211 protein-coding genes, 1 tRNA gene, 6 pseudogenes and 1 riboswitch are annotated in these 225,823 nt (G+C 73.3%); of the genes and pseudogenes, 102 read left to right on the forward strand and 116 right to left on the reverse strand.

The genetic code is table 11. From position 1 onward, the window contains the following. A partial coding sequence (locus IH54_RS0105010; protein ID WP_031513133.1) for a phage integrase N-terminal SAM-like domain-containing protein occupies positions 1-251 on the reverse strand: 251 nt, incomplete at its 3' end. Between the two features lie 321 nt (positions 252-572). Then, positions 573-1,007, reverse strand: coding sequence for a hypothetical protein (locus tag IH54_RS0105015; RefSeq protein ID WP_159011645.1), 435 nt, complete (start codon positions 1,005-1,007; stop codon positions 573-575). A 779-nt stretch (positions 1,008-1,786) separates the two neighbouring features. Between IH54_RS0105015 and IH54_RS0105025 the strand changes: the two genes are divergently transcribed. Next, positions 1,787-2,179, forward strand: a complete 393-nt coding sequence (locus IH54_RS0105025) for an SMI1/KNR4 family protein (RefSeq protein ID WP_031513137.1) — start codon at positions 1,787-1,789, stop codon at positions 2,177-2,179. A gap of 144 nt (positions 2,180-2,323) precedes the next feature. Here the strand turns inward: IH54_RS0105025 and IH54_RS0105030 are convergent, their stop codons facing one another. Further along, positions 2,324-3,031 carry a hypothetical protein gene (locus tag IH54_RS0105030; protein ID WP_234343372.1) on the reverse strand — a complete coding sequence of 236 codons (708 nt, stop codon included), beginning with the start codon at positions 3,029-3,031 and terminating at the stop codon, positions 2,324-2,326. A 220-nt stretch (positions 3,032-3,251) separates the two neighbouring features. Here IH54_RS0105030 and IH54_RS47565 point away from each other — a divergent pair, with 220 nt between their 5' ends. Both IH54_RS47565 and IH54_RS0105040 read left to right on the forward strand, forming a co-directional pair. Beyond that, complete coding sequence (locus IH54_RS47565) at positions 3,252-3,374, forward strand: hypothetical protein (protein ID WP_267965166.1); 123 nt, start codon at positions 3,252-3,254, stop codon at positions 3,372-3,374. Between the two features lie 72 nt (positions 3,375-3,446). Continuing rightward, positions 3,447-3,917: a hypothetical protein gene (locus IH54_RS0105040; protein ID WP_031513141.1), complete on the forward strand. Its 471-nt coding sequence runs from the start codon at positions 3,447-3,449 to the stop codon at positions 3,915-3,917. A gap of 370 nt (positions 3,918-4,287) precedes the next feature. On the opposite strand, the gene IH54_RS0105050 is transcribed toward IH54_RS0105040, so the two are convergent. From IH54_RS0105050 to IH54_RS0105070, 6 genes are all read right to left on the reverse strand, one after another. Next, positions 4,288-5,508: an MFS transporter gene (locus IH54_RS0105050; protein WP_052397092.1), complete on the reverse strand. Its 1,221-nt coding sequence runs from the start codon at positions 5,506-5,508 to the stop codon at positions 4,288-4,290. 220 nt (positions 5,509-5,728) lie between these two features. Then, a complete protein-coding gene (locus tag IH54_RS47570) occupies positions 5,729-6,184 on the reverse strand; it encodes a hypothetical protein (protein WP_267965167.1) in 456 nt (151 codons plus the stop codon). Further along, entirely contained in the window at positions 6,181-6,708 is a 528-nt protein-coding gene (locus IH54_RS47575) for a nitrilase-related carbon-nitrogen hydrolase (protein WP_267965168.1), read from the reverse strand. Before IH54_RS47575 ends, IH54_RS47570 begins: the two co-directional genes overlap by 4 nt. 271 nt (positions 6,709-6,979) lie before the next feature. Continuing rightward, complete coding sequence (locus IH54_RS0105060) at positions 6,980-7,858, reverse strand: AraC family transcriptional regulator (RefSeq protein WP_052397093.1); 879 nt, start codon at positions 7,856-7,858, stop codon at positions 6,980-6,982. Positions 7,859-7,880: 22 nt separating this feature from the next. After that, positions 7,881-8,792: an MBL fold metallo-hydrolase gene (locus IH54_RS0105065; protein WP_031513147.1), complete on the reverse strand. Its 912-nt coding sequence runs from the start codon at positions 8,790-8,792 to the stop codon at positions 7,881-7,883. A gap of 205 nt (positions 8,793-8,997) precedes the next feature. Continuing rightward, positions 8,998-9,360, reverse strand: a complete 363-nt coding sequence (locus tag IH54_RS0105070; protein WP_031513148.1) for a hypothetical protein — start codon at positions 9,358-9,360, stop codon at positions 8,998-9,000. Positions 9,361-9,684: 324 nt separating this feature from the next. Between IH54_RS0105070 and IH54_RS0105075 the strand changes: the two genes are divergently transcribed. Continuing rightward, on the forward strand, positions 9,685-10,074 hold the full coding sequence (locus tag IH54_RS0105075; RefSeq protein WP_031513150.1) for a hypothetical protein: 390 nt from the start codon (positions 9,685-9,687) through the stop codon (positions 10,072-10,074). 237 nt (positions 10,075-10,311) lie between these two features. On the opposite strand, the gene IH54_RS45295 is transcribed toward IH54_RS0105075, so the two are convergent. Further along, on the reverse strand, positions 10,312-10,467 hold the full coding sequence (locus tag IH54_RS45295; protein WP_159011647.1) for a hypothetical protein: 156 nt from the start codon (positions 10,465-10,467) through the stop codon (positions 10,312-10,314). 1,084 nt (positions 10,468-11,551) lie between these two features. Here IH54_RS45295 and IH54_RS0105080 point away from each other — a divergent pair. Beyond that, complete coding sequence (locus IH54_RS0105080; protein ID WP_031513152.1) at positions 11,552-12,151, forward strand: hypothetical protein; 600 nt, start codon at positions 11,552-11,554, stop codon at positions 12,149-12,151. Positions 12,152-12,689: 538 nt separating this feature from the next. Here IH54_RS0105080 and IH54_RS0105085 read toward each other — a convergent pair. Continuing rightward, positions 12,690-13,223, reverse strand: a complete 534-nt coding sequence (locus tag IH54_RS0105085; RefSeq protein ID WP_031513154.1) for a hypothetical protein — start codon at positions 13,221-13,223, stop codon at positions 12,690-12,692. A gap of 607 nt (positions 13,224-13,830) precedes the next feature. Here IH54_RS0105085 and IH54_RS45300 point away from each other — a divergent pair. Beyond that, complete coding sequence (locus IH54_RS45300) at positions 13,831-14,001, forward strand: hypothetical protein (protein ID WP_159011649.1); 171 nt, start codon at positions 13,831-13,833, stop codon at positions 13,999-14,001. Between the two features lie 661 nt (positions 14,002-14,662). Here IH54_RS45300 and IH54_RS0105095 read toward each other — a convergent pair. From IH54_RS0105095 to IH54_RS47880, 5 genes are all read right to left on the reverse strand, one after another. Further along, entirely contained in the window at positions 14,663-15,319 is a 657-nt protein-coding gene (locus IH54_RS0105095; RefSeq protein ID WP_031513156.1) for a class I SAM-dependent methyltransferase, read from the reverse strand. 507 nt (positions 15,320-15,826) lie between these two features. Continuing rightward, positions 15,827-16,222 carry an SSI family serine proteinase inhibitor gene (locus IH54_RS0105100; RefSeq protein WP_043179871.1) on the reverse strand — a complete coding sequence of 132 codons (396 nt, stop codon included), beginning with the start codon at positions 16,220-16,222 and terminating at the stop codon, positions 15,827-15,829. 502 nt (positions 16,223-16,724) lie between these two features. After that, complete coding sequence (gene tpg / locus IH54_RS0105105) at positions 16,725-17,282, reverse strand: telomere-protecting terminal protein Tpg (RefSeq protein ID WP_031513159.1); 558 nt, start codon at positions 17,280-17,282, stop codon at positions 16,725-16,727. 68 nt (positions 17,283-17,350) lie between these two features. Then, positions 17,351-19,576 carry a telomere-associated protein Tap gene (tap, locus tag IH54_RS0105110; RefSeq protein WP_031513161.1) on the reverse strand — a complete coding sequence of 742 codons (2,226 nt, stop codon included), beginning with the start codon at positions 19,574-19,576 and terminating at the stop codon, positions 17,351-17,353. A 206-nt stretch (positions 19,577-19,782) separates the two neighbouring features. Beyond that, complete coding sequence (locus IH54_RS47880) at positions 19,783-20,073, reverse strand: hypothetical protein (RefSeq protein ID WP_031513163.1); 291 nt, start codon at positions 20,071-20,073, stop codon at positions 19,783-19,785. 274 nt (positions 20,074-20,347) lie between these two features. Here IH54_RS47880 and IH54_RS0105120 point away from each other — a divergent pair, with 274 nt between their 5' ends. Then, a complete protein-coding gene (locus IH54_RS0105120; protein ID WP_078861959.1) occupies positions 20,348-20,914 on the forward strand; it encodes a DUF3291 domain-containing protein in 567 nt (188 codons plus the stop codon). Between the two features lie 115 nt (positions 20,915-21,029). Here IH54_RS0105120 and IH54_RS0105125 read toward each other — a convergent pair whose 3' ends face one another. Beyond that, entirely contained in the window at positions 21,030-21,755 is a 726-nt protein-coding gene (locus IH54_RS0105125) for a dienelactone hydrolase family protein (protein WP_031513167.1), read from the reverse strand. 172 nt (positions 21,756-21,927) lie between these two features. Here IH54_RS0105125 and IH54_RS0105130 point away from each other — a divergent pair, with 172 nt between their 5' ends. From IH54_RS0105130 to IH54_RS0105140, 3 genes are all read left to right on the forward strand, one after another. After that, positions 21,928-22,863 (forward strand): aldo/keto reductase, encoded by a 936-nt coding sequence (locus IH54_RS0105130; protein WP_031513169.1) that lies wholly within the window; start codon positions 21,928-21,930, stop codon positions 22,861-22,863. Between the two features lie 470 nt (positions 22,864-23,333). Continuing rightward, positions 23,334-26,810, forward strand: a complete 3,477-nt coding sequence (locus IH54_RS39325; RefSeq protein WP_043179874.1) for a ricin-type beta-trefoil lectin domain protein — start codon at positions 23,334-23,336, stop codon at positions 26,808-26,810. Positions 26,811-26,914: 104 nt separating this feature from the next. After that, entirely contained in the window at positions 26,915-27,829 is a 915-nt protein-coding gene (locus tag IH54_RS0105140; RefSeq protein WP_031513174.1) for a hypothetical protein, read from the forward strand. 79 nt (positions 27,830-27,908) lie between these two features. Here IH54_RS0105140 and IH54_RS0105145 read toward each other — a convergent pair whose 3' ends face one another. The 5 genes from IH54_RS0105145 to IH54_RS0105165 form a co-directional block, all read right to left on the reverse strand. Further along, entirely contained in the window at positions 27,909-28,091 is a 183-nt protein-coding gene (locus tag IH54_RS0105145) for a hypothetical protein (protein WP_159011651.1), read from the reverse strand. A gap of 589 nt (positions 28,092-28,680) precedes the next feature. Beyond that, the gene (locus tag IH54_RS0105150) at positions 28,681-30,012 is read right to left on the reverse strand and encodes a glycoside hydrolase family 125 protein (RefSeq protein ID WP_031513177.1); all 1,332 of its coding nucleotides are present in this window, start codon (positions 30,010-30,012) and stop codon (positions 28,681-28,683) included. Beyond that, positions 30,009-31,040 (reverse strand): LacI family DNA-binding transcriptional regulator, encoded by a 1,032-nt coding sequence (locus IH54_RS0105155; protein WP_031513179.1) that lies wholly within the window; start codon positions 31,038-31,040, stop codon positions 30,009-30,011. The genes IH54_RS0105150 and IH54_RS0105155 overlap by 4 nt, the downstream gene beginning before the upstream one ends. 44 nt (positions 31,041-31,084) lie before the next feature. Further along, positions 31,085-32,017, reverse strand: a complete 933-nt coding sequence (locus tag IH54_RS0105160; protein WP_031513181.1) for an ROK family protein — start codon at positions 32,015-32,017, stop codon at positions 31,085-31,087. Beyond that, complete coding sequence (locus tag IH54_RS0105165) at positions 32,014-33,735, reverse strand: class I mannose-6-phosphate isomerase (protein ID WP_031513183.1); 1,722 nt, start codon at positions 33,733-33,735, stop codon at positions 32,014-32,016. Before IH54_RS0105165 ends, IH54_RS0105160 begins: the two co-directional genes overlap by 4 nt. Positions 33,736-34,035: 300 nt before the next feature. Between IH54_RS0105165 and IH54_RS0105170 the strand changes: the two genes are divergently transcribed. The 5 genes from IH54_RS0105170 to IH54_RS0105190 all read left to right on the forward strand — a co-directional run bounded on the left by IH54_RS0105170 (position 34,036) and on the right by IH54_RS0105190 (position 41,664). Then, positions 34,036-35,349, forward strand: coding sequence for an ABC transporter substrate-binding protein (locus IH54_RS0105170; protein ID WP_031513185.1), 1,314 nt, complete (start codon positions 34,036-34,038; stop codon positions 35,347-35,349). Further along, positions 35,346-36,308, forward strand: a complete 963-nt coding sequence (locus IH54_RS0105175) for a carbohydrate ABC transporter permease (RefSeq protein WP_031513187.1) — start codon at positions 35,346-35,348, stop codon at positions 36,306-36,308. Before IH54_RS0105170 ends, IH54_RS0105175 begins: the two co-directional genes overlap by 4 nt. Continuing rightward, positions 36,305-37,126, forward strand: coding sequence for a carbohydrate ABC transporter permease (locus IH54_RS0105180; protein WP_031513190.1), 822 nt, complete (start codon positions 36,305-36,307; stop codon positions 37,124-37,126). The genes IH54_RS0105175 and IH54_RS0105180 overlap by 4 nt, the downstream gene beginning before the upstream one ends. Before the next feature lie 33 nt (positions 37,127-37,159). Continuing rightward, complete coding sequence (locus tag IH54_RS0105185; protein WP_031513192.1) at positions 37,160-38,389, forward strand: glycoside hydrolase family 76 protein; 1,230 nt, start codon at positions 37,160-37,162, stop codon at positions 38,387-38,389. A 92-nt stretch (positions 38,390-38,481) separates the two neighbouring features. Next, entirely contained in the window at positions 38,482-41,664 is a 3,183-nt protein-coding gene (locus tag IH54_RS0105190; protein ID WP_031513194.1) for an alpha-mannosidase, read from the forward strand. A gap of 140 nt (positions 41,665-41,804) precedes the next feature. Here the strand turns inward: IH54_RS0105190 and IH54_RS45305 are convergent, their stop codons facing one another. Continuing rightward, positions 41,805-42,023 carry a hypothetical protein gene (locus tag IH54_RS45305; protein ID WP_159011654.1) on the reverse strand — a complete coding sequence of 73 codons (219 nt, stop codon included), beginning with the start codon at positions 42,021-42,023 and terminating at the stop codon, positions 41,805-41,807. 140 nt (positions 42,024-42,163) lie between these two features. After that, a complete protein-coding gene (locus tag IH54_RS0105195; protein ID WP_031513196.1) occupies positions 42,164-43,015 on the reverse strand; it encodes a class I SAM-dependent methyltransferase in 852 nt (283 codons plus the stop codon). Positions 43,016-43,207: 192 nt separating this feature from the next. On the opposite strand from IH54_RS0105195, the gene IH54_RS0105205 reads away from it, so the two are divergent. Further along, entirely contained in the window at positions 43,208-43,561 is a 354-nt protein-coding gene (locus IH54_RS0105205; protein ID WP_031513198.1) for a VOC family protein, read from the forward strand. A 134-nt stretch (positions 43,562-43,695) separates the two neighbouring features. Here the strand turns inward: IH54_RS0105205 and IH54_RS45310 are convergent. Further along, positions 43,696-43,813, reverse strand: a tRNA-OTHER gene (locus IH54_RS45310). Positions 43,814-44,109: 296 nt separating this feature from the next. Beyond that, positions 44,110-44,493, reverse strand: coding sequence for a hypothetical protein (locus IH54_RS0105210; RefSeq protein ID WP_031513199.1), 384 nt, complete (start codon positions 44,491-44,493; stop codon positions 44,110-44,112). A gap of 435 nt (positions 44,494-44,928) precedes the next feature. On the opposite strand from IH54_RS0105210, the pseudogene IH54_RS42855 reads away from it, so the two are divergent. Then, positions 44,929-45,195 (forward strand): annotated as a pseudogene (locus tag IH54_RS42855) (TetR/AcrR family transcriptional regulator); the annotation flags it as partial. 125 nt (positions 45,196-45,320) lie between these two features. Here the strand turns inward: IH54_RS42855 and IH54_RS0105220 are convergent. The 3 genes from IH54_RS0105220 to IH54_RS0105230 form a co-directional block, all read right to left on the reverse strand. Then, complete coding sequence (locus IH54_RS0105220) at positions 45,321-46,055, reverse strand: DUF3152 domain-containing protein (RefSeq protein WP_078861960.1); 735 nt, start codon at positions 46,053-46,055, stop codon at positions 45,321-45,323. 540 nt (positions 46,056-46,595) lie between these two features. Then, complete coding sequence (locus IH54_RS41375) at positions 46,596-47,912, reverse strand: hypothetical protein (RefSeq protein WP_159011656.1); 1,317 nt, start codon at positions 47,910-47,912, stop codon at positions 46,596-46,598. 261 nt (positions 47,913-48,173) lie between these two features. Beyond that, positions 48,174-48,758, reverse strand: a complete 585-nt coding sequence (locus IH54_RS0105230) for a TetR/AcrR family transcriptional regulator (RefSeq protein WP_031513207.1) — start codon at positions 48,756-48,758, stop codon at positions 48,174-48,176. 101 nt (positions 48,759-48,859) lie between these two features. Here IH54_RS0105230 and IH54_RS0105235 point away from each other — a divergent pair, with 101 nt between their 5' ends. Continuing rightward, the gene (locus tag IH54_RS0105235) at positions 48,860-49,285 is read left to right on the forward strand and encodes a nuclear transport factor 2 family protein (RefSeq protein WP_234343374.1); all 426 of its coding nucleotides are present in this window, start codon (positions 48,860-48,862) and stop codon (positions 49,283-49,285) included. A gap of 557 nt (positions 49,286-49,842) precedes the next feature. On the opposite strand, the gene IH54_RS0105240 is transcribed toward IH54_RS0105235, so the two are convergent. After that, positions 49,843-51,201, reverse strand: coding sequence for a bifunctional folylpolyglutamate synthase/dihydrofolate synthase (locus IH54_RS0105240; RefSeq protein ID WP_234343375.1), 1,359 nt, complete (start codon positions 51,199-51,201; stop codon positions 49,843-49,845). A gap of 169 nt (positions 51,202-51,370) precedes the next feature. Here IH54_RS0105240 and IH54_RS0105245 point away from each other — a divergent pair, with 169 nt between their 5' ends. Beyond that, the gene (locus IH54_RS0105245) at positions 51,371-51,688 is read left to right on the forward strand and encodes a hypothetical protein (RefSeq protein WP_031513214.1); all 318 of its coding nucleotides are present in this window, start codon (positions 51,371-51,373) and stop codon (positions 51,686-51,688) included. A gap of 73 nt (positions 51,689-51,761) precedes the next feature. On the opposite strand, the gene IH54_RS0105250 is transcribed toward IH54_RS0105245, so the two are convergent. Both IH54_RS0105250 and IH54_RS0105255 read right to left on the reverse strand, forming a co-directional pair. Then, positions 51,762-53,294, reverse strand: a complete 1,533-nt coding sequence (locus IH54_RS0105250; RefSeq protein ID WP_031513216.1) for a cellulase family glycosylhydrolase — start codon at positions 53,292-53,294, stop codon at positions 51,762-51,764. Between the two features lie 104 nt (positions 53,295-53,398). Continuing rightward, positions 53,399-55,330: a glycoside hydrolase 5 family protein gene (locus IH54_RS0105255; RefSeq protein WP_031513218.1), complete on the reverse strand. Its 1,932-nt coding sequence runs from the start codon at positions 55,328-55,330 to the stop codon at positions 53,399-53,401. Between the two features lie 784 nt (positions 55,331-56,114). On the opposite strand from IH54_RS0105255, the gene IH54_RS0105260 reads away from it, so the two are divergent. Genes IH54_RS0105260 through IH54_RS0105280 form a run of 5 tightly spaced genes read left to right on the forward strand, consistent with a single transcriptional unit; the run spans position 56,115 to position 61,876 of the window. Continuing rightward, the gene (locus IH54_RS0105260; RefSeq protein ID WP_031513220.1) at positions 56,115-57,794 is read left to right on the forward strand and encodes an ABC transporter substrate-binding protein; all 1,680 of its coding nucleotides are present in this window, start codon (positions 56,115-56,117) and stop codon (positions 57,792-57,794) included. A gap of 8 nt (positions 57,795-57,802) precedes the next feature. Further along, positions 57,803-58,786, forward strand: coding sequence for an ABC transporter permease (locus tag IH54_RS0105265; RefSeq protein WP_031513222.1), 984 nt, complete (start codon positions 57,803-57,805; stop codon positions 58,784-58,786). Continuing rightward, the gene (locus IH54_RS44315) at positions 58,783-59,757 is read left to right on the forward strand and encodes an ABC transporter permease (RefSeq protein WP_107060101.1); all 975 of its coding nucleotides are present in this window, start codon (positions 58,783-58,785) and stop codon (positions 59,755-59,757) included. The genes IH54_RS0105265 and IH54_RS44315 overlap by 4 nt, the downstream gene beginning before the upstream one ends. Beyond that, positions 59,754-60,887, forward strand: a complete 1,134-nt coding sequence (locus IH54_RS44320; RefSeq protein WP_107060102.1) for an ABC transporter ATP-binding protein — start codon at positions 59,754-59,756, stop codon at positions 60,885-60,887. The genes IH54_RS44315 and IH54_RS44320 overlap by 4 nt, the downstream gene beginning before the upstream one ends. Beyond that, positions 60,884-61,876, forward strand: coding sequence for an ABC transporter ATP-binding protein (locus tag IH54_RS0105280; protein WP_031513228.1), 993 nt, complete (start codon positions 60,884-60,886; stop codon positions 61,874-61,876). Before IH54_RS44320 ends, IH54_RS0105280 begins: the two co-directional genes overlap by 4 nt. A 138-nt stretch (positions 61,877-62,014) precedes the next feature. Here the strand turns inward: IH54_RS0105280 and IH54_RS0105285 are convergent, their stop codons facing one another. Together IH54_RS0105285 and IH54_RS0105290 are read right to left on the reverse strand one after the other, a co-directional pair. Next, positions 62,015-62,527: an AAA family ATPase gene (locus tag IH54_RS0105285; protein WP_031513230.1), complete on the reverse strand. Its 513-nt coding sequence runs from the start codon at positions 62,525-62,527 to the stop codon at positions 62,015-62,017. A gap of 1,160 nt (positions 62,528-63,687) precedes the next feature. Continuing rightward, on the reverse strand, positions 63,688-64,068 hold the full coding sequence (locus IH54_RS0105290) for an arsenate reductase family protein (protein ID WP_031513232.1): 381 nt from the start codon (positions 64,066-64,068) through the stop codon (positions 63,688-63,690). Positions 64,069-64,311: 243 nt separating this feature from the next. Here IH54_RS0105290 and IH54_RS0105295 point away from each other — a divergent pair, with 243 nt between their 5' ends. The 3 genes from IH54_RS0105295 to IH54_RS0105305 are packed head-to-tail and all read left to right on the forward strand — an operon-like array spanning position 64,312 to position 66,845. After that, entirely contained in the window at positions 64,312-65,004 is a 693-nt protein-coding gene (locus IH54_RS0105295) for a TetR family transcriptional regulator (RefSeq protein ID WP_043179885.1), read from the forward strand. A 7-nt stretch (positions 65,005-65,011) separates the two neighbouring features. Continuing rightward, entirely contained in the window at positions 65,012-65,782 is a 771-nt protein-coding gene (locus IH54_RS0105300) for an SDR family NAD(P)-dependent oxidoreductase (RefSeq protein WP_031513236.1), read from the forward strand. A gap of 22 nt (positions 65,783-65,804) precedes the next feature. Further along, positions 65,805-66,845, forward strand: coding sequence for an NAD(P)-dependent alcohol dehydrogenase (locus tag IH54_RS0105305; RefSeq protein ID WP_031513242.1), 1,041 nt, complete (start codon positions 65,805-65,807; stop codon positions 66,843-66,845). A gap of 171 nt (positions 66,846-67,016) precedes the next feature. On the opposite strand, the gene IH54_RS48050 is transcribed toward IH54_RS0105305, so the two are convergent. Then, a complete protein-coding gene (locus tag IH54_RS48050; protein ID WP_107060103.1) occupies positions 67,017-67,178 on the reverse strand; it encodes a chaplin family protein in 162 nt (53 codons plus the stop codon). 21 nt (positions 67,179-67,199) lie between these two features. On the opposite strand from IH54_RS48050, the gene IH54_RS0105310 reads away from it, so the two are divergent. Beyond that, positions 67,200-67,868 carry a Type 1 glutamine amidotransferase-like domain-containing protein gene (locus IH54_RS0105310; RefSeq protein WP_031513244.1) on the forward strand — a complete coding sequence of 223 codons (669 nt, stop codon included), beginning with the start codon at positions 67,200-67,202 and terminating at the stop codon, positions 67,866-67,868. A 31-nt stretch (positions 67,869-67,899) separates the two neighbouring features. On the opposite strand, the gene IH54_RS0105315 is transcribed toward IH54_RS0105310, so the two are convergent. Further along, the gene (locus IH54_RS0105315) at positions 67,900-69,723 is read right to left on the reverse strand and encodes an RNA polymerase sigma factor (RefSeq protein WP_031513246.1); all 1,824 of its coding nucleotides are present in this window, start codon (positions 69,721-69,723) and stop codon (positions 67,900-67,902) included. Between the two features lie 104 nt (positions 69,724-69,827). Here IH54_RS0105315 and IH54_RS45315 point away from each other — a divergent pair, with 104 nt between their 5' ends. Next, positions 69,828-70,325 carry a hypothetical protein gene (locus tag IH54_RS45315; RefSeq protein ID WP_031513248.1) on the forward strand — a complete coding sequence of 166 codons (498 nt, stop codon included), beginning with the start codon at positions 69,828-69,830 and terminating at the stop codon, positions 70,323-70,325. A 205-nt stretch (positions 70,326-70,530) separates the two neighbouring features. Here IH54_RS45315 and IH54_RS46585 read toward each other — a convergent pair. Next, positions 70,531-70,818: pseudogene (locus IH54_RS46585) on the reverse strand (dienelactone hydrolase family protein); the annotation flags it as partial. A gap of 933 nt (positions 70,819-71,751) precedes the next feature. Further along, entirely contained in the window at positions 71,752-72,414 is a 663-nt protein-coding gene (locus IH54_RS0105335) for a hypothetical protein (protein ID WP_031513252.1), read from the reverse strand. 322 nt (positions 72,415-72,736) lie between these two features. Between IH54_RS0105335 and IH54_RS0105340 the strand changes: the two genes are divergently transcribed. Continuing rightward, on the forward strand, positions 72,737-73,111 hold the full coding sequence (locus tag IH54_RS0105340) for a YybH family protein (protein ID WP_052397095.1): 375 nt from the start codon (positions 72,737-72,739) through the stop codon (positions 73,109-73,111). Between the two features lie 30 nt (positions 73,112-73,141). Here IH54_RS0105340 and IH54_RS0105345 read toward each other — a convergent pair whose 3' ends face one another. The 3 genes from IH54_RS0105345 to aepY form a co-directional block, all read right to left on the reverse strand. Continuing rightward, positions 73,142-73,993, reverse strand: a complete 852-nt coding sequence (locus IH54_RS0105345; protein ID WP_031513257.1) for a TauD/TfdA family dioxygenase — start codon at positions 73,991-73,993, stop codon at positions 73,142-73,144. 655 nt (positions 73,994-74,648) lie between these two features. Further along, on the reverse strand, positions 74,649-75,818 hold the full coding sequence (locus IH54_RS0105350; RefSeq protein ID WP_052397096.1) for an iron-containing alcohol dehydrogenase: 1,170 nt from the start codon (positions 75,816-75,818) through the stop codon (positions 74,649-74,651). After that, complete coding sequence (gene aepY, locus IH54_RS0105355; RefSeq protein WP_031513261.1) at positions 75,815-76,951, reverse strand: phosphonopyruvate decarboxylase; 1,137 nt, start codon at positions 76,949-76,951, stop codon at positions 75,815-75,817. The genes IH54_RS0105350 and aepY overlap by 4 nt, the downstream gene beginning before the upstream one ends. A gap of 714 nt (positions 76,952-77,665) precedes the next feature. On the opposite strand from aepY, the gene IH54_RS0105360 reads away from it, so the two are divergent. Both IH54_RS0105360 and IH54_RS0105365 read left to right on the forward strand, forming a co-directional pair. Then, positions 77,666-78,400: a hypothetical protein gene (locus tag IH54_RS0105360; RefSeq protein ID WP_031513263.1), complete on the forward strand. Its 735-nt coding sequence runs from the start codon at positions 77,666-77,668 to the stop codon at positions 78,398-78,400. A gap of 212 nt (positions 78,401-78,612) precedes the next feature. Then, positions 78,613-79,503 (forward strand): isocitrate lyase/phosphoenolpyruvate mutase family protein, encoded by an 891-nt coding sequence (locus tag IH54_RS0105365; protein ID WP_031513265.1) that lies wholly within the window; start codon positions 78,613-78,615, stop codon positions 79,501-79,503. Positions 79,504-79,571: 68 nt separating this feature from the next. Here IH54_RS0105365 and IH54_RS0105370 read toward each other — a convergent pair whose 3' ends face one another. Next, positions 79,572-80,486 (reverse strand): hypothetical protein, encoded by a 915-nt coding sequence (locus tag IH54_RS0105370; RefSeq protein WP_031513267.1) that lies wholly within the window; start codon positions 80,484-80,486, stop codon positions 79,572-79,574. Positions 80,487-80,507: 21 nt separating this feature from the next. Then, complete coding sequence (locus IH54_RS0105375; RefSeq protein ID WP_031513269.1) at positions 80,508-81,350, reverse strand: dTMP kinase; 843 nt, start codon at positions 81,348-81,350, stop codon at positions 80,508-80,510. A gap of 319 nt (positions 81,351-81,669) precedes the next feature. Here IH54_RS0105375 and IH54_RS45320 point away from each other — a divergent pair, with 319 nt between their 5' ends. The 4 genes from IH54_RS45320 (at position 81,670) to IH54_RS0105395 (ending at position 85,219) form a co-directional block, all read left to right on the forward strand. Next, complete coding sequence (locus tag IH54_RS45320; protein WP_159011658.1) at positions 81,670-81,834, forward strand: hypothetical protein; 165 nt, start codon at positions 81,670-81,672, stop codon at positions 81,832-81,834. Between the two features lie 89 nt (positions 81,835-81,923). After that, positions 81,924-83,132 (forward strand): hypothetical protein, encoded by a 1,209-nt coding sequence (locus IH54_RS0105385; RefSeq protein WP_031513272.1) that lies wholly within the window; start codon positions 81,924-81,926, stop codon positions 83,130-83,132. 30 nt (positions 83,133-83,162) lie between these two features. Beyond that, a complete protein-coding gene (locus tag IH54_RS0105390; RefSeq protein ID WP_031513274.1) occupies positions 83,163-83,972 on the forward strand; it encodes a sugar phosphate isomerase/epimerase family protein in 810 nt (269 codons plus the stop codon). Beyond that, positions 83,969-85,219: a DegT/DnrJ/EryC1/StrS family aminotransferase gene (locus tag IH54_RS0105395; protein ID WP_031513276.1), complete on the forward strand. Its 1,251-nt coding sequence runs from the start codon at positions 83,969-83,971 to the stop codon at positions 85,217-85,219. The genes IH54_RS0105390 and IH54_RS0105395 overlap by 4 nt, the downstream gene beginning before the upstream one ends. 18 nt (positions 85,220-85,237) lie before the next feature. On the opposite strand, the gene IH54_RS0105400 is transcribed toward IH54_RS0105395, so the two are convergent. Then, on the reverse strand, positions 85,238-86,506 hold the full coding sequence (locus tag IH54_RS0105400; RefSeq protein WP_052397097.1) for a lysine N(6)-hydroxylase/L-ornithine N(5)-oxygenase family protein: 1,269 nt from the start codon (positions 86,504-86,506) through the stop codon (positions 85,238-85,240). 435 nt (positions 86,507-86,941) lie between these two features. Here IH54_RS0105400 and IH54_RS41380 point away from each other — a divergent pair, with 435 nt between their 5' ends. The 5 genes from IH54_RS41380 to IH54_RS0105425 are packed head-to-tail and all read left to right on the forward strand — an operon-like array spanning position 86,942 to position 92,351. Further along, on the forward strand, positions 86,942-88,117 hold the full coding sequence (locus IH54_RS41380; RefSeq protein ID WP_052397098.1) for a hypothetical protein: 1,176 nt from the start codon (positions 86,942-86,944) through the stop codon (positions 88,115-88,117). Then, entirely contained in the window at positions 88,114-88,860 is a 747-nt protein-coding gene (locus IH54_RS0105410; RefSeq protein WP_159011660.1) for a hypothetical protein, read from the forward strand. Before IH54_RS41380 ends, IH54_RS0105410 begins: the two co-directional genes overlap by 4 nt. Beyond that, positions 88,857-90,074, forward strand: coding sequence for an ATP-grasp domain-containing protein (locus tag IH54_RS41385; RefSeq protein ID WP_052397099.1), 1,218 nt, complete (start codon positions 88,857-88,859; stop codon positions 90,072-90,074). Before IH54_RS0105410 ends, IH54_RS41385 begins: the two co-directional genes overlap by 4 nt. A gap of 3 nt (positions 90,075-90,077) precedes the next feature. Further along, a complete protein-coding gene (locus tag IH54_RS0105420) occupies positions 90,078-91,316 on the forward strand; it encodes an MFS transporter (RefSeq protein WP_031513286.1) in 1,239 nt (412 codons plus the stop codon). Between the two features lie 51 nt (positions 91,317-91,367). Then, positions 91,368-92,351 carry a GNAT family N-acetyltransferase gene (locus tag IH54_RS0105425; protein WP_052397100.1) on the forward strand — a complete coding sequence of 328 codons (984 nt, stop codon included), beginning with the start codon at positions 91,368-91,370 and terminating at the stop codon, positions 92,349-92,351. Positions 92,352-92,586: 235 nt separating this feature from the next. Here IH54_RS0105425 and IH54_RS0105430 read toward each other — a convergent pair whose 3' ends face one another. Beyond that, positions 92,587-93,063 (reverse strand): MarR family winged helix-turn-helix transcriptional regulator, encoded by a 477-nt coding sequence (locus IH54_RS0105430; protein WP_031513291.1) that lies wholly within the window; start codon positions 93,061-93,063, stop codon positions 92,587-92,589. A gap of 67 nt (positions 93,064-93,130) precedes the next feature. On the opposite strand from IH54_RS0105430, the gene IH54_RS0105435 reads away from it, so the two are divergent. From IH54_RS0105435 to IH54_RS0105450, 4 genes are all read left to right on the forward strand, one after another. Then, complete coding sequence (locus IH54_RS0105435) at positions 93,131-94,054, forward strand: alpha/beta hydrolase (protein ID WP_031513293.1); 924 nt, start codon at positions 93,131-93,133, stop codon at positions 94,052-94,054. A 219-nt stretch (positions 94,055-94,273) separates the two neighbouring features. Continuing rightward, a complete protein-coding gene (locus IH54_RS0105440; protein WP_052397101.1) occupies positions 94,274-94,831 on the forward strand; it encodes a TetR/AcrR family transcriptional regulator in 558 nt (185 codons plus the stop codon). After that, entirely contained in the window at positions 94,828-95,721 is an 894-nt protein-coding gene (locus tag IH54_RS0105445; RefSeq protein ID WP_031513297.1) for an aldo/keto reductase, read from the forward strand. Before IH54_RS0105440 ends, IH54_RS0105445 begins: the two co-directional genes overlap by 4 nt. 24 nt (positions 95,722-95,745) lie before the next feature. Next, the gene (locus tag IH54_RS0105450; RefSeq protein WP_031513300.1) at positions 95,746-96,765 is read left to right on the forward strand and encodes an NADPH:quinone reductase; all 1,020 of its coding nucleotides are present in this window, start codon (positions 95,746-95,748) and stop codon (positions 96,763-96,765) included. Between the two features lie 56 nt (positions 96,766-96,821). On the opposite strand, the gene IH54_RS0105455 is transcribed toward IH54_RS0105450, so the two are convergent. From IH54_RS0105455 to IH54_RS0105465, 3 genes are all read right to left on the reverse strand, one after another. Further along, positions 96,822-97,013 carry a hypothetical protein gene (locus tag IH54_RS0105455; protein WP_031513302.1) on the reverse strand — a complete coding sequence of 64 codons (192 nt, stop codon included), beginning with the start codon at positions 97,011-97,013 and terminating at the stop codon, positions 96,822-96,824. A gap of 18 nt (positions 97,014-97,031) precedes the next feature. Next, positions 97,032-97,742 carry a B3/4 domain-containing protein gene (locus IH54_RS0105460; protein WP_031513304.1) on the reverse strand — a complete coding sequence of 237 codons (711 nt, stop codon included), beginning with the start codon at positions 97,740-97,742 and terminating at the stop codon, positions 97,032-97,034. Between the two features lie 71 nt (positions 97,743-97,813). Continuing rightward, the gene (locus IH54_RS0105465; protein WP_031513307.1) at positions 97,814-99,079 is read right to left on the reverse strand and encodes a DegT/DnrJ/EryC1/StrS family aminotransferase; all 1,266 of its coding nucleotides are present in this window, start codon (positions 99,077-99,079) and stop codon (positions 97,814-97,816) included. A 344-nt stretch (positions 99,080-99,423) separates the two neighbouring features. On the opposite strand from IH54_RS0105465, the gene IH54_RS0105470 reads away from it, so the two are divergent. Next, positions 99,424-100,491 carry a fatty acid desaturase family protein gene (locus IH54_RS0105470; RefSeq protein ID WP_159011662.1) on the forward strand — a complete coding sequence of 356 codons (1,068 nt, stop codon included), beginning with the start codon at positions 99,424-99,426 and terminating at the stop codon, positions 100,489-100,491. On the opposite strand, the gene IH54_RS0105475 is transcribed toward IH54_RS0105470, so the two are convergent. The 13 genes from IH54_RS0105475 to IH54_RS0105535 form a co-directional block, all read right to left on the reverse strand. Further along, positions 100,466-101,632 carry a nucleotidyltransferase family protein gene (locus IH54_RS0105475; protein WP_031513311.1) on the reverse strand — a complete coding sequence of 389 codons (1,167 nt, stop codon included), beginning with the start codon at positions 101,630-101,632 and terminating at the stop codon, positions 100,466-100,468. The two genes, IH54_RS0105470 and IH54_RS0105475, sit on opposite strands and share 26 nt — an antisense overlap. A 24-nt stretch (positions 101,633-101,656) precedes the next feature. Further along, on the reverse strand, positions 101,657-102,451 hold the full coding sequence (locus IH54_RS41390) for a class I SAM-dependent methyltransferase (protein ID WP_052397104.1): 795 nt from the start codon (positions 102,449-102,451) through the stop codon (positions 101,657-101,659). Beyond that, a complete protein-coding gene (locus IH54_RS0105485) occupies positions 102,448-104,352 on the reverse strand; it encodes a KedN5 family methylcobalamin-dependent radical SAM C-methyltransferase (protein ID WP_234343381.1) in 1,905 nt (634 codons plus the stop codon). Before IH54_RS0105485 ends, IH54_RS41390 begins: the two co-directional genes overlap by 4 nt. 140 nt (positions 104,353-104,492) lie before the next feature. Then, positions 104,493-105,272, reverse strand: a complete 780-nt coding sequence (locus tag IH54_RS0105490; protein WP_031513317.1) for a hypothetical protein — start codon at positions 105,270-105,272, stop codon at positions 104,493-104,495. 205 nt (positions 105,273-105,477) lie between these two features. Beyond that, the gene (locus IH54_RS0105495; RefSeq protein ID WP_159011666.1) at positions 105,478-106,686 is read right to left on the reverse strand and encodes an aromatic ring-hydroxylating oxygenase subunit alpha; all 1,209 of its coding nucleotides are present in this window, start codon (positions 106,684-106,686) and stop codon (positions 105,478-105,480) included. Continuing rightward, complete coding sequence (locus tag IH54_RS41395; protein WP_078861970.1) at positions 106,683-107,369, reverse strand: flavin reductase family protein; 687 nt, start codon at positions 107,367-107,369, stop codon at positions 106,683-106,685. Before IH54_RS41395 ends, IH54_RS0105495 begins: the two co-directional genes overlap by 4 nt. A gap of 95 nt (positions 107,370-107,464) precedes the next feature. Next, complete coding sequence (locus tag IH54_RS0105505; RefSeq protein ID WP_052397105.1) at positions 107,465-109,210, reverse strand: adenosylcobalamin-dependent ribonucleoside-diphosphate reductase; 1,746 nt, start codon at positions 109,208-109,210, stop codon at positions 107,465-107,467. Continuing rightward, the gene (locus tag IH54_RS0105510; RefSeq protein WP_159011668.1) at positions 109,207-110,091 is read right to left on the reverse strand and encodes a hypothetical protein; all 885 of its coding nucleotides are present in this window, start codon (positions 110,089-110,091) and stop codon (positions 109,207-109,209) included. The genes IH54_RS0105505 and IH54_RS0105510 overlap by 4 nt, the downstream gene beginning before the upstream one ends. A 60-nt stretch (positions 110,092-110,151) precedes the next feature. Next, on the reverse strand, positions 110,152-111,168 hold the full coding sequence (locus IH54_RS0105515; RefSeq protein WP_052397106.1) for a polyprenyl synthetase family protein: 1,017 nt from the start codon (positions 111,166-111,168) through the stop codon (positions 110,152-110,154). 84 nt (positions 111,169-111,252) lie between these two features. Then, on the reverse strand, positions 111,253-112,443 hold the full coding sequence (locus IH54_RS0105520) for an argininosuccinate synthase-related protein (protein WP_031513330.1): 1,191 nt from the start codon (positions 112,441-112,443) through the stop codon (positions 111,253-111,255). A gap of 660 nt (positions 112,444-113,103) precedes the next feature. Beyond that, positions 113,104-113,751, reverse strand: coding sequence for a hypothetical protein (locus IH54_RS0105525; protein ID WP_031513332.1), 648 nt, complete (start codon positions 113,749-113,751; stop codon positions 113,104-113,106). Positions 113,752-113,908: 157 nt separating this feature from the next. Further along, positions 113,909-115,987 (reverse strand): NAD-dependent DNA ligase LigA, encoded by a 2,079-nt coding sequence (gene ligA / locus IH54_RS0105530; RefSeq protein ID WP_031513334.1) that lies wholly within the window; start codon positions 115,985-115,987, stop codon positions 113,909-113,911. A gap of 64 nt (positions 115,988-116,051) precedes the next feature. Beyond that, on the reverse strand, positions 116,052-116,660 hold the full coding sequence (locus IH54_RS0105535) for a CGNR zinc finger domain-containing protein (RefSeq protein WP_063762212.1): 609 nt from the start codon (positions 116,658-116,660) through the stop codon (positions 116,052-116,054). A 27-nt stretch (positions 116,661-116,687) separates the two neighbouring features. Between IH54_RS0105535 and IH54_RS46590 the strand changes: the two genes are divergently transcribed. The 3 genes and pseudogenes from IH54_RS46590 (at position 116,688) to IH54_RS39345 (ending at position 118,595) form a co-directional block, all read left to right on the forward strand. Then, the gene (locus tag IH54_RS46590) at positions 116,688-117,680 is read left to right on the forward strand and encodes a VOC family protein (RefSeq protein ID WP_107060109.1); all 993 of its coding nucleotides are present in this window, start codon (positions 116,688-116,690) and stop codon (positions 117,678-117,680) included. Between the two features lie 97 nt (positions 117,681-117,777). Beyond that, positions 117,778-118,002, forward strand: a complete 225-nt coding sequence (locus IH54_RS0105550) for a cold-shock protein (RefSeq protein ID WP_031513337.1) — start codon at positions 117,778-117,780, stop codon at positions 118,000-118,002. 90 nt (positions 118,003-118,092) lie between these two features. Beyond that, positions 118,093-118,595: pseudogene (locus IH54_RS39345) on the forward strand (phosphotransferase). Positions 118,596-118,612: 17 nt separating this feature from the next. On the opposite strand, the gene IH54_RS0105560 reads toward IH54_RS39345, so the two are convergent. The 3 genes from IH54_RS0105560 to IH54_RS0105570 all read right to left on the reverse strand — a co-directional run bounded on the left by IH54_RS0105560 (position 118,613) and on the right by IH54_RS0105570 (position 120,226). Next, complete coding sequence (locus IH54_RS0105560) at positions 118,613-119,014, reverse strand: DUF3592 domain-containing protein (protein WP_031513339.1); 402 nt, start codon at positions 119,012-119,014, stop codon at positions 118,613-118,615. Positions 119,015-119,371: 357 nt separating this feature from the next. After that, complete coding sequence (locus tag IH54_RS39350; RefSeq protein ID WP_043179893.1) at positions 119,372-119,581, reverse strand: hypothetical protein; 210 nt, start codon at positions 119,579-119,581, stop codon at positions 119,372-119,374. A gap of 102 nt (positions 119,582-119,683) precedes the next feature. Then, on the reverse strand, positions 119,684-120,226 hold the full coding sequence (locus tag IH54_RS0105570; RefSeq protein ID WP_031513341.1) for an MOSC domain-containing protein: 543 nt from the start codon (positions 120,224-120,226) through the stop codon (positions 119,684-119,686). A gap of 112 nt (positions 120,227-120,338) precedes the next feature. Between IH54_RS0105570 and IH54_RS0105575 the strand changes: the two genes are divergently transcribed. Further along, entirely contained in the window at positions 120,339-120,839 is a 501-nt protein-coding gene (locus IH54_RS0105575; RefSeq protein WP_031513343.1) for an NUDIX domain-containing protein, read from the forward strand. Positions 120,840-121,324: 485 nt separating this feature from the next. Here IH54_RS0105575 and IH54_RS0105580 read toward each other — a convergent pair whose 3' ends face one another. Together IH54_RS0105580 and IH54_RS0105585 are read right to left on the reverse strand one after the other, a co-directional pair. Beyond that, positions 121,325-121,834 (reverse strand): FBP domain-containing protein, encoded by a 510-nt coding sequence (locus IH54_RS0105580; protein ID WP_031513345.1) that lies wholly within the window; start codon positions 121,832-121,834, stop codon positions 121,325-121,327. Positions 121,835-121,949: 115 nt separating this feature from the next. Further along, positions 121,950-122,828: an NmrA family NAD(P)-binding protein gene (locus IH54_RS0105585; protein WP_031513346.1), complete on the reverse strand. Its 879-nt coding sequence runs from the start codon at positions 122,826-122,828 to the stop codon at positions 121,950-121,952. Between the two features lie 68 nt (positions 122,829-122,896). Between IH54_RS0105585 and IH54_RS0105590 the strand changes: the two genes are divergently transcribed. After that, entirely contained in the window at positions 122,897-123,511 is a 615-nt protein-coding gene (locus IH54_RS0105590; protein WP_031513348.1) for a TetR/AcrR family transcriptional regulator, read from the forward strand. Between the two features lie 79 nt (positions 123,512-123,590). Here the strand turns inward: IH54_RS0105590 and IH54_RS0105595 are convergent, their stop codons facing one another. Further along, positions 123,591-124,019 (reverse strand): Asp23/Gls24 family envelope stress response protein, encoded by a 429-nt coding sequence (locus IH54_RS0105595; protein WP_031513350.1) that lies wholly within the window; start codon positions 124,017-124,019, stop codon positions 123,591-123,593. A 178-nt stretch (positions 124,020-124,197) separates the two neighbouring features. Next, a complete protein-coding gene (locus tag IH54_RS0105600) occupies positions 124,198-125,928 on the reverse strand; it encodes a hypothetical protein (RefSeq protein ID WP_031513352.1) in 1,731 nt (576 codons plus the stop codon). A gap of 178 nt (positions 125,929-126,106) precedes the next feature. Between IH54_RS0105600 and IH54_RS0105605 the strand changes: the two genes are divergently transcribed. Further along, positions 126,107-126,337, forward strand: coding sequence for a DUF6296 family protein (locus IH54_RS0105605; RefSeq protein WP_031513354.1), 231 nt, complete (start codon positions 126,107-126,109; stop codon positions 126,335-126,337). A gap of 31 nt (positions 126,338-126,368) precedes the next feature. On the opposite strand, the gene nhaA is transcribed toward IH54_RS0105605, so the two are convergent. After that, positions 126,369-128,276 carry a Na+/H+ antiporter NhaA gene (nhaA, locus tag IH54_RS0105610; protein WP_031513355.1) on the reverse strand — a complete coding sequence of 636 codons (1,908 nt, stop codon included), beginning with the start codon at positions 128,274-128,276 and terminating at the stop codon, positions 126,369-126,371. A 156-nt stretch (positions 128,277-128,432) separates the two neighbouring features. Between nhaA and IH54_RS0105615 the strand changes: the two genes are divergently transcribed. Together IH54_RS0105615 and IH54_RS0105620 are read left to right on the forward strand one after the other, a co-directional pair. Further along, positions 128,433-128,666 (forward strand): hypothetical protein, encoded by a 234-nt coding sequence (locus IH54_RS0105615; protein ID WP_031513357.1) that lies wholly within the window; start codon positions 128,433-128,435, stop codon positions 128,664-128,666. Positions 128,667-128,693: 27 nt separating this feature from the next. Beyond that, positions 128,694-129,863 carry an SPFH domain-containing protein gene (locus IH54_RS0105620; RefSeq protein WP_031513359.1) on the forward strand — a complete coding sequence of 390 codons (1,170 nt, stop codon included), beginning with the start codon at positions 128,694-128,696 and terminating at the stop codon, positions 129,861-129,863. Positions 129,864-129,928: 65 nt separating this feature from the next. On the opposite strand, the gene IH54_RS0105625 is transcribed toward IH54_RS0105620, so the two are convergent. The 6 genes and pseudogenes from IH54_RS0105625 to IH54_RS0105650 form a co-directional block, all read right to left on the reverse strand. After that, positions 129,929-132,394, reverse strand: a complete 2,466-nt coding sequence (locus IH54_RS0105625; RefSeq protein ID WP_031513361.1) for an NB-ARC domain-containing protein — start codon at positions 132,392-132,394, stop codon at positions 129,929-129,931. Positions 132,395-132,508: 114 nt separating this feature from the next. Next, the gene (locus IH54_RS0105630; RefSeq protein ID WP_031513363.1) at positions 132,509-133,234 is read right to left on the reverse strand and encodes a cobalt-precorrin-6A reductase; all 726 of its coding nucleotides are present in this window, start codon (positions 133,232-133,234) and stop codon (positions 132,509-132,511) included. Between the two features lie 173 nt (positions 133,235-133,407). Then, positions 133,408-134,166, reverse strand: a pseudogene (cobF, locus tag IH54_RS0105635) (precorrin-6A synthase (deacetylating)); the annotation flags it as partial. Then, positions 134,163-135,107 carry a (2Fe-2S)-binding protein gene (locus IH54_RS0105640; RefSeq protein ID WP_159011670.1) on the reverse strand — a complete coding sequence of 315 codons (945 nt, stop codon included), beginning with the start codon at positions 135,105-135,107 and terminating at the stop codon, positions 134,163-134,165. The pseudogene cobF and the gene IH54_RS0105640, both read right to left, overlap by 4 nt. Next, positions 135,104-135,964, reverse strand: coding sequence for a CbtA family protein (locus IH54_RS0105645; protein ID WP_031513369.1), 861 nt, complete (start codon positions 135,962-135,964; stop codon positions 135,104-135,106). Before IH54_RS0105645 ends, IH54_RS0105640 begins: the two co-directional genes overlap by 4 nt. A 110-nt stretch (positions 135,965-136,074) precedes the next feature. Next, complete coding sequence (locus IH54_RS0105650; RefSeq protein ID WP_043179896.1) at positions 136,075-136,290, reverse strand: CbtB domain-containing protein; 216 nt, start codon at positions 136,288-136,290, stop codon at positions 136,075-136,077. A gap of 35 nt (positions 136,291-136,325) precedes the next feature. Further along, positions 136,326-136,475: riboswitch (cobalamin riboswitch) on the reverse strand. Positions 136,476-136,617: 142 nt separating this feature from the next. Between IH54_RS0105650 and IH54_RS0105655 the strand changes: the two genes are divergently transcribed. After that, positions 136,618-137,751: a HoxN/HupN/NixA family nickel/cobalt transporter gene (locus tag IH54_RS0105655; RefSeq protein ID WP_234343377.1), complete on the forward strand. Its 1,134-nt coding sequence runs from the start codon at positions 136,618-136,620 to the stop codon at positions 137,749-137,751. 72 nt (positions 137,752-137,823) lie between these two features. Here IH54_RS0105655 and IH54_RS0105660 read toward each other — a convergent pair whose 3' ends face one another. Next, on the reverse strand, positions 137,824-138,675 hold the full coding sequence (locus tag IH54_RS0105660; protein ID WP_031513375.1) for a putative protein N(5)-glutamine methyltransferase: 852 nt from the start codon (positions 138,673-138,675) through the stop codon (positions 137,824-137,826). A 349-nt stretch (positions 138,676-139,024) separates the two neighbouring features. Here IH54_RS0105660 and IH54_RS0105665 point away from each other — a divergent pair, with 349 nt between their 5' ends. The 3 genes from IH54_RS0105665 (at position 139,025) to IH54_RS0105675 (ending at position 142,112) form a co-directional block, all read left to right on the forward strand. Continuing rightward, positions 139,025-140,347 carry an ABC transporter substrate-binding protein gene (locus tag IH54_RS0105665; RefSeq protein WP_031513377.1) on the forward strand — a complete coding sequence of 441 codons (1,323 nt, stop codon included), beginning with the start codon at positions 139,025-139,027 and terminating at the stop codon, positions 140,345-140,347. Beyond that, positions 140,314-141,219: a carbohydrate ABC transporter permease gene (locus tag IH54_RS0105670; protein ID WP_107060106.1), complete on the forward strand. Its 906-nt coding sequence runs from the start codon at positions 140,314-140,316 to the stop codon at positions 141,217-141,219. The genes IH54_RS0105665 and IH54_RS0105670 overlap by 34 nt, the downstream gene beginning before the upstream one ends. A 92-nt stretch (positions 141,220-141,311) precedes the next feature. Continuing rightward, positions 141,312-142,112, forward strand: coding sequence for a carbohydrate ABC transporter permease (locus IH54_RS0105675; protein WP_031513381.1), 801 nt, complete (start codon positions 141,312-141,314; stop codon positions 142,110-142,112). Here the strand turns inward: IH54_RS0105675 and IH54_RS0105680 are convergent. The 8 genes from IH54_RS0105680 to IH54_RS0105715 form a co-directional block, all read right to left on the reverse strand. Further along, complete coding sequence (locus IH54_RS0105680) at positions 142,090-143,163, reverse strand: LacI family DNA-binding transcriptional regulator (protein WP_043179899.1); 1,074 nt, start codon at positions 143,161-143,163, stop codon at positions 142,090-142,092. The genes IH54_RS0105675 and IH54_RS0105680 overlap by 23 nt on opposite strands. After that, positions 143,160-145,706 (reverse strand): glycoside hydrolase family 2 protein, encoded by a 2,547-nt coding sequence (locus IH54_RS0105685; protein ID WP_107060107.1) that lies wholly within the window; start codon positions 145,704-145,706, stop codon positions 143,160-143,162. Before IH54_RS0105685 ends, IH54_RS0105680 begins: the two co-directional genes overlap by 4 nt. Positions 145,707-146,081: 375 nt before the next feature. Beyond that, positions 146,082-146,606, reverse strand: coding sequence for a hypothetical protein (locus tag IH54_RS39355; protein ID WP_052397108.1), 525 nt, complete (start codon positions 146,604-146,606; stop codon positions 146,082-146,084). Further along, positions 146,603-147,949, reverse strand: coding sequence for a DUF58 domain-containing protein (locus tag IH54_RS0105695; protein WP_031513389.1), 1,347 nt, complete (start codon positions 147,947-147,949; stop codon positions 146,603-146,605). The genes IH54_RS39355 and IH54_RS0105695 overlap by 4 nt, the downstream gene beginning before the upstream one ends. Further along, entirely contained in the window at positions 147,946-148,917 is a 972-nt protein-coding gene (locus tag IH54_RS0105700) for an AAA family ATPase (RefSeq protein ID WP_031513391.1), read from the reverse strand. The genes IH54_RS0105695 and IH54_RS0105700 overlap by 4 nt, the downstream gene beginning before the upstream one ends. A 96-nt stretch (positions 148,918-149,013) precedes the next feature. Further along, positions 149,014-149,529 carry a hypothetical protein gene (locus IH54_RS0105705; protein WP_031513393.1) on the reverse strand — a complete coding sequence of 172 codons (516 nt, stop codon included), beginning with the start codon at positions 149,527-149,529 and terminating at the stop codon, positions 149,014-149,016. Continuing rightward, a complete protein-coding gene (locus IH54_RS0105710) occupies positions 149,526-150,626 on the reverse strand; it encodes a DUF4129 domain-containing protein (RefSeq protein ID WP_052397109.1) in 1,101 nt (366 codons plus the stop codon). Before IH54_RS0105710 ends, IH54_RS0105705 begins: the two co-directional genes overlap by 4 nt. A gap of 173 nt (positions 150,627-150,799) precedes the next feature. Next, positions 150,800-151,387: a hypothetical protein gene (locus IH54_RS0105715; protein ID WP_031513398.1), complete on the reverse strand. Its 588-nt coding sequence runs from the start codon at positions 151,385-151,387 to the stop codon at positions 150,800-150,802. A 247-nt stretch (positions 151,388-151,634) separates the two neighbouring features. On the opposite strand from IH54_RS0105715, the gene IH54_RS0105720 reads away from it, so the two are divergent. Further along, on the forward strand, positions 151,635-152,732 hold the full coding sequence (locus tag IH54_RS0105720; RefSeq protein WP_031513400.1) for a hypothetical protein: 1,098 nt from the start codon (positions 151,635-151,637) through the stop codon (positions 152,730-152,732). Between the two features lie 48 nt (positions 152,733-152,780). On the opposite strand, the gene IH54_RS0105725 is transcribed toward IH54_RS0105720, so the two are convergent. Then, the gene (locus tag IH54_RS0105725) at positions 152,781-153,407 is read right to left on the reverse strand and encodes a hemerythrin domain-containing protein (RefSeq protein ID WP_031513402.1); all 627 of its coding nucleotides are present in this window, start codon (positions 153,405-153,407) and stop codon (positions 152,781-152,783) included. Between the two features lie 356 nt (positions 153,408-153,763). Between IH54_RS0105725 and sigJ the strand changes: the two genes are divergently transcribed. Beyond that, positions 153,764-154,669, forward strand: a complete 906-nt coding sequence (gene sigJ / locus IH54_RS0105730; protein ID WP_052397127.1) for an RNA polymerase sigma factor SigJ — start codon at positions 153,764-153,766, stop codon at positions 154,667-154,669. A gap of 105 nt (positions 154,670-154,774) precedes the next feature. Here the strand turns inward: sigJ and IH54_RS0105735 are convergent, their stop codons facing one another. After that, entirely contained in the window at positions 154,775-155,344 is a 570-nt protein-coding gene (locus tag IH54_RS0105735; protein ID WP_159011672.1) for an SRPBCC family protein, read from the reverse strand. A gap of 224 nt (positions 155,345-155,568) precedes the next feature. Between IH54_RS0105735 and IH54_RS0105740 the strand changes: the two genes are divergently transcribed. Beyond that, complete coding sequence (locus IH54_RS0105740) at positions 155,569-156,033, forward strand: universal stress protein (protein ID WP_031513409.1); 465 nt, start codon at positions 155,569-155,571, stop codon at positions 156,031-156,033. A gap of 74 nt (positions 156,034-156,107) precedes the next feature. On the opposite strand, the gene IH54_RS0105745 is transcribed toward IH54_RS0105740, so the two are convergent. Continuing rightward, positions 156,108-156,725 carry a winged helix-turn-helix domain-containing protein gene (locus IH54_RS0105745; RefSeq protein ID WP_031513411.1) on the reverse strand — a complete coding sequence of 206 codons (618 nt, stop codon included), beginning with the start codon at positions 156,723-156,725 and terminating at the stop codon, positions 156,108-156,110. A 470-nt stretch (positions 156,726-157,195) separates the two neighbouring features. Between IH54_RS0105745 and IH54_RS0105750 the strand changes: the two genes are divergently transcribed. Together IH54_RS0105750 and IH54_RS46070 are read left to right on the forward strand one after the other, a co-directional pair. Next, positions 157,196-159,298, forward strand: a complete 2,103-nt coding sequence (locus tag IH54_RS0105750) for an FUSC family protein (RefSeq protein WP_052397110.1) — start codon at positions 157,196-157,198, stop codon at positions 159,296-159,298. 51 nt (positions 159,299-159,349) lie between these two features. Next, positions 159,350-159,502 (forward strand): hypothetical protein, encoded by a 153-nt coding sequence (locus IH54_RS46070; RefSeq protein ID WP_199923334.1) that lies wholly within the window; start codon positions 159,350-159,352, stop codon positions 159,500-159,502. A 22-nt stretch (positions 159,503-159,524) separates the two neighbouring features. Here the strand turns inward: IH54_RS46070 and IH54_RS0105760 are convergent, their stop codons facing one another. Beyond that, positions 159,525-160,754, reverse strand: coding sequence for an acyl-CoA dehydrogenase family protein (locus tag IH54_RS0105760; protein WP_031513415.1), 1,230 nt, complete (start codon positions 160,752-160,754; stop codon positions 159,525-159,527). A 148-nt stretch (positions 160,755-160,902) separates the two neighbouring features. Here IH54_RS0105760 and IH54_RS0105765 point away from each other — a divergent pair, with 148 nt between their 5' ends. From IH54_RS0105765 to IH54_RS0105785, 5 genes are all read left to right on the forward strand, one after another. Further along, a complete protein-coding gene (locus IH54_RS0105765) occupies positions 160,903-161,544 on the forward strand; it encodes a TetR family transcriptional regulator (protein WP_031513417.1) in 642 nt (213 codons plus the stop codon). Positions 161,545-161,732: 188 nt separating this feature from the next. Further along, on the forward strand, positions 161,733-162,971 hold the full coding sequence (locus IH54_RS0105770) for a MurT ligase domain-containing protein (RefSeq protein WP_031513419.1): 1,239 nt from the start codon (positions 161,733-161,735) through the stop codon (positions 162,969-162,971). A gap of 35 nt (positions 162,972-163,006) precedes the next feature. Next, a complete protein-coding gene (locus tag IH54_RS0105775; RefSeq protein WP_031513421.1) occupies positions 163,007-163,738 on the forward strand; it encodes a type 1 glutamine amidotransferase in 732 nt (243 codons plus the stop codon). Between the two features lie 201 nt (positions 163,739-163,939). After that, positions 163,940-164,965, forward strand: a complete 1,026-nt coding sequence (locus IH54_RS0105780; RefSeq protein ID WP_031513423.1) for a 6-phosphofructokinase — start codon at positions 163,940-163,942, stop codon at positions 164,963-164,965. 128 nt (positions 164,966-165,093) lie between these two features. Next, positions 165,094-166,050: a cytochrome c oxidase assembly protein gene (locus IH54_RS0105785; RefSeq protein WP_031513425.1), complete on the forward strand. Its 957-nt coding sequence runs from the start codon at positions 165,094-165,096 to the stop codon at positions 166,048-166,050. 226 nt (positions 166,051-166,276) lie between these two features. On the opposite strand, the pseudogene IH54_RS48055 reads toward IH54_RS0105785, so the two are convergent. Further along, positions 166,277-166,594, reverse strand: a pseudogene (locus IH54_RS48055) (TetR/AcrR family transcriptional regulator C-terminal domain-containing protein); the annotation flags it as partial. Between the two features lie 77 nt (positions 166,595-166,671). Between IH54_RS48055 and IH54_RS0105790 the strand changes: the two are divergent. From IH54_RS0105790 to IH54_RS0105800, 3 genes are all read left to right on the forward strand, one after another. Then, positions 166,672-167,394 carry a lysophospholipid acyltransferase family protein gene (locus tag IH54_RS0105790; protein ID WP_031513428.1) on the forward strand — a complete coding sequence of 241 codons (723 nt, stop codon included), beginning with the start codon at positions 166,672-166,674 and terminating at the stop codon, positions 167,392-167,394. Between the two features lie 120 nt (positions 167,395-167,514). Then, entirely contained in the window at positions 167,515-168,345 is an 831-nt protein-coding gene (locus IH54_RS0105795; RefSeq protein ID WP_031513430.1) for a TIGR02452 family protein, read from the forward strand. 49 nt (positions 168,346-168,394) lie between these two features. Then, positions 168,395-168,928, forward strand: coding sequence for a YbaK/EbsC family protein (locus tag IH54_RS0105800; protein ID WP_052397111.1), 534 nt, complete (start codon positions 168,395-168,397; stop codon positions 168,926-168,928). 91 nt (positions 168,929-169,019) lie between these two features. Here IH54_RS0105800 and IH54_RS0105805 read toward each other — a convergent pair whose 3' ends face one another. From IH54_RS0105805 to IH54_RS0105840, 8 genes are all read right to left on the reverse strand, one after another. Continuing rightward, on the reverse strand, positions 169,020-170,606 hold the full coding sequence (locus IH54_RS0105805) for an alpha/beta hydrolase (protein ID WP_031513433.1): 1,587 nt from the start codon (positions 170,604-170,606) through the stop codon (positions 169,020-169,022). 190 nt (positions 170,607-170,796) lie between these two features. Next, a complete protein-coding gene (locus IH54_RS0105810; protein WP_063762220.1) occupies positions 170,797-171,753 on the reverse strand; it encodes an urease accessory protein UreD in 957 nt (318 codons plus the stop codon). Next, entirely contained in the window at positions 171,750-172,433 is a 684-nt protein-coding gene (gene ureG, locus IH54_RS0105815; RefSeq protein ID WP_031513438.1) for an urease accessory protein UreG, read from the reverse strand. Before ureG ends, IH54_RS0105810 begins: the two co-directional genes overlap by 4 nt. Before the next feature lie 16 nt (positions 172,434-172,449). After that, the gene (locus tag IH54_RS0105820; RefSeq protein ID WP_052397112.1) at positions 172,450-173,157 is read right to left on the reverse strand and encodes an urease accessory protein UreF; all 708 of its coding nucleotides are present in this window, start codon (positions 173,155-173,157) and stop codon (positions 172,450-172,452) included. A gap of 2 nt (positions 173,158-173,159) precedes the next feature. Beyond that, positions 173,160-174,881 (reverse strand): urease subunit alpha, encoded by a 1,722-nt coding sequence (locus tag IH54_RS0105825; RefSeq protein WP_031513442.1) that lies wholly within the window; start codon positions 174,879-174,881, stop codon positions 173,160-173,162. Continuing rightward, on the reverse strand, positions 174,874-175,185 hold the full coding sequence (locus IH54_RS0105830) for an urease subunit beta (RefSeq protein WP_031513445.1): 312 nt from the start codon (positions 175,183-175,185) through the stop codon (positions 174,874-174,876). The genes IH54_RS0105825 and IH54_RS0105830 overlap by 8 nt, the downstream gene beginning before the upstream one ends. Positions 175,186-175,194: 9 nt before the next feature. Continuing rightward, positions 175,195-175,497, reverse strand: coding sequence for an urease subunit gamma (locus IH54_RS0105835; RefSeq protein WP_031513448.1), 303 nt, complete (start codon positions 175,495-175,497; stop codon positions 175,195-175,197). A gap of 93 nt (positions 175,498-175,590) precedes the next feature. Next, positions 175,591-175,881 (reverse strand): type II toxin-antitoxin system Phd/YefM family antitoxin, encoded by a 291-nt coding sequence (locus IH54_RS0105840; protein WP_031513450.1) that lies wholly within the window; start codon positions 175,879-175,881, stop codon positions 175,591-175,593. A gap of 58 nt (positions 175,882-175,939) precedes the next feature. Here IH54_RS0105840 and IH54_RS0105845 point away from each other — a divergent pair, with 58 nt between their 5' ends. From IH54_RS0105845 to IH54_RS0105855, 3 genes are all read left to right on the forward strand, one after another. Then, entirely contained in the window at positions 175,940-176,575 is a 636-nt protein-coding gene (locus IH54_RS0105845) for an ATP-dependent Clp protease proteolytic subunit (RefSeq protein WP_031513453.1), read from the forward strand. Positions 176,576-176,580: 5 nt separating this feature from the next. Further along, entirely contained in the window at positions 176,581-176,895 is a 315-nt protein-coding gene (locus IH54_RS0105850) for a hypothetical protein (protein ID WP_031513455.1), read from the forward strand. Between the two features lie 515 nt (positions 176,896-177,410). Then, the gene (locus IH54_RS0105855; protein WP_031513457.1) at positions 177,411-177,896 is read left to right on the forward strand and encodes a C40 family peptidase; all 486 of its coding nucleotides are present in this window, start codon (positions 177,411-177,413) and stop codon (positions 177,894-177,896) included. 39 nt (positions 177,897-177,935) lie between these two features. Here the strand turns inward: IH54_RS0105855 and IH54_RS0105860 are convergent, their stop codons facing one another. After that, the gene (locus tag IH54_RS0105860) at positions 177,936-178,367 is read right to left on the reverse strand and encodes an ATP-binding protein (RefSeq protein WP_031513459.1); all 432 of its coding nucleotides are present in this window, start codon (positions 178,365-178,367) and stop codon (positions 177,936-177,938) included. A gap of 295 nt (positions 178,368-178,662) precedes the next feature. Between IH54_RS0105860 and IH54_RS0105865 the strand changes: the two genes are divergently transcribed. Then, positions 178,663-179,556: a helix-turn-helix domain-containing protein gene (locus IH54_RS0105865; protein WP_052397113.1), complete on the forward strand. Its 894-nt coding sequence runs from the start codon at positions 178,663-178,665 to the stop codon at positions 179,554-179,556. Beyond that, positions 179,553-179,804, forward strand: a complete 252-nt coding sequence (locus IH54_RS0105870; protein ID WP_031513463.1) for a DUF397 domain-containing protein — start codon at positions 179,553-179,555, stop codon at positions 179,802-179,804. Before IH54_RS0105865 ends, IH54_RS0105870 begins: the two co-directional genes overlap by 4 nt. A gap of 24 nt (positions 179,805-179,828) precedes the next feature. Here IH54_RS0105870 and IH54_RS0105875 read toward each other — a convergent pair whose 3' ends face one another. Further along, positions 179,829-181,007 (reverse strand): aminotransferase class I/II-fold pyridoxal phosphate-dependent enzyme, encoded by a 1,179-nt coding sequence (locus IH54_RS0105875; protein ID WP_031513465.1) that lies wholly within the window; start codon positions 181,005-181,007, stop codon positions 179,829-179,831. A gap of 195 nt (positions 181,008-181,202) precedes the next feature. On the opposite strand from IH54_RS0105875, the gene bioB reads away from it, so the two are divergent. The 3 genes from bioB to bioD all read left to right on the forward strand — a co-directional run bounded on the left by bioB (position 181,203) and on the right by bioD (position 184,631). Next, complete coding sequence (bioB, locus tag IH54_RS0105880; protein WP_031513467.1) at positions 181,203-182,390, forward strand: biotin synthase BioB; 1,188 nt, start codon at positions 181,203-181,205, stop codon at positions 182,388-182,390. Continuing rightward, complete coding sequence (locus tag IH54_RS0105885; RefSeq protein WP_031513469.1) at positions 182,383-183,726, forward strand: adenosylmethionine--8-amino-7-oxononanoate transaminase; 1,344 nt, start codon at positions 182,383-182,385, stop codon at positions 183,724-183,726. Before bioB ends, IH54_RS0105885 begins: the two co-directional genes overlap by 8 nt. A gap of 173 nt (positions 183,727-183,899) precedes the next feature. Next, the gene (gene bioD, locus IH54_RS0105890; protein ID WP_031513471.1) at positions 183,900-184,631 is read left to right on the forward strand and encodes a dethiobiotin synthase; all 732 of its coding nucleotides are present in this window, start codon (positions 183,900-183,902) and stop codon (positions 184,629-184,631) included. Here bioD and IH54_RS0105895 read toward each other — a convergent pair. The 3 genes from IH54_RS0105895 to IH54_RS0105905 form a co-directional block, all read right to left on the reverse strand. Beyond that, positions 184,604-185,902: an MFS transporter gene (locus IH54_RS0105895; protein WP_063762223.1), complete on the reverse strand. Its 1,299-nt coding sequence runs from the start codon at positions 185,900-185,902 to the stop codon at positions 184,604-184,606. The genes bioD and IH54_RS0105895 overlap by 28 nt on opposite strands. 342 nt (positions 185,903-186,244) lie before the next feature. Further along, positions 186,245-186,622 carry a hypothetical protein gene (locus IH54_RS0105900; protein ID WP_031513475.1) on the reverse strand — a complete coding sequence of 126 codons (378 nt, stop codon included), beginning with the start codon at positions 186,620-186,622 and terminating at the stop codon, positions 186,245-186,247. Next, positions 186,619-186,846 carry a hypothetical protein gene (locus tag IH54_RS0105905; RefSeq protein WP_031513477.1) on the reverse strand — a complete coding sequence of 76 codons (228 nt, stop codon included), beginning with the start codon at positions 186,844-186,846 and terminating at the stop codon, positions 186,619-186,621. The genes IH54_RS0105900 and IH54_RS0105905 overlap by 4 nt, the downstream gene beginning before the upstream one ends. 137 nt (positions 186,847-186,983) lie before the next feature. Here IH54_RS0105905 and IH54_RS0105910 point away from each other — a divergent pair, with 137 nt between their 5' ends. The 3 genes from IH54_RS0105910 (at position 186,984) to IH54_RS0105920 (ending at position 189,852) form a co-directional block, all read left to right on the forward strand. After that, entirely contained in the window at positions 186,984-187,421 is a 438-nt protein-coding gene (locus IH54_RS0105910) for a GNAT family N-acetyltransferase (RefSeq protein ID WP_063762225.1), read from the forward strand. An 86-nt stretch (positions 187,422-187,507) separates the two neighbouring features. Continuing rightward, complete coding sequence (locus IH54_RS0105915) at positions 187,508-188,839, forward strand: hemolysin family protein (protein ID WP_031513481.1); 1,332 nt, start codon at positions 187,508-187,510, stop codon at positions 188,837-188,839. Further along, entirely contained in the window at positions 188,836-189,852 is a 1,017-nt protein-coding gene (locus IH54_RS0105920) for a hemolysin family protein (protein WP_031513483.1), read from the forward strand. The genes IH54_RS0105915 and IH54_RS0105920 overlap by 4 nt, the downstream gene beginning before the upstream one ends. Before the next feature lie 18 nt (positions 189,853-189,870). Here IH54_RS0105920 and IH54_RS0105925 read toward each other — a convergent pair whose 3' ends face one another. Next, positions 189,871-190,581, reverse strand: a complete 711-nt coding sequence (locus IH54_RS0105925) for an SDR family NAD(P)-dependent oxidoreductase (RefSeq protein ID WP_031513485.1) — start codon at positions 190,579-190,581, stop codon at positions 189,871-189,873. Between the two features lie 103 nt (positions 190,582-190,684). Between IH54_RS0105925 and IH54_RS0105930 the strand changes: the two genes are divergently transcribed. From IH54_RS0105930 to IH54_RS0105950, 5 genes are all read left to right on the forward strand, one after another. Continuing rightward, positions 190,685-191,524: a helix-turn-helix transcriptional regulator gene (locus tag IH54_RS0105930; protein ID WP_031513487.1), complete on the forward strand. Its 840-nt coding sequence runs from the start codon at positions 190,685-190,687 to the stop codon at positions 191,522-191,524. Positions 191,525-191,594: 70 nt separating this feature from the next. Next, on the forward strand, positions 191,595-192,551 hold the full coding sequence (locus IH54_RS0105935) for an SGNH/GDSL hydrolase family protein (protein ID WP_078861976.1): 957 nt from the start codon (positions 191,595-191,597) through the stop codon (positions 192,549-192,551). Between the two features lie 44 nt (positions 192,552-192,595). Further along, the gene (gene purB / locus IH54_RS0105940) at positions 192,596-194,029 is read left to right on the forward strand and encodes an adenylosuccinate lyase (protein WP_031513490.1); all 1,434 of its coding nucleotides are present in this window, start codon (positions 192,596-192,598) and stop codon (positions 194,027-194,029) included. After that, positions 194,026-194,628: a G/U mismatch-specific DNA glycosylase gene (gene mug, locus IH54_RS0105945; RefSeq protein ID WP_078861977.1), complete on the forward strand. Its 603-nt coding sequence runs from the start codon at positions 194,026-194,028 to the stop codon at positions 194,626-194,628. Before purB ends, mug begins: the two co-directional genes overlap by 4 nt. A 128-nt stretch (positions 194,629-194,756) precedes the next feature. Beyond that, on the forward strand, positions 194,757-195,914 hold the full coding sequence (locus IH54_RS0105950) for an ROK family protein (protein ID WP_031513495.1): 1,158 nt from the start codon (positions 194,757-194,759) through the stop codon (positions 195,912-195,914). Positions 195,915-195,984: 70 nt separating this feature from the next. On the opposite strand, the gene IH54_RS0105955 is transcribed toward IH54_RS0105950, so the two are convergent. Next, entirely contained in the window at positions 195,985-196,746 is a 762-nt protein-coding gene (locus tag IH54_RS0105955; protein ID WP_031513497.1) for a GntR family transcriptional regulator, read from the reverse strand. A 258-nt stretch (positions 196,747-197,004) separates the two neighbouring features. Between IH54_RS0105955 and IH54_RS0105960 the strand changes: the two genes are divergently transcribed. The 6 genes from IH54_RS0105960 to IH54_RS0105985 all read left to right on the forward strand — a co-directional run bounded on the left by IH54_RS0105960 (position 197,005) and on the right by IH54_RS0105985 (position 204,249). Next, a complete protein-coding gene (locus IH54_RS0105960; protein WP_031513500.1) occupies positions 197,005-197,751 on the forward strand; it encodes an SDR family oxidoreductase in 747 nt (248 codons plus the stop codon). 251 nt (positions 197,752-198,002) lie between these two features. Next, positions 198,003-199,466: an NCS2 family permease gene (locus IH54_RS0105965; RefSeq protein ID WP_031513502.1), complete on the forward strand. Its 1,464-nt coding sequence runs from the start codon at positions 198,003-198,005 to the stop codon at positions 199,464-199,466. 311 nt (positions 199,467-199,777) lie between these two features. After that, positions 199,778-200,338 carry a GNAT family N-acetyltransferase gene (locus IH54_RS0105970; protein ID WP_052397114.1) on the forward strand — a complete coding sequence of 187 codons (561 nt, stop codon included), beginning with the start codon at positions 199,778-199,780 and terminating at the stop codon, positions 200,336-200,338. A gap of 57 nt (positions 200,339-200,395) precedes the next feature. Then, positions 200,396-201,736 carry a GNAT family N-acetyltransferase gene (locus tag IH54_RS0105975; RefSeq protein ID WP_420711710.1) on the forward strand — a complete coding sequence of 447 codons (1,341 nt, stop codon included), beginning with the start codon at positions 200,396-200,398 and terminating at the stop codon, positions 201,734-201,736. Positions 201,737-201,940: 204 nt separating this feature from the next. Continuing rightward, complete coding sequence (locus IH54_RS0105980; RefSeq protein ID WP_031513509.1) at positions 201,941-203,632, forward strand: DUF885 domain-containing protein; 1,692 nt, start codon at positions 201,941-201,943, stop codon at positions 203,630-203,632. A gap of 92 nt (positions 203,633-203,724) precedes the next feature. Beyond that, positions 203,725-204,249 carry a GNAT family N-acetyltransferase gene (locus IH54_RS0105985; RefSeq protein WP_031513510.1) on the forward strand — a complete coding sequence of 175 codons (525 nt, stop codon included), beginning with the start codon at positions 203,725-203,727 and terminating at the stop codon, positions 204,247-204,249. Positions 204,250-204,272: 23 nt separating this feature from the next. Here IH54_RS0105985 and IH54_RS0105990 read toward each other — a convergent pair whose 3' ends face one another. Continuing rightward, the gene (locus tag IH54_RS0105990; RefSeq protein ID WP_043179903.1) at positions 204,273-204,797 is read right to left on the reverse strand and encodes a rhodanese-like domain-containing protein; all 525 of its coding nucleotides are present in this window, start codon (positions 204,795-204,797) and stop codon (positions 204,273-204,275) included. 94 nt (positions 204,798-204,891) lie between these two features. Between IH54_RS0105990 and IH54_RS0105995 the strand changes: the two genes are divergently transcribed. Then, positions 204,892-205,338 carry an Lrp/AsnC family transcriptional regulator gene (locus tag IH54_RS0105995; RefSeq protein WP_031513514.1) on the forward strand — a complete coding sequence of 149 codons (447 nt, stop codon included), beginning with the start codon at positions 204,892-204,894 and terminating at the stop codon, positions 205,336-205,338. Positions 205,339-205,377: 39 nt separating this feature from the next. On the opposite strand, the gene IH54_RS0106000 is transcribed toward IH54_RS0105995, so the two are convergent. Together IH54_RS0106000 and IH54_RS0106005 are read right to left on the reverse strand one after the other, a co-directional pair. Further along, positions 205,378-208,821, reverse strand: coding sequence for an AAA family ATPase (locus tag IH54_RS0106000; RefSeq protein WP_031513516.1), 3,444 nt, complete (start codon positions 208,819-208,821; stop codon positions 205,378-205,380). Further along, the gene (locus IH54_RS0106005; RefSeq protein WP_031513518.1) at positions 208,821-209,981 is read right to left on the reverse strand and encodes an exonuclease SbcCD subunit D; all 1,161 of its coding nucleotides are present in this window, start codon (positions 209,979-209,981) and stop codon (positions 208,821-208,823) included. Before IH54_RS0106005 ends, IH54_RS0106000 begins: the two co-directional genes overlap by 1 nt. A gap of 450 nt (positions 209,982-210,431) precedes the next feature. Here IH54_RS0106005 and IH54_RS0106010 point away from each other — a divergent pair, with 450 nt between their 5' ends. Both IH54_RS0106010 and IH54_RS0106015 read left to right on the forward strand, forming a co-directional pair. After that, positions 210,432-211,355 carry a 5-dehydro-4-deoxyglucarate dehydratase gene (locus tag IH54_RS0106010; RefSeq protein WP_031513520.1) on the forward strand — a complete coding sequence of 308 codons (924 nt, stop codon included), beginning with the start codon at positions 210,432-210,434 and terminating at the stop codon, positions 211,353-211,355. After that, a complete protein-coding gene (locus IH54_RS0106015; RefSeq protein ID WP_031513522.1) occupies positions 211,352-212,620 on the forward strand; it encodes a glucarate dehydratase family protein in 1,269 nt (422 codons plus the stop codon). Before IH54_RS0106010 ends, IH54_RS0106015 begins: the two co-directional genes overlap by 4 nt. Before the next feature lie 178 nt (positions 212,621-212,798). Here IH54_RS0106015 and IH54_RS0106020 read toward each other — a convergent pair whose 3' ends face one another. Continuing rightward, positions 212,799-213,428 (reverse strand): YigZ family protein, encoded by a 630-nt coding sequence (locus IH54_RS0106020; RefSeq protein ID WP_031513524.1) that lies wholly within the window; start codon positions 213,426-213,428, stop codon positions 212,799-212,801. A 132-nt stretch (positions 213,429-213,560) separates the two neighbouring features. Here IH54_RS0106020 and IH54_RS0106025 point away from each other — a divergent pair, with 132 nt between their 5' ends. Continuing rightward, positions 213,561-213,968 carry a CoA-binding protein gene (locus IH54_RS0106025; protein WP_031513526.1) on the forward strand — a complete coding sequence of 136 codons (408 nt, stop codon included), beginning with the start codon at positions 213,561-213,563 and terminating at the stop codon, positions 213,966-213,968. A 26-nt stretch (positions 213,969-213,994) separates the two neighbouring features. Here the strand turns inward: IH54_RS0106025 and IH54_RS0106030 are convergent, their stop codons facing one another. Next, the gene (locus tag IH54_RS0106030) at positions 213,995-214,525 is read right to left on the reverse strand and encodes a YbaK/EbsC family protein (protein ID WP_031513527.1); all 531 of its coding nucleotides are present in this window, start codon (positions 214,523-214,525) and stop codon (positions 213,995-213,997) included. A gap of 34 nt (positions 214,526-214,559) precedes the next feature. After that, positions 214,560-215,288, reverse strand: coding sequence for an acyltransferase (locus IH54_RS0106035; RefSeq protein ID WP_052397130.1), 729 nt, complete (start codon positions 215,286-215,288; stop codon positions 214,560-214,562). A 198-nt stretch (positions 215,289-215,486) separates the two neighbouring features. Between IH54_RS0106035 and IH54_RS0106040 the strand changes: the two genes are divergently transcribed. Next, positions 215,487-216,053, forward strand: a complete 567-nt coding sequence (locus IH54_RS0106040) for a gamma carbonic anhydrase family protein (RefSeq protein WP_052397116.1) — start codon at positions 215,487-215,489, stop codon at positions 216,051-216,053. Positions 216,054-216,104: 51 nt separating this feature from the next. Here the strand turns inward: IH54_RS0106040 and IH54_RS0106045 are convergent, their stop codons facing one another. Further along, on the reverse strand, positions 216,105-216,764 hold the full coding sequence (locus tag IH54_RS0106045; RefSeq protein WP_052397117.1) for a DedA family protein: 660 nt from the start codon (positions 216,762-216,764) through the stop codon (positions 216,105-216,107). Positions 216,765-216,959: 195 nt separating this feature from the next. Continuing rightward, positions 216,960-217,421: a DUF4442 domain-containing protein gene (locus tag IH54_RS0106050; protein ID WP_031513535.1), complete on the reverse strand. Its 462-nt coding sequence runs from the start codon at positions 217,419-217,421 to the stop codon at positions 216,960-216,962. 72 nt (positions 217,422-217,493) lie between these two features. On the opposite strand from IH54_RS0106050, the gene IH54_RS0106055 reads away from it, so the two are divergent. Together IH54_RS0106055 and IH54_RS0106060 are read left to right on the forward strand one after the other, a co-directional pair. Then, positions 217,494-218,696: a hypothetical protein gene (locus tag IH54_RS0106055; RefSeq protein ID WP_063762227.1), complete on the forward strand. Its 1,203-nt coding sequence runs from the start codon at positions 217,494-217,496 to the stop codon at positions 218,694-218,696. A gap of 120 nt (positions 218,697-218,816) precedes the next feature. Then, positions 218,817-220,097 (forward strand): MFS transporter, encoded by a 1,281-nt coding sequence (locus IH54_RS0106060; RefSeq protein ID WP_043179908.1) that lies wholly within the window; start codon positions 218,817-218,819, stop codon positions 220,095-220,097. A 31-nt stretch (positions 220,098-220,128) separates the two neighbouring features. Here IH54_RS0106060 and IH54_RS46600 read toward each other — a convergent pair whose 3' ends face one another. The 4 genes and pseudogenes from IH54_RS46600 to IH54_RS0106075 all read right to left on the reverse strand — a co-directional run bounded on the left by IH54_RS46600 (position 220,129) and on the right by IH54_RS0106075 (position 223,245). Beyond that, a complete protein-coding gene (locus IH54_RS46600) occupies positions 220,129-221,022 on the reverse strand; it encodes a fused MFS/spermidine synthase (protein WP_324607746.1) in 894 nt (297 codons plus the stop codon). 312 nt (positions 221,023-221,334) lie between these two features. Beyond that, positions 221,335-222,390: pseudogene (locus IH54_RS46605) on the reverse strand (elongation factor Tu); the annotation flags it as partial. 97 nt (positions 222,391-222,487) lie between these two features. Next, positions 222,488-222,625 (reverse strand): hypothetical protein, encoded by a 138-nt coding sequence (locus tag IH54_RS45325; RefSeq protein WP_159011677.1) that lies wholly within the window; start codon positions 222,623-222,625, stop codon positions 222,488-222,490. Positions 222,626-222,699: 74 nt separating this feature from the next. Next, a complete protein-coding gene (locus IH54_RS0106075; protein ID WP_234343379.1) occupies positions 222,700-223,245 on the reverse strand; it encodes a flavin reductase family protein in 546 nt (181 codons plus the stop codon). Positions 223,246-223,283: 38 nt separating this feature from the next. Between IH54_RS0106075 and IH54_RS41400 the strand changes: the two genes are divergently transcribed. Next, entirely contained in the window at positions 223,284-224,897 is a 1,614-nt protein-coding gene (locus tag IH54_RS41400) for a recombinase family protein (RefSeq protein WP_052397120.1), read from the forward strand. Between the two features lie 696 nt (positions 224,898-225,593). Beyond that, a partial coding sequence (locus tag IH54_RS47580) for a KUP/HAK/KT family potassium transporter (protein WP_267965169.1) occupies positions 225,594-225,823 on the forward strand: 230 nt, incomplete at its 3' end.

Consider the following 225,823-nt stretch of genomic DNA (forward strand, 5'->3'; position numbering starts at 1 on the left):
ACCATCCAGGCCTGGAAGGCCTCGCAGTGCGCCCGGCTCACCTCGGCCGGGTCCTCCGCGGCGCGGTCCGCGTCCGGATCGGGGGAGTACTCCCCCAGGTACCGGCCCAGCTGGGCGGCGGCCAGCAGGTAGTTGTAGCGGGTCGTCTCCGGGTAGTTGCCCGCGCGCAGGCTGCGGTCCCAGTCGCGCAGGAAGCCCGACCAGGTCTTCGGCAGACCAGCGGTGATCTTGTCCAGGTCCAGCAGCGGCATGACGGAAATCCTCCGGGTCAAGGTGTCGACGAGCGGCATGCTCGACCTCGGAGCTGGAACACGGGCAGAACACTCCGCCCCTACACAAAGGGGCCGGGTGCACCCTTGGGCGCAGGCTCGGGGACACCCCCGGGACACCAGCCGTACCCGGCCCCGCAGACCCGCTCCGGGAACCGGCCGACAGCACACCCGAACCCCACCGGCGACCGTACGCCCGGCAGCCGTGCACTGCGCCCAACCCGCTGACCCGCACCAACCCCGCCCCGCGCCGCGCCCGTGTACTTCGCCGCGCCGCAAAGGGGGCTGCCCTGCCCGGCTCAACTACGGCTGGTACTTCGGCTGGAAGGGCCATACCGGATAGCCCTCGTAGCACGTGCCGTCCGGCTGGACGACCGGCGACTGCATCCCGGTGCGATAGACGGCGGTGAAGAGCACGACAGCAGCCACCGGCAGCAGCCACTGGACACACCGCACGGCAGGAACAGGGAGCGCGACAGCCCACACTGACAACTGGATCAACAGCATCGCCGCTGTCATCACCACCCAAACCACCGGCATCGTTCCCATCACGAGCCCGATGCCGTTGGACGCGGATACCCCGAGCGGACAGTCGGCCCAGGCCCGCTCGGTCAGCACGGTGCCGATGTACGTCCCCACGGCCGCGAACACCGGCGCGCGAGCCAGTAACTGCCAGGGCGGGAGAGTCACGCGCGGCTGCCGGCCGCTGCCGAAGGAACGGGGCGGCCAGAACGGCATCGGCGGCCACGCAGGCGGTGGCGGACAAGCCGGCGGCAGAAAGTCCACAGCCAGAACCACGCACACCCGGGCGAAAACGGTTCCACCCCGGCCACCGGAGAACGAGCCCACCGGTCCGCGGCCACCACCCCACCCGACACCACGCAGTCAGACGACCCAGGCCCCTTACCAGCAAAAAAACCGGACAACACCCCCAGCACTCCAGCGCGGGTCGCGGGCACATCCCGGCCCTGACCGATCCGCAGCAGCACCCCAACGCCGCTGCCACTCGTCGCCAACCTCGAATACCTACCTGTCCAGCGGCCCGAACCCCGCGATCCCAACCCACGGCTCGTGATGGCGTCCCGCCGAGTGGTGTAGCCGATCAAGCTGACGGAATCTCCAGGTCGTGGCCCGAATCGCTCTCACCGGAGGCCCTGTTGAGGCTCGCCGGGCCGGGACCGGCGCTGATCGCACGACGGCCGGTAGCCGCACGTGCCGGACGGGTCCGAAGTGGAGGCGACGGACCGTGATCGGCTACACCACGACGTGGGACACGACCCGGCTCGTCTCAGCAGTCGAGCACGCTTCGGCCCTGCTGGAGAAGAACTGGAACGCCGTCGTCCACAACCTGAGCACCCGCCGAACCTCCCGCCGCCGAAGACCGGGTCAACCACATCAAAATGATCAAACGCCAGATGTTCGGACGAGCCAAGCTCCCCCTACTCCGCAAACGTGTCCTCCTCACCGCGGCACAAGGCAGCCACCGTCACCCGCTCTGCCATTGATATAACCGCCTCATGAGTTCGCACGACGACCAGATCGCGCAGGTCGAGCACACCTTCAAAGTCCGGTTTCCCCAGGACTACCGGGACTTCCTGGGCACCACAGGGAGTCTGAGCCAGTTCGTTCCTCCCGCTGACGACTTCCTCATGGTCTACGCGCTGGACGAGCTCATCGGCATCAACGAGGCCGGTGAATTCCAGAAACGCTTCCCCGGCGCCCTCGTCATCGGAGGGGATGGAAGCCGCGAACTACTTGCCTACGACTTCCGCCAGAACACCCCGCCCCTGGTGACCCTCGACGTCTCCGCGGAAGACTGGTCATCAGCCATCCACCAGGCAGCGACCCTCTCCGCCCTGCTGGATCAGTTCCCCGAAACCGGGTGGAAATGGGACGACGCCGATCATTGAACACTCCCGTTCGGCTCGCGCCCGGGGTGCCGGCCGGCTCCGCCGCTGCGAGGCGTACGGCCTCTTCCAGGCGCGGAAGACTTCAGGCGGCAGAAAGCGAGGTAGTTACTTCTCGTCCACCGCCCCCGCGAAGGCGTCTTACTGTCATGGGCCGGCCTGGATCTCGACGCGATGGCGGAGGTAGTCGTCGGGGTGGTTCCGGGCGATCGCCACGGCTTGGTCCACGAGTTCGTGCAGCCCCGGGGGGTACGACGAATGCCGCAGGCGGAGCAGAGGGAGGATGCACCGGCGGACGTCCAGGTGCTCGTTGCGCACAAACTCACGCAAGGCCAGCTCGTTCCACTCGCGTGCGAGCGCGGAGGGATCGTCGGGCCCGGGAGCGCCTTCGGGCCCTTCGGCCACCACCCCCGGCATACGCAACGGCAGGGCCGACCAATACCAGGCGCGGGCGGCACCGGCCCGTTCCGGGTCCGGGCCGGTCGTCAGGACATCGAGGAGCGCCGCCCGCAGACGCCGCCGCCCAAAGGCGTTGAGCGCGGGTTCGACAAACCCCCGGTTGAAGCTCGGGTTCGGGTCCCGCACGGCCGCCGCGACCAGTACGTCGAAGGCCCCCGCGGGAAGGACCACGCCCCCACGGCACAGCTCGCGCAGCGCTCTCCGAGCCCCCAGTACCTGCGAGTTGCCATCCGGCGCGAGGGCGGAGTCGACATCGAGCCCGATCACCCGGACGACATCCGCCACGGAGCGAACGAACCCCGCGGTCCCGTCCTCGTCCGGCCCCGGCAGCGCCACGAACAACCGCGGACCACCGTCCCGCGGGCCACCCGCATCCTTACCGCCCACATCCGCCACGGCCCACCTCCCTTGTCTGCCAGCCTGCGTACCGGCGCCCTTCGGCGCAAAGCCCGCAGGCCTGCCGGAAGCCGGAGCACGGCCCAGGACACGCATGAACTGGCGTTCGAGGAAGCCGGCGAGGCCCCGTCCGATGACCCACACCGCGGCCTTGCCCGCTACGAGGGCCGACCGAGGACGGCCGGGCACCTGACCGACCGTGCAGAAAGGGATTTCGGCCATGTGCCTGCCCATCCAGCGTGCCGCCCGGACGGTGGCGGCCACCGGGGCCGCGCTGCTCGCACTCACCGGCCTCACGGCCGGCCCGGCCTCCGCGACCGTCTCCCACGCCGTGGTCAGCTAGGCCGCCCTGAACGGCGCCTTCTCGGCCTCCACGGGCAACGCAGCCCTCACCGACTCCGTCACGGGCTTCGCGATGCCCAGCTACTTCTCCACCAGCCCGGAATACACCGGCCAGACGCTCGCCAACGGCACCAACACCTCCTCCCCACCGCTCCCCCGGGGAGCAACCATCACCTCAGCCTCGCTGATGTGCGCGGTCTCGTACCCCTTCCACGGCACCCCCCAAGCCCTCCCCTGGCATCTCAACCTCACCCGACCGATTACTGCCGCAGGCCGGACCCCCGCCACCGCCAGCAGGCTCCGCATCTCGCTGTCCGGCCTGCCCGCGCCGCGCAGTCCGACCCTCACCGGAACATCGGCCACCACCGGCACGACGACCGGCGGCTACCACACCAACCCAGGCAGCCTGAAACTGGACCGCAGCGGCGATCTCCACACCTGGAACACCAACAACTGCGGCATCTCGTTCAACTCCGCCGACACGGCCGCACTCACCGGAAACTTCACCCTCAACCCGAACTCACTGACATTCACCACCTCCTGAACAACCCCCACACAGAAACCGGCCAACTCCGCAGCAGCAAAACCTCCCTCACCCCCAAATCACTCGATCCACCCGCCGTAGGACGTCGCACGGTTGTAGCCGGTGCGGTCCTCGGCCGCGACCGGCAGCGCCGCAACAGCCTGGTGACCGCCCGCCATGCGCGGGGAAAATTCATGCCCCAGAAGCTGTCCCGGCGAAACGGTTCCGCATGCGCAGGTCGTCGGGACATCACCGGGATCGCCCCCGTGGGCGAGCAGGTGCCGCGTACAGTCCGGTCCACGAAGGCGGAGCCGGAGCCGGCCGACGATGAGCACCCCGCCGAGAGATCGAGAACCGCGGCGGGACGTGCACAGCGATCGGCCGACTCGGGTCACCGCGAAGGGCGGGGCCCCGAAAACGACGAGACCAGCAGGTCCTCGGCCAGGAGGGCGGCGAGACCTGCCGCGGCCAGGCAAGCGCCGACCAGGGCGGCGCTGCGCGGGCCGTGGGCGTTCAGGAGTTGCCCGCCCAGTAGGGAGCCGGCGGCGATGCCCGCGTTGAAGGCTGCGGAACCGCCGGCGGAGGCGATGTCGACACTGCCCGGGGCGATGCGCAGAATCCGGCTGGTCAGAGCCGTGATCATGGCCGCCATGGCGAGCGACAGCAGAGCCACCGCCGCCACGGCGACGACGGCCCGGGATCCCGCGGCCGCCAGCAGCGCCAGGGCCGCGGTCACCAGCGCCACCGACCCGGTCATGGTGGCCCGGGCGCTACGGTCCGACAGAACCCCGGAAGCGGTCGTGCCGAGCAGGCCCGCCACTCCGCCCACGGCCAGTACCGCGCTGACGGAGTGCGGGGACATGCCGGAGACGCGGGTGAGGAAGACCGTGACGTACGTGTAGAACGCGAAGAAGCCGGCGATGACAACGGCGATCACCGACACAAGCAGGCCGAAACGCAGGCGGCTCGGCTCGGGCGCGGTGGCGGCCGGGTTGACCTCAACAGGCGCCGACGGCAGGAGGGCCACCACGGTGGACCCGGCGGCCAGGCCGAGGACGCCGGCCACCAGGAACGGGATCCGCCAGCCGGTCTGCTGCCCCAGCCACGTCCCCGCCGGCACGCCCGCCACCTGCGCCAGCGACGACCCGGTGAACAGAGCGGCCACCACCTTCGCCCGGACCCGCTCGGGGAACATCCCGGCGGCGGTCGCCGCGACCACCGACCATATGACCGCGTGGGTCAGCGCGATCACGACGCGCGCCGAGAACAGGAAGGCGTATCCGGGCGCGGCGGCGCACAGCAGGGTTCCTGTGGTGTAGACGCCCAGAGTGACGGCCAGCAGCCGCCGGCGGGGCACCCGCCGCGTCGCCGCGGTCAGCGGCACGGCAGCCGTGGTGACCACGAGCGAGTACCCCGTCACCAGCAGGCCCGCCGAGGACAGCGAAACGCCCAGCCCGTGCGCGATCTGCGGCAGCAGCCCCACCGGCAGACTCTCCACCGTGGTGCACACGAACAGCGCGACGGACAGCGCCGCCACCGCGATGACCGCCCGCGCACCGATGACGTCGACACGCGCCCCCGTCCCCGTCGCCCGGGTCACGTCGACCGTCATGACAAGTCCCCTCCATGCCGACGCAATCCGTACCGTGAGAGCTCACGCCGCCGTTCGCAGCCGCAGCCGCAGCCGCAGCCGCCGACCCTACCCGGTGCCTTCCGGAGGGTGCCTGAGTGGTCCCCGTGGGCGGTCGGGTGACTGCCCACGGTGGAGGCGCGAGCCGGAGCGCCATGGGGCCGGCGCCGGTTGGCGGGGGCCTGCCCCGCCGGCGGCGACATCACCTCCGAGCGGAGCCGCGGAACGGGCGACCTGCGGAGTCGACGCGGACGAAAGGCTCGCTCACCGTCGTGTCCGTCAGGGATCCGTACACGCTCGGGCGACGGAAGGCATTGGCCCCATGTCTCCATGCGGGCGGTAGTCGCGCAGAGCGCCGAGGTCGCACACCGCTGGGTAGACGCCGGGTAGACGCCGGGGAGTTCGCCTGCCTCGACGACGAGCGTGTCGTGGCAGTGCCCGTCGGCAAATGCGATCCCGTCGAACGCCGACGAGTGCCCGAAGCCGGGCCCGGCGTAGTTGGCCAGGGCGACGGCGGTAATGTCTCGTAGGCGCGCGCCCGCATCTGGGGAAGCCGGTTGGACTCCATCTCGCACGCGTTCGGGACCAGGACGACTTCCGCTCCGGCCGGCATCAGCGCACGGGCGCTCTCCGGAAACTCCCGGTCGTAGCAGATCATCGCGCCGATGCACACCGTGCCCGCGGCGGTGTCCAGTTCGCACCTGCCGAAGGGGTCCCCGGGGTGAGAAGGGCTTCCGGCAGGCCGAACGCGCACGTGTGCACCTTCGCCTGGTGCAGGACTGTCCGCCCGTGCCGGTCGATCAGCGAGACGGAGTTGCGCGGCGGCCCGTCCCACCGTTCGGGGTAGGTCAGCGCTGTCGCCATGTCCAGCTCCGCCAGCGCCTGGAAGTGGCGGACGAACGGTGAGTCCCGGTCGACCGACTCCCCCAGCCACACGGCTTCGGGCATGGGCACGGGGGGCAGCGCGGCACCGTCCCAGCGCTGCGGATGCCGGTACAGGCCGCCCCGCGATTCCTCGACAACGGCGGAGGCGTAGCTGTTGCTCCGCACCTCCGGGAACACCGCGATGTCGGCGCCCACCGCCCGGGCGCGGCGGCAAGCGGCCTCACCCACGGTGAGGCCGCCCTCAAGATCGGGACCGGCCGGGGCGAGCTGCAGCAGGGCAACGGTCGAAGTACGCACAGGGAACTCCTTCGTAGTGGCGACACGCGTAGCAGTCGGATGGACGGCGAACGGCATCGGCCACGGAGCAGCCCGGTCAGGTGTCTGACGTCAAGGCATGCCGTCACATCACCAGGAGGGGCAGCTACCCCGGCCAGGCCCACGGGCAGGGGGGCGTAGGAGGTGTGGCCCCTGGAAGGGCGGCGCCCCCTGCGCCCCTCGGGCGGACTTTCGTAGTCGTCCGGGCCGACGGTCACCCTCCGTCAGCCCCGACGACATCACGCTTCGAAGGTCAGTAGCGCTGGGTACTCGGCTTCTCATGCTGGTGGTCGGTGCGGTGCTGCTGCCGGTAACGGCCGGCTGAGATCCCGTACTCGCGTTTGAAAGCGTTGGCGAAGGCATAGGCGGAGCCGTAGCCGCTGCGCTGCGCGACCGTGGTCAGCGGGACGTCGGTCGTCTGGAGCAGGCGTGCCGCCATGGTGAGCCGCCACCACGTCAGATAGGTGAGCGGTGGCTGCCCCACCATGGCCGTGAACCTGCGGGCGAAGGCGGCACGGGACAGGCCCGCGTGCGCGCCCAGCGACTCCACGGTCCAGGGATCGGCGGGGCGTTCGTGCACGGCACGCAGTGATCGCGCGATCACCTCGTCGTCGAGGGCGACGCACCAGCCGGTGGTCCGCACTCCCGCACGTCCGATCAGGCAGGCCCGGATCAGGTGCACGAGGAGCACTTCGAGCAGCGCCGGCAGCACCACGTCCCTGCCGTGCATCTGTTCGCCCAGTTCGCTGAGCAACAGGTCGATCGACGCCTGGAGACCCGCGTAGCGTTCCGGCCTCGCCGGAAGACTCACCAGACCGGCGAGGTCCTGGAACAGCGGGTGCGGGCGGGCCCGCTCAAGCCGGTAGGCGCCGGACAAGAACCGGGCAGTGCTGTCGGTGGCGTTCACGAGCGTGTGCGCAGTCCCGTGCGGAAGCAGAACGGCGTCGCCCGGTTGCAAGGTGATGACCGCTCCGTCCGGTGCCGCTACCCGGATGCGTCCTGTGGTGCCCACGTAGAACCGGGCACCCTCGAAGGGCTGGACCTCCTTCTCCCGCGAGGGGTCCGCCGCCTCCAGCGACAGGGAGGGGCGCCCCACTCGCATGGTGCCGATCGCGTCGCTGAGCACGTCCATGGCCGAATCTTCCCTTACTGGGTCAGGCGTCCGAGAACGGCGCCCATCGCTTGATCGAGACGGCCCCGTTCGACCGCACGACTTCGGCGGCACCCGCTCCGCCCAGGTGCGCCGGCACGACCAGGCTGTTCGTCGCGGCTGCCCGCTCCAGGACGCGACGCCGGGACCGGGTGGCCTCGGTCTGGTCCTCGCTCAGGCAGGTGTCGTGATCGGGTTCGATCATCTGCAGTGGGGTGTGGACCAGGTCGCCGGCGAATACTGCTCGGTCGGTGCCGGACTCCAGCCACAGCACCGTCGAACCGGGCGTGTGACCGGGGGCCGGTTCCAGGACCAGGTCTTCGTCGATGCGGTGGCTGTCGCCCTCCCACAGCACCGTCTGACCGGCCTGATGAACGGGCAGGACGCTGTCGTTGAACGTGACCGCGGTGTCCGAGGCGGACTGGAACGCAGACTTCGGGACATGTCCGTTGGCGGGGTTCCAGAAGTCGAAGTCGGCCCGGCTGATCAGGTATCGCGCGTTGGGGAACGTCGGCACCCACTCGCCGTCGACCAGCCGGGTGTTCCACCCCACGTGGTCGTTGTGCAGGTGGGTGTTGACGACGAGATCCACGTCCTGCGGCCGCACCCCGGCCGCCGCCAGTCGATCGAGGAAATCGCCGTCGCGCTTGTCGAACACCTCGACTTCGCGTTGCTTGTCATTGCCGAGACCGGTATCGACCAGAATGGTGCGGCCCGCGCTCCGCAGCACCCAGGTCTGCACGTTCGCCTGCCACGCACCCGTCCTGGAGTTCAGGAAGTCGGGCGCGAGCCAGGATTCGTGCCGGCGCCACAGTTCGCCGGGCACGGACGGGAACAGGACATCGGTGGTGGCGAAAGCACCCTGCCACTCGACCACCCGCGAGACCTCGACATCACCGAGAATGATTTTCTTCACCCCGTCACCGTAGGAAGGGATGGTGAGACGCGAAATGCTCCGACGTCTCTCCTTGTTAAGACAGCGTCTCGCGGGAGTGCCCGTACGCCACCGGCGGCCGCGTGCGACCACCCTGGTGGTCCGTTCCTGCTGAAGTTGAACTCGTGACGTCGGTCGGATCGCGGCGGCGTCGCGGTCCGAGACCGCTGGAGACTGCCGACGGGATTCACGAAGGTGGCCGCAGCCAGCGCAGCGCCGAGGCCGGATTCACCTCGATGTCATCGCTCCATGAGCAGATCTCCAGCCATGAGAGGTAGCCGCCTCGCGCGAAGACCAGGACCTCGCCAGGGCACTCGCCAGTCTCGGTGAGGAGCTGTACGTCGGCAGCCACGACGGTGCCTGGGCCGGTCGGCGCGGGCTCCACCTTGTCGGTGCCGAGTTCGAAATAGGCGGTCCCGCACCCACACTCACAGCGCGATTGCACCCTGAGTTGGGGCATCTGCCGTCGGAGGGCGACGTGAACAGGCTCATCCGGGTCCAGGACGAGGTCAAGCACGTCGGCTACGTCATCGGGCAGGCTGTCAATCACGCCGCCACCGTAACTGACCAGCAGCTTTGCGCCCTGACCAATTCTGGGGCGGATAACCAAAGGCAGTCGGGACGCCCACAGGTCCAGGGTTGAGTCGGTACCCGCGAGGCAGCAGTCCGCGCCCGACACCCGCACGGAACGGGCACCGGCCGCCGGGCACCGCCGCGGCGTGGGGGCAGCCGGGTCGGCTCCTTTTTGTGGGAGGGAGGGGGAATCGGACGTTCCCCGACGTCGAACCGGCCAAGTCCGTGTTTCCCGCCTGAGATTCTCCGGCCCACCGCTGTCGTCATGATGAACGGTCGACCGAACGAGAAGGAGTGGCACATGGCACCCAAGATGTACCGGGCGCGCGTCGGGGTCCTCGCGGCAGCACTGGGGATCGTGCTCACCGGGGTCACGTCCGCGGCAGCGGCCGCCCAGCCCACCTCGCACGCCGGCCCGGCCCTGTCGGCCCGGGTCTCGCCGGCGGCCCTACCCTGCTGGACCTCGTTCAACCCTACGGCCCCGCACGGCGGAGCGCTGGACCAGTATTTCGTGAACTGCAACAGCTACCCGGTAACGGTGTGCCCGGCCCTCGAAACCAGCTCAGGTACTACCGTCTGGGCAAGTTCGGCGGTGAGTCTGACGGCTTACGGAGCTGGCTCCGACACCGCGTCCTGGCACTACGACTCAACCGTCCAGAGCGGCCAGTACACGACCGTGTACTGCTACTAGGCCTCGGCGGGCCCTGCTCGTCAGACCGTGCTGCACGGTGCGCGCGACAGGCACATCGGCCGGGGTATCAGCGGCGCCGCCGATACCCCGGCCACCACACCGGCGACCACGCGGCCCGGTCGCGCCGCTTCTTCTCCTTCGGGGCGCCCTGCGCGAGCTCTCCGACACGGCGCTGCAGCACCTAGAGCCAGGAACCGGCTGAAGGCCGTCGCCCGCCCACCGTCGGCCCGGGCTACTTCAGGCGGATCTGCGCGACGTCCTCGATCCGGCTGCTGTCACCAGGGCCGGAGCCGGCTTGGCGGCCAGCACGACCAGGTCGTCAACGATCCCCCCGTCCACGAGGTGTTGCCGCACCCCGTAGGCGGCACTGGCGTGGCCGCTGCTGGCGGCCATGCCAGTCGCCGGGGCCGCGTGCAGCCGTGCACTGCGGCAGATCCGTGTACGGCAACGACTCGGTGGCCATCAGGGAGATGCCGTCACGGGCCGGGCACGGTGCGTTGCCCGGTGCGGGGTGGGGGTAGCGGGCGAGGTAGATGCGGGGGCACGAATCCGACCGGAACGACCACGCTCCCGGCCCTACCAGCACATCGGACACGGGCACGTACCCCTGCCGGGTACAGCTCCCCCAGCCGGTCGCTCATCACGTCGACAGCCATGCCCAACCCCTCTGTTCGGATCAGATGTCTTCCCCGACGACGTCGGCCAGGGCCTCCAGCCGCCGCCTGCGCTCTGCCCGGCGCAGGACCTCTCCCCGGCCGGCGATCGGAACCGAGGGTGCCGTCCGCGTCCTGGAGGTGATGCTCCAGCATCTCCAGCGCGGCCGTCCGGACAGCCTCGAACTCCGGGGCGCCGTACGCCGCCATGAGCAGGCCGACCTCTTCGGCGCCCGCTCCGGCCGGTGCGCCGCATCCTTCCAGGGCGGTGGCGTGCGTGCAGCTGCACGCACGCCACCGCGGCGTCCCGGTCTCGGCCGGGCCCGCCGTCCCGCGTATGCGTGCGGTGCCGGCGACCGCAGTGGCCACCAGCACCACCGTCCGGGTCCGCAGCGGCTCGCGGAGCACGTCCGCAGTGGTGCCGGTGTGCCACAGCATCAGTTGGCCGGCGGCGGAGACGGCGTACTCCCACGTCGTCGCCGGGGCACGGTGGCTACCTGCGCACTCGCTCACGGCACCTCCCTGCCAGGCGGCCCCGCCCGATGAACGACCGATCCGCCCGGTTCACCGCCCGGGGCCACCGGTCGTGGTGACGCACGCGCGCGTCTCCCGCTGGGCCATCCCGTCCGTGCCCGGTCTGCCGACCCGACCGGCCGCTGAACACCACTGCGTAGGCCCCCTGCGGGCCGTAGTGTGATCACTCACCTTGCCGGCTCCCACGTGGAGGAGCACATGCACGCACGCCGTGGTCCGCGGCCGCCTGGTCGTGACAGCCGCGCCCGATCCGGATCGAGCACCCGGGCCGAGCAGTTACCGGAGGCGCGATGACCGACATCAGCCAATGGGGCCACTGGCGCCCCCACTTCCGCTCCGGCGAGGCATCGGAGCGCATCAGGGCCTGGTATCGGCGCGTGCCCTGCCCCCGCTGCGGCTCTCCTGCCGACCGGTCCTGCCGCACGGCAGCCGGTCACCCGACCGAACACCACCTCGCGAGGCGCAACGCCGCCGGCGATCCGCCGTATGAGGAATGGAGGAAGGACGGGCTGCTGCCGCCCGCCCGGAAAGTTCTCCCGCCGATCCTCACCGAGAGCAGAGCAGCACAGGGCCAGTACACAATCGACCGCCCGTTGGGCGACGCCGTAGCGATGACCTCCCATGTCATAACCAACTGGCTCGGCATCGCCCTGGGTGACGAAGCCGCCCTCGACCAGTTCGATCAGACAGCCCTGGACCTGGTCCTCGCCCGTGGTCCCGAAGGGACGGCCGAGGTCATGACCGTCCTGGCCGTTCAGCTGGCCGCCACCATCAGCGCGCTCGCCGGTCCGGGCTCCGACCCGGGAGAATACCTTGCCACCCTCATCCACACCCAGGTCGAACTGTCCCGCCAGCGGCAACGCATCCAAAGGACGATCCCTCCCGAGTAGACGAGCCGCGGCGGGCGTACCGGGCGGCGTGGGCGAGGTCTCCGGCGGCTCAGCCGACCAGCTCACCAACCTCGCCGCCCAGGGAGGCGACTGGGCAGGCGCGGCGCCGGCAGTCCCGGCGACCGCCGCCCCGGCCCGGGGCGGCCGGCCCCTGACCGCTCCCGGGCCATCGTCACGGCCGCAGTTCCCGCGCCTGCGGGTCGAAGCATTTGAGGCCCATCGACGAAGCAACCCCCGCCGCGTAGGAAGATGCCTCCGCGGCCGTGCTCCAGCGCAGGGGGAAGTAGATCAGCGGCCCCCGGGGCTTCCCTGATCAGCGGACCGGTCGACCAAGGCGAAGTCTCGCCCTCGTCCTCGGTGAGATCGGGTCTCCCGCTCCAAAAGGGGCGGGAGACGAAGGCCGCTATTCGCTCCACCGGGGGAACGGCAGGCTCCTCCACCCCTCGCGATCGCCTGGACTCCAGCAACTCGACTCCAAACAAGCCGGGGCACATCACCCAGATCGCCGCCCGGCGTGGACGTAGAACCGGCCCCGGGGCTACGCGGTCTCGACCTCCAGGGCCTCACGCGCGAGGGCGATGAGCGTGAGGTACGCGTCCCGGAACTCCCGGTAGGCGTCGTCGTAGGCACTCCGGCGCTCGGGACCGTCGTCACCGACGAGCGGCCCGAGCATCCGCTGCACGCGCCGCGCCGCGTCCCGCACGCGGTCTGCTGCGTCGGACACCCCGGCCGGGCCGTCGAGCCGGACCTCGTGCATCGCCTTGTTCATGTCCCCGATGGCCGGCCCGATGCGTTCGTGCATCTGCGCCAGCAGCCGGTCCCTGCTCCCGCGGTCGGACGCCGCATCCACGTCGTCGATCTGCCACGTGATCACGTTGAAGGCGTGCACGCGGTCGAGCATCCCCCGATAGGCGACCCGGCGGCGATCACGTTGCTCACGCAGAGCCTCCGCCCGTGCGGTCGTCTCGACCTGGACCCGGGCCGCACGCAAGGTCGCCCGCGCCGTGACGGAGCTGGCCCCGACCGCCGTCACCGCGGTGACGACGCCGATCCACAGTCCGCTGTCCGCCATGGACGGGAAGTCTGCCAGCCGGGGCACCGGGCGGACAGAGGACCGCCCGGGCCGTGCGCGGCCCGGCCCCCAACTGCCCCCTGCAAAACTGGATCAGCCGTCTGCTGGACACACCCGCGGCGAGTGCTTCGGGGTCCCAGCCGCGGTCGCCGCCGGAGCCGAGATGTCCGATGGTCCAGGTGCGTAGCGCGAAGTTCTGGCAGGCCCTTTCGGGTGTCATTCCAGGGGGTGCCACCGGGGAGCCGTTCGTTGGCGGCCAGTGACAGCTTGGCCCAGCGCAACCGGACGCTTCGCGACTCGTCCGACTGACAGGCATGTGACTGGACGACGGCTCTGATGGCCTCCAGCCCAGGGCCTTGCTGGGTGGTGGTGAGTGCTTCGAGGCGGTCGACGGTCCCCGTGCTGAGGTCGTGGGGCGGCTGCTCGCGCTCGCTGTCGTCGCTCAACATCCCCTCACTTCGGACGGTGGGCAGACCGAGATCGACGGTAGTCGTGTGTCCAGGGCCAGTTCCACAGCCGCCCCCCAGCCGTCCCAGAAGGCCAGCGACTCGAAGAAGGGCGCAGCGATGTGGGTCAGTTCCCATGTCGCGTCCCACAATTCCCGCGCGTGCCCGATCCGTACGCACGCCACGACATCGTGCTGCTGGGCGACGAACCAGGCGATCGGGTCGCGCAGCGGCTCGTCGCGGTGCTCGGCCGCGACTTCGTGGCGCGGGTGGGCACCGGTCTTGCGCTGCTCGCCGGGCTGGAACCGGTCCTCCGCGACGGCCGCGGGTGAGATGTACGCGCCCAGGAGCCGGCCGACCGCCGCCGCGGCGTCGGGTTCGGGCTGCTCACGGGTCAGCGCGCGCAGCAGATCGTGGAGGCGGTGGCGGGCAGAGCCCGTCTCGTCGCTTCAGGCCGCGGGTGTCGTGGGGCGGCCGTCGTTGGTCCGGGCGGAGCCCGCTTCGGGGTGGCTGCGGGTCTGGACGAGTTCGCCCCAGGCCTGCGCTGACACGAGGTGGCACAATCGCGTACAGCGGCCCTGCCGAGTCGGTTGTGGTCGTAGCGCTGGACCGCGTCATCTGCGGGTCTGGACGGGCCTTGGCACCCGCACTGCGCCCAGGAGCCGGTTCGCCTTGCGGGCGACCTCGGCTTCGGCGGCTCCTTGCGGGGGTTGCCGACCGCGTCGTCCAGCGGCTGGAAGCCGGGGCGGCCGAAGCGCCCGAAGGCCGGCCCCGTAGGGCCGTGCTCGCGCAAGCGCTCCAACGTACGTGGTCGCCACGATCGGGAGGCACCCGTCGTAGGTGGTGTGGTCCCTGTGGGCCGCACCCTGCCAGTGCCCGCCCGTAGGGCCGGCGAACCGGCGCATCGTCGCGGGGGGCCGATGGGGTTGAAGACCAGCAGCACCGGCGGGTGCGGCGTACCGCGACAAGGGACTCTCAAGCGGCGCGCAGGGATCAGGCCAGGTCGGCGGGAGCGTCATAGACCAGGCTGTACCGCCAGAACAGGCGACGGCGGATCCGGGCACCGGGCAGCTCTTGCGCGGCCGCAGCCCGGATAACGCCCAGGGTCTCCTGCGGATCGGCGGTAGGCGCGGTCATCTGCAAGGGCAACGTGGTGGCGCGCTTTGGATGTTTGACCAGCCCCATGACCGGGTTCAAGAACACGGACAGGAGCGAGACGAGCAGATCGACACGCCCCGCCTCCCGGTAGCAGCCCACGACCACCAGGCGCCCGCCCGGAGCGAGACACCCGCGCAGCTCCCGCAGGGTAGGCAGCAGCGGCAGGTGGTGCAGGACAGCAACCAAGGTGATTGCGTCGAAGCGCCGCTGCGGGTCGCGCCCGGCGAAACCGGCTTCGACGATGGTGACCGACGCGTCGTCGGCGAAACGCGCCGCTGCGGCACGGGCCATCCCAGGGTCGGGTTCGAGCCCGGTAACGGTGACCGCCCGGCGGCGCAGAAGCGCGACGAGGTTCCCCGCACCGCACCCGACGTCCAGGACGTGGTGAGCCCCCGACCCGGCCACCCGGCCCCCTGTCCAGGGGCCGTAGTGATCGTTGTGACTCCACGGGTGCCGCTGGTTGACACGGTGGAGGTAAGCACGCAGCGTCATGCGGTGACGGTACGCAGGAGCGGCATCTCACCGGCGCACGGGCACCGCCGCGGCCCCCGAGCCGGCAGCCATGGGCAAGATCCGCCTGCGGCGCGCACGATGCAACGCCACTTCCACCGGTGCAGATCTCGAGCCGATGGTCGCCTGGGTGACGGCCGGGTTGACCGCGCCCGGATGGCACGAGTGGTTCTCCAACGGCTCGCCGTGCTCGTACCGGTGACGACAGCTGCCTGGGGCCGGCTGCGGCTGCACCGCGTAGTGGTCCTGCGGGCCCGGCCCCAGCTCCGGCCGGCACGAAGACCCCCACGGGGCGGCAACGGCAGCAGCGGCAGCGCGCAGCCGTCGGATCCCCCTTGATGCAGTGGAGCACGCACGGCGAGGTCACCCACGCCCGCGGCCGGCCCGACGGGCAGGAGGCGTTGTTTCCCCCCACGAGCGGCCACGGCCTGACCGCGCCGGCCGGGGTTGCATGCCCGCGTCCCCGGCCGGCGCGGGCTCGGGGCCGGGTCAGAAGTGGAAGACGAAGTTGCTGCCGACGGACGCCTCGCAGTCGTTGCTGTATGTCTTGGTGAAGTACACCGGCTTATTGCGCCAGGTGCCGGTCACCGTGACAGTGGTGGGCCAGTAATCCGCCCCGCAGCCGTAGCCCTCGGCACGCGGGAGCAAGGAGAACTGACCCCCCACCGCGATGAGTGCGGTGCACGCGGCCTCGGCCGTGGGGTGGGTCCCGCCGATGGGCGCGCACTGCAGGGTCACCTGCTTGTCCACCGGGCCGGCCGGCGAGGTTCCGACCTTGGCGAACGTGAGGTTCGCCAGCGGCGCGGGTGCGGCCGTGGCCGGAAGGACGGACACGACCGTCGCGGCAAGGCCCGCGACCAGGACGACTCCGAGTCTCTTCCTCATACTTCCTCCGGTTGATCGAATGGATCGCATGGACGTGCCATTAACCGCGTAAGGGGAAGCGCACGGCAAGAGGAACGTCGGCCACCGTTCACGCGCCGGCGCACGCCTGCGAGCGGGCGTCCAGGGGTCCCGGGACGGGCCGAGACAGGCCGGTCTCCGCTTCGCGAACGCCGAGATGGCATTGCCCCGCCCTCGTGATCATGGCGCGATCCCGTGTATCCGGGTACGGGCACCGTCGTGTCGGGGCTGCCGGTGCGGCCGGAGGCGCGGGCGTCGAGCGCCTCGGCGCGCTGATGCCTGGGCCCAGTGCACCGGCTGGGCCCCCGGCCCCAGCGACGCCTGAACCTGCCTCCGGATCACAGCTGAAGCCTGGAGTGTCGGAGCTGTGGGACGGGCCTTGGTGATCCCTCGCAGATCTGTCACACGCGCAGGTGAACCGGAGATCACCGGTCCTGCTTCGGCTCAACCACCCCCGATTCGGGTGGGGACGGTCCGCCCGTGCTCAGAAGTCGAGCTCGATGTAGTCGATGTCGGTGAACTCGACTTCGAGGTCAGCCGCACGGCGGCCGCGGTCCTTGAAGTAGATCTCCTGCAGTCCCTCCGCCGCGATGCGCTGGAGTTGCTGCTCGGTGGCGTCGGCGGACTGTGCGTCGAACAGGCGGGCGGCGTAGGCCGGGGGGAGGTGCTGGGTGATCCGGCGGATCCGCCCGTCGTCCGTGGATCCGGGCGCGGCGGTGAACCCGAACCGGGCGCGCGTCTCCACCGTGATGCCGCCGCGCGAGGCGGCGTGCTTCTTCGCCCGCTGTTTCACACGGGGCTGCCAGTCCTTGCGGACCTCGCGCTCCAGGCGGGCAGCCAACTCCGCACGGGGACGGCGCAGGGTGCCCTTGAGGTAGCGCTCCACCGTGCGCTGGGTGACCCCGAGCCGTGCGGCCGCGGCCCGGGTGGAGCCCTTCTCCGTCTTGACCAGGAACCGCATCTGGGCCTGCGCGGACTTCGGGATGGGGCGGGTCGCGGTGTTCGCCGCCGCCCGGCGGAGTGCGTCGTCGATCGCGCCCACGGTTCAGGCTCCTTGGTGGAGGGTAGGGCCTGCGGCGGCGACCGGGATGACGGTGTCGCCCATCGGGTTCACTCTCCTTCGTCGGCGGCGTCGTGGCCGTCGCCCTTGATGTGGCGTGCCGGGTTGTAGTCCTGCTCGAGCAGCTCCACGGCCCAGATCAGCGGCTGGGTGCCTTCGTGCTTGACCATCCCGGGCGAGACGCCGAGCCGGAACGTGCCCGGGGCGGGCTTACCGTCCGGTCCGTAGGGCAGGACGTCCAGCGGCGAGGGCCCGGCCGAGGGGAACACCGCGCAGTCCGACAGCAGCGCGACCGGCATCAGCGCCTGGTCGCCGAACCGGGCCGTCCACGCACCCTGTTCCTGGGCCGCGGGCAGGACACCGCCGGTCGCGGCCGCGGTCTTCAGCAGTTTGCGGTGCATGTTGACCCGGGCCGCCGAGATGACCGCGGCCCGGATGTCGGGGCGCCAGGTCGGGCGCTCCAGGGCAGGCCACCGCTCCCCCGGCCGGTAGGACGCGCCCTGGGGGCGTTCGCGGAGCTTGCCGATGCCGCCCTTGACCGTCGACTTGATCGCGGACAGCACCATCGCCGTGCCGGGGTCGGCCGCCTTGTGCTGCTCCATCGCAGCGAGAAACTGCTGCGGGGTGAGGTCGGCGGTGACACCCAGGTCGGCCATCGTCTGCTTGTAGGCGTCGGCGAGGTGCTTGTACCAGGGGTCCAGGTACGGGCCGCTCTCCCGCCGCAGGTACGCCTCCAGCGGGCGGAGCTCCACCGGCAGCCGGTACGTCTCGATCAGCTCGAGCGCATACGCAACGGTCGGGGTGGCGTACCAGGCCGGGCCCGTCGGACGCTCACCGTGCGGCGTGAACGGGCTGGGCAGGCGCGGATCGAGGCCGATTCCGGACAGGTCCACCAGCCACGCGCCCGGCACCGTCTTGTCGAACCGCGGCCCGCGCACGTGCTCCGGCGCGCCGAGACCGACGACCAGTCTGTTGGCGGCGGCGAGGAAAGCGGTGTTCACGTCGACGCCGACCGCGAAGGGCTTCGCGCACTCGGCGTCCGTGAGCTGCTGCGGGTCACGGATCCAGTCGAACGCCTCCTCGTCGAGGACCTGGTCCGGTGTGCGCTGGTGGCCGCGGGGGAAGAGCGCGGCCACGGCAGGGTGTTCGTCCGGGGCCTCCGGCGGGGCGGGGTCCACCGCAGTGGTGAGCGAGCCGGGGACCGGCCCGGACACCCACGTGCCCGTCACATCGTCCTTCACCGCACGGGTCGGCGGCCGCAGCGCGGTCATCAGCTCCAGGCCCGCCACCGCGGTGCTTCCGCGCGGGGTCAGCACCCGTGCGGCGTACACCGACAGCACTCGCGCCAGCTCCGCCGGCGGCAGCTGGTCGGCGTCGCCCCAGGAGCGGGAGTCCAGGGCGTCCCAGGGCAGCACGGCCAGCTGCACGCACCGCCGCTCACCGCCCTGCGCGGACCGGTAGATCCGCGCCCACGGGCCGAAACCGCGTTTGGTGAGCTGCCACTTGGCCTTCGCGATCTGCTTGACCACCGGGTGCCCCTCCGGTAGCCGCATGGAGCGCCGGTCCTCCAGGCGCTCCGGCAGCCCCAGCCGCTCGGCGGCCGCGGCGGTCAGCACGATCAGCGGATCGGAGTCCTTGCCCGAGCGGTGAAGCCGGGCCGCGCCGAGCCCGGCCTGGGCGAGCGTCCACTCCACGAGCTCCGGCACCGTGCCGGCCGGACAGTCCAGGACCAGGCCCCCGGCGCAGTACAGCTGCCCGTCGCCGTCCAGCACCCCGAGCGGACCGTGCGCGAACCGCGGATCCGTCACGGCGGGGGCGGGCGCGGGCCTCGCGGTGGCGTTGCGGCCGGCCTGCCGGTGCGACGTCGGCGTGCTCCCGGCCGTGGCCGCCGACGGCGTGCTCCTGGTCGACGCTGCCGCCCGGTCCGCAGCCGCGGGAGGGGTCGGCGGCCCGGCACACGGCTCGGGCGCCGCAGGCGCCGGCAGTTGAGGGACGGGCGAGGTCGTCGCGTCCGGCGTCGCCGGGGGGAAGCGGGCGGCGAGGCCCTCGAGCAGCCGGGCGTAGGCGGCGCGCTGCGGCGGCCGCGGCTCGCGCAGCCCGGCCTCCCAGCTCCCGACCGTCTCGCGCCGGGTACCGAGCGCGGTGGCTACCTGAGTCTGACTCAGCCCTGCGGCCTCCCGCAGCCGCTTGCGCTCCGCGGACGGCGGCAGGTCATCGGACGGGACCTGCTCCAGCAGCGCGTCGACCGCGCTGAACAGCTCGTTCTCCGTGCGCACAAGGCTCACCTCCGCGAGCCACCCTATCGCAGGTCACGCATTCAATCTAACGTGAATCACACATTTGCCGTCGTCCTGGTGAAGGGGTTTCAGCCGGGTCGGAGTGGCGCGGGGCGCAGCAGCGGGCGCTCGCCGAGGCGGGCTGCCCCCGGCGGGGGATGTGTGCCTGTCCTTGCGGTCTTGCGCCGTTCGTCGCTCGTGAGCCGTCAGATCGGCCTGCCCGGTGCGACGGTGATCGAGCTCGCGGGATCCGGGCCGGGGACGGTGGCCAGGGCGCGAAGCACCGGCTGTCCGTCGTCACGGACCCGGAGGACAGGGACGTCGACGATGTCCTGATGCCGGTCTGCGACAGGCTCATGGGCCTGCTGGAGGCCGTGGAAACCGTCGAGGTCACCTGCTCGACGAACGCTGTCGAGTCCGTCTATGCCCGCATCCGCAAGGCCGTTGGCGCCGCGGAGCTTCCCCAACGAGGGCGCGGCCATGAAGTGCGTCCGCATGGCGCCGATGAGCCTGGACCCCGACCGGCAAGGGCCCGCACGCGGTGGACCGTATGCGGGAAGACGCCCCTGAACGCCTTCCGGATCGCCTTCGAAGGCCACCTCACCCCGGCCGCCAACTGCCCCCCGCACACGCTGGATCAGCCGTCCACCGGACACGCCCGTACCGGTATCGGCCGGCGGGAACCGGTCCGGACAGTGCTGCGTCATCGCCGAACGACACTAAAAACAACGACCATTGACATAGAATTACGGGACGTGCTGGGATGAGGCCATGACCTCACCCCGGGCCTCGACCCGCTCCGCCGACCCCTCCGCAGTCGAAGTCGAAGTCGACCCCACGCCGCGCGTCCACCTCGCCGAACTCAACGTCGCCACCCTCCGGCACCCCCTGGACGACCCGCGCATGCAGGACTTCGTCGACCTGCTCGACCCCGTCAACACCGCCGCCGACCAGGCGCCCGGCTTCGTATGGCGGCTGGTCGAGGAAGGACAGCCCGACGCCACCGGGATGCGGCCCGCGGGCGACGACGTCATCGTGAACCTGTCCGTATGGGAGACCATGGGCGCACTGTGGGACTTCGCCTACCGCAGCGGCCACCTGGACGCGATGCGCCGCCGCCGCGAATGGTTCGAACGCCACGTCGAGGCACACCTCGTCATGTGGTGGATCCCCGCCGGACACCTGCCGACCGTCGCCGAAGCCCTCGAACGGCTCGCCGACCTCCGCGACAACGGGCCGTCACCCCGCGCCTTCACCTTCGCCTCCTCCTTCACCCCCGCCGGTACCCCCACCCCCACCGGCTCCGCCCACGCCCACGCCCAACCCGACCTGTTCTGACGCATGAGCGAGAGGGCCCGTGCCGCCGCCGTGCGGCCGGCCCTCGGGGGTCGTCGGGACCGGCGTCCTGAACGGGAGCACGCATCAGGACGGGGCCGGATCAGGACGGGCCGGATCAGCCGGCCGCGGGCAGGCATTCGGCGAGCAGGTCCAGGACGTCGCGCCAGGCCCGCCGCGCATGCCGCGGGTGGTGGCCGACCCCGGGGGGCGTGGGGTGGTCGACCGGCGGGTGGTGGAAGGCGTGCAGGGCCCCGCCGTAGACCACCAGGCGCCAGTCGACGCCCGCGGCCTGCATCTCGGCGGCGAACGCGTCGCGCTGCGCGGCCGGCATGATCGGGTCCTGCGATCCGACCCCGGCCCACACCGGGCAGCCGATGCGCGCCGCCTCGCCGGGGCGGCCCGTCGTCAGGGCGTTGACCGTCGCGATCGCGCGCAGGTCGGCGCCGAGGCGGCCGAGCTCGAGGGCGATCGCGCCGCCGGTGCCGTAGCCGACGGCGGCGATCCGGTCGGGGTCCGCGCGCGGTTCGGCGCGCAGCACGTCGAGGGCGGCTCGGCCGATGTCGCGCATCCGGTCGGGGTCGGCGAGCAGCGGCATGCAGCGGTCCAGCATCTCCCCGGGGTCGTCGAGGTAGCGCCCGCCGTGGAGGTCGAAGGCCAGCGCCACGTAGCCCAGCTCGGCCAGGGCGTCGGCCCGGCCGCGCTCGACGTCGCTGAGCCCCATCCCCTCGGGCCCGATCAGGACGGCGGGCCGGCGGCCGGCGCCGGAGGGGAGCGCGAGGTGTCCGACCATCGTGAGGCCGTCGGCCGGGTAGGCGACCGTACGCGTGGTGACTGCTGTCATGCGTCGGACCGTAACGGCTGCTGCGCCCTGCCCGGACGGTGTTCACCGCCGGCGGACAACGGGGCCGGGGCGGCGGCGCGGGCTTTCCACCGATGGACGCCGAGCCCTCCCGGCATTCGGGGAAGGTCCGCTTGTACTGTGCAGACCTGTACATCTGAAAGGGAAATCCCTCGTGAAGAGCTTCACCCTGCCCGGTACCGACATTGTCGCCCCGAACGTCGTGCTCGGCCTGATGCGTATCGCCGACAAGAGCGACGAGGAGGTCCGCGAGCTCGTCCGCACCGGCCGCGACGCGGGCATCGACTTCGTCGACCATGCCGACATCTACGGCGGCGAGCTGCACGCCTGCGAACGCCGCTTCGCCGAGGCGATGGCGCTGAGCCCGTCGCAGCGCGACGAGATCACGATCCAGACCAAGACGGGGATCGTGACGGACGGGTGGTACTACGACTTCTCCTACGAGCACATCGTCGAATCGGTCGAGGGCTCCCTCAAGGCCCTGGGCACCGACCGCATCGACATCCTGCTGCTGCACCGCCCGGACCCGCTCGTCGAGCCCGAGGAGGTGGCCCGCGCCTTCGACGCGCTCGAGTCCTCGGGCAAGGTGCGCGCGTTCGGTGTCTCGAACCACACGCCGCGTCAGATCGACCTGCTGCGCAGGTACGTGCGCCAGCCCATCGTGGCCAACCAGCTCCAGCTGTCGATCACCCACGCGCCGATCGTCGCCCAGGGCGTCGCCGCGAACATGCTCGCGGAGCAGCAGGCGGCCACCCTCGACGGCGGCGGGATCGTCGACTACTGCCGTCTGAACGACATCACCGTCCAGGCGTGGTCCCCCTTCCAGGCCGGCTTCTTCACGGGTGTCTTCCTCGGCTCGCCGGACCATCCCGAACTCAACGCCGTCATCGACCGTCTCGCCGCCCAGTACGACGTCCCCGCCATCGCGATCGCGACCGCGTGGATCACCCGCCACCCCGCTCAGATGCAGGTCGTACTCGGCACCACCAGCCCCGAGCGTGTCGCGGGCGCCGCGCAGGGCTCCGACCTGCGGCTCACCCGGGCCGAGTGGTACGAGCTGTTCCGCACCGCGGGCCACATCGTTCCCTGAGGCGGTGCCGGCCTCACGCCGGACGCGGCGCCGGGGCCGCGCGCCGAGGGCACGCGCCCGGGGGCGGTGCGGCGGCCGGCGTCGGCCGCGGCACACGCGCCGCCGGCCGCATCGCCGGAGGCACGGCGGCCCCCTCCTCGGTGTCTTTTCGGCGGCGCCGGAACCTCGCGGGCGGGCAGGCACTGGGGAGGCGTTCCGCCGAAGGCTCTCCGGCCGGCCGTGTCCCGCGGTCCGCCCGCGCGCATTATTGACATGTCCGCGCCTGGCGTTGACACTCGGACCACCGGTCGGCCGCCCGTGGCACCCGCGCGACTCCGGACCGGTCGGCGGCCCCTGCCCCGGCCGGGTTTCCCGCGCTTGCCCGACAGTCCTGATAACGATGTCAGCGACCCTCCCGGGAGGTCCCCGTGCGTCCTCGCCCTTCACGAGCACCGCGCCCACATCCGCACGCGTACCGGGCGGGCGCGCTCGTGGCCGCCTGCCTGGCGCTGCTGGCCGCGATACCGGCGGCCGCCGCCGGGGGCGCGCAAGCGGCCGGTGCGGCGACGGGGGCCGTCGTCGACGGCGACGCGCGTTTCGAGGTGCTGACGCCGACGCTGGTGCGGCTGGAGTACGCCGGTGACGGGGCCTTCCAGGACGGCGCCACGTTCAACGCGGTCAACCGCTCCTTCAGCCCGCCCGCGTACACCACCGACGTGACCTCCGACGGCTACCGGGAGATCAGGACCGGCGCACTGACGCTGCGCTGGAAGGAGGGCAGCGGGCCGTTCACCGCGGCCAACACCACCGTCACGCTGGCCGCCACGGGCACCCAGGCCAAGCCCGCCTTCCCGTCCTACTGCGCGTTCGGCGCCGCCTGCGAGGGGGAGGACGCGCTGTTCAGCGGACGGGCTGCGGCCGCGTACGACCACACCGGATACACCGGCAGCGCGTTCGTGGCCGGTTACGAGGCCGCGGGCAGCGGCATCGGCCAGGACGTCTCGCAGGTCCCGGCCTCGGGCGACTACCGGCTCCAGGTCCGCTACTCCAACGCGGCGGGCGGCACCGGCACGCTGTCCACCCGGGTGAACGGCGCCGCGGGGCCCGCGCTGAGCCTGCCCGCGACGTCCTCGTGGAACGCCTGGTCCACGGCATCGGCCACCGTGCACCTGACCGCGGGCACGGACGCGGTGTCCGTGGTGCAGAACGCCGGGGACACCGGCCGGGTCAACATCGACGGCATCGCCGTCACCCCGCTCGCCGCCACGGCCTACCCCGCCGCGCAGACCGACCTGGTCACCACCGGCTACGGCGCGGGGCCCGCGGACACGCTCGGCGGCTGGTCGCGGACACTGGACAACCCGCGGACCCTCCCCGTACCCGAGCACCCCGGAATCCTCGACCGGCACGGCTGGTACCTGCTCGACGACAGCCGCAGCGCGCTGCTCGGCTCCGCGCACGCCGTCACCGACCGCCCCTCCCACGGCAGTTCGCCCTACCAGGACGGCTACTTCTTCGGCTACGGCCAGGACTACAAGCAGGGCCTGTCCGACCTCAACGCCCTGACAGGCAGCACCGCGCTGCTGCCGCGGTCGGCGTACGGGGTCTGGTACTCGCGCTACTACGCCTACACCGCGGCCGACTACGAGAACACGCTGCTGCCCGCCCTCCGCACGAACGACGTGCCCGTCGACTGGCTGGTGGTGGACACCGACTGGAAGTCGCCGAGCCAGTGGAACGGCTGGAACTGGAACTCCGCGCTCTTCCCCGATCCGCAGGCCTTCCTGGACTGGACGAAGCAACAGGGCCTGTCGGTCGCGATGAACATCCATCCCAGCATCAACGGCGACGACCCGCGGTTCGCCGCAGCCAACAGCGCGGCCGGCGGGCTGACCGTCGACAGCGGGAACACCTACCGCTTCGACTGGTCGAGCAGTTCCCAGCTCGGCGCGTACCTGGGTCTGCACCAGCCGTTCGAGCAGCAGGGCGTGCGGGAGTGGTGGCTGGACTACTGCGGTGGGTGCGGGGGTTCGACGGCGAGCGACCCGCACGTCGCACCGGACAACCTGATCAATCAGGCCTACGCCGACGACGCGGCCGCCAGGGGCCTGCGCGGCTTCTCCTTCGCCCGGATCGGCGGCTCCGAGCAGGGCGGTGACGACAGCAACTACGCGCTGGGACCGTGGTCGGAGCGGCGCACCAGCATGCAGTTCACCGGGGACACCCCGGCGACGTGGGACATGCTGGGCTTCGAGGTGCGCTTCACCGCCGACGAGGCGGCTGCGGGACTGTCGAACGTCAGCCACGACATCGGCAGCTTCCACGGCGGGCACCTGGCCGACGACCTGTACGTGCGCTGGCTGCAGTTCGGCGCCTTCCAGCCGGTCGACCGGCTGCACTCCGACCACGGCGACCGGCTGCCGTGGAACTACACGGGGGCGGCCGCGACCGCCGCGGCGCAGGCGCTGCGGCTGCGCGAGGCGCTGGTGCCCTACACGTACACCCTCGCCCGTCAGGCGAGCACCACCGGCGTGCCGATCGTCCGCCCGATGTACCTCGACTACCCCGCGCAGGAGGACGCCTACCGCGCTCAGGGCGAGTACCTGTACGGCGACGACGTGCTGGTCGCGCCGATCACCACGCCCGACGACAGCTCCGGGAACGGGTCGGTGCCGGTGTGGGTCCCGCCGGGCAGCTGGACGGACTACTTCACCGGGCGCACCTGGACCGGCCCGGCCACGGTGACGATGACCGCTCCGCTCGGGCAGTTCCCGGTGCTGATCAGGGGCGGCGGGATGATGACGACCCGCACCGACTACGCGGGCAACGCGCAGCAGCAGCTGACCGCGCTGACCGTCAACGTGGCCGCGGGCGCCGACGGTTCGTCGTCGGTGTACACCGACGCGGGCGAGGGCACCGGCTACACGGCGGGCCAGTCGGCGACGACGCCGCTGACCTGGAAGGAGGCCACGCGGACCCTCACCGTCGGGGCGCAGAGCGGCAGTTGGCCCGGCGCGCCGGCCTCCCGGGCGTACACGCTGCGGCTGTCGAACTCCGCGGCGCCGACCGCCGTGCGGGTCGACGGCGTGCAGGTGCCCGAAACGGACTGGTCGTGGAACCCGCAGCGCCGCACCGTCACCGTCACCACGGCGGCGCTGCCGGTGGGCAGCGCGCACACGGTGGCGCTGGAAGGCAGCGCGACGGCCAACCCGGCCGCCGGGGAGGTCATCGGGGCGGGGGGCAACTGCCTGGACGCGGCCGGCGGGGCCGCCGCGGACGGCACCGCGCTCCAGCTGTGGGGCTGCAACCACACCGCGGGCCAGCAGTTCACGCTCGCGTCCGACAACACACTGCGCACGCTGGGCAGTTGCGCCACCGCCGGCGGCGGAACGGCGAACCGCACACCCGTCGCGCTCGCGGCGTGCACCGCTTCGGCGTCCCAGGCCTGGACCCACCGCACCGACGGCAGCCTGCTCAACCCCGCGTCCGGGCGCTGCCTCGACGTGCCCGACAGCAACTCCGCGCCCGGGGCCGTCCAGCTCCAGCTGTACGACTGCAACGGCACCGGCGCGCAGGTGTGGAAGCTGCCGCCGGGACCGCTCACCGGGCCCGGCGGGCTGTGCGCGGACGTGGCCAACGCCGACCCCGCCCCGACAACGCCCGTACGGCTGTGGAGTTGCAACTCCACCGACGCGCAGCGCTGGTCGGCCCCCGGCGACCGCACCCTGCACGCGCTGGGCAAGTGCCTGGACGCGGCCGGTGGCGGCACGGCGAACGGGACACGCGTCCAGTTGTGGGACTGCAACGGCACGGGGGCGCAGTCCTGGACGACGCGTCCCGACGGCACCCTCTTCAACTCCCCCTCGGGGCGCTGCCTCGACGACAGCGGCGGGCTCACGCAACAGGGGGACGCACTGCAGTTGTACGACTGCAACGACACCGCAGCACAGGTCTTCCGCCTGCGGTAGACGCAATCCACCTGCCGGTCCTTGGTCGCGAAGGGCCGTCAGGTCCGGGCCTGCCACGGGCGGTCGGGCGGTGGGCGGCCTGCGGCATGGCCTATCGTCGGCCCATGACTGAACTGGTCCTGCGGGGGCGGCTGGTCACCGCGCGCCTCCAGGGTGACGCCGTGGTGCTGCGGCGGCCGTGGGGGCGGTCGGAGACGCATGTCCCGCTGGCCGCCATAGAGGCGGTGCGTACCCGGAGGCGGTCCGGTCCGGGCGCGTCGGGCGGCGCGAAGCGCGTCACGGAGATCGTGCTGGCCTCCGCTTCGGCCGGCTCCGCACCCGTCGTCTACACCGTGGGGTCGCCGAATGCGGAAGCCGCCCGGGTGTTCGCGTCGACGGTCACAGCGGCGCTGCCGGTGCACGACGCCGCGGAACCGCGGGCGGACGGCGCCGAGCTGGTGAGGACACTGCCCCGCGAGACCGCCGGGAAGAAGGAGGGCGGCCGGCCCGCCCGCGTCCGGTCGCGGCCTCTCCTCTCGGCCGGCGGGGCCCTGTTCGTCCTGGGGCTGGTCCCGGCCGCAGCAGCCGGGCGTTCGGGCCCCGCGCTCGCCGTCGTCTGGGCCGTCGGCTACGCACCGTTCCTCGTCCTGTGCGCGGTCAGCCGGGTCGTTTACCGGATCACGGCGGACTGGTGGTGGCTCCGCCGACGCGGGACAACGGTCCTGGCGACCTTCCAAAAGAAGATGTACGGGACCGGGAGCGACGGCGAGACGACGGTGACCGACGTCTACGCGTACAGCGACGCCCTCGGCCGCGAGCGCACGTACGTCGGCGGCGGCAGGCCGGTGACCGCCGAGCCGCGGCGCATCGAGGTGACGTACGACCCGCTGGACCCGGACCGGGCCGCCGCCCGCAACGGCCCAGCCGTCCGGGCCGTCCAGTTCCTCGCGTACGTCGTGCTCGGCCTGCCCGTCGTCGCCCTCACCGCCGCCGGCCCGGTCGTCTACTTCTGGTTCGCCGTTTCCACCGCGGCCGGCTGAGGCCGGCGAGGCTCAGGGTCGGACCACCCCGGTACGGAACACGCCGAGCCGGCCAGCCCTCGGGGCCGGAACCGGCAGCTCACGGCGCGGGCGCGGCCGGCGAAGCAGTGAGCAGTAGCCACCAGCCCAGACCGAAATCGACGCTGAGGTAGATCCGGTTCAGATCGAGCAACTGGTGCACCAGGACGTAGTCCGGGTTCTTGTCGGTGCCGTACCAGGACGGCCGGGGATCCACCCGGGGCGGGAACGCCTTCAAGGGCATCGCCCCTGCGATCAGCGCGAGCACCGCCGGCGGAGGCAGCACCGTCGCGGCGGAGCGGCGGCTGCCCGGCGTGGCCGGCCGGGCCGGGCGCGGCGGGGCGAGGGGACAGCGGGGGCGGGCCGGCCGGCACGCACGGCGGTGAGAGTGGCGACAGGGGCCCGGTGAACACACCGCTGGCGGTCAGGGCGGTCCGGTCCCGCTGGACGGCGATCCCGAAGTCGGCAAGCAGGACTCGCCCGTCGTCGGCGAGCCAGGATGTCGGCCGGCTTCACGTCCCGGTGCACGATGGCGACCCGGTGCGCGGCGTCCAGGGCGGACAGCACCGCAGTCGCGACCCGGACCACCTCCGGGACGGGCAGCGGACCGTCCTCGGTGATCCGCTCGTGCGGTGACCGGCCCACGACCAGCTGCATCACCGTCCGATACCACGTCGTGCACCCCGACCACGTACGGGTGGTCCCCGCAGCTGCGCCGTGTGCCGTGCCTCGCGCTGGGCCCGCTCCAGCAACTCGGCGTGCTCCGCGGGCGACCCGGGAGGTGTCCACGCTGACCTACCTGGCAACCCCGGGCCGACGCCTGACGTTCCCAGTCACACCGGCTGCGCCTCACCACGGTCGGATTCGCCGGTCGCCCACAGGGAGCGGGTGCCGAGTCCGACGACGTCCAGGGCGAGTTCGGCGTACATCGCGTTGGCCCAGGAGAACCAGGGCCTGGTGAACCTGCGCGGGTCGTCCTTGTGGAAGGACTCGTGCATCGCCCCGGTGCCCGCGTCGGTGTCGATCAGCACGCGCAGCGCCCTCAGCCGGTCCTGGGCGACGTCGCTCGTCAGGCCCTGCACGGCGATCGCGATCGGCCAGATGTGCTGCGCGGGGGTGTGCGGGCTGCCCACCCCCTCGGCGGCGCTCCCCCGGTACCAGGTCGGGTTCTCGGGTGAGAGCACGAACTGCCGGGTCGCACGGTAAAGCGGGTCGGTGCCGGGGATGTTCGCGACGAGGGGCAGTGACAGCAGGCTCGGCATGTTGGCGTCGTCCATGAGGAGCGCGTTGCCGTGGCCGTCCACCTCGTACGCGTAGATCTCGCCGAGGTCGGCGTGGCGCACGGTCCCGTGGCGGCGGACGCCCTCGCGCAGTTCCGCCGCCAGCAGCGTGGCGTCGGCAGCGAGCGCCGCGTCCGACAGGTGGCGTGCGATGTCGGCCACGCCGTCGAGGGCTGCGGCCGCGCACAGGTTCGCGGGCACGTTGTACCCGTGGACGCAGGCGTCGTCGCTGGGCCGGAATCCGCTCCAGGTCATGCCGGTCCGGGCGACCGGCGTTCCCCGTCCCCCGTTCGGCAGCGTGTCGCCGGGCGGGCCGGCCTGCCGCACGAAGCGGTACGCCGACCGTCCCTCGTGGTCCTGCTCCCTGCGCCACACCGCGACGACAACGCGGGCGATACGCGCGGTGTCCTCGAGGTGGTCGGTCAGTCCGGTGGCCGCCCAGAAGCGGTGGGCCAGCAGGAGGGGGAAGGCGAGGGAGTCGACCTCGTACTTCTCCTCCCACACCCAGGGGTCGTCACACAGGTCGTCCGCGTCGTGCGCCCGCCCGGAGGGCTCGGCGTTGAAGGCGTTCGCGTAGGGATCGCGCTCGATCTGCCGGAACTGCCGCCTCATCACGGCGGTGACGAGGTTCCGCAGCGGAGCGTCGTCCCGCAGCAGCGCCAGGTACGGCATCATCTGCGTCGTCGAGTCGCGCAGCCACATGGCGGGGATGTCACCGGTCACCACGAAAGCGGTGCCGTCGGGCATCGGGCGGATGGTGCGCGCCAGAGTGTCGTCGAGGCAGCGTACGAGGGTCTGGCCGAACCGGGGGTCGCCCAGCGCGTCGAGGCGGCGAAGGGCCTCCTCCACGACCGGGTGGTCCTTGACGGTGGTGGGGAACTTCATGCTCGGACCTCGCGCGGGCCGCCGGAAAGCGGCCCGTAACGGATGACGCGCGTCGGAACGGTGACGCGGCGGGCGGCGGGCGGCGGTGCGCCCCGGTTTCCGAGGCGGTCGAGCAGCAGGCGTGCGGCCTGGCGGCCGATCTCGTCGGCGTCGTAGGAGACGAGCGTGAGCGACAGGCCGAGCACGTCGGAGAGGTCGAAGTCGTCGAACCCCGCGAGGGGAATGCTGGTCCCCGTCTTCAGCAGGACCCGGATCGCGCCCTGGCTGATGCGGTTGTTGGCGCAGAACAGCGCCGTGGGAGGGCTGGGCAGGTCCAGGAGTTCCGCGGTCGCCCGCTCCGCCGTCACGGCGTCGACGAGGCCCTGGCGGATCAGGGTGCTGTCCGGCTCGACACCGGCCTCCTCGTGCGCCGCCCAGAACCCGCGCAGACGCTCCGTCCCGGTGTACAACGCCGGAGGGTTGCCGAGGAAGGCGACACGGGTGTGCCCTTCGGCCAGCAGGCACGCCGTGGCCTCGCGGGCTCCGTGGAAGTCCTCGACAAGGACGCAGTCGGTGTCGAGGCCCGCCGGCGGCCGTGCGGCAAGGACGACGGGGACGCGGCGCATCGCGTCCTCGAGGTGCTTCTGCCGGCTTCCCGCGGGAACGACGATCAGCCCTTCGACCTGGTGGTCGACCAGGCCGTCGACCAGGCCCGGCTCCTTGTCGACCTGGTCGGCGGAGTTGCTGAGCACCACCCTGAAGCCGTGCTCGGTGGCGATCTCCTGGACTCCGAGCGCGAGGCGTGAGTAGAACGGGTTGGCAAGGTTGGTGACGACGAGCCCTATCATCCCGCTGCCCCCGAGGCGCAGGCTGCGAGCGGTCTCGTTGCGGCGGTAGCCGAGCCGGTCCACGGCGGCGAAGACACGCTCGCGGGTCGCCTCCGACACGCCGGGATCGTTCTTGAGCACCCGTGAGACGGTCATGGCACTGACCTGCGCGAGCTTGCCGACGTCGTGCATGGTCGGCCCGCCGCCTCGCTGAGTGGGCATGTCCCTCCTCCTGCCTGCGCCGCCCAGCGGCGGAGTCACTCTCATCATGCGGGGTCCGGCGCGTCCTGAGCCCATTGGGCGGCCCCGATCAACGGCGCCTCCTCCGGATGTCCGGCCGGCAGGACGCTCACCGCCGCCCTGTTCGCCGCGGGCAGCCCGTCGGTGAAAGCGGTGCGGACCAGCTCCCACGACCGGGCCATGGACCCGCCGATGACCACGCAGGTGGCCTCGAAACGGTCGATCCACGGGGCCAGGACCTGGCCGAGCGTGCCGAAAGCGTACTCGAAGGCCTCGGCGGCCACGGGGTCCCCGTCCTGGGCACGTGCGGCGATCTCCCGGACGTCCGGGACCTCGGCGCCGTCCGGCAGAGCCGCCCGGCGGGTGTAGCGCGCGCGGATGGCGCGGCGGGAGACGGCGTCCTCCAACGGCCCGCCGTGCGCGATGAGGTGGTGGACGAATCCCTCGGGCGGCACCCGGGGGTCGTCGTGGACGGGCCGGCCGCGTTCGAGGAACGACGACCCCACGCCGGTGCCCAGCGTCAGGCACACGGCGCGGTCGTGCCCTGCGGCGGCGCCGGCCCGGTACTCCCCGAGGCCGAAGGCGTCGGCGTCGTTGAGGAAGCACAGCCGCTCGGCGCGGTCGCCCAGGCGCCGGTGCAGACCGGCCGCCACGTCCGCACCGGACAGCGACTCGAACTTGCCTACGCCCACGTAGTGGCCGATGCCGTTGTCGTAGTCGAAGGGGCCCGGCACGGCCACACCCCAGCAGGGCCGGTGCCCCGCCGGCAGCTCCAGCCCGGTGCGGGCGACGGTGTCGAGGATGCCGTCGGCGGTGCCGTGCGAGTCCAGGGGCCTGCGGATCACGGACGACGGAACGGGGCGGCCGGTGTCCGGGGCGACGAGCGCGGCGGTGACGTGCGTACCGCCGACCTCCAGCACGGGGACCGGCGCGGCCGGGCCCGCGGCGGCAGCGGTCACTGCGCGACCACCAGGGCCTTCACGACGTGCACCTCGTCGGGTCCCACGGAGCGGACACGGTAGGAACCCACCGCGGCGGGGACGGTGAGCGTCTCGGCGAAGGCCAGGAAGTGGCTGCGGCCGTCACGGGTCTCGATGACCGCTCCCCGGCCCGCGGAGACGTTGAGGATGTGGAAGCGGCCTGCCGTGTCGTCGACGACATCGGCGTCGGGGGACACGACGAGGCGGTGCACCGCGTAGAACATCTCCGGCAGCGCGCCGATGACCTCCTCGCGCCAGCCCTCACCGGCGCGCACCGTACGCGGCTGCTGGATCAGGTCCTTCGTCACGTCGTCGCCGCGCCGGGAGGCGTCCAGGTTGGCGAAGCCGTGCTCGTACGGCAGGGGCCGGGAGGCGCCGGCGGCGTCCTTGCGGAGCCAGTCGTAGAAGCGCAGGGAGTACAGGTACGGCGTCGCGCTCACCTCCAGCACCAGGTTGCCCGCACCGGAGGCGTGCGGCGTGCCCGCGGGGATCATGAACAGCTGGCCCACCGCGGCCGGGTGGCTCTGCACATGGTCCGCCACCGGCAGCGGGGTGCCGTCGGTGATGGCATCCTCCACCTGCCGGCGCATGACGTCGAGGTCGGCGCGCTCGGTGAGGCCGAGCAGCACCTGGGCTCCCGGCTCCGCGGCGGTGACGTAGTACGTCTCGTGCTGGGTGTACGGCCATCCGAACACCTCCCGCATGTACTGCTCCTGCGGGTGGAGGTGCAGCGACAGGTTGCCGCCGCCCATCGTGTCGAGGTAGTCGAACCGGATCGGGAAGGAGGTGCCGAAGCGGTCGTGCACCTCCTGGCCGAGCATGTCCTCGGGGTGACACACGCACAGCAGCTGGAACGGGACCTCGACCTGCGCGCCGCCCCGCTCGCCGACAAGGACTCCCGCCTCGGGAGCGATCAGCTCGTACCCCAGGGCCGTGTTGCCCCCGCCCGGGGTGAAGCCCAGTTCGGTCGCCGCCCACCGGCCCCCCCACGGAGTGGAGTTGAAGTACGGCCGGGTGCGCACGGGGCCTCGGGCCAGGTGCGCCAGGGTGCGGCGCAGTGCGGCGCCGTCCAGGGAGGCGGGCCCGCTCGGGTCCTGGAGGTCGATCCACCGGTCGACCTGTCCGGCGATGGCGTCCCGGTGCCGGTCGAGGACGGGCCAGTCGGTGTAGAACAGGCGCACGAGGTCACCGGGCTCGCCGGGGCGGCCGAGATTGACGCCGACCGGCAGGTTCTTGCCGGCCACGGCGGCCTCGGCGTACCGCTTGGGCAGGTCCGCGTACCAGAGCAGGTCCGACTCGCAGAGCGCCGCACCCGGCCCGAACACCAGCACGACCCCGTCGCCGGCGGGCTTCACCGGCTCGGGCACGGCGTCGAAGAGGTCCGCGACGTTCGCCTCGGACAGCGGGGTGAAGAACGGGTCGTCGGCGGGCACGGGCCGGGCCTTCAGCCGCTCGGCGCCGGACGGCGCATGGTGGTCACGCACGTCCAGCAGTTCCACCCGGCGTCCCGCGGAGCGCAGGGCCGCCGCCAGGCCGTCGGCCAGCGCACCCCAGTCGGCCGCTGAGGGCCCGTCCACCGCCAGGACGAGCGGACCGGCGGGCAGCCCGCCGACAGCCGCAGGCCAGCCGGCTACCACCTGCCCGTCAACCGGTCCGTAGCTGGGCTGGGGGTCGTACGAACGAGACGCGGACTGCACATCGGCTCCTCACCAAGTCACCAAGAGGTTCGTTAACGATAACAGCTGTTGACCGAAGTTGCCCCACGCCCCTCCCCTCATGAATTCTCACTCACCAAAACGTGTTTGACCTGCATGTTTATGAGCGGAGCAAGGCGTGGGACCCCGCCTTCCGGCAAGGAACCCTTGCCTTCGATCGAATGTTGTCGTTAACCTCCACGCAACGTGTACTCGGTGCTCCAAGGGGGTTTGCGAGTACCCGTGTGCCCTGTGGGGCATATCCGGCCACTCGTGGTGGCCCGATTCGGCGAAGGGTGATCAATGTCAGCATCGGGCAGGACCCGCCGTGCGGCTGTGCCGCTCGCGCGGCGCAGCCTCCTCGCCGGGATGGCCGCGGGCGCGGCCTCCCTCGCACTCCAGGGGTGCGCTCGCGGCGAGAGCACCTCCGCGCAGCCGGGCACCACGAGCCTTTCCAATGACAACGCCACCTGGGACGACGGATACCGCGCCGCCGGGCGCACGCTGAAGGGGCTCACCGGCTACGCCCTGCGCCCGCTGTCCAACCCCTCGGTGACGTCGTATCAGCAGGTCGTGCAGATGACCCTGCAGACCTCGAAGGCCACCGACCTGGTCAAATGGGCTTCCGGATACCAGCTCAAGCGGCTGGCGCGCACGGGCGGGCTCACGGACCTGACAGGGGTCTGGAACAGGTACGTGGCCAAGGGATGGGTGCGCGACGCGTCACGGGAGGCCGTGTCCTACCGCGGAACGGTCCACGGCATCCCGATCTACGAGTCGTACTACGTGCTGTTCTACAACAAGCACGTGTTCGCGAAGCTGGGGCTGTCGGCTCCGGGTACCTGGGCGGAACTGCTGCACTGCGCGGAAGTCCTCAAGCGCAACAAGATCACGCCGTTCCTCGCCAGCCAGGTCGGCGGCTGGCCCGCGATCGAGTGGTTCCAGGAGCTGGTCACCAAGGTCGACCCGCACTTCTACCAGAAGCTGGTGACCGGTGAGGCCTCCTACACCGACCCCCAGGCCCGCCAGGCGATGGACATCTGGCAGGACTTCATGCGCAAGGGCTGGATGACGCCGCCCGACTTCGACCAGGCGCGCGGCCCCGGCGCGTTGAAGGCCGGCACCGTCGGCATGTTCCTGCACGGCACCTGGCAGTCGCAGGGGATCGCCGCGGCCGGCATGAAACCCGGTGTCGACTACGACGCCTGCATCCTTCCCACGGTGCGGACGTCCACCCCCAAGAGCGTGATCGCCGAGTCGGGTGTGTTCGTCGTCCCCCACCGCGCCTCCTCGCACGGCGCCGCGATGGCCAACGCCGCTGCCTGGCTCACGCCCTCGGTGCAGCGGGTCTGGAGTGACTTCCTCCAGGACAGCTCGGCGAATCCGACGGTACGTGCGAGCAACCCGGTCGTGGCGAAGCTCCAGCGGGACATCGCCCAGGAGCGCCGTGTCCCGCTGATCCGCTACTGGGAGGCCAGCCCACCGAGCCTCATCCAGGGCAACACCGACGACCTGGGCGGCTTCATGGCCGGCCAGACCTCTCCGGCCACCACGCTGCGCCGGATGCAGGAGCGTGCACAAGACGAATGGGCGGCCTGGAGGCGCGACGAGGCATGAGCACTTCGACAACCGAAAGAGACCTCCGCGCCGCCGGCGACGGAAGGCCGGCGCAGTCCCCCGGTGACGCCCGGCGGCCCCTCCTGACACGTTCCCGCCTCAACCCGCGTGAACGAATGGCCGCGGGCACCTTCATGGCCCCGGCGGTGCTCCTGGTCGTGGCCTTCCTGATCCTCCCGTTCGTCTGGACGATCTACCGCAGCTTCTTCAGCGACTCACGGACCTCGCCCTTCAGCTGGTTCGACAACTACTCGCGGTTCGCCTCCGACCCGGCGTTGTCCCGCTCCGTCCAGAACACTCTGATGTGGGTCGCCGGCACGGTCGTACTGCCCTTCGTGCTCGGTCTGGCCATTGCCGTCATGACCAACGCCACCCGCTGGTCCCGCGCCGCGCGGCTGTGCGTGGTACTGCCCTACGCGCTCTCGGGCGCCGCGGTGGCGGTGGTCTGGAACTTCATGCTCACCACCGACGGCGCCGTCAACCAGGTGCTGACGAACCTGCACATGGGCTCGCTGGCGCACGGATGGCTGCTGACGTGGCCGGGCAACACCGTCGTGATGATCCTGGCCAACGCCTGGCAGGCCACGGGAGTGGCGGTCATCCTCTTCCTCGTCGGCCTCCAGTCCATCCCGCCGGAGACGCTCGAGGCGGGCGCGCTGGACGGCGCCGGGAGCTGGCAGCAGTTCCGCCACATCGTGCTCCCGCAGCTCAGGCCGGTGTCGATCATCGTGATCGGCATGAGCCTCGTCAACGGTCTCAAGTCGTTCGACCTGATCTGGGTGCTCACCCAGGGCGGGCCGGGGCGGGCCACGGAAACACTCGCGGTGTCCATGTACAACGAGACCTTCCTCGAGCTGCGGCCCGGCGTGGGAGCCGCGATCGCGGTCGTCCTCACCGTGATCGTGCTGGCGGCCTCCTGGCTGTACCTGCGCCGCCAACTGGACGTGAAAGGCGAATGACCATGTCACTTGGCCGAGTTCTGCGAAACGGCACCGTCGTGGTGCTCGCCGCACTGTGGCTGATCCCCACGTGGCTCCTCGTGGTCAACGCCATGGTGCCCGCCGGCAGCTACTCCGGTAGCCCGCACTGGCTGCCGGGACACTTCGGACTGTTCGGCAACATGTCCCAGGCCTGGGACAAGGCCAATCTCGGACCGGCGTTCGGCAACAGCGCGCTGTACGCCACCGTCAGCGCCGTGGCCGCCGCCGTCGTGGCCTCGGGCGCCGCCTTCGCCACCGTCATCATGCCGGTCAAGCGGCGGGTGCTGTGGTTCTGGGTGATCTACTCCGGCACCCTGCTGCCGCTGCAGGTCTTCATCCGACCGCTGTTCGTCGAGTACGCCCGCTCCTCCCTGTACGACACCCAGATCGGCCTCATCCTCATCTACACGGCCATCGCAATTCCCTTCGCGTTCTTCGTCATGCGCAACTACGCGCTGACACTGCCGCGCGAGGTCGTGGAGGCCGCACGGATGGACGGCGCGTCGTGGTGGCGGGTGTTCTGGCAGATCCACGTCCCGCTGACCAAGTCCGCGATGGTCGCCGTGTTCGTGTTCCAGTTCGTGGCCGTCTGGAACGACCTGATGTTCGGCATCACGCTCACCACGAGCCGCAACATCCGGCCCGTCATGGCCGCGCTCGCCGACCTCCAGGGCAACTACTCCAACGTCGGACCCCCCATCGTCCTGGCCGGCGCCCTCCTGGTCTCGCTGCCGACGCTGGTGCTGTTCATCTCCGCCCAGCGCTACTTCGTCAGCAGCCTGAAGATCCACAGCTGATCCGCACCCCTCCTCCGTCGAGAAGAGAACGCCATGCTGAGATCGACGCTCCGCCACACCACCGTCACCGCGCTCTGCGCCGGGCTGCTGTGGACCACCGTCCCCGCACACGCGCAGTCCGCTCACGACGCCCGGCCTCCGCGCACGGTCACCTCCGCCCAGTGGGCCGACCGGGCCACCGACGCCTACCGGGCGCTGCAGGCGAACCTCTACCAGGGCGCCGACGGGCACGGCCTCTACCTGGAGCGCGCGCCCCAGCAGGCCGGGGATCCCGCGCACTCCTACCTGTGGCCGATGCGGGAGGCCACGGCCGCGGCCGTGGACATGCAGCAGCTCCCGAAGACCGGCCCGTCCTACCGCCGGGACGCGACGCAGCGCTTCGACACCGTCGAGTTGTACTTCGCCCCCGGTGACCGGCCGGGCTACCAGTCCTATCTGCCCGCCCCCCTGGGATCGGGCGGCGACGCCTACTACGACGACAACGCCGTGGTCGGCCTGAGCGAGCTCGACCAGTACGAGGCCACCGGCGACAGCACGTACCTCGACCGGGCCGAGCAGGTCGTTGCCGTCGTCACCCGCGCCTGGGACGACGACGGCGCCAAGGCCTGCCCGGGCGGCATGGACTGGTTCGACTCGCCCGGCAACACCATCCGCGCCACCAACGTCACCTCGCTGTCCGCCCAGCTCGCCGCCAGGCTGTACGAGGACACCCGTGACATCGCCTACCTGCACGCCGCGCAGACGTGGTACGGCTGGGTGTACTCGTGCATGCGGCAGTCCCCCGGCCTCTACGTCAACGACCGCGGCGACGACGGCAGCACCGATCCGACCCTGTGGAGCTACAACTCGGGCTCCATGATCGGTGCGGCCGTGGCCCTCTACCGCGGCACCGGCGACGCCGGCTATCTGGACAAGGCCGTCGAGGACGCCCAGGGCTCACTGGCGTACTGGACCGAGGCCACCCGCCTGCACGACCAGCCGGCGATCTTCAACGCCTTCTACTTCAAGGACCTGCTCGCCCTCGACCTGGTGCGACCCGACCCGTCGTACCTGCGGGCCGCCACCGGCTACGCGGACAGCACCTACGCCGCCAACCGGGACGCCGCGACCGGTCTGTTCCGCTTCCAGCCATCGGGCGGCGGCGACTACGACGCGACCGCACCGGCCGAAACCCTGGAGCAGTCCGCCATGGTCCAGATCTTCGCCACCCTGGCCCGCGCCACCGGGCAGGGCCGTCAGCCGGGCCGCACCGCGAGCTCCTGACCCGCGGCGGCAGGAACCCGCCGCACCAGCCGCCCGACGCACCACCCACGACACCCGACACCCGACACCCGACACGAAGGACACCCACGGCCATGCCCAAGCCACCGCTGACCAGGCCCTCCTGGTGGGACTCCGACATCGCGCGCGACCTCCTGCGCGACCGCGTGGCCGTCACCACGGGTGTCGCCGGCTGGGAAATACGGCTCACCGGGGAGCCCCTGCTGCGCCGGAGCAGCAGGGGCGGGCTGCTCCAGTCCGTCCGGCTGGGCGTACGCCGCTCCGGCACGGGGGACGGCGCACCGCTGATCACGCGTGCCCGCGTCAGAACCGAGGGCGGCGCCCCCCTGCACTGCGAGGTCCTTCCCGGCCCCGGGGACGACGTCCGCATCCTGATACCGGAAGTGGACGCCCCCACAGTCGTACGGATCGAACTCCCCGACCTCGGCGAAGACGCCGTCGTCGACTTCCAGGCGCACCCGCAGCGTCACTGGACGCTGCACCTGGTGCAGCACTCCCACCTCGACATCGGCTACACCGACCCCCAGGGCCGGGTGCTGGCCGAGCACCGCGCCTATCTCGACTCGTTGCTCGAACTGTGCGACGACACCGACGACTGGCCGGAGGCCGCCCGTTTCCGCTGGGCCGTGGAGGGCTTCCACTCCTTCCAGGACTGGCGGGCGAACCGCCCCGACCGCCAGATCGCGCGCTTCCTCGACCGGGTCCACGAAGGCCGCATCGAACTGACGGCCATGCCGTTCAACCTCCACACGGAGACCTGCTCCACCGACGAGCTGCACGAGCTCCTGCGCCCCATGACGGAACTGCGCGACCGGCACGGCCTCGACATCCGCACCGCCATGCAGACCGACGTGCCGGGCCAGGTGGTCGGCCTGCCCGACGTCCTGGCCGGCAACGGCATCCGCTACCTGTCCGTCGCCCACAACTGGGCCGGACGCGCCCAGCCGCACATGGTCGGAGGAGAGCGGCTGCCCCGGCTGTTCCGCTGGCAGACCCCCAGCGGCAACAGCGTCCTGGTCTGGCGCACCGACACCCCGCACGGCCTGGCCTACATGGAAGGCTCCATCCTCGGCTTCGACGAGTCCTACGACCGGGTCGACGACCTCCTGCCCGCCTACCTCGGCGCCATGGCCTTGTTCCCGTACCCCCACCAGGGTCCGGGGATACCCGGATTCCCCGCCCTCGGCCACACCCCCGACGCCGACCCGTATCCGTGGGACGTCCTGCACCTGCGCGTGCTGGGCAAGTTCGCCGACAACGGGCCGCCCCGCCGGATCATCTCGGACACGGTGCGCCGGTGGAACGAGGAGTGGGCTTTCCCCCAGCTGCGCGCCTCCCGCCACCAGGACTTCTTCGAGGACGCCGAGAAGCGGGTCGGCGACCGCCTGGAGACCTACCAGGGCGACTGGAGCGACTGGTGGGTGGACGGCGTCGGCGCCGGCGCAGTCCCACTGGCCGCCACCCGCCGTGGCCAGGCCGCCCTCGCCGAGGCACAGACCGTCGCCGGCTACGCCCAGCTGCTGGGCGTGCCCGGCAGCACGGCCGTCACAGAGGCGGCGCCCACGGTCTACCGCGCGGCCTCGCTGTTCAACGAACACACCTGGGGCGCCGGGGATCCCTGGACCCACGGCGACCACGGGCACGGCTCCGGCGAGACGCAGTGGCACTGGAAGTACGCCCAGGCCCTGCGCGCGCACGACGAGGCGGAGACGCTGCTCGACTCCGCGAGGGCCCTCCTCGGCGAGGCCCTCCCGCCCGAGCCGGGCGCCCTTGCCTCCTTCTACGTGGTGAACACCTGCAGCTGGCCGCGCACGGAGACCGCCGTCCTCTTCCTGCCGGAGAGCACCGTGGGGCTGGGCGACGCCGTCCGGGTCCTCGACGCACGTACCGGCGCGCCCCTGCCCATGGCGGAGGAGGCCCAGAGCAACGAGCGCCACCGGGCGGCCGGCCGGTTCCTGAACGTGCCCGTGGCCGACGTGCCGGCATGCGGCGCCGTCCGGCTGGACATCGTCCCCGCCGCCGGCACCGCCGCCGGCACCACCGCCGCCGTCCCGTACGCCACGGGCACGCCCGCGGACGCCACCGTCCTGGAGAACGACCACCTGCGCGTCACCGTGAACCTGGGCGGGGCCTGCATCGGATCCGTCATCGACAAGCGCACCGGACGCGAACTCGTCCGGCAGGACGCCACCATCGGTTTCAACGGCTACGTGTACGACGAGTACGCCACTGCCGGCGGCTTCAACCACCAGTCCAGCAAGACCGTCGCCGACGACTCGATGCACCTGCTGGCCTCGCGTCGCGTCGCGCCGCCCGCGGCCCTCGTCGAGCGCACCTCCGACGCCACGGGACACACGCTTGTGTACGAGTGCGCCCCCGCGGGCACCCGCCGGCTGCGTGTCACGGTGCACCTCCCGCACGGTGCGGCGCGCCTCGACATCGACAACCGCATCGACAAGGCCGCGACGCTGACCAAGGAAAGCGCGTTCTTCGCCTTCCCCTTCGCGCTGGAGGACCCCGCGGTGCGCATGGAGGCCACCGGCGGTGTCACCGGCACCGGGCTGGCTACGGTACCGGGATCCGCGGCCCACATGCGTGCCGTCCGGCGCTGGATCGCCCTCACCGACGGGACCCAGCACGCCGTGCTGACCACGACCGACGCCCCGCTCGTCCAACTCGGCGGCATCGCCATCCCCTACGTCCCCTACCCGCAGTCGCTGGCCCAGGAGGAGCCGGCCACCGTCTTCTCCTGGGTGCACAACAACATCTGGGACACGAACTTCCCCGCCGAGCAGGCATTCGACCAGAGCTTCCGCTACAGCGTCGGCTTCGAGGCCACCGAGGCCACCGAGGCCACCGCGAGCCCCGCCACGGCGGTCGGGGAACGGCTGGCGGCACGCACTGCGGCCGTCACCTGCCACCCGCTGGTCACGGTGCGCGCCCGCGACGAGGCCGGCGGGCCGTCGCCTGCGCAGGTGCGGTTCCTCACCGTGGACGATCCCCGTGTGCGCCTTGTGGGTCTGACATCCCCGGACGAGGGCGTCCTGATGGTCCGTCTGCAGTCCCTGGCCGAGGTCCCGATCACCTGCCGACTGGCCACGCCTTTCCCCGTCACCCAGGCGTTCAGCACCAACTACCTCGGCCTCGCGGGGCGCGAACTCGGCCTGGAACCCGGCGACGTGGTCCCGGTCGAGGTGCCCGCGCTCGGGACCGCGGCGGTCACCCTTCGCCTGCGCTCCGCCCCGGAGAAGGGGTGACCCTGTGAACCGTTCCGGGTCCGGTGGAGAGTCTCCACCGGACCCGGAACGGTCCAACCGGCTGCTACCAGCCGAACGCGGCTGACCCACAACCGCTGCTGCCAAGGCACCCACTCGCACCCGGAGCTCCTTCCGGGCGGTCAGTCGCCGGTGGACTTGCTCTGGGACGCCAGGATCGTGCCGTCAGCGGCTCGGACGGTGACGGTGAGGGCTGACGCGCTCTTGGCTCCTGCCCGGCCCTCGTCGGTGGAGAAGGCGACCCACCCGGGGGCGCGGCCGCGGACGTCGGCCGCCGGCTCCGCCCCGCGCGATCTCGTCGGTGCCCGGTTCGTGGACCGCTCCGGGGCTGTCCTGGGCAACTGCGCGAGACGCTCCCACTCCGCGAGCTCCGCGAAGTTGCGGGGGTTCGTCGGCCACGTGCCCGTGCCCGGAGACCTGCCGGGCCGGGAACCGCGCGCTGTCCGGCGCCGCCGCAACCGCGTCGGCGGGAGGAGGCGCTCTACCGGCGGACCGCCGAGATCAGTCCGCCGGGCCGCTCCTCGCGCTGCGGCGGGGTGCTGATCGGGCGGCCGTACGCGGCAGCCCGCTCGCGCAGGGTGTGGCTGTCCGCCTCCCAGCCGTGCCCGGCCAGCCAGCCCACCGGGTCGTCGGGCATCTCCGAGACCCACATGGACGCCGCCGATCCCGGCACGGCGTCGGCGCCGAAGCGCTCGATCACGCCGCGCGAGCCCAACGTGAGCCCCATCCGACTGCCTGCCGCCGACTGCGCGCTGATCCGGGCCAGCAGCAGTTCCACCGCGTCCTCGGGCAGATAGATGAGCAGGCCTTCGGCGATCCACACGGTCGGCGCCGCCGGGTCGTGCCCCGCGGCCGCCAGCGCGCCTGGCCAGTCCTCACGCAGATCCACCGCGACGGTGATCCGCTCACAGCGTGCGACGGCCCGCTCCTGGCGCAGCACCGAAGCCTTGAAGTCCAGTGGGGCCGCGGTGTCGACCTCGAACAGCCGGGTGCCCTCGGGCCAGTCCAACCGGAAGGCGCGGCTGTCCATGCCGGCACCGAGCAGCACGACCTGCCGGACCCCGGACGCGGCAGCCTGCTGCAACAGGTCGTCGAGGAATTTCGTCCTGATGACGATGGAGAACGCCACGGCCAGCCGGCGGCGGCGCGCGGCCTCGTCACCGGGCAGCGGCGGCGGGGAGGGCCACAGGCCGCCGGCGCTAGCGAAGGCCTGTGCCAGCGGGTCACGGAACAGCGCGTCCTCCCGCTCGGTCTCCAACGCCCGCGCCCGGGCCACTCCCACCGCTGTGGCCCATACGCCCGAGGGCTGCACCCGGTCCTGTTCATCAGTCACCGCGCCAGCCTAGGCGAAGCCGGCAGCGCCGTTGTCGGCGATGTCACCGGTGGCGGAGAAGGCGGGGCGCCTCCCGGAGTCGGCGAAATCCACATCGCCGTCGCCTTCGCGGTGTCTGGAGAAATGACGTCACTGCGCGGGACGGCCCGCTCTCGACAGCCCGGGTGGGCGGTCCTGTCTAAGCTCAGGCCCATGGCACTGGAATGGGAACAGATCATCGTCGACTCCGCCGACCCTGTCGCTCTCGGGCGCTGGTGGGCTGAGGCTCTCGGCTGGGTCGTGGTCGACGAATCCGAGGAGGTCATCGAGATCCGGCCTGAGCCGGACAGGATGCCGGGGCTGCTCTTCGTGCCTGTCCCCGAGGGCAAGACGTCGAAGAACCGGCTCCACCCCGACCTCCGCCCCGACGACCAGGAGGCCGAGGTCACCCGGCTGCTCTCCCTCGGTGCCCGGCGCGCCGACACCGTGCAAGGTGAGCAGCACTGGGTGACCCTCCTCGACCCGGAAGGCAACGAGTTCTGCGTCCTGGGCGAGCGGAAGAGCTGAGGACGGCGGGCCGGGCGCAGCACCTGGCCATCGGATACGGCACGGTCGCGCCGTGTTCCTCGACCAGCCGGTGGAAGATCCAGGGCCTGGACGAACGTCGCAGTGCTTTTTCTGGGCACGTTCCAGGTCGGCTGCGGTGCCGACGGGATTCGAACCCGCGGACGGAAAGGGGCAGGTCCGCCCGTCTCCATCAGTCGCCGTGAGCCGGACCTCGCTCACGGCGATCGCAATGGGCCGCTCTGCCACGGCACCGCAGCCTGCGAGAATGCGCGCCATCCCGCTCCGGTTCAAGGTAGGGGATCGCCCTGCGTGCGGCGAGTCGTTATCCAGCACCGGCAGCCGCTGCAGCAGGACCGCCGCGCCAGCGAGTGCGCGGCCTCCTCCACCTGGGCCGGCACCTCCGGCGAGGAGCCGGCGGGACCGCAGGTCAAGTGCCCCGGTCCGGGGGACTGTACGCACAGGGGCGGGCGCTGGTTGCGCGTCCGGTCGCGCTCTGGTCCCGGACCCCGCAGGTCACTGCCCCAAGCCTTGTGGCCGGGGAAGGCCGGCTACGGGGCTGCCTCGCGGAAGAGGGCCAGAAGGGCGTGCGCCTGCGGGGCACCCGCGTCGAAGAACTGCTTGGCCAGTCTGGGTGGCACAGCGGTTCCCTGCATGCGGACCTCGTGGCAGCTGAAGCAGAACGCCGCCTCGAACAGCACCAGGTCGAGAGTGTCCGCGTACGCCCGGACGCTCCAGCCCGGCGAGAAGCCGCAGCGGTGCTGCTCGCTGCCGGGCAAGCTCTCGATCAAGGCCAGGACGCCGGCTGCCTCGCTCCCGATCCAGTGGGCGCCCGCCCTACCGGGATACGGGGCGCCCCGTTCGGCCGGGAGTCCGGAGATCCTTATGACCTCCAGCAACGCAGCGGTGGCTACGGCTTCGGCGGGGAGTTGCATGCACGTAGTCTGCCCCCCGTACCCGGGCGGTCTCTCCTCGCCTGGCGGAGTCCGCGCCCCCGGAGGGCCGGGGACCGGACACGACGCGTTTTCCCGATACCGGCGGCCTCGGCGACTGCGGCAGCCTCAGATCGGCCGCGGCGGGGATGTCACCGGGCACCCGATCGGCGCCGAGGGCGCGCGGGGAAGGACGGCAGCGGGCGGGGCGCGCGGTGCGCGGCCCGCCCGCTGCCCGCGGGGCGGCCGTCAGTCGAAACACGAGCACGTCCACCCCGCCCACCTGGTCGAGGACCCTACGGCCGAGCTCGGCCACGCCCTGCTGTGTCGACAGGTCCGCCGGTACGAAAGTGGCGCCCCGTCGTCCCCGGGGGCGGCCGCGGGACGCCGTCATCACGCCCGCTACGCGCCGACGCGCGACGCAACCGCGAGGCCCTGCTGTCCGCGGCCCGCCAGGCGTTCCTCAGCGGCCACACCGACGCGCACGTGGAGGACATCGCCCGCAGCGCCGGCGTCGCCGTGGGCACGCTCTACCGCCATTTCGACACCCGCGAAGCGCTGATCGAGGAGGTCTACCGCAAGGAGGTCGACGACCTGTGCGCCGCGCCCGACGGACTGCTCGACCAGCACGCTCCGGAGGAAGCCCTGCGGCGGTTCCTGCTCCTGCTCGTGGACCACGCCGCCGTGGGCGCGGGGATGTCCGTCGCGCCGCGGCGGGTTGAGCGGGCCGGTCCGGAGAAGGACGGCTTTGACGGAGCACCCGTACGGCGCCCGGGGCCGAGCGGGAGGTCACCGTCGACACCGTCGGCGCGCTGCGCGCGGATTCGGGGTCACTGCACACTCGGCCCTTGCACGTAACGCCCCGCGGAGTCGTAGGGCCAGGCGTTGGCCTTGCAGCCGTGCAGGCCGTCGATCTGCTGCATCATGACCGGGGCGGGGCGGCCTGCGCCGGGGCAGCCCTCGTGGCCGTGGCCGATACGGTGGCCGACCTCGTGGTTGATGATCAGTGCGCGGTAGCCGGCGATGGGGCCGGGGAACTCGGGAGAGCCGAGCAGCCAGCGTTTGAGGTTGACGACGACGGTGGGACCGACGTCGCAGTTGACCTCGCCGTGGGTGTGGAGACCGGCCGCGCCGCAGATGTCGTCCACGGTGTCGGGTGTGGCGATCTTGACGACGAAGTCGGACCGGCCCGACGCGACGAGCTGGAAGCCGTCCCTGCCGTCGGCCGTCCAGCCGCGGGGGTCGGCGAGTATCGCCTCGATCTCGTGCGCCGCCTCGCCCGCGGAGATGCCCGCGCCACGCTCGACCTGCACCTCGTAACGGCGTATTCGGCCGTGCCCGACCGCCTTCCCGGCAGCGTCGGCGGTGGCGAAGCTGCCGCTGCCGTGCTCGGGGACACCGGACGCCGCCTCCCCTGCCGTCCCCCCCGGCCGCAGTACATACAGCGTCGCGCCGAGCAGCATCGCGAAGATCGTCGCGGGCACGGCGAACCTCCGGAAGCCCCGCCGCGACCGCCCACCCGCGGGCACGTGCGCCCTCCGTCCCTGCCCTGACGCCTTGCTCATCCCACGGTCCTCTCCCGTTCGGCACCCGGCATCGGGAGAAGGCACGGTCCGCCTCCGCCGCCCACCGCGGTCCGCGCGTCCGGCGGGACCAAGGAGTGACCGCACGCCGTCCGCGCGGCCTCCAGCCTCGGACGGGCACATGACGACCCCGCGCCCACACGGTCACAGCCCCGCAACAGCCCAGCTCAGACCCACTCCCACCTGCACTCACCTGCCCCCGGACGACCCCAGCGGTCCACCACCCCACCCGCGGATCTCTTACGCTCCCCTACGTTCCCGCCTCGCGCCCCCATGACCGGTGACCGGTCCGTCCCAGCCGCCCCCCGGCCGGCTCCTCCACCACCCGCTCCGCCATCCGGCCGCACCGCGCGCGTTCGGTCTCCGAGCCCGGCGTCATCCGCGAGCCCGCGACCGCCGGCTCACGCGGCCACGAAGTCCTCCTCGCGAGTGACAGCCTTGGGAGAGGGCTGCCCGCCGCGGCCCGGGTGGAGCGGTCCGGGCCGCGAACGGCAGCTCAAAAGGGCCCCAGGGGGCGGCAGTTCAGGGGGCCGCGACGAAGACGACCGGGCTCACTGCGTTCTCGAATTGCGGTGCTCCGGTGAAGCGGGCCCGCCAGTAGCCTGCGCCGGTAGCGGGAGCGGTCTCGGAGAAGCCGTAGCCCCACCCGTCCCAGTTGGCTGAGGACGCGGTGGCGACGGTGGTCCAGTTGCCCTTGCCGGTCGCGGAGAACTGGATGTCCACCGGGATCGTGGCCGGCGTCCAGTTGCCGTCGAAGGTCAGATCGCCGGAGATCGCGACGCTGCCGGCGTCGGAGCGGGTGGCGCTGAAGGACTCGAAGGCGGCGGGCTGCACCACGAGGATCTCGCGGCTCGCGTGAGCGTCGGCCAGGAAGAGATCGTCGCTGGGCCACCCGAAGTCGATCGAGAAATTGCTCCACAGCGGCTGGGTCGCCGGGAAGAACGCGGTTCCGGTTGCGTCGGTGGTGCGCTGGGAGTTGTCGCCGAAGGCGTTGGAGCCGATCGTCTTGCCCACCAGGGGCTGCCATCCGGTCGGCGAGTCCCACAGGAGCGTGGCGCTGGTCGATTCCACGACGCCCTGGAACGGGACCTTGGCGGTGCTCGGCTTCTCCACGATCTTGGTCGCGGTCTTCTTGATGGTGATCGGAAAGGACTTCGAGCTCGACTGGTTGTAGAAGAGGTGGTTCGGGTCGTAGGAGAACATCGCCCGGATGTTGTTCTGGTAGTCGCTGGTGACCGGAAGCGTGGCGGAGAAGCTGCCGTCCTCCGCGGTCGTGACGTCCGTGTACTCCATGTAGGAGCTGACGCCCACGGGCATCCCGCCCATCGGCGTGACGGCACCGGAGCCCGGCCACCGGCCCATGAGGTGCCCGTGGATGGTGACGCTCCGGTGGTCGTAGTCGGCCCTGGTCCGGTCGACCTGGACGTCCTTCAGATTGGTCTGGACGGCGTAGGAGAAGTAGCCGGCGCTCGTGGCGTCGAGGGTGTCCCCGCCCTCGTCGGCGGCGGACACGTCGATCCGGTAGCTGCCGAGGTCCGGCAGTTGGACGCGTCCACGGTTCGTCCACGTCCCGTTCTCCGCTGTGCCGGAGACCAGGACGAGGTGCGTGAGCGTGGCGACGGTCTGCTGGGTGTCGACCGAGCGGAGGCTGACCTTGATGTCCTTGACCGCGGTCGGTGCGTCGAGGGACAGGACGAGCTTCCCGTTGTTGGTCCAGTCGTTGTGCGCCTCCACGACCGTGATACCGGTGTCCGCCTCCGCGGCCGTCGTACCGGCCGTCACCAGGCTGCCGGCAACCACTGCCACGGCCAGCGCCGCCAGCGAATGACGAGGTGTCATGGTTCCCCCCCTTGGGTACCCCTTCGGCTCGTACCGAAGAACGACAGGCGGACGCTACCAGCGCCTCCACTCACCCATAACGGGAAAATGAGTCTTCTGCGTACGCCCCGTCGGCCACGGTCCAGCGCATGCCGAAGCACGCACTGCCTCGCCCTGATCACATGATGGTCGCGGTCACCGCGGCTGACACCGGTGGAGCGGCATCGCTGATGCGGGAGGGCCCCCGCTCGCCGGCCGGATTGCGTTCACGCCCGGAGCCGGTCAGCCGGCCACTTCGTTTTCAGCCTTGCCTTCCGTCAGAGCGCTGATGCCCGGGCGGAGGAGGGCCGCTATGCGGTCGGTGGGGGCGTCGCGGAGGGCGGGGAGGCCGAGGAGCTGGTGACCGATCGTCACGCCGAGCAGCGTGGTGAGGGCCAGCATGGCGCGCAGTTCCGCGTCCTGCGCGGGTGGCATCGCGGCGACGACGGCTTCGGCCTGCTGGGAGAGGCGAGCGCGGACCTCGTCGGCTGCCCCGGGGTCGGTGAGCATCGACCGCATCATCGCCAATGTGCCCTCGGGCAGAGCGCCGAGTTTGGGGCCGAGCGTGGCCAGCAGCTGGTCGGCGAGCCCTTCCGCGCCGGTGGCGGCAGGCGCCGCGGGACGGACCTGGACGGCACGGGTGAACAGATCCCGCTTCGAGCCGAAGTACTGCATGACCAGGGCCGGGTCCACGCCGGCCGTCGACGCGACGGCCCGGATGGTGGTGCGGTCGAACCCCTTCTCGGCGAACAGCTCACGGGCGCCGGCGAGGATCCGCGCCTCGGTGGCGCGGCGGCGCTCGGCGCGGGACGGCTGGGCGGTGGGCACCGGACCACTCTACAGCCCTTCGCTCCACGGGCGTTGACCGAAAAGGCGGCCGCGGCCTAGGCTCCCTTGGGTCAACAACCGTTGAGCGAATGGAGTACCCCGTGCCCGACGCCGAAGTCGCTGCCCCGCGCAGCCCGTACGACGTTCTCGACCGCTACTACCAGGCCATGCTCGACAAATCGGCGGACGACCTCGCCGACCTCTATGCCGTGGACGCCGTGCACGAGTTCCCGTTCAGCGTCCCCGGCTTCCCGCCGAGCTTCGAAGGACGCGAGGCCGTGCGCGCCGGCTACCGGGCCTCCTGGAGCGCGAGTCCCGTACGGGTGGAGGAGATACGCAGGATCGCGGTCCACCAGACCACCGACCCGGAGGTGATCGTCGCCGAGCAGGTCGTCCTGGGCACGGTTCCGGCCACAGGCGCAGCCTTCGGCGTTCCCGGACTGCTGGTGCTCCGGGTGCACGGCGGGCGGATCAGCCGCGTCCGGGACTACATCGACACCTCCGGGCTCGGCAGCGCCAGGACGTGAGACGTCCACCGGCTCCGACCGCTGGCGCCGGTCGCCGACCGGCGCCGACGTGGTGTGCCCGACGAGCCGCGAAACCGGCTCGGGCGCCGGCGTAGTCGGCTACGCGCACCGGGACGCCCGTGCCTGAGCGCAGCCGCCCCGGACCCTTGCTACCGGCGTGTCAGAACCGGGGCGGGCTCCTGCCTCGGAGTGGCTGCCGCCGGTGTCCGAGCCGGGCGTGCCGGTGGCGTCCCGTGCCGGGCCGGCGCCGCCGAGTGCGCCCTCGCCGTTCCGTTCGGACGCGGGAAGCGAGGCCGTTCCGGCGGCCGTCGGCCTGCCTTCGGCTGCGAGGCTCCGGCCCCGCCGTGCGCGAGGCGACGAGTTCCACGAAAGTTCTGGAGGACGGTGAACGGCAGAGTTCGCGCGTCGCGTCGAAATAGACCTCTGCGGGCTTGCCTTCCTCGGGCGCGTGGCCAGCCACTGTCACGGGTGCCGGCGCTGGAATTGGAGAAGTACGCGTGCGTGAGGACCGGCGTGACGAGGAAGTGCTGCGCGCCCCCGCGCGTCGGGCGGGCAGCTCACGCGGGCGGCAGGCCGAGCGCGGTGCGGGACTCGCCGATCAGGCGCAATGAGCCGAAGACGACGATCAGGCCGCCGGGGCCGGCAAGTTCGGCGGCACGGCGCAGCGCCGAGGGGGCGTCCTCGGCGGTCAGGCACGGTCCCGGGCGGCCGGGGGCGAGCCGGCGGTGCAGCGCGGCCGGGGCCGCGGCCCCGTGCGAGTCGGTGCGGGTGAGGACCAGCGGCCAGTGGGACGGCAGCGGGGCGAGCATGCCGGGAAAGTCCTTGTCGTCCATCGCGGCGAAGACCAGCGCCGGCGGAGCCGAACGGCCGTCCGCCTCAGCCTGGCGGAGGATCTCCGGGGCGACCGTCGCCACGCCTTGCGGGTTGGTGGCGCCTTCCAGCAGGACGCGGCCGCTCCAGCCGTCCAGGCAGGCGCCGGGGACGAGTTCGAGGCGGCCGGGCCAGCGTGTGGCCGCCAGCCGTGCGCGCAACTGCCCACCGTCCGGCGGTCGGATGTGCCCGCGCTCGACCAGGGCGTCAACGGCGGCGACGGCGGCGGCGAGGTTGTGGTGCTGGTGGGTGCCCGGCAGCGGGCAGGGCAGGTCGCGGTGTACGGCGCGGGGGGTGACGACGTCCACCAGCGTCATGGGCCCATCGGCAGCGGGGACGGTCCGCGCGGCGTAGCGGATCTCGTGGCCCATGCGCCACACGGACAGTCCGCTGCGCTCCTTGCAGATCTCCTGCGCGGTGTCCGCGGCTTCGGGGGCGAGCCTCCCGAGGACCACATGGTCCCCGTCCCGTACGGCCTCGACCTTGGCTCGGGTGATCTCGGCCAGCGAGTCACCGAGCAGGCGGGTGTGGTCGAGCCCGACGCCGGTGACGACCTTCACGTCCAGACCGAGTTCCGCCGCCGCTGCCCGGCTCCCGCCGATACTCGCCTCCGCCACGGCCAGACCGACACCCGCCCGCCGGAAGTGCACGGCCGCCGAGGCCGCGAAGACCCCTTGGGAGAGAACGGGCAGGTCGTGTCGCTCCATCGCGCCCCAGACCTCGGCGAAAGCCGCCGTGTACTCAGCCGGCGTCACCGGGTTCCCGTCGATCCGGATCCGTTCTCTGGGCTCCTGCAGGTGCGGGCTGGGCATACTCCCCACCCGCACGCCGGCAGCGGCCACCGCCGCCACCGCGAAAGCGCACGTCGAGCCCTTGCCGTTCGTCCCCACCACCAGCATCCCCCGCAGATCCCGCTCGGGACGCCCCAGCGCCTCCAGCAACTTGGAGACGTTCGCCTGCCGCACCGCCCGGGGGATCTTGCCGGGGTTCTCGTGCATCGTGGCGAGGAGATGTGTGCACCGCTGGTAATCCACCCACCCGATCATGCCACTCCTGGTGACCGAACAAGCACGGTATGCAACAGTCCTGGCGCACCTGGCTCTGCGGGACGCAAGCCGAGCGGCCCGGAGACCGGCGAGGCAGGGGCGAGGCGCAGTCCCGCGCGACAGCAACGTCACCGGGCAGCCCTACGTCAAGCGCGCCGTCGACGGATAGGTGCGGGCATCTGCCCGGCTGGGTCCCGGCCCAGGCAACTCCATCATCAACAACTCCAGCCGCGACGCCCGCGGTTACGCCGGGGACGACTTCCTCTGGTCCCACGTATACGGCGCCATGGCTGTCGCCCGGCACGGACTCGGCCGTACGGCCGAGGAGGTCCTCGCCGAAACCGCCCGGATCACCGATCCGGCGCTCGTGAGCGTGGTGAACGACTTGCCGTCGCCGTCCCTGATCGCCGGCGAGCACGTACAGGACACGCTGCTCGACTCCTCGGTCCTCGTCCCGCGCGGCAGCACCACCCTGGTCCGCCGCTGACCGCCGCCGCACGCGTGCACGTGCCCCGGAGGAGCCGGAAGGCGCCTCCGGGGCACAGCCGCGGGGAGCGGGATCAGGGGTGCTGGGTGAGCAGGTGCGCCTTGTACCCCTCGCCGTAGGTGCTGCTGGGCGTGCCGTTCCAGTCCGTGATCAGCACGTTGCCCTGGCTGCAGCCCCAGGGGTTCCAGGTCCAGGCGGTGTAGCCGACGCCGTTCCTGTCGGCCCAGTCCATGACCTGGTCGACGTAGTCGTGGGCGCAGGTGTTCTGCCCGATCTCACCTGCCTGCACGGGGACCTTCGCGGCGACGGAGCCGATCTGGCTGTCCCAGCAGGCCGCCGTGACACAGGCGTTGAAGTTGTACGAGTGCCACGAGGCCATCAGGTTGCCCGTGGGGTCGGCGGGCTTGTAGGCCAGCCACTGCGTGAGGTCGTTGGTCCAGGTCAGGCCGCCGGTCATGATGACGTTGGTGGCGCCGGTGGCACGCACCGCGTCGACCAGGGTCTGCATTCCGGCGACCTGGTAGCCGATGCCGGTGCAGGTGCCGCCGTCCCGCAGGCAGGTCCATGCCTCCGTGGCGTCGGCCCAGTTGTTCGCCGCGTCCGGGTAGGGCTCGTTGAACAGGTCGAAGACGACCGCGTTGTCACCCTTGAACGTCTTGGCCACCTGGGTCCAGAAGGTGGGGGTGTACTGCGCGTCGGGCATCGGCTTCTGGCAGGTCGCCTTGACGTCGGAGCAACCCGCCCCGGAACCGCCGTACTGGCCGTAGGTCCAGTGCAGGTCGAGGACCACGTTGATGCCGTTGGCGACCAGCAGGTCGGCGTAGTCCTTGACCGCCTTCTGGTACGCCGCCCCGCTGGTGCCGGCCGCGGGCACGTCCGCGGTGCCGAGCCAGCACTCCTCGTTGAGCGGGATACGGACGGTGTGGATGTTCCAGGACTTCATCGCCGTGACGGTCGCCTGGTCGGCCGGCCCGTCCCACATCCCGTTGCCCTGGATGCAGGCGAACTCGCCGCTGGAGCGGTTGACGCCCAGCATGCGGTACGTGGCACCCGAAGCGGTCACGAGGTGGTTGCCCGACACGTGCAGGGCGGGGGCGGGGCTGTCGGCGGGCGGCGTGGTGGGAGGGGTCGTGGGAGGCGTGGTCGGCGGCGTCGTGGGGGGCGTGGTCGGCGGCGTCGTGGTCACCGTGCCGTTGCAGGCCGTGCCGTTGAGGGTGAAGGCGGCCGGCACCGGGTTGGTGCCGCTCCAGGCGCCGTTGAAGCCGACCGAGGTCGAGGCGTTGGTGGCGAGCGAGCCGTTCCAGCTCGTACTGGTCGCCGTCACACTCTTGCCGGACTGCGTCCAGGTCGCGTTCCAGCCCTGCGTGACCGACTGGCCGGCCGCCGGGAAGTCGAAGCCGAGCGTCCAACTGCTCACCGGCGCACCGAGGTTGGTGATCGACACGTTGGCGCCGAAGCCACCGGACCACTGGCTCGTCACGGTGTACGTCACCGAACACCCGGTGCCGGCGGCGGCGGCCGTGCCCGGCAGCACGGCCGCCGTCAGCCCGGCTGCCGCGACCATCCCGGCGGCACCCGCGGCCGCCAGAAGCTTGCGTCTCTTCATGGGATTGTCTCCCGGTTCGTGGGGGGAATCATGCGAGGCCAGACTTGGCTACTTAACCGGGTAAGTCAATGCCCTGGCGCGACCTTCCGTCCACGGTCCACGTGTCAGGCGGTACGCAGCTCCAGCACGCGCACGCCGTACGCGGGCAGGGTGACCGTGTCGGCCGGTGCGCCGTCCAGGTCGTACAGCGACGACCCCGCCGCGACGGCCGGCTTGACGGACAGTTCGGCCCGCGACTGGCTGACCAGCCACACGAACATCCGGCCGTCCTCGTGCAGCAGCCGGTCCACGCTCACCCGGGAGTCGGCCACGCCGACCGGCCGCCGCACCCCGGCGTGCGCGGCGAGCGCGTCGTACAGCGTGCTGGTCTCCTCGGGATTGGCCCGGGGCGTCACCGCCGCCATGTGCTCCAGCGGGTACGTGCACAGGACGACCGAGCCCTCCCCGACGCGGCGCAGCAGCAGCGCCGGACGGCCGTGCGCGTCCTCGGCGAGCACCTCGGCGCCGTCGGGCACCACGGGCAGGAACACCTTGCTGCTGGAGGTGCCCGCGGCGGGGAACGCCAGTCGCGCGCCCTGCGGCAGGCCGCCGAATGCCCGGGTGAAGGTGAAGGTGACCTGCTCGTCCTCGATCGGGTTCACCAGGCCGTACTCCAGTTGGTGCCGCACCCCGAACAGCTCGTCCAGGTGGGCGTACCACGGCCCGCGCTGCTCGTCGTGCGGGCCGGGGCAGTACGAGACGTACACGGTGGCACCGGCCCGGGCGCGGTCCTCCAGCTCGTACCAGGTCGGCGACAGAAGCTGCTTGGCGGACGGCACCAGGTACAGCAGGGCGTCATCCGCCAGGCCGTCGCTCTCCCGGGTCACCGCAGGGGCGAGGTCGGCGAGCCGGGCGGCGACCCAGGCCTGCCGGGCGGTGGAGTGGACGTGCTCGCGGTCCTCGGCGCGGGTGAAGGGGTACACCGTGTCCAGGTACGACGAGACCACCAGCGCCGTGTCGGTGTCCGCACGCCGGGTGCGGCCGACGTCGACCCGCTCCAGCACGCGGGCGAACTCCGCCACCTCCCGCAACTGCGGCTTGGCCCGGCCGTGCCGGTCGACCAGGCCGAAGTGCATCTCGAACGCGTGGTGCAGATAGGGCGGCTGGTGCCGCAGGTCGTCGTAGTCGGCGTTGTTCCAGGCGATCCAGCCGGTGGCGCCGGCCAGCAGGCTGTTGTGCAGGACCTGCCGGTAGTAGTGGGCGGCGTTCTCACCGGAGACGAAGTCGGAGGTGACGCCGAACTCCTCCAGCACCACCGGGCGGCCGAAGGTTCCGGTCAGTTCGCAGGCCCACGCCGCCGCGTGGTGCTGGCGGACCGGGTCGTCCTCCATCCGGTAGACGTGCGGGCCGAGGAAGTCGCAGATCGCGGCGCCGTCACGGACCGAGAAGCCGTTCTCGTGACCGGAGTTCTCCAGGCCCCAGGCGCCGTCGCCGAGCGAGACGGGCTGTGTGCCGCCCGCCGCGCGCACGGCGTCCACCAGGATCTGGGCCCACGAGGAGACCGCCTCCCGGTCGCGGGTGGCGGCCCCGTAGATCGGCATCTCGTTGGACACCAGCCAGCCGGAGACCGCCGGGTGGTCCTTGAACCGGCGGACCATCCGGCCGGCGAACCAGGCCTGGCGGGCGACGAGCCAGACGTCGCTGTAGAGGTCCCGGCCACCGCGCCAGGACGGGTCCCAGTTCTCGCCCGACATGTGGCCGACGATGAAGGTGGGGATGGTGGTCATCCCGAGCGCCTGGTGGCGGTCGAGGAAGTCGGCGAAGTGCCCGCAGGCGGCCTCGTCCACGCTGTACGGGGTCGGCATGAAGTCCGGCCAGTAGTAGAAGGACCGGGTGACGTTCATGCCGTGGTCGCGAAGCGCCCGCAGTTCTTCGTCCACGACGCGGGGGTCGTAGGAGCGCCACATCAGCGGGCCGCCGGTGCGGGACCAGAAGTTGGCGCCGAGCCAGGTGACCGGCTTCCCGTCGGCGGTGAGCCGGGCGGAGTTGCGAAGCATGGGCGGTGATCCCCTTCGACGGGTGCGGTGGGTGGCCGCGGCGGGCCGGCGGGCGCGCGAGGCGCGGGCGTGTTCCGCGACGCGGACGGGTGGGCACAAACAATGTGCGCACATCGCCACTTGGCCCGGGGAGGGCTTCGGTGGCGGTTCCCGTCCGGGCGCGCGGCGGCGGTAGCGGCAGCTCTGCGCCGGTTTCCGTGACCGGCACGGGGGATGCAATCACTCGACCGGTTCAGCGTCAAGACCGCATTACGCATATGTGATTCGCGATGCCCGGCGCGGCCGAGGGCGCGGGCGCCGCCGGGTACGTACCAATGCCCAGGGCACGGGAGCAGTGCCGCTCGCCACAGGACCGGGCGGGCAGGGGCCGATCCGGGCGCGTCCGGGCGGCTGATCAGGCATGTTTAGGCCCTGGTTGAAATACCGGTTAAGCGTTCGACGCCCTCTGGTGCGCCACGGCGAGAATTGAAACCGGCCGAAGGGCGGTTCCGAGTATTGACACCCGGGTTTCCGGCGTTCTAGTTTCACGGCCATGCCACGGGCCGGGGTGAGCAGGTGGAACCGCCTCGGCCCGCGAGCCGCACGGTCGCCAGGAGGTTCCGGCTCGGCAGGTCCGGCCTCGAAGTCCTGAAGCACGTCCAGGTCCGCACCCGCAGCCGTCCGGGAGCGCGCCGGCCGCGTCACTCCGCCGGACATCGTTGTCAGCCATGCCCGGAATCTCACAGCACACGACCGCCGAGCGTGCCCACGGGCGTCTCGCGGCGCTCACGATCAAGGGGAACCGATGAACGTCACCAGAGCGGCCCGCCGCCGTCTCGTCGCCGCCTGCGCCGTCATGGCCCTCGGCCTCACCTCGGCAGCCTGCAGCAGTTCCGGAGGCAGTTCGTCCACCGCCGACGGCAGCACCATCACCGTCACCGGCACGACCGGCAACCTGGTGGCGAACTTCAACCCGTTCTCGCCGTCCGCGCTGATACCCACCCACGGCCTGCTCTACGAGCCGCTGTTCCACTACAACCAGGCCAAGGCCGGTGACATCCAGCCCTGGCTGGGCACCTCGTACACCTGGTCGGACGGCGGCAGGACGCTCACGATCAAGATACGTACCGACGCCAAGTGGAACGACGGCAAGCCGTTCACCAACAAGGACGTCGCGTACACCTACGAACTCCCCATGAAGAACAAGGACTTCGACCAGTACGCGCTGGGCCTGACCGGCGTGACCACCACCGGCTCGGACACCGTCACGCTGAAGTTCGCGAACTCCGCCTACACCAAGGAGTACTTCGTCCTGGGCAAGGTGGACATGATCCCCGAGCACGTCTGGGCCGCGATCCCGGACGCCCAGAAGAAGAAGGGCGTCAACAAGAACCCGGTCGGCACCGGGGCGTGGACGGTGAAGTCGGTGGCCCCCATGTCGATGGTCCTCCAGGCCCGCACCGACTACTACTTCAAGGGCCTGCCCAGGTTCAAGACGATGCGCTTCCTGTCCTTCTCGAACAACAACGGCTCCAACGCCGCGACCGAGGCGGGCAAGATCGACTGGGGCGGCGGCTTCATCCCCAACATCGAGAAGAACTACCTGGCCAAGGACCCCGAGTTCGACCTGGTCAACCTCCCGCTGGCCACCGCCATGCTGATCCCGAACGCGAAGTCGGGGCCGACCGCCGACGTCAACGTCCGCAAGGCGATCAGCGCCGCGATCGACCGGGACTTCATCAGCAAGGCCGTCTACAGCGGCCAGGCAGGACCCGCCAACCCGATGGGCCTGCTCATGCCCAACTTCGAGTCGGTGCTCGACCCTTCCCTGAAAGACGCCGCGTTCGACACCCCGGACAAGGTCGCCGGCTACCTCACCGCCGCCGGGTACACCAAGGGCGGCGACGGCAACTGGGCCAAGAACGGCAAGAAGCTGTCCATCGAACTGGAGACCGTCGCCGGCTGGACCGACTACATCAGCACCGGGCAGCTGCTCAAGCAGCAGCTCGCCAAGGTGGGCATCGGGCTGACGGTGAACGCGGTCGCGTACAACCAGTTCACCGCCCACCAGTACGGCGGCAAGTTCCAGATGATCATCAGCAGTCAGGGCTTCACACCGGTGCCGTACTCGTACTACGACCAGATGATGGACAGCCGTATCGCTCCCAAGGAAGGTACGCCCAGCACGGTCGGCAACTTCGGCGAGTACTCCAGCCCCGCGGTCGACGCGGCCCTCGACGCCATCGCGGCCACCCCCGACGCGGCGAAGCAGCAGCCGTACTTCTACCAGCTCGAACGCGCCTTCATGAACGACATGCCGGTGATCCCGCTCTTCAACGCCCAGGACGAGCAGGAGTTCAACGGCAACCACGTCACGGGTTACCCGACCAAGGACAACCCGTACGCCGGTGCCGCCGTCTGGCTCGCCATGGACAACGGCTGGGTCGCGGCCCGTATCGCCCCCGCCGCCAGCGGCAAGAAGTAAGCGGCGACATGCGGTTCGTACTGAGAAAGCTCGGCTTCTACCTGGTGGCCGCGTGGGTCGCGGTGACCGTCAACTTCGCCCTGCCCCGGCTCATCCCCGGCAGCCCCGTCGACCTCATCCTGGCCCGGCAGTCCCAGCAGGGGCAGGTGCCGCCGGGCGAGCGCCACACGCTGGAGAAGATGCTCGGGCTCGGCCACGGCAGCATCCTCAGCCAGTACCGGGACTACCTGGGCTCCATCGCCCGCCTGCGGTTCGGCCTGTCGATCACCTACTTCCCCACACCGGTGTCGCAGATCCTGCGCTCCTCGGTGCTGTGGACGCTGGGGCTGGTGGGCACCGCGACCGTGATCAGCGCGCTGCTCGGCATCTCGCTCGGGACGGTGGCCGGTTGGCGGCGCGGCACCTGGCTGGACTCGCTGGTCCCCGCGACGACCTTCCTCGCGGCCATCCCGTACTTCTGGGTGGCCCTGCTGCTGATCTACTTCTTCACCCAGGTGTGGACGGTCTTCCCCGACCAGTTCAGCTACGACCCGGCGCTCAGCATCGGCTGGTCGGGGCAGTTCATCGGCTCCGCGCTGCGGCACGCGCTGCTTCCGGCCATCACCATCGTGCTCAGTTCGGTGGGCGGCTGGCTGCTCGGGATGCGGAACATGATGGTCTCCACGCTGTCCGAGGACTACGTCTCGGCCGCCGAGGCCAAGGGCCTGCGACCGCGCACCGTCATGCTGGGCTACGCGGCCCGCAACGCCGTACTGCCGTCGGTCGCGGGCTTCGCGATCTCGCTGGGATTCGTGATCAGCGGCAGCCTGGTGATGGAGATGGTCTTCTCCTACCAGGGCATCGGCTACCAGCTCCTCCAGGCCGTCACCAACAGCGACTACCCCCTGATGCAGGCCATCTTCCTGGTCATCACCTTCGCCGTGCTCGCCGCCAACTTCCTGGTGGACGTGCTCTACGGCTTCGTCGACCCGCGAACGAGGTCCGCCCGATGACCACCGCCGACATCACCTCGGCCGGGCCCGCCCCGGCGCCCGTACCGCAACTGCCCGCCACCGGGCCCTCCCGCGGGGCGCGTGCCGCCGTGACCAGGGCCTGGCGCACCGTCCGCCGCTCCCCGCGACTGGCGGTGGGGCTGGCACTGATCACCGTCTTCGTCCTGGTCGCCCTCTTCGGGCCGCTCCTCGCCGGGGACCCCGACGGGCTCAGTCTCGACCTGGCCCAGTCGCCGTCCGCTGCGCACTGGCTGGGCACCACGGACACCGGCCAGGACGTCTTCGACCAGCTGATCGCCGCGACCCGCACCACGCTGCTGATCGGCGTCGCCGCGGCGCTGCTGTCGACCGCCGTGTCCGTGGTGATCGGTATCGGGGGCGGCTTCCTCGGCGGCTGGGCCGACGAGACCCTCTCCCTGGTCAGCAACGTCTTCCTGGTGATCCCCGGGCTCCCGCTGGTCGTCGTGATCGCCTCGTACACCAAGGGCGGCAGCGCCACGGCCACGATCGCCATCATCGCCGTCACCTCGTGGGCCGGCCCCGCCCGGGTGCTGCGCGCGCAGACGCTCTCGCTGCGCAGCAGGGACTACGTCCTCGCGGCCCGGCTGTACGGCGAGCGGCGCTGGCGGGTCGTCCTGGTGGAGATCCTGCCGAACGAGGCGGCGATCATCGTCTCGCAGTTCATCTTCGCGGTCATCTTCGCGATCCTCACCCAGGCCGGCCTGGCCTTCCTGGGGCTCCAGGACCCGAGCCGGCTGACCTGGGGCACCATGCTGTACTTCGCCCAGAACGCGGAGGCGCTCTCCAGCGGTTCGTGGTGGTGGTTCGTCCCGCCGGGCCTGTGCATCGCCGTCTTCGGCGCGGCCCTGTCCCTGATCAGCTTCGGGCTCGACGAGGTCCTCGACCCCACACTGCGTGTCCACCGGCCAGGCCGACTGAAGCGGGCCGGACGAAAGGAGGCCGGTCGATGAGCGCCGCCGCGACCGACACGACCGGCTCGGCGGACTCCGCCGCCTCCCGTACGGCCCCGGTCGTCCTGCGGGCCGACGACGTCAGCGTCGAGTACGACGGTGAGCGGCCCACCCGTGCCGTCCGCGGGGTCAGCTTCCGGCTGCACCGCGGCGAGGTGCTGGGCATCGCCGGGGAGAGCGGGTGCGGCAAGTCGACCCTCGCCTACGCGATCACCCGGATGCTCAGGGCCCCGGCGCGGATGACCGGCGGCGGCGTCGTCTTCCGCGGCTCCGACGGCGTCGAGACGGACATCGCGGCGCTCGACGACGCGGGCCTGCGGGAGTTCCGCTGGAACCGGCTGTCCATGGTCTTCCAGAGCGCGATGAACGCGCTGAACCCGGTCACCACGGTGGGCAGGCAGTTCGACGACATCTTCCGCGCCCATCTGCCCGGCGCGCCCAAGGAGGAGCGCGCCCGCCGCACCCGCGAGCTGCTGGAGATGGTCGGCATCGACGCGGACCGGGCCGGGAGCTACCCGCACGAGCTGTCCGGCGGCATGCGCCAGCGCGTCGTCATCGCCATGGCGCTGGCCCTGGAGCCGGGCGTGGTGATCATGGACGAGCCCACCACCGCGCTCGACGTGGTGGTCCAGCGGGAGATCCTCGACGAGATCGAACGGCTGCGCGAGCAGTTGGGCTTCAGCGTCGTCTTCATCACCCACGACCTGAACCTGCTGCTGGAGATCAGCGACCGGCTGGCCGTGATGTACGCCGGCCGGATCGTCGAGTACGCCCCGGCGGAACACCTGGGCGGTGCGGCCGCCCACCCCTACACCCAGGGGCTGCTGCGCTCCTTCCCCGACCTGACCGGCGAGCGGCGGGAGTTGCGCGGCATTCCGGGCTCCCCGCCCGACCTGCGTGAAGACCTGACCGGCTGCGCGTTCGCCGACCGCTGCCCCGACGCCTTCGAGCCCTGCCGCTCGGTGCAACCCCGGCTGCTCGCGGTCCCGGACCGTCCTGGGCAGTGGACCGCGGCATGCCACCTCCACGACCCGGCCTTCCGTGCACCGGGAACATCCGAACCGGACCCGCCAGGAGGCCGCCCCGAAGCGGTGGACGGTTCCGCACCGAGCGAAGGATCCACGACGTGAGCGCCCTCGAAGTCAGCGACCTCACCATCGACTACGCGCAGGCGCGCGGCAAGCACTTCCGTGCCGTCGACTCGCTGTCCTTCTCCCTGCAGGCGGGGCGGACCCTGGCCCTGGTCGGAGAGAGCGGCAGCGGAAAGTCCAGTGTGCTCAAGGCGCTTTCCCGGCTGGTCACGCCGTCCGGGGGCACCATCCGGCTCGACGGCCGCGACCGGGTGCGGGCCAAGGACTACCGGCGTGCCGTCCAGATGGTCTTCCAGGACCCCTTCGCCTCGCTCAACCCCTCGCACACGGTGGAGCACCACCTGCGCCGCCCGCTGCTCGCCACCGGCACCGCCCGGCGGGGGGAGCAGGTACGGACCGCCGTGGCGGACCTGCTGGGCCAGGTGAACCTGACCCCGGCGGCCGACGTGGCCCGCAAGCGCCCGCACGAACTGTCGGGCGGGCAGCGGCAGCGGGTCGCGATCGCCCGGGCCCTCGCCCCTGAGCCCAGCGTTCTCCTCGCCGACGAGCCGGTCTCGATGCTGGACGTCTCCATCCGGCTGGAGATCCTCAACCTGCTGAACCGCCTCAAGGAGGACCGCAGACTGGCGCTGCTGTACGTCACCCACGACCTGGCGACCGCACGGCACTTCTCCTCCGAGATCATGGTGATGTACCGCGGCCAGGTGGTCGAACGCGGCCCGAGCGACGAGGTCATCCTCAACCCCCGGCACCCTTACACCCAGGTGCTGGCCGCCGCCGCACCCAGCACCGGCGCCACCCGGGACCAGGTGCGCGAGGCCCGTCTGGCGCGGCAGGCCGCCCGCGCCCGACGCGACGCGGAGCGCCGCGAGGTCGTCGTCGGCGAGGGCTGCCGCTTCCGCCCCCGCTGCCCCTTCGCCATGGACGTCTGCGCCGAGCGCCCCCGCGAAGCCGTCATCCCCGCCGCGTCCGGCGCCGACACCGGCCACCGCGCGATGTGCTGGCTCCACACCGGCACCGCCGGCTGACGTGGCCCCGGCGGTCCGGGCGGGGTTGCGGGCAGTTCCGCTGCTCCTCGCCGACGGCGGCGCTCGACGGCGCCGGTGTGGTGGGTGGGTGCGGATGGACGCGGCCGCTCCCGGGCCGGGGGCGGGTACGGAGGCGGGTCAGTTGTCCGTGGACGAGGGCCAGTGGTCGGCTGCCCATTCGGGCCAGCCGGGCCAGCCTGCCGGTGGGGGCGGGATCTGACCGCCGTTGAGTTCGGCGACGTCAGGAGCCTGGAACTGCTCGCGCCACGCGTCCACGTCGGCTTCGCTCATAGGGAAGGTCTGGTGGGGCGTGGTCGCCTGGCGGTGAGCGATGCGGGCGAGCTGCGCGTCCTTGTCCACGGGCAGGTAGACCACCTGGCACGCCGCGCCGGCCGACCTGGCCAGCCAGCGCAGTGCGGAGCGTTCGTCACGGCCCCAGAGCCCGAAGTCGAGGACGACGCCGGTTCCCAGCCGCAGCGCCTGGAGGGCGAGCCAGACGAGGCGGCCTTCGAGCACCCAGCGCTTGCCGCCGGCCATCGAGTCCTGGAACAGCGGGATCATCCAGTGGTCCGGGGTCAGCCGCAGCGCGCGGTGCTCGGCGGCCAACTCGGCGGCCCGGGTGGTCTTTCCGGCCGCGGGCAGCCCGACCATCAGGAACAGCGTGGGGACGGGAACGGGGACGGCTGCGGGCGGCACCGGGAACGGTGCCGGGCCGGACGAACCGGTTCGCTGCGACTGTGACATGGCTTTCCTGGTCAGGCGGGACGGCCCGGCAGCACGATGGGCGCGTGTGGCTGTCGGCGGGACGCCGGTGGCTGGGGCTCCTGTCCCGGGCCGGGGAGGCCGCGGCTGCGGGCAGCCTCAGGACCACCGCCGGGCGGCGGCCCGGGTGGTCGTACCGGCGAGGCAGGACGTGCCCTGACTGTAACCGACAGCGGTCCGCCCGTCCCCGGTCCCGCCGACCGCCGACCGCCGACCGGCCACGGCCGGGTCACCGGAAGGACCGGTCCGCCGGGCAGTCAGCGGAGAGGGGGACGGACGGCGCGGCGGGCGTGCCGGAAAAAGCGGTCGCGCCTGCCGCGCCGAACGGGCGCTCGGCTGGGACCCCGCGCAGCCCCCGAGACCCGGCAGCCTCGACGCCATGTACGCGTTCGCGTCCTACGCGGAGTCGTTCGCCGGCTGAGCCGAACTGGCGCCGGGCCGCCCGGCAGGCCCGGGCCGCCGGGGGTCTCCACCACCCGTGCCGCCGCACGGGATCCGATGCGCTGCCCGCGCACGAACACCCCGTCGACACGCCGGGCAGAACAGCGAAGACCGCCGCCCGGTCCTCGGGATCGATCCCCGAACACACGTACACGGGCCGGGCCGCGAATGCGGTGTTGTGCCGCAACCACGCCTGCATCCGGTCGAGTCGAGCCGCTCTGCGGGCAGGGACGGCCGGGGCCGGGCTCGCCGAGGGCCGTGGCGAGGACGCTCCGCATGACGGGAGTTCGAACACCTCATGGATGTTCCCGTAGGCGTTGCCCCGGATCGTGCGACGGCGCCCGTTCGCGCTGCACAGGGGTGTCCGTGGCCGTCGACGCTCCAGGGCCAGGGCCTGCCGCAGCGCACGCGGCACGGACGAGGGCCCGGGGCCGACACACGCGAACAGGCCGTGCATCGCGCCCTGGTCACTGCTCGGCGTGGCCGCCGGTCCGCCACCGGGGTGACGGGACGCACCGGTGTCCCGCCCCCGGACCCGGACCGACCGACCCCGAGGCCAGGTCGATGACGTCCGAGCTGTCCCGTCCGCCGTCCGGGGACGGCCCGCCTCACGCGGAGGCGGGCCGCGGGGAGACGGGCAGGGCCGAGCGGACGGCCTCCGGGCTGCGGGCGACCACGGCGGTGCCGTCGTCGGCGGTGATGATCGGCCGCTGGATCAGGGCCGGGTGGGCGGCCAGCGCGTCGATCCAGCGGGCGCGGGCGGCCGGGTCGCGGTCCCAGGCGTCCAGGCCGAGTTCGGCCGCCGCGGGCTCGCCGGTCCGGGTGATGTCCCAGGGTTCGAGGCCGAGCCGTTCGAGCAGGGCGGTGAGCTCCGCGGCGGTGGGCGGGTCGTCGAGGTAGCGGCGCACGGTGTACGCGGCGCCCTCCTCGTCGAGGAGGGAGAGCGCGGAAGCGCACTTCGAGCAGGCCGGGTTGATCCAGATCTCCAACGTCTCGCCTTTCCTGTCTCCGGGAGCCGCCGCCGGGACCGGGGCGGTTTTCGGGCGGCGGGGGTCCCGGGCTCCCGCCCGTTCCCGTGGTCCTCCCCCGCACAGTCTGCCGCGGGAGGAGGCCGCCCGGCCCGCCGGGCGGCTCCCGCGGCCGGGACGGCTGTCCGCGGCCGCGTCCCGGTGGGACATATGTCTCATCGGGACATGTGTCTCACCGGGACACCGAGGCGTACGGTCGAGGACATGGACGCCGACGGAACGGAACCGGGTGGCGCCGCCGAGGAGGACCGGCGGCTGCTGCGGGCGCGTCGCACCCGCGCGGCGCTCGCGACGGCCGCGGTCGACCTGATCCTGGAGCGCGGGCTGGCCGCCACCACGGTGGAGGCAATAGCCGCACGCGCGGACGTCACCAGGCGGACCTTCAGCCGGTATTTCACCGGCAAGGAGGATGCCGCGCTCGGCTTCGTCCGTGACGACGGCGAGCGGATCAACGCAGCGCTGCGGGTGCGGCCGGCCGACGAGCCGCCGCTGCTCGCCTACCGCCGGGCCGTCGCGGCCTGGCTGGCCGACCGGGACACGCCCGCCGCGCACCTGCGCCCGCGGATGCGCCGGATCGTCGGCCTGCTCGACCGGGAGCCGACGCTGTTCGCCGCGTACGAGCGGATCCGCGTCGACGCCCAGGAGGAGTCGATACGGATCGTCGCCCAGCGCCTCGGCGCCGACGGGCCGGAGGACCTGCGCCCCGCCGTGGTCGTGGAGGCCGCGGCGGGGGTGCTGACCGCCGCGCTGCGGGCGTGGGCCCGCGCTCCCGGCGACCGGGACGCGGCCGGGACCGGCCTCGCCGACCTCGTGGAGCAGGCGTACGCAGCCCTGACCCGGGAGGCCGCCTCGGCGGCCGCCCACCCCACGAAGGAACCACGCACTACCGATTTGTGAGAGCACCATGAGCACCACCCCCCTTCCCACCGAATTCGCCGGCCGCACCGCCCTGGTCACCGGGGCGGCGTCCGGCATCGGCCTGGCGACCGCGCGGCAGCTGGCCGCGGGCGGCGCGAGCGTCGTCCTCGCCGACTTCGACGTCCCCGGCGCCGAGAAGGCCGCCGCGGCCCTGGCCGCCGAGGGGCGGTCGGCCGCGGCCACCGCACTGGACGTCACTCGCCCGGAGTCGGCCGAGGCGGCAATCCGCTTCGCCGTGGAGACCTTCGGCGGCCTCGACCTCGCCGTGAACAACGCCGGGATCGGCGGCCCCAGCGCGCCCACCGGGGCGTACGACGTCGCGGAGTACGACCGGGTGATCCGCACCAACCTCGACGGCGTCTTCTACTGCCTGCGCCACGAGCTGCCCGCGATCGAGGCGACCGGGCACGGCGGCGCGATCGTCAACGTGGCGTCCGTCCTCGGCTCGGTCGGCTTCGCCGGTTCGCCCGCGTACGTGGCCGCCAAGCACGGCGTCGTCGGGCTGACCAGGACGGCCGCCGCCGAGTATTCGGCGCGGGGCATCCGCGTCAACGCGGTCGGGCCCGGCTTCATCGAGACGCCGTTGCTGAACGTGATGGACGAGCAGGCGCGCGCCGCGCTCGTCGCCCTGCACCCGGCGGGGCGGCTGGGCCGGCCCGAGGAGGTCGCCGAGCTGATCGCGTTCCTGCTCAGCGACCGCGCCTCGTTCGTCACCGGCAGCTACCACCTGGTCGACGGCGCGTACACCGCCGTCTGACGACCCCGGAGAGGAGACCACCGTGAAAGCACTCCAGTACCGCACCATCGGCGCCGCCCCCGAGGTGGTGACCGTACCCGACCCCGAGCCCGGCCCCGGCCAGGTGCTGCTGAAGGTCACCGCCGCCGGCGTGTGCCACAGCGACATCGCCGTCATGAGCTGGCCCGCGGACAGCTTCCCCTACCCGCTGCCGCTCACGCTCGGCCACGAGGGAGTCGGCACGGTCGCCGCGCTCGGGCCCGGCACGACCGGGGTGCGCGAGGGCGACGCCGTCGCCGTCTACGGCCCGTGGGGCTGCGGCCGCTGCGCCAAGTGCGCCGAGGGCAAGGAGAACTACTGCCTGCGCGCCGACGAGCTCGGCATCCGCCCGCCGGGTCTGGGCGCGCCCGGCGCCATCGCCGAGTACCTCCTCGTCGACGACCCGCGCCACCTCGTGCCCCTCGACGGGCTCGACCCGGTCGCGGCCGTGCCGCTGACCGACGCGGGCCTGACCCCGTACCACGCCGTCAAGCGGGCGCTGCCCAAGCTGGTGCCGGGGTCCACCGCGGTGGTCATCGGCGCCGGCGGGCTCGGGCACACCGCGATCCAGTTGCTGCGGGCGCTGAGCCCGGCCCGGGTCGTCGCCCTGGACGTCAGCGAGGAGAAGCTGGACCTGGCCCGCAAGGTCGGGGCGCACGCAGCGGTGCTGTCCGACGACAGGGCCCCCGCCGCCGTCCGCGAGCTGACCGGGGGCCTGGGCGCCCAGGCGGTCTTCGACTTCGTCGGCGCCGCGCCCACCGTCCGCACCGCGGGCGCCGTGGCGGCGGTCGAGGCCGAGGTGTCGATCGTGGGGATCGGCGGCGGCACGCTGCCGGTGGGCTTCGGCGTCCTGCCCTTCGAGGTCTCGGTCAGCGCCCCTTACTGGGGCACCCGCCCCGAGCTCCAGGAGGTGCTGGCACTGGCCCGCGACGGCGCGGTGTCGGTGCACACCGAGACCTTCTCCCTGGACGAGGCGCCGCGCGCGTACGAGCGGCTGCACGAGGGGAGCATCAACGGCCGGGCGGTCATCCTCCCCAACGGCTGACCGCGCGGCGGCGGGGGACGACGGGCGCGCTCCCGGCTTCCGACGGAGCCGGGAGCCCGTCCGCTGCCTGCCGTTCCGGCGGGATCCGGACCCGCGGGCCCGACCCCACGGGTCAGTACAACCAGCCCTCCTCGGCAGGGGCGTTGACGCACACGTCGCCCGCGGCCGCGTTCACCAGCGCGACGACGTCGATGCTGTTGCGGCACAGCTGAGCGGGACGAGGGCGGAAGCCTGGACGGTGTTGCCCGACAGGGCGCCGGGCGACTCCCTTTCGGGCACATGGAGGTCCGCGTGGCCCGGTGGGGGGCTCCCGAGTTCGTTGCGCGGGCTCATCGGCCGTGCTTGGCTCGGCCGATGAACCTACTGCTGACGGCCGGCGGCCTGCGCAACGAGACCCTGCGCGACGCGCTGCGGGACATGCTGGGAAAGCCGTTCGGATCCGCGAACGTCGTGTTCGTCCCCACCGCATCGACCGCCGAGCCCGGGGACCATGGGTGGTTCGTCGCGGACATGAACCGGCTGCACGGCCTCGGCTGGCGGGAGTTCGACGTCCTGGAGCTGAACGGCCTGCCCCGGCGGACGGTGCTCGACCGGCTGCTCCACGCCGACGTCGTCTACGTCGAAGGCGGCAACCAGTACCACCTCGCGCGCAGCATCACCAGCAACGGCTTGTCCGGCGGCTTCCTGGAGGCACTGGAGAGCCGCGTCTACGTGGGGGTCAGCGCCGGATCGATGATCTTCAGCCGCAACCTCACCGCGCACTCCGCGGACGTCATCGGGGACACCGCGGACCTCCACGCGCTCGGCGCGACGGAGGTCGAGCCGCCGTTCGGCCTCTTCGACTGGTACCTCAAGCCGCACCTGTACTCGCCGGACTTCCCCGAGCGGGACGACGCCTGGGCCGACGGCATCGTCGCGCGGGCGGACTTCCCGGTCTACTTCACCGACGACGACACCGCCGTCCGTGTCAGGGACGGCGAGGTGGACATCGTCTCCGAGGGCCGGTGGCGGTTCCATCCCTGACGGTCGCGGCACGGGACGTGCGCCCGGCGGCTCAGCGGCCGGTCCCGGCGGCACGGGCGGGGACCGAGGGGTCGACCAGGCCGGTCAGGGCGGCGAAGGGCACGACCACCAGGTCGGGCCAGCCGCAGTCCGGGCTGCCGGGCGCGACCATGAAGGCGATCCCGGTGCCGGTGACGCCGAAGGGCAGCCGGCCGAAGGCGGAGGGTGCGGCCAGGACGTTGGCCGCGACGAAGTCGTCGGTGAGCGCGGGGCAGCCCTCGGCGGTCAGGTTCCGACCCTGCGGGGAGGAGTTGAGCGCCGCGGTGATACGCCGGGCGCCGGGGGGCGCGGCGGCGGCCGGGGCGAGGAGGGTGTCCGGCGGCCGGACGGTGCCGGTCGTGGTGTCGACGACCAGTGTCCGTCCGCCCCCGCCGCCGAACTCGTCGCCGCCGCTGAAGCGGTAGGTGACGGTCAGCAGGCTGCCCGCGGTGATCACCGTGGTCAGCTCGTCGAAGGAGTCGGCAGGGGTGGCGACCGGGGCTGCGGGCGAGACCGGCCCGTTCGCGGCCGCCGCCTGCCAGTCCAGGATCGGGCGGCGCAGCTGCGCCTGCAGCTCGCGCGCGGCGGCCGGGTCCGCGACGCCGGAGAGCACGGGATCCTGCACGTGTCCCACGTACGTCCGGCCCGGTACGCCGTCGGCGGTGAAGTAGTCGTCCGTTCGCTGCAGCCGTACGGCCGGGGTGCCGACGCGGGACGCCGCCGTGGTCGTGGTGGCCGGTGAGCGGGGCGGGGCAGTCGCGGTCCCGGAACCGTGACGGCGGGTCAGGGCGACGACGAGGGCGGCCACCAGCGCCACGGCGACGACCGCGGCGACGGCTGCCGTCCACGCCCCCCTGCGGCCGGGAAGCCTCGTGAGGGGCCGAGCTGTGGCGGCGGCGAGCCCCGCGCCTGCGGCGCCCGCCGCGGCCGCTCCCGCCGCGGCGGGAGAGCCGGGCGGATTCGCGGGCGGGCCGCCGGCCGCCTGCCGGATGTGGTCGAGCACGCGCTCGCGCAGATCGGTGTCGTCCACGATCGGGAAGAAGACCGGGCTGTACGGTCCGGCCAGGAAGCGCCGCTGGACCTGGCACACCCCGCACTTGTCGCACACCGCGCACGTGGCGAAGTGCCGGACGATGCGCTCGCGAAGGGCCGGGGTGAAGGTCTGCGCGGTCACCGCGGTGACGCCCGCGGCGTCCAGGATCGCGGCCAGCTCCGCGCAGTGGGGGCGGCCCTCCTGGGCCAGGACCAGCGCGTGGAAGCCGTCGGCGAGCAGGCCCTTGAGCGCCGTGGCCTCGTTGTTGGCGGTGGAGACGGCCATGCCCATCCGCGCGGCGATCTCCCGCCCGCTGAGCCCCTCCACGATCCGCAGCCGGTAGATCTGCTGCTGGTGCCCGGTGAGCGACCCCACCACGATCGCCAGCAGCCGCTCCACGTGGGCGCGCCGCTCGGCGCTGCCGGACCGGGACTCCTCGTCGTCGGCCAGTTCGTCGAAGCCGTCGTCCCCGGGGATGACGGCCATGCCGCCTGGGCGCTTGTCGCGCCAGTACGCCCGCACCCGCCGTCTGGCGAACTCCGCGAGCCAGGCGCCCAGCTTCTCGGGGTTCGCGGGCCCCCGGCCGCGCAGCAGGCTCGCGACGGCGTCCTCGAACACCTTCTGGGCGACGTCCGCGCCGTCCTGCGCGTTCTCCCCGAGCATCCGTGCGCACTGCCGCAGCACCGCGCGGTAGTGCCGCGAGGCGATCGTCTCCAGTGCCCGCACGCGCTGCGGTCCCGCACCGTCCGTGAGGACCGCGGCGACCAGTGCGGCGTCCTCCGGCCCCTTTTCCCCGCCGTTCATCGCGTCCCCCGGATCCGCTGAAAAAAGTCCGCGCCGTCCATGGGAAAACTCGGCCCGACCCGACCCGAGCCTTCGTACCGCTCCACGACAGCGACGGAGGAACCATGAAAGGACCGGGCAACCCCATCGGCCGCCGGCCCGCCGCGAGCCACCGCCCCGTGCGGGGCAGCCGCGCCCTGCTGACGGCCCCGCACCTGCCCCGGCCCGGCGTCGGCGGATCCTGGCGCAGGCTCGCCGGGCAGGCCCCTGCCGTGGCCGTGCCGGTTGTGGCGCTCGGGCACGGAACCGCTGCCGCGGCGCCCGTCGCGGTGGTCGCCGTGCTCGCGGCCGCGCACGTCCTGATCGCGATGGCAGGGGCAGTCGTACGCCACTGGTTCTGGTGGCGGGCCCGCAGCCAGCCCGCGCGTGACCTGCGCAGGCTGCTCCGGGACGCCGAGTCGGCGCAGGCCGCCGAGCGCCTGGCGCAGGGGCTGGCCGCGCGCCACCAGGCCGTGGTCGACGCGTACGTCCGTGCGCACGGCCCCGCCGGCGTGCCACGCCCGCCCCGCCGTACTTCCCGTGACCGCGATGATGCCCCCCGCCGACCGCGCCGAGCCCACTGACCTGTGGCTGTCCCGGGCGCCCTGCCCCCGCCGACCGCGGGCGGAGCCGGGACGATCCCGAGCCTAGGCGCCCCGATCGTCACCGCGGGGCGACAGTGCGTAACCTGATACCGCCCGTCCACGACGCGGGGGCCGATGGCGTAGGCCGCCTACACACGGGCGGGCCCGGGCAGGCGTCAGGGCGCCGCCCGGATGAGCCCGCATCGGGCAGGCATTCGGCGAGCAGGCCGAGGACGTTCCTGCAAGGCCCGGCGCCCATGCCGCGGGTGGTGGCCGACCCCGGGGGCGCGGGGAGGTCGACCGGCGGGTGCTGGACGGCGTGCAGGGCCCCGCCGTAGACCACCAGGCGCCAGTAGGCGCCCGCGGCCTGCATCTCGGGGGCGAACGCGTCCCGCTGCGCGGCCGGCATGACCGGGTCCTGCGACGCGGCCCCGGCGCGCACCGGGCAGCCGATGCGCGCCGCCTCGCCGGGGCGGTCCGTCGTCAGGGCCGGCGGTGACGACCACGCCGTGCAGATCGAAGCGGGCGGTATTCCGCGACGCTCTTGGGGTCCGCCCGGCAGGCGTTGGTGCCCCTGACCCGGGGCCGTCGGACCCGCCGTGCGGGGCGATGGCCGCGGCGACGATCGCGCCCAACGCCGCGATGACCGCGACCACACCGAGCACGCCCGCGGACTCGCTTCCCCCGTCCCCGGCCGCCGTGCCCCGCAAGTCACCATCTGGGCCGTGTCCATCCCTGGACCTGGCTGCCGTCCTCACCGCCCCGTCCGGATGCCGACCCGGTCGGCCGGGACGGGCTCGTCCCGGGCGCCGCGAAACGCTGCCGCCGAGGCCGTCAGCCGCGCGCGAAGACGAAAACGGCGGCGACGACCAGCGCAACGGCCAGGAGGAGCAGGACCGTTCGCGCCAAGGGCGGCGAGCCGGCGGCATGGTGCCGGGGACGCCCGTCCCGTGCGTGCTTGTGTGGGTGTCCGGCGGACGCGCCGGTGCCCCAGGGGTCGGTAGCGTGAGTCGTCATCCGGAAGTCAGTCATGCACATCTCCTGACCGCTGGGCGCAGAACGAAGCCAGAAGATTCTGCGGGTGGGTCCGGGACGCGCCGCGACTGCGGCCGTCGGACGGTGATGACGACCTCGGAGCGGGCGTGCTCCGCCTCGACGTCTCGCCCACTTCGACGCCGGCGCCTGGACCCCCTCGCAGACCGGCGCCGGCGCCTGGACCCCCGCGCAGACCGGCGCGTCGCAGACCGGCGCCGAGGACGCCCTCTCGACGGCCCGGGAAGCCGGCGCCGCGCACGCCGCCGCCGGATCCATGCTGCTGCAGGCCACCCCGCTCGCGCTCCGGGGCCGCCACGAGGCCGCGGAGGCCCTCGCCCGCCGGGCCCTCCGCGACGTGGACCTGCACACGTCGCGGACGGCTGCACATGCGCTACCGGCACACGCCGGCGCTCGCCGCGACCGTGAGCGGCGACCACGACCAGTTCCGCGGCATGTCCACCGCGGACGTCCGGCCCCTTCCGGTCCACTCCCACTCCTCCGTCCACCAGCTGGGAGACCTGGCGGCGGCAGCGGTCCGCGCCGGCCGCACGGCGGGGAGCCCCAGGGCGCCGGGGCCTAGGCGGCGCACCCTGTCCGGTGTGCCCCCGGGTGCCCGGTGGCTGCAGACCCGGAGGCCGGCGCGCGGGCGGTCGGGGCTGGTCAGGCGCGGGCTGCGGGTGACGCCGGCGACGGTGGCCGCCCCGGGCTCGTGGGAGCGCCGCACGGCGACGCGCCGGCAGAAGCGGGAGAGGCGCCGTCCCCGGTACGGCTCCAGCGCCACTCCCCAGTTCCGGAATGCGGTGGCGCCCTTGGCGGAGAGCGACACCTCGGCGACCGGTTCCTGCGGCGTCCCGCAGCCGAGGACGATCGGTTCGGTGGCCGCGTCGGCCTTCCGCAGCATTCCGACGACGTCGTCGGGGACATGGTGCGCAATGCACGCGGCGACCAGCCGTTGGAAGACCTCCTCCGCCGCCGGGCCGCCCGGCGCGTGGACGGACCGGGTGAGATCGTCCTGCTCGCGCACCGGTGGGGGACGGCGCTGCCCCACCACCACGTGCAGGGGCTGCTCCTCCGCCCCGGACCGGCCGCCGGGCGGGTCCGGGGGCGTGGGAGGGCGTCGCGGGGAACGAGCAGGCGCGCCCTGGCGGCGTCCCCGGCCCAGCGGTCGCGGAGGAAGTCGCGGACCGTGTCGAGCTCGCCGCGGCCCGGGGGGCGTGGGGCGCGGTGGACGACGGAACAAGCTCGGCATCGGCCGGCCGTCGATGGTGTGCGCGCGTGCGGCGCCGGTGGCGTAGGCCGCCTGCGCACGGGCATGAATCCGGGAGGAAAGCAGGCGTCGGAAAGCCGCCCGCGTCAGCCCCGCGAGGAACCCGCCCGTGGCCGAAGCCCCCGCCGAACTCACCGCCTTCCTGCGGCGCTACGAGCAGGCCGCCAACAGCCACGACGTCGACCGCGTCATGCCGCTGATCGCCGAGGACGCGGTCTACTGGTTCACGGACGGCTCCCACCGCGGCCGCGCCGAGATCGCCGGGGCGCTCGCGCGGACCTTCGCCGCCATCCGCGAGGAGACGTACGAGATCAGCGACGTCGAGTGGGTCGTCCTGGCCCCCGCACACGCGGTGTGCCGCTACCGCTTCCGCTGGACGGGGGTCGTCGGCGGGCGGACCCGCTCCGGGACGGGACGGGGCACGAACGTGGTCGTCCGGCGGGACGGCGGGTGGAAGATGCTGCACGAGCACCTGAGTTCCTGACGGGCTCGCCCGAGCGGCCGCCTCGCCCGGTCATCCGTTCACGGACTCCGCCTTCGTGATCCATGTCCGCAGCATCAGCCGCCGGTCGTCGCCCTCCCGGTCCTCGAAGGCGACTCTGCCGTGCAGGGTCCACCGGTTGTCGATGAAGATCATTTCACCCTTGCTCAGCCGGTCCGTGTACTGCAGGTCGCGGGATTCGACGAGCGCGTCCAGCGCGTCGAACGCGAGGAGCTGGGCCGCGTCCAGGTCCGGGACGCCGGGGCGGCGGTGCCCGAGTTCGATGTACTCCCGCAGGTAGTGGATGTGTTCGCGGCCGTCCCGCTGCTCCAGGACCGGGCGTACCACGGTTGCCGGGGCTCCCGGGCTGTCGTCGCGCGTGTCGAAGTGCACGGGCCGGCGCAGCGTCCGGAGAACGTCGGGCGTGCCGCGGAGGCGGTCGAGGACGTCGGCGAGGCGCACCAGCACGAGGTCGCCGCCGACCGCCGCCTGGTGGACGCACGCGAGCGCGAAGTAGTCGGGGACGGCGGTGGGCCGGTGCGGCGAGTCGGTGTGCAGGTTGCCGCCGTCGCGTGAGTCGGAGTACCGGCCGGTGGCTCCCTCGCCGAGCCTGACGCCCCGGTAGCGGACCTCTCTCAGCAGCGTGCCGCCGCTGTCCTGGGGCAGCAGCCGGCCGAGCGCGGCGGACGCGGCCAGCGCGAAGGCGCGCATCCCGGGCTCGTCGAGATGCTGCAGACCGGTCAGGACGAAGTAGCCGGGCCCGCCGTCCAGGTGGCGGTCGCCGAGGCCGCACAGCCAGGTCCGCATGTCCTCGGGTGACGCGTCCTCGGCGAAGTCACGCGGAATGTCGAAACGTACCGGATCGAAGGCTCGCTGCGTGGTCAATGGCATGTCCCTCCATGTGACGGTGACGGGCTCCCTGAGGACCTCGATTCCCGCCGCCCCCGGCGGTCAGGGACCCGAAACGGGTGCCCACCGAGAAACCGTGGAACCGCGGAACCGGAGTCCCGCTGCGCGGTCCCGGCGAATGCGGTGGCGCCGCTCGTCCTCGACACGGAGGGCTTCGGTCCGAGCGGCCGCGGACAGCTGCGCCGTCCTGCCGGCGGCGTCGACGCCCGCCGTTCCGTCCTCACCCCGCACTCGGCCGGCTCCGCCCGGCCGGAATGCGGCGCACCGGTACGGAGTTCGCTGATCACGACCAGCGGCCGGGCAGCGTCAATCCCACCACAGGGACGTATTCGTGACAAGGCCGATTCCGCTGCCCGGTGCGGGGCAGCGGAAGTCGGCCACCTGTGTGCGCCCGGAATCCGCGGCTCCCGGCCGGCATCGGAGGCCCTCGACAAAAGGTGCCTACCAAAGGAGTCGCTCACAAAGCGATACGCCCATGTGGTGCGGATGAAGGCCGGCGTCCGCCTGTTCGCGGGCGGAGCGGTCGCACAATTCCGCCCGTTTTCGCGCCGATACCGGCGGTGCGGGCACCGCCGTTTCGGGGCCGGCGTCCGGTGGCGCACCGCGACCGCCGTGCGGGCTCCTCGGCGCCTCAGCGGTGGGCCGTGCCGTCGGGTCCGGCGGCGCGCCGTCCTGCCGCGGGACCGGGCTGCGCGGGGCTGCCCGTGTTGGCCAGGACGTCCTGGGGGCCGAGCAGGCGCGGGTTGTTCCCCGCCCGGCCGGAGGAGAGGTCGTCGCGCCAGTCGCGGTACGGAACGCGGGTGTCGCGCAGGCCGTGCATCCGCAGAAGCCGGTCGATCAGTTCCTCCAGCGGTCCGCCGGTGCCGTCCCGGCAGGTCTGCTGCATTGCGCCGATGATGTGCCGCACCGCCTCCGCACCGTCGGGATGGCGGTTGTCGGCGTCCGTCACGGCCGCGTTGTGGCCGATCAGCCACCGCAGGTGGAGGCCGACGGCGGCGCCGTGGGCGATGCCGTGCCGCGCGGTGAGGGCGTAGGACAGCGCGTGCGCCGCGGTGGTGCGTGACGTGTCGATCGCGGCACCGGCGAGGGCGGCCCCGCGGGCCAGTTCGCTCCTCAGCCCCGGGTCGGTGAAATCCCCCCGGTGCGCCGACTCGTCGAGTACGGGTACCAGCGTGGTGAGCGCCCGGACGGCCAGCGCGCGGGACTGCCGGGTGGCTGCGACCGCCCACGCCGACTCGACCGCCTGCGCGAGTGCGTCCAGGGCGCTCGCGGCCGCCGTGCGCGCCGGAACCGTGGCCGCGAGGTCCGGGTCGATGAGGACGTGGTCGGCTCGCGCGGCGGCGTGGTCGAGGGAGAGTTTGCGGTGGCCGTCGTAGACCGTGGCGAAACGGGTGAGTTCGCTGCCCGACCCGGAGATCGTCGGGACCTGTACCAGCGCGGTGCTCCTGCGCTCGGGCAGGGTGGCAGGCGCGGACAGGTACGACCTCAGGTCCCCGGAGCAGCCGGCGAGGACCGCCACGCACTTGGCCACGTCCATCGCGCTCCCGCCGCCTATGCCGACGACGGCGTCGGGGGCGTACTCCCGGGCCAGTGCGACCGCCTCGGCGGCCTGTTCGAGGGACGGGTTGGGACGAACTCCCGCGTAGTGGCGCACCTCCGCGCCGAGGCCGTCCACCGCGGCCGCGGCCGGTCCCTCCCGGTAGGACCTCATGCCGTGGACCACGAGCAGCCGCCGGGCACCGCCGAGCACCTCGGGCAGGAGGCCCACGGCGCCGGGGCCCATGCGCACCCGCGGGGTCACGGCGAGGCCGGACGGTCGGTGCGGGGCGCCGCTTTCGCCAGGCTCGCACGAAAGCGGTCGCCGACCTCGGTGACGCTCAGGCTGGACGACGCCCGCTCGCCGGCGGCCCCGCCGGACGCCCCGCGCACCACGATCGCCGACGGCCCGGCGCAGGCCAGGGCCCCGCGCATCGCCGTGCGCAGCGCGGCGACGGAGTCGACGGACTGCGCGTCGCGATATCCGCAGGCCAGGGCGGCCGCGGCGAAATCGGTCCGGCGGCGGCCGGTTCGCTGGCCGCCGGTCGAGTCGTAGACGCCGTTGTCGAAGACGACATGGACCAGGTTGTCCGGTGCGAGATCGCCGACCGTCGCCAGGGAACCCATGTGCATCAGTACGGCGCCGTCGCCGTCGAGCACGACGAAGCGGTTCTCGGGGCGGGCCAGCGCGGCGCCGACGGCGATGCCCGCGACATGGCCCATGGAGCCCTGCATGTAGAAGTTCCGTTCGCTGTCCCCGAGGTTGAACAGGCTGCGCGACAGGTAGCCGGTCGTGCTCAGGACGTGCGCGTCGCCCGCCTCCGCCAGGACGGCCGCCACGGCCTCGTCCCGGGTCGGCAGGCCGGCCGGCCGCGCCGCCGCGTCCTTCGGCGCGTCGTCCGCGATGGCCCCCTTCGCGACCAGGACGAACGCGGGTTCGCCGCGGTCCAGGACGGGTCGCGCCTTGCCGAGCAGGTCGTCCAGGGACGGCCCGTCGCCGGTCAGCATCCACCATGTGACGCCGAGCGAGTCCAGCCAGTCCGGTACCACGCGGCCCATCCAGTGGTGCTGGGGCTCGCCCGCGTCGGCCGCCGGCCAGCCGCGCATGCTCACCATGACCGTCATCGGTATCCGGTACGGGAGCACCAGCGAGGTGAGCGGGTTGACCATGTTGCCGAAGCCGGAGTTCTGCGCCAGCACCATCGGGCGCGTACCGCCGAGCTGCGCGCCGGCGGCCACCGCGATCGCGCCGCCCTCGTTCACCGCGGCGACGTACGGCGGCGCCGCGCCCCGGTCGAGCAGCCGCAGCGGACCGGCGAAGTAGGAGCAGGGCACCCCGGTGACCAGCCCGTAGTCGTGGGCCGCCAGCGCGTCGAGTACACCCTGTGAGGAGATCATGGCGTCGCACCCTTCGTACGCGTGCCGGCGACGGCGCGGGCCGGGGCCGCCGGTCGTGAGGTCCCGCCGGGCGGAAACCGGAATGGAATTCCCTGCTCCCGGAACGGTGAATGGGGGAGTTCGGCATGCGACGGAAAGGCATTTTCCGCACGCGCACGACCGGGCGGCCTTGCGGCCCTCACCCGGTGGCCGGAGAACAGAGCCGCACATCTGCGGCCGGCGGTGCCGCTAAACAACGCGCTTCCGCTGATCCGCATGCGCGTACACTAGATGACCGCCATCCCGGCCGCCACCCCGTGATCGCGGAACCGATCGGCACACCACCCGCCGCCTGCCGATCGGCCGTACGGTCCGGCTTATGGAATATGTGCTTCCGCCCGGGATCCGGCTCCACGCATTCTCGCCGAGGCGAACCTCACACAAGGTGCACCAATATCCGTTTGCCGAGAAAACAACCACAAAGAGGACGTAGCCAACATTGGCGCACGTCGGGCAATAAACTATCGATACCGTACGGTAGCCGACCGCGTTCAGCTCTTGACGGTCCCGTAAATCGTCTGGAAAGATATCCCCTTGTTCACGGTCCGATGAACAAGGAGGTATCTTGTGCCTGGCGCCTCGATCGCTCTGATGGGTATCGACGGAGCCGGCAGGGATTCTCTCGCAAAGACCATTCGCCAAGCACTCCGCTCGCGGGGCCGCACAGTCGTCGACGTGGGCTGGGGACCTTCGCTGGAGAGCCCGGAGAAGACCGGCGCGGAATATCCGGGAACCACCCTGGAGCAGCTCCACGTGGAGGCGTGGCGGCTGTTCTTCGCGGGCGCCGGCGCAGCTGGACGAACGATCGACCGGGCGATTCCGCGCCTGTTCGCCGACCTCGACGCGGCGGTGCTGCGCGACGCGCTCGAGGAGGCCCCCGAGGGAGGAGATCCGGCGGGGCTCGTGGCGTCCGCGCTGGTGGAGTTCACCGTCGACCACGTCCTGCGGGCCGAGGTCGTCGGACCGGCCGTCGAAGGCGGCGCGGTCGCCCTCAGCAACCCGTTCGGATTCATGAACGTGTCGCACGTTCTGGGACTGGCCGGGAAGTCGCCCGACGGACCTGCGGCGATTCCGGACGACACCCTCCAGGGGCTGCTCCGGTCCGTGCGCGCCTCCTACTCCTCGTCCTACCTGCAGCCGACGCTCGGGATCCTGCTGGACGCGGATCCGGAAAGGGCCGACTCACCGCGCGTGGCGAAGGACGGCGCCGCCCGAGGCGTCGGGGACCGGGCCGCGGCCGATCGGCTCGACCGGGCCTGCCTGCACGCGTTCGACACCCGGACGGCCGAGGAGTGCCGCGCCGCCGCGCAGGACTGGGGCTGGAGCACCGTCAGTGCCGACGGCGGATCCGAGGAGGTGGCCGCGCGGGTGCGCGACCTCGTGCTGAGCCATCCCGCACTGTCCGGCTGAACGCTTCCCCGCCACCGGGATCTCCTGCTGCGCGCATGCGGAGGGAACTGCTCCGTCGCGCGAGCAGGCGGACCGCCGGCAGTCCCCAGCCCGCCGGACCGGCGCGGCGAGAGGGCCGTCCGCGCCGCCGTTCCCCGTACAGGAGGCGGCGGGTTCCCATCAGCGCAGAGTCGTGTCCCCCTACTCGAACCGGCAGGAGAGACGGGCCCAAGATGAGCGAGACTGCCAAGACAGCGAATTCCGCGCCGTGGACCAAGGCTGCCCGGCTGCGCGCTATGCTGCGCGGCGCAGGCGTCGTCCGGGCGGTCGGCGCACATGACGGACTGACAGCGAAACTGGTCGAGCAGGCGTCGTTCGAGGCGATCTGGGCGTCCAGCTTCGAGATATCCGCCGCCTACGGCCTGCCGGACGCCAGCCTGGTGTCGATGACGCAGTACCTGGCAGCGGCGGTGGCGATGGACGCGGTGACGCAGATCCCGGTGATCGCCGACTGCGACACCGGGTTCGGCGGTCCGCTCAACGTGGCCCACGCGGTGCGTACCTACGAGCGCGCCGGCATCGCCGCGGTCTGCATAGAGGACAAACTCTTCCCGAAGATGAACAGCTTCGCCGACACGTCGCAGGACCTCGTCCCGACGGAGGAGTTCGCGCTCAAGGTCAAGAGCGGCAAGGAGGCGCAGGCCACCGCGGACTTCATGCTCATCGCGCGCACGGAGGCCTTCATCGCCGGTATGGACACCGAGCAGGCCCTCGACCGCGCGCACGCCTACGAGGCGGCCGGGGCGGACGCGATCCTCGTGCACAGCAAGAGCCGGCGGCCGGACCAGGTGCTGGACTTCGCCGCCCGGTGGGACGGCCATGTCCCGCTGGTGGCGGTGCCGACCACCTACGACTCGGTCGGGGAGGACGCGCTCCACGAGGCGGGTTTCCAGCTGGTGATCTACGCCAACCACGGCCTCAGGGCCGCGGTGCGCGGCGTCCGGGAGGCGCTGCGCGACCTTCGGACCGCCGGGCGCGCCGATGCCATCAGCGACCGCATCGCCCCGATGGCGGACATCTTCGCGCTCCAGGACATGCCCTCGCCCTTCCGCGCGAATCCGTGACCGGACCACGGGAGCCCGTCTCCGCACCGGCCGCGCGCCGTGCCCGGCCGGGTGCGGGCGCTGCCGCCTCAGTGCAGGTCCCACTGCGGACGCAGGTCCGCGATGCGCGCGCGAAGGAGCGCGAGGGCCCGCGGCACGTTCTCCTCCACGGGGGCGTCCGCCACCGTGTGGACGCTCCACCCCCAGTCGGCGGCGAACTTGCGGAAGCGCTCGGCCGATTCGCTCTGCAGACGGGTGAACCCCTCGTCGCCCGCCTCGCCGGCCGTACGCAGGTCCTCCAGCACTCCCACCCGGCCGCCCTGGCCGAGCCGCCACCGGTGGGCCAGGGCCACCGGGCCGTCGACGAGCAGCCCGACGTCGGCGCGCAGCGGCCCGCCGCCGAAGAACGCCTCCACCGGCGCGAAGAGGCCGTCCATGTCGCCGCGGCTGTAGGGCACGTCACCCGCGCGCCCGGCGAGGGCCCGGGCCAGCAGGTACTCCTTGAGCACGTGCTTGTAGGGGAACGTCTCCTGCACCACCACGTCCCCGCGTTCCAGCGCGGGACGGATCACCTCGGCGTACAGCACGAGGTTGCCGGCGAACTCGACGAACAGCGAGGCGAGCGGGCCGCTCGGCGACGACGCGGACGCCTCCAGCCCGGCGAGCCCTTCCTCCGCGTCCTCCCGTACCCAGTCCTCGTACCGCTCGGGCAGCGTGACGTGCTCACCGCCGGCGACCGCACCGCCGAACAGCAGGCGGAACGAGTCCATCCACAACGTGCGCAGCGCCGCCTGCGGCCACACGGGCAGGTCACCGTGGAGACTCGCCCGCCAGGAGACCGGGGTGACGGTCCGTCCGCGCGCCCGCAGGTCGGACACCAGGCGCTCGGCCACGGTCGTCTTGCCTATCCCGTCGACACCGAGGAGGGAGACGTAGACTCCCCTCTCCCCCGGGGTCGCTCCGGCCGGAACGGCCGCCGGCTTGTGCACGGCGTGGTCCACCACGTTGCTGACTCCCTCTGACTCTCAACGGTTGCGGACGGACAGCAGGTCCAGCACCAGCCCGACGCCTTCCCGGGCCACGTCGTCCGGCGCGCGCTCGCCCGCACGGATGACGTGCCACCCCCATGCGTCGGCCCGCGCCGCGTACTCCTCGGCCAGGAGCGACTGCAGCTCCAGGTAGGACTCGCGGCCGGTGCGGCCGGCCAGGCGGAGGTCCTCCGTCAGGCCGACGCCCCCGCCTCGCCGCACGATCCGCGCGTACGACGTCGCGGGGTCCACGTCCAGGAAGATGCCGATGTCGGGCTGCAGGTAGCTGGAGGCGTAGGCGCTCCTAGCGAAGTCCAGCAGCGTGACCAGGACCTCGTCGGGCAGCCCGCCGTGGCGGAGGGCCACCTCGCGGGTGAGCATCAGCTTCTTGGCCATGCTCTTGAAGCCGAACCCGTCGGACAGGGCGATGTCGCCTCGTAGCCGCGCGGGGACCACGATGTCCGACTGGAGCATGTAGTCCATCAGGAACTCGACCATCGCCGAGCCGAGCAGGCCGGACGGGCGGGCCCCCTCCACCGTCGCGCCGGGAGGGACATCCACGAAGGACGAGGACACCATCTCGGGGCCGAACACGCGGGGGATTCTCCGGTCCAGCCGTTCCCCTGCCACCTGCATGCCGGCGAAGAGCAGCCGCCAGTACTCGGCGCACATCTGCTCGTAACTGATACTCGGCAGAGCGTCCGGCTGCCGCAGATTGTCCTGCCAATCGGCCGTCACCACGCGGTACCCGGCCTCTCGAAGCGCCTCACCCAGGGCGCCGGACAAAGTGGACTTCCCGGAACCGTCGATTCCCATGAGTGCCACGGCAGCGCCGTTCATCGACCACCGATCCTTTATTCGGGATTTCATGATCACCCGCGGGCAAGGCCTTTCACGCCGGTCGCGCCCTCCGAGGATCGCACAGCGGAGCACGTAGATCCAGCCCCGCACATATAAGCTTCTCCGTGGACAAAGCAACTGCTAACCGGATCTACCGGGCCACTCTCCATGATTCTCGGTCAGCAATGCGAGAGACCCTTGACCGGGCACAGATCCCGCTGTTAACTGTATCGGCGTCATAGTAAGAATAATTCCCGCCTGATTCGGGACGAACTTACTCGACAGGCCGGGTCCGGTATGACGGACAGGAGGTGAGAACATGAATAGCTCGCTTGCCGTCGTGGACGCCCCGTCGAACATTGTCGTTGATTTCGACCCTGTCGCCGCGATCGACACAGGAGTGCTCGGCGACCAGGAGCCGCTGGCGACCGAGAGCGGACTGGAGTCGGTTTCCTGCTGCAACTCGGTCATCGCCTTCGGGTGACGGAAAAACGCTGCTGGCGGGAGATCTCCACCTCCCACCAGCAGTTCCATCGGGCGAATTCCCTCAGGATCGGGAGACGGTGACAGAGCATGCGTGTCCGGCTGCAGACAAATCATGGTGAATTCGTCCTGGAGCACGACAGCGCTCCCACCGTCGGAGCCCTGCTGCGGCTGCACGGCATACCGCTGTCCTCCGTGTGGACCTACCAGGTCCAGCACACGGACCCGGCGGGCGAACCCGGTCACCGCCGAGCCGTCTTCGTGCCCGCCACCGGCAGCGCGCCGGACCCCGGGCCGCCGGGCGAGATCCTGGCCCGCGTCTCCCGCAACATCGACCTCCCCGGCCTGGTCGGCGCCGCGTCCACGGCTGCGCGTCCGGTCCCCGAGGCGGTGACCGAGTGGGCCTTCCCCTCCGCCGAGGTCGGGGCGTTCCGGCGGGTGCACGCCCAGATGACCGCGGGCGAGTGCCTGGACTTCGTACGCCGCAGCGTCCTGGACGTACTCGGCCGGTGGCCGGCCGACAAAGGCAGAAGGGTCGTCGTCGGCACGTCCGGCGGCGGCGACTCCAACGTCCTGGTCTCCGCCCTCATGGAATCCGGCTTCTTCGAGCCCGAGCAGGTGGTCCCGGTCATGATGCTCGGCATCCCGGACTGGGACACCCAGTTGGGCAATGCGCAGGAACTGTGCCGGGCGCACGGCATCGAACTGAATGTCGTCACCGAGTCGGAAACGGCCCGGCTGAGCGGGACAAAGGATCTCCAGGCGACCAAGGAAATCTTCACCGAGTGCTTCCCGGACGCCGATCTCGAGTTCCTCGGCACCTGGCTCCTGCGCCGGGTGCTCTCCCGTTACGCGGCCGAACGCGGCATCGGGTACGTCGCCATCGGCGCCAACCGGGAAGACCTCGTCGGTGAACACCTCGCTCGCGTCTCGCGCGGGCTCCTGCCGCTGCCGGCACCGTTCCGCCGCATCGGGGACGTCACCTTCTGCTATCCCATCTGGAAGGTTCCGAAGAAGATCGGGGACGGGGCCTACCCGGCCTTCAGCCTGGAGAACTACGAGAATCGGAACCCCAGTTTCAGCCCGGGCCGCAGCGTTTTCTACTACCTTGCCTACTGGATTCCGGAGCTTCTCCCCGGTATGGACAACACCCTGCTGGACGGGCTGTCCAAGCTGGCGGACAAGGACGCCGAGCCGATCGTCTGGGACGAGGACCTGAGCGAGTTCATCTGCCGGGAGGGATCGACCGCGGAGCAGAGGTCACGCTGGCAGGATTTCCTGAACCGGGTCGAGCGCTGACCGTGGGGACCGGCGAAAAGGAATGGTTCCGTGGGTGAAGTCCTGATCCAGCCCCGCATCGACCGGGTGGCTCCGTACGTCGACCTCGCACTGGCCGAGGGACTGCGCATGGAACTCATCGAGCCCGCCCACCCGGGGTACCTCGACCGCCTCGACGGCTACTTCGAGCGGTGTCGCGAACTCATCCCCGCCGAGGTCCCACTCGCTCTGCACGGCCCGTTCATCGACATCGCGCTGCACAGCGCGGACCGGGAGATCAGGGAGGCGTCCCGCCGGCGGGTGCGCGCGTCGCTCGCCTGGGCGCAGGAGATCGGGGTCACGTACCTGATCCTGCACGGCAACCACCTGCCCATGATCAACGAGACCGGCTACGACGAAGCGTGGCTGAGGGGCCATCTGGAGTTCTTCAGCTCCCTGGACTTCGGCGCGGTCACCGTCGTCCTGGAGAACATGTGGGATCCGACACCGGACCTGCTGCTGCGGCTGGTCGCCGAGGCCGGCTCCGACCGGCTGCGACTGTGCCTCGACGTGGCGCACTGGAACGTCTACGGCACGGTGTCGCTGGAGGAGTGGCTGCGGCGCGCGGGGGCCTTCACTCCCTACATCCAGTACGGCGACAACCAGGGCGACCGGGACGCGGACATGGCCCTGGGGGCCGGAAGCGTCGACTGGGCGGAAGTCGACCGCACCGTCCGGCGCTGGGCCCCGTCCGCGGACGTCATGGTCGGGGTCGGCGACGACGACGGCACGAAGCTGACCGCCTCGCTGGCGTTCCTCAGGGAGCACGGTGTCTACCCGTTCCCGGTCGCGGAGCAGGTCCGCGAGGTGCTGGGCCCGTGAACCCGCCGCTTCTCGCGTGTCTGGGCGGCGAGCCGGCCGTCACGCTTCCGCATCCTCCGCCGTGGCCCCGCATCAGCCGGGCCGCCCAGGACCGGGTGGTCGCGCTCATGGAGAGCGGGGAGCTGGCGGACTACGGCCTGGGCTCCACTCTCGCCGAGTTCGAGCGGACGGTCGCCGACTACCACGGGGTGCCTTTCGCCCTCGCGCTCTCCAGCGGGACGGCGGCGCTGCACACGGCCTTCCACGGAGTGGGGATCGGCCCGGGCGACGAGGTCATCGTGCCGAGCTACAGCTACCACGCGACGGTCGCGCCGCTGTTCCTGCTCAGCGCGGTCCCCGTGCTCTGCGACAACGAGACGGACACCGGCAACATCGACCTGGCCGACGCGGCCCGCCGGGTCACCTCACGGACCAGGGCCGTGGTCGTCACCCACCTGTGGGGTCACCCGGTGGAGGCCGACGCCCTGCGCGCGTTCGCCGCCCGCTTCGGTCTGAAGGTCGTCGAGGACGGCTCGCACGCGCACGGGGCCCGGTGGCGGGACGTACCGGTCGGCACCTTCGGCGACGTCGGCGTGTTCAGCACCGGGCCGCGCAAGATGGTGTCGGCGGGCATGGGCGGCGTCCTGGTGACCAGGGACGAGAAGGTGATCGAGGCCGCCCTGCGGCTGGGCCACAGCCACACCCGCGCCGGCCTCTCCCTTCCGCCGTCGGAGGCGGCCGTGGGCCTGGGCGCGAACTACCGCATGGGGACGGTGGCGGCCGCCATCGCCACGGAGCAGTACCGCGACCTCGACGAGCGCATCGCCACCAAGGGCGCGGTGCTGCGCGGCCTGAGCCGCCGGCTGGAGGGGATACCGGGGCTGCGCCCCCAGCCGACCGCGCCGCACGTCACGCGTGGAGGCTGGTACGGCTACAAGGCGGTCTACGTTCCCGAGGAGCTCGGCGGGCTGCACATCAGCAGCTTCGTGCGTGCGCTCCAGGCAGAGGGCCTCAAGGTCGACAGGCCCTCCAACCTCCCCCTGCACTGGCTGGAGATGTTCTCCACGCGGCGCCTGGAACCGCGCTACTACCGGCCGGGCGCGCCCCGGCCGCTGTACGGGCGGGGCGACTTCCCCGGCGCGGAGCAGTACTACGAGGCGTGCGTGAGCTTCCCGGCGCGGTACTTCTCCGATCCGTGCGACGACCTCCTGGACCAGTACCGCGCCGGCATCCTCAAGGTCGTCCGGCAGGCCGACCGGATCCCCTGACGCCCCGGGACGGCCGCCTCAGGCGGAGTGCCACGTCATCGTCGAGTCCGCGTGGTGCATCCGGAACACCTCGCGGCCCGCGATGCCGTTGAGGATGTGGGCGCTGCGCCAGGCCATCAGGCTCAGCAGCCGGTCGTTGATCCCGTGCGTGTGGTCGGCGAGGTTCTGCACGAAGATCCGCAGGCCGGCCGGGCCGTCCCAGTCCAGGGAGTAGTCGCGGCGCACCACCGGACGGCCGTCGCCGCCGAGCAGCCGCTCGGCGAGCGGCTGCGCGTACTCGGGCAGTTCGCTCTCGTAGCCCGTCGCGAAGACGACCACGTCCGCGGGCGTGCGCTCGCGGCCGCCGCCGTCCTGGTCGTGCAGGTCGACGACCACGTCGTCGCCGTCCCGGTCGAGGCCGGTCACCCGCCGGTTGGCGACCAGCCGGTGGCGGACGGGCCGGGACATGACGTGGTCCAGATGGTAGAGGCGCTTGTAGATCTGGTGCAGCAGTTCCTCCGACACCCCGTCGCTCGAGAGCACCTGCTCCCGGAGCAGCTGCGTACGGCGTTCGGCCGGCAGCCCGTAGAAGTAGTCCACGTACGGCGGCGCGTACCACTCGTTGGTGAACGGGGAGTCGTCCAGCGGCAGGAATCCGGTCCGGCTGGACACCCAGGTCAGCTCCGCGGGAAGGGCCGCGTCGTCCGAGAGGAGGTAGTTCACCACCTCCGCGCCGCTCTGCCCGGCGCCGACCACCATGACCCGCTTGCCGCGGACGTCCGGCGCGACGGTGGAGATCTCGCCGCTGTGCAGGACCCTGCTGCCGCGGTGCAGCACCGCGAAGTCCGGGAGCCGCGGATTGTGGCCCGAGCCCAGGACCACCGTGCCGGTGGAGAACGTCTCGCCGTTGTCGCACGTGACCTCGAACCGGTCACCCACCGGCGACAGGGACTTGACGGTGTGTCCCCAGCGGATCGTGGGGAGCCGGCCGGCGGCCCACCGGTAGTACTGCTCGAACTCCTGGCGGGAGCAGCCGAGCCCGTTGGCCTCCAGGGCCCGGTAGATACGCCCGGTCGAAGCCAGGAAATTCAGAAAAGTGAACTCGTTGGTCGGGTCGACCATGGTGGCCAGGTCCTTGAAGACCGAGACATTGAGCCGCGACTCGGGAAGCATGATACCCGGGTGCCATGCAAACTCCGGCTTCGAATCGAGGAAGCAGCCGGTCAGCTCCGACTGGGAATGTGCGAGCGCGGCCAGGCTGAGATTCGCGGGGCCGACCCCGATCCCGATGAAATCAAACGTTCTCATCACAAACCTCTCCCGGACGGATGTGTGTGGAACCCCTTTGCCCGGCCAAATGACATCGACATGCCAGCGCTTTTGGCTCCACTACACTCTCAATCAGCCCGCCCATCCCGTCAAGCAGCGACGACACCGACAAGTCGCGTTGTCGCGATGCGCTGAGAATCGGTCGAATGTCCTTCTTATGAAGATTGGCAAGATTTTGTCCCACTTGCGATTCGGCGAACCCCCGGAGAATGCCAGGGAAACCGTTGACACACACTGGGAGACCTGCTTCACTGCATAAGAGTATTCTATGGTCTGCGTAACACAGTAAGTGTCTCAATGCCAGCCGGGGGGAAAGTGACACCAGCACTTGCTCGCCCTCTCCACGGACGCGTGGAAAGGCGTTTGATTCTGTCCGACGTAGCCATTCAGTACACGGTCGGGGCTGTTTCCGGCATGCCGGTCGTGGTGGCGCGGCTGCCCGACGAGCACCACGGGGAACCGCGGGCACTGGCCTTTCTGCGGCCCGAGGACACCGTCGCCGACTCCGTCGCCGTGATCGGCGGCGAGGGCGGGCCGACCGGGGCGCCGGGGGCCGCGCCGTCCGCGCCGGCCTGGGACGGCACCGGCCCGGCACCGGATTTCGCCGCGTTCCTGCAGGCCGGCGGGCACATCGGCGAGGAGGGCCTGTACGCCCTCGCCCCGGTGATGCTGCTGCGCACGCGCGCCGGCGACGGAGGAGACCTGCTGACCGAGGTCCTCATGTGCTCGCGCGTACGCGTGATCGGCACCCTGTTCACGCGGGTCGCCGAATTCCGGCACCCGGTGGCGGCGGATCTGACCGCCCTGGTGGAACAGGCACTGGAGCACACGGGCGCGTACCGGGCCCATGTGACCGTCGAGGAGAATACCTACACGCAGTTCGAAAAGGGCACCGAGATCGAGGAGAAGATCACCTTCGAGGGCGGGATCCCGGTCTGGGGCGTCGCCCGGATCCTGTGGTCCGCGATCCAGAACGGCGAATTCTCCGGTTTCATCACCGATCCCGGCTACGAATTCACCAGGTGGCAGTTCAGACAGCACAACTTCGAGGTCCTCGCGTCCGGCCGGTCCGCCGGCCACTTCTCGTTCGCGCAGCACACGGACGGCACGTACTGGCTCAAGCGGAAGCTGTTCGAGCAGGACGCCAGACGGCGGTCGGAGAATTTCATAGCCGGGCTGCACATCAGCCCGGAGGACTTCGACGGGTATCTCGCCCGTGAGTACCCGGACTTTGGTTTCCGCAGGCTGGCGACAACCACACGGTCGCGGTTCGACATCAATGTCCAGTCCCTGCGGTCCGGGCATTGCTTCGGTATCGAGACCGATGAGGTGATCACCCAGGAGCCGGCGTCCAGAACCCTGCGCCAGGTCGAACTGGAATACCTCGAGTCGCGGGTCCACGCGGGCCTCGACCCGGACACCGTCGACACCGAAATGGACACGCTGGCCTCGCACGTGGAGAAGCAGTTGGTCACCCGCGGCCTCACCGTGCGGCGCGGCTACTATTCCAAGCTCTCGTTCCTGCGGGACGGGGCCGCCGGAGTGCCCGGGGACGGCAGGGCCCAGGCGGACGCGGGACCGCGGTCATGACCGGAGAGCCGCCCCCGGCGGGAGCCCGCCTCGCCGTGGTCGACGCCGACACGGAGGTCGCCCGCTGCGCGCTCTCGCTCGGCTACCGGGTGTGTTTCGTACAGCGTCCCGGAGCGCCCGTGGAGGAGCTGGTGGACGCGTACGCCGGCCTGTACACCGTCGACTTCGGCGCACCGCACTTCGCGTCCTTCGTCGACCGGGTGCTCGGGCCGTGGAACCCCGCGGCGGTCGTGTCCCTGAGTGACGCCGGTGTCCTCGCGGCGGCGCACGCCACCGCACGCCTGGGGACTCCGGGCACGCGGCCCGACGTGGTGCGGCGCCTGCTGTCGGCGGGCGCGGACGGCGGCCGCGGCCCCGTCCTGGTCGGCGGGCTGACCGGTGTGCCCGACGGGCTGGTGACCGTCCAGACCCTCGCGAGCCTGGGGCGTCACCGGATCACGGGTCTGTGCCAGGAGAGCGGCACGGCACCGGTGGCCGGGGGGCCGGCGGCCGAACCGGACAAGGAGGGCCGGCAGGCGCTCGAAGGTGCTCTCGACGCGTTCCTGCGCTCCGCCGGACTGGGCGCGGGCCCGGCGTGCACGGTCGTGCACGTCTCGGCCGGCACCGCGCGTATCGTCTCGTCCCGCAACCACGCAGGGGAGCGCGCCGTCCGCCGCCGCCTGACCGACACCCCCTCGGACGATCTGCTGCGGGCCTGCCTGAGCTGGCCGCTGAGCGCTGTCGCGGAACGGGAGCCACGGTGAAACCCGCTGCCCTGCTGGTCAACAACCACCCCTACACCTTCTTCACCCGGCGCGGCCGCCACCTGCTGCCGACGTCCGAGCTGGACATCCACATGGTCACCCGCAACAACCTCTACGGCGGGGTGACGGGTCTCACGGCGGCGCCCCTGGCGCACGTGTCGGTGTGCGACGCGGACGACGAGGCCGAGTGGCGCGCGGTGTGCAACTGGACCCTGGAGGCGTACCCGGTCAGCCGGGTGGTCGCGGTGCACGAACGTGCGGTGCTGCTGGCCGCGGAGCTGCGCTCGGCCCACGGCCTGGCCGGCATGGACCACGCCACCGCGCTGCGCTTCCGGGACAAGGTCCTGATGAAGGAGGCGGTCCGGGCGGCCGGCGCGGCGACGGTCCCGGAATTCGCCGCGCTCGACTCGCCGGACCAGCTCGACGCCCTGCACTGGGCGCCGGGCATGCGCCGGGTGATCAAGAACCGGACGGAGCTTGCGGCCAAGGACCTGTACGTCGTCGACTCGCCGCAGTCCGCGCGGGCCGTGGCGGCGCGGCTGGACCTGTCCGGCGGCCGGTACGAGATCGAGGAGTACGTCGAGGGCGACATCTACCACTGCGACTCGGTCGTCCAGGACGGGCAGGTCCGCTTCTCCAGCGTCGGCGTCTACCTGACCAATCCCTCGCAGTACGCGGCCGGCGGTGTCTTCGGCACGGTCCTGCTGACCGGAGGGGACGTGGTGGAGCGGATCCGCCCCGTCAACGAACGGGTGATCGCGGCGCTGGGCATGACCGAGGGCACCACCCACTTCGAGTTCTTCCGCACTCCCGGCGACGACCTGGTGTTCTGCGAGATCGCCGGGCGGGCGCCCGGCGGGGTCATTCCGCCGGTCATCGAGTGGCAGTACGGCTTCAACATCGTGGAGGCGGACATCCGGCTGCAGACCGGGCTGCCGGTCTCGCTGCCCGGCGCGGCGGACGCGGCCACGGCCCCCGGGGCCCTCCACGGGTTCGTCGCCTTCTACCCCGGCGGCCCCGCGGAACGCGGCATCGCCGAGGACCTGCACGCGGGTCTGGGCGTCGTCGAGCACATCCGGCACCGCGGTGCGGGTGACGGACGCGGCGGGGTGCGGCACTCCACCGACTTCCAGGACTCCTACGTCGTCCGCGGCCGGGACCGGGACGACCTCATGGGGCGCATCGCGGCCGTCCGGCACGCGTACTGGCGGTGACCGATGGCCGATGAGACGACGGACGTGCTGCGGGCCGGTACGGAGCAGGACGGAGCCGCGGCCCGGCGGGCGGAGACCCGTACGCTCCGCCTGCTCGTGGTGTCGTCCATGCTCACGAAGGTCGGTGACTGGCAGCTGGGGATCGTCGTCCCGCTCGCCGTCCTCTCCCGCACCCACTCACCGGCGCTCTCGCTGATCTCGATCGCGCTGCGGGGCGTAGCCTACGCCGTGTCACCGCTGGTGGGTTCGCTGATCGACAGGTTCGACCGCCGGTTCGTGCTGGTGCTCTCGCAGGTCCAGCAGGCGCTCTGCCTGGCCCTGATGTCGGTCCTGTTCTCCAGTCAGGTCGCGATCCTGCTGCTGGTCTTCCTGTCCGGGATCGGGGGGGTGGCCAGTACGATCACCGGGCAGTTCGTACTGCTGCCCAAGCTCATCGGCCCCGCGAGGCGCCCGGTGGCGGTCGCGAAGCTCAGCTCGTCGATCGAGTACGCCAAGGTGATAGGGCTCGTCCTCGGCGGTGCGGCGTTCTCCGCGCACGGCGCGGTCTTCGCCTGCCTGTGCATCGTCGCCCTCTACGGGGCGTCAGGTCTGGTCGCAACGGCACTGCCCGCCGTGCCGTCCGAGCGGCACACGAGCACGCTGTCCGCGGACCTGGCCATCGGCTTCCGGTGGCTGGTGAAGCCGGAGATCCTCTGGCTGGTCGTCACCATGGCCGTGGTCAACCTCGCCATCGGGGAACTCGAGGCCGCGCTGATCACGCAGTTCGCGGACGAGGACCTGGCCGCCCTCGTCATCTCCTTCGTACTCGCCCTGGGCCTGCTCCTGGGCGCGCTGGCCAGCCGCTTCGCCCCGCACGTGCTGCCGTCCTGGTCCCTGGAGAGCCGGCTCCTGCTCCTCCAGGCGGTGGCCTTCCCCTCGCTGGTGCTGCTCGCGACCCCGGTGGCGGCGTGCAAGGCGGTCGGGTACATGGTCGTGTGCGTCGCGGTGGGCATGAGCAACGTCATGTCGATCACCTACCGGCAGGAGTCCATCCCGGTGGAGCTGGCCGGACGCGTCAACGCGACGATCCGCATGTTCATCACGGGTTCGGTCCCCCTGTCCGGTTTCATCTTCGCCGCGGCCAGCCACCTGTCCGGCTACCGGTTCTGGTTGCCGTCGGCGGTGATGTGGGCCGCCGCGATCGCGATCTGGGGCGGCTACACCATGCGGGTCCGGCAGGAGCCCGCGCCCGCGGAGCAGTAGGGTGCGCGCGCCCGCCGCAACCGGGGGCGCCGGACGGGAGAGGCGGAAACCGTGGAGACGGTGGAGCAGGACGCGCTGGTCATCGGGCTGGTCGGGGCGGACGAGGTCGAGGAGCTGCTGGCACGGCCGGCGCTCCCCGCGCTCGACGTGATCCGGATCGCCGACGGCGACGGGCGCCCGGGCGCGGTGGAACTGCCGCCGCCTGGGTTCGTCGCCCGCCCGGCCTGGGTCAACTGGGTCGCCCGGGCCGGAGCCGGCGAGGAGGAGTGGCTGGCGGGCCTGTCCGGGGGCGAGCGGCGGCGCGTCCGCGTCGCCCGGCGGTTCGCCGAACGCGAGGGGCTGGACGTCCGCGTCCGCGAGGGGCTGGACCCGGAGTTCCTCGACGCCTTCCTGTCCGTGTACGACGCCCAGATCGCGGCCATGCCACGAGGGCGCAACTTCGCGCGGCGGCACGCCGACCGGCTCCTGGCGGCCCGCGGCGAGCTGCTGACCGTCGCCGCCTACGCCGGCCCGGACCTGGTGGCGGGTTCCATCTGGTGGGTACGGCCGCGGGAGTCCGTCCTGCAGATGCGCTTCTCGGCGGCCACCGCCGCCTCACGTGCGGGCGGGAGTCTGCGGGTGGTCTACGCCGCCGCCTTCCAGGCCGCCCGGGAGCGGGAACTGGCCTACCTCTCGCTGGGGAACGACCCCTCGCTGTTCGGGCACGTGGTCCAGGTGGGGCTCTACGCCTTCAAGTCCCGTCTGGGATTCGTGCCCGTTCCCTCAGGCGCGCTCGATCCGCACCTGCACTACGAGTTCGTCGACGCGTTCGTCTCCCTGCGCAGCCTGGAGAACCCGTCGCTCGTCCTGCCGTGGGGCCCCTACCGCGGCAGGCCGCTGCCGTGGCCGGGCACGCTGGCCGAGGCGGAGGCGTCCCCCCTCCCCCCGCTGGAGCTGACGGACGGGGACGGCGGGGACGGCGCGCCGGGCGGTCAGCCGTCCGGCGCGCACGGCCGCCTGCCGGTGCCCTCCGTCCGGCGGCCCGGGGGCTCCTGACGTCCGGACCGGGCCGTCACGAACGCAGCGAAGCCCCGGTTGAACGGGGTGACCTTCCCGGCGGGACGAGCACGGCAGCTGCAGATCGTGATCCGGCTGGTGTGCGTGCAGCGCTGCTCCACCGGTCTCACGCCTCCTGGGGCGCGTATCGAGTCGTGATCGATCCGCGGGATTCGCCGTCGTAGCGAACGCTGGTCACGCGGCTACGGGCAGTCGCACCGGATGTGCATGCCGGTCAGCCTGTGGGCAGGCCGATCTGGTCACGTTCGAGTACAGAGCGCAGCTCCGAGAAGATCTGTGCGGCGGCCGGTCCTGAGGGACCGCCCAGGACGTCTGCGGTCAGCTCGGCCAGTGTTGTGGTGAAGGTCGCCTCCGCCGCATCGGCGAGTTGCAGGCCTCCGGCGGTCAGGTCCAGCAGTGATGAGCGGCGATCCGATGGGTTGGTTCGCCGTACGACCCATGCCTGCTTCTCCAGTCGGTCGATGCCCTTGCTGGTCGCGCCGATCCCGATGGCGAATTCGGTGGCGAGGTCCGCGACCCGGGACCCGGGGTGGTCGCGCAGGAAGCGCAGGAACTCGAACTGCGAGGTGACGATCCCGTGCCCCTCGCGAAGGCGGTCGTTCAGCGCGTTGTAGAGGCGTGTCTCGCAGCGGACGAGATCGGCGAAGAAGCCCGGGAGGTCGATCGGGCCACGGCTTGACTTAGATGCCATGGCATATATTCTAACTTAGATGCCTAGGCATATAGTTCTTTGGCATGCACTCGCGATGGAGGCGACAATGAGCAGGCAGCAGCGCGCGGAGATCGACGCGATGGTCCGACGGCCTCAGCCGGAGGCCCCTCGGTCGGTGGAGGAGATCCGCGCCGGATTCAGGGCGATGATGGGGGAAATGATCGTCCCGGCCGGGATCCGCACCCGGACTGCGACGCTCGGCGATCGCCCCGCGGTGCTCGTCGAGTCGGCCGGCACTCCGAAGACCGGGACGATCCTCTACTTTCACGGCGGCTCCTACGTGGTCGGTTCACCCCAGACGGCGATGTCGCTGACGGGGAACCTGGTGACCAAAACAGGGTTCAGGGCGTTCTCCCTGGACTACCGGCTCGCCCCTGAGCATCCGTTCCCGGCCGCGATCGAGGACGGAGTGAGCGCCTACCGCGATCTTCTCGACAGCGGCGAAGACCCTTCGGCGATCGCGTTCGCCGGGGACTCCGCCGGCGGCGGCCTCACCGTCACCACCTGCCTCGCCGCCCGCGACGCGGGCCTGCCCGTGCCCGCCGCAATCGTGGCGTTCTCCCCCGGACTCGACCTGACCCGGACAGGCGAGAGCATGGACACCAAGGCGGGCATCGACCCGTTCTTCACGCGTGAGGGCCTGGAACACACCGGGACCATGTACCTCGCGGGACAGGATCCGCATCAGCCCATGCTCAGCCCCGCCACCCTCGCCGACCTGACCGGCTTCCCTCCGATGCTTCTGCAGGCGGGCACCAACGAAATACTCCTGGACGACTCCACACGCATGGCCGCGCGCGCAAGGGAAGCCGGAGTGGACGTCGTCCTGGACATCACGGCTGACGTTCCGCACGTCTTCCAGGCGTTCGCCGGCGTCCTGGACGAAGCCGACGAGGCGCTGGACCGCGCCGCTCTCTTCCTCGGCCAGCGCATCCGCACCAGGGGCACGGCACGCACGTCGGCAGGCTGAAGCCCGCAGCCGGTCTCGTACGGACCACGGTACGAACCCCGGGCCCTGGCTCGGCGTCCCTGTTCCTGGCGGACAGCCCGCAGTTCATCCCCGCGCTCGAGAAGCCGCAGGTCTTCTCCGAAACATGATCCACGCCACATCCGCCGCGCGGCAAACAGAACGGGGATTCTGTATAGTGAGGCCACAAGCAGAACAACGATTCTTTTTGCGGGAGGTGCGGTGCCTCGGCTCACCGACGCACGCAAGGAACTCCGGCGCGCCCAGATCACCGAGGCCGCCGTACGCTGCTTCAGCCGCAACGGCCTGGAGCGGACCTCGATCGCCGACATCACGGCCGAGTCCGGCCTGTCGACGGGCTCGATCTACGCCCACTACCGCAACAAGGCCGAGCTGGTTCAAGCCTCGGCCCACGCGGTGCTCGCCAAGCGCGCGGAAGTCCTCGGCGAGTACGCCGGGAGCGACACCCCGCCCGACCCCGACGAACTGCTCGCCCGCCTGATCGCCGGCATCGACCCGGTCGAAGCCCGCGTCGGCGTGCAGACCTGGGGCGAGGCAACCAACAACCCGGCCATCCACGGCATCGTGGTCGACACGATCGACCGGATGCGCGCGATGGTGCACAACAGCGTCACCGCCTGGCTGGTCAAGGTCGAACACCTCGGGTCGGCCGAGGCCCAGGAGCGTGCCACCCCGATCGCCCACCGGGTGCAGAGCCTCTACCTGGCCCAACTGCTGTACACCGCCCTGCAGTCACCGGCCGAGGAGACCGCGCCATGACCACGCTGACCGCTCCGTTCGCCGGCCGCACCGTTTTCCGGGTCGGCTACGGCGCCCTGCAACTCGAACGTCTGCACCACAACCGCGGCGAGGCCGTCGCCCTGCTGCGCCGCGCGGTCGAACTGGGCGTCGACCACGTGGACACCGCCCAGTTCTACGGCTTCGGGTTCGCGAACCAGGTCATCCGCGAGGCGCTGCGCCCCGAGGACGACGTCCTGGTCGTCACGAAGGTAGGGGCCGACCCCGACCCGGGCGGGCCTCTGCCACTGCGTCTCGCACAGCGCCCCGAACAGCTGCGCGCCGGCGTCGAGGACAACCTGCGCAGCCTCGGCGTCGACCGGCTCCCGGTGGTCAACCTCCGCCGGCTCGACTCCGGCCCCGGCCTGCGCCCCGACGGCGACCAGGTGGTCGACCTCGACGACCAGCTCGAAGTGATGACCGCCCTGCGCGACGAGGGCAAGATCGGCGCGATCGGTCTGAGCAGCGTCACCCTCGACGGCCTTCGCCGCGCCCTGTCCGCGGGCATCGCCTGCGTGCAGAACGCGTACAGCCTCGTCTCGCGCGACGACGAGGACATGCTGCGGCTGTGCGCGGCCGAGGGCATCGCCTGGGTGCCGTTCTTCCCCCTCGGCGGGTCCTTCCCGGGCCTGCCCAAGGCGACCGACGAGCCGGCGGTGCACGCCGTGGCCGAATCCCTGGGCGTCACACCCTCCCAGGTCGGCCTCGCCTGGCTACTGCACCGCGCCCCCAACGTGCTGCTCATTCCCGGCACCGCCGACCCCGCTCACCTGGAGGCCAACACGGCCGTCGGCGGGATCACCCTCGACGCCGCCGCCCTGGCCGCCCTCGACGCCGTCGAGTCCCGCTCCGCCGACGTCCCCATCGGCTGACCAGCCCCCGACCAGGACGGAATCATGAAAGCCATCGTCTACCGCGACAACGGCGGCCCCGACGTTCTCCGGCTCGTCGACCGCGACCTGCCCGTGCCCGGCCCCGGCGAGGTCCGCGTCCGGGTAACCGTGTCCGGGGTCAACCCGACCGACTGGCAGGCGCGCTCCGGCGCCGGCCACCCCAAGCACTTCCCCGAGGTCACCCCGCACCTCGACGGCGCCGGCACGATCGACGCCGTGGGTGAGGGCGTCGAGCAGAGCCGGGCCGGTCAGCGGGTCTGGTTGTTCATGGCTGCCGCCGGGCGGCCCACCGGCACCGCCGCCGAGTTCACCGTCGTGCCCGCCGAACAGGCCGTGCCCCTGCCCGACGAGGCCGGCTTCGACGTCGGCGCCGCACTCGGAGTCCCCGCGCTGACCGCGCACCGCGCGCTCACCGTCGCCGAGGACGGGCCGCGCCGACTGCGTCCCGGGGCACTCGACGGGAAGGTGGTGCTCGCCGCGGGCGGGGCCGGGGCGGTCGGGCACGCCGTGATCCAGCTCGCCCGATGGGCCGGCGCCACCGTGATCAGCACGGTCAGCAGCCCGGAGAAAGCCCGGCTGGCCACCGCCGCCGGCGCCCACCACGTGGTCAACTACCGGGAGGGGGATCCGGCCGCCGGGATCCGCAGGATCGTCCCGGACGGCGTCGACATCGTCGCCGAAGTGGCGCTCGGCGCGAACATCGCACTGGACCTCGCCGTGCTGCGACCCCGCGGCACGATCGCGACCTACGCCAACGACGGTGGCAAGCCGGTCGAACTGAACGTGCTGCAGAACATGGTGCTCAACACGCGCCTGCAGTTCCTGGTGCTCTACACGGCCGGTCCGGAGGCACGCACCGCGGCCGCCCAGGACGTCGCCGCCGCAGTGCGCGACGGCGCCCTGCCGGTCGGCGAGGAACACGGTCTGCCACTGACCCGCTTCCCCCTCGGCCGCACCGCTGACGCGCACCGAGCGGTCGAGAGCGGCACAGTCGGCAAGGTCGTGGTGGACATCGCGTCCTGACGCCGCAGTGCGCCCCGCCTCGCCGTGACGGCAGATCCCGCCCCGGACCGGGGCTGTCAGCCGGCGGCGGCCTCGGCAGCGTGAAGTGCGTCCAGGAGCGCGGTCCGTTGCCCGGTCAGCTTCCCCTCGGTGCGGGCCTTCGCCTGCTTGCGCAGCCACGCCCCGGGCCGGAAGGACGGGGCGTCGCCCGCAGCGTTGCGGTCGGCCGGGCCGGTGACGGTGCCGCCTGCGGGGAGGCAGCCGAGCATCCGGCCCTGGCCCGGCCGTCAGCCGCCGTTCAGATCCGCGGTGGGGTGCAGGGCGTCGACGGTCAGCAGGGAAACCTGGCCGGCGTGCGGACGCACCAGTTCCTCGAGCGCGCGGTGGGCCGCGTCGAGCTGCTCGTCCGGGACCGCCGTCCGCGACACACGTTCGAGGAGGAACACCGCGTCCCGGGTGGCCGCGGTGACCTTGGTCGCGTCGGCGTCGCGGTGGTTCCAGTGCCGGGTCAGCACCTGCTGCCCCTGGGCGTACACCACTTCGCCCGGACGGGGCTCCTCCCGCGCGTCCGGCTCGCCCAGCGGGACGAACCAGTCCCCCGGCCGGGACGGACGGATGTCGACCCGTTCCGACAGCCGGTCGAGGTCGAAGGCGCCGGCGGGGGTCCCGAACGTCACACAGACCACGTTGTAGGCGTCCACCGCACCGCTGATGCGCGGCAGTACCCCGTTCCTGCTCAGCCTGCGGGTCAGGGCGTCCACGCTGGAGCGGGTGCGGCGCGGATTGCTGCCGAAGCTCCGGTAGGCGTCGTGCCACGACGTGATGCGCGGGTCGTCCTCCGCGGGCACCCCCGCGGTCCCGGCGGCCACCGCGTCGGTCAGCTCCTTGCACCGGATGTCGACTTCGGGCCACGGGGTGTCGTTCGTCAGTCCCCGCGCGACCAGCAGTCGGATCTGCGCCTCGGGAAACGCCCGGGCCACGTCGTCGCTCAGTGTCACAGTTGTCAACGGTCACCTCCGGCGCGGGGTGGGCTCGCGGGGAGGGCCCCGCGGGCCGGCCACGCCGTGCGTCAGTGGGAGTTTGCGGACAGGCCGCGGAGCCGTCCGGCGTTCTTCACGACCTTGACGATACCGTCGCGCCACTGGTCGAGCACATCCTCGCACGGCTCGTGGAGCCGGGGGGCGGGGAAGCTCAGGCTGGCCTCGTAGTACGCCTCCGCGCCCGGCAGTTCACCGCGCCGGTACAGCGGCCGCTCCCGCCCCGGCTGGTAGTAGGCCGGCTCCAGCCGCCGCTGGGTGAACAGCTGCGACCAGTGCAGCGGCCGGTTGGAGGGCCGGTCCACCGGCAGGCCCTCGGCCTGCAGGGCCGCGACGAAGTCGTCCAGTGGCAGGCCGCCGAGCTCGCCCGGAACGTACCGGGCCTTGTAGCCGTACCAGCCGCCGCGCGTCACGCCGGGCGCGGTGAACTGCGGCCGCAGGCCCGGCACTCCCTCCAGTCGGGCGCTCAGGCCCTCCAGCACGGCCCTCTTCACCGCGATGCGGGCGTCGAGGTCCCGGTACTGCGCGGTGCAGATGGCGGCGGCGACGAGGCTGATGCGGTGGTTGCCGCCCAGCCCGACGGCCACGTCCTCCGCCGGCCAGGAGTGCGCGGCCCGCTCGTGGGTGTGTCCGAGCCGCTGCGGCTCACGGTGGACGTGCTCGTCGGACGTCACCAGCACGCCGCCCATACCGCCGCTGACCATCTTGCGCGCCCCCAGGCTGAAGACGCCCGCGTCGCCCAGTGTGCCCACCAGGGCGCCGCGGTAGCGGGCGCCGTGGGCGTGCGACCCGTCCTCGACCACCTTCAGGCCGTGGCGGCCGGCCAGCGCGAGCACGGCGTCCATGTCCACCGGGTGTCCCCACAGGTGGGTGACCGCGACGGCCCTGGTACGCGCGGTGATCCGTGCCTCCGCGTCGGCGGGGTCGATGTTCCCCGTCACGGGGTCGACGTCGCACAGCACCGGGACGGCGGAGAGCAGGAACAGCGGGGCCACGGTGGCGTGGAAGCTGTAGGACGGGACGAGGACCTCGTCGCCCGGCCGGACGCCCACCGCGAGATAGGCCGAGAGCAGGGCGTCGGTCCCGCTGGAGGCGGCGAGCGCGTAGGGAACGCCGTGGTAGTCGGCCACCGTCCGTTCGAACTCGGCCAGTACCGGGCCGTAGTCGTAGTCCGAGAGTTCGCCTTCCGCCAGGAGTCCGTCCACCCGGGTCCGTGCGTCCTCCGACAGCCACGGCCACGCCCGGGGCAGCGGCGCGGTGACCGCGGGCGGCCCGCCGTGCAGCGCCAGTTCGCTCATCGCACGCCTCTCTCACGTCGCACAGCGGCCGCGCCCGGCGCGCCCGCGCCAGAATTGAATTCTTTCCGCACCGACAGCCAGATAGTAGGACACCCCACATCCCGGGGCAACCATTATTTCGAGTGGCAGACTATTTTTCCCACCGGATTCCGGTAATTGACACAACCGGTAGGACGGTGACGCGAGAAGCAGCAACGAGCAGCCGGGAAGTCAGCGAATCTTCCGAAATGGATTGTTTTTTCCGTTTATTGCTGCACACCAATACGAACCCGCCTCGAGTGCTTGACATGCAAGCGCACACGCGGCGATCGTGTGAAGGACGCCGTAGTGGGGGAGCGAACACGTTGAAGCAACGGAAAAGTTTCGCAGGGGTCTTCTCCGACACTCCCTATCCGCGCGGTTATCGCGTGCCCCCGGAATTAGGGGAGCGGATAGCGGCAGCACATCGCACGCGTCCGGTGCTCACGGTCGGCGCCGCTCTTCTCGACCACGCGGTGGCCATGGGCGCCGTACTCGCCGCGGCGGCGTGGGCCGGTCCGCTGCCCTGGCCGGTCCGCGCGGTGGTGTACGCGGTGGCCGCCGTCGTGGTCGGCCGCCAACTGCGCGCCCTGGAGTGCCTGGTCCACGAGGGGGCGCACCGGAACTGGACGCGGAAGCACCGGACGGCCAACGACGTCCTGGCCTTCGTCCTGGCCGCGGCGCCCACCGGAGCCTCTCTCCCGGCGTACCGGACGTCCCACTTCCAGCACCACCGCCGATTCGGCACGACCAGCGATCCGGATCTGGAACGCTATGCGGAACTCGATGTCGAGGGGATGCGCAGGAACAGCGCCGCCGCCTTCGCCGCAGACCTTCTCCGGCGCCTTCCACGCTATGAGGCCGGCTGGCTCAGGACGCTCGGATCCGATCCGCTCCTGATAGCGATGCCGTTGACCTGGCCGACCGTCACCGCACTACCGGCAGCAGCATCTGTCATTGGCTGGCGCCGCGGGGCCACAGCTCTCGTCTGCTGGATTCTCGGATACCTCGTGGTGTTGCCGGTCATCCGCTTCGCGGCCGAATCCGCGGAGCACGTGTACAGCACAGCCGACACCGTTTTCGACGCCACGGTCACCAACAACGGACGTTTTCAGCGCTTTGCTTTCCACCCCCACAACGACGGCTTCCACACCGTTCACCACCTGTGGCCGGGAATACCGCACCACGCACTGCGCCGCGTCCACGAGCTGCTGTGCGCCCGGGACGCCGATGGGTACGGCCGGCGCGTCCTGGTCCGTTCGGCGCTGCTGGACCGCCCGGTCGCCGCGGATCCCACGGGAGGAGGCCCGCCCCGGGTCGTGACCGGGGCGGGCCCGCGACGTCGCGGCGCCGGGGCGGCGGGGCGCGTCAGGCAGGCGGGGCGGCGGGGGTGAAGCCGTCGACGAGCCGGCGGGCCTCCTCGCCGAACACCTCCACCTTCTCCCTGTCCTCGTCGAGCATGCCCCGGGTGGCGTACCACTCCTGCCAGTGCGACCAGCGCCTGTCCTCGTCCTTGCCCAGCAGGTCGAAGGCGAGTTCGAGCCGGTCGGTCCGGAACGCGCGCTCGCGCAGGGGGACGGACCAGCGGACCGTCCGCCCGAACGGCATCGCGCACTGCTCTCCGAGTCCGGCCACCCGTGCCGCGAGCGGCGCCAGCGGGGCCAGCGCGTCGGGCAGGCCGCCCCGGACCGCGGACCAGGCCCACAGCCCGAGCGCGAACTCGCCCTGCAGGCCCAGGTCCACCGCCCGCCGCCAGCAGCCCTCGGGGTCCACGGCGCCCCGTGCCAGGAGGACCTCCGCGTCGATGAACCTGATGAGCCGGACGTCGTCGTCGTCGACGGTGTGGTACCAGCTGGCCAGGTGCTCGTGGATGTGCGTCACCACGTTGACGAACTCGAAGTCGGGCGCGGCCCGCAGACAGGCGATCCCGTCGACGCTGTGCTTCTCGGCGGAGCTGATCCAGTCGGTGGTCAGGGCCTCCTCCGGCCGGAAGTACTTGCTGGGGCCGGCCACGTGGACGTCCAGGCAGAGCGTGCCGGTCGGGCTGTCGGACTCGCGGTAGAACGTCGGGCCGTTGAGGCTCACCTTCAGCCAGTAGCCGAGTTCCGCGAAGTGCGGCTCCAGCTCGGCGAAGTCCTCGGCACCGAGGAGGATGTCGAAGTCGTTCATCGGCCGGTGACCGGGCCGCCCGTAGTCCGCCAGCAGCCCGCCGCCCTTGAGCAGGACAGAGCGCGACACGATGTCGGGCCGGACGTCCGCGAGCTGGCGCAGCGCGGCGGTCAGCTCCCGCTGCCGCAGCTCCGCCAGCCGGGCCTCCTGGTCCAGCCGTTCGCACACGGTGATGGGCAGCCGGTCGAACCAGTCGGCCTCCCGCAGCGCGTCGGCCAGCAGGCCGCAGAGCCGGTGCTGGCACGCCAGCAGGAGGAACTCCGCCGGGTCGAGCGACGCCGGGAAGCCGCTGCTCGCCTCCAGCCAGGAGCGCGCGGTGCGCTGCGGATCGGCGGTGGTCAGGATGATGAGGTCAGAAGCCCGCAAGGTTCCTCCAGTGGGTCGTGGCCTTCACAGGGTCCGCCGTGCGACGAGGACCAGGTGGCGGCCGCCGGGCGAGAACGGGGTGTCGTCGACGTCCTGGTAGGCGTGTTCCAGTTCCAGACCGCTGTCCCGGAAGAGGGAGACGAGTTCGTGGAGGCTGTAGACCCGGTGGTCGAAGGAGGCGCGGCTGACCACCCGGTCACCGCGCAGGTAGGTCCACTCCAGCCGCCGCCGGCTGGTGAAGGGGTCGAAGAAGTTCTCCTTCACCACCGTCAGGCCGTCGCTGGTGACGACGTCGACCTCGCGTGCCTGGTTGGCGACCGCGTCGCGGTTCGTGATGTCGAGGACGAACCGCCCGCCGACGACGAGGCTCCGGGCGATCCGGTGCAGCACCTTCGCGTTGTCCCGGTCGCTGTGGTAGCCGAACGCGGTGTAGAAGCTCACCGCGAGGTCGAAGCGGCTGTCGTGCTCCATGTCGCGCGCGTCGCCGCGGACGAAGGTGACGTCCACGCCGGCCGCGGCCGCGCGCCTGCGGGCCTCGGCCAGGTACAGCTCGCCCTTCTCCACGCCGGTGACGTCGAATCCGCGCCGGGCGAGGGCGATGGACTGGCGGCCCGCTCCGCAGCCGACGTCGAGCACGCGGGCCCCGTCGCCGAGCTTGCCCGCGCGGACGAGGAAGTCCACCTCCGCGGCGGTCTGCGCCTCGGTGCAGCGGTCGATGGTGATCTCGAGGGTCTCCGGGCTGAAGTAGTTGTCGTTGATCGGCGTCACCTGTGGTGCGGGCGCTACCGGTATCTCCAGGGCCTCGTGTCCGGCGGTCATCGGCTCTCCGTCTCCTGTGCGGCGTCGCCGGTGTGCCCCAGCTCGTGGGAGAGCTTCCCGCGGTACTGGGCGGCGACTTCGTGGCTGTCCAGATGGTTCTTGAAGCCGACCTTGTAGTACAGGTCGGCGCGCCACGCGGCCGGTTCCGGCACCGTCCACGTCCCGCCGGCGCGGCCCGCGCCGAGGGCGGCGGGCACGTCGAAGGACAGCTGGGGACTGCTGCGCACGTAGTGGTCCAGGCCGCCGATCGAGACCACCGGCAGGCCGCTGACGTGTTCCGGCCCGCCGTCGTACAGCGGGCGGGTGGCCATGTCGTAGCGCAGTACGTCGGTCAGGAACGGACCCGCGGAGGCGGGGAGCCCGGGCAGGACGGCCTCCTCCCACCACTGGAGGACCAGCCGCTCGAAGGCGGGCTCGGTGTACATGTAGTTGATGGTCTGCGCGACCACCTGGGCGTCCACCAGGTCCAAATCCAGGGTGCGCAGCGGGGCCGCCACCGGGTCGGCGCACCCGTTGAACCACTCCATCATCGACAGCAGGACCTGGGACTGCGTCATGCCGGCCAGTTCCCGGACCGGGTCCCACAGGTGGCGGAAGATGGCGTTCTCACCGACCGTCCTGGCCCAGAACAGGAAGCGCTGCATCTCCCGGTTCTCCTGCACGCTCATCGTCTCGTGCTGGAGGACGTACTCGAAGTCGTCGGTGTCACCGCGGACGGTGACGAACCCGAACTTGTCGCGGTGCTCGGTGTAGTGGGTGTTCGGCAGGATGAGCAGCGGGTAGGTGGCGATCCTGGGGACCTTCACGGCGAGGTCGTCGTAGCCTGCCAGGAAGCTCTCGCGGGTCTCGCCCGGGGCTCCCCAGATCAGCTCGGCGTAGCAGTCCAGGTCGTTCTCCTGGAGCCAGGCGACGAGGCTCTCCCAGTCGTTGATCTTCATGTTCCGCCGGTTCATCCCGGTCAGGGCGGCGTCGTTGAGGGTCTGGAGCGCCAGGGTGAAGGAACTGCGCAGGCCGCCCTCCTTCATCTGCTTGACGATGTCGTAGAAGATCGCGGACTTGTTCTTCGCCCAGGAGGTCTCGATCGAGCGCGGGAAGCCGCGCTTGGCCCGTATGCGCACCACGTTCTCCACGAAGTCGCGGTCCTCCCTGAGGAGACCGAAGTTCGCGTCGCACAGCACGATCGTGTCGACCTCGTGGAAGGCGAAGTAGTCGACTTCCTCGATCAGGCGCTCGCGGGGGAAGGCCCGCACCTTCTGGCCTACCGCGCCGCCCCAGTAGCAGAAGGCGCACTTGTACGGGCAGCCGCGGTTGGTCTCCATCAGCGCGACGTCGTAGCGGAAGCGGCCCAAGTGGTCCAGCATCTCGATGGAGTTGGTGAGGAACGGCGAGGGTATCCGGCTGAGGTCCTCGATCCGCGGGGCCTCCTCGGTGGTGACCACGGTGTGGCCGGGCCCCGGCAGGCTCAGGCCGGGGACGAGGGAGAAGTCCCGGTCGTCCAGTCGGGCCCGGACCAGCTCCAGGAAGGTGAACTCCCCCTCGGCGTTGACGACGACGTCGACGTCGGGGTTCATGCGGAAGACGCGCTCGCCCTGGTTCGCCACGTGTGTGCCCCCGAAGACCACCAGGCCGTCGGGCTTGGACTGCTTGTACGTCTCCGCCAGCGCGCCGAAGCTCCGGACGTTCCATCCCAGAACGGAGAAGGCGAGCACATCGGGCAGCTGCTCGGAGAACAGCTGGTTCGCCATCACGGTCAGCGTGTCGCCGCCGCTGAAGTTGTGGATGGTGACGTCGACCTCCGTTCCGATGTCCGGGTCCCCGTCCAGCGTGGCCTTGAGGTACCCCATGGCCAGCGGCATGGACTCCAGTGCCGTGGCCCACACGCCCTGCTGGACCAGGGACACTCGCAACCGACGCTTCTTCCCGTCTCCGGTGTGCACGTGTGCCGCCTTTCTGCTGACGGTTGAAGCCCGCGGGACAAGGCATCGCACAGGCTGATGACGTGGGGTTCCGGCGGGAGGCCCGGCTCCGGGCGCAGCGGGGGTCAGCGCCGGAAGGCAGGGTGGCCGGTGACGATCCGCCGGGCCTCGGCGACGGTCTCGCTCTGCGGCCGGCCGTCCACCGGGATGACCTGCCAGCCCCATTCGGCAGCCGCGGAGCGGTACTGCTCGGCCATGTACGTCTGGAGCTCGATGTAGGAGTCGCGGTCCGAGCGGCCGGTGACGCTGTAGTCCTCCCCGAACCCGAGTCCGCCGGCCTGCCGGGTGCGCCAGTCGTAGGTGAGCGCGGGGTCCGCGTCCAGGAGAATCCCGAGGGTGGGCTGGAGGAAGGGGCTCGCGTACGCGGCCCGCACGGCCCCCACCAGTGCGTCGAGGCTCTCACGCGGGATGCTGCGCTCCGACTGCGGCATCTCGCCCGCCAGTTTGAGGACCTTCGTGACGTTCTTGAAGCCGAATCCGTCGGCGAGCGTCACCTTGCCCTCCGCCATGGCCGGCCGGATGAACTCCGCCTGCAGCAGGTAGTCGACGGCGAACTCGACGAGCGCGGACCCCACCAGCCCGGAAGGACGAGCCCCCTGGGGTGTGCCCGCGAGCGACTCCAGCATCGATGAGGAGGTGAATTCCGAATAAGCGCGGGGAATCTCCTGGTCGATCTTCCGGCCATCAGCCAGGCCGTCCGCGAAAAAGAGGCGCCAGGCCTCCACGTAAAGCTGCTCCAGGCTGATTCCCGGATAATCCGCCCCAGTCTCCTTGAGGGCGTTCTTCCAGTTCACCTCGACCACCGCGAAACCCTGCTGCTCGAGCGCGTCGCGCAGTGGCCCCATCAGAGATGTCTTTCCGGCCCCATCGATGCCAATCAACGCAATCGAAGCGCCTGCCACCAGGATGCCCCCACTCGGACTTCGAAGTGATCAAGTTCAAGAATTGATTCTTGCAGAGCCCCAATCCGGTGTCAAGACATTGACCCGACGAGGTGAGTGACCGTCAGGTCCCATATTTAGCGGTGCTTATGGCACTTTGCGGTCCGTATCACTCCCCCGCGCCCTCCCGCTCCGGGACACCGCCTTCCCTGCCGTCCACCGGCGCGCGGTCCTCACCCTCCGCGGCCTGCGCCAGGCTGTCGCGGAAGTAGTGCAGACCCGCTTCGTTGCGCCCGAACAGCAATTCCTGCGGCGCGCTCGCCAGCCCTCTCTGGACCGATTCCGCGGCAGCCACGTCCTCTGCGAGAACCTTGGAGAACAGGTCGATATTCGTGCGCAGTGCATCCGGTCTGAGCAGTCCGTCCCGCCGCGCCGTGTGCAGAACTCGCACCTCGCTCGACTCGTCGGTCAGCGGTTGTATCCGCAAGGTGGTCACGTGCCGCTTCTCCACGAAGACGAAAGTGGAGGGGAAGACGAAGTAGACCAGTGTGGCGTGCGGACGCAGCAGCCTCTGCTCCGGCGGGACGTCGCGCAGTTCGCGGATCTCCCGTTTGGGGGCGACGATCCGCACGTGCTCACCGAGCCGGTCGAAGAGGGCGACCTCGGGGACGAACACGTACTTCTGCATGTCGGGGTGCAGGCTGCGGAAGTGGTAGACCTCCAGGAAGCCCTCGACTCCCAGCTTCCAGTTGAACCGGCCGACGAGCCGGTCCGTGGCCCAGAGCGTGTCGTCCGCGAACCGGAAGGCCGACCAGTCCTCGTCCAGGTCCGCCAGACGGCCCCCGAGGGGATCCGCGAGCGGGCCGGGACCGCTCGGCCGCGGGGCCAGCCAGACGAAGCCGTAGCGCTCCACGACCGGAACCGGCAGCAGGTCGCGCCCCTCCAGGGCCGCCGGCGAGAAGCAGCGGTCCCGGTCGGGCACATGGGCCAGAGCCCCGTCCAGGCCGTAGCGCCAGGCGTGCGTGCGGCAGCTGAACCCCTTGGCTGCCGTACCGTCCTCGGCCTCGACCAGCTGCGCCCCCCGGTGCCGGCAGACGTTGAGGAAGGCCCGCACACCGCCGTCCGCTCCGCGGACGGCGAGGAGCGGACGGCCGTCGACACGGTCGGTGACGAAATCGCCCGCCGCGGCGAGCTGCGAGGAGTGGGCGAGGACCACCGGCCGCCGACGCAGGACCGTCCGCCGCTCGTGCTCCAGCCGTTCGGCGCCGGCATAGGTGTCCGCCGCCACGGTCCGCTCCGCCGGCGCGCGGTCGGTGGTGCCGTGCTCGATGTGGGCCAACAGCCGCGCCACGAGTGCCCGCTGCGTGGCTTCCCTCACTCCTGCCGCCCTCCCAGGCTGCGGTACTCGCGCATCTTCGCCTCGCGCTTGGCCGGGTCGTCGGTGAAGCGCTGGACGCCCAGGACGTCGCCCCGGGCGGCGTACACGCGGTTCAGGTACAGCAGGACCGGCATGTCCTCCAGCCGCACCTCGTCCTCGCCCAGCCACTCGTCGTCGATCGAGCACTCCGTCATCCGCCCGAGGACCACCTGGTGGGACGGCGGCACGTCCAGCCGGAGTTCGTGGCGGCCCAGGTTGCCGACGAGGGTGCACGCCATGGCGATCGGGCAGCTCGGCAGGTACGGCAGCCCGCTCTCGGGGAGCCGGGCCACTTCGAGACCCGCGTTCCGCAGCTTGTCCGGTTCCTTGCGCCAGGGCCGGGTGCCGGTGTAATCCGCGGCCTCCAGCCCGTCCTGGAGCGGCAGGTTCACGACGAACGAGCCGGTCCGCCGGATGTTCTTGTACGTCTGCCGGCGCGGTTTGATGCCCACGGCGAGGACGGCCGGGTCGAGGCAGACCACCCCGACCGCCGACATCGCCGACACGTCGACCTCGCCGTTCTCGTCCTCGGTGCTGAGCAGGACGACGGGCGAGGGCACGTAGAACGCGTTGGGCGGGACGGAGGTACGTCCCGTCGCACGTGCCGGGGCCGTCTCCGGCCCTGCCTCGGGAGAAAGTGACACTGCGGTTCACCACCTTGCGAATTGCCTCGGCGCCCTGCCCGGGCAGGGCCTGTGTTGCTGTGTGCGAGCGGGCCGGTGGGGCGCTCCGGGCCGCCTCACAGGTCCCCGGCCAGCAGCTGCCTGCTCTGCCGCGGCGGTTCCGGCTCCGGCCCGCCGTACGCCGCGGTCAGCAGGTCCCGGTCGCGCGAGCCCTCCCGGTACACCGACAGGCCCTTGCAGCCCAGCCGCCAGGCTTCGAGGAAGGTCTCCGAGACCTCCGCGGCGTCACAGCCGTGCGGGAGGTTGACCGTCTTGGACACCGCGTTGTCGGTGTACCGCTGCCAGCGGGCGACGGTGCGGACGTGCCAGGACCCCGGGATCGCGTGTGCGTAGCGGAAGGTGTCCAGGACTCCCTCCGGCAGGGGCAGTTCGGCCAGGGGCTTGTTGCGCAGCAGCGACAGGGCGTGCTCCCGGCTCAGACCGGCGTGCTGCGCGAGCTCGCGCAGCAGGTCCTCGTCGGCCCCAGCGACTCCGTCGGCGGTCAGGACGTCCTTGTTCCAGACGGGAGCGAACCTCGGCTCGATGCCGCTGGAGCAGCCGGCGACCATCGAGATCGTGCCCGTGGGCGCGATCGTGGTGATGGCGCAGTTCCTGGCGGGCACCCGCCGGCCGCTGTACTCCCAGTTGGGGTAGGTGCCGCGCTCCTGCGCGAGCTCCTCGCTGGCCGCCCACGCGGCGTCGCGGACGGTCGCGCCGAGGCGGTCGACCAGGTCCATCGCCTCTTCGGAGTCGTAGCGCACGCCCAGCCGCACCAGCAGGTCGGCGTAGCCCATGACGCCCAGTCCGAGCCTGCGGTTGGACTGGGCCATGCCGGTGATGCGCGGCTCCGGGTACCGGGAGGCGTCGATGGCGTTGTCGAGCAGGCGCACCGCGTCGCCGACCGTGGCGGCGAGGAGGTCCCAGTCCACCTCCCGGCGGCCGGACCGCAGCATCGCGGCCAGGTTCACCGACCCCAGGTTGCTCGCCTCGTACGGGTAGAGCGTCTGCTCGCCGCACGGGTTGGTGGTCCGGATGGGCCCCAGACGGCCGACGAGCGGGTTGGCCCGGTTGATGGCGCTGGTGAACAGCAGTCCGGGATCGCCGGTGCGCCAGGCGTTCTCGCAGATCCGCTGCCAGACGCGGGCCGCCTCGACGCGTCCGGTGACGGCACCGCTGTGCGGGCTGACGAGGTCGATCGTCCCGTCCGTCTCGACCGCCCGCATGAAATCGTCGTCCACGGCGACGGAGATGTTGAAGTTGTGCAGACGGCCCACCGTCCGCTTGGCGTCGACGAACTCCATGACGTCCGGGTGGTAGACCGACAGCGAGCCCAGGTTGGCGCCGCGCATCTTGCCGCCCGCGGCGACCACCGCGGTCTCGGCGTCGAACAGGCGCAGCCACGACACCGGTCCGCTGGCGCCGGCCGCCTCCGCGGTGCTGATGGGTGCGCCGCGCTCCCTCAGCCCGCTGAGGTCGAAGCCCGTGCCGCCGCCCGTCCGGTGGCATGCGGCCGCGATCTTCAGGGTCTCGAAGACGCTGTCGAAGGTGTCGGCGAGCGGCAGCACGAAGCAGGAGGCGAGCTGGGCCTGCCGGGTTCCGGTGTTGTTGAGGATGCGGCCCGACGGCCAGAACCGGTTCTCCTCCATCAGGGCCCGGAACCGGCCGGACCAGTGGCGCGCCCGCGCGTCCCCGCTGCCCGCGTAGCGCCGCTCGACCTCGCCGAGGGTGCCCGAGACGCGGTCCAGGAGCTCGTCCGCGGTCTCCACGCGCCTGTCCTCGCCGATACGACGGGCCAGCTTCGCCCTGAGCACATCGATGTTCACGATGTCGTCTCCACATCAGGTTTCGGTGCGGGTGCGGTACCGGCCTCCAGGAGCGCCCGGACCCGGTTGTCGCCGAGGACGGCGCGCAGGCCCTCCTCCGCGGTCTCGTGCTGGGGGCGCCCGTCGACGGGGAGCACGTGCCAGCCCCAGCGTTCCGCGGCCGCGCGGTACTCCGCGGCCAGGGCCCCCTGCAGGGCCAGGTAGCCGTCGCGGCCCGGACGGCCCGCGAAGTCCAGGTCCTCCCCCGCCCCGAGCCGGCCGTTCTGGTCCATGCGCCACCGGTAGGACAGCGCCGGGTCGGCGTCCAGCAGCAGGCCGACGTCCGGCTGCAGGAAGGGGTCGGAGAAGATCTCCGTCACCTGTCCGGCCAGGGACCGCAGCGTGCTCGCCGGGATCTCGCCGTCGGGCATCTGCTCGGCCAGCCGCAGGCACTTGAGGACGTTCTTGAGCCCGAAGCCGTCGTTGAGGGCCACCCCGCCGCGGGCGACGACCGGTGCGGCCACCGCGCTCCGGAGCAGGTAGTGCCCGGCGAGCTCGACCAGGGCGGAGGCGACCACTCCGGACTGGTGCGCCCGGCCCCCGGCCTCCCCGATCCGGCGCGGCAGCTCGGACGCGCCGAAGTCGGCGAACAGCCGCGGGATCGCCTCGTCCACCGGGGCGTCGTCGATCGTGCGGCCCGCGTAGAACAACCGCCATCCCTCGACACCGAGTTGCTCGATGCTGGTCCGCGGGTAGCCGGCCGGAAGGGCGGCGACGGCCCCTGCCCAGGTGACGTCCACGACCTCGGCGCCGCGGGCGGTCAGCTCCTCGCGCAGCGCGCGGGCGAGCGTGCTCTTGCCCGCTCCGTCGATGCCCATCAGGGCGAGAGATATGCCTGGCAACACGATTCCCCTCTGCCTCCACGTGGATGTCGGTGGCGGCGCCGCGGGCCGCCCCGGCGGTCAGCGCGCCACGTCGTCGGGCAACCCCATCGCCGCCAGTTCCTCGAGGTGTACGCGCACATCGTCGGCGAGGGGGAGTTCGGCGAGCGCGGCGAGCGCCTGCTCGACCATCCGCCTGGCCAGCGCGTCCGTCCACTCCCGGCCGCCCGCCGCGTCGATCAGCCGGGTGGCCGCCTCGACGTCCCGCTGCGTCAGGCCGCCCTCGCGGGCGAGGACCTCGCGCAGCCGGGGCCCGTGCGCGGGGTCGTTGAGCGCCACGGCGATCGGCAGCGTGCCCTTGCGCGCCCGGACGTCGAACCCCCGGGGGCGCCCTCCGGTCTGGTCGGGCGTGCCCCAGATCCCGAGCATGTCGTCACGCGCCTGGAACGCCACGCCGACGGCCTGCCCGAACTCGGCGAGGCGATCGACGACGCGGCTGTCGGCGCCCACCAGGACCGCCCCTATCGAGGTGGCGCAGCGCAGCAGCGAGCTGGTCTTGGACTGCGTCATCGCCATCGACTCGTCGACGGTGTAGTCCAGCCGCCGCTCGAACGTCATGTCCAGGGTCTGCCCGGCCAGCATCCTCGCGGAGGTGTCCAGGACGAGGTCGACGGCGGCCAGCCGGGCGGGCGTGGGGCTCTCCAGCAGGACCTGCTGGGCGAGCGTCAGCAGCGCGGTCCCGGCGCAGATCGCCTGTCCCTGGCCGAACACGACCCACGCGGTCTCCCGCTGGCGCCTGAACCGGTCGCCGTCCATCACGTCGTCGACGAGGAAGGCCCAGTTGTTCAGGAACTCCACCGCCAGCGCGCCGGGCAGCGCCTCCGCGATCTCCCCGCCGCCCGCACGGGCCGAGAGGAAGGCCAGGGCCGGCCGGACGGACTTGCTGCCGCGCCGCTGCACGGGCCGGCCCTCGGCGTCCCGCCAGCCCATGTGGTAGTCGACCACCCGCTGGATCTCCGGAGAGAGCTGCGACAAGGCCTTCTCCATCGCAGGAGTGACGAGGGCCCGGGCCTCGCCGAGGATCTCGGGAATCTTCACGTGCTTCCTCATTCCTGGCCTTGCGGCTGTCGGACGACCACGGAAGGTACGCGGGGCGCACGGGACGTGCCGTGGCCCGTCTGCTCACGCCCCTGACGTCAGCAGGCCGAGTTCCTCCTGGATCGAGGACTTCTCCCAGTGCTCGCGGTCGCGCACGTACCGCGGTCTGGCGGCGACGACGGACGTGGTGTTCGCTCCGGCCTGCGACAGGTGCCAGCGCACCGTGCCCGAGACGGCGGGTGCCGTGGACGCGATGAACGCCTGGCAGGCGGCGTGCAGTTCACCGAACCAGCGGCCCTCCAGCGCTTCGCGCACCCACAGCTGCTCGATGTGCAGCTTCTCGCGGATGAGTTCCGCGTCGAGCGTCGCGCTCTCCAGCACCCGGTGGGACCGCAGCAGGAGCCAGGCCGCAGGGGTCTCGCGGACCTCCAGGACCTTGGCGCCGCCGGGGAGGTGCTCCAGCCCGCTGCTGCGGCCGAGGCCGTGCCGGCCGACCCGCCGGTTCAGCCGGGCGACCAGCGCCGCCAGGGGCAGCTCCTCGCCGTCGACGGCCACCGGGACCCCGCCGCGCAGGGAGATCTCGATGCCGTCGTCGCGCCGGTCCGCGTCCGGCACGCTCCAGCGGTACAGGTCCTCGGGCACCGCGTGGGACTCGGGGTCGTCGAGGTAGCCGGACTCGAACTCGCGGCACCACAGGTTCGAGTCCCCGCTGACGACCCTCGCGGCCACCACGTCCAGACCCAGGGTCTTCAGCTCCCGCATCTTCTCGTCCCGGTCGACCGGCTCCAGGTCGTAGGGGCTGCCGTAGTCCCCGGCGAAGCCGAGCAGTTCCAGGGCGCCGTTGAGCCGCCGCAGGCTGTTCTGCGAACGGTTGGCGGTGTGCAGGACCGTCGGCGCGCCGAGGTGCTCGGCCTTCTCCATCGCGATCCTCGCGATGAGGGGCCGGCTGAGCGAGGAGCTGATCGGGTGCGTGTCCAGGTAGACCGCGTGCGCCGCGATGGCCGGGGCGACGAACTCGTCGGCGAACAGGTCGCGGGCGTCGACGGTGTGGAGGTGGACTCCCAGGGTGTCGGCGATGTCCGTCAGTTCCGGCGCCTCGTCACCGCCGAGGTCCACGCTGAGCGCGTGCACCTCGTCCACCCCCGCCTGCCGCAGCCGGTACAGCAGGTAGGTGCTGTCCAGGCCGCCGCTGAAAAGTGTCACGACGGGTCGGCGCTGGTCAATTTCGCCCTTTTCTATCTGGCGAAAGGAGCGAATGAGGCCACGGTTTCCCAATTCACTGACTCCCCGTCGTCACCGCGTACCACGTATATCCGAAGGGCCCACCCCCAGAAGATACACCAGATGTTCAACTTCACCAGGGGATAGCGCCCCGGGATTTCACCGGAGCCAGTTTCACCCGTATTGCTCCAATCGCTTCCAATCGCTGGAATACGTCGGACTGCCCATGCTTACGCACCTTCAGCCCCGAAAAGTGAGCCCCTGCCGCGCCGGACAGCCGCGGTGAATCCCGGCGCCACGTGCGGCCTCCGGTCGCGGCGGGGATTCGCGGGCGACACGGCCCCCGCGCGCGGCGACCGAATTCCGCGACGTGCCGCCACAGACACGCCGACCCGGCGCCGACGGCCACGAACCGCGGTATGCGCCACGTGCCGCGCTCCGCGAACCCGCGTAATTCCGTATAGGGCGGCGCCTCGGACCGGGAAATAGAAGGGGCATCCCGAGAACACTGGGACCGGGGCACGCACCGCACCCCGCGCCGCCGCCGGGCAGGAATTCCGCTTTCCCCGCGGAGGCGTGCCCGAGCCGGGGCCGGCGGCAGGGCTGCGGTGTGGATCAGGCGACTGCCCTAGCAGGGACTGCAGTTGCGTTGCCGAGGGGACGTCCGCTGCGTGAAGACGGACCGGTCCTTCGACGTGAACCGCCCCGGCGCGGTCACCAGTGCGCCTGGCCGCCCAGGCTCCCGGTGAGCGCGCGGACCTGTTTCGCGGTCAGCTTCGTGCCGCGCTCGTCCTGGCCGGTGCCGCACGAGACCATCAGCGCCACGCTGTCGCTGCCCGCGCCACGCAACCGGACGAGGGCGACGTTGCCGGTCGGGGTGACGACCGGGGTGCCGGCGGGAGCTTTCTGCAGCGCGCCGAGATAGGCCGTCAGCTGGCCCGAGGACATTTCTGCGTTCCGCTGGATCAGCGGGGCCAGCAGGGCGGCGGCACTGCCCTTCTCGGCGGCGACGGTCTCGACGGACACCTCCTCCGGGCCCAGCGTGTAGTCGCACTCCACGTCGGTGGCGTGCGCGGTACTGAGCACGGCGTCCTTGTCGGCGTCCTCCGGCAGGTCGACGGACGCGGAGACCGGGCTCGCGGACCCGGGCACGTGCGCGGCCGACGCCGCCTTGTCCAGGTCGTAGTCCAGCGGGCACCGCCGGGAATCCCCGGCCGCCGAGCGCACCTTGTCGTGCAGGCCGGCCTGCGACAGGGCGGACGGCTTGCCGTCACCCGAACACCCGGCGAGCACGGCCGCGGCTGCCACGGCGGCCGCCGCCGCGACGGCGTGCCTCCCCCACCGGCGGACATGTATGGTCATCAGCCCTCCCCCTCTGGCCGGAAACCGCCATCCTAGAGGGAGGCCGCACGCCGCCGCAGCGCTCGCCCGCCGGACGCGCGGCCCTGCGCCCCGGGCCGGGGAACTGCCTCCGCGGCCGGTCGGCTTCGCAGCGAGGCGCTCGTGACCCCCGGCTGTGTCAGGAGAGGTAGTCGGCGACCAGGTCGGCGAACTCCTCCGGGGTGAGGACCTGGACGCCGAGCTGTTCTGCCTTGGCGGCCTTGCTGCTGAGCTTGCCGTTCGCGGCGGGGGCGGCGACGAGGTAGGCGGTCTCGGCGGTGACGGTGTCGCCGGCCCTGCCGCCGGCCCGTTCGACGAGGTCCTTCACGCCGGTGCGGCTGAGGGCTGCGAGCGGGCCGGTCATCCTGCCGGTGACCACGACCTTCTTCGGGCGGCCGTCCTCGGCGGTCAGCGGGCCGTCGACCGCGGAATCGCCGGCCGGTTCGCTCATGGTGGCGCCGGCCGCGATCATCTTGTCGATGACCGGGGCGAGTTCGGCTATCTGCGCGACGATGCCGGGAGCCTTCTCCGGGCCGATGCCGTCGACGTCCTGGAACGCCTCCGCCGTCGCGGCGCGCACGGCTTCCATGGTGCGGAAGTGGGCCGCGATGCGCTGGGACAGGCGGCGCCCGGTGTTGGTGATGCCCAACGCGCACAGCTGCCGGCTGAGCGGCTTGGCCTTCGCGGCCCGGATCTGCTCGGCAAGCTTGGCGCCCCGCTTGTCGCTCCCGGCGGCCTCGGAGAGGGTCGCCAGGTCGAGGGTGTAGAGGTCGGCGATGTCGGTGACGGCGCCGGAGTCGACGAGCCAGGTGACGTACGTCCTGCCCAGGCCGTCGATGTCGAGGCAGTCGCGCTGCGCGGCGTATCCGATGAGCGCGGGCAGCCGGCAGGCGGCGCCCTTGACGCAGCGCCAGCGCTCCTGGCTCCTGTCGATGTCGCTGCCGCAGTTCGGGCAGGCCTCGGGCAGCGGCACCTCGACCGCGTCCGCGGGGCGCAGCTGGACGACGGCTGCCTGCACGCGCGGGATGATGTCGCCCGCCTTGTAGACCGTGACCGTGTCGCCGAGGTGGAGGTCGCGGCGGCGGATGTCCGCGGGGTTGTGCAGCGTGGCGTACTCGACGGTGCTGCCGTCGATCTCGACGGGCTCCAGCCGCCCGCGGGGCGCGATCACGCCCGTACGGCCGACGTTCCACTCGACGTCCAGCAGCACCGTGGTGCGCTCGACCGCGGGCAGTTTGAAGGCGATCGCCCAGTGCGGGAAGCGCGAGCCGGAGCCTGCGGCCCGCTGCTCGGCGGCGGCGTCGGCCTTGACGACCACGCCGTCGATGCCGAAGGGCAGCGCCTGCCGCAGCGCCTGGATCTCCTCGATCCGCCGCTGCGCCTCCTCGACGGTGCCGACGCGGCGTATCGCGGCCGGATTCTCGCGCGTGGTCTGCACTCCGGCCGCGGAGACCAGGGCCAGTACCTCGCTGTGCGAGGCGCCCTCGGGCAGGAAGGTGCCGCCGTCGAGGTCGACGGCGCCGTACGCCCAGAAGGTCATGGCCAGCCGGTAGGGGCGGTCCTTGGCGCGCAGCGTGCCGGAGGCGCCGTTGCGCGGGTTGCGGAACACCGTGGCGCCGTGCTGGACGCGGATGTCGTTGGCGCGCTCGAACTGCTCCTGCGTGAAGAGCACTTCACCGCGCACCTCGACCGTGCACGCCGTCCCGAGCGACTCCGGCAGGCCGTCGATGGTGCCGATGACATGGCTGACGTCCTCGCCGAACCGGCCGTCGCCGCGGGTGACCACCTGGACCAGGCGCCCGTCGCGGTAGCGGGCGGCTATCGCCGCGCCGTCCAGCTTGGGCTCCACGGTGAAGCCGCCCTCGACCGGGCGCCCCAGGCGGCGCTGCAGCCCGTCGCCCCACGCGACCAGCTGCTCGGCGGAGAAGACGTTGTCCAGCGACAGCATCGGCACACCGTGCGCGACGTCACCGACCGGCGCGGCCCCGGCGGCGACCTGGGTGGTCGGGGAGTCGGGCGCGGCCTCTTCCGGATGGGCCTGCTCGTACGCCGCGAGCGCCAGCAGCAACTGGTCGTAGGCGGCGTCGTCCAGCACGCTCTCGGCCGCGAAGTCGCCGTCGCCGCCGTAGTAGGCGCGGGCGGCCTCGCGTACGCGGGCGATGGCGTCGCGGTACTGGGCAGGGGTGGCCAACGCCTCTACGGCGGGAGTTGTCGTCATGCCCACTATTTTTGCGTGAGGGTCTGACATTGATGCCGGGCTCTGCCGCCGGCCGGGAGCCGGCTCAGCCCTCCGGTGCCGCGGCGCGCCTGCGGCGGTACGCGGCGGCGCGGTCCTTGCCGCCGCAGGCCGCGCTGGAGCACCAGCGGCGGCGCCCCGGGCGGCTGGTGTCGACGAACAGCAGCGCGCACTCCGGGCTCGCGCACTCGCGCACCCGGGCCGCGGCCGGGCCGGAGAAGAGGTCGACGGCGTCGCGGGCCACCGTGCTGAGGGCCGCCTGCTGCCCGCGCGCGGCCGGCAGGGTCAGCCGCCCGGTGCCGCCGCTCAGGACGGGCACCAGCGGTGGCGCGGCCGCGGCGGCGTTGACGGCGGCCTCGTCCGCGGGCGAGGGGGCCTGCCCGGCGATCACCGCGCGCGCGAGGCGGTGGACGGCCTCGCGCAGCACCCGGGCGGCTTCCAGGCCGGACCCGGTGACGTCGGGCGGCTCCCGGAGCAGCCCCGCCTCGCAGTACCAACGGGCCAGGTCCGACGGTTCGCGCAGCCGCTCGTACCGGCCGCGCCAGCGCTCGCCGACCGTGGCGACGAAAGCCAGGCACAGGCGGCCGGAGCGGAAGTTGAAGCGCAGTTCCCCGGCGGGCACATCCTCGCCCGTGTCGCTTGCCTCGGCGTTCACGTCACGACTATAACTCGTGACATGGTCATGAGCCGGAACGAACCGCAGCCCGACCGGGCACGTATCGAGGACTTCCTGCGCGAGCGGGGCGCCGACCGCATCCCCCACCCCGGCGGCACGCTGCTGGCGCACCTGGGCCGGGTCGAGCGGATGCTGGACGAGTGGGGCGCCGGCCCCGACGTGCGGACGGCGGGGCTGTGCCACGCCGCGTACGGGACGGACGGCTTCGACGAGGCACTGATCGGCACCGGCGAGCGCGCCCGGCTCGCGGCGCTCGTCGGCGAACGCGCGGAAGAGCTGGTCCACTTCTACGCGAGCTGCGACCGCTCCGCGGTCTACCCGCAGCTCGGCCAGGGCTCCCCCGTCGTCTTCCGGGACCGCTTCTCCGGCGCCGAGGGCGTCCCCGCCGAAGCCGACCTGCGGGCCCTGATGGAGATCACCGCCGCGAACGAACTCGACCTGGTCGAGCACAACGCCGACCTCGCGGCCCGCTACGGCCCCGATCTCGCCGACCTGTTCACCCGCTCCCGCGGCCTGCTGTCCGCGCCCGCCCAGGAGGCCTGCACACGGCTGCTCGGCCGCTACGGAGCCGGTCCCGTGACCGGGCCGCTGGTCGGCGGGCTGGACCACCTCGTGCTGACCGTCGCCGACGTCGAGGCCGGCATTGCCTTCTACGAACGCGTCCTCGGCATGCGGCCGGTCACCTTCGGCGACGGGCGGCGCGCGCTGGCCTTCGGCACCGTCAAGATCAACCTGCACCCGGCGGGCCGTGAACTCCTCCCGCACGCCGCCCGGCCGACCCCGGGCAGCGCCGACCTGTGCCTGGTCACCCCCTACCCGCAGGCCCGGGTCCTGGAGCACCTGGCCGCGTGCGGCGTCCCCGTCGAGGCGGGCCCCGTGCCGCGTACGGGCGCGCTCGGGCCCTTCACCAGCACCTATCTGCGCGACCCCGACGGCAACCTGGTCGAGATCAGTAGCTACCCGCAGGAACAGGGGCACCAGGCCGCGCCGGGGAGTTGAGCGGGAGCAGCGCGCCGGGCGGCGGGTGGGAAGGTGGGGGTGCCCGGTGCGGGGAATTCGGGCGCGCGGGCGGGGGCGGGCTCGTAGGGTTGCTCCCATGGTGATCGCGACGGTCCGTGAGTGGAGTGACGAGGCCGGCTGGGGGGTGCTCGACTCGACCGAGACGCCCGGAGGGTGCTTCGGGCACTACTCGAACATCCGGATGACCGGATTCCGCACGCTGTCGCCGGGGCAGCGGGTCGAACTGGTCTGGGAGGACCCCGGCGGCAAGCAGGACGGCTACGACTACCGCGCGGTGAGCATCGTGCCGCTGGCCGACTGACCGCAGGGCGGCGCGGGTGTGACGGCGCGGGCGCTGGGGGGCTGCGGGGTGGGCGGGTCCGGTTCCGCGGTGGTGCTGGTCACCGGGGTGATGGCGTCGGGGAGGTCCACCGTCGCCCAGTTGCCGGCCGAGCGGCTCCCGCGGTCGGTGCATCTGCGCGGTGACGGCTTCCGGCGGATGTCGTGTCCGGGCGGGAGGAGTTCACGCCGGAGCCGACGCCCGGGGCCGCGGCGCAGTTGCTGCCGCGCCACCAGGCCTCGGCGGCGGTTGCGGACCTGTACGCGCGGGCGGGGTGGACCGTGGTCGTCCAGGACGTCGTCCCCGGCGAACACCTCGGCTTCTTCCGCGACGCCGTGACGACCGGGCCGCTCTACCTGGTGGTGCTCGCCCCGACGGCGGAAGCGGTCGCGGCACGCGAGGTCGGGCGGCCGGAGGACGGCTACGACGGGGGCTGGACGGTCGGGCTGCTCGACGAGGAGCTGCGGGCGCGGACGCCGCGCCGCGGACTGTGGCCGGACACCTCGGACCTGACGCCCGAGCAGGCGGTGGACGCGGTCCTGGGCGGACTGGACGAGCCGCGTGTCGCCGGGTGACCCCCTCCCGCGGGGACTCAGACGACGGCCAGGGACCAGACCAGCAGGGCGGTGCCCAGCAGGAAAAGCATGATCGAGCCGCCGTCCAGGGCGCCGAGGAGCCGGTAGCGGTCGTACGGCTCGTAGGGGCGGGCCGGGTCGACCACGACGGTCATCGCGCCGCCGGTCGGACCGGGCCTGCCGGAGGCGTTGACGAGGGAGGACACGATGGCGCGCCCCTCGATGTGGTACCGGACGACGGGGGTGAGGGTGTAGCGGCCGGCGTTCGCGGTCGGCCCGCTGTCGTTGCCGACCACGTCGGCCTGGAGCTCCAGGCCGCTGCGGCGGGCCCGTATGCAGCGCGCCCCGTGCAGGGCGGCCCGTACCGTACCGAAGGCGCCGGTCAGGAAAGCGGCGGCGGCGACCGCGACGAAGATCATGGCGGCCATCCTGGCGCACACGGCGCGCCGCCTGCCAGCGGTCGGAGGCGGTTCACAGGAAGGGCCGCGGGCCCGGCGCCGCGGGGGTGCGCCGGGCCCGCGGCCCGGACGGGGAGGCGGGATCAGACGGGCTGCCAGAGGGCCGGGACGTTGGGGGCAGGGGCCGGATCCGTCATCCGCACCCGAGGCCCGATCCCCTGCCCGGGCCCGGTCCGGTCCCTGGCGCTGCCTGCAAAGCTACGCACCCCGCTGCCGCCGGGCGAGGGACCGTCCTTCCCACTCGTGGTGCTTTTCACCTGCCCCTGCTGGTCCCGGGGCTGCCGACCGCCCGCCGGTACGGGGCAGCTGGCGGCGCCGTCAGTGGATCCAGGTGAGCAGGAAGATCACGGCCGACCCCACGACGAGGAGCAGCACGGCGCCGGCTCTCCCGCCCCTGCCCGTCCCGCCGCCGCGCCCTCCGCCGGAATACCCGCCGTCACCGCCGGACGCGCCGTGGTGGTGGTGATGATGGCCGTGGTGGTGGCCGTGGTCGCTGTGGCCCGCGTCGCCGTGCCCGCCGCCGTCCATGGAGCCCCTCTCGCCGGTGGCGGTGTCCCGCCCGTGCAGAGCAGGACGCCCGTGGCGCGGCGGCGGTTCGGCGGGCGGGGCCGGCGGTCCGGGCGGGGGTGGTCAGACGGGCGCGAGAGGCCGGTGCGGGGCGGCCGGGAGGTGGGCGGTGACCGGGTCGCCGGGGTGGACGGTGCCGCCTTCGCGGACGACGCTCATGACGCCGGCCTTGCGGACGACGTTGCCGTCCGCGTCGTGGCCGACCACCTGCTTGAGCAGGCCGTGCTGGAAGTCGTCGATCTGGCGGCAGGGGTTGCGCAGGCCGGTGACCTCCACGACGGCGGTGTCGCCGATGTGCAGGAGGGTGCCGGCCGGGAGGCCGAGGAGGTCGAGGCCGGAGGTGGTGATGTTCTCGCCGAGTTGGCCGGGGGCGACGGTGAAGCCGTCGCCGGCGACCTCGGCGAAGAGCTCCTCGTGGATGAGGTGGACCTGGCGCAGGTTCGGCTGGGAGGGGTCCTGGGCGACGCGCGAGCGGTGCCTGACGGTCACGCCGGCGTGCGCGTCGCCCTCCACGCCGAGCCCGGCGATCAGCCGGATCCCGTCGCGGTTTGGCTTGGTGAACGTGTACTCGCCGCTTGCACTGACCGCGACGACGCTTCCGCGCATCTTCGGGAACCTCCTGCTCCGTGACCGGCGCCTCGCCCGGCCGACGGTCCCATCCTGCCGCAGCGGCGGCAGCCGCCCGCAGCCGGTCCCCGTGGGCGGCTATCGTGGCCGGATGCCGCCGGTGAATCTGCGTCACGCCGTCCGCGCGCTCCTGTTCGACGAGGGGGGCGGTCGGATACTGCTGTGCCGGTTCGCCTTCGTACGGGCGGGCGGGACGCTCGTGGTGTGGGCCGCGCCGGGCGGGGGTGTCGAGCGCGGGGAGACGAGCCTCGACGCGCTGCGCCGGGAGCTGCGCGAGGAGGTGGGGTTCGCCCTCGAGGGGGAGCCGCCGCACGTCTGGCACCAGGTGGTGGTGGATCCCGCGCACGCACCGGGGTACGACGGCGTGGTCAACGACTACTTCCTCGTCCGCACCCCGCACTTCGCCCCGCGCGGCGCCCTGACGGACGAGCAGCTCGCCGCGGAGAACGTCACCGGGCTGCGGTGGTGGCACCCCGAGGACATCCGCGGCTACCGCGGCAGCGACGTCTTCTCCCCTCGGGACCTGGGCGGGCTGCTCGCCCGGCTCGACGCGGGCGGCCTTCCGGGGACGCCGGTGCCCGTCGGCCTGTGAGGGGGCCGGGGCGCCTCACGTCGGACGCCGGGAGGGTACGTGCCCGCCTCCGCGCCTCCGTGCGGCAGGTGGACGGGAGAGCACGCCGGCTGGATGGATGGGGCTGGTTGAAGTCGCTGTCCACCGCGAGTCCTCGTGTGCTCCCCCTGACGGGGAATCTACCGGCCGCCGGGCCGCCCGTACGCCCGGCGCGGGCCTCCGGGCCCCGCTTCCACCCGATCCGGGGAGCCCGCGGGCACGCGGCTGACGCCGCAGGTCAACGTGGCGCTGCGCAGGCGACCCGGGCGCCGGGCCGCGCCGGCGCGGATCGGTGACGCAGTTCGGGCGGTTAGGTCGGGCGACCCGGACGGCGGCGCGGGCCACCGCCCAGGCACCCGCCCCCGACCGCCCGGCCCGGCCGCACCGTTCACACGCCCCACGCCCCACGCCGCCCGGCGGCCCGAGGCAGGCCCCGCGGACCCCTCGCCCGGCCGGAGGCGCACCACTCACGCCGCCCGCGCGGTGACCTTCGCCAGGAAGGCGTCGAGGTTGCGGCGCGTGCGGTCGATCTGCTCCTCCAGCGTGAGGGTCTCCTCCATACGGCGGATCAGCACCGAGGTCTTCTTCCCGCGGATGTAGAGCGAGCACGCCAGGTCCGCGCACATGTAGAGGGCGACCGTGTTGCCCTGTCGTCCGGCGGCGCCCGCGAGGGGGGCCGCGAGGAGGTCGACGCCGCCGCCGGAGTGGCCGGTCAGGCACAGGCCGCACAGGCTGCTGCGCATCAGGTTGCGCCGGGCGCCGGGGGCGACCCGCAGGGTGAGGCCCACCGGCCTGCCGCCGGGGGTGGGGGCGACGAGGTACGCGCGGTCGGGGGCGCCCGGGTCCCGCCAGCCCACGAAGTCCAGGTCCGCCCAGGGCAGGGCGGGCAGATCCCGCGGGAGGTTGATGCGCCCCGCCTCGCCCTTGGTGCAGTTGACGAAGGAGGTGCGCAGCTCGGCGTCGGTCAGGGGGTCCATACGGCCGACGCTACCGGCCCGCCGCGGTCGGCCTCGAACGGTTTTCGGTCCGGCCGGCCGCCCGTCGTCCCCGGTCGGAGCGTACGGGCGGCGGGGTTCCGCGGTCCGGGGAGCCTCAGGCCAGGGCGGGGCGCAGCACCTCGCGGCACCACTGGCGGAAGGTCGTGGGGGTGGTGGCGGCCCGGTCGGGGTAGGGCTCGGCGTCGTAGAGTCCGGCGTCGACGGCGGCGGACATGTCGACGAGGCCCTGGGCCCAGGCGCGGGTCGTGCCGTGCTCGGTCATCGAGGCGACGAGGGCCTCGCCGGGGATCTGCCGGTAGGCGACCGGGCGGCCCAGCTCCTCGGTCATGATGCCCGCCATGTCGTCGGGCGACAGGTCCTCGGGGCCGGGCACCGCGACGCTCTTCTGGCCCGTCCAGTCCGGGTCGAGCAGCAGCCCGGCGGCGACGGCGGCGATGTCGCGGGTGGCGACGGTCGGGGACTTCCGGTCGGCGGGCAGCGTGCCGAAGAACAGGCCCTGATCCCTTATCGGTCCGAGCTGCCGGAGGGTGTTCTCCATGAAGCCGGGCATGCCGAGCGACCGGTAGTGCACTCCGGTGCTCTCCACGAGGTGGTCCATCGCGAAGGCGGCGGAGATCTGCCCGGCGTTGCGGCCGACCGCACGGCCGAGGCTGGACACCGCGACGACGCGGCGCACGCCCTGTGCGGCGATCGCGTCGCACAGTGGGAGGGTGAAGTCCACGACGTGGGCGTGGATGCTGGCGGCCCGCGGGTCGGGCGGCAGCACCCACAGCACGGTGTCGGCGCCGGTGAGCGCCTCGGCGAGGGCGGCGGGGTCGTTGGTCGCCCCCTTGACGACTTCGGCGTGCTCGTGGACCGCGGCGGGCAGCCGGGAGGGGTCGCGGGCGACGACCCGGACCGGGGCGCCTGCGCGGATGACGTGCTCAAGGGCCTGGTGGCCGATACTTCCGGTGGGTGTGGTGACGACGATCATGTCGGACTCCTCGACCTCGACTCAAGTAAACTCTACCGTACCGTTTACTTTGCTGCACAGGAGGGCGCATGGCAAGGCGCGGCGACGAACTTCGGGATCACATCCTGTTCACGGCCAAGAACGTCTTCCTGGAAACGGGCTTCGAACGCACCTCGATGGACCAGCTGGCCGCCCGCGCCGAGACGTCCAAGCGCACGCTCTACGCGCACTTCGAGAGCAAGGACAAACTCTTCCTCGCCGTCGTCGACCTGGTGCGGGAGCTGTATCTCGACCGGCTCGGCACGCCGGGCGACTACGCCGAGGAGCCCGCGGAGGCCGCGGCGCTCTACTGCGGGCGGTTCCTGCAGACGCTGCTGTGGGAGCCCACCTTGCGGATGTGCCGGATGGGCATCGCCGAGGCCGAGCGGCTTCCGGAGGCCTCGGCCCGCTACCACGACGCGGTCTTCGGCTCGATGCACGTGCGGCTGGCCGGCTTCCTCGGCGAGAGCTACGGGCTCGCGCCGGGCGAGGCGGACCGGATCGCGTACGACGTGGTCGCCCGCACCGTCCACCCGCGCTTCCTGCGCGGCCTGTTCGGCATGGAGCCGGTGGCCGCCGAGCGGCCCGAGGCGGCGACGATCGCCGCCGACGTGGACCTCGCGCCGATCCGCGCCGCCCTCGCGGCCACGCTGCCGGCCGGCTGACGCCGCTGCCGGGCCCCGCGCACGCCGCGGGCCCGGCGCACCAGGTGCGGCCGGGCCCGGGAGGGGCGTGCGCGGGGCGTCAGCGGACGCGGGCCTCGGACTCCTCGTCCGACTCCTCGCCGGGGATGTAGACGTCGCGGACGCCGATGTTGATCTCGACGACCTCCAGGCCCGTCATGCGCTCGACGGCGTTGGCGACGTGCGAGCGTATCTGGGTGGCGGCGTCGGCGATCTCGGTTCCGTAGAGGACCACGACGTCCAGGTCGACCGCGGCCTGCTTCTCGCCGACCTCGACCTTGACACCGCGGGTGAAGTCGGTGGAGCGCGACACCGTGTCGCGTACGGCGCCCATCGCGCGGGAGGCTCCGCCGCCCAACCTGTGGACTCCGTCGACCTCGCGGGCGGCGATACCGGCGATGGTGGCCACCACGGAGTCCGCGATGGTGGTCTTGCCGCCGACGTCGCTGCGGTGGCTGGAGACGGACCGGGAGGGGTTGTCGGTTGCCATGGAAATCCCCTTACGTGGGAAGGGCGGCGGGCGGCGGGTCCGCCGGGGCCGTACCGCGGGCGGCACCCCCGCGGGCGGGCCTACGGGCGCGCTCCGGCGCTTCGGCCCTCTCGTTCCACTGTGCGACCGGCGCCCGGGACGCGCCACTTCGCGCGGCGGTGCCCGGCCGCCCGCCGCCTCACCCGGCGGTGACCTCCAGCAGCCCCGTGCCGCCCTGCTCGCCGGTGCGCACCCCGATGCGGGCCTGCGGTGCGGCGCCCCGGGGCAGCGCCGCGAGGTGGTCGTGCACCACCGAGGCCGCGACCGGCGCGGTCGCCCACCACGGCCGCTCCCCCGGGCCCGACCACGCCGCCCGCAGCAGCCGCCCGTCGCGCAGCACGAGCAGCGCGCCGCCCGCCGGCTGCTCGACGGCCAGCAGCGCGAGGCCCGGGCGGCGCCGCAGGAGCGCGGCCCAGGCGTCCCGCCCCGCCGCCGCGAGCGGGCGTCCGGACGGGACGGCCACCACGTCCGCGGAGTCCGTCCACCGCGCGTCGGGGTGGTCGGCGTCGGCCACCAGGTGCGCCCCGGCCAGGTGCCGCTCGGCCGCGGGCCGCTGCAGGGCGGCGGGGTAGCGGCGTACGCGGGCGTACCCGTCCCGCTGCGGCGCGGACGCGTAGACCGGTGGCTGCGCCGGGAAGGACGGCCGCACGGTGGCCTCGGGCAGCGGGACCATGCGCGGCGCCGCGGGGAGTTCGGGCTCCGGCAGGCCCAGCCGCTGGTAGAACAGCCGGCGCAGCAGCGCCGCCGACTCCCCCGGCCGGGAGGTGGCGGCGGCCCGCAGCTCGCGCAGCGCGGCGCTGCCCGGCTGGCGCGCGGCGGCGTCGGTGAGCTGCGCCCGCACCCCGGCGTGCGGCGCGAGCCGGGGCAGCAGCTCGCCGAGCCGGGCCATCGGCGACCGGGCGTCGACCTTGCCGGCGGCGAAGGCGCCGAGGACGGTGGGCAGCCCGAGCGCGACGCCGTACAGCGTCAGCGAGCCGTGGTCGCCGATCAGCGCGTCGGCGGCCAGCAGCGCGGCCTTCCACGTCTCGCTGTCGGGGACGGGGAGGATCAGGCCGTGCTCGGTCAGCGGCGCGAGCCAGTTCTGCATCTGCCACGCGCCGTGCCCGTACCAGGCGTTGGGGTGCACCGCGGCGAGCACCCGGTACTCGTCGAGCGGCAGCTCCGCCAGGGCGCGGCGCAGCGCGGTGCGGTCCGGGTCGTCGTCCGCGACGACGGAGCCCGCGCCCCAGGTCGAGGAGACCACCACGAGCTGCTGTCCCGGCCGTACGCCCAGGGCGCGCCGGTAGTCGGCGCGGAAGGGCAGGCCCGCCCGCAGCTGGTCCGCGCACGGGTCGCCGGCGACCACCGCGACCGGCAGGGCCTGCGGGCAGGTGTCCGACAGCCGCGCGCGCTGCTCCTCGTGCGACAGCACGATCGCCGCCGGGACGACCTGCCCGCCGTGCATCAGCCACTGCGGCGACAGGCCGAACGGCACCGGCTCGCCGCCCGCCGGCGCCAGCAGCTTGCCGTACCCGGCGCCGTGCGGCGCGCCGATCAGCGGGGCGCGTAAACCGTGCAGGTCGCCGCCTCTGCTGGTGGCGATGGCGAGGTCGAAGGCACCGGTCCTGGCCCGCTCCCACGGGACCTGGAGCATCCCGCGGGCGGTGAGGAAATCCGCCGTGCCCTCGTCCAGCGCCGACGACCCGGTGCAGGTGAAGACGGTCTGGACGCGCGGGTCGCCGGCGAAGGCGGCCAGCAGGTCCAGCAGCCGGGTCGCGGACGTCACGTTGTGCACGATCCTCAGCACGGTCCGCCGCGCCCGCACACTCAGCCAGCGGTCGGCGTCCGCCCGCAGCGGCAGGGGCAGCTCCCGCTCCGTGCTCCCCGCCACCGCCCACCCACTTCTCGGTCCGACCGTCGTACCGGCCAGACGATACGCTCCCGGTCCGGCGGGCCACGGCCCGGTCCTGACGGCCTCCGCACCCCTCATCCGCGCGCCCGCCGCGCGCCCGCCGCGCGGATGAGGGACGATGGAAGGGACCGGCGTGCCCATGCCCGGAGGTGGAGCCATGGACTTTCCGGAGACCTACGAGCTGGTCTTCCACGCAGCAGCGGTGGAGGACGACGCGGTGCTCGTGCACCGCACCGACCGGTCAGGCGCCGGCGGCTACCCGATCTACCAGGACGAGACCGGCATAGTGCGCGCCGAGATCAGCACGGACGGCGAGGTCCGGATGGTCGCCAGCGGCGGCCACCAGACCCCGGACGCCCCGCTCGCCGTCCGCCCCGTGCCGCGCTGAGACGACCCCCCGACCTCCCGACCTCCTGACGTCAGCACTCCGACCCGGGCCACGCGCCGTCGATGAGGACGGCGCGGTCCCGGGCCGCGACGACGGCTGCCGACAGGCTCTGGATGTCGTACGCCCCGTGGTGACGCCGCCCGTTGACGAAGAAGGTCGGCGTGCCCGCGACCCCGCTGAGGTCGGCCGACTCGACGTCCAACTCCACCCGCGCCGCGCCCCGGCGGCCGCGCAGCGCCTCGCGGAAGGCGTCCACGTCCAGGCCCAGGTCCTGGGCGTGCCGCAGCAGGTCCTTGACGCCCAGCTCCTCCTGATGGGTGATCAGCAGGTCGCGCATCTCCCAGAAGGCGCCCTGGAGCGCGGCGGCCTCCGCCGCCTCGGCCGCGAGCTGCGCGTGCGGGTGGACGTCGGGCAGCGGCAGGTGCCGCCAGACGTAGCGGATGTCGCCGAAGTCCGCCAGCAGTTCGCGCACCACCTGCTCGGCCTGGCCGCAGAACGGGCACTCGAAGTCGCCGTACTCCACGACCGTCACGGGCGCGTCGAGCGGACCGCGGACGTGGTCGCGGTCGGGGTCGACGGGCTCGGCCAGGTCGACGACCGACTCGGCGGTGCCGAGCAGCGCCCTGGCCCGCCGCGCCTTCGGCAGCCGCGCGGTGACCAGCGCGACCAGCGACGTCGACAGCATCGCGAAGACGACCGCGCTGAGCACCCCGATCTTGGCCTGCTCCAGCTGCCGCCCGTCGAAGGCGAGCGTCGCGATGAGCAGCGAGACGGTGAAGCCGATGCCCGCGATGGTGCCGCCGCCGGCCACGGCCGCCCAGCCCACCGGCGGCTTCATCCGGCCCCGGCTGAGCCGCTCGGCGGCGAAGGACGCGCCGAGGATGCCGAGGGGCTTGCCGAGCCCGTAGCCGAGCAGGATGCCCAGCGTGATCGGCGAGGTGAAGGCGCTGGACAGCAGCGACCCGTTGATCTCGATCCCGGCGTTGGCGAGCGCGAACAGCGGCACGATCGCGTAGCTGCTCCACGGGTGGTAGAGGCGCTGCAGGCGGTCGTTGGGCGACAGGGCCAGCGCGATGCCCTGCCGGGCCTCGCGCTCCAGCTCGGCAGTGGGCTGCTCGCGGAAGGACCGGAAGAGCCCGCTGGCGCGCTCCAGGGCGTCGCGCGGCGCGGGGTAGGCGTACGACATCAGGCCCATGATCAGGCCGACGACCACCGGGTCCACCCCGGAGTGCACGAACGCCACCCAGGCCACGATGCCCAGCACCGCGTACACCCCGCCGCGGCGGGTGCCGGTGCGGCGGACGAAGCCGGCCACGAGCAGCACGCCCGCCCCGACGAGGAGCGGCGTCCACGACACCTTCTCGCTGTAGGCCACGGCGATCACCGCGAGGGCGAGGAAGTCGTCGACGACGGCCACGGTGAGGATGAAGGTGTGCAGCCGGCGCGGGAAGCGCGAGCCCAGCAGGGCCAGCATGCCCAGCGCGAAGGCGGTGTCGGTCGACATCGCCGCGCCCCAGCCGTGCGCGGAGGGGCCGCCGGCGTTGACGCCCAGGTAGATCGCCACCGGGACGGCCATGCCGCTCAGCCCGCACAGCAGCGGCAGCGGGATCCGCTTGCGGTCGCGCAGCTCGCCCATGTCGAACTCGCGGCGCGCCTCGAGGCCGACGACGAGGAAGAACAGCGTCATCAGGCCACTGTTGACCCACTCGCGCAGGTCCATGTCGACGCCGTGCGAGCCGAGCCGCACCGACAGCCGGGTCTCCCAGAAGGAGGCGTAGCCGTCCGGCGCGATGTTCACCCAGGCGAGGGCCGCGAGCGTCCCGGCCAGCAGCACCGCGGCGCTGCCCGATTCGGTGCGGATGAACGCCCAGGGTGACGAGACCCCTGATTCGTCCCGCTCGGTCCGACCCGTCAGGGGGGTGGTGAAGCCCCGGAACATCCAGCCTCCCGCTCGTTGCGTGTATGGGCGCAACCCTGGCACATTACGGCAGCCAGGGGCTTCGGGGCGGCACGTGGTGGGAGGATGGAGCGGGCCGGACACGCGGACGACCGCGGGAACGGCGGCGGAAGGACGACGAGGGGGGCGCGGCCGGTGGTGGCGCGGGACGAGGCCGTGATCGGCTGCATCGGGGAATTGCTGCTCGGCACCCGGGGAACCGCGGGGCCCGGTGAGGTACTCGTACGTGTCAGGGGCGGCACCGAGACCTTCCTCGCGTGGTCGGACACACCGCTGGAGCGGGGCAGCCGGGTGCTGGTGGTGGATTCCCGCGGCAGCCGGCAGGTCGACGTGATCGAGTGGGCCGATCCGTTCGACGCCCCGTCCGGCTGAGCCGCGCAGACGAAGGAGTAGGTGGAGATGTTCGGTTACCGCGTTCCCGATCCGGACGAGGCGATGCTGATCTCGGGGGGCCGCCGTGGGCTCGGCGGCGCGCCGTTCCGGGTGGTCACCGGGCACGGCAAGTTCGTGCTGCCGGTCTTCCGCAAGACCCGGTTCCTGACCCTGGCGATGTGCGAGGCGGAGGTCTCCGAGACCTGCGTGACCCGGCAGGGCATCGCGCTGACGGTGAAGGCCGTCATCGCCTTCAAGGTCGGCAACGACCACGAGAGCATCGTCAACGCCGGGCAGCGCTTCCTGTCCGACCAGGACCAGATGTCGGTCCTCACCGGCCGGATCTTCGCAGGACACCTGCGGTCCATCATCGGCTCGATGACGGTCGAGGAGATCGTCACCGAGCGGCAGAAGCTGGCGACCGAGGTGCTGGAGACGTCCAAGACCGAGATGGCCAAGATCGGCCTGACGGTGGACTCGCTGCAGATCCAGTCCATCGACGACGGCAAGACCGGCTACATCGAGGCGATGGCCGCGCCGCACAAGGCCGCCATCCAGCGGCAGGCGCAGATCGCCCAGGCGCAGGCCACGCAGGCCGCCGTCGAGGCGCAGCAGGCCGCGGCGCGCAACCAGGCGGAGTACGCCCGGCAGACCGCGGTGGTGCAGGCGGAGTTCAACGCGCAGGTCGACCGCGCCCAGGCGCAGGCGGCGCAGGCCGGGCCGCTCGCGCAGGCGCACGCCCAGCAGGAGGTCATCGCGGCGCAGACCGAACTGGCGCTGCGCGCGGCCGAGCTGCGCCAGCAGCAGCTGGTCGCCGAGATCGTCAAGCCCGCGGAGGCGGAGGCCGAGCGGATCCGGGTGCTGGCCGTCGCCGACGCCGAGCGGATGCGGATCCAGGCGGCTGCGGCCGCGTCGCACGACCGGGTCGCGCTGGAGCGGATGATCATCGACCAGCTGCCGCAGATCGTCAAGGAGGCCGCCACCGGACTGCAGGGCGCCAACGTCAACGTCCTCAACGGGGCCGACGGCCTCGGCGAGATCGCGGCGGGGCTCGTCGGCCAGGGTCTGACGATCCTGGACTCGGTCCGCAAGAACCTGCGCGCCGACGGCGCGCCCGCCGCTCCCCGGCCGTCGGCCGAGGTGGAGGTGCGCGGCAAGGGCCCGGACGGGGCGGACGGCCGGGTCGACATCGACTGAGCGCGCCCGCACGCCCGTACGCCGTCCGGCCCCCGGGCCGGACGGCGTCGTCGCACCCGCGGCTGCTACGTGGCGCCGCCGTGCCGGGCGAGCAGCTCGTCGGTCTCGCCGACCCGGCGCACGCTGCGGGCCTCGGCGAAGTGGCCGCGGGCGGCGGTCCAGTCGCGGAGGGCCCGGTCCTGCCCGCCGGCCTCGTGGTGGAGGGTGCCGCGCAGCAGCAGGATCCCGCCGGTCTGGTAGCTCCCGCCCATGCCGCCGAGCGCTGCGAGGGCCCGGTCCAGGGCGTCGAGGGCGTCTGCCGTACGGCCCGCGGCCCGGCGGACCTCCGCGCAACGGGTCAGCGCCTTGGCCTGGTTGAAGCGGTTGGGCGGGGTGAGTGCGGCGAACTGTGCGGCTGCCGCGAGCAGTTCGGCCTCGGCCCGGGCGTGGTCGGCGGCCTGCGCGTGCACCGTTCCGCGGTGCAGGGCGAACAGCGCGCGGCCGCGGGGGTGGTGGAGGTCGCCCAGGGCGTCCTCGGCCGCCGCGAGCAGCTCCAGTGCCTGCGCGGGCTCCCCCAGCTTGGACGCGAGCAGCGCGCGGGCCTCCAGCACGCTGGATCGTGTCCGGCGTTCGGCCTCGGTGGGGGTCCGGCCGGAAGCCGCGACGACGTCCAGGGCCTGATCGAAGTGGCGGCGGGCGGCTTCCGGGTCGCGCCGGTCGACGCTGCACCGGTCCTGGTGGGCGAAGCCGGTCTCGAAGTGCATCCGGGCCAGCGCCGTCAGGTCGTTGGTCTCGCGGGCGGACGCGATCGCGTACTCGTGCACGGCGATCCAGTCGGAGTGCAGGCGCCCCTTGAGGAAGTACGTGTGGAGCGCCTGTGCCATCCGCCACGCCGGCTCGTGGCGCCCGGACTCGTGGGCGAGCCGTACCGCCTGGCACAGGGCGTCGTGCCGGCGGGCGAGTCCGGCGATCACCGCCTGCTCGTCGACCGGACCGGTGGGCGCGTACCCGGGGTAGACGCCGTCCGGGTCGAGGCGGTAGCGGCTGGACAGGGCGGCCTCGGCGCGCTCCAGGAGCTCCAGGTAGAAGCCGGTGATCCGGCCCCTGGCCTCGTCCACGGCCTCGGCGGGCTCGTCGGCGAGGGCGCGCTCGCGGGCGTGGGCGTGGATCAGGGGGTGGCCGAAGGCGTAGCGGGTGCCGCTGAGGCACTCGACGAGGTTGGCGTCGCCGAGCTGCCGTAACACCTCGTGCCGGGCGGCGAGGTCCAGTTCGGGGAGCACGGCGCGCAGGACGTCGGTCTCGAACTCCGGTGCGGGGTGCAGGCCGAGGCAGCGGTAGGCGTGGGCGGCGCGCGCGCCGAGGGCGCGGTAGCCGGGGTCGAGGGCGGCGGACACCGAGAGCTCGTCGTCCACGTCGAAGGTCCTCATCCGGGTCTCGGGGCGGGACAGCGCGTCGGCCAGCTCGAAGACGCGGCCGGGCGGGCCGACGGCGAGCTGGGCGCCGACGGAGACCAGGGCGAGCGGAAGGCCCGCGCAGCACGCGGTGAGCTCCTTGAGGGCGGCGGCCTTGTCCTGGTCGCTGCGGGCGGCCTCGTCCAGACCGGCGACGCCGAACAGCAGGCTGCGGCTGTGCCCGGCGTCGAGCCTGCCGACGGCCAGCGGTTCGGCGCCGAAGCCGCTGCGCAGCGCGGGCAGCACGGACGTGCTGGTGAGCAGCACGGTCGCGTCGTCCAGACCGGCCGGCACCAGGGCGCGGACCTGGGCGGGGGTGACGACGTCGGTGAGCAGCAGGACCGCGCGGCGGTCCCGGAGGGTGTCCGCGAGCAGGGTGAGCCGGTCGTCGGCCTCGGCGGGCACGTCCTCGCGCGGCACGCCGAGCCGCCGCAGCCAGCGCTCCAGGACGGAGGCGGGCGCCGGGGTGTTGCCCCAGGCGTCGCGGGCGAGCGACGCCTCCAGCTGCGGGCCCGTCAGCCCGGCGGCGCTCCGCCCCAGCCAGCGGTGGAGGAGGGCGCGCTTGCCGATGCCGGGGATGCCGGTCAGGTAGAGGTACGCCGGTCCGCCGTACGCGCGGCTCCCGGCGACCGCGGCGTCCATGGCGGCCAGCAGGTCCTCGTGGTTCTGGAAGTGGCGCTGCGGCCGGACGGTGATGCGCGGCAGCAGGACGGGGACCTGGAGCGCCGCGGGCTGCGGGACGGCGGGCCGGGCGGCCGGGGCGGCGGCGCGCGCGGCGACCGCGTCGGCCAGCACGCCGCGCACCTCGTCGGCGGCCTCGGGGCGCTGCCGCAGCACGTCGCGCAGCTGCGCCACCAGCGCCTCCTCCAGCGCAGCCGCGGCGGCGCGGGCGGCGGCCCGGTCCCCGAGGGCGTGCGCCGCGGCGGCGTCCTCCACGGCCTCGGCCAGCTCGCCGGGCAGCACCTGGTCGTCGTCCGCAGTTCCGGCGGCGTGCGGGAGGACGCGCCGCATCAGGGACTTGAACCCGTTGACGGCGTCGGTCACGACGAGGGTGGCGAGGGCGGCGGCGCCCGGTCCCATCAAGCTCGCCAGTTCGTCCACGCAGCCCCTCCCGCTCTCGCCCGGTTTCCGCCTGGGTCCACGGTATGCGGTCACGTGGGGCGCGGACGGGCTCTCGCCGCATTTCGGCCCGCGGGTCGCGATGGTGACGGCCGGTCACCGGGCGCGCAGCCAGCGGGCGGCGGCCTCCGGGGTGGGGACGGCGGGGACGCCGGGGGGCGGCGGGGGGCGGCGGACGATCAGGACGGGGATGGCCGCCTCGCGGGCGGCGGCGAGCTTGGCGGCGGGGCCACCGCTGTCCTTGGTGACCAGGACGTCGATGCGGTGGTCGCGCAGCAGGGCGCGCTCGCCCTCGTGGGTGAAGGGGCCGCGGGCGGTGATCAGGTCGCAGCGGGCGGGCAGCGGCGGGGGCGGCGGCGTGACCGTACGGGCCAGGAAGTGCAGCGGCAGCGCGGCGAAGGCGGCCAGCTCGCCGGCGCCGGTGGTGAGGAAGGGGCGCCGGCCGAGCGCGGGCAGCAGCGCGGCGGCCTCGGCGGTGTCCGCCGCCCACTGCCACCGGTCCCCCGGCTGCTCGGCCCACCCGGGCCTGCGCAGCGCCAGCAGGGGCACGCCGGCGGTGCGGGCCGCGCGGGCGGCGTGGTCGCTGATCCGGGCGGCGAACGGGTGGGTGGCATCGACGACGGCGCCGGTGCGGTGCTCGCGCAGCCAGCGCGCGAGGCCCTCGGCGCCGCCGAAGCCGCCGGACCTGACGTGCCCGGCGGGCAGCTGCGGGCGCGGGGTGCGCCCCGCGAGCGAGGTGGTGACGTCCAGTCCCGCGTCCCCGGCGAGCAGCGCGGCCAGCGCCCGCGCCTCGCCGGTGCCGCCCAGGAGGAGGACCCGCAGCATCAGCGGGCCCGGCGGCCGGGGGCGAAAGGCGCACTGCGCGGGACCGCTGCCCCGCCCGTACCGCCGGGAGCGGCGGTCGGCGGCGGGCAGTCGGGGTGCGCGGCGCCCTCCGCGGAAGTGTGGGCCGGGGCGGGGGTGTTCCGGGGCGGCTCCGCGGTCGCCGGGCGCGGCCTGCGGAGCAGGTAGGTGTCCATGATCCAGCCCTTGCGGGCGCGGGCCCGGGCGCGGGTGGCGGTGATCCGGGCGGCCAGTGCGGTGTCGAGCGGCCCGGACAGCAGGATCTCGTCGGGGGTGCCGAGGTAGGCGCCCCAGTAGATGTGCAGGCCCTGACCGGTGAGGGCCGTGAAGGCGTGCCGGGCGTCGAGCATCACCACCACGTCGTCGGTTCCGGGCGGCAGGCCGTGGTCGGCGAGGCGGCGGCCGGTGGTGATGTGGACGGGGCCGCCGACCTGGTTGAGGGTCACGCGGTGCCGGGCGGTGAGCGCGGCGACGCTGCTGACGCCGGGCACGACCGTCCACTCGAAGGCGGGGCCGCCGTCCGCGCGGATCTCGTCGAGGATCGCGAGGGTGCTGTCGTAGAGGGCGGGGTCGCCCCACACGAGGAAGGCGCCGGTGCCGCCGTCGGGCAGCTCCTCCGCGATCATCCGGCGGTAGAGGGCGGCGCGGCGGGCGCGCCAGTCGTCGACGGCGGGGGCGTAGCCGGGGGTGGGCGCGGTGCGGTCGCGCTCGGGGTCGCGGGCGGTGACGACGCGGTGCGGGCGGGTCGCGTGCCGCCGCAGGATCAGCTCGCGCAGGGCCGTCAGGTCGGCTTTGGCGTCGCCCTTGTCGAGCAGGAAGAAGACGTCGGTCCGGCCGATCGCGTCGACGGCCTGGAGGGTGAGCTGGGCGGGGTCGCCGGCGCCGATGCCGATGACGTGGACGTGTCTCATGGGCGGGTGTCCGTGGTGGTGTGCAGGGCGCAGTCGCCGCACAGGGCGCCGCGGCGGTCGGGGGCGGCCCGGTAGACGAGGCAGCAGCTGCGCCGGCGGAAGGCGCCGGCGGCCGTACGGTCGCGCTGCGGGCGCAGCGGTTCGCGGTCCAGCAGCGCGGCGGCGAACTCCGCGGTGGCGGCGGCCAGGTCCGGGCGGGCGGTGGCGATCATGGCCGCGGCGCCGTTGACGGCGGAGGCGGTGTTGCCCAGCAGGATGTGCCGGGAGACGCCGAGCGGGACGTGGAGGGCGGCGAGCTCCGCGAGGGGTCCGTCGTGCAGCCGGGCGGCGAAGGCGTCGGCGAGCGGCCCGGGCGGCAGGGCGGGGCCGCGCAGCGCGGCGGCGGGCAGCGAGAGGGGTACGGGGCCGCCGAGGACGGGCTGCCAGCGGACGGCGGCGAGCGGGTGGTCCAGCAGCACGCCGTGCAGGACGGCGGCGGCGAGCGCGGGTGACAGCAGGCGCGCGGCGAGGCCGAGGTGGGCGACGGACGCGCCGACGCGGGCCTCGACGGCATCGGGCCGCCGCCCGCTCGCAGCGGCCAGCCGAGCGCGGACGGCGTCGGCCCGCGCGGCGACGGCGGGCGCGTCGAGTGCCTGCCACGCCGGTTGGCCGGGCCGGGCGGGATCCCCGGTGGTGGCCGGGGCCGCGGGTGCCGGAGGCGTCGGGGCCGAGCCGGTGGCGCTCGGGGCAGCCGGACCCGGCCGGGGTGTCATACCGGCCCGGCCCTTCGGCGCGGCGGCCGGGACCGCCGCTTCCGGGGCCGTGCCGGTCCGCGCGGCCGCCGTACCCCACGCGTCCGCGCCCGTGTCCTCGTGCGTGGTGAAGGCGAAGAAGGGGCCGAGCGCGGTGATCTCGGCGATCACCGCGCCCTGGTCCCTCGTTCCCGGTGCGGGCGGTGTCATGCGGGGGACGGCGCCGTCCCGTGTACGGAGGCGCCGGCCGTGGCGGGGCGCAGGACGCGTTCGGCGAGGGGGGCGAAGACCAGGCCGAGCGCGGACCACAGCAGCAGCTGCGCTCCCACCGAGTAGAAGCGGAAGGCGAACAGGACGTCGGCCGGGAAGCCGGGGAAGACGATGTTCCCCTCGGCGTCGGTGAGCGGCTGGGGCGTCTCGGTGGCGTGGTTGCCGTAGTGCTCCTTGTTCCAGCCGAGGTGCCCGAACGACGGCAGGAGCAGCATGACCACGCCGATGGCGACGGCGAACGCGGCGCCGGCCAGCAGCGTGGCGTTCCAGTTGCCGAAGCGCGCCTGCAGCCGGCGGCCCAGCCAGACGGCGGCGGCGAGGAAGGCGACCGAGCACACCACCATGATCAGGTAGAGGCCGCTGCGGGCCCTGATGGTCTCCTCGTGGCCGATGGCCGGCGGGTTCGCCGGGTACTTGAGGAACGGCACCAGGTACATGCCGAGGAATCCGCCGCCCGCGACGAGCAGGGCGAGGCTGCGGGCGCGCAGGGCGCCGGCCCGGCCGAGGCAGACGGTGTAGGCGACGGCGAGGAGCGCGCCCATCGCCATGCCGAAGACGACCATGCCGGCGCCGATGCCGACGTCCGCCTGGACGGTGCGGCTGAACAGGTCGGACCCGGCGGCCTCGGGAGCGATCCCGGCGGCCTTGTCGAGGGCGGCCTGCGCGGCGTCGCGGCCGCTCTCGTAGTCGATGGCCTTGCCGATGTACGGCTCGGCGAAGATCCGGGCGAAGACGAATGCGAGCAGCCCGGCCACCGCGCCGGCGAGGACGCCGCGCAGCACGAGTTTCTTTTCCATGTCGAGTTGTCCGTTGCGAAGGGGGACGGGGGACGCGGGGGCTTCCGGGCGGACCGGCTGGCCGTCGGGCGCGGGGCCCGCTGCGCTCGGGCGCAGCGGGCCCGCCGCCGTCAGTGGCAGGGGAAGCCGAGGAAGTGGCGTGCGTCGTGGACGAACTCGTGGATGTGCATGTCCTTGCCGAACACGGAGACGGCGCCCTGGTCGACGCCGACGAAGTAGTAGGCGGCGAGTGCGAGGAACGTGGCGCCGACCAGCCACAGCGCGGCCTTGGTGACCGGCAGGACGACCGGTGTGGCGGCGGGGCGGGCAGGGGAGATGCTGCTCAAGGTGAGCCCTCCTTCGGGGATCGTGCGTCCCTGGTCTGCTGGGCGTCGTGACGGGCGGGTGTCTGACTCCCCGTCTCGCCCGAAGGCGGCGGGATCACAGTGGCGCGACCGTGCCGGAGTCTCACCGGCTTCCCCATGCCATCACTTACCCCGTGAGCGTAGGGCTCCGTTCTGTCATGCGTCAATCAGGGCGAATCGGCGATCACCAGGGGTTCCGGCGCTTGTGATCAAGGTCTCCGGAGGCCGGGGCGGCCTATTGCACATCGTTCGCAACTAGTAGTCTGATGCGGTAAGCACCACACCGGCCGCTCCCCGGAGGACGAAGGAATGAGCAGCACCACCGAGGCCCCGGCCCCCGCCGGATCGCGTCTGCGACGGATGAAGCACTCGATGACCCGGGCGGAGTGGACCCGGCTCGGGGGCATGGCGGCCTTCATCGTCGCCCTCCACGTGATCGGCTGGTTCACGCTGGTGGCGATCGTGGCGCCGGAGCACTACAGCGTCGGCACCAAGTCCTTCGGCATCGGCATCGGCGTGACCGCGTACACGCTCGGGATGCGGCACGCCTTCGACGCCGACCACATCGCGGCGATCGACAACACCACCCGCAAGCTCATGCACGAGGGCAAGCGTCCGCTGTCGGTGGGCTTCTGGTTCTCGCTGGGCCACTCCAGCATCGTCTTCGGGCTGGCCGTGCTGCTGTCGCTGGGCATCAAATCGCTCTCCGACCCGGTCGAGAACGACGACTCGCAGCTGCACAGCGTCACCGGCTGGATCGGCACGACCGTCTCCGGCACGTTCCTCTACGCCATCGCGATCATCAACCTGCTGATCCTGGCCGGGATCTGGAAGGTCTTCCGGCAGATGCGGGGCGGGCACTTCGACGAGGCGGCGCTCGAAGAGCACCTGAACAACCGCGGGTTCATGAACCGGCTGCTCGGCCGGGTGATGAAGTCGATCACCAAGCCCTGGCAGATGTACCCGCTGGGGCTGCTGTTCGGCCTGGGCTTCGACACCGCTACCGAGATCGCCCTGCTGGTGCTGGCCGGCTCCGGCGCCGCCTCCGGGCTGCCGTGGTACGCGATCCTGTGCCTTCCGGTGCTGTTCGCGGCCGGTATGTGCCTGCTGGACACGATCGACGGCTCGTTCATGAACTTCGCCTACGAGTGGGCCTTCTCCAAGCCCGTCCGCAAGGTCTACTACAACCTCACCATCACCGGCCTGTCGGTCGCGGTGGCGCTCATCATCGGCACCGTGGAGCTGCTGGGCCTGATCGGCGACAAGGCCGGGCTGCACGGCGCCTTCTGGGACTGGATCGGCGGCCTGGACCTCAACGTCGTCGGCTACGTGATCGTCGGGCTCTTCTTCGCCACCTGGGCGGTGGCGGTGGCGGTGTGGAAGTTCGGCAACATCGAGGAGAAGTGGTCGGCCGGGCTGCGGACGGCCGAGCAGCCGGACTGACCCGCGCGGCAGCGGCGGCCAAGGCCCGTACCCCGGCACCCGGGGTACGGGCCTTCGGCGTCTGTTCGGCGTCTAACGGGAGGGCCGGGTGCCGATGACGACCGTCGCGCCGAGGTCGTCGTCGGTGGCCGTACGGGCGAGCAGGCCGCCGTCCCCGAGGACGCCCGCGGCCGCGGCTGCCTGCCGCTCGCCCGCCTCCACCAGGACGGAGCCGCCGGGGGCGAGCCATCCGCCCGCGTCGGCGGCGACCCGGCGCAGCACGTCCAGGCCGTCGGGCCCGCCGTCGAGGGCGATGCGGGCCTCGTGGTCACGGGCCTCGGAGGGGAGCAGGGCGACCGCTCCGGTGGGCACGTAAGGCACGTTGGCGGCCAGCACGTCGACCCTGCCGCGCAGCGCGGCGGGCAGCGCCGCGAAGAGGTCCCCGCAGTGGGCCCGGCCGCCGGCCGCGGCGATGTTACGGGCCGCGCACGCGACGGCCGCCGGGTCGAGGTCGGCGGCGTGCAGTTCGGTACGGCCCAGGGCCGCGGCGAGCGCGGCGCCGACCGCTCCGGAGCCGCAGCACAGGTCGGCGACGACCACCCGCCCGCGCGCGGCGAGCGCGGCGCGGCCGAGCGCGGCGGCCTCGCGCACCAGCAGCTCGGTGCGCCGGCGCGGGACGAACACCCCGGCGTCGACCTCGATCCGCAAGGAGCAGAACTCCGCCCAGCCGACGACGTGTTCGAGCGGCCGCCCGGCGGCGCGACCGGCGGTCATCGCGGCGGCCTCGGCGGGCGTGGCGGCGGTGTCCAGGATGATGCGGGCCTCTTCCTCGGCGAAGACGCAGCCCGCGGCCCTGAGCCGGGCGGTGACGGCGGCGTGGGTGAGTCCCTCGGCGGACTGCGGGGCGGCGGGCGGGGATCCGGCGGTTTCCGGGGTGTGCGGCATGGCGGCCTCTCGGCGGGGTGCGGCGACCGGCGGAACCGGTCAGGAAGCCCCGGTGCCGCGGCCGTACGGCGGGAACGTGCGGTGCGTACGCGCGGTGATCGGTCCCACCTCCCCTGCATGTCGTGGCGCGCGCCGGCGGCCTGGCCGCCGGTCGGCGCCCAACCTACCCCAGCCGGGGCGGTCGCTCGCACCGAACCGATATGTAACGGTTAAGCATCAGCGCGGATTGGGCGTCTTTACCGGCCAATAACCCAGTGCAATAGTGCGGTCGTTCTCCAACTGAAACGCTTAAGTTGGTCCGTCGTCCTGCTGGACTCGGTCGGACGTCGTGGAAACGGAGAGGGAGCAGATGAAGCGCACAGCACTCGCCGGTCCGCTGGTCGCCGTGATGGCGCTGCTGGCGACGGCCTGCGGTGGCGGAGGCTCGTCGTCCGGCGGCGGGTCGGCCGCCTCGCCGACCGATCCGTCCAAGGTCACCGGGGACGTCAAGGTCCTGACCCAGCGCACCGACCTGGTGCAGGACGGGACGATGAAGAAGTACGCCGCGGAGTTCAGCAAGATCTACCCCAAGGTGCACGTCACCTTCGAGGGGATCACGGACTACGAGGGCGAGGTCAAGATCCGGATGAACACGTCGAACTACGGCGACGTGCTCATGATCCCGGCGGCGATCAAGACCGACGACTACCCGAAGTTCTTCGCCCCGCTGGGCACGGCGGAGGAGCTGGGCAAGAAGTACACCTTCACCGAGAAGGCCGCGGTCGGCGGCAAGGTCTACGGCATCGCGAACTTCGCGAACGCCGACGGCTTCGTCTACAACAAGGCCGTCTGGCAGCAGGCCGGGATCACCGACTGGCCGACCACGCCCGGCCAGTTCCTGACCGACCTGAAGGCGATCAAGTCGCGGACGGGCGCGACGCCGTACTACACCAACTACAAGGACGGCTGGCCGCTGACCGCCTGGACGCAGGTCCAGGGCGCCGTCACCTGCGACGCCAAGGCGACGGACGAGCCGGCCGGCGACCCCGACCCCTGGAAGGCCGGCAGCGACCTGAACGTCGGCGACACGCTGCTGTACGACATCGTGCACGGCGGGCTCTCCGAGCAGGACCCGACCACCACCAACTGGGAGAACAGCAAGAACCTGCTGGCCACCGGCAAGATCGGCACCATGTGGCTGGGGTCGTGGGCGATCGTGCAGATGCAGGACGCGGCCGAGAAGGCCGGCAAGGACCCGGCCGAGATCGGCTACATGCCCTTCCCGTCGCAGAAGGACGGCAAGTTCTGCACGCCGGTGGCGCCGGACTACCAGGAGGCGGTGAACATCCACTCCGGGCACAAGGCCGCCGCGCGGGCGTGGATCGACTGGTTCACCGACAAGTCCGGCTACGTGCAGGACAACCAGGCCGTCCCGACCCTCAAGGGCGGCCCGATGCCCAGCGCGCTCAAGCCCTTCCAGGACGCCGGGGTGCGGTTCGTCCCGATGTCCCAGGCGCAGGCCGCGAAGGTCACCACGATCGACAACCAGTCCGAGATCGGCATGACCGACAAGCCCGACTACCGCCAGCACCTGATCGACGTCGCCCGCGGCGCGGCCGGCGGCGACCTGCCCGGCATCTTCGCGGACCTCGCCGAGAAGTGGTCGGCCGCACAGAAGACCGCGAGCCTGTGAGCCGCGCTCGGGTCTGGCGGACCGTGACGCCATGGCTGTACCTGGCGGTGCCACTGGCCCTGCTGATCACGTTCACCTACATCCCGGTCGGGAACATGATCAGGGACAGCTTCACCGACTGGGACGGCGTCAGCCCGGACCGGAACTACGTCGGGACCAAGAACTACGTGGAGCTGTTCACCAGACCCGAGCTCTTCCAGGTCTTCTTCGTCAGCGTCTACTACCTGGTCGCCTCCGCCGTGCAGATCGTGCTCGCGCTGTACTTCGCGACGGTGCTCAGCTTCGACGTGCGCTTCCGCAACCTCTTCAAGGGGATCCTGTTCTTCCCCTACCTGCTCAACGGCGTCGCGATCGGCTTCGTCTTCCTCTACTTCTTCCAGCCGCACGGCACCCTCGACACGGTGCTGAGCGCCTTCGGGGCGCACGGCCACCACTTCTGGCTGGGCAGCGGGCGGATGGGCAACACCTCGCTCGCCGGGGTGTCGGTGTGGCGCTTCACGGGCCTGAACTTCGTGCTCTTCCTGGGCGCGATCCAGTCCGTCCCCGGCGAGCTGTACGAGGCGTCGGAGCTGGACGGCGCCAACCGCTGGCAGCAGTTCCGGCACATCATCGCGCCGGGCATCAAGCCGGTGCTGAGCCTGAGCGCGATCCTGGCGATCTCCGGCTCGCTGTCGGCGTTCGAGATCCCGTACATCATGACGCGCGGCGCCGCGGGCACCCAGACCTTCGTGATCCAGACGGTCAAGCTGGCCTTCGAGTTCGACAAGATGGGGCTCGCCTCCGCGGCGGCCGTGGCGCTGCTGGTGATCATCCTGCTGGTGACCTGGCTCCAGCGGATCGTGGTGCCCGACGAGAGGAACGATCTCGTATGACCTCGCTTCTCGTCCGCAAGGCGCCCGCGGCGCCCGACGCGGCGGCCGTCGACGCCGGGACGCGGGCCCGCCGCACGGTGGCCCGGGCGCTGATGTACCTGTCGCTGGTCGCCGCCTGCGCGGTGGTCCTGCTGCCGCTGGTCGCGGTGCTGCTGACGTCGCTCAAGACCTCCCGCGAGATGGCCGACGGCAGCGGCGCGCTGACGCCGCCGCACAACTGGCTGAACTACCACAACTACGTGACGGCCTTCCGGGCCGGGAAGATGCTGCGGGCGTTCTGGAACACCGCCTTCATCCTGGTCTTCTCGATCGCCGGGACGGTGCTGATCGGGTCGATGGCCGCCTACGCGATCGACCGCTTCCGCTTCCGGCTGCGCCGGCTGGTCGTCGCGCTGTTCCTGATCGGCTCGCTGGTGCCGAGCGTCACCACCCAGGTGGCGACGTTCAAGATCGTGAACAACTTCGGCCTGTACGACAGCCGGTGGGCGCCGATCCTGCTCTACATGGGCACCGACATCGTCTCGATCTACATCTTCCTCCAGTTCATCCGGGGCATCCCGGTGTCGCTGGACGAGGCGGCGCGCATCGACGGGGCCAACGCCTTCACCATCTACTGGCGGATCATCCTGCCGCTGCTCAAACCGGCCGTCGCCACCGTCGTCATCATCAAGGGGATCACCGTCTACAACGACTTCTACATCCCCTTCCTCTACATGCCCTCGGACGGCCTGGGGACGATCTCCACCTCGCTCTTCCGCTTCAAGGGCCCCTTCGGGGCGCACTGGGAGGACATCTCGGCGGGCGCGATCCTGGTGATCGTGCCGACGCTGGTGGTCTTCCTCCTCCTCCAGCGCTTCATCTACAACGGGTTCACCCGGGGCGCGACGAAGTAGCGGTACGCGGCGGGGCCGTGCTGCCACGCGGGGTGAGAACCGGCGTGGGGACCGGCCCCGCCCCCGGCCGCCCGCCGCCGAGCAGCGCCAGCAGCCGACCGGCCACCTCGGCGCCGAAGCCGAAGACGTCATGGCTCATCGCCGACAGCATGGGCCGGGTGAGCCGGCACAGCTGGGAGTCGTCCCACGCCAGCAGGGACAGGTCGTCCGGCACCGCGAAGCCCATCTCGGCGGCGACCGACAGGCCGGCGACCGCCATCAGGTCGTTGTCGTAGACCACCGCGGTGGGGCGGCGGGGCGAGGCCAGCAGCGTACGGGTCGCGCGGGCGCCCTCGGCGCCGGAGAAGTCGGTCTCGACGGTGGTCCACTGCTCCAGCCCCAGCTCGTTGGCGGCGGCCTCGAAGGCGGCGGACCTGATCGCGGTGTGGCCCAGCTCGGCGGCGCCGCCGACCCGGGCGATCCTGCGGTGGCCGAGCGCGGCCAGGTAGCGCACGGCGTCCCCGACGGCCGCGGCGTCGTCCGTCCAGGCCGCGGGCAGGCCGCCGGTGAGCGTCGGGTGGCCCACGGCGACGACCGGCATGCCGAGCGCGGCGATCTCGGCGGGGCGCCGGTCGCCGCGCCGGAAGTCGACCAGGATCGCGCCGGACACCTGCCGCGAGCGCCACCAGGTGCGCTGCACCTCGATCTCCTCGTCGGGACCGCCGACGACCCGCAGCAGCAGTGAGGCGCCGTGGTCGGCCAGTACGCTCTCGATGCCGGAGATGAACTCCATGTAGAACGGCTCCAGGCCGAGCATGCGCGCCGGGCGGTCGATGGCCAGGCCGACCGTGTCGACCCGCGCCCCGGACAGGGCGCGGGCCGACAGGCTGGGCTCCCAGCCGAGGGCGCCGGCCGCGGCCAGCACCCGGGCGCGGGTCGCCTCGGACACGCCGGGGCGGCCGTTGAAGGCCATCGACACCGCCCCCTTGGACACGCCCGCGAGGGCGGCGACGTCGTTGATCGTGGGGCGCGGCGGTGGCGGGCCGCCGCCCGGGAGGGCCGGACCGCTCACCGGCCGCGGGCTCCGCCGTCGTCTGCGGCGGGCTGCCGTACGGCCGCGTTGACGCTGAACAGCGCGCCGGCGGCGGCCTGCGGGGTGGGGGTGTCCCAGCCGGTGACGGTGAAGACCGCGCTCTCGCCGGGCAGCAGCGTCGTCAGGCCCCGGTCGGTGCTCGCCCCCGGGGCGAGCCGGTCGGCCTGGAGCAGCAGGTCGCGCAGCAGGACGCGGGCGGTGACGGTGACCTGGGCGGTGCCGTCGGGTCGGACGGCGAGATCGAGGTCCCAGGCGGGCTCGGGGTAGGCGAAGTCCTTGTCCCGGACCGGGAACCACCAGGCGCGCTCGGCGCCGGCCCGCACCGTCAGCAGCTCCTTGCCGCCCTCGGCGGCGGGCAGCAGCTCGTCGGGTACGGGCAGCTCGGCGACGGTCCTGGGCGCGGCGGCGAAGGGCAGCCGGGCCTCGGCGAGCACGGTGCCGTCCACCGCGACGCGGCGCAGCACCGCCTCCCCGGTCCACTCCCCCGCCGCCTGGTTGACCAGGGCCGCGACCCGCCCGCCGGGCCGGTCCTGCACGGTGACGAGCCGGTCGGCGTACAGGCGGGCGAGCTCGTGGTAGAGCGGTTTGGGGCGCTCGTCGCCGTCGATCGCGGCCCAGGACGTCACCGGCCAGCAGTCGTTGAGCTGCCAGACCACGGTGCCGGCGCAGCGCGGCCAGTGCGAGCGCCAGTGCTCGATGCCGGTGGCGATCGCGCGGGCCTGGTTGACCTGGGTCAGGTAGTGCCAGGTGTCGAAGTCGGCGGGGACGGGGAAGTGCCGGGCGAGGCCCCGGTCGAGCTTGCCGTTGCCGTCCTCGGCCTTCTGGTGGTGCAGCATGCCGGGCGAGTCCGGGGCCAGCGGCTCGTCGCTCAGCGCGCGGCGGGCGGTGGCGTACGCCGGCGGGGCCTGCCAGCCGAACTCGGCGACGAAGCGGGGCACGCTGCCGAGGTAGTCGGTGTAGTCCTGGCGGTTCCACACCTCCCAGGAATGGGCGGTGCCGTGCCGCGGGTCGTTGGGGTGGTGGTCCCACGAGCCCGACCAGGGGCTGCCGGCCCAGTAGGGGCGGGTCGGGTCGGTCTCGGCGACGACGCGGGGCAGCAGGCCCAGGTAGTAGCCCTCGCCCCAGGAGTCGCCGGCCAGCTCGGACTCCCAGTCCCAGTCGCGGAAGCCCCAGAGGTTCTCGTTGTTGCCGTTCCAGAGCACCAGGCTCGGGTGCGGGGCGAGCCGGGAGACGTTCTCCCGGGCCTCGGCCTCGACCTCGGAGCGCAGCGGCTGCTCCTCCGGGTAGGCCGCGCACGCGAAGGGGAAGTCCTGCCACACCATCAGGCCCAGCTCGTCGCAGGCGTCGTAGAAGTCGTCGCTCTCGTAGAGCCCGCCGCCCCACACCCGCACCAGGTCCACGCCCGCGTCCGCGGCCTGCCGCAGCCGGCGGCGGTAGCGGGCGGCGTCGACGCGGGTGGGCAGCACGTCGTCGGGGATCCAGTTGACGCCGCGGGCGAAGACGGGGGTGCCGTTGACGGCCAGGGTGAAGGCGCTTCCGTGCGCGTCGGGCGAGGTGTCGAGGGTGACGGTGCGGAAGCCGACGCGGCGCTGCCAGCGGTCGAGGGTGCCGTCCTCCTCCGGGGCCGCCGCGGGGTCGGTCAGGGTGACCTCGCAGTCGTAGCGGGGCTGCTCGCCGTAGCCGCGCGGCCACCACAGCTGCGGGGCGGGGACCTCGGCGACGGCGGTGACGCGGACGGCGCCGGGCGGCACGGTGGTCTCCGTGCTGTGCTCGCCCACCCGCAGCCGGACCACCAGCGGGCGGCCGGACCCGGAGGCGGTGCGCTCCAGCTCGACACGGGCCTCGACCCGGCCCGCCGCGCCCGCGACGGTCACCAGCGGGGTGACACGGGCCAGCCGGGCGGTCGACCAGTGCTCCAGCCTGACCGGCTTCCAGATCCCGGCGGTGACCAGGGTCGGGCCCCAGTCCCAGCCGAAGGAGCAGGCCATCTTGCGGATGTACTGGAAGGGCTCGGAGTAGGAGTTGGGCCGGTCGCCGAGCAGGTCGCGTACGCGCTCGGCCTCGGTGTAGGCCGAGGTGAAGGCGACGGTCAGGGGAATCCGCGCCGCGGGCGAGCGGTGCGCGGTGACGTCGAAGCGGTAGCCGCGGTGCATGTTGCGGGTGCTGCCGAGCGCGGTGCCGCCGAGGGCGACGGCGGCGGCGGTGTCGAGGCCGTCGAAGACGAGGTCGCTGCGCTCGTGGGCGGTCGTGACGGGCGGCAGCACGGACTCGTAGGTCCAGTCGGCGCGGCCGACCCAGGAGGCGGCGGTCTCGTTGCGGTCGAGGAAGGGGTCGGCCAGCAGGCCGGCTGCGAGCAGGTCGGTGTGGACGCAGCCCGGTACGACGGCCGGCACGGTTTCGCCGGCGCCCGGCCCTGCCGGTGCGGTGGCGCTCGCGCCCGCCGCTGCGCTTCCGGTCGCGGTCGCGCTTGCGCGCGGCAGGCGGAGGCTCCAGCCGTCGACCAGTGGCGTGACGTCCTTCACTCGCTTCTCCTTTGCCTACGGCGGCGACTGGCGTATTAAACGGTAAAGCACGTCAAGCGCTGATGGGAAGCGTGTGTTTCGCGCCTGGGCGGCACATTTACTGAACCGATACAGGTCGCTCCGCGGGCGCGCGCCTCTTCCGCTCCGGGCTGCCACTCGCGGTGGCGTGCGCGATCGTCCGCCGGTGGGCGGTCGCCCGCGCGATTCCCCGCGCCCCCCCTGACAACGGCTCGCCCTCCCCGGGCAGGGGCGATGCGTACGACGGCGCCGCAACAGGGGCGCGGGGAACCGCGCGCCCGGCCACCCGCCGGTGGGTGGCCGCGGGGCCCACCGCACCAGGCACCCCCCGAGCGCGACCGGCCCCCCGGAGGGGGTTCAGCGGTGGCGGAGGGCCAGGGCCACGCAGGTGGTGGTCGCGGCGATCGCGAGGGCCGCGGGGAGGCGGGCCCACGAGGTGTCGGCGAGCGGGGCCTGGGCTGCGGCGAAGGTCACGGCGCAGGCCGCGGCCGCGGCGGCCGCGGGCCGGAGGCGGTCGGTGCCCGGCGGGGCCGACGCGCTCATCGTCCAGGCGTCGGTGACGAGCAGGTACGCGGCCAGCAGGCCGACCACGCACGCGGCGAGCCACACCGCGGGCGCGGTGACCGCGGCGAGGAGCACCGCCCCCGCCGGCAGCAGCGTGTTGCGGCGGTGGACGGCGACGTCCTTCCAGCGCATGGACGACAGCACGGGCCGGGTGTCGACCATCGGCGCGGCCCACCACGCCGCGGCCACCGCGGCGACGACGAGGAGCCAGCCGATCCGCGGCCCGGTCACGGTGCGCGGCGGGTTGCAGGCGGCGACCGCGAGTGCAGCCCCGAGGACGCGGGCGGTCAGCCGGTGGGCGCCCGGTGTGCGGCTCATCGGCTTCCTCCGCGGATCCGGGTGCGCAGCAGCGGCGCGAGGGCGAGGTCGAGCGTCTCGCCGGGGGTGTGGGTGACGACGGCGATGCCGCGTTCGGTGAGCGCGAAGCGCATCGCCTCCCGGTCGGCGCGCCACAGCCGCAGGGCGAGCTGGGCGCGGGTGTCGCCGGGTTCGGCGGCCGGGTCCCCGCTGGGGATCTCCACCACGACGAGCGGGTTGGCCCGCGACCTGACCTGGTCGAGGACGTCGAGGATGCGCTGGTCGGTGAGCGGCGTGAAGACGTAGACGAGCGCGTTCTCCGGCAGCGCGGGCGGCGGCAGGCGGCGCAGGCCGGTCGTGCGGTAGCCGAGGTCCTTGCGGACGTCGAGGACGCTCTCCACGATCCGGTAGAAGTACGTCTGGCCGCTGCCCGGCTGGAGCCAGCGGGTGGCGCCGCCGACCGAGACGACGCCGATGCGGTCGTTCGTGCGCAGGTAGGCGCGGACGAGCCCGGCGGCTGCGCGGAAGGTCTCGTCGAGCGAGGACGCCCCGGTCGCGGGGTCGCGGACGTCGGCGAGCACGTCGAGCAGCACGACGGTGTCGGAGGCCTTCTCCGCGGCGAACTGGTGGAGCTGCAGCTCACCGCGCCGGGTGGTCGCGGGCCAGTGGATGCGCCGCTGCCGGTCGCCGACGACGTACGGGTGGACGCCGGTGACCTCGACGCCCTCGCCGCGCTGTGTGGAGGTGTGCTCGCCCAGGCGCTGCGGCAGCCGGACCGGGATGGGCGTGACGGCGGCTGCGCTGGGGACGGGGAAGACCGCGACCTCCCCCAGGTCGACGCGGACGGTGCGGCGGGCGGCGCCGCCCGCGTCGTAGACGTCGACGTCTACGGTGCCGACGCTCCAGCGGCCCCAGCGCTCCGCGGTGCAGAGCAGCGTCAGGTGCCGCGGGCCGGTCCTGAGGTCGTCCAGGCGCAGGCCGGGGCCCGGGGTGATGCCCGGGTCGAGGCGCCCGGCGGTGCCGTCGAGGCCGAGGGTGACGGTGACGGTGAGCTGCTCGCCCTCGAAGCAGCGGCGCGGCTGGACGTCCACGACCGGGTCGATCCGCCGCGGGCGGGTGCCGGCGGGCAGCGCGAGGGCCAGCAGCGCGAGCGGTGCGGCCGCCGCGGCGAGCAGCCACGCGTGCCCGGTGACCAGGGCGGCGGCGACCGCGACGGCGGCGACGGTGCCGTACCGCAGCGCGCTCTCCGAGGCCCGCCACCCGGGCGGTGGCGGGCTGGGCGGCTCGGTGGGCCCGCCGTCGGAGACGTCGCGGCCGCCGAGCGCCCGCTCGACGGCCGCGGACCGGCCGGTCCCGGCCGTCATGAGGCGACGCGGCTGCGGGGCAGGGTCTGCGGGGCGGCGACGGACTGCACGATCTCGGCGATGACGTCGTCGGCGTCGATCTGCCGCACCCACAGCTCGGGCTTGAGCGTGACGCGGTGGGCGAGCGCGGCCACCGCGACGTCCTTGACGTCCTCGGGCGTGGCGAAGTCGCGCAGGTCCAGGACCGCGCGGGCGCGGGCGAGCTGGACCAGCGCGAGGCCGCCGCGGGGCGAGGCGCCGACCTGGATGTGCTGGTGGGCGCGGGTGGCCCCGACGAGCGCTACCACGTAGTCCAGCAGGTCGTCCTCGACCTCGACCCGCTCGACGGCGGCGCGCATGGCCAGCACGTCCTTGGGGCTGCCCAGGGTGCGCAGCACCGCCTCGGGAGCGGCGCGGGCGATGCGGGCGCGCAGCATCCCGGTCTCCTGCTCGGCCGTCAGGTAGCCCATGCGCACGCGCAGCAGGAAGCGGTCGAGCTGGGCCTCGGGCAGCGAGTAGGTGCCCTCGTACTCGATGGGGTTGGCGGTGGCGATGACGACGAAGGGGTCGGGCAGCGGGCGGGTGCTGCCGTCGATGGACACCTGGGACTCGGCCATCGCCTCCAGCAGCGAGGCCTGGGTCTTGGGCGGGGTGCGGTTGATCTCGTCGGCGAGCAGCAGGTGGGTGAAGACGGGGCCGGGCCGGAAGACCATGTCGCCGGTGCGCTGGTCGTAGAAGGGCGCCCCTGTGACGTCGGAGGGCAGCAGGTCGGGGGTGAACTGGATGCGCCGGAAGTCCAGGCCGAGGGCGGCGGCGAAGGAGCGGGCCATGAGCGTCTTGCCGAGGCCGGGCAGGTCCTCGATGAGGACGTGGCCGCCGGCGAGGATGCCGAGCATGACCATCTCCAGCGGCCGGGACTTGCCGACGACGGCGGTGCGGATCTCGGCCAGCACCCCGGCGGCGCGCTCACCGGCCTCCCGCGGCGTCATGGCGTACGGGCCGGCGGCGTCGGCGATGCGGTCTTCGGTCACGTGCGGTTCCTCACCTTGCCTGGACGTGGGACGGGCGGCGGGGCGCGGGCGCGGTCACAGCGCCTCCAGCCGGTCGAGCAGGGCGCGCAGCACCCGCTCGGGGTGGTCGGGTGGCCGCGCGGGGCGGCGGTGCGGGTCGATCCAGGGCCACAGGTCGGCGCCGACCAGGGCCTTGGCCCGCTCGGGTTGGCGGTGCAGGTGCACGCCGTGCCGCTCGGCGAGCCGGGCGGCGAAGAGCCGCTGGAGCTGCGGGCGGAGCGTGGCGGCGAAGTGCACGTCGGCGCCGTCGCCGATCGACTTGTCGACGATGCGCTGCCACTCGCCGAGCGCGGGCGCGCGGCTGCCGAGCAGCCGTACGTTCCGCCGGAAGCCGCTGTCCTGGGCGCTCGCGCCGGTGGCGTAGCGGGCGACGGCCAGGCCCGCGACGGTGCACACGGCCAGTGCGGCGGCGGCGCCGGCCGGCCCCTCGGCGAGGGCGAGCACGACGACGGCGGCCACGCCGGCCGCGCCCAGCCGGAGCAGCGAGTGGCGTACGGAGCCGGGGGCGCCGGGCTCGGGCGGCTCGTTCACCGGTGGGCTCCCGTCGTCGGCTGCGGTCCGCGGCCCCGCGGGCGGTCGGCGGGCGCGGCGGCCGGGTCCCCGGCCTCTGCTTCCGCAGCCGCGCGGGCGGCTGCCTCGGCGAGCTGGGCGGCGATGGCGTCCAGCGCGGCGGCGGCGCGGTCGCGGTGGGTGGTGTCCATGGGGTGGGTGGAGTAGCGGGCCTCGCGGAAGAGCGCGGTCAGGTCGGCGGCGTGCGGGCCGCCGAGCAGGCCGCTGCCGGCGGCGCGCTCCAGCAGGTCCTGCGGGCTGTCGGAGGCGCGGCGGGCGACGCCGGACCCGGCCAGGGACCGTTCCATGGCGGCGTAGCAGGCGATGACGGCGGCGCGCGGGTCGCCGTCGCCGAGCAGCGCGCGGCGGCCGGAGTCGACTGCCTCGGCGAGCGCCTCCTGCTCGTCGGGCTCGTGGGAGTAGGGCTCCAGCACCTCCCGCGTCGCGGGCCGGTACAGCTGGCGCCAGAGCGTGTATCCCGCGACGAGCAGCACGGCCGCGAGCGCCACGAGGGCCAGCACGACCACCAGGTGCGGGATGGTGATCGACGATCCGTGGCGGGGCTTGTGCGTCGGGAGTACGTGGACCGGGGAGGGGGTGCCGTGGCCCGTGACGACGGTGGCGGGAGTGTCCGGCGGCGGGGTGGCCGAGGAGTGCGGGAAGGGATGATTGAGGAGCAGCAGCAGGGGGACGACGAGGGCGGCGGCGACGAGGGTGACGGTCACCGCGTCGGAGAGCCGCTGCTCGAAGGGCGGCAGGTCGAAGCGGTGGCCGACGCGGGCCCGGTAGCGGCTGGCCGCCAGCAGTCCGGCGCCCAGGGCGGCCAGCGCCAGCAGCACGACGGCGGCGGTGCTGTCCAGCGGCCCGCCGCTCTTGGCCAGCAGCGAGTGGCCCGGGTGCAGCAGCACCGCGCCCAGCGCGGTCCCCGCGGCGGCGACCAGCGCGAGCGCGGTGCCCGCTGCCGCCGTCCTGCTCCCCCGTCCGGTGACCGGTGCCGGCGCGGGGCTTCCCGCCCCGTCCGCCGCCTCCGGCCGCGCCGCCTGCCCGTCCGTCCCGGCTGTGGCGTCCTGCCCGTCCACCGCCGCCTCCCCTCACCCCGAAGCCGGAAGCTTCGCACACGGGTCCGGCAGTGTCAGCATCGGCCCCCTGGCCGGGACTTCGGCCGGGAAGCCGGCAGGGATTCCGGCCGGGGGCGGTACGGCGGGGCGGCCGGGACGGGGGCGGCGCACGGCACGGGCCCGGAAGGGGGCGGTCAGAAGCGCTGGGCCTTGGCGACCCGCGGGGTGAGGACGGTGCCGCGGTCCTTGGTGGTGAAGGCGATGGTCTGCGCGGTCCTGCCCGCGGCGACGCCGGTGGCGCCGACGACGGAGCTGTCCACGACGTGGCCGGTGGAGTCGGCGAACTCGACCTTGACCGCGTAGGAGGCCGTCTTGTCCGTGCTGTTCGCGATGCCGACGACGACCGCGTTCAGCCCGCCGGTCTGCGCGGCCGGCACGCTGGTGAGCTGGACGGAGTCGACGGCGTTGCCCTGGCCGGCGGCCTTGGCGAGGGCCGCGTCGAAGGCCGCGGCGGCGCCGGTCGCGCCCGCGCCGACCGAGGCGGCGAAGCTGGACGCCGCCGCGGCGGCCGAGGACGCCGCGGACGAGGCGGCCGCGGCCCCGCTGGAGACCGCCGAGCGCACCGCCGAGGGCAGCTGGGTGCCGGACGGGGAACCTCCGTCCGAGGAGTCGTCGCAGCCGCCGACCAGCACGAGGCCGCCCGCGGCCGCGGCGACCAGCGCTGCGGCGGTGGCGGCGCGCAGCCGGCCGGCGGCCGGGACGCCTGTCCGGTGTCGGGTCACGGGCTCCCCTTCTGCTCCACGGGCTGCAGGCCCGGTCCCCCTCACCGTGCGGGGTCCGCGCGCCACCCGCAGCACCCGGCGGGCCGTACGGGTGACCGGCCGCGGCACCCGGGCGGGACGCCAGCGGGAGGCCGGCGGGACGCCCACAAGCTGCGGGGGGCCGCACATTGATATATCCAGGAAGGGACGACGAGACGCCCCGGGGGACGTCTCCGGCAGATGTTGCAGCCGCCGAAAGGGCACCGACATGCACCCGCCGATCAGTCCCGCCATCCTCGCCGACCTGCGCCGCCCGCGGCCGTATCCGGCCGTCTCGATCCTGCTCCCCACGCACCGCCGCGAGCCGGACAACGCCCAGGACGCCGTACGGCTGCGCAACCTGCTGGAGGAGGCCAAGGACGCGGTGCACAACGACCCCGAGGTCTCGCGGGCGGACCGGATCGATGTGATCGGGCAGCTCGACCAGGCGCTCGGCGAGGTCGACCTGGTGCACGCCGAGGACGGGCTGGCGATCTTCGCCGCGCCGGGCGAGCACCAGGTGTGGACGCTCGCCCGCACGGTGCCGGCCCGGGTGCTGCTCGCGCAGACCTTCCTGACCCGGAACCTGGTGGCCGCTCACGTGGCGAACCAGCCGTACTGGGTGCTGGCGCTGTCCGCCGACGTCGCCACGATGTGGAGCGGGTCGAAGGGGCGGGCGCCCGAGCCGGTCACCGGGGCCTTCCCGATCCGGCGGGCGCAGGAGGACTTCGACCCGGAGCGCGAGGAGCGCATCGGCGACACGCCGAGCATCTTCAACGACGAGTCCACCCGGCAGTTCCTGCGGGAGGTGACCGAGAAGGCGGGCGTGGTCCTGGCCGCCGACCCGCAGCCGCTGTACGTCGTCGCCGAGTCGGAGGCGCTGGCCGCGCTGGACGACGCGGGCAAGCTGGTCAAGGAGTCCGCCGGGCGGATCGTGCAGGGCGGGCTGGCCGAGGGCCCCGCCGAGGCGCTGCGCAAGGCGCTCGCCGAGGCGGCGGGGCAGCGGGCCGCGGAGGAGGTCGGCGAGGTGCTCGCCGAGCTGGACCAGGCCCGCAGCCGGAAGGCCTTCGCGGGCGGTGTGGACGAGGTGTGGCAGTCGGTGGCCGAGGCCCGGGTGGCGCTGGTGGCGATCGAGGACGGCTACCGGGCGACGGTCCGCGACGACGGCGACCACCTGGTCCCGGCCGCGACGGGCGACCGGGGCGCCAGGGACGACATCGTCGACGAGATCGCAGAGCAGGCACTGGACACGGGCGCGCGGGTGCGGTTCGTGCCGGACGGCGAGCTGGCGGACGTCGGGCACGTGGCGGCGGTGCTCAGGTACTGAGGCGGGTGCGGGTACCGGGGCGGGCGCGGGCCCGCCCGGCCGGGCCGGTCAGGACTGCCAGAGGCCCTTCTTGGCGTAGGAGCGCTGCCAGAACAGCTTGTTGGCGACGCGGACGGGCGGCGGGAAGGCGCCCAGGAACTCGCGCTCCTGGGCGGGCGTGGAGCCGTCGAGGACCCAGGGGACGTAGTTCGCGACGCCCTTGAGGCCGAACTTGCGGGCGTTGGCGAGGCCGAACTTCCGCCACTCCGCGGGGGTCAGGACCTCCTGGATGAGTGGCAGCGCGCTGTCCTCCTCGTGCCGGAAGTGGTTGTCCATGACCTGGTAGAGGTCCTCGATCTTCGCCCCGAGGTCCGGGTCGGCGGAGTGCAGGGCGGCCTCCACGGTGTCGATGCGCGGGCCGAGTTCGGCGTGCTCGGCCTCCATGTCCTTCATCAGCTGCTGGGCGTCGGGGCGGCCGGCGATCTTCGCCTCGACCTGCGGCCACAGGGCCGCGTCCTCGACGGAGTGGTGGTGGTGCAGCTGCCTGCTGAAGTTCTCCCAGCCGGCCAGCGCCTGCGGTGCGCGCCCCCGGCCGGCCTGCGCCGCGGCCGCGAGCCGCTGCAGGTCGCGGCGGAAGGCGCGGTGGGTCGCGTACATGATGCTGAAATCGATCTCGTCGGCCTGCGTGTCGGTCACGGCGACCCGCTTCCTCTCCTGTCCGGTGGTCCCGCCGCCCCGGTGGCACGGCGGGCGTGCGGGCCGGCGTACCGGCCCACGGACATAGGAGGTACCCGCCGCGCGGCGTGTGACATCCGCGGCGCGCGGTGAGACGCGCGTCACACCCGCGCGCGCGATGTCACGCTGGAGGCCGTGCGCGCCCTCTGAACGGGTGACGGGGAATCGCACCACGGGAGGCCTTCATCGTGTCCGACGTACCGGCCACGCACGCCACGGACAGCACCGGCGACACCGACGGCGCCGGCGGAACCGACGCCACGGGCGGTACGGGCCCGGGCGACCGCGCGACCGCGGAGTTCGTCAGCCATCGCGAGCTGCTGTTCTCGGTGGTCTACAACATGCTCGGCAGCGCCTCGGACACCGAGGACGTGCTCCAGGAGACCTGGCTGGCGTGGACGCGCCGTACGGAGCAGGGCCGCGCGGCCGACATCGTGAACCCGCGCGCGTACCTGGTGCGGATCGCCGTCAACCAGGCCCTCGCCCGGCAGGCCAGCATCACCCGGCGGCGGGAGACGTACGTCGGGCCGTGGCTTCCCGAGCCGCTGCTCACCGAGACGGCGCCGGAGGTGGCGGACTCCTCGCAGGCCACCCGGTCGGTGGACGCGGCGGACGCGGCGCTGCGCGGCGAGTCGGTGTCGATGGCCATGCTGGTGGTGCTGGAGACGCTGACGCCGCTGGAGCGGGCGGTGTTCGTGCTGAACGAGGTGTTCGGATACGCACACACCGAGATCGCCGGGATCCTGGGGCGCAGCCCGTCCGCGGTGCGGCAGCTCGCGCACCGGGCGCGCGAGCACGTCCAGGCGCGGCGGCCGCGCTACCAGGCGGACCGGCGCCTCCAGCGGCAGGTGACCGAGCGCTTCATCGCCGCGGCGCTGGGCGGCGACCTGGCGGGCCTGATGACGCTGCTGGCGCCGGACGTGACGCTGTGGGCGGACGGCGGCGGGCTGCCGGGCGCGCTGGTACGGCCGGTGTCGGGCCAGGAGAACGTGGCGCGGCTGCTGACCGGCTACGCGGCGAACCGGCTGCCGCGGTCGGCGGACATCCGCTACCGGCAGGTCAACGGGGATCCGTCCGTGGTGGTCGTCACCGACGACTCCCCCACCGCGGTCATGGTGGTGGACCTGGACCCGGTCGACGACAAGGTCACCGACATCTACCTGGTGCTCAACCCGGACAAGCTCTCCCGGGTCGGCGAGGAGAGCGCGGAAGAGGGGGCGTGACAGGCCCCGGACGTGCGAAGCCCCGGCCGGGACGGGGGGACCAGGCCGGGGCGGTCGCAGTGGTGGGCTCGGGGGAGTGCCGCACCACGGGCTTTAGTTTAACACTCAATGAGCGTAGTCGAATCCGCCGGGCGCGGACGACACGGGCAGGGCGCCGGCGGCCGGTGCGGGAGCCCCGGCGGAGGGGCCAGCGGGCAGGCTCGCGGCAGGCAGCGCCGGGCTCTTCAGGGTGGCCGCGGCGGGCACGGCGCCGCCGAGCAGGTCGCGGAACTTCCCGGCGTCCACCGGCAGGTCGCGGCGCCAGGCCATCGCGACGACGGGGGCGAGCAGCAGCAGCGCCGCACTCAGGCAACTGGTGACCGACAGCCGGACCATGGTGCCGTCGGCGTGCGGGATGAGGTCGAAGCCGTAGACCGGCACCTGGGTGCCCAGCGGGCTCCACATGCGCTGGCCGCGGAACACTATGCGGCGCGAGGGCTGGAAGTCGGCGCACACCAGGCGGTGCGGGCGGCGCCGCCCGGGGTAGCGGTAGCGGTAGGCGGCGTCGCGGCCGGGCACCACGTCGTCGGAGTCGACGGCGCTCACGCCGGAGCTCCAGAGGGCGAGATTGCGGGCGTCGGCGAGAAAGTCGAAGACCTCGGTGTCCGGCCTCGGCACGAAAACACTCGTGGACACGCTCGGCATGACAAACCTCCCCGGTAGCGGCGTGGACGGCGAGCCGGCGCGAAGGCGCGGACCTGGTCTCGGCCCACGCGCCCGGCGGAGGGCGCCGCCTGTTTCACTCCTCCCGAGAAGCGTGCCCCGCAAAGGTGCACATGTCGTGGCAATACACCCATTGGGGTGAGCACACAGCGTCGCCGGGGGTGAACCCGCAGGCCGGAGGCCTATAGCCTGGCCGCGTGGACGAGCAGAAATCCCCTGTGCGTTTCGAACGCGGCACCGACGGACCGAAGGTCATCGTGGCCGGACTCGACGGTTCCGACTCGTCCTGGCGCGCCGCCGCGTACGCCGCCGGGCTCGCGCGTCGGCAGAACGCGCTGCTGGCCCTCGTCTACGTGCAGTCCTATCTGCCCGGCGGCGCCGCGCTCGGGGTGCCGGTGGCCGACGTGGACACCGGGATCGCCGACCAGTTGGTCGCCGAGATCCGCGCCTCGGTGGAGCGGCTGCGCGGCACCTTCCAGGTGCGGTGGGAATTCCACACCTTCCGCGGGGACGCGTTCGGCGGGCTGGCCGGCGCCGCCGACGAGCTCAAGGCCGACGCGGTCGTCGTCGGCGCGTCGGAGCGGGCCGGCCACCGGTTCGTGGGCTCGGTGGCCGTCCGGCTGGTCAAGGCGGGCAGGTGGCCCGTCACCGTGGTCCCGTAGCCGCCGCAAGGGCGCCGCGGCGGTTGCCGGGGCGCCCTGCGGGGAGAGCTGCGGGAGAGCTCCGGGAGAAACGGTCAGGGCTGCGCGGGGGCGTACTTGTAGCCGACCCGGCGGACCGTCACGATCGTGCCGCGGTGGCCCGCGCCGAGCTTGCGGCGCAGCCGCGCCACGTGGACGTCGACGGTGCGGCCGTCACCGACGTGGCCGTACCCCCACACCGTGGTGACGAGCTGGTCGCGGGAGTGCACCCGGTGCGGATGGGCCACCAGGTGTGCGAGGAGCTCGAACTCCAGGTAGGTGAGGTCCAGCGGGCGGCCGTCCACCTCGACGGTGCGCCGGTCGGCGTCGATGCGCAGCCCCGGCCCGGCGGGTCCGGCCGGGGCCGGCGGCGCCGCCACCACGGGGGCGGGGGGCTCGGCGGGCACCAGTACCAGGTAGCCCACCATCGGCGCGCCGCCGGGGGCGGTGGGCAGCACATGGCCGGGGGCGGGCAGCCAGGTGGCGCCGGGCGGCAGGAAGTCCGGCGCGGGCGGCACCTCGTCGGGCCGTACCGCGCGCAGCCGCTGCCGGGCGGCGGCCACCCCGGCGGGGTGGTTGAGGGACTGCCTGCCCGGTGGCAGCCCCGGTCGCGGGGGCACACCGGCCACCGGGGAGGCGGTGGAGACGGGGGAAGCGGTGGGCACGTTCGACATGGTTCGGCTCTTTCGCGCGAAGGGTCGTGGGACGCCGTGTGCGCGGGACCGTCTGCTGTCGCCCGGCCGCCGGGGGGCGGGGCCTACGGGCAGGTCAGCGGAATACGCGGGTCCGCGCGGGGATCGCGCGGCAACACCAGCGGTCGAAGTGGTGCTCCTGCCGGGACGGCCAGAACGGTTCGAGGTCGCTGCGACCTGTCCCGGTGTCAGTAATGCTGGCCATGTCCCCCATTGAACCAGAAGGCGGCGCGCGGGTGTGAGGGGTGTGCGCGCCCCGCGGGGTGGTGGTCGTCACGTCCGGCCGGGCGGACGGGTGTTGCGCTCCCCCGCCGGCGTCTCCCCTTTGCGCCCCCGCCCCCGCTCGTACCGCGATCCCCGCCGACCCGCCGGGCCGGACATCGGCCCGGCGGGTGGGCACAGGACCGGACCGGATCTCCGCGACGGGCGCTGAACTGCCTATTGTCTGCTCCATGACGTGGTTGCGTGCGCTGCGGGAGACCTCCCGGTCCGGCCTGAAGGTCGAGCGGACCCGGCTGGAGCCGCTGGTGGCACTGCGGGCGGCGGCCGGTGTCGCGATCGTCGTCGGGCTGGCGCTGTGGCTGTGGTCGCCGCCCGTCGCCGCGTCCTCGGCGTTCGGGGCGTTCGCCGCCGGGGTCGCGACCTTCCAGCGCAGCTGGCGGCCGCGGCCGGTGCTCGCGCTCGCGACCGGCGCGGGGCTCGCCGTGAGCACCTTCCTCGGCTACCTGGCCGCCTCCCACGTGGTGCTGTTCGTGCTGCTGCTGGCGGTGTGGTCGTTCGGCGCGGGCATGGCGTGGGCACTCGGCCCCACGACCGGGATGGTCTCGGCGCTGACCGTCGCGGTGATGCTGGTGACGGTCACGCTGCCGACGTCGGCGCTCAGCGCGCTGCACCACGCGGCCCTGGTGGGGCTCGGGGCGCTGGTGCAGGCGGCACTGATCGTGGTCTTCCCGATCCGCCGCTGGGGTGCGCAGCGCGACGCGCTGGCCGACGCGTTCGCCGCCGAGGCCGACTACGCACGGCGGCTGCGGCACGAGCCCGTCGTGCCCTTCGACCCCGAGGCGCTCATGGCCGCCCGGGCGGCCGCCGAGCTGACGCCCCGCCAGGCCCGGCGGCGGCCCGACGAGCTGCACGGGCAGCGGGCGCTGGCCGAGCGGATCCGCCCGGTGCTGGCCTCCCTCGCCGACCCCACGGTGGGGGCGGCGGCCGAGGGGCCGGAGCGGGACCGGGCGCGCGAGGTGCTCGCGGTCGCGGCCGTCGTGCTGGACGCGGTGGCCCGCTCGATCCGGCACGGCACCCCGCTGGAGGTGCCGGAGCGCGCCGACGCGCTGCTGCGCTCCGACGCCCCGGGCGCGGAACTGACCGGCAGCGCGCGCCGCTCGGCGACCCGGCTGGTGTCGCTGCTGTCGGCCGCGGTGGAACGGGCGGAGGGCTCGGGCCCGGCGGACGCCACCGGCACCGCGCACCTGCTGCGCCCGAAGGCCGGTGAGCTGCTGCCGACCGCGATGCGCACGGTGCGCCGCCAGGTGCACTGGGACGCGCCGGTGCTGCGGCACGCGCTGCGGCTGTCCGTGGTGGCCTGCGTCGGCTACGTGCTGGGCGGCGCGCTGCCGCTGGGCCACGGCTACTGGGCGCCGATGGCCTCGGTCATGGTGATGCGGCCGGACTTCACGCAGACCTACGAGCGCGGGGTGGCACGCTTCACCGGCTCTCTGGTGGGCGTCGCGCTGGGCACCGGGATCACGCAGTCGACGCACCCGGGCACGTACGCCCTGGCCGGGCTCGCGGTGGTCAGCATCGGGCTGATGTACCTGCTGATGCGCAGCGGCTACGTGGTCGCGCAGGCGTGCGTGGGCGCCTACGTCGTCTTCCTGCTGGACATGGGCGGGCAGCAGGTCGAGCAGACCGTGCGCGACCGGGTGCTGCTCACGCTGCTCGGCGGGCTGCTGGCGATGGCCGCCTACGCGGTCTTCCCGGCGTGGGAGACCCCGCGGCTGCGCGACCGGCTCGCGGAGTGGATCGAGGCGACCAGCGGCTACGTCGCGGCGGTGATGGACGCGCACGCAGACCCCGGACGGCGGCGCCACGGCGCGGTGCGCCGCGCGCTGCTCGACCTGCGCGCGGCCGGGGCGGCCTGGGACCAGGCGGTGGCCCGCGCGGACGCCGAGCCGGTGCGGCACCGGGGGGTGTCGCGCAGCGCGGTGCGGGACGCGGACGCGGCGCTGTCGGCGGCCGGGCGGGTGGGGCTGGTCATGGAGGCGCACCAGCCGGGCAAGGACGCCGCCCCGGTACCGGCGGCGGCGCGCTTCGCCGCGGCGCTGCGGGAGGCCACCGCGCGGGCCGCGGACCAGGTGCGGGAGCGGCGCGCACCGGACTGGTCGGCGCTGCACGCCGAGCTGGCGCGCTGGCCGTCCGACCCGGCGGGCGACCGGGTCGTACGGCGCGGCGCGGAGCTGCTGGTCGACACGCTCGACGAGCTGGCCGAGGCGCTGCGCCCCAGGTCGGCGGGGCGCCGGCACCCCGCCGGCGAGCCCGGACCCCCCGCGGCGCGGTGAGAGGGGGGCGCGGGTCTACGCTTTTGGGGGCCGGACCAGAAGGAGCCTTCCATGCACATCGGCGCGATCCACGATCTGAGCACCCTCGCGGTGTCCGACACCGCGGGCCCGGGGCCGGTGATGCGTACCGTCCTGCTGGTGTCGGTGGTGGGCGTCGCGCTGATGGCGTGGTTCCTGCTGCGCGGCTACGGCAAGGACAAGTAGCCCGGCGCCGGAGCCGCCGCGGTCAGCGGATCGGCAGGCCCGACAGGGTGCGGGCGATGACCAGCCGCTGGATCTCGCTGGTGCCCTCGAAGATGGTGTAGATCGCGCTGTCGCGGTGCATGCGCTCCACCGGGTACTCGCGGGTGAAGCCGTTGCCGCCGAGGATCTGCACCGCCTGGGCGGTGACCTTCTTGGCCGTCTCGCTCGCGAAGAGCTTGGACATCGAGCCCTCGGCGGAGGTGAAGGGCTTGCCCGCGGTCGCCATCCAGGAGGCCCGCCACACCAGCAGCCGGGCCGCGTCGATCTGGGTGCGCATGTCGGCGAGCTGGAAGGCGACGCCCTGGTTGTCGATGATCGGGCGGCCGAACTGCTCGCGCTCCTTTGCGTACTCCAGCGCGTACTCGTAGGCGGCGCGCGCGGTGCCGACCGCCATCGCGCCGACGGCGGGGCGGGAGGCCTCGAAGGTGGCCATGGCGGCGTTCTTGCCCCTCTCGCTGCTCCCGGTCCGTGCGCGCTCGCGGGCCCGGGCCAGGCGCTCGTCGAGCTTGTCCTTGCCGCCGAGCAGGCAGTCGCCGGGGACCCGGACGTTGTCCAGCACGACCTCGGCGGTGTGCGAGGCGCGGATGCCGTGCTTCTTGAACTTCTGGCCCTGGGAAAGGCCCGGGGTGCCGGGCGGCACGATGAAGGAGGCGTGGCCGCGGGTGCCGAGCTCGGGGTCGACGACCGCGACGACGACGTGCACGTTGGCGATGCCGCCGTTGGTGGCCCAGGTCTTGGTGCCGTTGAGCACCCATTCGCCGGTGGCCTCGTCGAAGACGGCACGGGTGCGCATGGCGCCGACGTCGGAGCCGGCGTCGGGCTCGGAGGAGCAGAAGGCGGCGACCTTGACGTCGTCGGCGTCACCGTACATCTGCGGGACCCAGGTGCCGATCTGCTCCTCGGTGCCGTTGGCCAGCACCCCGACCGCGGCCAGGCCGGTGCCGACGATGGACAGCGCGATGCCGGCGTCGCCCCAGAAAAGCTCCTCCATCGTCATCGGGATGCCGAGGCCGGTGGGGTCGAAGAACTGCTGGGCGTAGAAATCCAGCGAGTACAAGCCTATTTTGGCCGCCTCCTGGATGATGGGCCACGGGGTCTCCTCGCGTTCGTCCCACTCGGCGGCGGCAGGGCGCATCACGTCGGCGGCAAAGCCGTGGATCCAGTCGCGCACCGACCGCTGGTCGTCGTTGAGATCGAGCGTGAAGTCGCCCATCGTCCCCTCCACATGCTAGTTACTTGCGGTAACAGCAGTCTGTTACCGCCGGGTAAGCGATGTCAACTCGCCAGGCCGCATCCGGTGTGCGGGGCCAGGAGTGTTACGTTGCGCAGACCACCGCCATCGGACGACGGGGAGGTTCCGGGTGGAGACCGGCCAGCGGACCGAGCAGCAGGCAGCCACGCAGCGGCGGCGCAACGAGCTGCTGGAGGCCGCCGAGCGGGTCGTCCTGCGCGACGGCCCGGAGGCGTCGATGAACGCCATCGCGGCCGAGGCCGGGATCACCAAGCCCATCCTCTACCGCCACTTCGGCGACAAGAGCGGGCTCTACCGCGCCCTCGCCAAGCGCCATACCGACGCGCTGCTGGCGACCCTGCGCACCGCGCTGGACTCCCCCGGCGACCGCCGCGACCGGGTCGAGGCGACGCTCCACGCGTACCTGTCGGCCATCGAGACCCGGCCCCAGGTCTACCGCTTCCTGATGCACCCCGCCGAGACCCCCTCCGACGAGCGCGGCTTCGATGTCGGCCGGCACTCCGTGCCGCTGCTGCGCAGGATGGGCGAGGACCTCGGCGACGTGATCGCCGAGCGCCTGGACCTCGGCCCGGACGGCCCGCAGCTGGCCCGGGTCTGGGGGCACGGCATCGTCGGCATGATGTACGCCGCGGGCGACTGGTGGCTCGGCGAGCGCCCGCTGCCCCGCGACATCCTGGTACGCCACCTGGCCGATCTGCTGTGGGGGCGGCTCGTCGAGGCCGGCGACCGCGCGGGCAGCCCCGGGCTGTGACCCCGGCGCCCCGGCCGGGCGGCCGCCCCGGCGGTGAGGTGGGGCTCCGGGGCCCGGAGTCGATAGGCTGACCTCGATCGGAACTTGCCGGCCGCCGTCGCGGCCGCCCGGGCGGACGGGACCACCGGCCGCCGCGGGGGGCGCGTGGGCTTCGGGGTCGCGCCGGATCCAGGAGGGAAGACAGACGGATGGCAGGCAAATCGGAGCCGCTGACGCCGCGGGCGAAGCTGGCCGTGACGGCGGGCAAGGCGGCCGCGGCGGTGTCCCGCGCGGCGGGCAAGGGCAGCGGGTCGGTGATCGGCGGCAAGGTCGCGCTGCGCCTGGACCCCGATCTGCTGGCCCGGCTCGCCCGGCACCTCGACGTCGTGCTGGTGTCGGCCACCAACGGCAAGACCACCACCACCCGGCTGCTCGCCGAGGCGCTGCGGGCCGGCGGCCCGGTCGTCTCCAACGCGCTGGGCGCCAACATGCCGGCCGGCATCACCTCCGCGCTGGCCGGCGGCTCCGACGCCCGCTTCGGCGTGATCGAGGTGGACGAGAAGTACCTGGCCGGTGTCGCGCGGGACGTCGCGCCCAAGGCCATCGCTCTGCTGAACCTCTCCCGCGACCAGCTCGACCGGGCCGCCGAGACGCGGATGCTCGCCGAGAAGTGGCGCGAGGGCCTGGCCGGGTCCGAGGCCGTCGTCGTCGCCAACGCCGACGACCCGCTGGTCACCTGGGCCGCCTCCTCCAGCCCCACGGTGGTGTGGGTCGCGGCCGGCCAGTCCTGGAAGGACGACGCCTGGTCCTGCCCCTCGTGCGGCGGGGTGCTCCAGCGCCCCGGCGACGACTGGTACTGCGGCGAGTGCGGCTTCCGCCGCCCCACCCCGACGTGGGCGCTGTCCGGCGACCACGTCGTCGACCCGTACGGCGTCGCCTGGCCGATCCACCTGCAACTGCCGGGCCGGGCCAACAAGTCCAACGCGGCCGTCTCCGCGGCCGTCGCAGCGACCTTCGGCATCGACCCCAAGGTCGCGCTGGAGCGGATGTACAAGGTGCAGGCGGTCGCGGGGCGCTACGACGTGGTGAGCTTCCAGGGCCGCGACCTGCGGCTGCTGCTCGCGAAGAACCCGGCGGGCTGGCTGGAGACGTTCTCCCTCATCGACGCCCCGCCGACCCCGGTGATCCTGTCGGTCAACGCGCGCGGCGCGGACGGCACCGACACCTCGTGGCTGTGGGACGTGGACTACACCCGGCTGTCCGGGCACCCGATCATGGTGATCGGCGACCGGAAGCTGGACCTCGCGGTGCGCCTGGAGGTGGCGAACCAGCAGTTCACGGTCTGCGCGGACCTCGACGAGGCGGTCAGGACCGCCCCGCCCGGCCGGATCGAGGCCATCGCCAACTACACCGCCTTCCAGGACCTGCGCCGCCGCGTCGGCAACTGACCCGGGCCGTCAAGGACCGTCAAGGAGATACCCCAATGAGTGAGTCCAGCCTGCGCCTGGTGTGGGTGTACCCCGATCTGCTGAGCACCTACGGCGACCAGGGCAACGCCCTGGTGGTGGAGCGCCGGGCGCTCCAGCGCCGGGTCCCGGTGACCCGGGTGGACGTCCGCTCCGACCAGGCCGTCCCCACCTCCGGCGACATCTACCTGATCGGCGGCGGCGAGGACCGCCCGCAGCGGCTCGCGGCCGAGCGGCTGCGCCGCGACGGCGGACTCAACCGCGCGGTGTCCAACGGCGCGATCGTCTTCTCGGTGTGCGCGGGCTACCAGATCCTCGGCCACGAGTTCGTCAACGACCTCGGCCGCCCCGAGCCGGGCCTGGGCCTGCTGGACGTGGTGAGCACCCGCGGCGAGGGCGCCCGCTGCGTCGGCGACGTGCTGGCGGACATCGACCCGCAGCTCGGCCTGCCGCCGCTCACCGGCTTCGAGAACCACCAGGGCGTCACCCACCTCGGCCCGACCGCCCGCCCGCTCGCGCGGGTGCGGATCGGCCGCGGCAACGGCACCGGGGACGGCACCGAGGGCGCCTTCAACGACACCGTCTTCGGCACGTACATGCACGGCCCGGTGATGGCCCGCAACCCGCACATCGCCGACATGCTGATCAAGCTGGCGCTGGACGTCAACGCGCTGCCGCCGGCCGACGACCGGTGGTACGACGCGCTGCGGGCCGAGCGCATCGCGGCCGCGGAGCAGCAGCCCGCGTGAGCCCGCGGGCCCGCCGTCCGCGCCCCGGGCGAGCGCCGACGGCAAGCCGCCGGCAAACGTCTCCCCAGCGTTCGGTCAATCGTCAGGTGTCCGCAGTGCGGTCGCCGTGGAGGGCACGCTACGGGGATCGGTAAGCTTGCCGTGATCCATCCGGACGACGTGGTCCGGCCGTCCCGACGAGTCGCGGGAGTAACGAGAGCAATGCGTATTGGTGTGCTGACCAGCGGCGGCGACTGCCCCGGGCTGAACGCCGTCATCCGGTCCGTCGTGCACCGCGCCGTCGTGGACCACAATGACGAGGTCATCGGCTTCCACGACGGGTGGAAGGGCCTGCTCGAGTGCGATTACCGCAAGCTCGACCTGGACGCCGTGAGCGGCATCCTGGCGCGCGGCGGCACCATCCTCGGCTCCTCCCGCGTGCAGCCCGCGCATCTGCGCGGCGGCGTGGAGACGGCCCGCGGCCATGTCACCGACCTGGGCCTCGACGCGATCATCCCGATCGGCGGCGAGGGCACCCTCAAGGCGGCCCGGCTGCTGTCGGACGCGGGCCTGCCGATCGTCGGGGTGCCCAAGACGATCGACAACGACATCGCCTCGACGGACGTCACCTTCGGCTTCGACACCGCCGTGACGGTGGCCACCGAGGCGCTGGACCGGCTCAAGACCACCGCCGAGTCGCACCAGCGGGTGCTGATCGTCGAGGTCATGGGCCGGCACACCGGCTGGATCGCGCTGCACTCCGGCATGGCCGCGGGCGCGCACGCGATCGTGGTGCCCGAGCGGCCCTTCGACATCGCGGAACTGGCCGCGGTGGTCGGCAAGCGCTTCGAGGCGGGCAAGAAGTTCGCCATAGTGGTCGTCTCCGAGGGCGCCAAGCCGCGCGAGGGCACGATGGACTTCAGCGCCGGCGCCACCGACGTCTACGGCCACGAGCGCTTCACCGGCGTCGCCAACCAGCTCTCCGTCGAGCTGGAGGAGCGGCTCGGCAAGGAGGCCCGGCCGGTCATCCTGGGCCACGTGCAGCGCGGCGGTACCCCGACGGCGTACGACAGGGTGCTGGCGACGCGCTTCGGCTGGCACGCCGTGGAGGCCGTGCACAGCGGACAGTTCGGCATGATGACCGCGCTGCGCGGCACCGACATCACGCTGGTGCCGCTGGCGGAGGCGGTGCAGCACCTCAAGACGGTGCCCGCCGAGCGCTACACCGAGGCCGAGTGCGTCCTGTGACGCGCTGAGCCGCGACGACGACCGCGGTCCGCCCCCGCCCGGAGTGCCGGGCGGGGGCGGTTCTACTCTGGAGCGGGCACATCGGTCGAATCGGCCGGCTGCCGATCGGCGCGACGGAGGAGTGACGGATGGACCACGGTGGGCACGGCATGCACATGGACCTGCCGCCGTTCACCCTCGGCCGGGGGCTCGCCGTCACCGGCGGCGATCCGTACTTCGCCGCCGGCTGCGCGCTCGCGCTGGTGCTCTACGGCTGGGCGGTGCTGCGCCTGCGGCGGCGCGGCGACGCGTGGGCGGTGGGCCGTACGGTCTCCTTCGCCCTCGGGGTGCTGACGATCGCCGCCACGATGTGCACCCGGCTCGACGACTACGGCATGGTCATGTTCAGCGTGCACATGGTGCAGCACATGATCCTCAGCATGCTCTCCCCGATCCTGCTGCTGCTCGGCGCGCCCGTCACGCTGGCGCTGCGCGCGCTGCCGACCGCCGGCCGCGGCCGTACCGGCCCGCGCGAGCTGCTGGTCAAGCTGCTGCACAGCCGCTACGTGCGGGTGGTGTCGCACCCGGCGTTCACCATCCCGCTGTTCGTCGCGAGCCTGTACGCGCTGTACTTCTCGCCGCTGTTCGACTCGCTGATGCGGCACAGCCTCGGGCACACCGCGATGATGGTGCACTTCCTCGCGGTGGGGCTGCTCTTCTTCTGGCCGATCATGGGCGTCGACCCCGGGCCGCACCGGCCGGGCTACGTGATGCGGATGCTGGAGCTGTTCGCCGGGATGCCCTTCCACGCCTTCTTCGGCATCGCGGTGATGATGGCGAGCGAGCCGCTGGTGAGCACCTTCGAGCACCCCGCGGCCTCGCTCGGCATCGACCCGCTGGACGACCAGACGGCGGCCGGCGGCATCGCGTGGGCCTTCAGCGAGATCCCCTCGGTCGTGGTGCTCATCGCGCTGCTCATCCAGTGGTACACGTCCGAGCAGCGGCAGGCCCGGCGCAAGGACCGCGCCGCGGACCGGGACGGCGACGCCGAACTGGTCGCGTACAACGCCTACCTGGCCTCGCTGGAGTCGCGCGGCCGCGGCTGAGCGCCGCTCCCGCCGGGGGCCGCGGCTCCGGTCCCCCTCCCCCGGCCCGGCTCGGGGCGCCGGGAGGTGGGCCGCCAGGCCGGTGACCATCAGGTCGAGGCCGAACTCGAAGCGCGCGTCGCCGGCGTCGCGGGCCGGCTCCGCGGCCGTGCCGGTGAGCACGGGGGAAGCGCTCGGGCGGCAGGGCTCCGAAGAAGTCCGCCGTCCGCGTGGCGATCTCCGGGCCCGAGCCGCCGCTCCTCGCGTGGTGGACGCGGCTCGCCTCCTCCGCGGCGGCGCCCGTGACGTACAGGCTCAGCGCGTCCACGGCGTACGCGCACACCTGCTCGGGCAGTCCGGCGGCGGGGATCGCGAGCATCCCCTCGCTGATCACGGTGACGCCCCCGCCGCTGGGCACGCCGATCTCCGGGAGCGGCCGGGCGAGGTCGCCGTGGGCGACGAGGGCGCGGCGGGAGGCCCGCATCACGTCCTTGTTCTGCTCGCTCCACTGCCGCGGGTCGGTGGCGGGCGGCGGCCGCGCTGGTCGGTACGGGCGCGCGGGCACTACTCTGCCGGGGCGCCGGGTGGACCGGCCGTGCGGGGCCGGGAGCGCCGGGACCGCCGTCCAGGGGGAGGCTGCCCGTGTTCTACCGGGTGCTCAAGTACGTCGTTCTCGGGCCCTTGCTGCGGATGTTCTTCCGGCCCCGTATCGAGGGCGCGGAGAACATCCCGGAGACCGGTGCGGCCGTCGTCGCCGGCAACCACCTCTCCTTCTCCGACCACTTCGTGATGCCCGCGATCCTGCCGCGCCGGATCACCTTCCTGGCCAAGGCCGAGTACTTCACCGGGCCCGGCCTCAAGGGCCGGCTGACGGCGGCCTTCTTCCGCGGGGTGGGCCAGATCCCGGTGGACCGCTCCGGCGGCAGCGCCTCGCAGTCCGCGATCGACGCGGCGCTCGGCGTGCTGCGCCGCGGCGAGCTGCTCGGCATCTATCCCGAGGGCACCCGCTCCCACGACGGGCGGCTCTACCGCGGCCGCACGGGCGTCGCGGTGATGGCGCTGCGGGCCCGCGCGAAGGTGGTGCCGTGCGCCATGATCGGCACCTTCGAGCTCCAGCCGCCCGGCCGCAAGCTGCCGCGCCTGGGCCGGGTGACCATCCGCTTCGGCGAGCCGCTGGACTTCAGCCGCTTCTACGGCATGGAGGGCGAGCGGCACGTGGTGCGGGCGGTCACCGACGAGATCATGTACGCGATCATGGAGCTGTCCGGGCAGGAGTACGTCGACCGCTACGCGGGCGAGGTCAAGGCGGAGATGCAGGCGCAGAAGGGCTCCGGCTCCCGGCTGCGCCGCGGTTCCGGCTCCTGACCGCGCGGGCCGCCGGACCGACGGCCTGACGGGCCCGCGGACCGGCCGTCCGACGGGCCGTCAGCCGGCCTCGAATTCCGGTTCGCGCGACGGCACCCCGTCCCCGTAGGGTCAGGACCCGTGAGCGCACGACTGCGGAACATCGCGATGGAGAACCAGCGGTTCGTCGAGGAGGGCGGCTACCCCGGCCCCGGCGGACGGTGGGTCGGCCTCGGCGCCGTCGAGGCCGCCGCGGAGGGCACCCGGATGTTCGGCCCCGAGCCGGTCCCCGTGCCCGAAACGGCGCCCGGCCCCGGCGCGCACTGCACGGTCACCGGCGAGGACAGCCTGGCGGCCGCGCACCGGCTGGTCACGGCGGGCGGCGGGCCCGTGGCCGTACTGAGCTTCGCCTCCGCGCGCAATCCGGGCGGCGGCTACGTCAACGGGGCGCAGGCGCAGGAGGAGGCGCTGTGCCGGGCCTCGGCGCTCTACAGCTGCCTGCTGCGCGCACCCGGCTACTACGCCCACCACCGGGCGCACCGCGATCCGTTCTACTCGCACCGCGTCATCCACTCCCCCGCCGTGCCGGTCTTCCGCGACGCACGCGGCGCGCTGCTGGACGAGCCGTGGGCGGTCGGCTTCCTCACCTCTCCCGCGCCCAACGCCGGGGTCATCGCGCGCACCCTGCCGGAGCGCACGGGCGAGATAGGCCCCGCCCTCGACACGCGCGCCGAGCGGGTGCTGGAGGTGGCCGTCGCCCAGGGCTACCGCCGGCTGGTGCTGGGCGCGTGGGGCTGCGGCGTCTTCGCCAACGACCCGGCGCGGGTGGCGGCGGCCTTCGCCGTCCTGCTGCGGCCGGGCGGGCGCTTCGCGCGGGCGGTCGACGAGGCCGTCTTCGCGGTCCTCGACCGCCGCCCTGACTCCCCCACCCGGGCTGCCTTCGCCGCAGCCTTCGGCGCCGCACGGGTCTGAACCCCCGTCACCGCACCCCACTGCCCCGATCAGCGAAACACAGGCGGTCATGAGCGACATCCAGGAAACCCCGGAAACCGTGCAGCCGGCGCCGCAGCCGGACGACCACGCCACCTACCACCGGCTCGTCGCGCTCCTCGACGCGCAGGGCGCCGACTACCGGATCGTCGAGCACGCGCCTGAGGGCGTGACCGAACTGGTCAGCGAGCTGCGCGGGAACACCCTCGCGCAGGCGGCGAAGTGCATCGTGGTGATGGTCAAGGTCGGCAAGAAGACCACGCGCTACGTGCTCGCGGTGGTGCCCGGCGACAAGCGGGTGGACCTCGGCGCGGTCAAGGCGCTGCTGTCCGGCACCTACGTCTCCTTCGCCTCCCGCGACATCGCCGAGCGGCTGGCGGGCAGCGTGAGCGGCACCGTGCTGCCCTTCTCCTTCGACGAGAAGCTGGAGCTGGTCGTCGACCCGGGGCTGCTGGAGCACGACACGCTCTACTTCAACGCCGCCCGCCTGGACCGCTCGCTCGCGCTCTCGGCGAAGGACTACGTGCGGATCGCCGCGCCCCGCACCGAGGCCATCGCGCTCTGACCGCCCCGGGCACACCGCGGGCCGCCGCCCGCACCCGCCGGTGAGCGGGGCGCGGCCGGCGGCCCGGTAACGGCCGTACGGGGTGCGCGGGTTACGGCACCGGGGTGGCGTGCGGTCCGCACACCACGTCCTGCGGGTCCAGCGTGCCGTGCAGCAGGTAGTCGTCGACCCGGGAGTTGATGCACGGGTTGACGAGGTTGGTCACGCCGTGCGAGCCGGCGCCCTGCTCGGTGACCAGCCGCGATCCGGTGAGCCGGCGGTGCGTCTCCAGCGCGCCGGTGTACGGGGTGGCGGCGTCCCTGGTGCTCTGGACGATCAGCACGCCGGGCAGCCCGCGGTGCCCGCGGACGTCGACCGGGGTCTGCTGCTTGACCGGCCAGGTGGCGCACGGCAGGTTCATCCAGGCGTTGGACCAGGTCAGGAACGGGTACTGGGCGTTGAGCGCGGTGTTGTCCCGGTCCCACTTGTGCCAGCTGGTCGGCCACTGGGCGTCGGTGCACTCGACCGCGGTGTAGACGGCGTTGCCGTTCTCGCCGCTGGTGTTGCCCGCGGTGTCGGACGGGTCGGGGGCCGCCGCGTCCAGCATCGCCTGGGTGTCACCGCCCTCGTACGCGCTCCACACGCCGGCCACGGTCGCCCACGTGGAGTCGTAGTACGGCGCGTTCTGGAAGAAGCCCAGCAGCTCGTTGGGGCCGACGACACCGCCGATCGGGTGCGCCTTGGCGGCCGCGCGCAGCGCCTCCCACTTCGACTCGACCTGGGCGACGGTGCTGCCCAGGTGGTAGACGGAGTCGTACTTCGCGACCCAGGTCTCCCAGTCGTTCCACCGGCCCTCGAAGGCGATGTCCTGGTCCAGGTTGTTCCGGTACCAGATCTGGTCGCGCGACGGGTTGACCACGCTGTCGATGATCATGCGGCGGACGTGCGTCGGGAAGAGCGTGGCGTAGACCGAGCCGAGGTAGGTGCCGTAGGACACCCCGAGGTAGTTGAGCTTGTCCTCGCGCAGCGCGGCCCGGATGACGTCCAGGTCGCGGGCGGTGTTCGGGGTGGTCATCTGGGAGAGCATCGCGGCGCCGGTCCGCTCCAGGCAGCCGGCCGCGTACTCGGCGGCGAGCTTGCGCTGGGCCTGCTTGTCGGCGTCGGTGTCGGGCACCGGGTCGGCCTTGGGCGCCTGGGCGTAGTCCGCCGGGTCCTCGCAGGAGATCGGAGCCGAGTGGCCGACACCGCGCGGGTCGAAGCCGACGAAGTCGTACGCCTTGGCCGTCTTGGTCCACAGCGCCGCCCCGGTGGCGAGCCGCACCGGGAAGCGCAGTCCGGAGCCGCCGGGGCCGCCCGGGTTGTAGATCAGCGAGCCCTGGTGCTCCGCCTTGGTGCCGGTGGCGACGGCACGGTCGACCGCGAGCTTGATCGTGGCGCCGAACGGCTTGCGGTAGTCGACCGGCACGGTGACCCATCCGCACTGCACCGGGGTGGCGAGGCCCCAGCCGGCCGGGCAGTCCGCCCAGCTTATGCCGGTGCGCCGGGCGTTCGCGGCGGCGATCGCCACGCCGGCGGACTCCGGCACGGTCACCGCGGACTGCCGTCCGTGGTGGGCGGACCCTGCGGTCGCGGCCGGGGCCGCGGCGACGACTCCGGCGATCAGGGCGCCGGTGGAGACGAGCACGATGGTGCGTCTCACGTCGAAACTCCCCCTCTCCTGCGTGGCTTGTGGCCACGGTGATCACTGTGATCAGAAGCGAATCCTTTCCCCTGTGGAGCTGCTGTGAACAGGCCGGGCGAGTGATTCTTCATCAAAGCGTGATTTCCGCCCGGCAGGGTGCGGTCCGGACGGGTGACGGCACGTCACCGCCGGTCCGGGCCGGGCGCGTTCACCGGCCCGGCGGCGGCGTAAGCGCGCGGGCGGCGGCGGTGAAGGCGGAACGGGGGCCCGCGGAGGTGAGCAGCACGCCGGGGCCGGCCAGCTCGGTCAGCGCGGTCAGCGGCGGCAGCGCGGCGCCGGACGGCGGGTCGGGCGCGGGCACGACGAGCAGCTGACCGAGCGTGCGGTACGGGCCGAGGACGGCGGGCCCGTCCCAGCCGGGCGGTGCCCCCGGGCCGACGTCCAGGGCCTGGTCGAGCAGCGGGAGGCCGCCGTACGTGACGGTGAGGCGGGTGCCGAGCCTGCCGGGCGGCTCGGCGTGCCGGCCGAGCACCAGTTCCTCGCGCAGCACCAGCCGGGCGCCGGGGGCGAGCGCCACCCGGGTCGTCATCCGCAGGTCGCTGCCGCGCGCGGCGATCACCGGCTCGGGCAGCCAGTGCAGTTCGGCGTCCGCGCCGACGGTGAGGAGCACGTCGTAGTGCGCGGGCCGCCCGTCGCGGCCGGGCAGCGAGACGGTCGCGGCGGACGCGTCGACGACCAGCCGCGCTCCGGCGACCGCCTCGGCCTCGATCCGCAGCCGGTCGCCGCCGAGCGGCGCGCTCATGGCCCCCACGACGGTGACCCGCGCCCAGCCGTCCCGCTCCGCGCGGGTGCGGCGCAGCGCCAGCGGCCCGTCCCCGGCGAGCAGCGGCAGCGCGGTGCCGCCCCGCCCGTCGCCGGTGGCGCGGATCCGCGCGGTCGCGCTGACGGCGCTCGACGGGCCGCTCCCGGCGGTGCGGGCGGGCGCCGGACCGCCGCCGGGCGGGCGGGGGGAACTCGCCGGCCGGTCCGCAGCGGCGGGGACGGGCTCCTCGGTACGGGCGGTGCCCCCGGTGCCGCGGGCGGCCGTCGCGGTACGGCCGCTCTGCGTACCGCGGGCCGGACTCGCGGGCCCGGCCTCCGTACCGCGGGCTGTGGTCGCGGTCATGCGGTCCAGGCCGCGAGACGCTCGCCGACCCAGGCGGCGACCGGTGCGATGCCGTCGCCGCGTGCGACCGAGGTGAAGACGACCGGCAGCGGACCGCGCTGGGCGGCGGCGTCGCGGGCCATCCGGTCCAGGTCGGCGCCGACGTGCGGGGCGAGGTCGGTCTTGTTGACGACCAGCAGGTCCGCGGTGGTGACGCCGGGGCCGCCCTTGCGCGGGATGTCGTCGCCGCCCGCGACGTCGATCACGAAGATCTGCGCGTCGGCCAGGCCCCGGGAGAAGGTCGCGGTGAGGTTGTCCCCGCCGGATTCGACGAGCACCAGGTCCAGCGGTCCGACCGCCTCCTCCAGGTCCTCGACGGCTTCCAGGTTGGCGGAGATGTCGTCGCGGATCGCGGTGTGCGGGCAGGCACCGGTCTCGACGCCGACGATCCGCTCGGGCGGCAGCACGGCGTTGCGCAGCAGGAAGTCGGCGTCCTCGCGGGTGTAGATGTCGTTGGTGACCACGCCGATGGCGAAGCGGTCGCGCAGCACCCGGCACAGCGCCGCCACGGTGGCGGTCTTGCCGGAGCCGACCGGGCCGCCGAGCCCGATCCGCAGGGCCCGGCGGCGGCCGTCGGGGCGCAGCGCCTCGGCGGAGTGGGAGTGCCGCTGGGGGAAGACCTCGGGGTGGTCACGGTGCATGAGGGGCTCCGGGGGGTCAGGAGGCGAACAGCCGCACCGGCCAGGCCGCGTGCTGCTCGGCGGCGATGTCGGGCAGCGGTGCGGAGGCGGCGGGCAGGGCGGTCGGGCCGTGGTCGCGGGCGAGCTCCGCGGCGCGGGCGGCGGCGTCCGCGACGGCGTCGACCTGCGGGGCGAGCCCGGCGAGGACGCCGGCGGCGTGGAAGGGGTCGAGGCCGAGCAGCCGGACGGCGGCGCCGGCCGGGCCGGTCGCGGCCTCGTACGCCGCGGCGCGGGCGGCGTCGGCGGGGCCCAGTCCCGCGGCCCGCGCGACCAGGCCCAGGACGACGGGCTGGTGTGCGCCGCGCGGGCGGGCCGCGGCGAGTTCCTCCAGGGCGGCGGAGGGCCAGGTGGCGCGGGCCGCCCGGGTGAGCTGGCGGCCCAGCCGCCGGGAGGCGGTGCGCAGTGCGAGCGAGGGTGTCCGGGCATCGGCCGCGTCGTCGAGGCCGAGCGGGTCGAGTCCTGCGGCCGCCGCCGCGGCCAGTGCGGCGGCGACCAGTCCTGTGGTGTGCAGCCGTCCGCGGCAGTAGTCCGCGAGGGTGGCCGTGTCGTGCACCCGCCCGTCGGCGACGGCGGCCTCGGCGCCGCCGGAGTGGGCGTGGCCGCCGGCCGGGAAGCGGCCGTCGCAGAGCAGCAGCAGGGCGGCGAGGGCTCCCGTACCGGCGGGCGGGGGGTCGGCGGGCGTCATGCTCAGAAGAGGAAGTAGCGCTGGGCCATGGGCAGTTCGGCGGCGGGCGCGGCTTCCACCGGCTCGCCGTCGATCGTGACCGTGAAGGTGTCGGGGTCGACGGCCACGTCCGGCAGCGCGTCGTTCCCGCGCATGTCGGCCTTGGTGACGGCCCTGGTGCTGCGGGCGGCGGCGAAGGGCTTGGCGAGGCCGAGCCGTTCGGGCAGCCCGTCGTCGAGCGCGGACTGGGTGACGAAGGTGACGGAGTTCGCGGCGGGCGCCGCCCCCGTACCGCCGAACATCGGTCTCGGCAGCACGGGCTGCGGGGTCGGGATGGAGGCGTTGGCGTCGCCCATCTGGGCGTACGCGATCTGCCCGCCCTTGAGCACCAGGTCCGGTTTGACGCCGAAGAAGGCGGGATCCCACAGCACCAGGTCGGCGAGCTTGCCGGGCTCGACCGACCCGATCTCGTGGTCGAGGCCCTGCGCCACGGCAGGGTTGATGGTGTATTTGGCGACGTAGCGGCGGGCGCGGTGGTTGTCGGCGGGGCCGTCGCCGGGCAGGGCGCCGCGGCGGCGCTTCATGACGTGCGCGGTCTGCCAGGTGCGCAGCGCGATCTCGCCGATGCGGCCCATGGCCTGCGAGTCGGAGCTGACGATGCTGATCGCGCCCAGGTCGTGCAGCACGTCCTCGGCGGCGATGGTGGACGGCCGGATGCGGGACTCGGCGAAGGCGAGGTCCTCGGGCACGGCGGGGTTGAGGTGGTGGCAGACCATCAGCATGTCGAGGTGCTCCTCGACGGTGTTGACGGTGTGCGGACGGGTCGGGTTGGTGGACGACGGCAGCACGTTGGGGTGCGCGACGACGGTGATGATGTCCGGCGCGTGCCCTCCGCCCGCACCCTCGGTGTGGTACGCGTGGACGCCGCGGCCCGCGATGGCGGCGAGGGTGTCCTCGACGAATCCCGCCTCGTTCAGGGTGTCGGTGTGCAGGGCGAGCTGCGCCCCCGACTGCTCGCAGACCCGCAGGCACGCGTCGATCGCGGCGGGCGTGGCGCCCCAGTCCTCGTGGATCTTGAAGCCGAGCGCGCCCGCCCGCAGCTGGGCGTGCAGCGCGTCGGGATTGACGGTGTTGCCCTTGCCGAGCAGGCCGACGTTGACCGGGAAGCCCTCCAGCGCGGCGAACATCCGGGCCAGGTGCCAGCTCCCCGGCGTGACGGTGGTGGCCTTGCTGCCCTCGGCCGGTCCGGTGCCGCCGCCGAGCACGGTGGTCACGCCGGAGGCGAGGGCCTGCGGTATCAGGGTGGGCGAGATGAAGTGGACGTGCGCGTCGATCGTCCCGGCGGTGAGGATCCGGCCGTTGCCCGCGATGATCTCGGTCTCCGGGCCGATGACCAGGTCCGGGTGGACGCCGTCCATGGTGTCGGGGTTGCCGGCCTTGCCGAGCGCGGTGATCCGGCCGTCGCGCAGCCCGACGTCGGCCTTGACCACGCCCCAGTGGTCGAGCACGACGGCCCCGGTGATCACGGTGTCCGGCGCGCCCTCGGCCCGGGTGGTGCGCGCCTGACCCATGGACTCGCGGATGACCTTGCCGCCGCCGAAGACGGCCTCGTCGCCGGCGAGTCCTGGACCGCCGGCCAGGTCGCGCTCGACCTCGATCAGCAGGTCGGTGTCGGCGAGCCGGATGCGGTCGCCGGTCGTGGGGCCGTAGAGGTCGGCGTAGCGGGGGCGGGCGAGTTCAGCCATCGAGGGCTCCCGCGACCTGGCCGCGCAGCCCGGGGACGGTCCGGGCGCCGGCGATCGGCACCAGGGCCACCTCGGCGGGAATGCCGGGCTCGAAGCGCACCGCGGTGCCGGCCGGGATGTCGAGGCGCAGCCCGCGGGCGGCGGCGCGGTCGAAGTCCAGGCCGGGGTTGGCCTCGGCGAAGTGGTAGTGCGAGCCGACCTGGACCGGCCGGTCGGCGGTGTTGAGCACCGCGAGCCGGGTGACCGGGCGGCCGGCGTTGAGCACGACGGGCGCGTCACCGTACACGATTTCCCCCGGGATCATGCCGCCTCCTCAGACGATCGGCTCGTGGACGGTGACGAGCTTGGTGCCGTCCGGGAAGGTGGCCTCGACCTGCACGTCGTGGATCATCTCGGGGACGCCGTCCATGACGTCCGCGCGGGTCAGGACCGTGCGGCCGGTGCGCATCAGCTCCGCGACACCGCGCCCGTCCCGCGCGCCCTCCAGGATGTGGGCGGTGATCAGCGCGACGGCCTCGGGATGGTTGAGCCGCAGCCCGCGGGCGCGGCGCCGCTCGGCCACGTCGGCCGCGACATGGATGAGCAGGCGTTCCTGCTCGTGAGGGGTCAACCGCACCGCCGCACCTCGCCATCTCCGGCCCGCTTCCGGGCAGTTCGGGGCCTGAGGCGCGAGGTTACGGCGGCGGCGTTTCGGGCGCGTTAACCCCTGTTACGGGCGGCGGTCGCCCGGGGTGGGCCCGCGGTGCTCGGCGACGATGCCGAACCTGCGGCGTTCGCCCGTGGCGGACGGGGGCGTGGTCGCGGTGGAGACGGCGACGATCGGCCGCTCGTTCTCGGCGGCGTCGAGATCGCGCAGTCGTTGCAGGTCAGCGGCCGAGACCAGGGCCACCAGCGGCTTGCCGTGCCGGGTCAGCACCACCTGCTCACCGCCGTAGACCACGCGGTTGATGAGCTCGGCGAGCTCGGCCCGCGCTTGTGTCACCGGGACGTCATGGGTCATGCTCCCCATCATAACGGCCTGTACGTCCTGTACATTTTTTACGCACGGAGGTGCCCGCATGATCCGTCCCACCGCCCGCTACGTGCTCCCGGAGTTCACCGAGCGCAGCAGCACCGGCACCCGCACCACGGACCCGTACTCCAAGCTGCTCCAGGAGCGGATCGTCTTCCTGGGCACCCCCGTCGACGACACGTCGGCCAACGACGTGATGGCCCAGCTGATCCACCTGGAGAGCTCGAGCCCGGACCAGGACATCCACCTCTACATCAACTCGCCGGGCGGATCCTTCTCCGCGATGACCGCGATCTACGACACGATGCAGTACGTGACCTGCGACGTCGCGACCGTCTGCATCGGGCAGGCGGCGTCGGCCGCGGCGGTGCTGCTGGCGGCCGGGGCGCCGGGCAAGCGCATGATCACCCCCTACGCCCGGATCCTGATCCACCAGCCGTCGCTGGGCGACGTGGTGCAGGGCGACGTGTCGGACCTGGAGATCCAGGCCAACGAGCTGCTGCGCACCCGCGAGAAGCTGGAAACGCTGCTGGTGCGGCACACCGGGCAGGAGCCGGAGCGGATCCGGGCGGACATCGAACGCGACAAGGTCTTCGACGCCGCTTCCGCCGTCGCCTACGGCCTGGCGGACCAGCTCACCAACAGCCGCAAGACCGGCGGCCCGGCCGCCGGCGCGCGGTGAGGCCGGTGCGCCCGGAACCGCCGCCGCTGCCGGCGCTCACCCGCTCCGAGGGCGAGCTGGTCGACTGCTACCTGGAGGTCGTCGACCTGCTCGGCCGCGTCAACCCGTCACGCGGCACCGACACCTACGGGGCGCTGCGCGCCGCGCAGGCGCTCGTCGGGCGGGCGCTGGCGCTGCGCGAGGCGCTGACGGTGATGCACCTGCGCGGCGAGACCGAACTCCACCACGCGACGCTCGGACGGGCGCTGCGCGTACTGGACGGCGAGCGCCGGTCCTCGCTCGCGGTGGTGGCGCCGGAACCGGAGCCGCCCTCGCGGTGACGGGCGCCGCGCCGTCACGCTGCGGCGCGGCCCACCCCTTATCGGCCGAACCCCTCCTCATCCCGTCGGCCCAGCGGCGCGGGGTGGCGGGCGGGCGCTCCGGTTGCGCCGCCCGGCCCGGATCGCGGCCCGACGACGCAGGTCACAGTGGTCGGCGAGGGGTGGGCGGTCGCCGGAAGGGAGCAGCGCCGCCACCCGGTCGGAGCAAGCGTGACGAGGCTCACACCGGGCGTTTCCCACCCGGTACCGGCGTGCCGTGTGCGTCACGATCCGTGGTGACGACAAGCCCCCGCCGCCGTGGCGGGGCGGTCCGCACGGACGCCGAGTCCCGCCGGCGTGCGGATGTCCGGTCGACACGAGTGCAACGGCGGGAGCGGAGGACCCGCGCACGGCGGGGCCGGACCCGGTACTCCCGGGCCCGCCCCTTGGGGTGAAGCCGCAGTACGCGGCCGGGCATCTTCGCCTGCCCGAACCCGACAGGCCATCCTTCGCAGGCCGACGACGAAGGGTTGTACATGACCGCGCCTGTCGCACTTTCCGCTTCCGCACGGCTGAGCCGCCTCGGGGCGGCGTCCGTCCTCACCGCCGCCGCAGTGGCCGTACCGTCCCTCATGCCCGGCGCCGCCCAGCAGGCCGAGGCCGCCACCGCGGGCGTCCGGGCCCTCGGGGTGGCGGCGTCCAAGGAGGGCGCCCTCTACCAGTGGGGCGCCACCGGGCCCTCGCGCTTCGACTGCTCGGGCCTGACGCAGTACTCCTTCCGCAAGGCCGGCAAGCGGCTGCCGCGCACCGCCGCCGCGCAGTACCGCAGCACCCGGCACATCTCCGCGTCCGGCCGCCATGTCGGCGACCTGGTCTTCTTCCACAGCGGACCGTCCGCGTCCTCCGTCTACCACGTCGGCATCTACGCGGGCGGCGGCGAGATCTGGCACGCCCCGAAGACCGGCGCCCGGGTACGCCTGGAGCACATCTGGTCCCGCAGCGTCTGGTACGGGCGGGTCTGACCGCCCGGTACACCGCCGCCGGGCTCCGCAGGCCCGCGCTCAGCCGACCGGGACGGCCCAGGGCAGCACGATCCAGACGGTCTTGCCGCCGTCGCCGGTCGGGGTGACCCGCAGGCTGCCGCCGGACTCGGCGGTCAGATGGCGGATGATGACCAGCCCGCGGCCGTTGTCCTGCTGCTGTGGGCACACCGTGGCCTGGCGCGGCCAGCGCGGGTGGCTGTCGGTGACCCCGATGTGCAGCTGCTCGGACCGCTCCAGGCGTACGTCGACGGTGAAGGTCGGCGACAGGCCCGAGGTGTGCAGCACGGCGTTGGTGGCCAGTTCGGACACGATCAGGCGCACGGTGTCGACGGCCGGGGCGCCCGCGGGCAGCCCCCAGCCGGCGAGCACCGCGCAGACGTACCGCCTGGCCGCCGTCACCGAGGCGGGTTCGCTCGGCAGGGTGACGGACGCTTCCTGAAGATCTGCCATGGCGACGCTTCCCTTTCCCGCCGTGACCTGGCTCCGGTGCGAACGACGCGGCAACGGGGCGGGAATTGGGCCCTCCTCGCATACGCCGGGTTCGCGCCAGAATGCACTCATCGTGCCGCCAATGCGGGCGCCGCACAGCGGTCTGCATATATCTGTCGCTCAAATCGGTGAACTCTGCCGCGGGAGAACGCACATGGTCGGCAGACTGTCGTATCGGGGAGAAGAGGACAGAACGCATCAGGAACTCCGGCAGCCCGCGGGACGGCGGGCGTCGCAGTGAGGAGGGCGAGAGGACATGGAACGAGTGCCCGCCGTACGCCGGCGCCGACTCGGCGCGGAACTGCGCCGGTTGCGCGACCTCGCAGGGCTCACCAGCGGCGAGGCGGCCCAGCGGGTGGGGTGGCACCAGTCGAAGGTGAGCCGTATCGAAACCGGCCACAGCAGCGTCCGCGCCGAGGACGTCAACCTGCTGCTCGACGCCTACTCCGTACGTGACCGTGATGTTCGCGACCTGCTGCACACCCTTGCCGGGCACGGCCACCAGCGCGGCTGGTGGCACGACTTCCGCGAGGTCCTGCCGGTCGAGTACCGCGACTTCATCAGCCTGGAGACGGGCGCCACCCGGGCCAGATCACTGGAGACCAGCGTGGTGCCGGGCCTGCTCCAGACGCCCGGTTACGCCCGCGCGCTCACCCGCGACGTGCTGCCGCAGCTCGGCCCGCGCGAGGTGACCGCGCTGGCCGAAGTGCGCATCGCGCGGCAGGCTGTGCTGCTGGAGCAGAACCCGCCGCTGGAGCTGAACGCGGTGCTCGACGAGGCGGTGCTGCGCCGCGGTGTCGGCGGGCCGGAGGTGATGGCAGGTCAGCTGCGGTGGCTCGCACGGGCGGCCGAACTCCCGCAGGTTTCCCTGCAGGTGCTGCCATTTGCCGCGGGCGGGCACATAGGGGTGACGGGGTCTTTCGTCATCTTCTCCTTTCCGCGCATTGCAGATCTGGATGTGGTTGTTCTCGACCATCTGACCGGTAGTCTCTGTGTCGATCGGAAAGAAGACATCGCCGCTTACACCGCCGCGTTCGCCCGATTGTGTGATCGCGCGCTCCCCTGTGCGGAATCTGCTGCGATGATCACGGAAATCGGGGCGGAGTTCTCACGGTTGCAGCGGCGTACTAAGGAGGCATCGACAGCATGACTGCGCGAATCCCGGCGGCCCGCGAGCCGCACGCCCACGTTCCGTCCAGCCTGGCGCTGGACGTCGCCTGGCGGCGCAGCAGCCACAGCACGGCGGCGAACAACTGCGTCGAGACGGCCCGGATGCCCTCCGGGCCGGTCGCGGTCCGCGACTCCAAGGACACCGCCGGACCCGCCCTCCTGTTCGCACCGGGCGCGTGGACCGCGTTCGTGGCGGCCGTCAACGCGGGGGCGCTCAGGGCCCGGTAGTCACCCTCGGGCGGGCAGGTCCCGTCAGGCGCGGACCGCCCCGGCCGGCGCGGTCGCGACGATCGTGGCGGCCGCCGCCGCGATCTCGGCCGGGGTCAGCGCCGCGTTGGCCGTCACCCGCAGCCGGGAGATGCCGTCGGGGACGGACGGCGGGCGGAAGCAGCCCACCGCGAGCCCCGCGGCACGGCCCGCGGCGGCCCACTCCACCGCCGCCGCGGGCGAGGGCGCACGGACCGAGACGACGCACGCGTCCGGCGCCGTCGCGTCGAACCCCGCGGCGGTGAGGCGTCGGTGGAAGTCGCGGGCCGCGCCCAGCGCGCGGCCCGCCCGCGCGGGCTCGCGCCGCAGCAGCCGCAGCGCGGCGAGCGCGGCACCGGCCGCGGCCGGTGCGAGCCCGGTGTCGAAGATGAACGTCCGCGCGGTGTTGACCAGATGGTCGATGACGGCGGCGGGCCCCAGCACCACGCCGCCCTGCGCCCCCAGCGCCTTGGACAGCGTCGCGGTGCACACCACGTCGGGCGCGCCCGCCAGCCCCGCGGCGTGCGCGGCCCCGCGCCCGCCGGGCCCGAGGACGCCGAGCCCGTGCGCGTCGTCCAGCAGCAGCGCGGCCCCGTGCTCGCGCGCGGCGGCGGCGAGCGCGCCCAGCGGCGCCGCGTCGCCGTCCACGGAGAAGACGGTGTCGCTGACGACGACGGCCCTCCCGGCGTGTCCGGCGAGCGCCTTGCGCACGGCGGCGGGGTCGGCGTGCGGGACGACCTCGGTGGCCGCCCTGGACAGCCGGCAGCCGTCGATGAGCGAGGCGTGGTTGGCCGCGTCGGAGACGATGAGGCCGCCGGGCCCGGTGAGCGCGGTGACCGCCGCGAGGTTGGCGGCGTAGCCGGAGGCGAGCACCAGCGCGGCCTCGAATCCGGTGAAGGCGGCGAGTTCCGCCTCCAGTTCGGCGTGCAGCGCGGTGCTGCCGGTGACCAGCCGGGAGCCGGTCGCCCCGGCGCCCCACGTCACGCACGCCTGCGCGCCCGCCGCGGTGACCTCGGGGTGCAGGCTGAGGCCGAGGTAGTCGTTGCCTGCGAGGTCGAGCAGGCCCGGTTCCGCGGCCCGCGGGCGCAGTTCGCGGCGGAGCCCGGCGGCGGCGCGTACGGCGGCCTGCTCGGCGATCCAGCCGAAGGGGCCGGGGTGCCCGGCGGCGGGCGGTGTGCTGGTCACGGCGGTCCTTCGTGGTGCGGCTCGGATGCGGTTCGGGGACGGTCTGGCGGCGGGCGGGCTCGGGCGGCGGGGCCGCACCCTGCAACGTACTGGCCCGCAATCGTGCACAGGGTGTGGTGATGCACACACCCGCGGCCACCGCTCTTGTACGGTCCGTCCTTGGCTCGGGGCCGCCGGGTAGGCGAGTATCCCCTCATGGACCTGCTGACCGCACTGGTGGACAAGGGGCTGCGCCGCGAGCTGCCCACCCGGGACGAGGCGCTCGCCGTGCTGGCGACGTCCGACGACGAACTGCTCGACGTGGTGGCCGCGGCGGGCCGGGTGCGCCGCACGTGGTTCGGCCGCCGGGTGAAGCTCAACTACCTCGTCAACCTCAAGTCGGGGCTGTGCCCCGAGGACTGCTCGTACTGCTCGCAGCGGCTGGGCTCGCAGGCGGGCATCCTCAAGTACACCTGGCTGGGGCCCGAGGAGGCCGCGGCCGCGGCGAGCGCGGGGGTGGCGGGCGGCGCCAAGCGGGTGTGCCTGGTGGCCAGCGGGCGCGGGCCCACCGACCGCGACGTGGACCGGGTCTCGGAGACCATCGCGGCCATCAAGGGGCGGCACGAGGACGTCGAGGTGTGCGCGTGCCTGGGCCTGCTGGCGGGTGGTCAGGCCGACCGGCTGAAGGCGGCCGGCGCGGACGCGTACAACCACAACCTGAACACCTCCGAGGGCACGTACGGGAGCATCACCACGACCCACACGTACGCCGACCGGGTCGACACCGTGCAGCGGGCGCAGGCGGCCGGGCTCTCGGCGTGCTCGGGGCTCATCGCGGGCATGGGCGAGAGCGACGCTGACCTGGTGGACGTGGTCTTCGGGCTGCGCGAACTGGACCCGGACTCCGTGCCGGTCAACTTCCTGATCCCCTTCGAGGGCACCCCGCTGGCCAAGGAGTGGAACCTCACCCCCCAGCGCTGCCTGCGGATCCTGGCGATGGTCCGGTTCGTGTGCCCGGACGTGGAGGTGCGGCTGGCGGGCGGCCGCGAGGTGCACCTGCGCACGATGCAGCCGCTGGCCCTGCACCTGGTCAACTCGATCTTCCTGGGCGACTACCTGACGAGCGAGGGCCAGGCCGGCCAGGCAGACCTGGACATGATCGCGGACGCCGGATTCGAGGTGGAGGGCGCGGAGACCCCGACGCTGCCCGCGCACCGCGCCGCCGGGCTGTGCGGCGCCCACGACGGCGGCTGCGGGAGCTGCGGCGACACCGCGTGCGCAGGCGCGCACGGGCACGGGAAGACGGCGTCCGCGCCGGCCCCGCCGGCCGTGCCGGCTGCGCGGACGGACCTGGTCGCGGTGCGGCGGCGGGGCGCGGGAACGGACCTGCCGCCCAATGCCTGAGCCCGCGACCGCGCCCCTCCCCGCGCCGGGGCCTGCCGCCCCGCTGCCGGCCGAGGTGCTCCTCGGGCTGGACCGCGAGCACGTCTGGCATCCGTACGGGCCGATGCCCGGCCGCCAGGAGCCGCTGGTCGTGGCGTCGGCCGAGGGCGTGCGGCTGCGGCTCGCGGCGCCCGCGCAGGGGCGTGACGAGCTGGTCGACGGCATGTCGTCGTGGTGGTCGGCGATCCACGGCTACCGGCACCCGGTGCTGGACGCGGCCGTCCGCGACCAGCTCGGGCGGATGAGCCATGTGATGTTCGGCGGCCTCACCCACGAGCCCGCCGTCCGGCTCGCCGCGCGGCTGGTGGAGATCACGCCCGAGCCGCTGCAGCACGTCTTCCTGGCCGACTCCGGGTCGGTGTCGGTCGAGGTCGCGGTCAAGATGTGCCTGCAGTTCTGGCGCTCGCTCGGGCGCCCGGAGAAGCGCCGGCTGCTGACCTGGCGCGGCGGCTACCACGGCGACACCTGGCAGCCGATGTCGGTGTGCGACCCCGACGGCGGCATGCACCACCTGTGGTCGGGGGTGCTGCCCGAGCAGGTCTTCGCCGAGCAGCCGCCGCCCGGCTTCGACGCGGAGCCCGACCCGGCCTACTGCGACCGGCTGCGCGCCCTGGTGGCCCGGCACGCGCACGAGCTGGCGGCGGTGGTCGTGGAGCCGGTGGTGCAGGGCGCGGGCGGCATGACCTTCCACTCCCCCGGCTACCTTCGGGTGCTGCGGGAGGCCTGCGACGAGCACCAGGTGCTGCTGGTCCTCGACGAGATCGCCACCGGCTTCGGCCGCACCGGAACGCTCTTCGCCGCCGGACACGCAGGTGTCAGCCCCGACGTGATGTGCGTCGGCAAGGCGCTGACGGGCGGCTACCTGACGATGGCGGCGGCGCTGTGCACCTCCGCGGTCGCCGAGGGCATCTCCCGCGGCGAGGTGCCGGTGCTCGCCCACGGGCCGACCTTCATGGGCAACCCGCTGGCCGCGGCGGTCGCGAACGCCTCCCTCGACCTGCTGCTCGGGCAGGACTGGGCGCAGGAGGTCAAGCGGATCGAGGCGGGCCTGCACGAGGGCCTCGCGGCGGCCGCGGAGCTGCCCGGTGTGCGCGACGTGCGGGTGCTCGGGGCGATCGGGGTGGTGCAGCTGGACCACGAGGTGGACATGGCCGCGGCGACCCGTGCCGCGGTGCGCGCCGGGGTGTGGCTGCGGCCCTTCCGGGACCTCGTCTACACGATGCCGCCCTACGTGACCGGCGACGAGGACCTGGCGCGGATCTGCGCCGGCGTGCGGGACGCGGCCCGGGCGGGGTGACGCCGCCCGCGGCCCGGGGGCTGCGGTCAAACGGGTGACGGTCGGGTGAAAACCTGCCGGAAGCCGGATGGGAAGGGCGCGGCGGGGCAGGGTGCCCCGAGCCGCGGGAGAATCCGGGGCCGCCGGGGGGCGAGCGGAACGGGCGCAGGACGACGAGGAACGGAGCGACACCCATGGCCATCGTGGTCATCACCGGTACGGACACCGAGGTCGGCAAGACGATGGCGACCGCGGCGGTGGCCGCCGCGTCGCTGGCGCAGGGGCTGAGCGTGGCCGTGCTCAAGCCCGCACAGACCGGGGTGGCCGAGGGCGAGCCGGGCGACGCGGCGGAGGTGGCCCGCCTCGCGGGCGCGGTCACCGCGGTGGAGCTGGCCCGCTACCCCGAGCCGCTGGCGCCGGCCACCGCCGCGGCCCGCGCGAAGATCCCGGCCGTCGGGCCCGCGGACATCGCGGAGGCCGCGGCCAAGCTGTCCGCCGTCCACGACGTGGTGCTGGTGGAGGGCGCGGGCGGGCTGCTGGTCCGCTACGACGAGAAGGGCGCCACGCTCGCGGACGCCGCCGCGCTCATCCGCGCCCGGGTGCTGCTGGTGGCGCAGCCGGGCCTGGGCACGCTCAACGCCACCGCGCTGACCGCGGAGGCGCTGGGCGCGCGGGGGCTGAGCTGCGCCGGGGTGATCTTCGGCAGCTGGCGCGGCGAGCCGGACCTCGCCGAGCGCTGCAACGTCGCGGACGTCCCGGAGGTCGCGGGCGCGCCGCTGCTCGGAGCCCTGCCGCAGGGGGCCGGCGCGCTGTCCCCCGCGGCCTTCCGCGCAGCGGCGCCGGAGTGGCTGGCGCCGCAGCTGGGCGGCACCTGGGACGGGGAGGCCTTCGCGCAGGTCTACGCGGCGCCGCCGTTCGCCCCGTGAGCCGGGGGGCGGGGCCGGGCACGGCCGCCGCTCGCACCGCCGTGGGAACCCTGTGCGTCGGCCGTCTGGATGCGGACGGCTCGGGCGCGGACCACGAAGGGCCGGGAGAAGACGGTGACGGCGACGGAGACGGCGGCCGCAAAGGTGATGGCCGTGCCGGACGCGAAGTGCTGGGCAATGCCTCCGGCGATCGCGGCTCCGATACCCTGCCATGTCATCCGGCCGGCGGATTCAACTCCCTGGACCTGGCCGCGGACCGGATCAGGGGTCAGCTCCAGAAGCTGCTCCTGGAGCGGCAGGGTGGCAGCGAAGCCGGCACCGGCGACGAACGCCGCGGCCGTCGCCACCAGCACGGGCGGGTGGACGGCGAACAGCAGGTAGGGGGCGGCGAGCAGCAGTCGCAGGACGAATGCGTAGCGGCGTCGCTGCTCGGCGGTGAGCAATCGTCCGACCGCAAGGTCACCGAGGAGCATGCCTGCCGATCCGGCGGCCAGGAGGACGCCGGCGTGCTGGGGGGCGTAGGAGATGAACAGGGCCTCGCAGCCGACGATCAGACCGTTGGGGACCCACAGGTTCAGCAGCAGCGCGCGTTGGCCGGAGTGGGAGAAGAGCTCGATGTTCGTCGTCCAGGTCTGACGCAGTCCGGGGCGACGGGTCAGACGGATCGAGCGTTCCCGGACCGTCACCGCCACAATGATCAATCCCCCGCCGGTCAGGGCTGTCGCGACGGCGAAGACCTCCTGCGGGCTCAGGTACCGCAGCAGTACGGCACCGATGGCGTAGCCGAGGACGGCCATGCCTCCCGAGGTGATGTTCATCAGCGAACGTGCCAGTGCGTAGGTGGAGGTCGGCACCACCTCGGCGAGCAGCCCCATCCGTGCGCCCGTTCCCAGGGACTGGAAGAACCCCAGTACAAGGAGCAGACCGAACCGGGCGGTGAGCGGCAGCCCTGGAACCGCCTGGGCGGCAACACCTACGAGCGAGAAGCACTGGAGTGCGACGAGGGTCCGGCGAGGACGGCTCCCGTCCGCGACCGACATCAGCGTCAGCGCACCGAGTACCGTCGCGAAGGTGGCGCCGTACATACTCACAGCGGTCAGGAACGGGGACTTGGTCTGCTGGTTGACCAGCGTCCCGAGTGCGAAGCCCGACAAGGTGCTCGCGGCGACCGTCAGGGTGAAGCCGGCGTACAGGCCGACGAATTCACGGTTGCTGAGCAGGTCACGGTAGGTGGTGGGAGGTGTGCCGGAGGCAGATGTGTCAGAAGGCATGAAAAAAGCCTTCGCGTGCACCCAACCTGGGGCGCCGAAGGCTGACTCGTGGATCATAGCGCGTGCCCCAGCCGCATCGGACCGGGGAGACGCGGACGCGGACGCGCACCGGTCACGGCAGCACCGCACAGTGACCGGCGGCTGTCGCCAGGTGCGAGCAGACCGGGCAGCTCCCAGCCCGTCCCCGGCCCGCGCACGGCGGTGCGCTCACCGAGCAGAGCACGGGCCTGGCCGTAGGAGAGTCGGGCCAGGCCGGTGTCCGGGCACACGTCGCGCGGCGGGGTCGCCGGCGACGGCGGGGGCTTGGCGCCGGTCTTCGTTCCGGTGTCCCGCAACCCCCGCTCAGGCCGGGACGGTCCAGGCGCGCAGTTCCTCGGCGATGCGGTCGACGCCGACCGACTCGTCCTTGACCAGCCGGGCCAGGTCGCGCACCTGCTCGGGGGTGGTGGTCACGTGCTGCCCGCCGGCCACCAGGTAGGCGTAGGCGACGGCGGTGGCGAAGAGCGCGTTGGAGCGTTCGAGGGCGGGGACGTGCAGCAGCAGCTGGAGCAGCGAGGCGGCGCGGACGTGGTCGTCGGGGTAGACGGGCACGCCGAATATCTCGGCCTTGTGCCGGCCGACGGCCGCGACCAGCGCGCCCCAGTCGGTGACCAGGGGGTCGCCGGGGGTGTTGTGCTCGGCGACCATCAGCAGCCACGCCAGGTCGATGTTCAGGCTCAACGCGAGCTCGTGTCCCTGTCGCCGAACTCCTCCGCGAAGACCGCCTCGTACTCCTTCATGAAGTCCGCGGCGGCCTGGACGAACGCCCTGCCGCTCTCGCCCTCGTCCCGCCGGACCAGTTCCTCGATGTAGCGGTTCACGCTCATGCCGCGCTGCGAGGCGCGTTCCCGCGCGGTCTCCGCGGTGGCTTCGTCCACCCGCACGTTCAACTGGGTCTTGGCCATGGCACCACGCTAGCGCCGCGGCGCTAGTAGCGGCAAGGCCGTCGCCGGCCCGCGCTGCCGACCGTCCGCCCGTCCCCCGCGCGCCGGCCGTCTCGGATACCGGAATTGCGGGCCGGGAGCGGCGGGCCGGTGGTGGGATGCCGGGCATGAGCACTCCCCTGATCAGGACCGCCGTCCCTGCCGACGCGAGCGGCGTCCTGGCCTTCTGGCGGGTGGCCGCCGAGGGCACCAGCATCACCGACGACGAGGCCGGGGTCGCCCGGCTCATCGCCACCGACCCGGGCTCGCTGCTGCTCGCCGAGCGCGACGGGGAGCTGGTGGGCACGGTGATCGCCGGCTTCGACGGATGGCGCTGCCACCTCTACCGGCTGGCGGTGCACCCCGGTGCCCGCCGCCAGGGCGTCTCGCGGGTGCTGCTGGACGCGGCCGAGGAGCGCTTCCGGGAGCTGGGCGGGCGGCGCGGCGACGCGATGGTGCTGGAGCGCAACGAGCGCGCCCACCACGCCTGGCGGGCCGCGGGCTACGCGCCCGAGCCGCACTGGCGGCGCTGGACCAAGCCGCTGCGCCGGGGCTGAGCGGCCGGCGCCCGGCCCGGGGCCCGTACGGCGCACGCGGGGTGCGCGGCCGGGTGCGGTGGCAGACGATGGGGGCGAGGTGTCCGATGACCGAAGCACTGCTCCTGCTGCTGGCCCTGCTCCTCAGTCTCGCCTGCGGTGTCTTCGTCGCGGCGGAGTTCTCGCTGACCACGATCGAGCGCGGCGAGGTGGAGCGCGCCGCGCGGGAGGGCGAGCGGGGCGCGGCGGCGGCGCTCGCCGGGGTGCGGTCGCTGACCGTGCAGCTGTCGGGCGCGCAGCTCGGCATCACCGTCACCGGGCTGATCATCGGCATGCTGGCCCGCGGCTCGATCGCGGAGCTGCTGCGCGGCCCGCTGCGCGCGGCCGGGGTGGGCGGCGGCGCCGCCTCGTCGCTGGCGCTGGTGCTGGGCACGGCGGTGTCGACGGTGGTGCTGATGGTGGTCGGCGAGCTGGTGCCGAAGAACTGGGCGATCTCCCGGCCGCTGCCGGTCGCCAAGGCGGTCGCGGGTCCGCAGCGCGCCTTCACCAGCGCGTTCGGCCCGCTGATCCGTCATCTGAACAACACCGCCAACCGGGTGCTGCGCCGCATGGGACTGGAGCCCGCGGAGGAGCTGGCCTCGGCCCGCGGGCCGCAGGAGCTCAAGGCGCTCGCCCGGCACTCGGCGAAGGCGGGCGCGCTGGAGCCGGACTCCGCGGAGCTGTTCGTCCGCACGCTGGGCCTGGCCGACCTCACCGCGGAGAACGTGATGACGCCGCGGGTGCAGGTGACGGCGCTGGAGGCGCGGGCGACCGCCGCGGACGTCGCCAACGCCACGCGGGCCACCGGGCTGTCCCGCTTCCCGGTCTTCCGCGGCACCCTCGACGCGGTGATCGGCACCGTGCACATCAAGGACGTGCTGGCCGTGCCCGCCGGCCGCCGCGCGCACACTCCCGTCACCGACCTGCTGCGGGACGCGCTGCTGGTGCCGGAGTCGCTCGCGGTGGACCGGCTGCTGGACCGGCTGTCGGGGGCGCGCGCGATGGCGGTGGTCATCGACGAGTACGGCGGCACCGCGGGGGTGGCCACCCTGGAGGACATCGTCGAGGAGGTGGTCGGCGAGGTGCAGGACGAGCACGACCCGCTCCAGCAGCCCGACCTGCTGTTCGTCCGCGAGGAGCCGGACGGCCGGCGCACGTACCGGGCGGACGGCGCGACGCGCACCGAGGACCAGCTGGTGCGGATCGGGCTGCGGGTGCCCGACGGCCCGTACGAGACGCTCGCCGGCCTGGTCGCCGAGCGGCTCGGCCGCATCCCTGAGCGCGGCGACAGGCTCCGGCTGGACGGCTGGCTCGTGGAGGTCGAGGACGCCTCGGGGCACCGGGCGGCGCGGGTGCGGCTGGTGTCCCCGCCCCGCGAGTCGGGGGAAGCGCGCCGATGACGGTGGTCCAGCTGCTCGTGGGGCTGCTCACGCTGGTGGTGAACGCCTTCTTCGTCGGCGCCGAGTTCGCGCTGATCTCGGTGCGCCGCGACCAGGTCGCCGCCGGCGCGGAGGAGGGCGACCGGCGGGCGGTGCGCGTGCTGTGGGGGCTGGAGCACCTGGCGCCGCTGCTGGCCGCGGCGCAGCTCGGCATCACGGCGTGCACGCTGGTGCTGGGCATCGTCGCGGAGCCGGCCATCGCGCACCTGCTGGAGCCGGTGCTGCACGCCGCGGGCGCGCCGGACGGGGCGATCCACGCGATCGCCTTCGTCGTGGCGCTGGCGCTGGCGACGTACCTGCACATGCTCTTCGGCGAGATGGTCCCGAAGAACATCGCGCTGGCCGACCCGGTGCGCTCCGCCCTGCTGCTCGGGCCGCCGCTGGTGGGCTTCACACGCGCGCTGCGGCCGGTGATCTTCGGGATCAACGCGCTGGCGAACGCGGGGCTGCGGCTGCTGGGGGTGGAGGCGCGCTCGGAGGTGGCCGCGGTCTTCTCGGACGACGAGCTGGCTGCGATGGTCGCCGACGCGGGCGCCGCGGGGCTGCTGGACCAGCGGGCCACCGGGCGGCTGCGCGAGGCGCTGGACCTGGGGCGCAGACCGGTCCGGGAGATCGTGCTGCCCGCGGACCAGGTGGTGCGCGCGTCGCTGGGCATCACCCCGGACGGGCTGGAGGCGCTGGCGGCCCGCTCCGGCTTCTCGCGCTTCCCGGTCGCGGACGGCGACGGGCGCGTGCTCGGCTACCTGCACGTCAAGGACGCGCTGGACGCCGAACCGCGGGACGCCGCCTTCCCGCCCTCGGCGCTGCGCCCCGTCACCCGGGTCGGCGCGGCGACCCCGCTGGACGACGTGCTCACGGCGATGCGGGCGGCCAGCGCCCACCTCGCGGCGGTCGTGGACGCCGACGGGCGCGGGGTGGGGCTGGTCACGATGGAGGACGTGCTCAAGCGGCTGGTCGGCCCGGGCCGGGCGTGAAGTCGGCCCCTGGGCGCGTCACCAGGGCAGCGGGCCCTCGGCGTCGAAGAAGCCGCCGGTGGGGCCGTCGGGCCCGGTCTGCGCCATCCGCACGATGATCTCGGCGCCCTGCTCGACGCTCTGCCCGCCGTGCTTCCCGTTGAGGTCGGTCGCGGTGTAGCCGGGCTCGACGGCGTTGACCCGTATCTGCGGGAAGGCCTTGGCGTACTGCACGGTGAGCATGTTGACCGCGGCCTTCGACGCCGGGTAGGCGACGCCGGGGTAGGCGTACGCGTGTGTGCCGGGCTCGCTCATCCGGGCGAGCGAGGCCAGGCCGCTGCTGACGTTGACGACGACGGGGGCGGCCGACCGGAGCAGCAGCGGCAGGAAGGCGCGGGTGACGCGGACGATGCCGAAGACGTTCGTGGCGAAGGTCCCGCTCATCATCTCGGGGGTGAGGTCGGCCGCGCCGGTGACGGTGCCGTCGGCGGCCATCTCCTGCTGGATGCCGGCGTTGTTGACCAGTACGTCGAGGCCGCCGGCCGCCTCGATCTCCTTGGCCGCGGCCGCGACCGACGCGTCGTCGGTGACGTCCAGCTGCACGGCGGTGGCACCCACGGCCGCCGCGGCGGCCCGGCCGCGCCCGGCGTCCCGGGAGCCGAGGTAGACGGTGTGGCCCGCGGCCACCAGCCGGCGGGCGGTCTCGCGGCCGAGGCCCTTGTTCGCTCCGGTGATCAGTATCGCTGTCATGCCCCCACGGTGCGGCGGCGCGGGCCCGGGCTGCCAGCGCCCCCGGCTTCCTGGGACCGGCAGTACCAGGACGGACGGCCGGGCGCGGTGCGACAGTGGGGGCATGGCGACCACGGAATTCGGGCACACCCTGCGGCGCTGGCGCGACCGGGTCTCCCCGGAGTCGGCCGGGCTGGCGACCGGCGGACACCGGCGCGCGTCGGGGCTGCGCCGCGAGGAGCTGGCGATGCTCGCCGGGATCTCCGTCGACTACATCACGCGGCTGGAGCAGGGCCGCTCTGCCAACCCCTCGGAGCAGGTCGTCGAGGCGCTGGGGCGCGCGCTGCGGCTGTCCGGGCCCGAGCGCGAGCAGCTCTTCCACACCGCGGGCCTGGTGCCGCCGGGCCGCGGGACGGTGCCCGCGTACATCCCGGCGAGCGTGCAGCGGCTGCTGGACCGGCTGGCGGGCACGCCGGTGGCGGTGTCGGACGCGGCCTGGACGCTGCTGCTCGCCAACCCGCTGCACAACGCGCTGATGGGCGAATTCCACGGCAAGGAGCGCAACGCGGTGTGGCGGCACTTCCTGGGCCAGGGCAACCCCCGGGTCGTGCACAGCGCCCGGTCGCTGGCCACGCTGGAGGCCACGCAGGTCGGCGCCCTGCGTACGACCGCCGCCCGCTTCCCCGCCGACCAGCGGCTCAAGCGCCTCATCGCGGAGCTTCGGGCGAACAGTGAGCGCTTCGCCGAGCTGTGGGAGTCGCGCGAGGTGGGCGAGCACGACGGGTCGCGCAAGACCGTCGACCACCCGGAGCTGGGCCTGATGACGCTGGACTGCGACCTGCTCAGCGTGGAGGGCAGCGAGCTGCGCATCATGGTCTTCACCGCGGAGCCGGGCACCGAGGACGCCGAGAAGCTCGCGCTGCTGTCCGTCATCGGCACCCAGAAGCTGACCGGCACCCCGTAGCGCGTCCGCCGTCGGGAGCGGACCCCGTGACGCAGGTCCCGCCGGGCCCGGCGGATAGGATCGCGCCGCGATGGAAAGCGACACGACAGACACCCGCGCGGAGACCTCCGCGGACGCGGGCCCGGGTATCCCCGCAGGCCCGGACACGGACACGGACGCCGCTGCGGAGACCGACCGGCCGGCGGACGCGGCCCCCGGTCCGTACCGCAGCTTCGTCGCCCTCGGCGACTCCTTCACCGAGGGCATGTCCGACCTGCTGCCCGACGGCAGCTACCGCGGCTGGGCCGATCTGCTCGCCGCACGCCTGGCGGAGCTGCCGGGCGCGGCGGCGGGCGGCACCGGCTTCCGCTACGCCAACCTCGCGGTGCGCGGCAAGCTGATCCGGCAGATCGTCGAGGACCAGGTGGACGCGGCGGCGGCGATGCGCGCCGACCTGGTCACCCTGGTCGGCGGGCTCAACGACGTGCTCCGCCCGGGCTGCGACGTCGACGCGGTGTGCGCGCACCTGGAGGACGCGGCCGGACGGCTCGCCCCGTCCTGCGGGCAGCTGGTGCTGATGCGCAGCCCGGCCCGCCGCGGCCCGGTCGCCACCCGCTTCCTGCCGCGCATGGAGCAGCTGTTCGCCTTCGTCGACGACCTCGCGGCGCGGCACGGCGCGGTCGTGGTCGACCTCTACGGGGCCGAAGTGCTGGGCGATGCGCGGATGTGGGGCGAGGACCGGCTGCACCTGACCGCGGAGGGCCACGAGCGGGTCGCCGAGGCGGTGTGGCAGGCCCTCGGGCTGCCCGCGCGGGGAGACTGGCGGGCGCCGCTGCCGCTCCCGGTGCGCCCCGGCTGGGCCGCCCGGCGCCGCGCCGACGCATCCTTCACCCGCCGTCACCTGCTGCCGTGGATCGGCCGCCGGCTGACCGGCCGCTCGTCCGGCGACGGCCGTCCGGCCAAGCGTCCCGAACTGCTCCCGTACGGCCCGGCCGCGCCCTCGCCCGAACCGCCGGCGGCGCCGCTGCCGTCCGAGGCCGGGCACTGACCCGGCGGGACCGGCGGCGGGCCCGCGACCAGTAGAATCTCCACGTGACAGCCAAGCCGCGTATCCCGAACGTCCTCGCCGGTCGCTATGCCTCCACGGAGCTGGCCGCCCTGTGGTCCCCCGAGCAGAAGGTGGTGCTCGAACGCCGGCTGTGGCTGGCCGTCCTGCGCGCCCAGGCCGACCTCGGCATCGAGGTGCCGGACGGGGCCGTCGCCAACTACGAGCGGGTCCTGGAGCAGGTCGACCTGGGCTCGATCGCCGAGCGCGAGAAGGTCACGCGGCACGACGTGAAGGCCAGGATCGAGGAGTTCAACGCCCTCGCCGGGCACGAGCAGATCCACAAGGGCATGACGTCCCGCGACCTGACCGAGAACGTCGAGCAGCTGCAGATCCGGCTGTCCCTCGAACTGGTGCGGGACCGCACGGTCGCGGTGCTGGCGCGCCTCGGGCAGCTAGCCGGGCAGTACGCCGAGCTGGTCGTGGCCGGCCGCTCGCACAACGTGGCGGCGCAGGCCACCACGCTCGGCAAGCGCTTCGCGACCGCGGCCGACGAGCTGCTGGTGGCGTACGAGCGGGTCGAGGACCTGATCGCCCGCTACCCGCTGCGCGGCATCAAGGGCCCGGTCGGCACCGCGCAGGACATGCTGGACCTGCTGGGCGGCGACAGCGGCAAGCTCGCCGAGCTGGAGCAGCGCATCGCCGCGCACCTGGGCTTCGGGCGCGCCTTCACCTCCGTGGGCCAGGTCTACCCGCGCTCGCTGGACTACGACGTGGTCAGCGCGCTGGTGCAGCTCGCCGCGGCCCCGTCGTCCACCGCGAAGACGATCCGGCTGATGGCCGGTCACGAGCTGGTGACGGAGGGCTTCAAGCCCGGCCAGGTCGGCTCGTCGGCGATGCCGCACAAGATGAACACCCGGTCCTGCGAGCGGGTCAACGGCCTCATGGTGATCCTGCGCGGCTACGCCTCGATGACCGGCGAGCTGTCCGGCGACCAGTGGAACGAGGGCGACGTCTCCTGCTCGGTGGTGCGCCGGGTCGCGCTGCCGGACGCCTTCTTCGCCTTCGACGGGCTGCTGGAGACCTTCCTGACGGTGCTGGACGAATTCGGCGCCTTCCCCGCGGTCGTGGCACGCGAGCTGGACCGCTACCTGCCCTTCCTGGCCACCACCAAGGTGCTGATGGGCGCGGTGCGGGCGGGCGTCGGCCGGGAGATCGCGCACGAGGCGATCAAGGAGAACGCGGTGGCCTCCGCGCTCGCGATGCGTGAGCAGGGCACCGAGCGCAACGAGCTGCTGGACCGGCTCGCGGCCGACGGGCGGATCCCGCTGGACCGCGCGGAGCTGGACGCGCTGATGGCCGACCGGCTGTCCTTCACCGGCGCGGCAGCCGGGCAGGTCGCCGAGGTCGTGCGGAGGATCGAGGACGTCGTCAAGGCGCGTCCGGAGGCGGCGGCCTACCGCCCGGGGGCGATCCTCTGACGTCCGCGCCGGCCGTGCCGCCCAGGCCGCCCGCGCCGCCCACACCCTCGGCGCAGGAGCTGGCGGCAGCCCGCGGCCGCACGCTGGAGGACGTGATCGGGCCGGGCCTGCAGGTGCTGTTCTGCGGGATCAACCCGGGGCTGATGTCCGCGCACACCGGCCACCACTTCGCCCGGCCCGGCAACCGGTTCTGGCCCGCGCTGCACGCCTCGGGCTTCACCCCGCGCCGCTTCGCGCCCGCGGAGCAGGCGGAGCTGCTCGGCCTGGGCCTGGGAGTGACGAACGTGGCGGCGCGGGCGACCGCGCGGGCCGACGAGCTGAGCCGCGAGGAGCTGGTCGAGGGCGGGCGGCTGCTCGCGGCGAAGGTCGCCGAGCACCGCCCGGCGTGGCTGGCGGTGCTGGGCGTCACGGCCTACCGGGTGGCCTTCGCCGAGCCCCGCGCCCAGGTCGGCCCGCAGCAGCGGACGCTGGGCGGCACCAGGATCTGGGCGCTGCCGAGCCCCAGCGGGCTCAACGCGCACTGGACGCCCGCGGCGCTCGCCGCGGAGTTCGCCCGGCTGCGCGCCACGGCGCCCGCGCTGCCCGCTCCGCGCGACTGACGGCACGTCAGCACCCGACCGGACACGACGGGGACGACGGCACCCAAACGTAACGGAACCGCACTCGCCGCGTAGCCCTGCGCCCGGTACGATCCGCCACACACAGGCACAGGCTGGGAGGACATACGTTGGGGCGACTCACCGGCGGGGACCCGTCCCTGCTCAGGCGGATCAACTCCGCGGTCGTCCTGCACGCCCTGCGCGGGGCGCAGACCCCGACGCTGACCGAGCTGGTGCACAGCACCGGCCTGTCCCGGCCCACCGTCGAGGGCGTCATCGAGGGCCTGACGGAGTCGGACCTGGTGGTGGAGGTCGGCCCGGAGGCCGGCGACGCCCGCAAGCAGGGCCGCCCCGCGCGGCGCTTCCGCTTCCACGCCGAGGCCGGGCACCTGCTGGGCATCGAGATCGGCGCGCACCAGATCCGCGTCGTGCTGTCCGACCTCGGCGGCCAGGTGCTGGGCTCGCACGGCCGGGACGTCGACGAGGGCGCGAGCGCCGACGACCGCCTGGAGCGCGTCCGCGGCACCGTCGCCGAGCTGCTGCGCAAGGCGGGCGTCGCGCGCAGCACGCTGTGGGCGGTGGGCGTGGGCAGCCCCGGCATCGTCGGGACGGACGGCGAGGTGCGGCTGGGCACCGCGCTGCCCGGCTGGACCGGGCTGCCGCTCGGCGAGCGGCTGCGGCGCTCCTTCCGCTGCCCGGTGCTGGTGGAGAACGACGCGAACGTGGCGGCGGTGGCCGAGCACTGGAAGGGCGCGGCGGTCGGCACCGACGACGTCGTCTTCGTGCTGGCGGGGCTCAGCCCCGGCGCGGGGTCGCTGATCGGCGGACGGCTGCACCGCGGCTTCGGCGGCGCCGCGGGCGAGATCGGCGCGCTGCACCTGCTCGGCCGCGAGGCGACGCCCGAGCACCTGCTGTCGACCACCGGCGAGCCGCTGCACCCGCTGGACGAGCCCGCGGTGACGCGGGTCTTCGCGCTGGCCCGGCAGGGCGACGCGCAGGCCACCGACGCGGTGCAGCGCTTCCTGCACCGGCTGGTGCACGACGTGGCGGCGCTGGTGCTCGCGATCGACCCGGAGCTGGTCGTGATCGGCGGCTGGGCGGCGGGTCTGGACGGCATCCTGGAGCCGCTGCGGGCCGAGCTGGCCCGCTACTGCCTGCGCACTCCGCAGGTGGTGCTGTCCGCGCTGGGCCAGGAGGCGATCGCGACGGGCGCGCTACGGCTGGCGCTGGACCACGTCGAGGAGCAGCTCTTCACCGTCCAGCAGACGTCGATGGCGGTGCGCTGACCGGGCAACGCGCGAGGGCCTGCCTCCCCCGGCCGGGGGAGGCAGGCCCTCGCGCGCGGCGCGTGACGGGTCAGGATGCCTGGCGGGCGACCTGCTGGTGGTGGGTGACCTCGAAGGCGCCCGCGTCACCGAAGGTGAGCTTGCACGTGTCGGCGCGGTAGGTGGCCAGCGACACGGCGGCGACCCGGCCGCCCGCGTAGTAACGCGAGGTCACGACCAGGACCGGGGCGCCGGGGAGCCGGTCGAGTTGCTTGGCGTCGTCGGCCCGGGCCGAGCCCAGCTCGACCGAGCGGTCCTCGCCGTCCAGCGACAGCGCGTGCAGCTCGCGCAGGACGGCGGGGGCGTGCGCGGCGGGCGTCAGGTCGGCGGGCAGGCCGGGCACGGACGCGCGCGGTACGTACAGCAGCTCGGCGGCGACCGGCTGGCCTCGCATCACGCGCGCCCGGCGGACGGTGTGCACGGCCTCGTCCGCCTCGGTGCCGAGCAGCGCGGCGACCGGCGCGGGGGCGACGGCCTCGACACACCCGGCGGTCTCCCACGCGTCCCGCCCGGCGCCGGGCCACACGCCGGCCGACGGGCCGACGGACACACCCATCCGCGGCGGGGCGACCGTGGTGCCGACGCCGCGGCGCCGCTGCAGCCGGCCTTCCAGTTCGAGCTGTTCGAGCGCCTGGCGGAGCGTCGCGCGGGCGACACCGAAGCGGGCGGCGAGGTCGCGCTCGTTCGGCAGGATCTCACCGACCTCGAACTCGGAGTCGAGCGCGTCGTTGAGCACCGTCTTGAGATGCCAGTACTTCGGCTCCGGCACCGATTCGAGCTGCGTGGTCCCCACCCTGTCCTCGCAATCAGCCATCAGCCCAAGGCTTGTTCAGCCTTGTTTCCTAACCACTGTTTATTAAAGGTCCTTGCACTACTAAGGACGATAGAGCGGGCCGTCACCCTTGGTCAAGACCAATCCTCGAACCGGCACAGGCGTCCAGGAAGGGGATATGTCCAGTGTTCATACGATGTTGACGGGGTGCTGCGATAGTGTTCGTGATCATCGAGCGGCGCCTGGTGCCGCACGGCGGCACGAGGGAGCGGACGGCCGATGGACGAGGTCACGCTGGTCACCGGGGGCAGTCGGGGTATCGGCGCGGCGGTCGCGCTGCGGCTGGCCGCGGCCGGCCACCGGGTGGGCATCGGGTACGAGCGGGCCAAGGACGCCGCCGAGGACGTCGCGCGGCGCATCCGCGAGCAGGGCGGCACGTGCCTGCTCTTCCAGCTCGACACGAGCGACGCCGGCCAGGTCGACGGCTTCTTCGACGCGGCCAGGGAGCAGCTGGGCGCGGTCACCGGGCTGGTGAACAACGCGGGGATCACCGGGCCGCTCGGCCGCTTCACCGAGACGCCGGTCGAGGTCATGCGCCGGGTGGTGGACGTCAACCTGATGGGCGCGCTGCTGTGCGCCCGGCGCGCGGCGCTGGAGATGTCCACGCGCTACGGCGGCGAGGGCGGCGCGATCGTCAACATCTCCTCGGGCGGGGCGACGCTCGGCAGCCCGGGCGAGTACGTGCACTACGCGGCGAGCAAGTCGGCGGTGGACGCGCTGACGGTGGGCCTGTCGAAGGAGCTGGGTCCGGACGGGGTGCGGGTCAACTCGGTGCAGCCGGGCATGGTGGTCACCGACATCCACGCCGCTATGGGCGACCCGCAGCGGCCCTGGCGCAATCCGGAGCGGGTCCCCATGCGCCGCCCGGGCCAGCCGGAGGAGATCGCCGGCGCGGTCGCGTGGCTGCTGTCACCGGACGCGTCCTACACGACGGGCGCGGTGCTGCGGATCGCCGGCGGCCTCTGAGCGGTCGCACCCGGCGGCCGGGGTGCGCACCGCGGGGACGGTGCGTCGCGGACGCGGCGGGGTGTGTCGCAAGTGTTGACCTGAGCATGGCTGAAACCCGACGGTGATACCCGGTAACACCGCGGCAACCTGCGGCTGCCCGCATCCCGGGACAATCCGTGGGTCCCGCGCGGCGCCCGTGCCCACCGGCGCGCCGCCGCGCGTACCCGCCCCCGCTCGTCGCACTACCCACTCGCACGCAGAGGAGCACCATGCCTGGACCCGTCGTGGACACCGCCAAGCCGCTGTCGGGACCGCCGCCGGGTGGCGGCACCTTCCTCGACCGCTGGTTCCGAATATCGGAGCGCGGTTCGACCCCGGTGCGGGAGCTGCGGGGCGGCCTGGCCACCTTCTTCACGATGGCCTACATCCTGGTCCTCAATCCGATCATCCTGTCCGGGGCGACCGACAAGTTCGGCCACCACCTGTCGGCCGCTCAACTGGTCACCGCCACCGCACTGGTGGCCGCGGTGATGTCGGCGGTCATGGGGGTCGGCGGCAACCTGCCGCTGGCAGTCGCCGCCGGGCTCGGCCTGAACGCCGTCGTCGCCTTCCAGCTCGCGCCGAAGATGAGCTGGCCGGACGCCATGGGGCTGGTGGTCCTGGAGGGCGCGGTCATCTGCGTGCTGGTGGCGACCGGCCTGCGCGAGGCGATCATGAACGCGATCCCGCTGCCGATCAAGCAGGCGATCAGCGTCGGCATCGGCCTGTTCATCGCCTTCATCGGCTTCGTCGACGCCGGGTTCGCCAGCCGCATCCCTGACGCCGCGCACACCACCGTCCCCGTGCAGCTCGGCGCGACCGGATCGCTCACCGGCTGGCCGGTGCTGGTGTTCTGCCTCGGGGTGCTGCTGACGGTCGCGCTCGTCGCACGGCGGACGAAGGGCGCCATCCTGATCAGCATCGTGGTGATGACCGTCGTCGCGATCGTCGTCAACAAGATCGCCGATCTGCCGGACGGCGCATGGGGGCTGACCGCGCCGAAGGTGCCGCACGACGTCGTCGACACGCCGGACTTCGGGCTCGTCGGCCACTTCAGCCTCTTCGGATCCTTCTCCGAGGCAGGCGTGGTGACGTCGGTGCTGTTCATCTTCACCCTGGTGCTCTCGGACTTCTTCGACGCGATGGGCACGATCGTCGGCATCTCCAGCGAGGCCGGGCTCCTCGACGAGCGGGGCAGGGTGCCGAACATCGGCCGGGTGCTGTTCATCGACGGCCTCGCGGCCGCCGCGGGCGGCGCGGCCTCCGCCTCGTCCAACACCGCCTACGTCGAGTCGGCGGCGGGCGTCGGCGAGGGTGCGCGCACGGGCCTGGCCAGCGTCGTGACCGGCGCGCTCTTCGCGGTGTCGCTCTTCCTCGCGCCGCTCGCGGCCGTCGTGCCCTCGCAGGCGGCGGCGCCCGCGCTCGTCGCGGTGGGCTTCCTGCTGATGGCGCAGGTGCGCAACATCGACTGGACGCAGTACGACATCGCGATCCCGGCCTTCCTGACGATCGCCGCGATGCCCTTCACCTACAGCATCACCAACGGCATCGGGGCGGGCTTCGTGTCCTTCGTCGCGATCAAGCTGGCGCTCGGGAAGGTGCGGGAGATCCACCCGCTGGTGTGGGGCGTGTCGGTGTGCTTCGTCGTCTACTTCGCGATCGACCCGCTCCAGCAGCTGCTGGGCGTGAAGTAGCGCCCGCCGCCCGTCGCTTCGGCCCCTCCCCGGCGCGGGGGCCCGCTCCGCGCCGCGCCCGCCCGAGGAGGGGGCGGGCAGGCGCGGGGCGGTCGCGGCGCCCCGACCGGGACGGGGGCGCCCGGTCGGGGCAGCTGGCCGGGCCGGTGCCGCGCACCGGCCCGTACTGTCACAACTCCCGCCATCGCACCGGAGTTCCCGCCACCGGACATTTCCCCCGCCTCTTCGCGGGCCTTCTCACCCACGGGCCGGGGGTGTCCGGGAGTGCGCGTAGATTCCCCGGAGACGGATGAGGCAAGGGAGGACCTGGTATGACCACCGACTTCGCCGGACCGGCGGTGCCCGCGGCGGACGGCGCCCCCGCGCTGTCCCTGCGCCCCTGGGCCGCGGACGACGCGGAGGCGCTGGCGCTCGCGCACCAGGACCCCGGGATGAAGCGCTGGCTCGCGACCGGCATCGACGGCGTCGCCGAGGCGCGGCAATGGATCGCGGCGCAGGCCGGGGGCTGGGCGGACGGCACGCGGTACGCCTTCGCCGTGCTGGCGCAGGAGGACGGGCGGCTCCTGGGCCATGTCGCGGTCAAGCGCAAGGCGGCCGGGGACGCGTCGGCGGAGATCGGCTACTGGACGGTGGCCGCCGCGCGCGGCCGCGGCATCGCCCCGCGGGCGGTGCGCGCGGTCACCGGCTGGGCCCTCGGCGGCGGCCACGACCCGCTGCTGACCCGGTTGGAGCTGCTGCACGCCGTGGACAACACCGCGTCCTGCCGGGTGGCCGCGAAGTGCGGTTTCGCGCTGCACGCGGAGCTGGACCCGTACCCGCCGCAATTCCCGCAGCCCGGGCACCTGCACGTCCGCGGGCCCGCCGCGGGCTGAACCGCCGTGCGGGCGGGGCGTGGTGGGTGAGGCGGGGCGGGGCGGGCGGTCGCTTCGATCGGTTTCGTACCGTCAACGGGCGGCAATGAAGGGAAAGGGCCGGTTGACCGAGAAGATCCGTCCTTTACCGTCTGGTCACGGCATGTTCGTGATCGCGCAACACGGCTTCGCCATTGTAGGCGTATGCCACATTCGACGCCTGAGCCCCCACCCGGAGCCGCGACCCGGTTCCGGCTGTGGCCGCTCGCCCGCCGTTCCCGCCCGACGCGCGGCGCCGGAGCCGCACCGGCGGCTCCCGCCGCCCCGGTGCCGGAGGTCCGCACCGAGGCCGCGCTGTGGCGGCTGCGCACCACCGTGCGGGACACCCCCGGCAGCCTGGCCGCGGTGTGCGCGGCACTCGCCGGCGCCCGCGTGGACATCGTGACCCTGCAGACCCACCCGCTGGCCGAGGGCACCGTCGACGAGTTCCTGCTGCGCGCCCCCGGCGGCACGGCCGGTCCCGAGCTGGTGCGTCTGGTGGAGGGCGCGGGCGGCACGGACACCTGGCTGGAGCGGGCCGACACGCACGACCTCGTCGACACCCCGGCGCAGGTCCTCGCGCTCGCCACCCGTACGGCGCTGGACCCCGCCGAACTCCCGCTGGCGCTGCGCCAGCTGTTCGGGCGCTGCACCGTGACCGCGGCCCCGGCCGCCCCGGGTGTCGAGCCCGTGGAGGCGCTGGAACCCGCCATGATGCAGCTGCTCGACCCGTCCGGCGGCACGCTGACCGTACGGCGCGCGCACCCGCCCTTCACGCCCACCGAATTCGCCCGGGCCCGTGCGCTGGTGGAGCTCGACGCGCGGCTCGGCGTGCGGACGCCCGCGGCCCGGCGGGCCCGCCCTCTCGCCTCGGGCGACGAGCTGACGGTGCGCCGGGCGGGGCCCGAGGACCACGAGGCGGCGCTCGCGATGCACGCGCGCTGCTCCCCCGCGACGCTGGCCCGCCGCTACCACGGCCCGGTCCAGGACGCCGACCGCTACCTCGGCCATCTGCTCAGCCCGCGCTTCGGCCAGTCGCTGGCCGTCGAGACCGCGTCCGGCCAACTGGTGGCGCTCGGCCACCTGCTGTGGGACGGCGAGGAGAACGAGGTCGCGCTGCTCGTCGAGGACGGCTGGCAGCGCCGCGGCATCGGCGGCGCGCTGCTGCGCGGGCTCGTCGAACTCGCCGCGGAGGCGGGGCGCTCCAGCGTCTACGCGGTGACGCGCGCGGCGAACCCCGGGGTCGCGGGGGTCATGCGGGAACTCGGTCTGCCGCTCGACTACCAGGTCGAGGACGGCACGCTCGTCGTCACCGCGGCCCTTCCCGCCTCGCCGGACCGTCTGCCGTGGAGCACACTGCGCCGCCCGGCGGGGGGCTGATCCGCTCCGCGAGGTTCGGCTCGCCGTCGCCGGCGCGACCGCTCCGTGGGGATCGCGCCGGCGGCGGGAATCACGAACTTGCGGCCGTTCGGGGCCGGGCGCTCACTTCCTCGCGCGTCCGGGGGACCGGGCGCGGGGATCTTGCGGTGACGAGGGCCGCGGGGACGGTGGCGATCGGCGGGGAGTTCGTACGAAGATGGCCGCATGTCCAATCTGACCAGCACCTCGCTTCCACGGGAGGTCGCCGACGCGTATGTCGACGACCTCATCGAACTCGACCCGCTGCTCGGCACCTACCTCGGTGTCGCCAGTGCCGCCCGGCGGCTGCCGGACTTCTCGCCCGCCGGGGCGGACCGGCTCGCCGCGCTGAACCGGCGGACGCTGGAGCGGCTGGCCGCGGCCGAGGCGGTGGACGGGGCGGGCAGCGGGGTGGAGCGGCGCTGCGCGCGGCTGCTGCGGGAGCGGCTCACCGCGGACCTCGCGGTGCACGCCGCCGGCGAGCACCTGCGGACGGTGAGCAACCTCAACTCCCCCGCGCACTCGGTGCGGGAGGCCTTCACGCTGATGCCCACCGAGACCCCGGAGCACTTCGCCGACCTGGCCGCGCGGCTGCGCGGCGTGCCGGCCGCGCTGGAGGGCTACCGGGCCTCGCTCGCCGAGGGGCTGTCGCGCGGGCTGCCGGGCGGGCCGCGCCAGGTCGAGACGATGGTCGTGCAGTTCGGCGAGTGGGCGGGCGAGGGCGGCGAGGGCGGCAGCTGGTTCGCCGAGCTTGTCGCCGAGGGCCCGCAGGACATGCGCGCGGAGCTGGACGCGGCCGCCGCCGACGCCACCGCCGCGTACGCCGCGCTGCGCGACTGGCTGCGCGACGTCTACGCGCCCGCCGTCGCCGGCACGCCCGATGCCGTGGGCCGCGAGCGGTACGCGACCTTCTCGCGTATGTGGAACGGCACCGACCTGGACCTGGACGAGGCCTACGCGTACGGCTGGTCCGAATACCACCGGCTGCACGCCGAAATGGTCGCCGAGGCCGCGAAGATCCTTCCCGGCAAGGACCCGTGGGAGGTGCTGGCCCACCTCGACGCGCACGGCCAGGCCGTCGAGGGCGTCGACGAGGTCCGCGAGTGGCTCCAGGCGCTGATGGACGAGGCGATCGAGGGCCTGGACGGCACCCACTTCGACCTGGCCGACCGGGTCAAGAAGGTCGAGGCGCGGATCGCCCCGCCCGGCGGCGCCGCGGCCCCGTACTACACCGCGCCCTCCGAGGACTTCACGCGGCCGGGCCGCACCTGGCTGCCGACGATGGGCCGGACCCGCTTCCCGGTCTTCGACCTGGTGTCCACCTGGTACCACGAGGGTGTGCCGGGCCATCACCTGCAGCTCGCCCAGTGGGCGCACGTCGCGGGCGACCTCTCCCGCTACCAGGCGACCGCGGGCCTGGTCAGCTCCAACGCGGAGGGCTGGGCCCTCTACGCGGAGCGGCTGATGGACGAGCTGGGCTTCCTGTCCGACCCGGAGCGGCGGCTGGGCTACCTGGACGCGCAGATGATGCGCGCCGTGCGGGTGATCATCGACATCGGCATGCACGCGGAGCTGGAGATCCCGTCCGACTCGCCCTTCCACCCGGGCGAGCGCTGGACACCGGAGCTGGGCCAGGAGTTCTTCGGCCGGCACAGCGGCCGGCCGGCGGCCTTCGTCGAGAGCGAGATCGTCCGCTACCTGGGCATGCCCGGCCAGGCGATCGGCTACAAGCTCGGCGAGCGCGCCTGGCTGCTCGGCCGCGAGGCGGCGCGGGCCGCGCACGGCGACGCGTTCGACCTGAAGGCGTGGCACATGGCGGCGCTGTCGCAGGGCTCGCTGGGCCTGGACGACCTGCTCGCGGAGATCTCGGCGCTGTAGCGCGTACGCGGTGGTGGCGCCCGGCCTGCCCGGCCGGGCGCCACCACCGTCCCCAGCACTCCTCCCTGCTCCTGGACAAGGCGGTACGGCCGATGACCCTGCACGCTTCGCTGGACGGCGGTCGGCTCGTGCTGACCGAGGGCCGGCTGACGCTCCGCGAGCAGCTTCCGCGGGACGCCGCGGAGCTGGCCGACGGCAAGCCCGCCGGGCTGACCTGGATCGACGGCGCCCCGGGCGAGGGCACGATAGGCGCGGCCTCGATGACGGTCGCGGCCGCGGTCGCCGGGCTCTACCGGCCCGGCTGGGGCGTCTTCGCGATCCAGCGCACCGCCGACGGCACCGCGCTGGGCGGGGCGGGCTTCCACGGCCCGCCGGACGCGGGCGCGGTCGAGATCGGCTACGACCTGTCCGCGTCCGGCCGCGGCGGAGGCTGGGCCACCGACGCGGCGCGGGCACTGTGCCGGTGGGCGCTGGGCCAGCCCGAGGTGGACCGGGTGCTGGCCACCACCGAGCCGGGCAACAGCGCGTCGCAGGCGGTGCTGGGCCGGGTCGGCTTCGTACGCGTCGCCGACCGGGGCGACCTGTGGGCGTACGAGCTGCGGGTGCTGCCCGCCTGACGGCCCGCCGGGTGCGACGCGGCTCAGCAGCCGCAGTCGTCCGCGCCGGCCGGCGCGGTCAGCGGGTCGGCGGCCCGCTGCTCGGCGCCCTCGGCGGTCTCGTAGCCGAAGCCCTCGCGGATCCAGTACTCGATGCCGCCCAGCATCTCCTTGACCTGGTAGCCCCGGGAGGCGAGGGCGTACGCGGCCCGGGTCGCGCCGTTGCAGCCGGGGCCCCAGCAGTGGACAACCACCGGGACCGCGCGGTCCAGGAACGCGTCGGCCAGCTGCGGGATCTGCGCGGTGGGCAGGTGGACGGCCCCGGGGACATGGCCCTGCTCCCACGCCTCGGTGCTGCGGGTGTCGACCAGGACGAAGCCGAGGTCCGCGCCCGTCGTGGCGGCGGTGGCGAGGGCCGCGGCGACGTCGGACACGTCGGTGTGGAAGGCGAGGCTCGCCGCGAAGTGGGCGGCGGCGTCCGCGGGGGCGGCCGGGGGGACGCGCAGGACGGGGTTCTCGCTGGTCACGGCGGGTGCGGGGGTGGCCTCTACGGCGGTTTCTACGCTCATGGCCGGAACTCTACGATCCGTGCGCGGGCCCGGGAAGTGCGGTTCCCCGGCGTCCGGGTTGATCGGCCGGGGATTCCCCTGATATTCGTCGGGCATGACCGCGTATTCCCTGGACGCCACGGACTGGAAGCTGCTGGAAGCCCTGCAGCGGGACGGCCGCGCCAGTTTCGCCGAGCTGGCCCGTACCGTCGCGATGTCGCCGAGCGCGGTGACCGAGCGGGTGCGGCGGCTGGAGGAGGCGGGGGTGATCACCGGCTACTCGGCGGTCATCGACCCCGAGCGGATCGGGCTGCCGATCCTGGCGCTGGTGCGGCTGCGCTATCCGCACGGCAACTACAAGCCCTTCCACGACCTGCTGGCCGGCACCCCGGAGGTGCTGGAGGCGCACCACGTCACGGGGGACGACTGCTTCGTGATGAAGGTCGCGGCCCGCTCGATGCGGCATCTGGAGGAGACGGCCGGCCGGCTCTCCGGGCTGGGCGCCGTCACCACGAGCGTCGTCTACTCCTCACCGCTGGAACGCCGCCCGCTCGTGCTGTGACACGTTCCCCGACCCGTGCTGCCGGCGGCGGACGGGCGCTCAGGCGGTGCGCTGGTGCAGGGTGGAGCCGTCGCGGCCCTTGCTGACGCGCAGCCGCGCCGGGATGCGGTCGCGCAGGTCGGCTACATGGCTGACGATGCCGACCGCGCGGTCCCGCTCGCGCAGCCCGTCCAGCACGTCCAGGACCTCGTCGAGTGCCTGCTCGTCGAGGCTGCCGAAGCCCTCGTCGATGAAGAGGGTGTCCAGCCGCATGCCCCCCGCCTCGTCGGTGACCACGTCGGCCAGGCCGAGCGCGAGGGCGAGGGAGGCGTAGAAGGTCTCGCCGCCGGACAGCGTGGACGTGTCCCGCTCGGTGCCGGTCCAGGCGTCGACCACGACGAGGCCGAGCCCCGACTTGGCCCGCCCGCCGCCCCGCGCGTCGCTGTGCACGAGGGTGTAGCGCCCGCCGGACATCCGCTGGAGCCGCACCCCGGCCGCCGCGGCGACCTGTTCGAGCCGCGCGGCCAGCACGTACGTCTCCAGCTCCATCCGGAAGCGGTTCTCCGCGGAGGTGGCGGAGACCAGGTCCGACAGCCGGGCGAGCCGCTCGTACGCGGTACGGGCCGGCGCCAGCTCCCGCACGAACGCCGCGGCCTCCAGCCCCAGCCGGTCGAGCTCCGCGCACCGCGTGGCGGCCGCGGACTCCTCGGCCGCCGCCCGCCGCAACCGCTGCCCGGCAGCCTCCAGTTCGGCCTCCGCGGCGGCGGGATCGGCGCTCTCCGGCGCCACCCCCGCGGCCGCGTCGAGGGCCTGTGCGGCGGCCTCGACGGCGGCTCGCGCCGCGGCCTCCTCGCGGTCCCAGGCTTCGGCCCGGCCCTCGGCCGCCCGCAGACGCGAGGGCGGGAGGAGCGTGGCAGCGGCTTCGGCGGCGTCGCGGAAGCCGGCGCGGGCGGCGGCCTCGGCGAGCGCGGACTGCGCCTCGGCGAGGCGCTCTTCGCTGTCGGCGCGGTCGCGGGCGGCGTGGGCCGCGCGGTCGAGGAGAGCGACGGCTGCGGACAGCCGCTCGCGACGGGCGGCGACGCTCGGGTACCCCGCCCGGGCCCTGGCGACCTCGCCGCTCAACCGCTCGTACTGCTCGTCCAGTTCCTCGCGCCGGGAGGTGCGGGCGGCGGCCCGGCGCTGGGCCTCCTGCTGCTGGGCGGTGCGGCGGTCGCGCTCCTCCTCGGCGCGGGCGAGGGCCGCCCGGGCCTCGGGGACGCCGGCCGCGGCCCGTACGGCGGCGGCGTGCGCGGCCGCCGCTTCCCCGTGCAGGGCGGCGAGTTCGGCGTACGGGGCGGGTCCGGCGGCCGCGGTGGCCGCCTCCAGGGCCGCGCCCAGCCGGGCGGCGGCCTCGCGGGCCGTGTCGTACGCGGCGGTACGGCGCTGGAAGCGGGCGTACGCCGCGTCCTCGTCGGCGCGCGTGACGTGGCGGCCGACGGGGCGTGCGGGCGCGGGGTGCTCGGCGGAGCCGCAGACACGGCAGGGCTCGCCCTCGCTGAGGCCGGCGGCGAGTTCGGCGGCGATGCCGGAGATGCGGCTCTCCCGGAGGTCCTGCCAGGCCTCACGGGCGTCGGCGGCGTGGTCGCGGGCCGCGCGGGCGGCCTGCTCCGCGGTGTCCAGTTCGGCGGCGAGCGTGTCCCGGCGGGCGGCGGCGTCCCTGCGCTGCCGGGCCGCGGCCAGCTCGGCGGCAAGGGCGGCGGCGCGGGCCGCGGCCTCCTGGCCCGCGTCGAGCCCGGCCTGGAGGACCGCCCGCTCCCTCGGCCACCCGGCGAGCCACCCGTCGGCGTCCCGTACGGCTTCCTCGTCGTCCCGCTCCTCGCGCTCCAGCATCTGCCGCCGGGCCGCGACGTCCCGCATCCGCGCCTCCGCCTCCGCGGCCGCGCCGAGCCCGCCCAGCACCTCGCGCAGCTCCCCCGCGCGCCGCTCCAGCACGTCCGCCCGCAGCCCCTCGCGGCTTCCGGCCCCGCCCTGCGGGGTGCCGCCCGCCTCCTCCCGCGCGCCCGGCACGCCGCCGCGCCCGCGCGCGAAGTCCGCGCCGGAGGGGCCCCCGGCACCCGCGGCGCCTGTTCCGTCCCCGTCGCCCGGCGCGTCCTCCCCGCCCGGCCGCACCGGCACCCCGACCCCGGCCCCGTACCGGCGGCCGTCCGCCCCGCCCGGCGCTTCTCCCGCACCCGCGGCGCCTGTTCCGTCCCCGTCACCCGGCGCGTCCTCCCCGCCCGGCCGCACCGGCGCCCCGGCGGCGCCCGGCCCACCCGGCACCTCCCCGCCCCCCGGCCTTTCCTCCCCACCGGACCGCCCCAGCCGCCGGGCAGCCCCCGCCCCACCGGTCCCGGCCGCGTACCGCGCGCCCACCCGCCCGCGGGTGTCCCCGGCCCCGCCCGGCGGCTGGGGCGGCACGGCAAGGGCCAGGTCTCCCGCGGCTGACAGGGCTAGGGCCGCCGTGTGCTCCGCCGCGAGGGCCTCCGCGTGCTGGGCGGCGGCCTTGTCGCGGCGGGTGAGGGCGGGGTCGACCGTGGTCGCGCGCCGTGCGCGGGTCAGGGCGGCGCGGGCGGCGGCCCGCGCGGGCGCCTCGGCGGCGAGCGCGGCGGCGTGGCGCAGGGCCTGCTCGTGGCGCTGCCGGAGCGCGTACCGCTCGCGGGCCTCCCGTGCCGCGGCCGCGGCCTCGGCGTGGACGGCCTCGGCGCGGGCGAGGGCGGCGCGCGCGATGTCGTGCCGCTCACGGGCGGTGCACCGCAGCAGCGCGGCGTCGGCGAGCAGCCCGAACCCGCCCTCCGACCCCGACTCCGCCTCCGGCCCCGGCTCCCCGGCGGCCTGCCGCATGCGGGCGGCCACGTCCGCGATGCGCCGGTCGCCGTCGGCGAGGCGTCCGGCCGCCGCCAGCTTGTCGTCGCGCAGCCGGTGCTCGACGGAGCGGAAGCGCCGCGTGTCGAAGAGCCGCCCGAGCAGCGCGGCCCGCTCGGTCGCGCCGGCCCGCAGGAAGGTCGCGAACTCGCCCTGCGGCAGCAGCACCACCTGGCAGAACTGCTCGCAGCTCATCCCCACGAGCTGCCGGATCTCCTCGCCCGCCTCCTGGTGGGACTTGGACAGCGCCCGCCACTCCCCCGCGATGTGCTCGCGCAGCAGCGTGACGGCCCGCTCGGTGGTCGTGCCGCTGCCGCGCTTCTTGGCGCGGGGCTGCTCGGGGCGCCGGGTGATCTCCAGCCGCCGGCCGCCGAGCGTGAGGTCGAGGACCACCTCGGTGGGCGTGCCCGGTGCGGCGTGGTCGCTGCGCAGCCGGGTGGCGGGCCTGTCGCCGGGCACCTGCCCGTACAGCGCGAAGCAGACCGCGTCGAGGACGGAGGTCTTGCCGCCGCCGGTGGGGCCGTGCAGAAGGAAGAGCCCGGCGGCGGACAGCGCGTCGAAGTCGACGGACTGCTCGGCGGCGAAGGGGCCGAAGGCGGTGAGGGTGAGCCGGTGCAGTCGCATCAGTCGCGCTCCGCGGCGGTGGCGGCGGCGCGCACCGCGTCGAGGGCGTCGCGCAGCAGCCCGCTCTCGTGGGCGTCGGGGTCGCTGCCGCGTACGTGGCGGACGAAGTCCTCGGCGATCTGCCGGTCGTCGCGCCCGGCGAGGCGGCCGGCGTAGGAGGCGGCGCCGTCGCCGGGCCGCTCGTCGGGCTCGAAGCCGAGGCTGAGGATGTGGGGGAAGCGCTCGGCGAGCGCGGCCATCGGCTCGTAGGGGCGTACGGGGTCGGTGAGGACGGCCTCGACCCAGGAGCCGGTGTGCGCGTCGTGCGCGGGGTCGGCCAGCAGGTCGTCGAGCCGGCCGCGGAGCCGCGCGAGGGGCCGCGGCACGGGGGTGTCGGCGCGCCGGGCGTCGACCGTGCCGTCCGCCGCGAGGTCGACGAGCCACATGCTCTTGCGGTGGTGCTCCTCGGAGAAGGAGTAGGCGAGCGGCGAGCCGCTGTAGCGGATGCGGTCGGCGACGGTCTGGCAGCCGTGCAGGTGGCCGAGCGCGGTGTAGTCGAAGCCGGCGAAGAGCACGGCGGGCACCGAGGCGACACCGCCGGTGCTGATGTCGCGCTCGCTGTCGCTGGGCGCGGCGCCGGTGACGAAGGCGTGGGCGAGCACGACGCTGCGGGTGCCGGGCGGCCGGGTGGCGAGGTCGGCGCGGATGCGGTCGGCGGCGGCGCCGAGCACGGACGGGTGGTCGGCGCGCTCGGCGCCCAGGGTGTCGCGGACGAGGGCGGGTTCGAGGTAGGGGATGCCGTAGACGGCGACCTCGCCGTGCGCGTCGCGCAGCACGACGGGACGGTCGCAGGCGGCGGGGTCGGTGCGCAGGTGGACGCCGGAGCGGCCGAGCAGCCCGGCACCGACGCCGAGGCGGCGGGCGGAGTCGTGGTTGCCGGAGATCATCACCGTGGGCACGCCGCAGTCGGCGAGGGCGTGCAGCACCGAGTCGTACAGCTCGACGGCGGACAGCGGCGGGACGGCGCGGTCGTAGACGTCACCCGCGACGAGCACGGCGTCCACGTCCTCCTCGCGGACGACGGTCACGAGGTGGTCGAGGAAGGCCCGCTGGGCGTCCAGCAGGCTCACCCGGTGGAAGGACCGGCCCAGATGCCAGTCCGACGTGTGCAGCAGCCTCACCGGTCCGCCTCGCCGTGCACGCTCACCCTCGCCGTTCCTCGCCCTCCGCCGGTACCCCGCGGTGATCAATGGATTCTAGGCCGTCGGCGGCGGCGCCCGGGCGGGGCCCGCGATACGCGCCCGGGGGCACCCGCACGCGTCCCGGCCGGGCGCCCCCGCCCGCCGATCGCAAGTTTTCGTCGGACGATTCGAAAACTGCCGCGTCGAATGTTTCGACAGCGCATCGCACATTCGGCGCGAACCACCCCAGTCAGCAGCGCTCCTGGCACTCCGCGCTCCGATGTCCCGTCCACACTGCGGAGGATGGCCGCCGGCGGGCCCGCCCGGTCCCGCGGTCCGTGCGGGCCGCGATTCCTGCTGGCCATTGACCGGTTGCGAGGGGACGCCTACAGTCCATAAGGATTCGCATTCATGATGAGCGTTCATATGTGTGGACAATGAGAGGCATCAATGCTCGACGGCGTGCTCTTCTTCCCGGTGACACCGTTCACCCCAGAAGATTCGGTCGACCTTCCGATTCTTTCGGAACACGTGCGGCGGGGGGTCGACGCCGGGGCCGGCGGTGTGTTCGTCGCGTGCGGCACGGGTGAATTCCACGCCCTCGAACCGCGGGAGTACGCCGACGTGGTCCGCACCGCGGTCGCGGCGGCCGGCGGCCGGGTTCCGGTCTACGCCGGAGCGGGCGGCTCGCTGCCGCTGGCCCGCGCCTTCGCGCGCGCTGCTGCCGAGGCGGGCGCGGACGGGCTTCTGCTGATGCCCCCGTACATGGTGCAGGCCCCCGCGGCCGGCCTGGTCGCGTACGTGACGCAGGTGACGGCGGCCACCGACCTGCCCGTCATCGTCTACCAGCGCGGCGGAGCCCGGTTCGACGTCGCCTCGGCCGTCGAGGTGGCGCGGCTGCCGAAGGTCGTGGGCTTCAAGGACGGCCTGGGCGACCTCGACCAGCTCTCCCGGATCGTCACCGCGGTCCGCACGGACGCCGTCGCGGGCGCCAAGGACTTCCGGTTCTTCAACGGCATGCCCACCGCGGAGGGCACCGTGCCCGCCTACCGCGGCATCGGCATCGACCTGTACTCCTCGGCGGTCTTCTGCTTCGCCCCGGAGATCTCGCTGGCCTTCCACCGGGCCGTGACCACCGGCGACGACAAGACGGTGCAGAAGCTGCTGGCCGGCTTCTTCCACCCGCTGATCGCGCTGCGCGAGCGCACCCCCGGCTACGCGGTCTCGCTGGTCAAGGCGGCGGTACGGCTCGGCGGCCTGGACGTCGGCGGGGTGCGGCCGCCGCTGATCGACCCCGCGCCCGAGGATCTCGCCGAACTCGCCCGGATCGTCGAGGCGGGCCGGGCCCTCGTCACGGCGGAGGCGGCCCGGTGAGCGGCGGCATCAAGATCACCGGCGTCGACATCACCCCGGTCGCCTTCCGCGACCCGGCCCTGCTCAACGCCGTCGGCGTGCACGAGCCGTACGCGCTGCGGGCGATCGTCGAGGTCCACACCGACCAGGGCATCACCGGCCTCGGCGAGACGTACGCCGACGAGGGCCACCTGCGGCGGCTGCACACCGCCGTCGACGTCATCACCGGCATGGACGTGTACGCCCTCGGCGGCATGCACCGGCGGATCTCCGAGGCGCTGGCCGGCGACATCGGCTCCGACGGCCACGGCCTGACCGGCATGATCACCAGCAGCAGCACCGCCGACCGGGTCTTCGCGCCCTTCGAGGTGGCCTGCCTGGACATCCAGGGCAAGGCGGCCGGGCTGCCGGTCAGCGACCTGCTGGGCGGTGCGGTGCGCTCGTCGGTGCCCTTCAGCGCCTACCTCTTCTACAAGTGGGCCGGCCACCCGGACGCGGAGCCCGACGCGTGGGGCGAGGCGCTCGACCCGGACGGCATCGTCGCCCAGGCGCGGAAGATGACCGAGGAGTACGGCTTCGGCGCGATCAAGCTCAAGGGCGGGGTCATGCCGCCCGAGGAGGAGATCGAGGCGATCCGGGCGCTGCACAAGGCCTTCCCCGGCGTGCCGCTGCGGCTCGACCCGAACGCCGCCTGGACCGTGGACACCTCGGTGCGGGTCGCGCAGGAGCTGGACGGCATCCTCGAATACCTGGAGGACCCGACCCCCGGCCAGAAGGCCATGGCCGAGGTCGCCCGGCAGGCGCCGATGCCGCTGGCCACCAACATGTGCGTGGTGGCCTTCGACGAGCTGTCGTCCGCGGTGGCCCGCGACTCCGTGCAGGTCGTGCTGTCCGACCACCACTACTGGGGCGGCATGCAGCGCTCCCTGCTGCTGGCCGGCATCTGCCGCACCTTCAGCCTGGGCCTGTCCATGCACTCGAACTCGCACCTGGGCATCAGCCTGGCCGCGATGACCCACCTGGCGGCGGTCACGCCCAACCTCACCTACGCGTGCGACACCCACTGGCCGTGGAAGACCGAGGAGATCGTCGTCCCCGGCGCGCTGGAGTTCTCCGGCGGCTCGGTGCAGGTGCCGCGCACCCCGGGGCTCGGCGTCGAACTGGACCGCGACGCGCTGGCCCGGCTGCACGAGCAGTACGTGCGCTGCGGGCTGCGCAACCGCGACGACACCGGCTACATGCAGCGCATCGACCCCTCGTACGAGAAGAAGTCACCGCGCTGGTGACCGCTGGACGCTGGCGCTGTGACCGGGAGGGTTCACCGGCTTGCGACGCCCGGCACGGCACGGCACCTCGCTGCGTTGCCGCATCGACCGAGTAGGCCCACTACGAGGCCGATCCGGCGCCCTGCGACGCACCGCACCGGACGCCGCAAGCTACCGGCAAACCCTCCCGGTCACAGCACTAGCCGACGTCGACGTAGGCGCTGCCGCCCGCCTCGCAGGTGGCGGCGCCTGCCGTGACGTCGGCCAGCCAGGACGCGAACGCGGGCACGTCGCCCTCCGGGACGCCGACGGTGAAGGTCACCGCGGCGCCGTAGGCGACGTCCCGCAGCGCGTGGCCGGCCGCGCGCAGGTCGTTCTCCAGCCGCCCGGCCCGCGCGTGGTCCACGACGGCGGTCAGCAGCACGAGTCGGCGCCGCTCGAGGGTGCCGATCTCGTCCAGCGCCGCCGACACCGCCCCGCCGTACGCCCGGGCCAGGCCGCCGGCGCCGAGCTGGATCCCGCCGTAGTAGCGGGTGACGACGGCGACGGTGTCGCGGACCTCGCGGCCCAGCAGCACCTGGAGCATGGGGGTGCCGGCCGTCCCGCCGGGCTCGCCGTCGTCGCTCGCCCGGTGCAGCCGCCCGTCGGGACCGATGACGTACGCGAAGCAGTTGTGCGTGGCCGCCGGGTGCGCCTTGCGCACCGCGCGGATCACCGCCTGCGCGGCCTCCTCGTCTGCGGCGGGGGCCAGCGTGCACAGGAACCGCGAGCGCTTGATCTCGCTCTCGTGCACGCCCGCGCGCGCCACCGTCAGGTAGGAGTCCGCCACCGGTCCAGACTAGGGGGTGGTCCGCGGCCCCCCGCAGGGCGGCCCGGCGGGGAATGGCCCCGCCCTCTCCCGGGTTGACCAGGGCGTACGGGCTTCGGGCGACGACGAGTGCGACAGACGACGGAGGACGGCGTGTACGGCGACACCGCGACGGTACGGCGGATCCTGAAGGACAGCGGGGACACCTGGGCGGTGGTGGGCCTGTCGAACAACACCGCGCGCGCCGCGTACGGCGTCGCGGAGGTGCTGCGGCGCTTCGGCAAGCGCGTCGTCCCGGTCCATCCGAAGGCGGAGGCCGTGGCGGGCGAGCAGGGCTACGCCTCGCTCGCCGACGTCCCCTTCCCGGTGGACGTCGTGGACGTCTTCGTCAACTCCGCCCTGGCCGGGCAGGTCGCCGACGAGGCGGTCGGCATCGGTGCGAAGGCGGTGTGGTTCCAGCTCGGGGTGGTGGACGAGGCCGCCTACGACCGCACGCGGGCGGCGGGGGTCGAGATGGTCATGGACCGCTGCCCTGCGATCGAGATCCCGCAGCTGGCCTGACGGCCGGCGACGGCTGGGGGAGCCGCTCAGATGCCGAGGCCGTCGAGCACGACCGCGTTCGGCAGATCGGCCAGCAGCTTGCCGGGCACGATGAGCTTGCCGCGGCGGGCGCCGCTGCCGATGAGCACCCACGGGGTGTCCAGCACCGCCGGGTCGATCAGCAGCGGCCAGTCCGCGGGCAGCCCGACCGGGGTGATGCCGCCGTACTCCATGCCGGTCTCGCCGGTGGCGGTCTCCGTCGCCGCGAAGGACGCCTTGCGGGCGCCCAGGTGCCGCCGCACCGGGCCGTTGACGTCGACCCGGGTGGCGGACAGCACCACGCACGCCGCGAGCGTGACCTCCTGGCCGCGCTTGCCCGCGACGACCACGCAGTTGGCCGACGCCTCCAGCAGCCCCTCGCCGTAGGTGGCGGCGAAGACGGCGGTGTCGGCCTTCTCCGGGTCGCTGTCGACGTGCAGCATCTCGGCGGTGACGGCCGCCGCGACCGGCGGCGGCAGCAGCTCGCGGCGGTCGGTGGCGGGACGGGCGTCGTCGAAGTCTCCGATGGGGGCGCGCATGCCGCGAATCTAGCAAAGGACGCGGCCCGCCCGCTCAGGCCGGCTGCTGGAACTCGTCCGCCTCCGGGCGCAGTTGCCCGTCCGTTTCGCCGGGCGCTTCCGCGAGCGGCACCCCGGGGGCCGGCGTGCGCAGCGGGGGCTGCCAGGCCCCGGTGCCGGCGTCCCAGCGCCGTACGACACGGGCCGGCGCGCCCGCGACGACCGCGTGGTCCGGGATCTCGCCGCGGACGACGGAGCCCGCCGCGACGACGACGTTCCGGCCGAGCTTCGCGCCCGGGAGGATCACGCAGTTGGCGCCGAGCCAGCTTCCGGCGCCGATCTCGACGGGGGCGGTGCGCGGCCACTGCTCGCCGACCGGCCGGGTGACGTCGTCGTAGGAGTGGTTGATGCTGGTCAGGTAGACGTTGGGGCCGCAGTAGACCTTGTCGCCGATCGTGATGGGGGCGAGCGCCACCACGTGGCTGTCGCGGCCGAGCACTACGCCGTCGCCGAGCCGCAGCACGGGGCCGGGGCCGTAGTCGGGCGGGGGGTGACCCGCGGGCGCGGCCTCGGGGGGCATCAGGCCGACGGTGAGGGTGACCTGCTCGCCGATGATGCAGTAGTCGCCGAGGTGGATCCAGTGCTCCCCGAAGACCGTGCCCTGCGGGTGCGCGAGCCGGGTGCCGGGCCCGATGCGGCCGAAGCGCAGCGGACCGGGGCGCTCGGCGGTGACGGCCGCGATCTCGTGGGCCCAGCGCCAGGCGCGGTGCGCGAGCCGCGACACCGCACGCCGCCGCCATGCCGCGAGCCCGCCGCCGCCGGGAGCGGTGGGGCCGGGCCCGGGTTCGGCCGCGGGCGTCTTCGCGTCGGCGTCGGCGTTCGCGTTCGCCTTCGCGGAAAAGAACACGTTCTCGTTCCTGGGCACGCAGCCACCGTATACGGTGCCGGGGAGGATCGGCGGACGGCATGAGGGTGTGGGCGGATGGCGGAGCGGGCGGACGGACAGGGGCAGAGGGGCGGGGCACTGGTCGCGGGCATTCTCGGCGTGCGGCCGCGGATCGACCCCGGGGCGTACACGGCGCCGACCTCCGTGGTGCTCGGGCGCGTGACACTGGGCGCCGGGGCGAGCGTCTGGTACCACGCGGTGCTGCGCGGCGACTGCGAGTCGATCGCCGTCGGGGCCGGGTCCAACGTCCAGGACAACTGCTCGGTGCACGCCGACCCGGGCTTCCCCGTGGTGGTGGGTGAGAACGTCTCCGTGGGGCACAACGCGGTGCTGCACGGCTGCACGGTCGAGGACGGGGTGCTGATCGGGATGGGCGCGACCGTGCTGAACGGCGCCCGCATCGGTGCCGGTTCCCTGGTGGCCGCTCAGGCGCTGGTACCGCAGGGGATGCAGGTCCCGCCGGGCTCGCTGGTCGCCGGGGTGCCCGCGCGGGTGCGGCGGGAGCTGACCGAGGAGGAGCGGGCGGGGGTCCGGCTCAACGCCGAGCACTACGTGGCGCTCGCCGGGGTGCACCGGGACGCCGTCGGGGACGGGCGGGACTGAGCGGGAGAGGGTGGAGCGGCGGGACTGGGCGGGAGGGGCGCCGGGCCCGCGCTACTCGCCGGGCGCCGCCGCGACCTCGACCTCGTCAACGGGCACGGTTTCCATCTCCGCCTGCACCTTCGCCGCGCGCCGCTTGACCAGGACGAGCGAGCCGATGCCGAAGAGCACCGCGATGCCCAGTCCGATGTAGCCGAAGCGCTTGAGCCAGGGCTCGGCGACCTGGCCCACGTAGTAGATGACGGCGGTGATGCCGCCCGCCCACACGATGCCACCCAGCGCGTTGGCGACCAGGAAGCGGCCGTAGGGCATCTTGAGCACGCCCGCGAGCGGCCCGGCGAAGATCCGCAGCAGGGCGACGAAGCGGCCGAAGAAGACCGCCCACATGCCCCAGCGCTGGAAGGACCGCTCGGCGGTGGCCACGTGGCCCGGTGAGAAGTGCGAGGGGAAGCGTCTGCCGAGCCGTTCGAGCAGCGGCTTGCCGCCCTTGCGGCCGATCGCGTAGCCGATCGAGTCGCCGCCGACCGCTCCGACGATGGCGCAGGCGCCGACCAGCCAGGGGTTGGCGTTGCCCTGCGACGACATCAGCGCGGCGGTCATCAGCACGATCTCGCCCGGCAGCGGGATGCCCAGGCTCTCCAGGCCGACCACCAGACCCACCATCAGGTAGACGGCCACCGGCGGGATGCCGTCGAGCCAGTCCTGCACGTGCACAGGAGGTCCCTCCCCACGACGACGGTCGAACGTGCGCTCCCGGCGCACTCCCAGGAAGCCTAACCGACCGGGCGGGCGAACCGGCCCGGGCCGCCGTGCGTTCCGGCCGGTCAGCTCGGGTCGGCCCGGCCCGGCGGGATCCGGTGCGGGCGCTGGGCGGCCGGGGCGCAGGGCTCGGCGGTCGGAACACAGGGCTCAGCTGTTGGGGCGCAGCGTCCAGACGATCGTCATGTGCGAGGTCTCGGCGCCGTCCTCGCGGCGCACCGACACCTCGACGGGGAATTCCGGCCGGGCGCCCGCGTCCAGTTCCGCGACGACCTCGGCGGCGGGGCGGCCGAGCACCGCGGTGGCCGTCAGCGGGCCGCGCGCGAGCTTGGTCCAGCCGATCTCGGCGCGCACCGGGAGCGGTACGGCCCGGCCCAGCTGGTCCGCGAACGCGCCGATCACGACGGCCCCGCTCGCGGACTCGGCGAGGGTGAACATCGCGCCGGCGTGCGGGCCGGCGACGTGGTTGTGGTACTCGGGGTCGTCGGGGAGCGCGAGCACCGCGCGCTCCGCGGTGGTCTCCAGGTACTCCAGCCGGAGCGTGCGGACCATCGGCACGGTGGCCGTGAGGAATTCGCCTATGGAAGCCGGCGTCGGCAAGGTCTCGGACATGCCCGGACGTTACCAGCCAGTAGGACGATCCGGCGTGGAACCGTCACGCCCTCTCCCCTAGTGTTTCCAGCCATGTGGCCAGGAGACCAGCAGGCCGGGGGACAATCCGGCGGAGAGCAGTACCCGGCGGGCAATTCCCCGCAGCAACCCCAGGGGCCGTACGGTCAGCCGCCGAATCCGTACGCGCAGCCCGGCTACCAGCAGCCGGGTTACCCGCAGTCCGGTCAGCAGCCTCCGGTGCAGCCGCCCGGGCCGCCCGTACAGCCCGGGCAGCCGCCGTACCCGCCGACCCAGCCGTACGGCACCCCGTCGCCGTACGCCCAGCCCGGCTACCAGCAGACGGGGCAGCAGCCCGGGTACTCCGCGCCGGGCCAGCCCGGTCCGATCGGCTACCCGACGCCGCAGCCCTTCCCGGGCGGGCCCGGGGGCGGGCAGCCGCCGGGCCGCAGCAGGACCACGATCGGGATAGCCATCGGCGCCGCCCTCGCGGTGATCGCAGCCGTCGTGGTGACCGTCGTGCTCGTCGGCAAGGACGACGGCAAGAAGACGGACGCGCACGACAGCACCTCCCCCAGCGTCTCCGCGAGCACCGCCACGACCACCGCCACGCCGACGCCCACCGCGACCGGCACCATGGAGGCCGGGGGCGGTGACGACGACGAGGACAATCCGCGCGGCCCCGCGGGCTCCACCGACGTGCAGCCGGTCATCGCCGGCTGGAAGGTCGTCAAGCGCGGCGAGCGCAACTCCGCCTTCGACGTGCCGCCGGGCTGGACGGTGGGCAGCGAGTCCATGAGTATCGGCTACGGGGACGACGCCGGAGATCCGCAGGTCGTCGCCGGCGCCCCCGCGTACTACATGGAAGACACCTGCAAGGACGGCAAGATCACCGCCAGCAACGCCATCGCGGGCACCAAGGGCGGCGCCGGCGCCGCGAGCCTGCAGGCCGCCGCCGAGAACGAGGCCAGGGCCTGGGCGAAGTACGCCTTCCAGGAGAACGACAAGGGCACCGTCTCCCCGGCCCTCAACAGCAAGGCCTTCCACAACTCCCACGGCATCACCGGCTGGCAGGCGCAGGCCACGACGACGAACGTGCCCAAGGCCAACAAGTGCTCGTCGAACGGCATCGCCTATGCCGTCGCGTGGCTGGACCCCGCGCAGAAGACCCCGACCCCGGTCGTCTGGGTGCTGTGGGCCAGGACCGGCGTCTCCGGGCAGCTCGCGCAGTCGGTGGTCGACCAGATCATGTCCACGATCCGGCCGATCAAGCAGTGAGCCCGCCGCCCGTTCGCGCGGGCGTGCGGCTGAGCTGCTCGGCGGCGGCCGCCCGCGCCGACGGTGCGCCGTCCGGTAAACCGTTTGGCAGGACGCCCGGGGTGCGGCGATAGTCCCCTGATGACTGCAGACGACCGGGGCGGCCGCCTCGGCCTCCCGCCCTGGGCGGGACGCGACTTCCGGCTCCTGGTGGGCGCCTCCTTCATCACCGGCGCGGGCAACGCGGGCGCCACGATCGCTGCGGCCTTCGCGGTCATCGAGTCGGGCGGCGGCGCCACGGACGTGGGCGTCGTCGCCGCGGCCCGCACGCTCGCGATGGTCGTGCTGCTGCTGGTCGGCGGCGCGCTCGCCGACCGGCTGCCGCGGCAGCACGTGATGGCCGTCGCCAACCTCGTCAACGCGGCCTCGCAGGCGCTCTTCGCCGCCCTGGTCCTGACCGGCCACCCCGCGCTGTGGCAGATGGCCGCGCTGACCGCCGTCGGCGGCGGGGCGCACGCGTTCTTCGCGCCCGCCGCCCAGGGCCTGGTGCTGGCCACCGTCGAGGCCCGGCACGCGGGCCCGGCCATCTCCGTCTACCGGCTGTCCACCAACGCCGCCGCGGTCGGCGGCGCGGCGCTGGGCGGCGCGCTGGTCGCGGCGGTCGGCGCCGGATGGGTGCTCGCCGCCGACGCCGCGGGCTTCGTGGTCGCGGCAGTGCTGCGCGCCCGCATCGACAGCGGTGGCGCCGCCCGGGTGCCGCGCACCGGCGGGGTGCTCGGCGAGCTGCGCGAGGGCTGGCGCGAGGTCGTCACCCGGCCTTGGCTGTGGGGCATCGTCGTGCAGTTCTCCGTCGTCAACGGCATGGTCACGGCGGTCGAATCGGTCTACGGCCCGCTGGTCTCCCGCGACCACCTCGGCGGCGCGGGGCCCTGGGGCCTGGCGCTGGCCGCCGGCGGGCTCGGGACGGCGTGCGGGGCGGTGCTGATGATGCGCTGGAAACCGCGCCGGGTGCTGCTCGTCGGCACCCTGTGCGTCTTCCCGCTCGCGCTGCCGGGCGCCGCGCTCGCCCTGCTGCTCCCCGCGTGGACGCTGGCGCTGGTGATGTTCGCGGGCGGCGTCGCGATCGAGGTCTTCGCGGTCGGCTGGATGCTGGCGATGCACCAGGAGATCCCGGAGGACCTGATGTCGCGGGTCGCCGCGTACGACTGGCTGGGCTCGGTCGCCATGACCCCGCTCGCGGTGGCCGCGGCCGGCCCCGCGGCGTCCGCGTTCGGCCTGCGGCCGGCGCTGTGGGGATCGTCCGCGCTCGTCGTGCTGCTGACGGCGCTGGTGCTGCTGCTCCGCGACGTCCGCACCCTGCGGCTGGCGCCGCGGCACCCGTCGCCGTCGCCGGTCCCCGCCCCGGCGCGGGAGGCGGCGTAGGGCGGCGGCCGGGTGCGTCCGCGTACCGGCGTCAGCCGACGGTGAAGGCGCCTTCCGGGGGCGGCGGGGAGGGGCGCGCGCAGACGTCGGTCACGGGGGCCGCGCCGGCGGTCAGCCGGGTCAGGCCGGGGCCGTGGACGACGCGCGCGGGGAAGGCGTCGGCGGCGCACAGCCGGGTCAGCTCGGCGACGGGCAGCGGGCGGCGGCTCGCCGCGAGGACGGCGTTGCCGTAGCGCCTGCCGCGCAGCACCGCGGGCTCCGCCAGCACGCACACGTCGCCGCCGTCCGGAGCGGACTCCGCGAGCGCGGCCCGTACGGTGGCCAGTTGGGAGCGCAGGAAGGCGAAGGGCGCCGCGTCGGCGAGGTTGGCGACGTAGAGGCCGCCCGGGCGCAGGACACGCAGCGCGTCCCGTACGAACTCCACCGACGTCAGGGCGGCGGGCACGGTGGAGCCGCCGAAGACGTCGGCCACGACGAGGTCGGCCGTACCGGACCCGGCGGCGGCGGTCCACGCGCGGGCGTCGGCGGTGTGCACGGCCGGCGCGGGCTCGGGCAGCGGCAGCACCTCCGCGACGAGGGCGGCGAGCCGCCCGTCCGCCTCCACGACCTGCTGCCGCACCCCGGGCCGGGTGCGGGCGAGCCAGCGCGGCAGCGTCATCGCGCCGCCGCCGAGGTGCACCGCGTCCAGCGGCTCCGCGCCGGGGAAGGCGGCGTCGACGGCGTACGCGATCCGGCGCACGTACTCGAATTCGAGGTGGGCGGGGTCGTCGAGGTCCACGTAGGACTGCGGGGCGCCGTCGACGGTGAGCAGCCAGGCGCGGTCGCGGTCGATGTCCGGGAGCAGTCGGGCGGTGCCGAAGTCGGTCTCCCGCATCACGGGCGCGGTGTCGGGGCCCGGCCTGCCCGGGTCCTCGTGGTGATCCATCGGGCCATTGTCGCGCGGACGGCGAGGGGGGTACGCCGTCGGTGCGGGGGCCGGTGGCCGGCACGGGCCGGCCGCCCGAGCGGCGGGGCTCGTCGGCGGCGCGGGCCGGGCCGCCCGTGCGGGAGTACGCCACCGGCGCGGACGGCCGGGGACCGGAATTGTGTCCTGCAGCCGGCACGGGCCGCCGGTGGCCGGCACGGGGCCGGCCGCCCGAACGGCGGGGCCCGTCGGCGGCGCGGGCCGGGCCGCCCGTGCGGGAGTACGCCACCGGCGCGGACGGCCGGGGACCGGAATTGTGTCCTGCAGCCGGCACGGGCCGCCGGTCGGGACCTCGCCGAGGTCGATGTCGCCGACCACGTCCGCGGTGCGGATGTAGAACTGCGGCCGGTAGCCGGAGGTGACCGGGGTGTGCCGGCCGCCCTCCGCCGCGGGCACGATGTAGACGCGCGCGGTGAAGCGGCGGTGCGGGCTGACGCTGCCCGGCGCCGCGACGACGTCGCCGCGCCGCACCTGCCCGCGCTGCACCCCGCGCAGCAGCAGCGCCACGTTGTCGCCGGCCTGCGCGGAGTCCATCGGCTTGCCGAAGGTCTCCAGCCCGGTGACGACGCCGGTGAGCGGCTCCCCCGCGGCCGAGTGCAGCTCGACGCGGTGGCCGGGAGCGACCGTGCCGCGCTCGACCGCGCCGGTCACGACGGTGCCTCGCCCGGTGATGGTCAGCACGTTCTCGACCGACAGCAGGAACGGCGCGTCGGTGTACCGCACCGGCACGGGCACGTACGCGTCGACCGCGTCCAGCAGCTCGCCGATCGCGGCCGTCCAGCGCGGGTCGCCCTCGAGCGCGCGCAGCCCCGACACCCGGACCACCGGCACCTCGTCGCCCGGGAAGCCGTGGGCGCCCAGCAGCTCGCGCACCTCCAGCTCGACCAGGTCGGTCAGCTCCGGGTCCCCCGCGTCGGCCTTGTTGAGCGCGACGACGATGTACCGGACACCGATCTGCCGGGCCAGCAGCACGTGCTCGGCGGTCTGCGGCATGACGCCGTCGAGCGCCGAGACGACCAGGATCGCGCCGTCCAGCTGGGCCGCGCCGGTGATCATGTTCTTGACGTAGTCCGCGTGGCCGGGCATGTCGACGTGCGCGTAGTGCCGGCCCGCCGTCTCGTACTCGACGTGCGCGATGCTGATGGTGATGCCGCGGGCCGCCTCCTCCGGCGCCCGGTCGATCCTGTCGAACGGCACGAAGGTGCCGGTGCCGCGGTCGGCCAGGACCTTGGTGAGGGCCGCGGTGAGGGTGGTCTTGCCGTGGTCGACGTGGCCCATCGTGCCGATGTTGAGGTGCGGCTTGGTGCGCACGTACGCCTGCTTGGACATGACGGTGTCTCCTCCTGGGACGCCGGGTGAGTCGGGAACCCCTGGCCGGGCCGACCCTCCCCGTGCGGGGTCCCACCGGACGTCGGTCCGGGGAGGGTCAGCGTCGGGCGCCGTCGAAGGATGCGTTCGCGTTCCGGCCGGCCGGGGCGGCGTTCGCGCCCGGGGCGGAGCAGGCAGCCTTCGACGCCGCGACCGCTGCCGCGGTGGCGTCTGCGAGGAAGGCGAGCCGGAACATGTCCCGATCATGGCCTGCGGCCCCGTCCGGCGTCGAAGGGTTTTCGCCGCCGTCCCCCTACCGCCGGCGCCCCGTCAGCGGCGGCGCCCCTCCTCCCACTCCCGCACGGGGATCCGGGCGATCTCCAGCACCTCCCCGAGGGTGCCCCACTCGTCCCTGCCCATCCGCGTGAGCGGCCGCAGCCGCTGGACGTCCGGATGCCCCTCCACCAGCACCGCCTCGGACACCGCCGCGTGCACGACCCGCCCGAACACCACGGTGGAGTCCCCCAGCCGTACGGTGCTGTGCAGCTCGCACTCCAGCGCCACCGGCGAGGCCGCCACCCGCGGCGGCTTCACCCGCGCACTCGGCTCCCGCGCGATCCCCACCTCGTCGAACTCGCTGACCCCGTGCGGGAAATCCGTCCCGCTGGCGTTGATCTCCTCGAAGAGGTGCTCGGGCGCGAGATTGACCACGAACTCCCCCGTCTCCTCGACGTTCCGCAACGAGTCCTTCCGCCCGACGGAGGTGAACTGCACGACGGGCGGATCGACGCAGGCGACGGTGAAGAAGCTGTGCGGGGCGAGGTTGTCCGTCCCCGCCGCCGACGTGGTGGACACCCAGGCGATGGGCCTGGGCACCACGGTCGCCGTGAGGAGCCTGTAGAACGCGTTCCGGGATGGGCCGCGGCGTCACCCTCAACCTCTTCGACCAGCTGTCCTCCTACCACCCCAAGCGCCCCGCCGCGTACCTGCGGATCTCCTCGGACCGTTTCGGCCTGGAAGCGGGCGTCGACCGCCAGCACGAGGACGCCGAGGACACCCGACGCCACCTGCGATGGGGTCCCTTCGCGCGCGTCTACCGGGAGAACGACACCTCGGCCTTCAAGAAGGGCAAGATCGTCCGTCCTGACGGGTCCATCGACTGGGTGGTCATCCGCCCCAAGTTCCGCCGACTGCTCGCGGACCTCGCGTCCGGGGTGATCGACGGGGTGATCTTCTACGACCTCGACCGCCTGGTACGGCAGCCGCGGGACCTGGAAGACCTGATCGACATCGTCGAGTACGTCCAGCGGCCCGCGGTCGGCGCCACCGGCGGCCCGATGAACCTGATCAACGACAACGACCGCCACATGGCCCGCATGATGTGCGTGATGGCGCTGAAGTCCTCCGAGGACTCCTCACGCCGCGTCGCGCGTATGCACCTGGCGGCCGCCCAGCAGGGCAAGATCCAGGGCCGCATCGCCTACGGCTGGATCCGCACCGGCCCGGACAAGGGCAAGATCCTCGAGCCCGAAGCAGCCGTCGTCCGCGAAATCTTCGCCGCCTGCCTGTTCGGCCAGACCGCGTACAGCATCGCCACCGACCTCAACCGGGGCGGCATCCCGTCACCCACCGGGCGCTCCTGGTCCTCGACCATGGTCAACAAGATCCTCCGCAACCCCCGCTACGCCGGCATGGTCTCCTACGACGGCAAACACCGCGTCGACCCGACGCCGGACTGGGACGACTGGTCGCGCGTCCTGTTCGACGACGACAGCCACCCACTCCTGGGCAGCTGGGAACGCGTCATCGACCCCCGGCAGTGGTCCCAGGTCCAGTTCGAACTCCAACTACGCCGGCAGAAGGCAGGCATCGCCCCGGGTTCCCATCTCCCGGCCGTGTCGGCGAAGTACCTGCTGTCCGGCATCCTGCGCTGCGGCAAATGCCAGCGCGGCCTGGTCGGCCACTACTCCAGGAAGGAGAACCGCCGCAACTACCGCTGCCCGCCCTCGGCGCACGGCGGCTGCGGCGGCACGTGCATCAGCGCGGAACCGGTGGAAGAGGCAGTCCAGGAAGCCATGACCGTCTACTTCACCCGGCTCCTCACCACCGCAGAATTGGCCGGCACACCCGCCGCCCGACAGGAGGAAACAGCCGAGCTGCAAGCCGCACTGAACAGCGACATGCAACGCAAACGGGACTTCGTCAAACGGTGGAGCACGGGAACCCTGGTCGAAGTGGGACTGACGGAAGACGACTTCTTCCAGCTCGTCGGGACACTGAACCGCAAGATCTCCTCGCTCCAGGCGACGCTCGCCGCCCGCGACCCCGCGAACGGGGCCGCCGACCGCGTCACCGACGCAACGGGCTGGAGCCAGGGCACGGTCAGCCAGCGCCGCGTGCTGATGCGACGCTACCTCGACGGAGTACAGGTGCTGCCGCCCGTCACCGGAACGGGGGGCAATCCCACCCAGCGCATACGCCAACGCCTCCACCCGGCATGGAAGACCGCCGAGGAACTCGCCGCCTGACAGCGGGGGTGGCCCCGAGGCCCGACGGGGTCACCTCACCTCACGACGCAAGACGGAAGAGAGCCCTCCGTAGACGAGCCACCTCGTCCTGCCCAGGGACGGGAGCTCCGCGGAGAAAACTCTCGACCCAATCCCCCGGCAGACCTTCCCTCACAGCCGCTTCCTCCACACACCCTTCCGCCCCACCACCACATATCGCCGTGGCGTCTTCCGCCGTCTTCCCAGGTTCCACAGCCGTCTCCTCGCTCGGGCTCGCGAACGGAAGGGTCTTCCGCACAGCGGGATTTGCCCAAACCCTGATCCCTCGGTAAGGCTGGCACCAGCATGAAGGTCAAGCACAAGGAGACCGCCCGCGGCGGCCTCGCGGTCAACGTCGTCGAGTGCTGACGCGTAGCCGCTGACCTGCGGTTCCCCGTCTTTCAGCTCTGTCGGAGCCTTCCGGGCTTGTACGGCGGAAAGTCCCCCGGAAGTCTCTCCGACAGAGCTGAAAGGCCCTGAAAAGGCCCTGGCCCGCCGGCACTCATCCGCTGCCCAGCGAGGGGTAGTGAACCGTTCCGGGTTCGATGGAGGCTCTGATGTGCCCCGGGTCTGGTGGAGTCACCTTGCAGCAGGAGAACCGGCGCCTGCGCGAGGTCCGCCGGGGCTCGTCATGGTCGGCCCCTCACCGGGCAGCCGGGACCGACCGGGGCGTTCGCGGTGGATCTTGCCGTAGGGCGGGGGCCGGTCCCGAACGGCACTTGGAGCCCGCCCCCGGCCGGGCGTACTTCGTTCAGCAGCGAGCGTCAGGGGCGGCAGGGTCCGTGCGGCGGTGCAGCAGCCGGCCTTGTCGTCACCGGCGCTGAGGCGCTCTACGCCGACATGGGACACTTTGGCCGCCGGTCGATCACCCGTGCCTGGGTCTTCCTCGTCTTCCCCGCCTGCGTGCT

The organism is Streptomyces sp. NRRL F-5123 (assembly GCF_000721495.1).
Classification (GTDB): domain Bacteria; phylum Actinomycetota; class Actinomycetes; order Streptomycetales; family Streptomycetaceae; genus Actinacidiphila.

Coding starts and splice junctions, on each gene's coding strand:
- IH54_RS0105015 (WP_159011645.1), bottom strand. CDS start 1,007: ATGCCGTTCTGGCCGCCCCGTTCCTTCGGCAGCGGCCGGCAGCCGCGC.
- IH54_RS0105025 (WP_031513137.1), top strand. CDS start 1,787: ATGAGTTCGCACGACGACCAGATCGCGCAGGTCGAGCACACCTTCAAA.
- IH54_RS47565 (WP_267965166.1), top strand. CDS start 3,252: ATGTGCCTGCCCATCCAGCGTGCCGCCCGGACGGTGGCGGCCACCGGG.
- IH54_RS0105040 (WP_031513141.1), top strand. CDS start 3,447: ATGCCCAGCTACTTCTCCACCAGCCCGGAATACACCGGCCAGACGCTC.
- IH54_RS0105050 (WP_052397092.1), bottom strand. CDS start 5,508: ATGACGGTCGACGTGACCCGGGCGACGGGGACGGGGGCGCGTGTCGAC.
- IH54_RS47570 (WP_267965167.1), bottom strand. CDS start 6,184: ATGATCTGCTACGACCGGGAGTTTCCGGAGAGCGCCCGTGCGCTGATG.
- IH54_RS0105060 (WP_052397093.1), bottom strand. CDS start 7,858: ATGGACGTGCTCAGCGACGCGATCGGCACCATGCGAGTGGGGCGCCCC.
- IH54_RS0105075 (WP_031513150.1), top strand. CDS start 9,685: ATGGCACCCAAGATGTACCGGGCGCGCGTCGGGGTCCTCGCGGCAGCA.
- IH54_RS45295 (WP_159011647.1), bottom strand. CDS start 10,467: ATGGCCGCCAGCAGCGGCCACGCCAGTGCCGCCTACGGGGTGCGGCAA.
- IH54_RS0105080 (WP_031513152.1), top strand. CDS start 11,552: ATGACCGACATCAGCCAATGGGGCCACTGGCGCCCCCACTTCCGCTCC.
- IH54_RS0105085 (WP_031513154.1), bottom strand. CDS start 13,223: ATGGCGGACAGCGGACTGTGGATCGGCGTCGTCACCGCGGTGACGGCG.
- IH54_RS0105095 (WP_031513156.1), bottom strand. CDS start 15,319: ATGACGCTGCGTGCTTACCTCCACCGTGTCAACCAGCGGCACCCGTGG.
- IH54_RS0105100 (WP_043179871.1), bottom strand. CDS start 16,222: ATGAGGAAGAGACTCGGAGTCGTCCTGGTCGCGGGCCTTGCCGCGACG.
- IH54_RS47880 (WP_031513163.1), bottom strand. CDS start 20,073: ATGCGGACGCACTTCATGGCCGCGCCCTCGTTGGGGAAGCTCCGCGGC.
- IH54_RS0105120 (WP_078861959.1), top strand. CDS start 20,348: ATGACCTCACCCCGGGCCTCGACCCGCTCCGCCGACCCCTCCGCAGTC.
- IH54_RS0105125 (WP_031513167.1), bottom strand. CDS start 21,755: ATGACAGCAGTCACCACGCGTACGGTCGCCTACCCGGCCGACGGCCTC.
- IH54_RS0105140 (WP_031513174.1), top strand. CDS start 26,915: ATGACTGAACTGGTCCTGCGGGGGCGGCTGGTCACCGCGCGCCTCCAG.
- IH54_RS0105145 (WP_159011651.1), bottom strand. CDS start 28,091: ATGCCCTTGAAGGCGTTCCCGCCCCGGGTGGATCCCCGGCCGTCCTGG.
- IH54_RS0105150 (WP_031513177.1), bottom strand. CDS start 30,012: ATGAAGTTCCCCACCACCGTCAAGGACCACCCGGTCGTGGAGGAGGCC.
- IH54_RS0105155 (WP_031513179.1), bottom strand. CDS start 31,040: ATGCCCACTCAGCGAGGCGGCGGGCCGACCATGCACGACGTCGGCAAG.
- IH54_RS0105170 (WP_031513185.1), top strand. CDS start 34,036: ATGTCAGCATCGGGCAGGACCCGCCGTGCGGCTGTGCCGCTCGCGCGG.
- IH54_RS0105175 (WP_031513187.1), top strand. CDS start 35,346: ATGAGCACTTCGACAACCGAAAGAGACCTCCGCGCCGCCGGCGACGGA.
- IH54_RS0105180 (WP_031513190.1), top strand. CDS start 36,305: ATGACCATGTCACTTGGCCGAGTTCTGCGAAACGGCACCGTCGTGGTG.
- IH54_RS0105185 (WP_031513192.1), top strand. CDS start 37,160: ATGCTGAGATCGACGCTCCGCCACACCACCGTCACCGCGCTCTGCGCC.
- IH54_RS0105190 (WP_031513194.1), top strand. CDS start 38,482: ATGCCCAAGCCACCGCTGACCAGGCCCTCCTGGTGGGACTCCGACATC.
- IH54_RS0105205 (WP_031513198.1), top strand. CDS start 43,208: ATGGCACTGGAATGGGAACAGATCATCGTCGACTCCGCCGACCCTGTC.
- IH54_RS0105210 (WP_031513199.1), bottom strand. CDS start 44,493: ATGCAACTCCCCGCCGAAGCCGTAGCCACCGCTGCGTTGCTGGAGGTC.
- IH54_RS0105220 (WP_078861960.1), bottom strand. CDS start 46,055: ATGAGCAAGGCGTCAGGGCAGGGACGGAGGGCGCACGTGCCCGCGGGT.
- IH54_RS41375 (WP_159011656.1), bottom strand. CDS start 47,912: ATGACACCTCGTCATTCGCTGGCGGCGCTGGCCGTGGCAGTGGTTGCC.
- IH54_RS0105240 (WP_234343375.1), bottom strand. CDS start 51,201: ATGATCGGGTGGGTGGATTACCAGCGGTGCACACATCTCCTCGCCACG.
- IH54_RS0105250 (WP_031513216.1), bottom strand. CDS start 53,294: ATGAAGAGACGCAAGCTTCTGGCGGCCGCGGGTGCCGCCGGGATGGTC.
- IH54_RS0105255 (WP_031513218.1), bottom strand. CDS start 55,330: ATGCTTCGCAACTCCGCCCGGCTCACCGCCGACGGGAAGCCGGTCACC.
- IH54_RS0105260 (WP_031513220.1), top strand. CDS start 56,115: ATGAACGTCACCAGAGCGGCCCGCCGCCGTCTCGTCGCCGCCTGCGCC.
- IH54_RS0105265 (WP_031513222.1), top strand. CDS start 57,803: ATGCGGTTCGTACTGAGAAAGCTCGGCTTCTACCTGGTGGCCGCGTGG.
- IH54_RS44315 (WP_107060101.1), top strand. CDS start 58,783: ATGACCACCGCCGACATCACCTCGGCCGGGCCCGCCCCGGCGCCCGTA.
- IH54_RS44320 (WP_107060102.1), top strand. CDS start 59,754: ATGAGCGCCGCCGCGACCGACACGACCGGCTCGGCGGACTCCGCCGCC.
- IH54_RS0105285 (WP_031513230.1), bottom strand. CDS start 62,527: ATGGTCGGGCTGCCCGCGGCCGGAAAGACCACCCGGGCCGCCGAGTTG.
- IH54_RS0105295 (WP_043179885.1), top strand. CDS start 64,312: ATGGACGCCGACGGAACGGAACCGGGTGGCGCCGCCGAGGAGGACCGG.
- IH54_RS0105300 (WP_031513236.1), top strand. CDS start 65,012: ATGAGCACCACCCCCCTTCCCACCGAATTCGCCGGCCGCACCGCCCTG.
- IH54_RS48050 (WP_107060103.1), bottom strand. CDS start 67,178: ATGAGCCCGCGCAACGAACTCGGGAGCCCCCCACCGGGCCACGCGGAC.
- IH54_RS0105310 (WP_031513244.1), top strand. CDS start 67,200: ATGAACCTACTGCTGACGGCCGGCGGCCTGCGCAACGAGACCCTGCGC.
- IH54_RS0105315 (WP_031513246.1), bottom strand. CDS start 69,723: ATGAACGGCGGGGAAAAGGGGCCGGAGGACGCCGCACTGGTCGCCGCG.
- IH54_RS45315 (WP_031513248.1), top strand. CDS start 69,828: ATGAAAGGACCGGGCAACCCCATCGGCCGCCGGCCCGCCGCGAGCCAC.
- aepY (WP_031513261.1), bottom strand. CDS start 76,951: ATGATCTCCTCACAGGGTGTACTCGACGCGCTGGCGGCCCACGACTAC.
- IH54_RS0105365 (WP_031513265.1), top strand. CDS start 78,613: ATGAGCGAGACTGCCAAGACAGCGAATTCCGCGCCGTGGACCAAGGCT.
- IH54_RS0105375 (WP_031513269.1), bottom strand. CDS start 81,350: ATGAACGGCGCTGCCGTGGCACTCATGGGAATCGACGGTTCCGGGAAG.
- IH54_RS45320 (WP_159011658.1), top strand. CDS start 81,670: ATGAATAGCTCGCTTGCCGTCGTGGACGCCCCGTCGAACATTGTCGTT.
- IH54_RS0105385 (WP_031513272.1), top strand. CDS start 81,924: ATGCGTGTCCGGCTGCAGACAAATCATGGTGAATTCGTCCTGGAGCAC.
- IH54_RS0105400 (WP_052397097.1), bottom strand. CDS start 86,506: ATGAGAACGTTTGATTTCATCGGGATCGGGGTCGGCCCCGCGAATCTC.
- IH54_RS41380 (WP_052397098.1), top strand. CDS start 86,942: ATGCCGGTCGTGGTGGCGCGGCTGCCCGACGAGCACCACGGGGAACCG.
- IH54_RS0105410 (WP_159011660.1), top strand. CDS start 88,114: ATGACCGGAGAGCCGCCCCCGGCGGGAGCCCGCCTCGCCGTGGTCGAC.
- IH54_RS0105420 (WP_031513286.1), top strand. CDS start 90,078: ATGGCCGATGAGACGACGGACGTGCTGCGGGCCGGTACGGAGCAGGAC.
- IH54_RS0105430 (WP_031513291.1), bottom strand. CDS start 93,063: ATGGCATCTAAGTCAAGCCGTGGCCCGATCGACCTCCCGGGCTTCTTC.
- IH54_RS0105435 (WP_031513293.1), top strand. CDS start 93,131: ATGAGCAGGCAGCAGCGCGCGGAGATCGACGCGATGGTCCGACGGCCT.
- IH54_RS0105445 (WP_031513297.1), top strand. CDS start 94,828: ATGACCACGCTGACCGCTCCGTTCGCCGGCCGCACCGTTTTCCGGGTC.
- IH54_RS0105450 (WP_031513300.1), top strand. CDS start 95,746: ATGAAAGCCATCGTCTACCGCGACAACGGCGGCCCCGACGTTCTCCGG.
- IH54_RS0105455 (WP_031513302.1), bottom strand. CDS start 97,013: ATGCTCGGCTGCCTCCCCGCAGGCGGCACCGTCACCGGCCCGGCCGAC.
- IH54_RS0105465 (WP_031513307.1), bottom strand. CDS start 99,079: ATGAGCGAACTGGCGCTGCACGGCGGGCCGCCCGCGGTCACCGCGCCG.
- IH54_RS41390 (WP_052397104.1), bottom strand. CDS start 102,451: ATGACCGCCGGACACGAGGCCCTGGAGATACCGGTAGCGCCCGCACCA.
- IH54_RS0105490 (WP_031513317.1), bottom strand. CDS start 105,272: ATGGGGCCACTGCGCGACGCGCTCGAGCAGCAGGGTTTCGCGGTGGTC.
- IH54_RS0105525 (WP_031513332.1), bottom strand. CDS start 113,751: ATGACCATACATGTCCGCCGGTGGGGGAGGCACGCCGTCGCGGCGGCG.
- ligA (WP_031513334.1), bottom strand. CDS start 115,987: ATGACGACAACTCCCGCCGTAGAGGCGTTGGCCACCCCTGCCCAGTAC.
- IH54_RS46590 (WP_107060109.1), top strand. CDS start 116,688: ATGAGCCGGAACGAACCGCAGCCCGACCGGGCACGTATCGAGGACTTC.
- IH54_RS0105550 (WP_031513337.1), top strand. CDS start 117,778: ATGGTGATCGCGACGGTCCGTGAGTGGAGTGACGAGGCCGGCTGGGGG.
- IH54_RS0105560 (WP_031513339.1), bottom strand. CDS start 119,014: ATGATCTTCGTCGCGGTCGCCGCCGCCGCTTTCCTGACCGGCGCCTTC.
- IH54_RS39350 (WP_043179893.1), bottom strand. CDS start 119,581: ATGGACGGCGGCGGGCACGGCGACGCGGGCCACAGCGACCACGGCCAC.
- IH54_RS0105570 (WP_031513341.1), bottom strand. CDS start 120,226: ATGCGCGGAAGCGTCGTCGCGGTCAGTGCAAGCGGCGAGTACACGTTC.
- IH54_RS0105575 (WP_031513343.1), top strand. CDS start 120,339: ATGCCGCCGGTGAATCTGCGTCACGCCGTCCGCGCGCTCCTGTTCGAC.
- IH54_RS0105580 (WP_031513345.1), bottom strand. CDS start 121,834: ATGGACCCCCTGACCGACGCCGAGCTGCGCACCTCCTTCGTCAACTGC.
- IH54_RS0105585 (WP_031513346.1), bottom strand. CDS start 122,828: ATGATCGTCGTCACCACACCCACCGGAAGTATCGGCCACCAGGCCCTT.
- IH54_RS0105590 (WP_031513348.1), top strand. CDS start 122,897: ATGGCAAGGCGCGGCGACGAACTTCGGGATCACATCCTGTTCACGGCC.
- IH54_RS0105595 (WP_031513350.1), bottom strand. CDS start 124,019: ATGGCAACCGACAACCCCTCCCGGTCCGTCTCCAGCCACCGCAGCGAC.
- IH54_RS0105605 (WP_031513354.1), top strand. CDS start 126,107: ATGGACTTTCCGGAGACCTACGAGCTGGTCTTCCACGCAGCAGCGGTG.
- nhaA (WP_031513355.1), bottom strand. CDS start 128,276: ATGTTCCGGGGCTTCACCACCCCCCTGACGGGTCGGACCGAGCGGGAC.
- IH54_RS0105620 (WP_031513359.1), top strand. CDS start 128,694: ATGTTCGGTTACCGCGTTCCCGATCCGGACGAGGCGATGCTGATCTCG.
- IH54_RS0105640 (WP_159011670.1), bottom strand. CDS start 135,107: ATGACACCGCCCGCACCGGGAACGAGGGACCAGGGCGCGGTGATCGCC.
- IH54_RS0105645 (WP_031513369.1), bottom strand. CDS start 135,964: ATGGAAAAGAAACTCGTGCTGCGCGGCGTCCTCGCCGGCGCGGTGGCC.
- IH54_RS0105655 (WP_234343377.1), top strand. CDS start 136,618: ATGAGCAGCACCACCGAGGCCCCGGCCCCCGCCGGATCGCGTCTGCGA.
- IH54_RS0105660 (WP_031513375.1), bottom strand. CDS start 138,675: ATGCCGCACACCCCGGAAACCGCCGGATCCCCGCCCGCCGCCCCGCAG.
- IH54_RS0105665 (WP_031513377.1), top strand. CDS start 139,025: ATGAAGCGCACAGCACTCGCCGGTCCGCTGGTCGCCGTGATGGCGCTG.
- IH54_RS0105675 (WP_031513381.1), top strand. CDS start 141,312: ATGTACCTGTCGCTGGTCGCCGCCTGCGCGGTGGTCCTGCTGCCGCTG.
- IH54_RS39355 (WP_052397108.1), bottom strand. CDS start 146,606: ATGAGCCGCACACCGGGCGCCCACCGGCTGACCGCCCGCGTCCTCGGG.
- IH54_RS0105695 (WP_031513389.1), bottom strand. CDS start 147,949: ATGACGGCCGGGACCGGCCGGTCCGCGGCCGTCGAGCGGGCGCTCGGC.
- IH54_RS0105700 (WP_031513391.1), bottom strand. CDS start 148,917: ATGACGCCGCGGGAGGCCGGTGAGCGCGCCGCCGGGGTGCTGGCCGAG.
- IH54_RS0105720 (WP_031513400.1), top strand. CDS start 151,635: ATGCACCCGCCGATCAGTCCCGCCATCCTCGCCGACCTGCGCCGCCCG.
- IH54_RS0105745 (WP_031513411.1), bottom strand. CDS start 156,725: ATGTCGAACGTGCCCACCGCTTCCCCCGTCTCCACCGCCTCCCCGGTG.
- IH54_RS0105750 (WP_052397110.1), top strand. CDS start 157,196: ATGACGTGGTTGCGTGCGCTGCGGGAGACCTCCCGGTCCGGCCTGAAG.
- IH54_RS46070 (WP_199923334.1), top strand. CDS start 159,350: ATGCACATCGGCGCGATCCACGATCTGAGCACCCTCGCGGTGTCCGAC.
- IH54_RS0105760 (WP_031513415.1), bottom strand. CDS start 160,754: ATGGGCGACTTCACGCTCGATCTCAACGACGACCAGCGGTCGGTGCGC.
- IH54_RS0105770 (WP_031513419.1), top strand. CDS start 161,733: ATGGCAGGCAAATCGGAGCCGCTGACGCCGCGGGCGAAGCTGGCCGTG.
- IH54_RS0105775 (WP_031513421.1), top strand. CDS start 163,007: ATGAGTGAGTCCAGCCTGCGCCTGGTGTGGGTGTACCCCGATCTGCTG.
- IH54_RS0105780 (WP_031513423.1), top strand. CDS start 163,940: ATGCGTATTGGTGTGCTGACCAGCGGCGGCGACTGCCCCGGGCTGAAC.
- IH54_RS0105785 (WP_031513425.1), top strand. CDS start 165,094: ATGGACCACGGTGGGCACGGCATGCACATGGACCTGCCGCCGTTCACC.
- IH54_RS0105800 (WP_052397111.1), top strand. CDS start 168,395: ATGAGCGACATCCAGGAAACCCCGGAAACCGTGCAGCCGGCGCCGCAG.
- IH54_RS0105810 (WP_063762220.1), bottom strand. CDS start 171,753: ATGACCGCGACCACAGCCCGCGGTACGGAGGCCGGGCCCGCGAGTCCG.
- ureG (WP_031513438.1), bottom strand. CDS start 172,433: ATGCACCGTGACCACCCCGAGGTCTTCCCCCAGCGGCACTCCCACTCC.
- IH54_RS0105820 (WP_052397112.1), bottom strand. CDS start 173,157: ATGACGCCCGCCGACCCCCCGCCCGCCGGTACGGGAGCCCTCGCCGCC.
- IH54_RS0105825 (WP_031513442.1), bottom strand. CDS start 174,881: ATGGCTGAACTCGCCCGCCCCCGCTACGCCGACCTCTACGGCCCCACG.
- IH54_RS0105830 (WP_031513445.1), bottom strand. CDS start 175,185: ATGATCCCGGGGGAAATCGTGTACGGTGACGCGCCCGTCGTGCTCAAC.
- IH54_RS0105840 (WP_031513450.1), bottom strand. CDS start 175,881: ATGACCCATGACGTCCCGGTGACACAAGCGCGGGCCGAGCTCGCCGAG.
- IH54_RS0105845 (WP_031513453.1), top strand. CDS start 175,940: ATGATCCGTCCCACCGCCCGCTACGTGCTCCCGGAGTTCACCGAGCGC.
- IH54_RS0105855 (WP_031513457.1), top strand. CDS start 177,411: ATGACCGCGCCTGTCGCACTTTCCGCTTCCGCACGGCTGAGCCGCCTC.
- IH54_RS0105860 (WP_031513459.1), bottom strand. CDS start 178,367: ATGGCAGATCTTCAGGAAGCGTCCGTCACCCTGCCGAGCGAACCCGCC.
- IH54_RS0105865 (WP_052397113.1), top strand. CDS start 178,663: ATGGAACGAGTGCCCGCCGTACGCCGGCGCCGACTCGGCGCGGAACTG.
- IH54_RS0105870 (WP_031513463.1), top strand. CDS start 179,553: ATGACTGCGCGAATCCCGGCGGCCCGCGAGCCGCACGCCCACGTTCCG.
- bioB (WP_031513467.1), top strand. CDS start 181,203: ATGGACCTGCTGACCGCACTGGTGGACAAGGGGCTGCGCCGCGAGCTG.
- IH54_RS0105885 (WP_031513469.1), top strand. CDS start 182,383: ATGCCTGAGCCCGCGACCGCGCCCCTCCCCGCGCCGGGGCCTGCCGCC.
- bioD (WP_031513471.1), top strand. CDS start 183,900: ATGGCCATCGTGGTCATCACCGGTACGGACACCGAGGTCGGCAAGACG.
- IH54_RS0105895 (WP_063762223.1), bottom strand. CDS start 185,902: ATGCCTTCTGACACATCTGCCTCCGGCACACCTCCCACCACCTACCGT.
- IH54_RS0105905 (WP_031513477.1), bottom strand. CDS start 186,846: ATGGCCAAGACCCAGTTGAACGTGCGGGTGGACGAAGCCACCGCGGAG.
- IH54_RS0105910 (WP_063762225.1), top strand. CDS start 186,984: ATGCCGGGCATGAGCACTCCCCTGATCAGGACCGCCGTCCCTGCCGAC.
- IH54_RS0105915 (WP_031513481.1), top strand. CDS start 187,508: ATGACCGAAGCACTGCTCCTGCTGCTGGCCCTGCTCCTCAGTCTCGCC.
- IH54_RS0105920 (WP_031513483.1), top strand. CDS start 188,836: ATGACGGTGGTCCAGCTGCTCGTGGGGCTGCTCACGCTGGTGGTGAAC.
- IH54_RS0105925 (WP_031513485.1), bottom strand. CDS start 190,581: ATGACAGCGATACTGATCACCGGAGCGAACAAGGGCCTCGGCCGCGAG.
- IH54_RS0105930 (WP_031513487.1), top strand. CDS start 190,685: ATGGCGACCACGGAATTCGGGCACACCCTGCGGCGCTGGCGCGACCGG.
- IH54_RS0105935 (WP_078861976.1), top strand. CDS start 191,595: ATGGAAAGCGACACGACAGACACCCGCGCGGAGACCTCCGCGGACGCG.
- IH54_RS0105960 (WP_031513500.1), top strand. CDS start 197,005: ATGGACGAGGTCACGCTGGTCACCGGGGGCAGTCGGGGTATCGGCGCG.
- IH54_RS0105965 (WP_031513502.1), top strand. CDS start 198,003: ATGCCTGGACCCGTCGTGGACACCGCCAAGCCGCTGTCGGGACCGCCG.
- IH54_RS0105970 (WP_052397114.1), top strand. CDS start 199,778: ATGACCACCGACTTCGCCGGACCGGCGGTGCCCGCGGCGGACGGCGCC.
- IH54_RS0105980 (WP_031513509.1), top strand. CDS start 201,941: ATGTCCAATCTGACCAGCACCTCGCTTCCACGGGAGGTCGCCGACGCG.
- IH54_RS0105985 (WP_031513510.1), top strand. CDS start 203,725: ATGACCCTGCACGCTTCGCTGGACGGCGGTCGGCTCGTGCTGACCGAG.
- IH54_RS0105990 (WP_043179903.1), bottom strand. CDS start 204,797: ATGAGCGTAGAAACCGCCGTAGAGGCCACCCCCGCACCCGCCGTGACC.
- IH54_RS0105995 (WP_031513514.1), top strand. CDS start 204,892: ATGACCGCGTATTCCCTGGACGCCACGGACTGGAAGCTGCTGGAAGCC.
- IH54_RS0106000 (WP_031513516.1), bottom strand. CDS start 208,821: ATGCGACTGCACCGGCTCACCCTCACCGCCTTCGGCCCCTTCGCCGCC.
- IH54_RS0106010 (WP_031513520.1), top strand. CDS start 210,432: ATGCTCGACGGCGTGCTCTTCTTCCCGGTGACACCGTTCACCCCAGAA.
- IH54_RS0106030 (WP_031513527.1), bottom strand. CDS start 214,525: ATGCGCGCCCCCATCGGAGACTTCGACGACGCCCGTCCCGCCACCGAC.
- IH54_RS0106040 (WP_052397116.1), top strand. CDS start 215,487: ATGGCGGAGCGGGCGGACGGACAGGGGCAGAGGGGCGGGGCACTGGTC.
- IH54_RS0106050 (WP_031513535.1), bottom strand. CDS start 217,421: ATGTCCGAGACCTTGCCGACGCCGGCTTCCATAGGCGAATTCCTCACG.
- IH54_RS0106055 (WP_063762227.1), top strand. CDS start 217,494: ATGTGGCCAGGAGACCAGCAGGCCGGGGGACAATCCGGCGGAGAGCAG.
- IH54_RS0106060 (WP_043179908.1), top strand. CDS start 218,817: ATGACTGCAGACGACCGGGGCGGCCGCCTCGGCCTCCCGCCCTGGGCG.
- IH54_RS46600 (WP_324607746.1), bottom strand. CDS start 221,022: ATGGATCACCACGAGGACCCGGGCAGGCCGGGCCCCGACACCGCGCCC.
- IH54_RS45325 (WP_159011677.1), bottom strand. CDS start 222,625: ATGTTCCGGCTCGCCTTCCTCGCAGACGCCACCGCGGCAGCGGTCGCG.
- IH54_RS41400 (WP_052397120.1), top strand. CDS start 223,284: ATGGGCCGCGGCGTCACCCTCAACCTCTTCGACCAGCTGTCCTCCTAC.